The sequence below is a fragment of the Balneolales bacterium ANBcel1 genome (assembly GCA_029688905.1).
Classification (GTDB): Bacteria; Bacteroidota; Rhodothermia; order Balneolales; family Natronogracilivirgulaceae; genus SLLW01.
Genome location: JARULB010000004.1, coordinates 1 through 230686, shown reverse-complemented (window position 1 = coordinate 230686; position 230686 = coordinate 1). Strand labels below are relative to the sequence as shown.

The following is a 230686-nucleotide window of genomic DNA, read 5'->3' as shown; positions in this document are numbered from 1 at the left end:
TTTTTGTGCTGTCGGGAGAGAAGGTGGCGTTAAGCGCCGTTTGTTCACCGAAATCTCGCGGCAGTTCGACAGGTTTCGCGGGCGGATCGATGGAGGCCCTGGAAAAATCCTCCAGAATGGACTTGCTGCCCGTTTCGATATGATAAGATGCGATGGCAAAATAGCGTTCCGGACCGTCATAGCGCGCAATTCGTGCGGTAATGGCGGTGTTGTCCGGGGCCCATTGGAAACGGTATCCGGCGGACTCGGCATCCGTGATTTGTGCAAGGTCTGATCCGTCGGGACGTACGACCCAGAGTCCGCGGTACTGCCCGGATGTGAACGCGATGAGGGATCCGTCGGGTGACCAGATCGGAGCCATGAACAGCAATCCGTCACCCGATGCGACAACTTGCGGGGTACCGGCAACGGGCGCGTCCACGGCTGATGATACCTCGTCCGTTTTATCGGAATCCGGTTCCGAACAGGAGGAGAGAAGCAGCAGGATAGAAACGGTGCAAATCAGGGAAATACGTGTCATGGTGGAGTGATCGGCATAGCTCGCGTCAAAATGGGGTGTAACTGAATTAACAGAAAAGTGAATACCTGCGGAGTGATCATGAGGATGGAAATGTTCCGCAGGCATCCATCCACAATATGCACCGCCGCCGGCTTACATGCTACCCGAAAGGTAATTAGGAGCCGGGATGTTGTTTCGCCGGGAAAGCAAAGATAAAGTAAGCTTGCGAAGGGTTGAGAATGGGGAGTATGTGCAGACGAAGAAAATAATGTTAATAAAATAGTATCTTCCGACCACAGAGCGCAGAAGTGGTTCGTTTGCTGTGACCTGAGCTTCGCAGGCTCTCTTTTTCCGTCTCTGAACCGTATCGGCCGTAACGGCTGGAACTTCCCGAATTTGTAAATCTCCCAGAATCCGGCTTATGACGCAGTACAAACCGACCTACCGCAACCCATGGGCCTGGATCCCGACGCTCTATTTTACCCAGGGAGTTCCGTACGTGATCGTCATGTTTGTGACGGTGGTGATGTACAACCGGCTGGGCGTTTCCAACACCGAAATCGCGTTGTACACCAGCTGGCTCTATCTGCCGTGGGTGATCAAGCCGCTCTGGAGTCCGCTGGTGGATCTGCTGAAAACCAAACGGTGGTGGATCATCGTCATGCAGCTGGTGATTCTCGCCGGCCTGTTTATCGTTTTTGTGATCGAATTAGAAGATACACAACTGCTGTCCGGTGATGGGTCGTAGCCAGAAATAGCCATCCATCAACCGATACGGTTATAGAGAAACTGATTACAGGTACTCAAGTTCGATGATATTTACTTGCCATTACAAAAGTAAAACATAATTCTTTTTAGATGACAAGTTAGAGAGCATTCCAATTACTTATTTGGAAACACCATGGATGGATGCTGAAACCCACATCAAGGCAGAATTGACTCATGGATTGCAACGCATGAGCAATAGCGTTGTGATTGCCTGTTCCCCACAATTACGAATCAAAAACAGTATTTCATTTCTACACGTTATCTGAACATCTCCGCATAACGTACCTGAAAATTGCGGGAAATGATCAGATTGATTTGACTAAAATATAACGGAAGGGGTATCGCAATCCGGAATAAAGCCGGCGGTAATTTATCCGGCCAACCGAAGCACTACATACATCACAGGAGGAGAACAATGAATAAAAGATGTTTCCCTATAACATTGCAACACAAAACTTTGCTTTTGAGTGCGAATAGCGAAATCGACTTGTTCTATTAGTATCAAGTTTTGAAAAGTTGTTAATAGTCACTTTCCAGGAAGTTTTTTTGAAAGGATCTGACACCTTCATTCTCTTAAAAATAAATAGCACGAATTGGTCGAATAACTTTTTTACATCAATGAATCAACAACGGAGGGACGTATGAAGCAATGGATTCCCATCACAATGATTATGCTGCTAACCCCGGTACTTCTGAAAGCCCAGTTCACCGACGGCGACGGCAGCGAAGCAAATCCGTATCAGGTGGCCACATTGGAGCAGCTTCAGGCCATCGGCGAGCAGGAGTACCTGGACAAACATTTCATTCAGACGGCCGATATCGACGCGTCGGAGACCGCGGACTGGAACGGCGGCGAGGGATTTGAGCCGATCGGGCGATTAAATTCGTCCCGGTTTGAAGGTTTTTTTGATGGCCAGGGGTTTGTTATTACCGGATTATACATACAACGCAACGATTCCAGTCAGGTGGGTTTATTTGGAGCGGCCGGAGGGGCAACGATCACAAACACGCATCTGCGTGATGTTGAAATTACCGGTCACCGAAATGTAGGGGGACTAATCGGGTTTCTGGGACAACATCAATTACCGCAAGCCGAAGTACACGATGTTTCGGTAACCGGGATGGTCACAGGTGAAAATAATGTGGGGGGATTGATGGGTTACAGTTCAGCAATAGTTATCAGAGCCCATGCAGCGGTGAACGTTGAAGGATATAACTATGTGGGCGGGCTCATGGGTACCAATGGGGGATTAACAGAAAAGTCATATGCAACAGGGCAGGTCACCGGTAATGATCAAGTGGGCGGATTGGCCGGAGATAATTTGGGAACGATTGAAAAGTCATATGCCACCGGCGATGTTCAGGGCTCAGAGAATGTTGGAGGGTTGTCGGGGAGAAGTAACCATACATTACAAGCTGTATATGCCACAGGAAATGTTATCGGAAAAAACCGGGTGGGGGGATTACTTGGTTACAATAGTCTGCCGGTTGTCCCGGCTGGGAGCAGTTGGGTATTGGAAGCCTATGCATTAGGTGAAGTAAGTGGCGAAGAAAATACGGCGGGCTTGATTGGTGATAATAGCAGTATTCTGGATTTGAGTTATTGGAATACGGAAACAAGCAGTCAATCCGAAGGAGTAGGGCCAAACTCCGCAAATCCGGCATTACCCTTCCAAGGAGGCGACATACGTCACAATGCCCGTGGCCTTCTGACTGCCGACATGACGGGCGAACAGGCTTATATCCATATGTTTGAACTCGATTTTGATGAAACCTGGCAGCTGACGGAGGGCTATCCTGTGTTTCAGTGGCAGAAACCCAACGATACCGTAGAAGCTCCCGATGCAGCCATTTTACGGTTTCCCAGGAAGTACATTAATTTTTTGGGTGAGGATGTTGGAAAATCCCGCACTCGTACATTACCCATAGAGAACAGTGGTACGATTCCAATACAGATTGAAGTATCGGTATCGGGGGATGGCTTTGAGCTCAGAGATGGCGGGGAGTCAGTCATGCTGGCTCCTCAAAGCGAAGATGTTATTCATGTGATTTTCCGGCCTGAAAGTGCAAATATCCATGAAGGCACACTTTATGTAGAACACGATGCCCCAAATATTGACAGCCCTGTGGAAATTTACATGAGAGGCTCTGGACACGAACCAACAACAGCAGAACAAGTCAGCTCACTCCCGGATCAACCGATATTGCACCAAAACTATCCCAACCCGTTTAATTCGACTACGGTGATTCGTTATGACCTACTGGAAGGTCGTCAAGTTTCGCTGGTTGTCTACGATGTGATGGGCCGCCGGGTGGCCACCCTGATTGACCGTACCATGCCGGCAGGATCGCACACCGCTCATTTCGATGCCTCTGATCTGGCCAGTGGTATATATATCTACCGGTTAACGACCCCGGAATTTAGCAAGACCCGGCAGATGACCGTGGTTAAATAAGGAAGTTTTTCCGAATAGTAAATAAAAAAGCCTCTACTGTACACCAAAATTGTTAAATCATGAACAAGATATATCAGTTATGTAAAGCTATTGGCCTTATATATGGCGATGTCACAAATATTTGCGGCAATAAACGTCTGTCAGCCATGATACTGGGCATATTGCTTTCCTCCGCCCAGGCCAACGCCGAGTTTGCCGCTGGTTCAGGTACAGGGGATAATCCATACCAGATTGAGACCATAGAGCAGCTACAAAAGATTGATGAGTACCCGGCTGCTCATTTTGTACTCATGAATGATATAGATGCCTCTGAAACAGCGGACTGGAATGGTGGCAAAGGGTTTAAGCCTTTACAATTTATCGACTTCCATTTCGATGGCGGCGGGCATGTCATCACCGGGCTAACTATTAACCGTGGGAAGGAAGATGAAGTGGGTTTGTTCGGGTCAACAGGCAATGCCGTCATTGTAAATCTTGGACTTGAAGATATCAATGTGACAGGCGATAAACATGTGGGAGGACTGGTGGGGCATAATTCTATATCAGTGATTAAATCCTGTTACGTTGTCGGAAAGGTTACCGGGGATAATACGGTTGGAGGGTTGATTGGTACACTTGCTATTGATGGAAATCCTGAAGGACACGAGTACTGGGTGATGTCGTCGTACACAGATGTTTTTGTGATGGGTAGTGACAGGGTTGGAGGCCTCATCGGAGGCACAATGGTAGTTTGGCCCTTGTGGGGCATGATGAGAGGTACATATCAATCATTTGCTATGGGGGAGGTTGTTGGAGGTGAAGATACCGGTGGACTGTTTGGTGATCCCTTTATGGCAAGTATCAGTGAGAGTTATTGGGGGATCGAAACAACAGGTCAAAATGATGGGATCGGGTCTGAAACAGACGCAGACATTACCGGCCTGATCACCGAACAGATGACCGGCCAAGATGCTTTTATCCACATGTATAAACTTGATTTCGATAATACCTGGCAATTGACCGGGGGCCACCCGGTCTTGAAATGGCAGGATCCTGATAATGCCGTGGACCAGCCTCTGGTGTCGATCATCCGGATCGATACCGCGAAGCGTGATTTTGGCCGGGTTAGCACGGACAGTTCCGGTATCGGGGAAGTGGCCATCCGGAATACCGGGAATACCTCGTTGAGTGGTGAGGTGTATCTCGCTGGAGCGGATTCCGGCCCGTTTGCCATAGACAATGAGTTTTCTTCTTTTTCACTGGAAGCCGGCAGCAGTCAGGACGTGGCGATTACCTTCCATCCGGAAAGCGCGGATAGCTATGAGGCCGAAATGCACATCGTGCACGATGCCCCGAACCGCAGCGATACGCTGATCGTACCGCTCGTCGGAGAAGGTAAAGAGCCCACTTTTGCAATGCCTGATTCTGACCGGCCACAGAAGGTGGCGTTGTATCAGAATTACCCCAACCCGTTTAATCCGGTTACGGTGATTCGTTATGACCTACTGGAAGGTCGTCAAGTTTCGCTGGTTGTCTACGATGTGATGGGCCGCCGGGTGGCCACCCTGATTGACCGTACCATGCCGGCAGGATCGCACACCGCTCATTTCGATGCCTCTGATCTGGCCGGCGGAGTATATCTGTACCACTTGACTACCGGTGATTTTGTTCAAACCCGGCAGATGATGCTGATCAAATAAGGAAAACTTTCCGAATAGAAAATAACTGGCAATTCCGTTTAATTCAGTACCTAAAAAGTACAAGATTATGAATGTTGATCGAAAAATCCCGTGCCAGATATACATCAGGTCACAGCAAATTCCTGGAGAGGGCGGGAACACTTTGTGCCAATTTTTTACGGTATTCTGACCGGCGCAATTTTAAATGTCTTGTGTTAATAGAGCAAGTAGTGAATTTACAGAAAGATTTATTAGATTGACATCGTTTGGCCCGGGACATGCTCCCGTTACCCCGTCTTACACGTTTTGATCTGATTCCATTCGCACTGTCAATCTCCCTGAATCCGGCTTATGACGCAGGATAAACCGACCTACCGCAACCCATGGGCCTGGATCCCTACGCTCTATTATACCCAGGGAGTGCCGTACGTGATCGTCATGTTCGTGACGGTGGTGATGTACAACCGGCTGGGCGTATCCAACACCGAAATCGCGTTGTACACCAGCTGGCTTTACCTGCCGTGGGTGATCAAGCCGCTCTGGAGTCCGCTGGTGGATCTGCTGAAAACCAAACGGTGGTGGATCATCGTCATGCAGTTGGTCATCGGCGCGGGCATGGCGGGGGTGGCGCTGACCACCCCGCTTCCCGGGTTCCTTCAATGGACCCTGGTCTTTTTCTGGCTGATGGCGTTCAGCTCGGCGACGCACGACATCGCCGCCGACGGGCTTTACATGCTCGGCCTCAGCAAGCACGAACAGGCGTGGTTTGTGGGGGTACGGAGCACGTTTTACCGCATCGCGATGATTTCCGGCCAGGGTTTGCTGGTGATTCTCGCCGGATATGTCGAAAGTGTGACCGGTCTGGATGATGTGGATATTCGCGCGCGATCGAACCCGGAGGTCGGTCTTACCGAAATTACGCACCCGGAGGAGATGCGCGTTACGGAGCGGGAGGGTGCATTGCGGATTATCGCCGAACCGGCAGAGCTGGAAATCAGCACCGAAAACCGGTTGCGCAGTGAGGTGGATTCGATCGTCTCCCTGGCCCGTGAGTGGAACCTGGATCAGGGGTTCAATCCGGCGCTGGAACAGGACCTTGCGCTGCAGGAGACCGAAGCGGAGGAGGAACCGGGATGGTTCAGGCGGACGCTCATCCATCCGTTGGAAGGGTTTATCGCTACCCGGTTTGGGCCGGATGAGATGGATATCGACACTGAGTACACCGGAAACGTCGGAGTGGTCTATTTTCATCTTTCGGGTCCGCCGGATCCTGGAGAAGAGGTGGTGCTCAACTTCGGACGGGTACGCGGAGACAAAAGCATCTCCCTGGTGGAGGGGAGCTATTTCCGGTTCACACGCGAGAACTGGAATGTGCCGGCGATGGCGGTGATCCAGATCGAGGATCAGCTCGATTTTGCAAGCTCCGCCGAATTTCAGGTTCGGTCGGGCAACATCCCGCTCGCCTGGTCCATCACATTTTTCTTCCTGGCCGGCATGTTTGTGGTTTTCTTTTTCTACCACCGGTTTATCCTGCCATATCCGGCGGCCGACCGTCCGGCACCGCGCGATCCCGGACAAAGTATCTTCGGTGAATTCTTCAAGACTTTCGTGCTCTTCTTCCGCAAGGACCGAATTGTCGCTATTCTCGCCTTTTTGTTGCTCTACCGGTTTGCCGAGGCCCAGATTGTGCGGCTGGCATCGCCGTTTTTGCTGGATCCGCAGGAACTGGGCGGACTGGCGCTGACGACCGGTCAGCTTGGACTTGCCTACGGGACGGTCGGGCTGCTGGCCCTCACCGCCGGCGGGATTCTGGGGGGGATCATGGCGGCGCGTCACGGCCTCAAATTCTGGCTTTGGCCGATGGTATTTGCGATGAACATTCCGAATCTGGTCTATATCTATCTCTCGCAGATGTTACCCGACAGCCTGGTGGTCATCAGTGCGTCGATCGCGCTCGAACAATTCGGATACGGCTTCGGATTTACCGCCTACATGCTGTTCATGATCTACGTGTCGGAGGGTGAGCACAAAACGTCACACTTCGCCATCACCACCGGTTTCATGGCGCTGGGGATGATGTTGCCGGGCATGTTCAGTGGCTGGATTCAGGAGCTGATTGGTTATCCCAATTTCTTTATCTGGGTGATGATCGCGACGATTCCGGCGTTTATCGCCGCCTGGTTCATCCCGCTGGACAAGGATTTCGGGAAGAAGGAAAGTGATCAATGACGGTCATGTCCCATATACAGCATCTCTGAATGCCTTGTGCAGCCCGATCTCATCATAAGGCATCAGCTGGACAAACAGGACGGCCGTTAACTGATTCTTCGGATCGACCCAAAAAAGCGTACTGGCTGCTCCGTCCCAGAAGAATTCGCCGACATGGCCAAAATTTTCGTCCTCCGACTCTGGCGGCTCCACCCGAACGGCAAAATTGATTCCGAAACCGACCTGGCCTTTTGTCGGCAGCCATGACCGCTCGGTTACCGAATCAGACAAATGATTGGTCGCCATGAGCTGCACCGTTTGGGCATCCAGTACTCGTACGCCGTCCAGCTCTCCTTCATTTTGCAGCATACGGGCAAACCGCATGTAATCATCCAATGTAGAGACCAGGCCGTATCCACCGGGGGTCATGGGCCATTGGCGGCCATTTAGATAGAGGGCCATATCATCGGGCTGCTGCGTAAGCGTGCCATCGTCGCTGTCACGATTATACATGCCGGAAAAACGATCGCGATCACCCTCCGGCAGAAAATAACGGGTTTCATTCATGCCCAGGGGCGTCAAAATGTGTTCATTCAAATACTCAGCGAACGGGATCCCCGATAAACGTTCTACGAGCAGAGCCTGAACGTCCACGGATATACCGTAAAGCCAGCGTTCCCCGGGATGATATTCGAGGGGGACCGAGGCCAGTCGTTCTCCCATATCGGTCAGCGTATGCTCCAAATTCATGGGATTGGCATCCATCAACATACGACCGGTTTCGGTTTCATGAGAGTTCGGGGCGAAACCGGCGGTATGACGGGTGAGATCGCGAATGGTCATTTCGCGTCGCGGATCTTCAAGGATCGGTTCTCCGGACGCATCCTCTCCGGCATATACCTGGATTCCGGCAAATTCGGGAAGGTGCATTGAAACCGGATCATCGAGATCGAAAGCGCCTTTTTCGTAAAGTTGCATGAGCGCGGTGCCGGTAATGGGTTTGGTCATGGAGTAGATCTGGACGATCGTTTGACGATCCATTGGGATATCCCGGCGAAGGTCGGCCATACCGTAAGCGCTGAAATAGACTTCATCACCATCCTCATAAATCAGGGCCGAAATACCCGCTATGTCACCGGCATCCACAAAACGCTGCAGGGTAGCGTCGATCCGTGCGGTGGCTGATGCGTTGATGACAGGAGCAGTCCCGGAATTAACACCTGTCGTTTCCTGTTCGTCGGAAGCTGTTCCGCACGCTGTCACCATCATCATAATAACCAGTATCCCAAAACAGGTACTGGCTGAAACTGAATAATTCATTTTTATCAATTATCTGGTTGGATGTATTTAAATTTTTTATCGCACTTCGTGATGGTGATGTCCTTAAATCTGTGTAAAAAGTTGTATAGGTCAGTTCAAAGGTCAGGTCTGGTCTACCGACAAAAGACAACTAAAAATCTGATAGACAACATCCATGAAACGTAAAGTAAAACCTTCCGGGCGGTTGAACAACAATCTTCAACACGTAATGGATGGACAGATAGAAGCAGAGAATCTACTGTCGGAATAGTCGCGTCCTGGCGCTTAGCAGATCATTCCGTAAAGATCCGAACTTGAAGTCAGTTTTTTCCTGGATCGCTTGCCGGCCTGGGTGCAGGTATATCGAGGGCAGCTATCGTTTCGAGAAACGGCCCGCCAGCCATGCCCTGATTTATCGGGTATATTTTTACGTGTATATTTGTATAATGGCACTTACGGGGAGTATCTTTATCTGATTGCTTGATAATGAGTTAGGCTATTATTGAGTATAAGGTCTCAGGGACACAACTGGTCTGCGGGCTGCCAGAACTCCTGACCCGGTCGCCTGCAGAAAGAGCCTTCCCCCTGCCAGACCAGGATCCAATCACCGCCATCGGATACAATGAAGTCATAGCGCGTTTCCCTGCCACCTACGGAATCATCAGGAAAATTCATAACCCGGATATAGGCGGACACTCCCTCCTCAGCCGGGTCCGCATCCGGCCGGTCGGCAGACGGGCGCGCCGCTGCTTCATCCTCATCCATCGGATGAAACGACACATAATACCGGTACATGGACTCAGGGTACGCGTCGAGCTCCTCCATGGGTGGCATCTGATCCGCGAGTATCCGTTCCATAAATACGACCGGAGATTCCCCGGGCAGAAGTGTCACATCCGATTCAATGAGCCTGACATCCTCGCCGATTACAATTTCGTACGGAAGCCGGGCATATTCTTCACGCGGCCTTGGACTTGCGGAGCTTCTGTCGAACACGATTTTGCGGTTTCTCACCGTGACTTCATGTGGTAGTCGATCCAGCTCCTCATTTACAATACCTTTCTCGTTCACACCGGGAGCTTCACCGGAATCGGCGCACAAAGCGAAGTATAAAACGAACGCGGTGATTCCGGACAGCAAGAGGATTCCCGGGATTATACGCATTCATTCGGATGTTGTGGTCCGGTCTATTGAACCGGATACCTGCTTGGCCGTGTCACAGATCTCGGCGGATTCTGCGGCAGCATGAGCCGCCGGGTGGTCACTGCTTTCGACTCCTCCAAAATATTTCCGGAGGAAATAGAGGCTTACGTGGACCAGTCCGATCAGTACGGGGACTTCCACCAGTGGACCGACTACCGTGGCAAAGGCAATGGGCGATGCAATGCCGAACACGGCGATGGCTACGGCGATGGCCAGTTCGAAGTTATTACCGGAGGCGGTGAAGGCCAGAGTGGTGCTCCGGCTATAGTCCGCGCCAAGCCTTGAAGCCATAAAAAAGCTGATAAGGAACATGAGCACGAAATAGGCAGTGAGCGGGATGGCTATCCACACCACATCCAGCGGGCGGTAGATGATCTGGTCGCCCTGCATGCTGAACATGACCACAATGGTGAAGAGCAGTGCGATCAGTGTAATGGGCGAAATCTTTGGGATGAAGACATTGTCGTACCAGGCATGGCCTTTCAGGGGCACCAGAATCACCCTGCTCAGGATTCCGGCCCCAAACGGAATACCGAGGTAGATCATGACACTGGCAAAAATCTCACCAATGGTTACATCCACTACCAGCCCCTCAAGACCGAATAATGGCGGCAGCACCGTGATGAACACCCATGCATAAAACCCGAATGTAACGATCTGGAATACACTGTTCAGTGCTACCAGTCCGGCCGCATATTCGCTGTTGCCTCTGGCCAGCTGGTTCCAAACCAGCACCATGGCGATGCACCGGGCGATGCCGACCAGGATCAGTCCCACCATGTAATAGCCCCAGCGCGGATCCGGACCGAAGAGCGCCGGTGCGACAAAACCAAAAAACCCGACGGCAAGCCCGAACATGAGAACGGGGCCGATCAGCCAGTTTTGGATCAGTGACAGGCCGAGAATCTTCACATCAGAGAAAACCTTCGGCATCAGTTCGTATTTAACCTTGGCCAGGGGCGGGTACATCATCAGGATCAGGCCGGCGGCAATCAACAAATTGGTATGCTCACCAACAGTGAGAGCCGAATTGAACAGTTCTACGTACCTCTTGAAGAAGAAGCCGATTAAGACTCCGATGATCATGGCGGCAAAAATCCAGACCGTGAGGTAGCGGTCCAGAAGGGACATCTTCTTGCTGATTTTTTCTGTTGGCGGGTGGGACATAACGGGTACTTAATTTACGGTTTGTTTCCATTCAGGGTGATACTGAGCACGCGAAAGGATTGGTGATCCACACTTGCGGCCTGCTCTTCGCCGAGTTGCCGGACGAGCCATTCCCGGGGAATTTCAATTTCCCGCTCCTTGCGGACCGTCACGTCCGAAAAGCCGTTGGCACCGACAATCGCCAGGTACTCTTCTTTTTGCAGGGCGCCGGAAACGCATCCAACGTAAGCTTCCGTCGCTTTCCGGATTGATTCCGGTATGGAGCCTTCAATGACAATATCGGAGATGCTGAAATGCCCGCCCGGTCGGAGTACCCGGAAAATTTCGGAATACGCCTTCATTTTGTCCGGTACCAGGTTGAGAACACAGTTGGAAAGCACCACATCGAATGTATCTGACTCCAGCGGCATCTCTTCAATGTCACCGTCAATGAAACGGACATTGTCGTATCCCAATGTTTCCGCGTTGGCACGGGCTTTCCGGATCATGGCCCCGGAAAAATCAAGGCCGGTCAGGTGACCCGTTTCGCCTGCTATCGAGCGGGCAACAAAGATGTCGTTTCCGGCACCGCAGCCCAGATCCAGAACGGACTGACCCGGCTTTAGCCCGGCAAATTCGACCGGGATGCCACATCCAAGGCTAAGGTCGGCATCGGGATGGTAGCCTTCGAGCCCGTCATAGGACTCGGTCATGATGTCGAAACAGTTGTCGTCTTCGGTTTGTTCCGCGGCACCTGAATCACTGCAACGCAAAGGGTTGCAGCAGCCAGCCTGTTTTCCCTTTTCCGATTTCCCGGCGATGTTACTGTATCTTTCCCGTACAAGGGCTTTTAGTTTTTGGGATTCTTCGAGATTGGAATTCATCAGTTTACGTATTCGGGTGTTAATTATTTAATCGCACAGCGGCGAGGTATTTTCTCGCATCGGAGTCAGCAGCCGTCCGCCTGAGTGGTTACTTCGAACCGGTTTGCCAGGTTGATCAGCGTTTGACGGAGTTCGCGGACGCCATCGGGATCCAGACAGTAGCAGGTGCGCACTCCCCGACTGGTACCGGTGATGAGCCCGCATTCCTTCAGCATTTTTAGGTGTTGGGAGACGGTGGATTGAGCCAGAGGCAGCACATCGGTGAAGTCACCGCAGAAGCAGGTGTCACGATTGCAAAGCAGTTGGAGAATTGCCAGGCGGACGGGGTGGCCAAGTGCCTTGGTCAGTTGTGCCGTGCGCCGGATTGAGGGATCCTCCAGATCGAACCCGGGTGAAATACTCGCAGGGCTGTCGGGAATGTTCATGGATTGGATTTGTATGGTTCTGCCGGTGATGCAGACGTGTATATTATTTATTCATCGTAAAGCACCGATAAATATAGGCAGATACTTATCCAATTCCAACAGATGATTTTAAAGGAGCCGGTGCTGTTTATAGGCAGTGCGCCTGTGTGTCCCGATGCCGGCCCGGTCATGATCATAGCACTTTGTGACCTTCGGTTCATGTGCTTGGCCACTTTTTTTTGACTTTTAGTTGAGGATCGGTTTCGATACCTTGATATCAGCTCAATAAGGGTGGCTACGTGATACGTTTCAGCGACTTTTTCCCCGGTGACGGAAAACATAAAGCCCTGGATCGGGTCCGGGAACGGACGCTGACTATCCATGGCATACCCTGGCGCGTGCAATACAACCCGGCACGCTACACCTCCAGCATGGCACGGGTAGATATGAGGTCCATCAGCGAACGTTCATGCTTTTTGTGTCCGGAGAACCGGCCAGCGGATCAAAAATCGATACTCCACGGGGAGTATGAACTGCTCGCAAACCCAAGGCCTGTTTTTCACCGGCATCTGACCATCCCGCACCGGCGGCATCAGCCCCAGCTGATCCGCGACACTTTCGGGGATATGCTCGATCTTGCCAAAGCCCTCGGATCTGCCGGAATACTGCTCTATAATGGTCCGCAGTGCGGCGCATCGGCACCCGACCACCTCCATTTTCAGGCCGGTGAACGGGGATTTCTACCCATTGACCGGAACTGGAGAGAGCTGGCGGATCAATTTGGAACCCGCATCGTGGCGGCCGAACGCCGGCACAGCGGATCGCCAGAGAATGGAGACACTCCTGCCGGGCCTGACGAAAGGGTGGAACTGACCAAAATCGACGACGGACTCCGGCGGTTTGTGATGCTGAGCTCCCCAAACCGTGACGCGCTGAACGTCCGTTTTTTGGACATCTACGAAGCATATCACTCCCTTGTCCTTCAAAAAAAGGCGGCCGCCGGTAAAAGCGGCCACTCCGGCAGCAATCACGGATGGGCTGTATATGATGAACCAAAAATGAATATTCTGGTTACCTTTGATCCTCCCGGATGGCGCGTGTTTATCTTCCTCCGCTCCAGGCATCGACCGAATTGTTATTATCTTGAAGATGAGCGGAGAATGATTTTTAGTCCGGCTGCTGTCGAATACGGCGGCGTTTGCATTTTTCCGAATGCCGGTGATTATGAACGGGTCTCCGTGGAGCAGCTGTCGTCCATGTTCCGGGAGGTGAGCATCGATCCGGCAGATTTTGAACAGATTATCCGGCACCTCCGGTAGGCCGCCCCAGAGCATCTTCATCACTCACCATTGCACATGTTTTTTCATCTAATCATTTTGCTGCTTACGGCCGGTCAGTTGACCGGATCCGGCGGAATTGTGGCCACGCCGGAAAAGAAGCTGATCCGGCATCATCACACCGGGAGTTCACCGGACAGCACACTGTCGGACTGGCTGGACCGCGGATGGCACACGTTTCGCCAGGACACCGAAGTCCCGGCGTTGATCTCCTTTTACGCCGAACAGCAGATGGGGCTGCCCTATGTCGACGGTCTGCTCGATCAGTCAGGCGAGGAGCAGCTGGTCGTAACGCTGGATGGAACCGACTGCGTGATCTATGTCGAAATGGCGCTCGCGCTCGCGCTCGCGATGACCACCCTCGGCGGATCCACTTCGGTCGATGATTTCCGGTCACATCTCGAAGCCATCCGGTATCGTGAGGGCAGGGTGGATGGGTACGGCAGCCGCCTCCATTATTTTAGCGACTGGCTGATGACCAACGATGACAAGGGCTTGCTCACACTGCTTTTCCAGGATGAAGACTTGCCCGCCATCGGACCGGTGCGGTTTATGTCCGAAAACCGGGAGCGCTATCGTCATCTGGCCGAGAACGAACGAAACTGGCGCATGGTTCGCGCAACCGAGAAGCAGCTGGACGACCGCGTTCTGCGCTATATTCCCGCCGATCGAATTCCGGAATTCGAATCACGATTCCAAAGCGGCGATGTCCTTGCGTTCGTGACCACCATCGACAAACTGGACATCTCCCACACGGGACTGGTTCTGATGGATGGGGATCGTGCCGGTTTTTATCATGCGAGCCTCACCGGGTCGGTCATCACCGATCCCGGGACGATCTATGAGTATGTCCGGCGCCAGGAGACGATCAAAGGGATTGTGATCGCACGGCTGAGTCCATCCTGAACAACCGGGACAATACGGTATTGTCGTGACCTGCCCAGGCCGTCATGATATTTCGGCGGTATCCGCTGGTTTATTGGCACGAAATGCATCAAGGTACTCACTCATAAACCGGCAGATCAAACGTGCCGTCGGTGAATGTGCGAAGTTCGCCGTCACTACTTACAGCACGGAATGCAAAAGATCCGCTGATCCGGTTGTTTTCGGTATCGAAGTCATCAACCCTCACGTAGCCGGAAGAATCGGCATCGGCAGCAAGAAAAAAATGCTCATCACGCCCTTCACGAAAGTAATATATTACGTCCCCTTCCCTGATGGTATAATGGTCTGTTCCATCATCGTATGAGAAATTGATCATAAATTCAGCGTTATCTTTGATGTCTAATGGTGAGCCAAATTCAAAATGCGTTTCATTTTCGTTTTGATCAATTATTCTTGCAGATGCTGATGGCGGTCGTGTAACGACCTGGGTGGGTTGAGTCGGCACCCCGTTGATATCGACACCAAGTTGAGAATCATAGCCATCTACAGGAGCATAGCCCAACCGGGCCCGATTGTAAGAGCGGGTTAAGCCGTTATCAAATTTTAGTGTAAGTGTATGAGCGGAAATATCATAGTGCACGGTCTCATACATGCCATGTCTGTTATAGGGATTAATTCTGACAAAATAATCCTCTTTCACTTCCTGGATAGGAAAGGTAATATAGTTTGGGTTGTCTATCCTTGCCAGTTCGCCGGTATAACTGTTGATCCCGATGGGGAACATGGTCCCTGCATCTGATTCCGCATCCTCATACAACTCAATCTCCGACCCACTGAATTCCAATTTGGGTTCGGGCTGTGATGTGTCAAGGGTGTCGATTCTAAACCACACACCGGCCAGTCCGGAGTCGTTGGAGTCGGAAGTGTCGAGCAGACTGCATCCCGTAAGGCCGACGAAAGAAAAACCGAGAATAACGATGATTAGTCTCATGATGGTCTCTGATTTTGGGTTGAATGGAATAAATCAGCGGGGTCAAAAAATGTCGGTGAGCCTGTCCCCTGTAGCCCCTTTGTCGTTGTTCCTGTTGCAATAATATGCTAATGTGTACTCTCTTATTCATAGTAATCATAACCACCGGAAACCGCAAGAAAATGTAGAAACCGCCGCTGTTGAAGGTGACTCTCCTGGCGCTTGATCAGCAGGTTTATTAACGTAGCTGCCCGGCACGGCTATAAATGTTGCAGAAGCTCAAGAATTACCAGGGATTGATAAACCAAAATAACATGTCTCCAACACCCTCCAGTCCGGTACCCGACGTTGCAGATCTCACGCAGGATCAGAGAATCGGCCAGATGCTGATGGTCGGATTTCGGGGTACGGTAATTCCCGGCGCGGAAACCGGTGCCGAAAAATCATCATCTGCAACGGATGCTGCAGCTCCGACACAGGCCAATGCCCCATCCGCACCCTCGGAACACCCGGGCTTCACCGATGATGCGGATCCGGGCAGGCGTCCGGGTTCGACGCATCAGGCAGCATCCGCAGACTCCACAAACCCCGTACGTGTCATCCTGCGCGACATCCGGGAATATCACCTCGGTGGAGTCATTTTGTTTGATTATGATGTGCAGTCCGGGACAACCGGCCGCAATATCCGCTCGCCCCGGCAGCTTTCGGAGCTCACCGCCGGACTGTCGGCCGAAGCCGCAATTCCGCTTTTTATCGCGATCGACCAGGAGGGAGGGACGGTCAACCGTCTGCGGCCCGAATACGGTTTTCCGGAGACACTTTCGCACCGGGAGCTGGGCACGCAAAACGACCCGTCGCTGACCCGTTCCCACGCCGCCGAAATTGCGGAGGTATTGCGACAGCACGGCTGCAACCTCAATTTTGCTCCGTGTGTCGACCTGGCTCTGAACAAGGAGAACAAAGCGATTTATGGACGGAATCGCTGCTTTTCGGATGATCCGGAGATCGTGGCACGGCACGCCGAAGCGTATGTGCGCGGACACCGGGAGGCGGGTGTGGGAGCCGTGCTCAAGCACTTTCCGGGTCATGGCAGTTCACGGGATGATACCCACCTGGGCCTGACCGATGTCACCGATACCTGGCAGGCGGCTGAGCTGATACCTTACCGCCGGCTTTTGCAGAACGGGCAGTGTGATATGGTCATGACGACGCATGTGTTTCACCGCGGACTGGATCCGGACCACCCCGCCACATTGTCGCCGGCTATCCTGCAGGGGATGCTGCGGGATGAACTCGGCTTCGACGGAGTAATTGTGAGCGACGACCTGCAGATGAAGGCGATTTCCGATCACTACGGTGAAGAGGAGGTGATTCGCCGGGCATTGCAGGCCGGAGTTGACATCCTGCTGTTTGGAAATAATATGGTGTATGATGAGCAGGTTGCCGCCCGGTTTTTCGGGGTGGTGAGGGAGATGCTCGACCGGGGACATATCAGCGAAGCACAGATTGACCGATCGGCCGCACGGATTTTGCGCCTGAAGAGGCAGCTGACGGAAACCCGGGTTGCAGATATGGTGTGAAACGGCTGCCGAAACGGGGCGTGGACTGATAATGCGCACGCTTCCCTGCGGCTGCGGATGTCTAGATTATTCGTACAGCCGGTATTCTTTCGACCGCTCCCGGAACGCCTCCCTGTCTTTTTCCAGATATCCGCGAATATATTCGTAGCGCATCGACTCCATGAACCGCTTCCGGATTTCCGGAGATCCGGCCACCAGGTCGAACATGCGCAGGCGATCTTCTCCGGCCCGCTCAAACGGATTCTTTTCCGGGTAGAGCTCATGATGCACTTCCAGCAGGTGAAACGCCGCCGCCATCAGATCCGCCCGCCTTCCGTCACTGACATGAATTTGCACACCTTCCAGGCGCTTGCCTTCATCACGTCCATAAAAAGGACGCCACGAAACCGGACGGAACCGCAGGCCCGGGAGGCCCCGCTCGTTGAGTCGTTCCGCGAACCTCACCCCGTCAATCCACTCTGCTCCGAATACCTCGAACGGTAACGTATATCCGACCCCTTCGGAGAGTTGCTGCAGTTCCCCGGTGATGCCGGTCATCACATAAAACAGGGGGGAGCCGGCCCGCGGAATGTGCGGGGATGTGGGCACCCAATGCAGCCCGGTGTCTCCGAACAGCATTTCCCGGCGCCAGTTCTCCATCGGGACAACCGACAGATCCACCTGTACTCCGTTCTCCAGCATTCCCTCGCCGTTGAGCATTCCGGCCAGCTCGCCGACGGTAAGGCTATGGACATACGGAATCGGGAACGGGCTCACGAATGAAAGGTGATCGTGTCGTGCGATGTTTCCTTCCACCCGCTCACCGCCCAGCGGATTGGGGCGGTCAAGCACCACATATGCGATATCGTGCTGTGCCGCCGCCGCCATCGACAGGCCCATGGTGCTGATGTAGGTGTAGGAGCGCACCCCGATATCCTGGATATCGAAGACGAGCACATCAATGCCCGAAAGCATGTCCCCGGTGGGTTTGCGGGTGGGGCCATACAGCGAAAAAACCGGCAGGCCGGTCCGCTCATCCGTATAGCTTTCAACATAAGCGCCGGCATCGTAATCGCCGCGCACCCCGTGTTCGGGACCGAAAAGCGCGACGAGGTCAACCGCATCGGCATGGTGGAACAGGTCAACGACAGAGGTCAGGTTTTGATCAACACCGGTGGCGTTTGTAATCAGTCCGACCCGTTTGCCTTGCAGCAGGTCGAAATCACGTTCAATTAGCACATCGAGGCCGGTGCGTGTTGTTGCACCGGATCCGGGCGTGTGGTTCCTGTGCATGGAGCGGTTTTCCGAAGTGCCGGCCGGTCGGTTTGTTGCGGATGACCTGTGTGGGTCTGCGCCGGTAGCGTTGGGTGACGATCTCTCCGAGGTCAGCTCCGAAGGTGATACTTCGACCGGCGACTGAGTGACGGGCTGATCGCCGCAGGGTTGCAGCGCTCCGGAGGGGTCATCCTGGTCGAAGCCCTCGCCGGCCGCATCGCCACAGGGGATTGGTTGCGGGTCCACATCGTCCCAGGAGTCGAAGCTTTCCCGGGAACCGGATTCGTTGCCGGGATCCTGACCGGCGGTATGGCCGGCCTGTTCCCATGACTCCTGTTCCCTGGAAGAAAAATCATCCTGGAACGGCTCATCCGACGGATTCTCCGGGGATGCAGTGGAGCCGATCGCCTCTGCTCCGGTGGCGGTTTCGTCGAGTGCCGGATCATCGCCCGCAGGCCTATCGGAACTGCAGGCGGTCACGAAAATGATAACAGTAATAATCAGGAAAAAACGGAGGGCCATGGCAATCATGAACATTGGAAATGAGCGTCACAAATACTAACAACGTCTATGAATTATAGCAATTGCCGGCGATCATTTACTGCCACCCTGCTTCGTGGCCTGCTTCAAGAAAAAGTCGACCATCATCTCCAGGTACTCATCGACATGCACACCGGGACCGTGTCCGCCGCCTTCTGCGATGACCAGCCGGCTGGACACACCGGACTCCACAAGAGCTTCGTGCAGCAACTCGCTTTGGCACAAGGGCACGATCCTGTCCTCATCTCCATGTATGTTCAAAAAGGGTGGATCGCCCGCGTCGATATAGGTGATCGGGCTGATCAACGCGCCGAGGTCTTCGTTATCCAGGATGGACTCTCCGATGAGGGTGGACTCCGGTGAATTTGCCGCGTCGCGATCGATTTCGCTGCCGCAGGTATTTGTGACGGGGAAATGGACAGGTCCAAACCAGTTGACCACGGCATCGACCGAGCTGGAGGCATGGGTGAAATCGCCCAGACTTCCTTCGATGTCCACCGTTTCATTGCCAACGGTAAACTGCTCTGTGAACCGGGTTGTGCCGGCCATGGCGGCAAGATGTCCGCCGGAAGAACTGCCCGAAATTCCGACAAAGGCGGTGTCCAGTCGGTGCTTGTCCGCATTGGCCCTGACATAGCGGATAACTGCCTTGATATCGTGTACCTGGGCGGGGAATGTGGCGTCGGTACTGGCGCGATGGTTCGGCGTCACCACGGCAAACCCCGCATCCAGCAGCGCCTTGCCGATGGTCTCCATATCCGCCCCCTTGGCATTATTTGCATACCAGGCGCTCCCGTATATGTAGATCACAACCGGATAGGCTTCTTTTTCGATAGCGGGCAGATAGATATCCAGATTGTGCCAGCTCTCGGAGCTTCCGGCGTAATTGATGTCGGTCCAGCTTTTGGAATATTTCTGTGCCGGGGCTTGTGTGTTTACGAGGAAGGTCAGTAGGATGATGACTCCACCGCAGATATATTTGTTGCGCATAGTTTAAATATGAAATATTGAACCGTCCGATAAGACAGATTTTTTATAAAATAATTGCATGAAAATAATATAAAAAATAGTCCGAAAGACCGCATTTATCTAGATTACGGAATTCTTTATAGGTCAATTTTTGTCAGGAACGCCCAGAATCTATAAGCTGTTCAAAGCGCGCATTCAGAGTTATACTTTAGGAAAATGGAAATCGCGACAAATCACTCAGCAAGTAAATGATAAAAGTTTTCTTATATACCACGATCTATTTATTGTTTGTTCAATTCAGTGTTTCCGGACAGCATTTTGCTGAAAATGAACAGATTGGAAAAGTCCATGCTTTTTCCAACGCGGATGTCACACTAAAACCCGCCTGGATAGAGGAGCGGGAAAAGTTGAACAAGCAATATATCTCATCTCTCGACCCCGACCGGCTGCTTCACAATTTCAGGGTAAACGCTGGATTGTCCTCTGATGCAAAACCGCTGGAGGGTTGGGAATCACCGGATATAGGACTGAAGGGGCATTTTGTCGGACATTATGTATCCGCTGCTGCAATGATCGTTGAAAGTCACGCGGACAGCAACCTGGCCGAACGCATCGAATACATGGTTGCGGAACTGCACGAATGTCAGCAAATATTTGGAAACGGGTACCTCAGTGCCTTTCCGGAAGAAGACTTCGATCGACTGGAAGCAGAATTCGGAGGCGTTTGGGCGCCATACTATACCTATCACAAGATTATGCAAGGACTGCTGGATGTGTATACGCGTCTGGGCAACACATTGGCGTATGATATGGTTGTGGATATGGCCGGTTATGTGGATCAGCGCATGTCAAAACTGGACGAATCGACAATTGAGGGCGTTTTGTACAGCGTTGGAGCCAACCCGGCGAATGAAGCCGGAGCCATGAACGAAGTGCTGTACAGATTGTATAACATTTCGGGAGATTCCGCCCATCTGGATCTGGCCAAACTGTTCGATCGCGACTGGTTCGCCGTGCCACTCGCGGAAAACACCAATATTCTGAACGGTCTGCATTCAAACACACATGTCGTGCTGATTAACGGATTTACCGAGCGTTATGCGATTACCGGCGAGAAAAAGTACCATGACGCCGCCATGAATTTCTGGGAAATGCTCATGAACGATCATACGTATGTGAATGGTACGAGCAGCGGGCCGCGTCCAAATGCCGTAACACCCACATCACTCACAGCCGAACACTGGGGGGTGCCCGGGCAGTTAAGCAATACCTTTACAAGAGAGATCGGGGAAACTTGTGTGACGCATAACACCCAGAAACTGAGTGCCAAACTTTTTTCCTGGACCACAGATCCACGATATGCCGATGCGTACATGAATACTTTTTATAATGCGGTACTTGCCGCACAGAGCGCCAGAACCGGAAAGGTAGTTTATCACCTGCCACTGGGGTCGCCCAGAGAGAAAATATTTTTGAAGGAAAATGATTTCCACTGTTGTAACGGTTCAAGCATCGAAGCTTATGCCTCGCTCAATAAAGGTATTTACTTTTATAATGATGCGGACCTTTGGGTTAATCTTTATGTGCCTTCACAAGTGACCTGGAAAGAAAAAGGTATCACTGTGAGTCAGCAAGGAGAATTTCCCGTAGATTCCTCGGTTATTTTTCAAGTAACAGCCGGGGAGCAAACGGAATTTGGCATGAATCTATTTATTCCGTCCTGGGCAAAAAGTGTTGAAGTGTTTATTAACGGCGAGTTGCAGGAAAAGAAAATTGAACCACTGTCCTACCTTGAAATAAACCGTGTTTGGGATGATAGTGATGAAGTAAAGCTTGTATTTGATTATGATTTTTATGCGAAATCCACACCTGACGATACTAATGTAGTAGCCCTGTTTTACGGTCCGTCACTGCTTGCTTTCGAAACAGATACGGAGCTCATATTAAAGGGGACGATAGAAGAAATAGTTGGAAATATGAAGGTGGAAGGTGATAACTCTTTTACACTTAATAATGGTGGGAAAACGTATACCCTTCGTCCATTGTACAATATTGAGGAGGAGTCTTATTCAGTTTATGGTACTATCAGGAATTATTGACCATTGAGAAACATGAATGGTGGATTGTCATCGGTTCTTTCCTTTTAAAATTCGGACTGATGATCCAAATGATACTTCCTCAGCCCCTCCATCGGTGAGCGCAAAAAGGGTCCGGGCGGAATGTTTCGCTCCTGCAGCTCCTGAATAATAAGCTCCTTGTGAGCGTATGCCAGGGAACCGACAAATCCAGCCGCGACCTCCGGGCCCGCGTCATATCGGCGTACATGGCGATCGAGAAACTCCGAAATGCCCGTTTGCAACAAATCGGCAAGCCACGGATGACCGGGCCAGGCGTCAAACATCTTGCTGAAACCGGCTACATACTGGTTGGGCCTGGATCCATGATACACTGCGTTCAGCACCGTTTCCCTGGACATTTCGTGATGCGCCTCCAGCCACTCCCGAAGCTCTTCCGGCATCTCACGGTAAAAGTATCCTTGCAGAATTTTCCGGCCGAAGCAGCCGGCGCTGCCCTCATCCCCCAGGATAAACCCAAGCGGCGGGATCTGATCCATAATGCGCTCACCATCGTAATGGCACGAATTGGAGCCGGTTCCGAGAATGCAGGCGATACCCCCCTGCCGGTGGAAAAGCGCCCGAGCCGCCCCGAAAAGATCGGATTTTACTTCAATGGGTATGTCGCCGTAAGCGGTGGTCAGAGCGGACCGGATACGTGACGCGGTTTCCCTGCTGTGGCACCCTGCTCCGTAAAACCGGATCGCGTCGACATCCGCAAAAACGGGAAGAACGCTGGTCCGGATTTCGGACAGAATCGCATCATCATCCAGGTAATACGGATTGATGCCGGTGGACGAAATGGTCTGCGACGGGGTCTTATCCTGCAGCAGGCACCATTCGGTTGTCGTGGATCCACTGTCGGCGAGAAGCAGTTTCATGGGTAATGTCTGGTGTAACGTTGCGGATTCGGTGAAGAGGCCTTGCAGTCAGGCTATGACACCGACTTTTCTCCGGTAATTCATGAGAACCAATATATTTAGATTTGTATTTTCCATTTGGGGAAATCGGGCGGGGTTCTGTTGAACCGCTTAGGGGCTCGTTCGTTACCGCTACCCAGTCATCCCAAAGAACTGAATGTGTGCCTGTCTAATGAAGAGTTCGCTTGATTCTCGTTTTTTTTCGCGTTTTTATCCGGTCTGCGTGGCCCTGGTGTTGTTGTTTTTAGCCGGGTGCAAGGCTCCCGAGCGCATGGCCGACCGGCTTGCCGAGCCGGAACCGCCCGGCCAGGAGTTCCGCGGTGCCTGGGTCGCAACCGTGGTCAATCTCGATTGGCCGGCATCCGGAACCCGGACCGTCGCCGAGCAAAAGCGGGACGCGGTTGAATTGCTTGACAGTCTGAACGCGATCGGAATAAACGCGGTGCTTTTGCAGGTCAGGGCCGAAGCGGACGCGCTCTTCGCCTCATCCTACGATCCTTGGTCGTATTGGCTTACCGGAGAGCAGGGCCGCGCCCCCGATCCGTTTTACGATCCGCTCTCCTTTTTCATCCGAGAGGCGCACCGCCGCGGGATGGAGCTACACGCATGGCTCAATCCGCTCAGGGTGGAGCGGTATCGCAACGGGTACGCGCTTTCCGGGAACAATATCAGCCGCAGGGAGCCCGGCTGGGTGCTTGTCTTCGAAAGTGATGAACTTGTTCGATATACGATGCTAGACCCCGGTCTGCCGGAGGTGCGCGATTACATCAGCAGTGTGGTGACCGACATCATCCGGCGCTATGATGTCGACGGCATCCACTTCGACGATTATTTCTATCCCTATACCCCGGCGGTATCCGGCGAGGACTCCCTCACCTTTCTGCGGCACGATCGGGGGCATCGTGACATCCACGAGTGGCGGCGCGATAACATCAACAGGCTGGTGGCACAGGTGCACGACAGTATCCAGGCTCTGGCTCCGCATGTGTCGTTCGGAATAAGTCCGTTCGGAATCCGCAAGAACAGCGATGCCGGAACCAACGGCTTCGAGGGGTATCACGGCCTGTACGCCGACGCGGAGGCGTGGCTCGATCAGCGGATCATCGATTATATCGCTCCCCAGCTCTATTTTGAACCGGGTCACGAAAAGGCCGATTACGCCCGGCTGCTGCATTACTGGTCGGATCTCGCGGATGTGCATGGCCGCCATTTGTACGTCGGACTCTCGCCCTACCGCATGATGCCGCCGTTTGACTGGAGTACGGAACAGGCCGCCGAGCAGCTTTTCCTGAACCGGGACAACGACAGGGTGCAGGGCAATATCTACTTCCGGGCGACTCACCTGCTGGAAGATCCCAAAGGCTATACCCGAATGATCCGTGACAAGCTTCATCGCAACCCGGCACTTACACCATCCATGCCGTGGAAAAGCCGGATAGCGCCTCCGCCGGTGGATGAAGTGTTTGTCTCGCGCAGCGGCGACGGTCGCGTTATCCTTACCTGGAACCGGCCGCAAGGATATGGGGTGCATGAAACGCCGGCTCGTTATGCCGTGTACCGGATCGGTCCGGGGTCACAGGAATACGAATGGCTGGAGGCGTGGAACAGCACATTGCCGCGTAACCGGGATAGCGAAACCGGCCATGAAACGGGGAAACATCATCGGGTGGACCGGATCGATGTCGGGAACATGAACCGTAATCGCAGGGGTGGCAATGACATCGATGATGCCATGCGAGAGAGCGTTGTGTCCGTCCGAAACAGGGTGGAGGTGACCGGCCGCAGGGAATTCGAGGATCGCCGGATGATGTCCCGGTGCGGTGATAATGTTCGGCCGACTTTTTTTGTGATTACAGCCGTGAGCCGGAACAGCATTGAGAGCGAACCGGTAATCGTGCGGCTTGCCTGTGAGTAGCGAAAAACAACGATTTTTGCGGTGTATGGCTGTGCAAACGGCGCTGCCCGTGGCACGTGCCGGCTCTGGTTGACAACGAAAGACGGATCCTGGTCAGGCATTGCGACGCCTGCCGGCTTTTTTATTCCGAAGAAAAGAATTATATTCTATTCATGGAAGTTACCTGAACGAAAGAAAGGCTCATGGCGTATCGCAGAACAGCATATATGGAAGAGCGGGTTTCCCGCCGAAAGCAGCAGATGCTCAAGGCAGCGGAGTCGCTGATCATTGAGCATGGGTACAAAGCGACGACCATGCAGGATGTAGCCAAAAAAGCGGGCACATCCATCGGAAATGTCTATTTCTACTTTTCGAACAAGGACGAGATGGTGATGGAGGTGATCGATCATCTGTGCGAGGAGATCTGGAGTACCGATGATCTGGAAAAAATCAATCTGTCGGATTATCCCCATTACGCCATCGAAGCCCTGGACGATTACCTGAAAATTACGGCGATCTTCCAAAAAAAGCGATTCGCCAAAGCTATTCTGGGCGGAGCCACCTATCCGGGATTCAGAGACCGGATTATCCGTTTTTTTGAGGAGAAGGCGGTAACCCGCTATTCCAGGTATTCCGATTTCTACGAGGGAATCGACCGGGAGCTTGCTTTCTCCTGCCATTTCGGATCGGTGGTCAATGTGATGATGAAGGTCTTGAAGGAGGAGCTGGACCGCACCCCGGACGAAGTCGGCAAATTTCTGGCTCGTTGGAAGCTGCAGGCACGCGGACTTCCGACCGAAACGGTGGATCGCGCCATGTCCGATCTGGATACACTCATCAACAGAGTCTATCAGCTGCGCAAATCCGTCAACTGATCCTCTCTCCGGACACAGCGCTTCTTTTTTACACCGGTTCATAACTGCCGGAATGTGCCCTGTACTGTCGCCGCTACTCTATGTGCTCCCTGTCGTTGACCGGCCTTTTCTTCTCTCGCATAATTCTTTGGCACTGGGTCTGTACGTTCACGTTGCGCTTCGCTGCTGAAAATTTCTTCTGCACCGCGCTGGAAACCTTGCTTTTTTTGACAGGTAAATATAGTAAAAACAGTATTCTAACAAAATAAATAGAATGATGTTCGATTTATCTTGACAGGAACCGAACAAGGTTCTATATTTGTAGTGTAGAATTTAGTTCTATTCTTATTGAATTCAAGATCACAACCGCCGCCCCGGCGGATTGCTTGAACGATTAACCCAACAAAAACCCCACTACAGGGCCTCGCTTGACGGCGTGGCCCTGCTCTTTATCACAGCATAGCCTGGTGTGAGCGGGAGCACTCTGTCTCAGTACATAACAGAAAGGGGTATCACAGAGAATTAAACATTGGAACGGTATATGACAGCAGGAAAACTCAGCAGAATGTGGGTCGGATTGGGAGTTATTTGCATGACGGCAGCTGCCCCTGCCGATGCCCGGCCGTCGCTGGATCAGGTACTTAGAGAGGCACTGAACCAGAGCCATTCCGTCAGAATCGCGGAAGCGCAAGCCGACAAGGCACGGTTCGACCGGCATATCGCTTACCAAACCTATCTGCCGAATGTGCGACTGGAGTCTTCATATCGCTCGCTGGATGAGCGGATCCGTTTTCAGCTGGACCCCCTGAGTTTGCCTCTGCCGGGCACCGAAGGCCTGGATATCCATCTGCCTCCGATAACCCTCCAGGAGCGCCACACTTTCCGGGCATCGGTCGAGGTATCGCAGGTATTGTTTACGGGATTCAAGGTTCCCCGACTGGGTCAGGCGGCACGGCATGGCGAACAGGCCGCTCTACACAAAGTGGAGGCCGGCAAACAGGAGCTTTTGGAGGAAGTTGCCGCCGCATACGATCGCCTGGCTTTGATTGATCAGGCACTGGAGGTTTTGGAGAAGGCGGAGGAGCGGCTTGCCGAGGAGCAGCGTGTTGCCAATAAAGCCTACACGGAAGGGTTGATTCCCGCCTATGACCTCACCCGGCTGCGGATCGCTGACCAGGACCTGAAGAAGGAGCGCATCGATTGGATAGGAAAGCGGGAACTGGCGGCACGCAATCTGGAGCATCTAACGGGGATATCCTGGCAGGAGTTTGCAGACGGTCCGGAAGACGGTCGGCCACGAGCGCTGGAAATCCTGCCTGTCGATGACGCCCTGCCGCAGTCGGATCGTCCCGAGGTGCGGGCTCTGCAGGAAGTCGGCAAGGCGAGCCGTCAGCAGCACCGGGCGGCACAGTCCGACTACATGCCGCAGGTTTACGCATTTTTCCGGCAGGAACTCTATGAAGATGACCTCTCGGTCCTGGAGCCGGCGAGAGCCGTGGGTGTCGGTTTGCGGTGGAATCTGTTCGACGGTTTTAACCGCTCCCGGAATGTGCAAAAAGCCAGGCGCGACTATATGATCGCCAGGGAAAGGCTGGAGGAGGTGGAGTCGCTGCTGGCACTGGACCGGCACCGGGCGGAGGTATCCCTTTCGGTGGCCGGACAGCAGCTTGATGTGGCACATGAAATTGTGAATGAAGCTGAGACCGCCCTGAGGCTGTCAACGGAGCGCTACCGGCTGGGACTTGCACCGGTATCGGAGAAGCTGGAAGCGGAAACCGATTACCGACGGGCGGAAATGGGGTGGCTGGAAGCAGTCTATGAACAGCGGCGGGCGGCCATCGGCCTGTTGCGGGCGGCGGGGATGATGGAAATCGAACATATCGTAATGCTGGAAAACAAGAACACGGGAGGTTCACTGTGAAAAGAAAAAAAGTAGTTATCGCATCGCTGGCATTGATCTTCGGGTTGTCTGCCGCATCACTGGCCCTGATGGCATCCAGACAGAAAGAGTTCAACCGCCAGGATCTGCTTGAGGGCAGGGTTAAGCTGGAGACGGTTTACATCGCATCCAAAGTACCCGGAAGAATCAGTGAGGTGAGGGTTGAAGAGGGCGATATGGTCCGCGCCGGAGATACGCTGGCCATCATCGATGTCCCGGAAATAGCCGCCAAACTGGATCAGGCCGGCGGAGCGGTTGCTTCGGCTCGTGCGCAATACGAGATGGCCCGAGCAGGTGCGACTACCTATGACCGCCGCCGTGCCGACGCACAGCTGGATGCGGCCCGCGCACAATACGAGTTTGCCGCCGCCAGCTATCGTCGCATGGAGAACATGTTCAACGATTCGCTGATTGCGGCCCAGGAGTATGAGAAAATCCGGGCGCAGTACCGATCCGCCCGCTCACAGCTGGAAGCCGCCCGGGCTCAAAAGGAGGATGCAGACTCCGGCGTTCGAAGCGAGAAAATCGAAATGGCCCGCGGCGATCTGCAGCGGGCGCAAGCCGCCTTGCGGGAAGCCGAGATCGCCTGGCAGGATCGTGTGATCACCGCGCCCGCCGATCTGCGGGTACAGGATGTGGTGCTCAGGTCCGGCGAACTGGCGACCCCTGGATACAATCTGTTCTCGGGGTATGTGACCGAAGCTCCCAAGTTTCGCTTTACGGTGCCCGAGTCGATGATGGAAGGATTTCAGACCGGTAGCACCTACATGGTCAGCGGTGGATTTGACCATCGCGAACTGGAAGTTACCCTCCAGCGCATTGCACCGCTGCCGAAGTACGCCTCCATCACCACCATGTATCCGCGTCATCAGTTGGGGGAATCGGTTTATGAGCTGCATTTTCGGCCGGTCCGCCCCGAAGAGGCCGCGGCGCTTCAACACAACATGACGTTTCTGATCGAACCATAACAACTCTGTGGGCAGGAGTTTTGACAGGACCTTGGTCCGCCTGCTTCTGTCCGACCGAACAAATCGGAACCGAAACGGGCAATTTCCCACAACTCCGTGTCTTTTTCCGCCTAAATGGGAGATGCAAACCCGGAGCAGGAACCTGAAGGCTTACACATCAACAATCGACACATGTCCCAAGTCAGAATCTTTTTCCACATCGTGCTGCGTGAGTTCCGCCGATTTTCAAAAAACTCGGTCGCACTACTCATTTTCCTTGGAGCGCCTCTGTTATACGGACCCATTTTCGGTCTGCTGTACAAGGACGCCCAGCTTTACGATACACCGATTGCCGTGGTCAACATGGACGGGGGCATTATGGCCGATCGCGTTATTGACGCGTTGGATGAAAACGAAAACATCCGGGTCGCGAGGGTGTTCCACGATGACCTTCAACTTCGGGACGGCTTTATCAAAGGCGATTACTATGCCGTTGTCACCATCCCCGACCGCTTCGAAGCCGATATCCAGCAAAACCGCAACCCCGAGGTGCATGTGGCGATGAATGCCATGAATATGGTCATCACCAACTACACCAGTCGCTCCATTCAGCAGGTGCTCGGTACCATGAACGCGGGCATTCAGATAGAGTCGATCAAAAAGGCGGGAGTGCCCCCGCAGGTGGCCGAAGAGCGGCACGGCGCGTTTGCGACCACCGTACAGATGTGGTTCAACCCCTCCAACAACTATCTCATCTTTTTACTCCCGGGTCTTCTGGGGATGGTATTGCAGCAGGTCTTTCTGCTGGTGCTCGCCATTTCGTTCAGCCAGGAGTACGAGGAGAATACATTTGCCGAACTGGTAGGCCAAACCCGCTCGGCATTTCTGATTCTGCTCGCCAAAACCTTCCCGTACTGGCTGATGGGCATGCTGATGTGGCTGTTCAACCTGCACGGACTCATGTACTGGTTCCAGATTCCGATCGACGGCTATCTGTGGGGCATCTATCTGTTTTCGTTTTTGTTTGTGATGGCGATGAGCAGTATCGGAATCATGGTGAGCGCGGCCATTCCGTCGCAGCTCAAAGCCACCGAAATACTGATGGTGATCGCCGCTCCGGCATTCCTGATCAGTGGATTCACCTGGCCGTTGTATCAGATGCCGGGTTCGGTGCAGTTTGTCGCCCATCTCATCCCGACCACCCATTTTTTAGAGGGATTCCGGAAGATGATTCTGGCGGGGGCCGAACTGGTGCATCTGCAGAGCGAAGTGTTCTATCTGATCATGCTCACCCTCATTCCCTATCTGCTGACTCTGCTGATCATCAAACTCCGGATACGCAGAACGGAAGTACTGGCCGGCTGAAACGGCCTGACGGGATGATGGGATGAGGGCGTCCTATGGCGCTGCGGCACCATCACGAACGGCCGGAAGAGGGGGCGGCCGGAAAGTGGAACGGCCGGAAAACCGCATCGGCAGGCACACCGCAGTTTTCAGGTAGAAAAAAGGCGGTCACCTTCGGAGTGAATCCGAAAAGATGACCGCCTGGTAAAACTACCGGCTGTATGACAACAGCCTTTGCAACGAAATCAGTTGGCGACTTCCAGGCCGCGGCGCCTCAGAAGCGCCTCAACCCCCGGTTCTCCGCCGCGGAATTCACGATACAGCTCCATTGCTTCCAGGCTTCCGCCGCGCGAAAGAATAAGATCGCGGTAATGATCGCCGTTTTCGCGGGTCAGACCGCCGCGCTCCTGCATGAAGGCAAACGCATCGGCAGCAAGCACCTCGCTCCAGATATAGGCGTAGTAGTTGGCAGAATAGCCTCCGGTGAAAATGTGCGCGAAATAGGGTGACTTATAACGCGGGGGGACCGGATCATAGTCGAGGTCGTATTTGGCGAGCGCTGCCTGCTCAAAAGCGGTCACATCGTCCGGCACATCATCCGGCCCGAGCAGATGCCACTCCATGTCGACCATCGTCGCAGCCAGGTATTCCTGGGTCTCGTATCCCTGGTTGAAATCACGCGCGGCGATGACGCGGTCGAGCAGGTCCTGGGGGATGCGCTCGCCGGTTTCGTAGTGGACGGCGTAGTTGGCCAGTACCTCGGGGTGGATGGCCCAGTCTTCCTCGAACGTGGACGGGAACTCAACGAAATCACGCGGCACAGCGGTCATCGCCTGGGAGGGATACTTCACGTCGGAAAAGAGTCCGTGCACCCCGTGGCCCATTTCATGGAACAGGGTGGTAGCATTGCCGAAGCTGATAAGGGCGGGTTCACCCTCGGCCGGCTTGGGGATGTTGAGCACATTGACAATAACAGGCTTCTGATCAAGCAGATGAGACTGCCCTACAAACGAGCTCATCCACGCGCCGCCGCGTTTGGAGTCACGTGCAAAATAGTCGGCATAGAACAGACCCAGCTGCTCGCCGTCGTGATCGATCACATCAAACACCCGTACGTCGGGATGATAGACCGGTAGATCGTCGCGCTCTTCAAACGAGATTCCGTAGAGGCGATTCATGGTGTAGAATACGCCATCCTCCAAAACCCGGTTCAGTTCAAAATAGGGGCGCACCTCTTCATCATCGATATCGTACTCGGCTTCGCGAACCCGCTCGGCGTAGTACTCCCAGTCCCAGGGCATCACTTCGTCATCGATGCCGTCTTCCAGCATTCTGGCACGGATCATTTCCGCTTCCCGTTCGGTATTGGCCCGGACCGAGGGGATCAGATCGGTGAGCATGTCCAGTACATAGTCGGGGTGCCCGGCGGTCTGGGGATCAAGGGCAAACTCGGCGAAATTGGCATAGCCGAGCAGCTGCGCACGTTCGGCGCGGAGTTCAACCAGACGAAGGACGGTGGGACGTGTGTCGATGCCGTCGTTCTGACCTATACCGCGATAGGCTGAGGCTTCCCACAGCTGCTGGCGTACGTCACGGTTTTTGAGGCTGGTGAGCAGCGGCACACGTGTGGTATTGGTGATGGAGAGCAGGTATTTGCCTTCATGTCCGCGCTCTTCGGCGGCCTCTCTGGCAGCGGCAATGCGGCCGCTGTTCAGCCCCTCCAGTTTGCTTTCATCTTCGATGATCACTGCCCGTTCGCGGGTCATAGCCAACAGATTTTCCTGGAAGCTGGTCTGCAGGGAGGAAATCTCGGAATTCAGCTCCCGGATACGCTGCTGCTCCTCCTCGTTCAGGAGGGCGCCCGCACGGACAAAACTCCGGTAGGTGTCATCGAGCAGTTTGGCAGTGGCGGGATCCAGATCCAGCTCGTCCCGGCTGTCATACAGGGTCTGGACACGGGCAAAAAGAGCCGGATTGAGCAGAATGTTGTCGGAGTGTTCGGAGAACCTGGGGGCCATCTCCGCCTGAATCTCCTGAATCTGTTCGTTGGTGTGGGCGGATGTCATGTTGAAAAACACCCTTTGCACGCGGGTGAGCAGCTCGCCGGTGCGCTGCATGGCCACAAGGGTGTTTTCTACGGTTGGGGGTTCCGGATTATTGGCTATGGCTTCGTATTCCTGGATTTCCTGAGCCATGCCCACTTCCATGGCCGGCTTGTAGTGCTCTGTTCGAATGGCGTCGAAATCGGGCGCTTCAAAGGGAAGGGTGCTTGGAGCGTAAAAGGGGTTGTCTTGACTGAGCATAACTTCAGGGGCTTGTGGCGCGGCTTCGGGTTCGGTAATGGTTTCGCCGGATTCGGGCGAACAGGCCGACATCCACAGTGCGATACTGAGAATTGGAAATAGAGACAGTTTCATTTTGTGACAGTAGGTTTTTGTGATAGGCGGAGTCCGAGTTGCATAAAGAAAAACAAGAGTTCGGCATCCCATTAAATGGCAAAATGCATCTTTACAATATACAAAGTAAAGAATACGATTCCATTTCCGGGGATAAGCATGTTTTTTGATCTTTTTGTATTTTTCGAGGCTTACAGGCTTACAGGCTTACAGGCTTACAGGCTTACAGGCTTACAGGCTTACAGGCTTACAGGCGCATCTCCGAGGATGCCGCCCGAACAGAAGCCGGCAATTCCGTTGTTGTGTTTCCTATCACGGTACCGGGCTTTGCAGCCCGCTGCCACATATCTCTATCCAAAATCCACAGTACATGTCCGTTCGTTCATCCGACCAGATCCGTCAGGAGTTTTTTGATTTTTTTCGTGAAAAAGAGCACTTGATTGTTGAAAGCGCCCCGGTTGTGCCGGAAGATGATCCCACCCTGCTGTTCATCAATGCGGGCATGAATCCGTTCAAACCCATTTTCCTTGGGGAAGAGGAGGGATTGAAACGTTCCGGGAAGGTTTGGCACAGAACGGCCAACACCCAGAAATGCATACGGGTCAGCGGCAAGCACAACGACCTGGAAGAGGTGGGGCACGACACCTATCATCACACCCTGTTCGAAATGCTGGGGAACTGGTCGTTCGGCGATTACTTTAAAAAAGAGGCGATCGCCTGGGCCTGGGAACTGCTGGTGGATCACTGGGGACTCGAACCCGACCGGCTTTACGCCACCGTGTTTGAGGGTGATCCCGACGACGGACTGCCGGCCGACGATGAGGCCGCCGAATTCTGGGCGTCCGAGACCCCCATCCCCAAAGACCATATCCTCAAATTCGGTAAAAAGGACAATTTCTGGGAAATGGGTGATACCGGGCCCTGCGGACCCTGTTCCGAGGTGCACATCGACCTGCGTCCCGATGAGGAGCGCAAGAAGGTGGACGGCGCGACGCTGGTCAACCAGGATGATCCCCGCGTGATGGAGATATGGAACCTGGTTTTTATCCAGTTCAACCGGCAAAAAGACGGGGCGCTTCAGCCGCTGCCGGCCAGGCATGTCGATACCGGTATGGGTTTCGAACGTATTGTTGCCGTGCTCCAGGAAAAAAAATCCAATTACGACACCGACGTCTTTACCCCGCTTCTGGAAGCTATCAGTAAGCGGGCGGGCATTCCCTATGGCCGGTCCGATGAAACCGATATCGCCATGCGGGTGATTGCCGACCATATTCGCGCTGTCAGCTTCGCCATCACCGATGGGGCAGCACCCAGCAATGAGGAGCGTGGCTACGTGATCCGGCGGATTCTGCGTCGCGCCAGCCGCTACGCCTGGGATCGCCTGGAGATCCGGGAAGCGTTTATGAGCGATCTGGTGGATGTGCTTGTAGCGCAGTTCCGTGAAGTATTTCCGGAAATCGTTGAGAAAAGCACGCATGTCAAGAAGGTCATAACAGCGGAGGAAACGTCATTTTTGCGTACCCTCGACCAGGGGATCGCCTATTTCCACCAAATGACCGATGGCAAGGAGCAGCTCTCCGGCGAAGATGCGTTCAAGCTTCATGACACCTATGGGTTTCCGGTGGATCTGACCGAGCTCATGGCCCGGGAGCGCGGTATTTCAGTGGACCTTGACCGGTTCCAGGTGTTGATGAACGAGCAGAAGGATCGCGCCCGCAAAGCCGGCAGGTTCAAGCAGGGTGACGATGCGGATGAGTCATCGGCCACCGGCCTTTTCCGGACCCCGGCTGAGGACGGATCTCGGTTTACAGGATATGATGAACGGGAGAGCTCCTGCAGGATACTGGAACTTCAGGAACTGAACGGCAAGCCGGCGGTGATCCTTGATCGCACTCCGTTTTACGCCGAAAGCGGCGGTCAGGTCTCCGACACCGGAACGCTGGTGTGTGACGACTCCGGCGAAACCATCCGGGTTGTGGATGTCACAGATATCGACGGACACCGGGTCCATCTGCTGGAACGGAAGCCCGACAATACCGATGGCGCCTGGAAGGCGGCTGTCGATTCGCAAAGACGGACCGAAATTGAACGGCATCACAGCGCTACGCACCTGCTGCACGCCGCCTTGCGCAAGGTGCTCGGTGGGCATGTGGCCCAGAAAGGGTCGCTGGTGGCACCCGACCGCCTTCGATTCGACTTTTCGCATTATGAGCCGGTGTCGCCGGATGCCCTGAACGAGATCGAAGAGCTGGTCAACGAGAACATCCGCCGGAACATACCCATGGAGGAAAAGCGCGATGTGCCGGTTGAGGAAGCAAAGAAGAGCGGAGCCACCATGCTGTTTGGTGAAAAATACGGAGAACGGGTCAGGATTGTGACCTTCGACCCGGATTACTCAAAGGAGTTGTGCGGTGGGACCCATGTGAACGCAACGGGTGAAATCGGATACCTGCGCCTGGTGTCCGAGAGTTCGGTGGCCGCGGGAATTCGCAGGATTGAGGCGGTTGGCGGATCCGTCGCCGACGAGTACCTGCGCCGGGAGAAACAGGTGCTGCTTAAAGTCCGGCAGCTTCTGGGCAGCAGTGCCGGCCGGCCGGATGAAGAAATTGCAAAACTGCTCGATGAAAAGAAGCAGCTTGAGAAAGAGCTTCGGAAGCTGAGTCAGCTTCAGGCCGGACTCACGCTCGATCGTCTGATTGGAAATCCGGTGACCACAGGCAAAGGTATTCGCCTGGTGGCCGGCGAGATGGAAGGAGCGGATATGGGCGCGCTCAAGCAGATGGGGTATGACGCGCTGCAGAAAACCGGAGAGAATACGGTGATTATTCTGGGAGCAAGAGATACGGAAAAAGGGAAGGTGTACCTGATGGCGGCGGTCACCGAAGATCTTGTCGCCGACGGAATCAAGGCCGGAGCCCTGGTCGGCACGCTGGCAAAAACCGTGGGCGGAGGCGGAGGCGGTCAGCCGAATCTGGCTACGGCCGGAGGCAAGCAGCCGGAGAAACTACCCGAAGTTTTTGACCAGGCGAAATCACTGCTCTCCTGACCCATTCATGCTTTCCGGGGAGTTGTGAAGCGGGATGGATGCACATCGCTTCGCCCAATTGTCCGGCCTTTCTATTCTGTCTGAAAAAAACCGCTACAGCAGAATGAAATAGGGAGCTGTAGTGTTTACACTGACAAATCTCGTCAGATTTCTGTATATTGGCAGCCGCATTTTAAAAGCTGAGGCCGGATGCCGGGGCGAGGATGGTATCTGTTAAAAGCTGGGTGGGATACGGCTCGGCATGATTTTGTTTTTAAACGATATGTAAAAAACGTTCGGAGTATAAATGTCCAACAAGAAGAAAGATAATATCACAAGTAAAACGGCCTCCATTATCAAGGCCACCGATCTTCCCAAAGCAACACAAAAAACACACAAGGGCCTGAACATTTCAGAAGATGAACTTCTGGAACTTTACGAATCCATGCAGCTGCAGCGCCGGTTCGAGGAACGCTCGATGCAGATGTACCAGAAAGGCAAATTCGGAGGCTTTTTGCACCTGTATATTGGACAGGAAGCCGTATCCACCGGGTCCGTTTACGCCTTGCAGGATGACGACGACATGATCACCGCCTACCGCGATCATGGCATGGCCCTGGCCAGGGATGTCAGTGCTAACGAATGCATGGCAGAACTGTTCGGCAAGAAAGACGGCTGCAGCAAGGGCAAAGGCGGTTCGATGCACTTTTTCAAACCCGAGAAGCATTTCTGGGGAGGTCACGCCATTGTCGGCGCGCACCTGCCGCTCGGAGCGGGCCTCGCATTTGCCAACAAGTACAAGGAAAACGGGCGGATCGCCGTCTGTTATTTCGGGGATGGCGCGGTTGACCAGGGTTCTCTCAACGAGAGCTTCAACCTGGCACAGCTCTGGAAGCTGCCGGTAATATACGTGGTGGAAAACAACGGCTATTCCATGGGCACCGCGGTTCAGCGTCACAGTGCAGGAAACCTCCATGAGCGCGCGCTCGCCTACGGTATGAAGAACGGACGTGTGAACGGGATGGATGTGTTCAGCATCATCGAAAAAATGAGCGAAGTGGCGGAAGAAGTTCGCAAAACCAACGAGCCCTATTTCCTGGAAGTGGTCACATACCGCTATCGCGGTCACTCCATGAGCGATCCCGCCAACTACCGCACCAAGGATGAACTCGAGGAGTACAAGAAAATCGATCCCATTGAACGGCTCAAAACCTACATCTTTAGTAAAAAAGTGGCCGGCGAAAAAGAGATCGCTGCCATTGACGAAAGAGTGGAGAAGGTGGTGCTTGAGTCCATTGAATTCGCTGACAACAGCCCCTTCCCGGATGAAGAAGAGCTTTACAAGGATGTCTACGCGAATGATGATTTCCCGTACCTGACCTGACCTGACCGCATCCTTCCTTTCAATCAGACACTAACAGAAATTCAGTAAGAACGTAATCATGGCGCAGAAACAATTCAGAGAAGTAATCCGCGATGCCATAGCCGAAGAGATGGAGCGCGACGAGAATGTCTTTATCATGGGCGAAGAGGTTGCCGAATATAACGGAGCCTACAAGGCTACCCAGGGGCTGCTCGACCGGTTCGGCGAAAAGCGTGTCATCGACACTCCCATTTCGGAACTTGGTTTTTCCGGGCTGGGCGTCGGCGCGGCTATGAACGGTTTGCGGCCGATCGTGGAGTTTATGACGTTTAACTTCGCGGTGGTTGGTATGGACCAGCTCATCAATAACGCGGCCAAAATACGCCACATGAGCGGCGGACAGGTCAAAATCCCCATAGTATTCCGTGGGCCGAACGGTTCGGCAGGTCAGCTGGCCGCCACCCACTCGGTTGCCTACGAAAGTCTTTACGGCCATTTTCCCGGCCTGATCACCATCCACCCGTCTGATCCCTACGATGCCAAAGGTCTGCTGAAAGCGGCGATCCGGGACGACAACCCGGTCATTTTTCTGGAATCGGAGCAAATGTACGGTATGAAGCAGGAGGTGCCGGACGAGGAGTACCTGCTGCCGATCGGGAAAGCGGAAGTCAAGCGGGAAGGCTCGGATGTGACCATCGTGGCCGACGGGAAGTTGTACCACGTCGCCAAACAGGCCGCCGAAGAACTCTCCAAAGACGGTGTCGAAGTGGAGCTTATCAATCCCCGGACGATCAAACCATTTGATATGGAAACCGTTATCAAATCGGTGAAGAAAACCAACCGTTGCGTGGTGGTGAACGAATCGCATCCGTTCGCCGGGGTAGCGGCCGAAGTCGGATTCCAGATCCAGCGCGAGGCGTTTGATTATCTGGATGCCCCCGTTCAAAGGGTGACTATCCCCGATGTGCCCGCCCCGTTTTCCAAAAAACTTTTTGACGCATGGCTGCCGTCTCCCAAAAATGTAATTGACGCGGTCAACACCGTCACCTACCGAAACTAATATTTCTACAATCTGACACAGGAAGTCTTATGGCTACAATAATTGACATGCCCAAACTGAGCGATACCATGGAAGAGGGGACCATCGCGAAGTGGAATATCAAAGAAGGCGACAAGGTGGAAGCCGGCGACATCGTTGCCGAAGTGGAGACCGACAAGGCGACCATGGATCTGGAAGCTTTTGATCCCGGTACGGTATTGAAAATCCTGGTCGAAGAAGGTGACTCCGCACCGCTGGGAGCCAAACTGGTTATTCTCGGTGAAGAGGGTGAGGATATCTCCGACCTGGAAGGCGACGGAGCTTCCGCAAAAGAGAGCGATGGCGACAAGAAGGAGGAAAAGAAACCATCGGAGGATAAGGACGAGTCGGAAGAAGAGGAGTCGTCTGAGGACACGTCGGAGGAAGCCGATGAGAAGGGTGCCGATCAGAAATCGGATGACGGCGGTCGCGTGAAGGCTTCCCCGCTTGCAAAAAAGATGGCCGAGGAGAAGGGCATTGATCTGAGCAAGGTAGAAGGCAGCGGTCCGCAGGGGCGCGTCATCAAGGCCGACATCGAAAACTACAAGGGTGAAGCTGCGCCGGCTGCGGCCGAAAAGAAAGACGCCGCCGATGCGAAACCCGAAAAATCGGATGCAAAGGAAGAGAAGGCGGAAGCGCCCAAACCTTCGGTATCGGGCACAAGCATGCGCGAGGACGAAGACCTCAAAGTCTCACAGATGCGCAAGACCATTGCCAAGCGATTGGCGGAAAGCAAGTTCACCAGTCCGCATTTCTATGAGACCATCGATATCGACATGAAGAAGGCGATGGCTGTCCGGGCTTCGCTGAATGAGATAAGCGACGTAAAGATCAGTTTCAACGATCTGGTAGTCAAGGCGTGTGCGGTGGCCTTGCGGCGCCATCCGTGGCTGAACGCTTCCTGGAAAGGGGATGTGGTTCGACTCAACGGCGATGTCAATATTGCGATTGCCGTTGCCGTGGACGAGGGGCTGCTTACTCCGGTAATTCGTCACACCGATCAAAAAGGGCTGCGTGACATATCCATCGAAACCAAGGATTTTGCCGCCCGGGCGCGTGACAAAAAACTGCAGCCCCAGGATTGGGAAGGCAGTACGTTCACTATCAGCAACCTGGGCATGTTCGGCATCGAGGAGTTTACGGCCATCATCAATCCGCCCAACGCAGCGATCCTCGCCGTAGGCGCCATCCGGGATGTGCCGGTGGTCGAAGACGGACAGGTGGTCCCGGGCAAGCGTATGAAGGTCACACTTTCCAGCGACCATCGCGTTGTGGACGGAGCCAAAGCCGCCGAGTTCCTCAATACGGTTCGCAAACTTCTGGAAGATCCGGCCTCCATGCTGCTTTAGGAGCTGAAGCCGGAAACAGGTTAGTTATCCCGGGCAGGTGATTCACCGGCTCGGGACAACGCTTCGGTGTAGGAAGTCACATATTCCGCCATCCTTTTTGAGCGGTATTGTACCACGAAGCGGGGATGGTCCAGCGGAACCACTTCATCAAACCATCCTGTTTTTTTGTTCAAAGCATTCAGGAAGGTGAAGTTTTTGCCGCGCCCCATGCAGAAGCAGCGGTCGGTTGCCGCCCCGAATCCGATCTGCTTTTCAATGCAATCCATGATGAAGGGAGTTACGGCTTTTTGGAGGTGCCGGTCGTCGTAGAAGTTGTAATTTACTTCGTTTCCCTTGTCGTTGCGACGCGTAAAGCCGAGAGGGCACACGGAATTGATGTAGAATCTGGAGTAGAAGGAAGCCGGTCCGCCGAAGGCCTTCACCACCTCATAAACGAATACCGAGGAGGGCTCGTGAGTCGGGTCTATGGCCATGTCGATGCCGCAGACATCGCGCATCCGCTTGGTGTCGGTAAACGGCACTCCGGTAACACCCGCTCCGAACCGGCCCGGATTTATTCCCAGAATCAGATGGCGCGGGCTGGTGTCCGAATAATATTTGTGATAAAACCGGCTGGTGACATCCCGTATGGTTTCGGCGTATTCACCGCGAAACGGGTTCATCACGGCTATCCCATCGGGCAGCAGAGAGGAGTCCAGGTCGAGGGATGCATTAAAAGCGAGTATCAGCTCGGCGAAGGTCATATTGGGTATCGTTTTGAAATGGATGGCCGGCCTGTCACCTTGTTCATGGATCCGGCCATTTGATATCACCTCTTCATGGTCATGTTCTGGCAATCGTAGCAACGAAAGCAGGGAATGTAAGAAGTCAGATGTTGCCATAACAGGAAAAACCGCAGCAACGGGTAGTCAATGAGGGGAAAATTGATTAGTATGTTTCCGGAAGAACGAATATCGGACACATGAGCAGACTGCACCGTTTTCTGGCGTTGATTACAAGTATCATCCTGGCTCAGGCCGCCGGTCTGATCGGTTCGCTGGCCACGCGACCGCATATCGAAACCTGGTATCGAACCATCGAAAAGCCGGGCTTTACCCCGCCGGACTGGGTATTCCCCGTGGTATGGCCCACTCTGTATCTGCTGATGGCTGTGGCTGCCTGGCTGGTTTACATCACCCCGAAACAAGGCGACCGGAGCTACTGGACACAGGGCACATCCTACGAAAGCATGATGCTCGGCAATACTCCGTCCCGTTTTGCGGCCCTCGGTGTTTATGGTGCGCAATTGGTGTTGAACATGCTTTGGTCGTTTTTATTTTTCCAGTGGCAGATGCCGGGTGCCGCCCTGATCGAAATCCTGATTCTGCTGATGCTGATTGTGCTCACAACCCGGTTGTTCTACCGGATACGTCCGCTGGCCGGATATCTGATGATTCCCTACATCCTCTGGGTCAGCTATGCGTCCGTTCTTAATGCCGCCATCTGGTGGCTGAATTCGTGAATCCGCAAATCAGAATCGCTGGATGTAGCCGTTACCCATGAAACGTGCGGCCCGGCGGGTGTAAAGATCGCAACCCTGAATGGCCGGTTGACTGGTTTCACCGGCAGCCGGCTTCGGCGTGCCGGATCCACAAGGAACGAAAATGAAACCCGATATTGCTATGAGTACCGTTTTGTCTCCCGATCGGACAACCAGAGTTGATAACAGCCAATGTGTGCGGCAACGGCCTGAATGTGCCTTTGTGGACAAAGGTGTGATTTCACACGGCGGCAGTGTGCGAAACAATCCGGATGCACTGTCCGGAGGTCACCGGAGTTCATGCCATACGCAGCCGGGAGTCGCTCGTCAAAACCTTGCCTTGGTGACGGTCTTTATGGTCTGGATGGCCGTTCTCGTCTCCGGAATGGCAAAAGGTTCCCATGGGATGTCGGACAACGACCGTTACAGCGAGCAGCGCGAACGCATGGTCGAAAGACAAATTGCCGCCAGAGGTATTGAGCATCCGCTGACCCTGGATGCCATGCGCGGCGTACCCAGACATCTGTTTGTTCCTGCGGGTCAGGAAAGGCGCGCTTATCAGGACAGCCCCCAGCCCATCGGCCATGGCCAGACCATCTCACAACCCTATATTGTGGCACTGATGACCGAGCTGATCCAGCCCTGGCCCGACATGAAAGTTCTGGAGATCGGAACCGGTTCGGGGTACCAGGCGGCGGTTCTGGCGGAATTCTCCGATAACGTCTATACCATCGAAATCATCGAGGAGCTTGGAAGATGGGGAGAAGGCAACCTGCAAAAAGCCGGTTATGATAACGTTCATACCAAAATCGCCGACGGATACCACGGATGGGAGGAGCACGCGCCGTTCGATGCCATTGTGGTTACCGCCGCCGCCGACCATATTCCGCCGCCGCTTGTGGATCAACTGCGTAACGGGGGCAGGATGATTATCCCGGTCGGCTCCCCATTCCGGACCCAAAACTTGATGCTGGTGCAAAAGGATGGTGATGACATTCGTACAAGCAACGTGATGCCGGTCAGGTTCGTACCGTTTACGCGTGACGACGACTGATATATGGCATGAACTTTTTCCGGAATCGTATCCAGAAATTATTGGCTTCCGCTCATCCGGGCAGTGAGCGTGGGTCCGATCTCTCCTCGCCGGGAAGCGCGGCCGTTCCCTTTTCCATCGGCATCACCTCCATGGCTTTGATCGCCTTTCAGCTGGTGATCATGCAGATTCTCTCCATCACACAGTGGCACCATTTCGCATATATGGTGATATCCATGGCGATGCTGGGGTTTGGAGCGGCCGGCACATTCCTGGCACTCTTCCGGGAATGGATGAACCGACATTTCGACACCGCTCTGCCGGTACTCTACCTCCTGTGCGGTGTCTCGATGGCGGCTGCCGGCTGGATGGCCGGCGTCTTCGGTGATTTCGACGCGTTTCTTCTCTTTTTTGAACGGTCACAGATAGGGGTGATGATCTTCTCCTATCTGGTATACTGCCTGCCTTTTTTCTTTGGAGGCCTGGCAATCACCCTGGTTTTCTACCGGCAGGTTTCTGAAATCGGGACCATCTACTTTTTTAATCTGGGCGGGTCCGCCCTGGGCGGCGTGGTTGCCATCGCCTTGTTCTGGCTGATGCCTTTGCCTGAAACCGCCTCGCTGCTGTCGCTGCTGGTGCTTTTCGCCGCATGGCTTGTTCGTCTTCCGGGACGCAGGTTTACTGTAGCCATCGTTTTGTCGCTGCTGGTGCCTCTGGCCGGATTTATTCATCCAGTGGTGCCGCAAACATCCGAGTACAAGGCGATATACGGCGCCCTTCAGTTACCCGAGGCGGAAGTGACCTTCGAGCGTTCGAGCCCATACGGACTGCTGCAGGTTGTCAGCGCTCCTGCGCAGCGTTTTGCCCCCTCACTGAGCCTGCAGTATCGTGACGCTCCGCCGGTCAGAGACGTCGTGTTCAACAACGGGGAGTATTTTGGCACGTTGCTGGGGAAAAGCGCTCAAAACGGCAGCCATATCCTGGACTATTCCACCCGGGGGCTGCCCTTCGCGGTACGCCGTCCGGATACGATGGTGGTCCTCCATGCCGCGACCGGTACCGATGTCTCGCACGGGGTTCATCACGGCGTCTCCCGGATCCATGCCGTCGAGCCGCACCGCCGGGCCAATCACCTTCTGACGCAAGAGCATCCGCAATGGAACGACTCGCTGTACCATCAGCCGGGGGTATCGCTTCACGGCAACAGCGTTCGCTCCTGGATGGCCGCTAATCCGGGGCTGCAGACCGACCTCATCATCCTGCCCGTAATAGGAGCTTTCGGCGGCACTTCCGGCCTGAACGCCCTGCAGGAGCAGAACCATCTCACACTGGAGGCGTTCCACGAGATGTGGGACCGCCTTGCCCCGCATGGAATGATCGCATCGACCATATGGACCGAACACCCGGCACGGGCCACACTCAAGCTTCCGGCCACCTGGCGCCGGCTGCTCGATGAGCGCGGAATCAGCCGGCCCGGCGACCATATCATGGCCATCCGCAGCTGGGGCACCATCACCTACATGCTCAGCCGTTCCCCTTTCACCGAACAGGAACGGGAAACGGCGCGCCGCTTTTCCGAAGAACGCTCTTTCGACCCCCTCTTCCTGGCGGATATTCGTCCGGAGGAACGCGACAGATTCAACCGGACCCAGGATCGCTCCTTTTTCGATCATGTCGACACGCTTCTTGTCGGAAACCCCGACTCCCTGTTCGACAGCTATGTGTTTGACGTGCGCCCGGCCACCGACAACCGCCCTTTTTTCTCCCACTCCATCTCCTGGAGCAGCATCCCCGAACTGCGCGACTTGTACGGAGATGATCAGCTGCCGTATATGGAACTGGGGTTTGTCATGGCAGGGGTGACCCTTGTCCAGATTGTTCTCGCTTCGGTGGTGCTGATTCTTTTGCCGTTGTTTCGGGTGGGATGGCAGGGTACCCGCCGCCGCTGGACTTTTCTCTATTTCGCCGGCATCGGGACCGGCTTCATGTTTTTTGAAATGGTGCTCATCCAGAAGCTGGTTCTCTATCTTGGGCAGCCTGTGTACGCGACCGCCGCCGTGCTGGCTGCGCTGCTGCTTTTTTCCGGAACCGGAAGCTACGCCTCCTCACGGTTTACGCCGACCCGGCGCATCCTCCTGCGGACCGGAGGCACTATTGTGGCGCTTGTGCTCGCCTACTCCCTGCTGCTCATGCCGCTGCTGGATATCAGCATGTCGTGGCCACTGGTCCTGAAAATCATCAGCGTTACCATCCTTCTTGCGCCACCGGCCTTTTTCATGGGGATGATGTTTCCCTTCGGCCTGCGGCTGCTGTCCGGCAGCAACGCGTCGCAGATTCCCTGGGCCTGCGGCATCGACAGCTGCCTGTCGGTCTCGGCCACGGCATTGGCGACGCTGGTTGCGCTGGAGTCCGGTTTCGGTGTGGTGATGGGCATCGCCGCCGCGTCATACGCCCTTACGACCCTCGCGGGCATGCGTATCCGCGCATGAGTACCGACGGTATGGCAGCAACCTGATTGCCAATTCCCCTCGCCGCCAGGCATGTCCGCGCATGAGGTGCACGGGACCCGGCGCATTCGGATCCGCGGAAACGCACCGCCCGTATTTACACCATCGGCAGGAGTAAAGCAATCCAAAGTCACCAAACGGGGCACTAACTTGCGAAAACCGTCTGCCGTTTTGATTTCCGGGGCTGAGTATTCGCTGTCGACATGCTATATTAGAGCATGGTCCAAGCCGACGTGTTGCCACGCCCGGACCGACCTGATATGTAATCGAAACCGCAATCTTTTTTCAGTTGATGGAGCCTGTAGCACCCCTTGCACTGATTGCCGTCAGCCTGCTGATCGGTATGGTGATTCGCCGGATACCGGCATTCCCGGAGAACACCCATCTGGCCCTGAATCAGTACCTGATCTATGTCGCATTGCCTTCGCTGGCGCTCATCCACATACCCGGTATGGAAATTGCCGCCGATCTGCTGTTTCCGGTCGCAACGGCCTGGATCGTGTTTTTCGCTTCCATGCTGCTGGTGCGTGCGCTCTCCGGACGGATGGGGTGGGATCGGAAGACGGCCGGTTGCATCATTCTCACTGCCGGTCTAGGCAACACCGCGTTTGTAGGTTTCCCGGTGATGGAAGCCCTGTACGGCCCCGAAGGACTCCAAATTGCACTGATGGTTGACCAGCCCGGAACCTTTGTAGTAACCAGCACGCTGGGTGTGATTGTCGCCAGCATCTATGCTACCGGCAAGACCCGTAAAAGAGTGGTGCTGCGGAAGGTCGCCACGTTTCCTCCATTTATCTTTTTCACGGCGGCGCTTTTGATGAATTTTGTGAATGTGCAGCCGGGAGGGGTGGTGCTTGGCGTGCTTGAGAGTTTTGCCGCGACCCTGACGCCGATCGCTTTGATCTCCGTCGGACTCCAGATACGCCTCGGATCCACCGGCGGATCTATCCTGAACCCACTCTCATCGGCACTGGCCTATAAACTGATTCTGGCCCCACTCCTCCTGTTTGTTCTCTATGTGATGGTTTTGGGAGGCGAAGGCCTGGCGTTTGATGTGAGCATCATGATGGCAGCCATGCCGCCGATGGTCACCGGTTCGATACTGGCCACCAGCTACGGCCTCAATCCCCGGCTGGCCTCACTGATTGTGGGCATCGGAACCCCCGCATCCATACTGACGCTCACCGGATGGTATCTTTTTCTTGGGTGGATGGGGTGAGGTGACCTCCGCCCACCGCGCCATCCGGTTCCGGCCCGCTGCTCCGCACTTCGAATAAATCAGTTCCGCTCTTCGGGCATATCAGCTCGGCTCAGGTTTTCGGATAAATCAGCTCATCAGCTTGATGATTTCCCGGCAAAACGCGGGAAGGTCGTTGGGGTTGCGGCTGCTGATCTGGTGACGGTCCACCACCACTTCTTCATCCACCCATTCGGCACCGGCATTTTTGAGGTCGTCCTTGATGCCCGGTGTGGAGGTGCACCGGTATCCTTTCATGATATCGGCCGAAATGGGAATCCACCCGGCATGACAGATATGCGCCAGCGGTTTGCCGTCTTCATGGAATTCAAGGGTGAGTTTGAGTACGCGGGGATCCCGCCTGAGCTTGTCCGGAGCAAACCCGCCGGGAAGCACCAGCGCATCGAAATCTCCGGATTGCATATCGGCAATGGCTGCATCCGACCTGCAAGGATACCCGTGTTTCCCCTTGTAAACGACCCCTTCCTCCGGACCGGCAACCACCACTTCGGCACCTTCTTCAGTGAGCCGCAGCTTGGGGTACCAAAGCTCCAGGTCTTCGTATACATCATCAACGAACATTAAAACGCGCTTTCCATTCAGTGTGCTCATATTCTCTCCGCGGTTTGGTAGAATAAATGGGTGCAGCAATTGAAGTCGGTGCTACTTATTCAACATCAACACGCGGAAAGGCGCGGCCATTCAAAAACAGCTCATAATTTCCGAATGCGCGCTTCCTTCGCAACGCGGCACCGGGTGATGATACGCCGCCGCAATCATTTAAAATCAGAGGAGACGTTCCGCCGCCGCAATCATTTTAAGTCAGATTCGTATCACCCCAGGAGAATCCCCCTGACTGTCGGTTTACATGAGGATAAAAGCTCCTGTGGCAGCCTGTGGCAATATGATACTATTTGATGAGCGTCAGCTTGCGTGTTGTCACAAAACGGTCCGTTTGCATGCGATACAGGTAGACACCGCTGGTCAGTTGTGATGCATCGAACGTGACGGTATGGTGTCCGACCTCCCGGGTCTCGTCGACCAGCGTGGCGACGCGCCTGCCGGTCAGGTCAAATACTTCCAGTGTTACATGGCCCCGCTCCGGAATGGCAAATCCGATAAGTGTGGATGGATTGAATGGGTTCGGGTAGTTGGCATCCAGGCGGTATTCCGTAACGGCTTCTTCGCTGCCGGCAGAGGTGACATGCCTCGTGAAGAACATGCGCGAACTTGACCAGATGCCGGGTTCTCCATCCGGGCTGATGCCACGCACGGCCCAGGTGTAGGTTTCGTTCGGCTGAAGCTCGCCGGGGTAATGCAACCCGGTTTCAGCAAGGGTCGTATCCACCACCAGCCGCTCGGCATTGATCCCCTCATAGATCCGAAGCTGGTACTGATCGGAGCTTTCGGAGGTGCTCCAGAGAAAGTGGGGGGATAAATCCACGTTTGCAGCGTGCTGGTGAGGCTGGATCAGGTCGGGCGGTTGAGGAACGTAATCTATCTCTCCGCCGTATCTCGGGTGACGATCCAGGAACAGGCCGTCCGGATTGGCCAGCCAGTTCAGGTAATCCTCGATATTGGTGTACCCGTTGCCGTTGTCATCCCGCACGGCGAGGTCCGGATCGCTCGAGTCAAGGCCGTGCTCTTCTTCCCACCAGTCGGGGATGCCGTTCTGGTTCGAATCGGCCGGCAGACGGGCGGTTTCCAGGTTCGGGAGGCCGCCGACCTCATCCTGGTGGTCAATGCGGCCGGTTCGCCACCATGCGGGCAGGCTGTAAGGGGCCTCACTGCCTTCGATGTGCTCGGCGTGGTAGTTCACAAGTTCCTGCAGCACATAGGTGTCATGCTCGTCCCTCGGCCAGGCCCCGGCTTCCGAGGAGACAAATTCCCAGGCTTCATGGGCGCTGCGAGTGGTAACCGGACCCGGATCGAACGGTTCCGACTGTTCGTGGTCGCTTCGGCTGATGTTGCCACCCAGCTGAACCATACTGTACTGATCGGCGGGAATCGACCCCTGCCGAAAGTTTCCTTCGAAATACCCCTGCGAGTATCTGCTTTGCTCAATGAGCCGCCAGTTGGTCAGAGCGTAGTTGTTCACAAAGTTGTACTTGGTGACGGTGTCATCGTCGTAATTGGCGCCCACGCCGTCGAGCATCACATTATTGCGAAAATCAATTTGCAGTCCGTCGGGATCCTGTAAAAACGGAACGTAATTGCCGGGTCTTGGTACCCTTGCCCGGTGATTGGTCCACAGATTCGCCAGAAAACTGTAGCGTGCACCATGGCGCCCGCGCACCAGGGCTCCATAGGCGCGGTTCCCTTTTTCGTGGACCGACCGGTACAGCGGTTTGGCCAGCATGCTGTTCTGCACCGTTATGTTGTCGGAGTGAGTTACTCCCAGGTTGCCGTCGACTCCCCAGGTTGCCGTGACATGGTCCAGTACTACGTAGTTCGCGCCTCTGACCCGAAGGGTCCATTCGTCATCGCTGTATCTTCCGTCATTGCCATGTCGGAAGCGCATATGCCGGATGACTACATCGTGGGTTCGTACATCGAATTGCTGTCCGGCTACGGTGATTCCGTCACCCGGAGCGGTTTGCCCGGCGATGGTCATATAGGGGTGATAGACGCGGATCGGTGTAGTGAGCTCGATGGTGCCGGAGACATCAAACACGATGATGCGAGGTCCCGAAGCCTGGGCCGCCCGGCGCAGGGAACCGGGACCGCTGTTGTCGAGGTTGGTCACCCGGTAAACCGTTCCGCCCCGCCCGCCGAACGAGTAGGCACCGTATCCTTCCGCGCCCGGGAATGCCGGTACCAGCGGACCGTGAGTGGCGTACTCTGGATCCGGCAGCGGCGTGTTTCCATATTGCCTCCAGCGGTTGGCGGGGGAGGAGGCCGTTTCGATCATATTCTCGCGCCGGCCTTCTTCACCCCAGTGAACCGGAGGGATGTCGGTGTGCGTCTGGCTGACACGGTTGTCGCCCAGTGCAGATGACCCGGTTGTGGAGCTTTTTGCCGGTATCCGGGCGGAAGATTCCGCCGGCTGAACAGATATTCCCGACAGAAGAAAGAGCGTGGTGAGGGAGATGGCCGTTGCGATTTTGGCCATGGAGTGCGCGGAGGCTGAAGCTGACACCAAAAAGAGAGACATAAACGGAAAAAGCTGTACGACAGAGTGAAGGGGCAATACCCGGACCTGAGCGTCGGGCGGTACAGGAAGTAGACGCACGACCCCGCTTTTTCCGTGAACAAAACGTTGTTTTTATTCAATATTATTTTTCAGCGTCGAAGACCCCTGCCAGAAACAGAATATGATCCCCCAGATCGGAATCGATCAGTTCCGCACCCTTGCGGATGTCATCACGACTCACATTGGCGGCGAACCGTTTGTCTTTCATCTTTTTAGTTACCGACTTGGCCTTCATTCCCGAAAACCCTTCAGGCCGCATCAGGGAAACCGCATGCATGAATCCGCTGATTTCATCGCAGGCAAACAGGTATCGCGCAATCTCTGTTTCCGGTTCGGCACCGGTACGTTCGGGGGCATGCGCCCGAATAGCGTCGGTAACATCCTCGGGAAGGTCCGTTTGCGGGAAGATGTGCGCAAGCGCATAGTTGGGGTGCTCATCCGGCTGCTTCTCCCAGTCGAGGTCATGAAGCAGACCGGCCAGCCACCACCGGTCGGTTTCGTCCGGGCTCTTGGCAAGATGACGCGCATATCCTTCCATGGCAGCGGCGACCATATGGCAATGATGCCGGAGATTATCACCGGATATCCACTCTGTTAGCAATTTTTCCGCTTCCTGTCGGGTCATAGGGTATCACTATTTGGTTTCGGGCGGAGGGGTAACTGCCCCCGGCGACGATCTCCGGGGATCACTCCGACCATTTACGGAACTGGCGCTGTCAGCAGTCAGGATGATTTTTAAACGATACCGCATAGAGGTGACCGTTTACGTGCCTGCGCCGACAGCAGCGGGCACCAGGACGACCTGCATCCGCCCGGTACCAATGACGCCAGTTTACCTAATCCCCGTCACAGAAACAATATTCATATATCGAAATAAATATATATTTTATATATTGTCAAGGCCCGGGTTCATTATCTGATGTTTTTTGCGATATTCGGTACATGGAGTCCGTCGCGTCCGGGATGCAGGGCGTCAACCGGGTCCGAGCCGTGACTTTCAAAACAGTCGGGTGTTGGGGACTCCATCCGTCCCGATTTTTTCAACTTTCAGAAGCGGAAGGCAGCGAAATCCTCTGCAGCTATAAAACAAGCAAGAAGACAGAAATAACCAGTGGTTAGAACTATTGGCAGCGAAACTCACTGCCACCCTGAAAACCAATCGCCGATTCTATGGATGCCGAAATACTGATTGTTCTCACAATAATGGGATTGACAGTCATTTTCCTGGTTACGGAGATTATCCGCATCGACGTAACCGCACTGCTGGCGATGCTGGCCCTGAGCTGGACCGGGATCCTCTCCACCAGCGAGGCGCTTTCCGGTTTTTCCAGCAATGCCGTGGTGGCGATGATTGCCGTCATGATCATGGGGGAGGGGATATCGCGCACCGGAATCATGTCGCGGTTTTCAAAGGCGGTGCTTCGCAAGGTGGGTACCGGCAAAACCGGCATCCTCGGGGTATTTTCCCTGTCGGTGGGCACACTTTCCGGCGTAATTCAGAACATCGGCGCCGCGGCTCTGTTCCTGCCGAGTATTCTGGACATCTCCCGCCGCATCAAGATTTCGGCCTCTGAGCTGATCATGCCGATTGGCTTTGCCGCGATCATCGGCGGAACCCTCACCATGGTTGGTTCGGGCCACCTGATCCTCACAAACGATCTGCTCCAGAATGCGGATCTGGAGCCCTACGGACTCTTTGCGGTCACACCGGTTGGAATCGCTCTTCTGCTTGCAGCCATCCTGTTTTTTCTGCTGTTCGGAAAGTTTGTGCTGCCACAGGGTTCCGGCGAGGCGCGGCAGGAGCTAACCGAGCAGGAAAAACTGATTGACGCCTTCAGCCTGTCGCAGAACATCCGCTATTTCCGCATCCCCGGAGAGAGTCCGCTTATCGGAAAAACCGTCGAAGAATCCGGTGTATGGCGCGATTACGCCCTGAACATCCTGGCGCTTTCCCACGATCAGTACGCCGACTACGCCCCCTGGCGCGAGACCCGTTTTGAGCAGGATCAGACCCTGGCGCTTTACGGAGATGACGAGCGCATCAAAGAGTTTGTATCGGTGCATAAACTGGAGCCGGCCAGTGATCATCACATGTTTCACAGTCTCGATGACCCCGATGAGTCGGGCTTTGTGGAGGTGGTAGTGCCACCGCGATCGGAGCTGGTCGGCCAGACCATCCGCAAATTTTCCATGCGCAAACGCTATGCGGTGGAACCGCTGATGATTTTCAGTCAGGGCAGAAAAATCCAGGGCGATATTTCCGACCACGAGATCCAACCCGGTGATACGTTTATCATCTACGGCCCGTGGCCTCATATCCGGGATCTTCAAAACAGCGATCCCTTCGTTGTGGTCACCCCGTTTGAGGTGGCTCCGCGTGACCGGTCCGGGACCGTGCCCGCCGTCGGCAGCTTTCTGCTGGCCATCGGCCTGGCAATGTCCGGGTTCTCCATCTCCATCGCGTTTCTGACCGGTGCGATCGCCATGGTGCTCTCCCGTGTGATGACCATCCAGGATGCCTACAAGGCGATTGAGTGGAAGGTGGTGTTTCTGCTCGTCGGACTCATACCGCTCGGAGTGGCCATGCAAAACTCCGGAGCAGCCGAGTTCCTGGCCCGCAATGTGATGATCGTAGTGGAGGGAAGCCACATCTATCTGCTGCTGTTAACAGTCGCCCTGCTGTCGACCATTTTTTCTCTGGTGATGTCGAATGTGGGCGCGGTTGTGGTGCTCGCCCCGCTGGTGGTGAGCATCGGTACGCTGGCCGGGGTGGATCCCCGCCCCCTGGTGCTGCTGGCCGCCGTTAGTGCCGGCAATTCGTTCGTGCTGCCCACCCATCAGGTGAACGCGCTGCTGATGACCGCCGGCGGATATCGTACCAGCGACTATTTTAAAGCGGGCGGGGGGATGACCATCGTGTTCCTGTTCGTCGCCGTCACCTTCTTCTATTTCACGTTCTTCTGATGCGGCTTCGGGTCGCAGCCCCGCAGCCCGTACCCGGCCGCCACCTGGAATCGTGTCCGAAGACAACGTACCTCACGCCATTGGCAGATCGCAGCCTGTACCCCGGTTACGGAAGCCTGTACCCGGCTGCTGAACAGATTTGCAAGTCCCGTTCCGTGTAAATGATCCGGTTGCCGGTGCCTTGCTTTGCCCGTGCCACCCTTTTTGCCTTTGCCTTCGAACCGCATCATCCGGATCCGCAGCAGGGCTGGCCGGGCAATCCGATTCGATATCGTCCCGAGAATACCGTATTTTGAAGGATTGAAAAGAAATAGTCATCCAAACGAAAAAATGGATCAGCAAAAACCGATTATTGTTGTTAAGTATGGCGGTAATGCCATGACCGAAGACTCTCTCAGGCAGCAGGTCGTCAAGAATATCTGCCTGCTTCAGAACTACGGTTTCAATGTTGTAATTGCTCATGGCGGCGGACCCTTTATCAAGGAGGCGCTGCTTCAGGCCAATATCGAGTCGGAATTTATAGACGGGCACCGGGTAACCACCCCTGAAGCGCTGGAGCATGTGGAAAAGGCGCTGAAAGGCCAGGTCAACGGCGCGCTGGTCAGGCTGGTCAATAAGCTAGGCTACAAAGCGGTTGGGCTTTCCGGCAAAGACGGAAAAATTGCCACGGCGGTCAAGCGGATGCACAGAAAAGAGGTCGATGGCCATGTCGAAGAGCACGACCTGGGTCAGGTTGGCGATGTGGTAAGCATGGATACGCACCTGCTCCATCTGCTGCTGGATCATGAGTACATCCCGGTGCTTGCCTGTCTGGCCGCCGATGTGGACAGCAACGAATATAACGTAAACGCCGACATGTTTGCCGGTCACCTTGCAGGAGCGCTCGGAGCCGAAAAGTTCATTGTACTGACCGACGTTGACGGTTTGTTGCGGGACATCAACGATCCGTCGTCGCTGGTGACCGAACTCCGGGCGTCCGATATCGCAACACTGGAAGAGGAAGGAGTGATTCAGGGGGGGATGATCCCCAAGACAGAAGCCTGTGCCATTGCGCTCAAAAACGGTGCCCGCTCGGCTGTCATCCTGAATGGAACCGACCCCGAACAGCTGCTGGCGGTCGGCAGGCGCGAACCCGTCGGCACAACCATCCTCTGAATCAATCACTCCGCCTCAACCCGGATCATGTTGCCGATTTTACGCCGGGCAGCAGTTACTGCCGTGTGCAGGACCAGGCCGCCTGGCCGGCAGGAACACATACGGATGCACGAAAACAGTGCTGAAAACAAATGAATGTAAGCTGATAATATTATGATGAACAGGAAGAAAGTTGGTGTTATCGGGGCTACCGGTTACACCGGATCGGAAATCGTACGTATACTCGCGCAGCATCCGGGGGTGGAGATCGCCCTGATTACCTCCGAGTCCCGGGCCGGAGAGAAATTTTCGGATGTCCATCCGTTTTTTCACGGCATCGTGGATGATGTGCTGCATAAAGCGGATCAGGTAGACAATACCGATCTGGATCTGGTATTCCTGGCGCTTCCGCACGGGGTGTCGATGGATTACGTAAAACGGTTTGCCGGCCGTGACTTCCGCATGGTTGATTTCTCGGGGGATTTTCGTCTGGCCTCGCCGGAGGTCTATGAGCAGTGGTATCCCAAAAAACACGTCTATCCGCAGGGGTTTGCAGATGCCGTGTACGGATTGCCCGAACTCTATGCCGACCGGATTCGCAATGCGGCCCTGGTCGCCAATCCCGGATGCTTCCCGACCGGCGCGATTCTGTCGCTGGCACCTCTGACCGCATCCGGAGAAATCCGCAGGGACGGCATCATCATTGATTCCAAAACCGGTGTGACCGGCGCGGGGATCAAGGCCTCCGCCACCAACATGTTTTCGAATGTGAACGACAATTTCAAGGCGTACGGGGTGAAGACGCACCGCCATACCATTGAGATCCAGAGCATTCTGGAAGATGTGGCAGGTGGCCTGGGACCGGTTCAGTTCACCCCGCACCTGCTGCCGGTGGACCGTGGTATCCTGACTACCGTGTATGCGCGGCCGGAGGACGAATCCGGCTGGGCCGGCAACGGGAAACAACGCCTGGAAGAGATGTACCGCGATTATTACCGGGGCAAGCCGTTTGTCAGGCTGTGCCAGAATCCGCCCACACTGAAGGATGTCAGGGCCAGCAACTACTGCAATATTTACGTCGACTATGACGATCGCACCGGAAACGTGATCATCATAAGCGCGATTGACAATCTGGTAAAGGGGGCGGCCGGCCTCGCCGTTCAGAATATGAATGTCATGTTTGGCTTTGATGAGGCCCAGGGGCTCGGGCAGGTGCCGATCAACCCGTAAGGCGGCTGTAGCGGAACCGGATCTCCTCCGGGTGCCCGGTATCCGCATTCCCGATCGCGACTGTCGATGATGAAGATAGCCGGCGGTAAGGAACACCCGCCGGCGATGACAGCCTCGGGAGTTTCGTCTGCAGGCAATCCGGTAACCGGCCGGTGGACCGGATGCGAGTCGCAGATCTAATTAACGTTATAATCAAACCGGAAAGTAACAGTCCGGCAAAAAATCATATCGATATGATCAAAAATATTACCAATGTACGAGGGTTCACATGCTGGGGAGCCCATTCGGGTGTCAAATCCTTGCGAAGAGACCTGGCTATCATCTATTCCGATGTACCCGCCAGTGTTGGCGCGGTGTTCACTCAGAACCAGGTCATTGCCGAACCGATCAAAATATCGCGGGAGCATGTGAAGAACGGGCTGGCCCAGGCCATTGTGGTCAATGCCGGCAATGCGAACGCGTGCACCGGCGAGCAGGGGTACGAAGGCGCCCAGGCAATGGTGAAAACCCTGGCTGAAAGCCTGGAGATCGATGAGGACCTGGTGATTGTCTCTTCCACCGGTGTGATCGGTGAACCCTTCCCCACGGAGGATATCGTGGAAGGCATCAGGGAAAATGCCCCCAAGCTGACCAACCGGTCGTCGGCGGGCTCGTTTGCCGCCAACGCAATTCTCACCACCGACACCTTTGCCAAAGAGGGGTTTCTGGAGTTTACGCTGGATGGCCGGGAGGTCAATATGGCCGGTATCGCGAAGGGGTCCGGCATGATCCACCCCAACATGGCCACCATGCTCGGTTTTATCGTGACGGATGCTGATATTGAGCCGAAACTGCTTCAGAAGGCGGTTTCCGAAGCGGTGGATGACACGTTCAACATGATCACCGTCGACGGAGACACCTCCACCAACGACATGGTTGCGGTGCTGGCAAACGGCAAGGCCGGCAACGACCGGCTGACCAATGCGAACCACGCAGACTACAAGGTCTTCCGCAACAAGCTCAGGGAGATGATGCAGCATCTTGCAAAACTGATCATCTCCGACGGAGAGGGCTCCTCCAAATTTGTCGAATACCGGGTAGAGAATGCGCCGGACAAAGCGGTAGCGCGTAAACTCGCCCGGAACATATCCAGCTCCAACCTGGTCAAGACCGCGATGTTCGGCCGTGACCCGAATTGGGGACGCATCGTCTCGGCGGCCGGTAATGCAGGCGTTCCGTTCGACTACACGACGGTGGATCTCTATCTGGGCAATGAAAAAGAGCGGGTGAAGGTACTTGCAAAAGGCAAACCGGTCAAATACGACCGGAACTTCATGAAAAAGCTGCTGCGCGAATCGCACATCAGTGTGAAAATGGACATGTGCGACGGCGATGCCACGGCAGTGGCCTGGGGCTCGGACCTGACCACCGATTATGTGCTGTTCAATTCGGTGTACACGACGTAAAGGCGGTGGACGAAAGGCAGCCGGAGCAGGGATAGCCGCTGCCGGCATGTATGCGGGGCAGCTCATCCGGGCGGGAGGAAGTGTATCCAGTTTGCGAACGAAGGCGGTATGTCATCGAAATGACGTGTTAATGTCGTGTTCGCCGTTCCCCGGATGATGTATATTCGGTAGGATTTCGACAGTGTGCCGGACGGGGTCCGGGTCAACCGCCATCAAAACATGCAGATATGAGTCGCAGTGAAGTATCGCGTCAGATCAGGGAGAAAAGGAGTGCTTTGGGATGGTCGCAGGATCTGCTCGCCGAAAAAGCCGGGGTCAACATTCGAACGATTCAGCGGATCGAAGCCGGCGACACTACTCCCAGGGGCGATACACTGCAACGAATCGCCGAAGCGCTGGGTGTTGCAACGGGGCAGCTCACCCGGGCGGAAGAGGGGGACACCGGCCGCTACCTGCATTTCATCAACCTTTCGCTGCTGGGCATGTATGTGCATTTCCTGTTGTGGATTCTCGCCCCGCTGCTGATTTGGGTGGTGCTGAAAGACCGGGACAGGGCTGTGGACAGAGCCGGAAAGCAGATCCTGAATTACCAGTTCACAGTGATTCTTTTGGTTATCCTGATCTCGGTGTTGTCGGCATGGTTTTACCAGTCTCCGCTCTACTACCACATTGCGTGGTCGGAGTGGGGGCGTGGCTGGACCCGCGCGCCGTTTCCCAATCATATGTTCCTCATAACCCTGGGTTACGTCTGGAATATCGTCATGGTGGGGTATAACAGCTGGCGCATCAGACAGAAAAAGAGCCTGAAATATTTCCCGGCTATCCCGTGGGGTGCCACCAGACGTTTTTTCCGGGAGCTTCTCCGGAAAGCCGGAAATCCGTGAGGGTGCCCTCCGTCGGGTCAGGCCCTCCGCCGGCAGACCGCTTCGGCAGCGGTAATTTCGCCGGCTGAGCGGATACTTCGGAGCCCGGCCATTTCAGCTCCGGTTGACAAAATGGGTTTTGCCCGGCACGCCGTCCTTCATCGCGCCTTTGACGATGGCCTGTTTGCCGTAGTGGTTGTTGATGGTATCGATAGAGCGGTAGAGGCGGTAGAGACGGCTGTCCTCCTGAAAAAAGATTTCGAGCTGGTCGCCCGGCACCATGTCGATGGTGTGGAGCCCGACTCCGCGGAAGGTGTACCCGTCCCGCCGCGCCCGCTCCAGCAGCTCCATGGCTGCGGGGATGCAGGCGTTCATGACGTACTCGTCGAGGTTGGTGTAGCCGGGCGTGGCAAAAGCGAAGGAGGTGCCTTGCCACCGGGCATCCTGGAACCGGAGGTAGCAGCCGAAGCGGCGCGCCTTGCGGCGGTAGCCGCGCATCCGGTAGCAGACCTGCCGGACTGCTTTGACCAGCTCGGCGCGTACCTGTCCGGTGTCGGCGGTATGATCGGAAAAAGTATGCATGTAGCTGACTTCGTCCGGCACATGGTGGGCGTTGTCGAGCACCCGGGCGCGGTCGCGGCCGGTCACCATCTCGTAGAACAGCCGGCCCTGCATGGCGCCGAAGATTTGTTCGAAGATACCCGGACCCCGTTTGCGGGCGTCGGCGATGGTCAGGATGCTGTGGCGCTGCAGACGCCGGTACCGCCGCCGGCCGATGCCCCACACCTTGTCCAGCGGGAGGGGATCCAGTTCCTGTTGCGCCTCCTCATCGCTGAGAAGGAGGAGGAGTCCGTTGGGCTTGCGCAGTCCGGAGGCCAGCTTGGCGTAGGTCTTGCTCCGGGCAATGCCGACGGAGCAGACCAGCCCGAGTTCATCGTATATGGCGCGCTTGAGCCGGCCGGCAAAAGCGTGGATGGCCGGGCGCGGTCGCCGCTGCAGAAACGTCACATCCAGGAAGTATTCATCCATGGAGTACTTCTCGACATCGGGGGCAAAATCCTCCAGAATCGCCTGAAGCTGCCGGCTGATGCCTTTGTATTTGTCGTAGTCGATCTGCAGGAAGATCAGGTAGGGACAGATCTGATGGGCCTCAAGGGCGCTCATGGCGGTTTTGATGCCAAGCTGCCGGGCTTCGTAGCTGGCGGTAGCCACGATGCCGCGCGGCGTGCCGTCGGGCTTGCGCCATCCGCCCATGGCCACCGGAAGCCCGTACAGGTTCCACGCACGCTGCTCAACCTGCGCGTAAAAGCAGTTCATGTCGATATGCAGATAGAGCCGGGGCTTCAGGCTCACATGCTGATGCTCCCGGGCCACGCTGCTGTAAAGCGTGATGCGGTGGACATCCTGCTCCAGATCGTAAGAGGAAATATGTTCAGGGTTCATTGCTCATCATGCATTCCCGGGCGGAAGGTCCGCGCAGTGTTTCAATTTCATCGCACCGTTCAATTGCAGTGCCGATTGCCTGTCATTCATCACCGGACGGAAGGCTTGCGCCCGGACCGGAGAAAACATTTTTAAAGACCGCAGTTTGACGCGATTATTTATATGTGTAATTTATGTGTGATGTCGTTTTTCTGCAACACTTCGTCTGTAAAAAATGCGGGGCAGGCAAAAAGAATGGCGGCTGGAAGACAAGCAACGGAACCCGGATCTCGGATCAAAATGGACAAATACCCGGCCATCAATGTGTTAAGTATTTTTGCGGGATTCCGGTCCCGGAAGGTGAAGTTCGGGATTACGCCGCTGCGGTTTCAATTGCCGGACGGGCAGTCCCACCGCATCGCGCAGGTGCGGCAGTCGCATGCCGAGCGGGTGGGCCAGGCGATGCACTACCACTTTGTGGTCCGTTCGACCGAACAGCGCTATTTTCACATTGTGTTTGACGCGGGAAAACTGACCTGGCACCTGGTTCAGGAGTTTGACGCCGAGCTGCTGTTTAACGAGTAGGATCCGGCATACGGATCCGGAGTTCGGAGCGCCGGGTTATGCCGCCAGATTGCCATTGACCACGAAGAATCGATGTCGTATAATGAGCAGGCTGTATTTTCTTTTTACTGGTATACTCTCTGTCTGATGAATCAAACTGCCGGCTTCACGTTCCCGGATTTCCGGTTTCAGCTCCCCGGGTGGGTTTCATCCGTCCTTCCCGCGCCGGATCACATCTATCGCACCGACGAGGAGAAAATGCGCCTGGCGATCGCGCTGGCCCGTGAAAATGTCCGAAACGACACTGGCGGACCTTTTGGGGCGGCTGTTTTCAACCGCGATACCGGCCGGCTGATTGCCCCCGGTGTGAATATTGTGGTTCCGGCCCGCTGGTCGGGCGGACATGCCGAGATGGTGGCGTACGCCCTGGCCCAGCAGGTCCTTGAAACGCACGACCTGGGCGGTGAAGACATGCCTTTCTGTGAGCTGTTTACCAGCACCGAACCCTGTTCCATGTGCCTGGGCGCCACACCGTGGTCGGGGGTGCGCCGCGTGGTGTGCGCCGCCCGCGACGAGGATGCCCGTGCCGCCGGCTTCGACGAAGGTCCCAAACCAGCCGACTGGTCCGACGCCCTGGAACAGCGCGGTATTTCGGTCGCCCGGGATCTGCTGCGCGAGGAAGCGATCCGGGTGCTTCAGGACTATGTACAGCGCGGAAAGCCCATCTACAACGCCCGTCAAAAATCGTAACCGCCTTCTGAGAAGTGGTTTACCACCACCGTATCGTGCATGTCCGGCCCGCGCCGCCGGCCTGGGTTCGTTTTTTTTCTTTTTATGGTGTGATTTTTGCTTTTTACCGAAGGAAGGTCTGTTGCGGCAGGGGTGTCCTGCCGCCGGTTTTTGATTACTCAAGATATTATAAGGAATGGCTGACAAGTTTTTGCTGGGGATAGCCGATTGTAAAATCATCCTTGATGATGACGGTAAACCCGTGGATTACATTTTTGTGAATACCAACAGGGCATTTGAAAAAATCTCCGGACTGAAAAGGGGGGATATCATCAACCGTCCGGTTACAAAGGTGCACCCGGGAATCATCGGAGAGGAGTTTGACTGGATTGGATTTTTTGGAAATATTGCCCTGAACGGAGGAAGGGAGGTATTTGAGCACTACTCCGAAGCGCTTGGGCGGTGGTACCGTGTAACGGTTGTCTCCGACGGCGAAGGGTATTTCACAACCGTATACGAAGAGCTCACGCACTTCACGCAATTTGCAGAGGCTTCCCAAAAGCTGAATGGCTACTTCGCGGACAATATCGACTACCATGATATCGCGGAGACCATGAGGCAGATATCAGGGGCATCCTTTGTCGCTTTCAACGTGTTCAGCCACAACAGGGAAAGCTTCACAACCCGTGCGTTCGCAGGCGACGGCAGGCAGATCCGCAAGGCTGCCGATATCCTGGGCTTTGCACTTGAGGACAAAAAATGGAACCTTAATCCACGTATTGAAGCCCGTACCGAGGGCAATAAAACAACGGTGTTTGACCGCCTGGAAGATATTGCCGGGAATGACCTGCCCCGGGAGGTGCTGGCCGGGCTTGCCGGGGTGCTGAACATCAGCAGTGTGGCGGTGGTCAAGACAATCACGGATGCCAGGGATCTCGGTGATTTTACACTTTTTTATCAGGGGGGAAGAAGGCCGAAAAACCGGCATCTGATGGAGTCATATGCGGATATGGTGGGGTCGGTCCTGCGAAGGATCCGTTCCGAGCAGCAGTTGAAGCAGCACGAAGAGGAACTGGCCGGCTTTTTTGACGTGAACCTGGATTTGCTCTGTATCGCCGACACAGACGGCTATTTCATCAAGACCAACAAAGCCTGGGGTGAAATCCTTGGATATTCGAGCGAAGAGCTGAATAACAGGAAGTTCCTGGATTTTGTTCACCCCGATGATATCCAGCCGACCCTGGATGCAATGAACTCATTGGGCAAGCAGGAGAAAGTGCTCAATTTCACCAATCGGTACAGATCGATCGACGGCTCCTATCGGTGGATTGAGTGGCGGTCCCATCCGAAAGGAAAACTTATCTATGCCGCTGCCAGAGATGTGACCGACCGGGTCCGGTCCGAGAAGGCGCTCAGGGAAAGCGAGGAGAAACTGAACCTGTTTTTTTCCCAGTCCATGAGCGGTTTCTTTTTCATGGCGCTGGATGAGCCTGTTGACTGGGGCAATGCCGATGATAAGGAGAAAACACTTGATTATGTGTTGAACCATTCGCGTTTGACCAGGGTGAACCAGGCGTTTCTGGATCAGTACGGTGTCACGAAAGAGCAGGTCCTGAAACTGACGATAGCCGACTTTTTTGCACATGACCGGGACCAGGGGCGTGAGTTGGTTCGCAAAATACTCGATCAAGACAAGGCGCATTCCGAGAGCAGCCAGCACCGCTTTGACGGCACCCCGATAACCATTATGGTGGAATATACCTGCATCCATGACGATACGGGAAAGATCATCGGCCATTTTGGTATTCAGCGCGATATTACAGAGGAAGTCGAGCTCAAGTACCGTCTGGTTGACAGTGAGAGGTACCACCGCTCACTGACCATGAGTATTCCGGATATGCTTTTTGTCATTAGCAGGGAGGGGAATTTTCTTGACTTCAAGGCGGATTCGACAAATCTCTATGCCCGTCCGGAAGATTTTCTCGGAAGGAACTTCCGCGATGTTTTACCGCCGGAGGTGTCACGGAAAAAGGAGGCCGCCATTGCCGAAGCAATAGAGAGGCAGGGTGTTGCGGAGTTTTCCTATTCGATGCCGGTTCGGGGGGGAACCCGCTTTTTCCAGGCGAGGCTGGTACCCTCTGGTGGCGACAGGCTGATCTCCTTTGTGAGGGATGTGACCGAGCAAAAGGCCGCGGAACGGGAATTAAGCAACAGTTACGATTATCAAAAAACGGTTTCCCTGGTATCATCAAGCCTGGTCAAGGTGAAGGCGGAGACCTACGATCAGACGGTGAACCGGATACTGGCTGAAACCGCCCGCTACTTTGCTGCCGACCGTGCCTATCTGTTCCTGTTTTCGGAGGACCTTGCCACAAAGACCAACACGCATGAGTGGTGTGCCGAAGGCATCGATCCGCATATTTCAGATATGCAGCAGGTGCCGGTGGATCCGCTTCCCTGGTGGAAGAAAAAAATCCTGAATAAGGAACGTGTGCATATCCCCGAAGTAGCCGCATTGCCGGAAACGGCTGCTGCCGAAAAAGCCCTCTTCATGAGTCAGGATATCAAATCCCTGCTTACCGTGCCCCTTGCAAACGAGGATCGGTATTTCGGCTTTATCGGTCTTGACATGGTGAAGAAGCATTACTCCTGGAATACACAGGAAATGGAAAGACTTCAGACCATCGCCCATATCCTTGCAGATTCCATGGTAAGGCTGGCCAAAGAACGGGAACTTGTTGTTGCGAAACAGGAAGCAGATCAGGCCAATAAGGCCAAAAGCCAGTTTCTGGCTAACATGAGCCATGAAATTCGCACTCCTCTCAACGGAGTCATCGGTTTTACCGAGTTGCTTGCCAAAACACCGCTCTCGGAGGCGCAAAAGCAGTATGTGGATAATGCCACCATGTCGGGCCATTCCCTGATGCAGATCATCAACGACATTCTGGATTTTTCCAAAATTGAAGCGGGAGCGCTCGAACTGGATCCGGTCAGAACCGACATCATCGGACTGCTTGAAAACAGCGTGGATGTCATCGCGTTCCATGCCGGGCGCAAGCATATCGAAATATTGCTGGATATTGATGCCGATACGCCCCGCTACGCTGTCGTGGATCCGGTACGGCTGAAGCAGATCATCGTCAATTTACTGGGGAATGCGGTAAAGTTCACCGAAACAGGCGAGATTGAACTGAAAGTGGTATTCGAGGAAGAGCGCGATTCCGGACAGGGCCACTTTCATTTTTCCGTTCGCGATACCGGAATCGGGATTTCAAAAGCCCAGCAAAAGAAACTCTTCAAAGCCTTCTCCCAGGCAGACAGTTCTACTACGCGAAAATACGGCGGAACCGGTCTCGGACTGATGATTTCCCAGATGATCGCCCAAAAGATGGGGAGCACTATCGCGCTTGAGAGCCAACGGGAAAAAGGCTCTCTCTTCTATTTCAGTATCACCGCAGAATTCGAGCCGGATGAACGTTTCACAACCGGAGACATCAGCCGGGTCCGGCGATGCCTTGTTGTCGATGATAACAGGAACAATCTTGCGATTCTCAAAAAGATGATGGAAGAGAAAGAGGTTGACTGTGTTACCTGTGATAACGGGCCGGAAGCCTTGAAAACCCTGGAGCGCTCCGGTCCGTTTGATGTTGTCCTGATGGATTGTCACATGCCCTCACCGGACGGCATGGAGACGGCACAGTTGATTCGGAAAGATCTCGGTTTATCGCCGGAAACGCAGCCGCTGGTTCTCATGCACGCTTCCACGGAAGAACCCGGCCTTCAGCAGCAATGCGATGAGCTGGGCGTGATATCCCGAATCGTTAAACCGGTCAAAATGCGTGATTTGATTGCGATTTTTTCCGATGTCGGATCTGAAGATTCGTCTGCGGATCAAAGTCACACCGAGCCGGCACCATCCGAAGGCGAAATGGCAGAAGACGGCACCGGCCTGAGCGTACTGATCGCCGAGGATGTTCCAATGAACATGATCCTGATCCGTTCGATCATCGGCCGATTGTTGCCTGAAACACAAATCATTGAGGCCCGCGATGGCGGGGAGGCTCTCCGGATGTTCGAGACACACCGCCCGGACCTCGTTCTCATGGACGTACAGATGCCGGAAATGGACGGAATCGAAGTCACGGAAAAAATCAGAAACATTGAAAAGGAGGACGGGGCGAAGCGCGAATCCGCAGGGAACCGGACCCCCATTGTTGCGCTGACCGCCGGTACGGCTTCTGAAGAGCGGGAAAAGTGCATCCGTGCAGGCATGGATGACTTTCTCTCCAAACCGGTTGACTCAGAAAAAATTTCGGATGCGCTGGAGAGGTTGCTGTTGCAGAAAACGAGAGAAATGCCGGAAAAGGAGCCCGATATCCCAACAGAAGATCATTTTGACGCCGCTGAACTGGAACGCCGGCTGAATCACAACGAAGAAGATGTTGAGGAGGTTTTATCGGCAACACGGGATACGTACCCCGTTATTATCGACTCGCTTGAGGCGGCCGTTGATAGTGCCGACATGAAACGGGCCCGTGCTTTGGCCCATCAGCTCAAAGGCTCCTCGCTGAACATGTGTTTCGGGCGGCTGGCCGATCTTTCGAAAAGGATCGAGATGAGCGCTACTGAGGGACAACTTGCTGATGTCCGGGAACAGTTTGAACTGCTCAAAATCGAATGGAAGCATGTGCTGGCATTGCTGGGGCAGAAACTCCGCGGGGACTAGCAGGGCAGACTGCTTGCAAACGGTCTCGCGCGGCTGTCCGGTTTTTGGTGCGCATCTGATCTCCCGGAGTGATATTTTCCGGTGAACGTGACGCCACCATTAACTGAATCCATGCTATTATGATTTATCGCCCTCTTGGAAAAGCCGGAGTCAGGGTCAGTGCCCTGTCGCTCGGATCCTGGCTTACCTTCGGAAAACTGATTGACGACGCCACCGCCGAAAAGCTGATGCACACGGCATACGATAACGGCGTCAATTTCTTCGACAATGCCGAGGCCTACTACTTCGGAAAGTCAGAAGAGGTAATGGGTCGCATCCTCAAAAAATCCGGGTGGGACCGCACCACGTTCCTGGTATCCAGCAAGGTGTTCTGGGGCGGTGAACTTCCCAATCAGAGCGGCCTCAGTAAAAAGCATGTATTCGAGGCGTGCCACGCCGCACTGCGCCGGCTTCAGGTCGACTATCTGGATCTCTATTTCTGCCACCGGCCCGACAAGGCTACCCCCATGGAGGAGACCGTTTGGGCAATGCATCAGCTAGTCATGCAGGGCAAGGTGCTTTACTGGGGAACCTCGGAGTGGAGCGCACAGGAGATCATGGAGGCACACTCCGTCGCCCGGCAGCACAACCTGGTCGCCCCGGTGATGGAGCAGCCGCACTATAACATGGTTAAGCGGCACAGGGTCGAGGTGGAGTACTCCAAATTGTACAAGATTGTGGGACTCGGTACCACCATTTTCTCACCGCTTGCCTCCGGACTGCTCACCGGCAAGTATAACGACGGCCTTCCGGATGACACGACCCGGCTCTCGCAGAAAGAGCTGGACTGGCTCAAGGAGGAGATCCTCCAGCCGGGGAATATCGAAAAGGCGCGCGGCCTGACTTCCGTCGCCAATGATCTAGGCATCTCCCTGGCGAGGCTGGCCATCGCATGGTGCCTGAAAAACCCGAACGTGAGCAGCGCCATTCTCGGGGCCAGCAAGGTGTCGCAGCTGGAGGAAAACCTGCGCGCCGTTGACGACCTCGAGAAACTGGACGATACCGTGATGGAACGTATCGAGGAGATCCTGCAGAACAAGCCCAAAGCGCCGATGTTCTGATCCGGCCAGGCCGCGGGCACCAGGCCCGGGCTAACAGGCGAATCAGGGGCTTTACACGCAACAAAACCGTTCTGTGGTACGTAATATCAGTGATCCTGTAACCCCATCGTTTCATGTCCAGGTACCGTTTTGTCATAGCGCTTATCCCCCTGATGGTATTTGCCGGTTGGCAGCCTCTTTCGGCCCAGTCACGTACCGAAGAGGCCAAGGACCGCCTCGACGGCAAAAGCGACGACCACGTGGTGGTTCAGGCCGCCCGGGTGATGTGGCATGTAGGCATCGATGTTATGCCCATGTTTTTCTATTTTCAGCCGGCCTATGAGGACGAACCGCCGCTCCGGTACACCCGCTACCCCTACGCAAATCCGAAATACAGCGGGATTCGCACATTTGAAGAGGGAAGCCGCGGCCTGTGGGATATCGAGGGGACCTTCTCGCTACCGCAAACCACCTGGGCCATGCAGCAGGCATCCGCCCGGGTCAAGCGCAATATCCGGTACTGGAGCCTGATCGCCGGATACGAGTATATGAAGGAGGATGACGCCCCTTACGGAATCCACCAAACCGAATTTCTTTTCGAACGCAAGTTCCGGTTTGTCTCCCAGGGTGACGGCGGTCTCCAGCTCGGAATGCGCACGCTTCGCCTGGATGGCAGTACCTACCGCGGACCCGATATCGGCATCAATGTCGAACTCTACCCCTGGAGGCCTTTTTCACTGAGGTATGCCGGCAGCTGGACCTACACCACACACGCCGATGTGATCAACCATCAACTTGACTTTGGTGTGCATGTGAATGCTATGAGGCTGTTTTTCCGTTACCGGTGGCTGGATATCGGAGGGGTGAAATTCGGTACGCTTACCGCCGGCACCGGGTTTTACTTCTGACCGCACTTCTTTCAAACGGACTCCTTCCGGACTCCTTCCGGACTTCTTCCGGGCCATGAACACGGCGCTCAATTTTTATACAGGGCCTGTCAGCTTTGTTTTGTTTGGCTTCCACTTCCCGGATTGTTGCCCGAAGAAAACTCGCCGGGATCCTGAACAATCCAGGTGCACTTACTCAATGCGCCGGATCCACTGTAGTGCCATGCCTCATCCTAATCGCCGATCGCTTTCCGAATGCGATTGAGCAGCGCCTCGGTCATTTCGTGCCAGGCGGGAAACGGTTCGATGGCGATCTCCTCATAGCCGTTCAGGTCGGCCATCCGGAACCGGTCGTACAGGTCACGCGCCATTTCGATGTAATCCTCCCGGTAGTGAACAACGGATAGCGGCTGCCTCGCCCGTTTTTTTGCATCGCCGGAGTCGCCGGGATCGTCGGTACTGTCGGAAAAGCCGGAATCGCCGGGATCGTCGGAAACACCGGGGCCGTCGGAAAAGCCGGAACCACCTGGTACTCTTGCATCGCCGGTACTGCCGGAGTCCCTGGAATCAGCCTCCAATCCACCAGAATCCCCAGTCCCCCCTGAATCACCGGCATATGCCGAATCCGTGTCCTGCGTGGGTACGGCCTGGTGCTCTCGCAATGTGTGAAGCAGATAGAGCGTCTTGCTCTTGCCGGTTGGGGGATCGTCCAGTTCGTCAGGCGTCATCCAGCGTACCCGGGCGTCCGGCGCGTAATGGGTGTATTTCATGCCGGGGCTGCGCGGGGCGACACCGGTATCATCGTCCGACCGATGCTGCGCCATCCGGACCGGCTGTTTGAGCACCCGCTCCAGGTCTGACTGTGTAACATGCCCCGGTCGCAGAACGGTGTACGGATGCTGCGAAAGATCCAGTACGGTCGATTCAAGTCCGTATTGGCACGATCCGCCTTCGATAACCGGCACCTCGTCTCCGAAATCGTGGCGCACATGCTCGGCCCTCGTGGGACTGGGACGGCCCGACGTGTTGGCACTCGGCGCGGCGAGCGGTCCAGATTCTCCAATGAGCCGCAAGGGGATGGGGTGATCGGGCATACGAACTGCCACCGTCGCGATACCGGCGGTGACAATATCCAGCACCTCCGGTCGCTTGGGGAAGATGAGAGTCAGCGGACCCGGCCAGAAGTGCTCCATCAACAGCCGGGCGTCTTCGGTAATCCCGGCCGCAAGGGTTTCCGCCATTTCCACCGAACCGACATGTACGATCAGGGGATTGTCCGGCGGGCGCCCCTTGAGTGCAAAGATGCGGGCGATGGCGTCGGCATTCCAGGCATCGGCTCCAAGGCCGTAGACGGTTTCGGTGGGAAATGCTACAACGCCGCCCTTGCGAAGGAGCTCTGCGTAGTGACTCAGCGATATGGCGGGTGTGGTGTCAATCATGAATCTCTGGTTTCGGTCATGTGTATTCGGCCGTTTTCGACGCGCCGCCGGCCGGCACGGTTGCGGGCTCCAGCTGTTCCAGCAGCGTTTGGGCTTCCTTCAGGCCCGGCACGTCCTGTACGGCAAATCGCACCGCCTGGCCCTTCTGCACCAGCTGGAATTTTCCGGGACGAAGCGTCTCCAGCTGATTCATCAGATGCTGCAAACCGCCCTGGTCGTAAAAACGGGCGCCGGTTTCAGTGTCGTGGTCCGGGCATTGCAACCACATGCGGCCCGAACGGATAGTCACCTTGTCCAGCCATATCCGGGAGGCCAGCTGCTTGATATGTGTGGCGTTGACGAGATTGACCGCAGCTTCCGGCAGGGGACCGAACCGGTCGGTTACCTCGTCCCGCCAGTCGTTGATCTCGTTTTTGCCCGCGGCCCCGGAAAGGCGGCGGTACAGATTCAACCGTTCGACATTGTCGCTCACATAGTCGGCCGGCAGCAGTGCGGAATAGTCGAATTCGACGGTGGTCTCCGGTCGCTCCGGCACATATTCGGTGTCGGCGAACAAGTCGGAAAACTCGGTTTCCTTCAGCTCCCGTACCGCGTCGTTCAAAATTTTGTTGTACATCTCGAAACCGACTTCATTCACGAATCCGCTCTGTTCGGCGCCCAGAATGTCGCCTGCGCCCCGGATGTCAAGATCCCGCATGGCAATGTTGAATCCGGAACCCAGGTCGGAGTACTCCTCCAGCGCCAGCAGCCGTCTGCGGGATTCGAGAGACAGCGACTCCATCGGGGGAGTAATCAGGTAGCAGTACGCCTTTCGGTTTGAGCGGCCCACCCGCCCGCGCAGCTGATGGAGTTCCGACAGCCCGAAATGGTTGGCCTGGTTGATCAGGATGGTGTTCGCATTGGCGATGTCGATCCCGTTTTCGACGATATTGGTGGATACCAGCACGTCAAACTTGTGATCGTAAAAATCCAGAATAATCTTTTCCAGCCGGCTGCCGGGCATTTGTCCATGGGCGAACTGCACGCGGATATTCGGGACCAGCGACCGGATCATTTCGGCGGTCTCCTCGATATTTAGCACCCGATTGTGGATGAAGAAAACCTGGCCGCCGCGACTGACCTCCTGCATGATAGCATCGCGGATCAGGCGGGAGTCAAAGCTGTGGATCTCGGTGAGCACGGGCTGCCGGTTGGGGGGAGGGGTGTTGATGATACTCAGGTCACGGGCCCCCATCAGGGAGAACTGGAGGGTGCGGGGGATGGGTGTGGCGGTGAGGGTGAGCACATCCACCGAAGCGCGCAGTTCCTTCAGCTTCTCTTTGACGCTTACGCCGAAACGCTGCTCCTCATCGACGATCAGCAGACCCAGGTCCTTGAACGCCACATCCTTTGAGGCAATGCGGTGGGTGCCGACAAGAATGTCCACTGCGCCTTTTTTGGTGCGTCTGAGGATATCGGTCTGTTCGGCTTTGCTGCGAAACCGGGAAATGACCTCGATGTTCACCGCGAAATCTTTCATGCGGGTGCGGAAGGTTTTCCAGTGCTGATCGGCCAGGATGGTGGTAGGAACCATCACCGCAACCTGCTTGCCGTCCAGCACCGCCTTGAACGCCGCCCGAACGGCGACTTCGGTCTTGCCGAAACCCACATCACCACACACAAGGCGATCCATGGGTGTTTCACCGGTCATGTCGCCTTTGACATCGTCGATGGCGCTGGCCTGATCCGGGGTCTCTTCGTACATGAAGGAGGCCTCCAGCTCGGTCTGCTCGGTGCTGTCGGGTGAAAAAGCCCAGGCTTTCTGTGATTTCCGCTTCGCGTACAGCGTGATCAGGTCGCGGGCGATGTCCTTGACCCGCTTCCGCGTTTTGGCTTTCTTCCGGGCCCATTCACCGGTGCCGAGTTTGGTGATTTTCGGCGCGGTGCCGTCTTTTCCGGAGTATTTCTGCAGCTTGTGCAGACTGGAGACATTGACATACAGCGTGGAATCGTCCTGATAGCGCAGGACGACCGATTCCTGCTCGGCCCCTCTCACGGTAATTTTTCTGAAACCGGCGAACTTGCCGATGCCGTGATCGACGTGGACCACATAATCGCCGATGTTCAGATCTTTCAGCTCTTTGAATGAGATGCCGCCGCGCCGCGAGCGGGTCCGGGTTTTGGGCCGGTGGTACCGGTTGAAGATCTGGTGGTCGGTATACACGGCGATACCTGCCCCCGGAAGCACAAAGCCCTGATGCAGGGTATCAACGGACATCCGGTAGCGGAGGTCGCGGTTCGGTTCACCGAGCAGTTCCTCAAACCGGTTGCGTTGCCCGTCGTTGTCACACAGAATATAGGTTTCGATGTTTTCCAGGCTGCGATCGGCCAGATCCTTGCGCAGCAGCTTCACCGAGCTGTTGAAATCGGGCTGGGGCCGGGCGTCCAAACGGTATTCGGCATCGGGCTCCAGGTCGGCCGGAAGGGCGCCGAACAGCATCCGCGGATGTCGTTGCAGCTGTTTCACCAGCTCTTCGGGGGCGAGATAGCGCTGTTCGGGCGGTTCGATATCGACGGAGCTGGTGTCCTGGTACGAGCCGGAGTTTTTCGCATCGACGCGGTTATTCCGCCCGCCGGCAGCTGCGGCGGATGCGGATGTCGTATTGGAGCTTTTGGAATCGGCCGGGGCCATATCACCGGAAACGGAATCAGCCAGACCGGGAACCTGCTCCCGGTATATCGCCATGGCCTCGGCGTAGAGACGGCTGATTTCCGCGACCACCCCGGGGTAGTCCACGATGGCGACCACCGCCGACTCCGGCAGGAACGAGATCAGCGACTGCCTGTCTTCCCTGGCGAGCGTTTCCAGATTGGGTACCAGGCGGATGTGATCCAGAAACGCGACAGATCGCTGCGAATCGGGGTCAAACTCCCGGATGGAGTCGATTTCATCGCCAAAGAACTCGAGCCGGATGGGGTATTCGCCGGCAAACGGAAAAATATCGATGATGCCGCCACGCCGGGCGTATTCACCGGGTTCATTCACAAAGGAGACGGCCTGGTACTGCTGATCGGCCAGCCGGCCGGTCAATGTTTCCGGGTCAATGCGGCCATCTTTTCGGAGGGTGATCGAGGCCTCGGCAAAACTTTCCGAAGATGCCATCTTTTCGAACAGGGCATCGGCGGATGTCACCACAGCCAACCGCTCGCCGTTATCGCGGATGCGGTCAATCACATCGGAGCGCTGGGCCGCAACGGCGGTATCCTTCACCCGGCCCGATTCATACGGTTTTCTTCCGGCCGGAGGGAAATAGAGGGTGGACCGGACTCCCAGGGCATCCATGTCGGATTTCAGGAACTGGGCCCGTTCGGTATCGGGGGTGATGACCATCATCGGATAGTGCCGTCTGGCCGTATCGGCCAGAGCCAGCGAGGTGGTTGATCCGACAAAGTGACGGAGGGAAATCGTGTGGCCCGGCCTCAGTTTGCCGGTAATGTCATCACCCGGAAACTCTTTGGAAAAGATCTGCGCAATCTGCGTCAGAGACATGGAGCGAAAATCAATCTGTGGAAATGGAAACGGGATAAGATAAGGGAAAATCAGGACAATTCAGTCCGGAAAAACCATCTGTCGCTTGCAAACGACAGCAGTATCAGGATCATTCCCCAGGCCAGGTAGCCCTGATACCGGTCTTCGAATTCCCGGTACTCAATCTCTTCAAATGCGCTCTGTTCCATCCCGTCGATTTCCCGGTAGACCGCCTCCAGGGATTCGTTGTCGGTCGCCCGGAAATAGCGTCCGCCGGTCATCTCGGCGATGGACCGCATCATCGTTTCATCGATCTCCACGCGGATTTCGTGATAGCGGGTCCCACGGATCGGATCATGAATCGGGTAGGGAGCGGTACGGGCATCGGTGCTGGCCCCGATAGTGTAAACCCTGAGGCCGAACGCGGCGGCCAGTTCGCCCGCGGTAAGCGGATCGATTTCACCGGCGTTGTTCTCGCCGTCGGTCAGCAGGATAATGACCCGGCTTTCGGCATCGCTTTCCCGGAGGCGGTTGACGGCTGTGGCCAGCCCCATGCCGATGGCGGTGCCGTCCCGCACCATCCCCAGATCCACCCGTTCGAGTTGCGCCTGGAGGAGCTGGTAGTCAAGGGTGGGCGGTACCAGCGTGAAACTCTCCCGGGCAAATACCACCAGCCCGATCCGGTCGGAGGTTCTCCGGTCGATAAAACGGGACGCCACCTCCTTGACGGCAATCAGGCGGTTTGGCTGCATGTCTTCGGCCAGCATGGAGGAGGAGATGTCGATCACAAGCATGATGTCCACGCCCTCTGCATGGCGCTCGGTGTACACCTGTTCCTGTTGGGGACGGGCGAGGGCGGCGATGATGAGGGCGACGGCCAGAATGTGCAGGAGCGGTGCGGCGAAAATGCCGTAGGAGCGCCAGTTACCGGCAAGAAGATCCAGGTCGGAGGTATCCGAATAGGTCACATGAGAGATGCGCCGCTGCCGGTAGTAGCGGTACTGCATCCACAGGATTACAGGTATAATGAAAAGGGCCCAAAACCAGGCCGGATTATCCCAGATCATAGCGGGTTTCTACTTCGTGCTGCCGTTGTTGCTTCAACTCGTGCTCTTTGCGGAGTGCCTCGATTCTTTGCCGGTCAATGATGGCGATGCGGCCGGCAAGATGCTCCGCCTTCCGGATAACGTCATTGCACTGCGATTCATTGGGCCGGAAGCGCGCGAATTTCACCAGATCGGCTTCTTTCAGGATATCGGAAATGAGCTGTACCACTTTCTCGTCGGAAGACTTTTTCTCAAGGGTCCGGATGACTTCGCGGGTTGTGGATTCCATGGCGGGAAAGTCGTGGGTTTCCTCGAAATAGGTCCGGAAGGCATCCCCCAGTTCCGTGTAATAGGACTTCGGGTGGGCGGACGGATTCGGATAGGTATCCCCGACCCGGTCGATCTCATTGCGGAGCCGGTCCAGCGGATTTTGAAAAGGCTCGGCGGGCGCGGCCTTCGTGACGCTCGCGGGCGCGCTTTTTCTGCCGAACAGGCGCTCCCGAAAGTAGTACACCAGCAGTGCGGCAATAACCGCCAGGGCAAGCAGGGAGAATATCAGCAGCCACCGCGACCGGAAAAACGGGAAGATCGGCTTGATCGGCCGCAGCTCCGAAGCCTCGTCATCGACCCGGCTTTCGTAGACGAACGAGACGGCCGGGATCACTACAAAGAGGGTGTCATCCCCTTCGCGCAGGCCTGCGTAGAGCTCGGGAACCCGGTCCGTGTCCACGCCGAAAAACTGAAGTGAGTAGATGATGCTGTCGCCGCCGGGTACCGGTTCAACCCGTTTATTCCGGATGATGAACTCCTCGCCGAACCCGGAGCTGTCCGGATAGATCACTTCATCAAAATCCTCAACATCGTCAAGCCGGAGATGGTAGGAAAACAGGTCGCCGGTACGGAGCGTGTCGTGGTCGATGGAACGGACGGCCTGCTGGGCGAGGGCTTCACTCGCAGGCAGAAGAGGCAGTGCCAGAAGCAACGGTATCAGCAAATATAGGATGATCAAGCGGGTGCGGTTCCCCACCGGAAAGCGACGCTGATCGATAAAAGTATCTGTGCGGGGAAACATGTCGATAAAAAGCTCAATGCCTGCGGATGCGCCGCTTGAAAAACGACATCACCGGCTCAATAAAGGATTCGTTGGTCATAAGGGTGATCGCGTCGATCCGGTGCTTCAAAAAGAGTTTCTGCAGGCGCTCCATACGGTTCCGCCGCCGTCGTTCGTACTGGCTGCGGACTTCCCGGCTGGAGGTGTCGATGATTTGAAAACGCCCGGTTTCCGCATCCTGAAGAGGCATTAGGCCCAGGTCGGGAAGCTCCCGTTCCAGCGGATCATCAATCAATATACTCACAAAATCGTGCTTGCGGTTGGCGATCCTGAGCTCTTTTTCGAATCCGGATGATTGAAAGTCGCTGATCAGTATGAATATCGAACGGCGGCGAAGCATCCGGGTGAGATAGGCCACCGCATTGCCGATATTCGTACCCGTGCCGGCCGGCCGGGTGGTGAGCAGCTCCTGGATCAGCCGCAGCACGTGCGCACGGCCCTTGCGCGGCAGCACGACCTTCTCAATGCGGTCGGTAAACAGGAGCAGCCCGACCTTGTCATTGTTTTTGATGGCGCTGAAAGCAAGGATCGCGGAGAGTTCGGTGACCAGATCGAGTTTTCGCTGCCGCCCGCTGCCGAATTGCCCGCTCGGGGAGATATCCACACAGAGCATCAGGGTTTGCTCACGCTCCTCTTCAAACACCTTGATGTAGGGTTCCTGGCTTCGGGCGGTGACGTTCCAGTCAATTTGACGCACATCGTCCCCGAACTGATAGGTGCGCACCTCCGAAAAGGTCATACCCCTTCCCTTGAATGCCGACTGATACTCACCGCCGAACATTTCGTTGACAAGTCCCCTGGTACGTATTTCCAGGTGCCGGATTTTTTTAAACAGTTCTTTTGAGAGCATGATCGAACATGATACGGAGTTCGGAGACGGTATTTCAATTCCTGTTTCAAAAAAACAGTACGGCACTTTTTACTTTTTTTCGCATCTTTGTGGTGTGCCGCCTGTTTCCAAACCGGTCGTAGTGTACTGCCGGTTCCTGTTTCGTTTGCGGTTCGGTGCCGGTTCAGTGATGAAAACCTGCAGAAACGGCTTTTTAAAAACCAAAGCAATATAGAGGTCAATTGATGATCATAGGGGTCCCCAGAGAGATCAAATCACACGAAAACCGGGTTTCACTGCTGCCGTCGGGGGTAGTTATGCTCAAACGCCGAGGCCACCGCGTGCTGGTGGAAGAGGGAGCGGGCGTGGGCAGCGGTTTTCCGGACGAGCGGTACCGGGAGGCGGGCGCGGAAATCATCACGGGGGCCGGCCGGATATGGTCCGAGGCGGAGATGATTATGAAGGTCAAGGAGCCTATCCGCCAGGAGTATCCCCTGATGCGGGAGGGTCAGATAATTTTTACCTTTTTTCATTTTGCCGCAAGCGAGGAACTGACCCGCGCGGTGATGGACTCGGGATGTCTGGCCATTGCCTACGAAACGGTTGAGCGTCCCGACCGGTCGCTGCCGCTGCTTATCCCTATGAGTGAAGTGGCCGGCAGGATGTCCGTTCAGCAGGGCGCCAAATATCTGGAGAAAGCCCAGGGCGGGCGGGGTGTGCTCCTGAGCGGGATTCCCGGTGTACGGCCCGGCAGCGTGCTGGTGCTGGGTGGCGGCATCGTGGGGGTCAACGCGGCCAAAATGGCTGCCGGAATGGGGGCCAATGTGACGATCATGGACATCAGTCTGCCGCGCCTGCGCTATCTGGATGACATCATGCCGCGCAATGTGACCACCCTCTACTCTTCGGAATCCAATATCCGGGATATGCTGCCTTCCCTGGATCTGATTATCGGCGGCGTGCTTATTCCCGGAGCCAAGGCCCCCAGGCTCATAACCCGGGATATGCTCCGTGACTTGCGTCCGGGCTCGGTTCTGGTGGATGTGGCCATAGACCAGGGCGGCAGTATGGAGACCGCCAGGCCGACCACCCACGACGATCCGGTGTATGTTGTGGATGATGTGATCCACTATTGCGTAGCCAATATGCCGGGCGCCGTACCGTATACCTCAACGGTTGGCCTGACCAACGCCACCATGCCTTACGCTCTGCAGATCGCCGACAAAGGGTGGAAAGATGCCCTGAAAGAGAACCCCGACCTTGTTCCCGGTCTGAACGTCGCCTTCGGCGAAATTACCCACAAGGATGTGGCGGGGGCATTTGACCTGGACTGGAAACCGGTCGAAAGCGTCTGGCAGTGAAAGTAATAACAGCGGTTGGCGGGTTGGCGGTTGCGCCTACCTTCCGTATGAAATCACCGACAACGGATTGAGCCGTGCCGCCACCCGGGCGGGAAGCCAGGAAGCCATCGCGCAGAGGATCAGAGTTACGGAACTGACCAGAATAAAGTCAAACCAGCGTGGTTCGACCGGCGCGGAGCTCATGTAGTAGCTCTCTTCGGGCAGCGGTATGATCTGCCAGGTGTCCTGGATATAGAAAAAAGCGACAGAGAGCAGTATTCCGATGGCCAGCCCCGCCATGCCGACAATCAGTCCTTCAATCAGGAAGATGGAGCGCACGCTTTTATCGTCGGCGCCCATGGTTTTGAGTATCCCGATGTCGCGGGTGCGTTCCAGTACCATGATAAGGACCGTGCCGATCAGGTTGAACGCCGCCACGATGATCATTACGGCGATAACAAACGGAATGGTCTGCTCCTGCAGGTTAATCCAGGCAAAGATGCTGCGATATCGCTGATAGATGGACTCGGAGAAGTAGGGAAACGCCAGGTGCGCATCAACTCCTGATTGTATCTCGTGGATGCGGTCGATGTCGCTCACGCGCAGCTCCACCTGTGTGGCCTTGGGGTGGGGGAGGCCGAAAAGCTCGCGGGCGTATTCGCGGTCAACGAGCATCAGCACATCGTCGAATTGATCGATGCCGGTATGATAGATGCCGGATACGTGAAACTGGCGAATCTGCGGCAGATTAAGCGGAGTCGGCATGCCCTGGATGGCGTAGGCGGTGATTACGCTTCCGGGCGATGCATTCAGGTTTCTGGCCAGACGGGCTCCGATCACCGCGCCGGGCAGCCCGTCTTCGTTTCGCCCCAGGAAGTAGGTGCCGTCGCGGATATATTCGCGGATGTTGGAAAGGTCGCCGTCGGAATCCACCCCTTTAATGAAGGAACCCTCGACATGGTCGCGGGTCTGCACCATGCCCTGTGACTGGACAACCGCTTGCGCTCCGGTGATATCCGGCAGATTTTCCAGAAACACGGTGAGCGTATCGCTGCGGAACAGGGGGTCTTCGCTGAAGGTCATCACCGATATATGGGTTCCGTAGCCGAGAATTTTCTCCTGAATCACCGATTTAAATCCGTGAACGATGGAGAGGGCGATGAGGAGTCCGGCCGCGCCTATGGCCACGCCGGCAACCGCCATGATCTTGATGAAGGAGAGGAAGGTGCTGCCCGTCGTGCGGCCGCGAAAATACCGGTAAGCGAGGAACCACTTGAAGTTCATGTTGCTGTTACTCGTATGAGAAAATCCTGGTTGGAGGACGGCATGCTGATTGACAACGTATTTCGCGGCGATTCGATTATTCGGGTCTCATATGGGGGAAAAAGAGCACATCGCGGATGGAATCCTGGTTGGTCAGAATCATGGCAAGCCGGTCGATGCCGATACCGAGTCCGGCGGTCGGGGGCATGCCGTATTCAAGGGCCTTGAGGAAGTCCTCATCCACGACCATCGCCTCGTCATCGCCGGCAGAGCGCAATTTTGCCTGTTCTTCCAGCCGCTGGCGTTGGTCGACCGGGTCGTTGAGTTCGGTGAACGCATTGCAGAGCTCCTTGCCGTTGCACATCAGCTCGAAGCGCTCGACCAGGCCCTCCTTGGTGCGATGTTTTTTGGCAAGCGGACTCATTTCAATCGGATAGTCGGTGATAAAGGTAGGCTGGATCAGTTTGTGCTCCACTTTTTCGCCGAAGATTTCGTCGATCAGCTTGCCCTTGCCCATGGATTCATCCACCGGAACCCGCAGTTCCCTGGCGGTTTTTCGGATCTCATCCTCATCCATACCGGAAAGGTCCTTGCCGGTCTCTTCGGCTATGGCTTCGAGCATAGGGATTCGGCGCCAGGGGGTTTTGAAATCGATCTCGTTATCACCGACAGTAATTTTGGTGGTTCCGTGCAGGGTTTTGACCACGTGCTCGACCATTTTCTCCACGAAGCCCATCATCCACTCGTAGTCCTTGTAGGCGACGTACAGCTCCACCTGGGTGAACTCCGGGTTGTGAAAGCGGCTCATGCCTTCGTTGCGGAAGTCCTTGGCAAACTCGTATACGCCGTCGTACCCGCCGATGATCAGCCGCTTGAGGTAGAGTTCGTTGGCGATGCGCAGGTAGAGCTTCATGTCCAGCGCGTTGTGGTGCGTTTCGAAGGGACGTGCGGCCGCGCCGCCGTAGATCGGCTGGAGGATGGGGGTCTCGACTTCCAGATATCCCATGGCGTTCATATAGTCGCGCATGGTCTGGATCATGCGGGTGCGCATGGCGAAAACCTCCCGCACTTCCGGGTTGACGATCAGGTCCAGGTAGCGTTGCCGGTAGCGGTGCTCCTTGTCGGAAAAGGCGTCGTAGGTGACCTTGTTGCCCTCATCGTCTTCGACCTCCTTTGCGACGGGGAGCGGCCGAAGCGTTTTGGTCAACAGTTGAAACGTTTCGGCGTGTACGGTGATTTCGCCGGTGCGTGTTTTGAATACAAAACCGGAAACCCCGACAATGTCACCCAGGTCGATGAGTTTCTTGAAGAGTGTGTTGTAGACATCGGTGCCGACATCATCCCGGCGGATATAAACCTGTATGGTCCCGGACTGATCCTGAAGATTGAAAAAAGCGGCCTTGCCCATGATGCGGCGGGTCATTACGCGCCCGGCGATGGTAACCCGGGTTCGCTCGGCCTCCTCGCCTTCCAGCAGCCCGGGGTTCTCCCGGATTTGGGCGGCATGGGAATTTGTGGTGAAATCATGCGGATAGGGGTCGAAACCCAGTTTGCGGATTTCATCCAGTTTTTCGCGTCGGAAACGCGCCTGCTCGGTCAGGCTCAGTTCGGCTTCGGTCATGGAACTTGCTGTTCGTTATATACGGTGATCGGTTTGCTTCACGCATCAGGGCGGCAGTCGTGCAGTCGTGCAGTCGTGCAGTCGTGCAGTCGTGCAGTCGTGCAGTCGTGCAGTCGTGCAGTCGTGCAGTCGTGCAGTCGTGCCCATAATTCGGAGCCTAAAATACGGGTTTTATTCCAAAGATGTTCCTCCCGCAAACGGGGCCGTTGCAGACAATGAAGACTCACGTTTTCCGATCTGTTCGAACCTGTTTCTTCCGGAAAGAATCTCTCTGAGACATTACATCTTCCGATACCAATTGCCGGCTCTGCAGCGTTTGTCGGTGGACGAACAGATGTGTGATTTTGGATGATGATAAAAAGCCGGGCTTGTTCGTATATTTGACCCGGGGATAGTGATGTTTTAATTACGCGGCCTGACGCCGTGAGAGGTGCGCCTTGGAATGGATTTTGAATACATATGCGCCGGTTGGATTTCCATCAGGATGCTCCGTTATTGCTGCGGTTCGCCCGGGGAGTGACACGGATGCTTCGTCAGCATCCCTTCAGACCGGAAATGCGTCCGCTTCATCCGTTAAAATGAAGACCAGGGAGATGGTCAGGTCCTCGCTGGACAGACTCCTAATGCTCGAGGGGTTTGACCCGACGACCTTTGAGCTCAAAAAGCGACCTGGCGGCAAACCTTACGGAATTCTTGAGGGACGAGAGGTGGGCATCGGCATATCCCACTGCAAATCGTTGCTGGTATGCGCACTTTACATCGGTGGGGATGCCGGTATCGATGTGGAGCAGTGTGAGCGACCGCTTCATCCCTCACTTCGAAAGCGCATTGTACATCCGGACGATCACTCCATGATTTCGGAGGATCTATGTGGAATCCGGCTTTGGACCGTCAAGGAAGCGGTCCTGAAATATCTCGGAACCGGTTTGCGCCTTGCCATGAATAAAATTAAACTTGAGGAACTGGACCAATACCGTTTTTCGGCTGAACTGGAGTCTCAAAAGCTCACGGTGTCCTCGTTTCCGTTCAGGAATCATTGGGTGGCGCTGGCTTACCGGGAGCAGGACTGATCCGTATCGCCCCCGGCAGACGCTTTTGCAGTCTGCACCAGCCCGTACAACCGGCTGCGGCTGCAGATATATTCACGTTGCAGGTATCTCCAAATCGGCTTTCCCATGGTCGTCAGGCGCTATTTGCACAGGATTGCAATTATTATGAACTGAATCCAAACCGGTGTACCCATGACTCCCCATGAATCCAGCAAACAGAAGTTTCCACATGGTTTTTCCGTAATCGGCACCGGTCGCCTGGGATCCGCGCTTGCCGTAAGCCTGCTCAATAAAAATTATCGTGTGCACAGCCTGTTTAACAGGTCGGAGGAGCCTCTCCGAAAACTTGTCACCGAGACGGATGTAGGTGTATATGGAGCATTCCCCAGGCAAAGGGACGAGCTGGGTGACCTCGTTTTCATTGCTGTTCCGGATGACCGGATAGCGGCGGTGGCCGAGCAGGCAGCGGATCAGCTCGGCAGTCTGGAAGGCACCGCCTGGGTTCATACCTCCGGCGCCACACCGTCCGAAGTCCTGAAGCCTCTGGCCGATCGCGGGGCGAAAACGGCTGCCTTCCATCCGGTCCAGACCTTCAACGGTCTAAACCGGCACAAGGCGTTCGACCAGTGTTTTGTGACCCTTCAGGGCGACTCCGGCCTTTGCCTGGATCTGAAGCAGATTGTCCGGGTTCTGGGAGCGCGGCCTCTCATTGTTGACTTCCGGCAGAAAACCGCGATCCACCTTGCAGCGGTGATGGTATGCAACTACTACGCGACGCTTTTTTCAGGCACCCGTACCATTCTGGATGAGAACGGTGTGGAAGTGCGGAGTCGTGAACTGTTCGGCCCGATGGTACGGCAAACCGTGGAGGCGCTGCTGGCACATCCGCCTGAAGAGGTGCTGACCGGACCGGTGGTTCGCGGTGATTTCGGTTCCGTGGAAAGACATCTGAAGCTGCTGGAAGCTCTGCCGGAATGGAATACGATTTACCGTAATCTGGGGCGCGCCACCCTGGAACTGGCCCGAAAGAGATCCGGCAGGGACCCCGACGCCGACCGGCAGCTGGAACTGCTGTTTTCGGAAGAGTAGTCCGGGGCATAGAGGTGCCCGGTACTGCCATCGGCACAGTTTAAAATCACAAGTGATAATTCACGATGAATAAATCCGGCAAAGATTTTTATGATCGGGTATACGAGGTAGTCGCCCGAATTCCGGAGGGCCGCGTGACCACCTACGGCGCCATAGCGCGCCATCTCGGAACCGGGGGGAGTGCCCGGCTGGTCGGCTGGGCGCTGAACAAAACATTGAGCAACGGCCATGGCATGCTCCCCTGCCACCGGGTGGTGAATCGTACCGGGGCACTGACCGGCAAGAGCTGGTTTGGCGGAGATGTCATGGAACAGATGCTCAGGGCCGAAGGTGTTGCGTTTGATGAGCACGGGTGTGTGGACATGGAACGCCATTTCTGGGAGCCGTGAGCATGCCCCAAGCCCGAAACGTGATCATACACCAAACCCGATCGATGGCCATATTTCAGCCCCCGGAACGTGATCCGTGATAATTTTGTATCTTCAGATTCGTAATCATCACCAGTAACAGCCATGGATCAGAATCACACCAAAGCTACCGAAACTGCGGCATCTGCCGACTGGACCCGGACCCGCTACCCCGTAATGGAGCATTTTTATACCATTCAGGGCGAGGGTGCCCACTCCGGCCGGCCCGCCTACTTTATCCGACTGGCCGGGTGTGATGTCGGCTGCTGGTGGTGTGATGTCAAGGAGAGCTGGGACGCGTCCGGGCATCCTGAGGTCGCTACCACGCAGCTTGTCGCTGCCGCCCGTGACTCGGGTGCGGACATAGCCGTCATTACCGGAGGCGAACCGCTGATGCACAATCTCGAGGCGCTCACCACCGGGCTTCACGAAGCCGGCATGAGCATCCACCTGGAAACAAGCGGCTCCTCACCGCCGACCGGTTCCATCGATTGGTTTACACTTTCACCAAAACGGTTCAAGGAGCCCCTCGACGAAGTGTTTCCGCTGGTCGATGAACTCAAGGTAGTCGTGCTCACGCGCAAGGATTTGACATACGCCGAAAAAAACGCGGCCAGGTGTCCGGCTACAGCCCGTAAAATGCTTCAGCCGGAATGGGATACGCCGGAGTCAATCCCCCTGATCGTCGACTATGTGAAGAGGCATCCTGACTGGGCCGTCAGCCTGCAGGTCCACAAGTTCCTGAATGTGCCGTAATTCCGGTCCAGCAGCGAAGCCGTCAGCCTGTCATCTCGAAACACTGTCAACCGTCATCCGAACCGCTCAAGTATCGCGGCAAAATCCCGGTTGAAATGGGTGGTATCGACCGGCTCGAAACTCTCCCCGGTCAATGTTTCGTAAAGCTCCCGGTAGCGTTGGTAGATGGTGATACGCAGGTCGTCCGGCAGTGAGGGCAGTTTGCGATCCAGTTCGGCATGATGGCCGCTCTCAATCAGCCATTCTCTCAGAAATTCCTTGGAAAGCTGTTTTTGCGCTTCTCCGCGCTCAAGGCGCTGCCGGTACCCGTCGGCATAAAAAAAGCGTGATGAATCGGTGGTATGGACCTCATCGATGAGCACCAGTTCATTCTGATAGAGTCCGAATTCATACTTGGTATCAACAAGCAGCAGCCCCTTGTCGAGCGCGTCCTGCGAGCCGGTTTCGAAGAGGGCGAGGGCGGTATGGTGGATCTCTTCCCAGCGTTTTCGGGAAACCAGGCCCTGACGGATGATCTCCCCGGCGGAGATGTCTTCATCGTGCCCCTGATGCGCCTTGGTTGTCGGAGTGATGATGGGCCGGTCAAAGGCCTGATGCTCGCGAAGTCCGTCCGGCAGTGTAACCCCGCACAGTTCGCGTCCGCCTTCCCTGTACACACGCCAGGCGTGGCCGGTCAGAAAGCCCCTGACGACCACTTCCACCGGCAGCGGTTCGCAGCGGCGTGCGATGGTGACGTTGGGGTGCGGAACCTCCAGTACGTGGTGAGGGCATATGGAGGAGACCCGGCGAAATCCGTACCAGGCGAGCTGATTCAGAAGCTGCCCCTTGAAAGGGATCGGCTCGGCGAAGATGTGGTCAAAAGCGGAGATGCGGTCGGTCGCGACAATGGCCATCTGATTCTCGGGAAGATGGTAGATGTCGCGTACCTTGCCTCGGTAATCGGCGGGTCGTCCGGGAAGATGGCTCTCCCGGATGCAGTTGTCCAGCAGCTGCCGGGTGTCGGTGAAGTCTTTCAAAATAGAGAATCAGATGCGTCGTGTGGATTGACGGATGACCAGCTCCGGATCAATTTCGGATTGTTTGATCGAATTGTCCTTCTTTTTGATCATGTCGATAAGACGGTTGATGGACTGGATTCCGACATCATACATCTTTTGGTCGATGGTCGAAAGCCCGACATATTTCGCCATTTTGATGTTATCGTAGCCCATAACCGCAACGTCTTCCGGGATGCGCATGCTTCGCTCCCTGAGCGCATGCATTACACCGATCGCCTGGGCATCGTTGGTGCAGAAAATCGCCTCGGGCAACCCCCCCCGGTCCTCCATGATCTGAACCGATTCGTACCCGGCTTCCTCACTGTAGCCCGAATGCTTCCGGGTGATACCCTTCACGAAGAAGTTTTCATCAAGGGGCAGGTTGTGCTCGAGAAGAACCTCGCGGAATCCTTTCTCCCGCGAATCGGCAACCGGCGACTTGCTGTGCGAACGGACCATCCCGATTTTCTTGTATCCCTCCCGGATGAGGTGTTCCCCGGCCATGTAGCCGCCTTTGTAGTTGTTCCAGTAGATGTAATTGAAATCGCTGTGTCGGCTGCCGACAAGCACAACGGGGATTTCAGCAGTGTTAAGCCGCTTCGCGATGCTGTCTTCGATATTGATGGAGAAAATGAGCAGCGCGTCCGGAATGCCGCGATCCAGAAAGGTCTTGAAGGATTGTTCAGAGTTTTCGGATCCGGTATTGTAGATGATGAAATCAAGATCAGTATGCTTCAGCTGGTCCTTGATTCCTTTCAACACTTCGTTGAAGAATGGGGTGGTAAAGGTTGGCAGCGCCACTGCGATGACCTGCGGCTCGCGGCGTGCAAGTTTCCGGGCATTTACCTGGGGACGGAAATCCAGCTCTTCAATCGCCTTTTGAACTCGGTCCTTGGTTGCCTTGGATACGTAGGGAGAGCCGTTGAGAACTCTGGAAACCGTGGAAATCGCTACATTGGCTGCACGTGCGACATCGTAAATCGTCTGTTTTTTTGCCATGGCGGGAAAGAACGTTATTGGAATATCGTTTTAAGCCGAAAGTGCATTGTAACATTTACTCTTATAAAACCTGGATAACTTTCGGCCGGCCTGAAATACTCACGGGTTAATGAATAAAAACCCCCCGGATAGTTACTGCATCGGTACAGGAAATACGTTGACCGTTTCGGGTCTCGTATTTTATTGCATGAACATAAAAATATAGGGAAATTTGAGTACTAATTAAATTATTATACAGTATGCGTAATCATCCGGGATGCGGTGGAAAACAGATCCGGGATGGTTTTAAAATTCCTTTTGATGCGTTAGCTTGTCGGAATATGTGTTTTCAACAGCTTATGCATGAATAAACGGCACCACGATGAAAGATGCGGGCAAAATTACAGGAAATCGACACAGCTGGAAAAGTCCCAGTCTGGGCAGAGAAGTAACCCTTCTGTCATACGGAACCGAAGGGGTGCCCATTCTCGCTTTTCCCGGCGATTCCGGGAGCTCGGACTATTGGGAGAAGCAGGGCTTGATCGACGCGCTCTCGTTCCAGATAGAAAACGGACACAACCAGTTATTCTGTGTCGATTCGATTGACCAGGAGAGCTTTTTTAACGCCGCTGCCGAACCCAGGGCGCGAATCAACAAACATCGCCAGTATGAAGGGTTCATTATCGATGAGGTGCTGCCGCATATCCGGAAAAAAACCGGTGACCTGTTTCTTATGACAACCGGCATCCATATGGGCGGGTATCACGCGCTGAATCTCATGCTCAAATACCCCGGCCAGATCCAGAAAGTGATCGCCATAGGTGGACGCTTCCAAATCCGTCCCTTCCTGGGTGACTATTTTGACGATAATGTCTATTTCAATAATCCGCTTGAATATCTGCCCAACCTGGAAGAGGAATCGTTGCTCGAAGAGATCAGGAATGCCGACATCCGATTAATTGTGACCCCCGATGATCCCTATCTGGAGCTGAACTACATGCTCAGCGATATTCTGCGCTCCAAGTCCATTGACCATATTTTCGATTACTGGATTGAAGCAGGTCTCGGACGACGGGAAGTCTGGGGGAATATCCTGCAGCGTCATGTTCCCTGATACCCGCACATATTTATCCCTTTCATGCATGTAGTGATTTTGCATCCGTCTGTCTCTGCACTTCTCCGGCTCGCGTATATCCGGTGCCGATGCCGTATGTCCCGTGACGGCCTGTCCCACCACAATAGCAGGTGCAAATTCGTGCCGGCATCCGTTTTGTAACCCATGTCTACCGAGAAAAAACAGCTTTACGAACAGCTGAGCCGTTTGGAAACCGAACAGCGCAACCCTGCCACCATGCATGTGGATCTGGCCGAGCCCCGGGAGATCGTCCGGCTGATGAGTCGCGAAGACCAGGAAGTAGCCGCCTGTGTCGAGAGCCGAAGCGCCCGTATTGCCGAAGCGATTGAGTTAGGCCGCCTGTCGCTTGCCCGAGGCGGCCGCCTTATCTATTGTGGCGCGGGGACAAGCGGGAGAATTGGTGTCGTTGACGCCGCGGAGTGCCCGCCGACATTCGGCACCCGGCCCGAGCAGGTGGTCGGCCTTATTGCCGGCGGACCGGAGGCCATGTTCCGGGCTCAGGAGGGATCCGAAGACCGTCCGGAGAACGGGGTGAGAGATATTGCAGAGCTTGACGTGACCCAGGCGGATACCGTCTGCGGACTGGCGGCCAGCGGCCGTACCCCCTATGTGCTGGGGTGTCTGGAAGAAGCCGGGCGCCGGGGTGCCGGTACCATAATGGTCTGCTGTGTGCCGCGCGAACAGGTCGACCTCCGACCCGCACCCGATATTTTGATCGATATCCCGGTCGGGCCGGAGGTGATCATGGGCAGCACCCGGCTCAAAAGCGCCACCGCCCAGAAAATGGTGTGCAACATGATAACCACCGGCATCATGATACGTCTTGGTAAGGTGTATGAGAACGTTATGGTGGACCTGATGCTGACCAACCGCAAGCTCGAGGAGCGTGCCCGCCGAATCGTCTCCATGTTTACGGGCCATGACTACGAAAAATCCTCCGATTTGCTGCACAAGGCCGGAGGGAATGTGAAAATTGCCCTGGTTATGGGCCTTGCGGATATGGATGCCGACGGGGCCGTGAAACTGCTGGAGGCACATCATGGTTTTATCAGGGCAGCCCTGAAGTCTATCGGCAAAGGATGATACTGTTCCGCACTCGCTGGCGTAACACCATCACCCGGACGACCCGAAGGGAACAGGTTGTCGCCCATCAGCGACTCTGGTCGGCGCGCCGGCTCAACAGTATCACATTGAGCACGCAAACCTGACCTTTTTCGTTGTTCCTCGACAGTATCGTTTGGTATTACGACACTTTATTCAACTAAACGTATCGATCAAAGATTATTTCAGCTTCCGGTGATAACTACGAACTCCTTCCGACAGAGAAACCGCTCCTATCTGATCCGGATACAGCTTGCCGTCATTGCCACGCTTGTGCTGTTTATCGCATTGTTCCGATTTTGCCCGGTGATGTTCGATTCGGAAAGAGAGCTGGACGGAAGATTCGACGAGGAACGCCCTTTGGGCTTTGAGTATGTCGAAACCATGCAGGAAGTCTCGGCCCTCCGCTCCGCTCCGCAGGTTCAAAGGCCCCGGGCAGCGCTGCCCCATGAAGAGGTGGTGGATATGGAATACAATCTGGATCTGGGGGATATCACCCGGGAGGGAGTGCCGCTGGCTCCATTTGAGGAAGAGGAGACCGAAGTGGAACTGGTGGAGGAGCCCGACAGCAGACCGGTGGTGCGGCGTATCGTGGAGCCTGTGATGCCGTCCGATGCGCGTCGTGACAACCTCTATATCGAGGTGGAAGTGCTGTTCATTGTCTCTGAAAACGGGCGGGTAGAGGAGGCTTCCATCTACGAAATGCGCCTGCTCAACAGAAATACCGGTCGCCTGGAGCAAGTGGCTGAAACCGGCTATGGATTCCGGGAAATTGTATTGAATGCGGCGCGGCAGTGGGAGTTTCAGCCGGCGCGGCACCGGGGTGAGCCGGTGCGCTCACCTACCCGCCATCTGTTTCGATTCGGATCACGGTAGCATGGCAGCTGTGCGCGAGGCCGCAAATATGCCCGCATACTGTCGGCATGCCCGGCTATCTGTTGCGATTTCAATACTCAGGGATTTGCTCGGGGATTCTGCATCCATTGCCGGAAAGAGGTTGCCCGGGTTCCCGATTTGTCATATATTAACCGGCCTGTAACCACATGGCTGATAGCTTCAAAACGGAGAGATGCCGGAGTGGTCGAACGGGCTCGCCTGGAAAGCGAGTGTGCCCTAACCGGGTACCGAGGGTTCGAATCCCTCTCTCTCCGCTCCTTGTTGGCTTTGATACTTTCAGGTTTCGTTTGCGTCTGTTGCTGAAAACTTCGCGTCTTTCCCCGCTTTTTTATTTCCATGGCGATCGGCATCACTTGTCGCCACTCCGGAAACCTGACCATTTCATTGTTTTTTATCAGGAAAATTCACAAGTTTAATCTTAGAACACGTCTCGCTTAATCGGCAGCTGTTGCCGGTTATAGGGGTTTTTAGCGGTTGATATTATTATAGTTTAGGGCTATGAAACCAATTCGTTTGATAGCTGTATTGTTGCTCCTGCTTACTTTTTTTTCTTCCTGCGAGCAGCCATCCAGCCCGGATTTTGAAATGCAGCAGTCGGTGGAAATACCGATCATTCAAAGTATCACATACAGGATACTGGGTGAGGGAAGCGGAGCCATCATCGATACCACAAGCGAGGACTACGAGGAGCTGTTCATTGTCGATGAGGCGGGCCTGATCTACCTTACTACGGAAGCCGATTTCGACATGGGTGATTTTGACAGCGTACTGCCCGAGGTGGATGTGACCCCAACCGAGGTGGACGCTGAAATCGGCACCCTGGTAATTCGGGGGATTGAGCGGGATCAGGTTGTGGATGAGGCGATTGAACCCCAGGATTTCTTTTCCAGCGGAGATATAGAAATCACCGACGAAGACCTGAAGTTTATTACAGAGGAGCATTATATCGAAATTGAGTCCGGTGAGATGCACATCGGAAATTTCATCAACAACATCGACCTGGATATAGATACACTCGTCATCTCCTTTCCCGGCATAGTGATGGATACAGACGGCTCCGGCACATACAACCCCTCCGATACGCTATGGGTGCAGTTTGTGGGGGATGAGCGGATCCGCCGAAGCGAAAGAGCCCATCTGGGTCAGCCCGAAAAATGGATATCTCTTGAAAATGCCCGAATCTTTGCACAGGACAATATCGTCCGGTATAACCTGGCCGCCATAACCGAAGATACCCGGCTGCATCCGGCCGATTCCTCCCGTACCGTAAGCGCAACGGATAACATCTCCGCATCTGTCGATATCAGTGAGCTGGATATACGCGTCTCTTTTGGCGAGATACAGCGCAGTGTCGAGATTCTGAATGACGATGTGACTGGTGACGGCAACGTGGATCTTTTTAATGACGAAGAGGCCGATATCAGTGACCTGGATGATTTCTCGGCCCTGTCCGAGCGTATTTCCGGGATATATCTTACCAACCCGGTGCTTGATCTGTTGTACGACTCTAACATAGGTGTGGAGGGTACCGTTATCGCCGCGATCGTCGGAATCAACAGCAGGGGTGAGCGGGTCTATCTTACCGGATTGCCCGGAACCGAACGCTATGTCGATCCTCTTTCACCGGATCTTGGCAATCTTGTGGCCGATGGGGAGCCGATACCCGCCGAGAACCTGGTTCAGTTCGATATTGAACCGGTTCCTTTTGAAAACATGTGGGAGGTTATTTACGACAGGTATGTCCGGTTCGATACCGACAACTCCAATGTGGCGGAGTTTATGAGCAACCTGCCGACGGAGGTCCGATTTGTCGGCAAGCTGGTGGTCAACCCGGAGTACGCTGAAGGGTTCGTCGTGGATCCGGTCGATCTGGCAACGCGCATGGCCATCGATATTCCGATTAATTTGGCCACCGATGACGGTCCGGCCCAGATCGAGGATACCCTGTCGGCTGATTTGTCAGGACTGCCCTCACCCGACGACGATATTCAGATATCGGAAATGACCATGCATGTGCGATACGAAAACGGTCAGCCTTTTACTACCGAGTTCAAGCTGCAATTTCTGGATGAAAACGATCAGATCATCGATATGGATCCCGTCGCCTTTGAGCTGGAAGGAGCCCAGGTGGACCCTGCAAGCCGAGTGGTTTCGCATCCCCGTGGAGGATCGACGGAAGTCCGGTTTACAGGTCATCATCTCGACCACCTTTACCGCGCCCGGAGAGTTAATCTGCTCGGTGACATGCTTACTACCGAGGTCAGCAACTCCAGCGAGGTCAGGCTTCGCGCAGACGATTTCATAACTCTGGGCATATCCATTAATTTGACCACTTCCATTCGGGTGGATTGATGAAAGGAGATTCTATGAATAACAAGGTAATTTCCGGAAGCCTGGCGTCATTGATGTTTTTTTTCATGCTGTTTTCTGGCGGCCAGCAGGCCAACGCGCAGGGAATGCACGTGACGGCTTCCAACCTTGCCCTCGGCGGTGGCGGGAGCGCCTACATGACCGGGTATCATGCGAATTTTGTCAATCCCGCCAACCTGATGCTCCCCGATAACAACAGACGCCTGACTATCGGAATCCTTGGCGGCCTAAGTACCGGGGCCGGCGGTGGACTGGTCAATATCAGCATGTATAACCGCCATTTTACCAATGGCGACCTCATCACCGCGACCGATGCCATGAGTATCGCCGATGACTGGTTCGGATCCGGGTCCGATGCCATGCAAAATATCGGCTTCAGTGTAGGTGTCGTACCTTTGGGCGCCAGTTATCGGCGCGAAGATTTGAATATGGCCTTCAGCAGCGCTGTCCGGGTGCGCGCCATGAACACCAGCGGAATGAGCCGCGGATTCTTCGAACTGGCACTGACCGGCCTGAACTCCCAGGTGTTTGCGGAGCAGCGTAGTGTGAGTCTGAATACGGAGTTTCTGACGTTCGCCGAATGGTCGTTCGGGTTTGCCATGGAAGTCTGGCGCAACCAGGACGAATTCACCCCCGGCAGCCAGCGTGTGTATGCCGGCGCAGCACCCAAAATCCTGTTTGGTATGGATTATGCAAAAATCTCGTTTGCATCCGGGCTGCAGGTGATCGGCGGGGATGACCCGATGGTGCTGCACGATTTTGATTACTATATCGAAACCACCGGAAGCCTGACCGAAGAGCTGGATGACTATTATCAGGACAGAAGGGTTTTGGGGGATGATGATGCGCAGCTTGGCGAATATCTAAATGACGACTCCTTTTTCAGCGGCGGCTCGTTTCACGGGTATGGGTTTGCCCTTGATCTCGGCGGCACCTGGGAGTGGTATATGCGGGATGTTTCGATTCCGGTTATCGGAAGCGGCCCACAGATACTACGGGCATCCCTTTCCATCACAGATGTCGGCGGTATTAACTTCAGAGATAATGCCGGCAGGTTCCGCGCTGAGGATACCTTTCTTTGGGAAGGGGCATCCGTCAATTTTGATCTTATTGACGCGGAGTACGACGGGAAACTGTCCAATTATTTCGAATATGTTCTTGAAGACAGTATTGGTAACGATATTTACGCAAATTTCAGCCCCGATGATGTCTCTTCGCACCGGGTCGGACTCACCCCCATGATCAATGTCGGAGGCGCCCTGACCATGGGCAGACTCGATGTGATGATGGATATCGGCAAGGGAATGAACAGCCGTGGCGTGAATAGCAACCGTTTGTATACGGCCCTGGGAACCGAGTACCGGCTGCTCAATGTGATCCCTCTCAGGATGGGGATGCGGCTGGGAGGCTACTCGGCGATGAATCTGTCGTTCGGTACCGGCATCAATTTGCCGGGCTTTGAATTCTCGGTGGGGATGATGACAACGCCCAACTCAAATCGGGGCGGGGCCAACATAGCCGCAGCCTGGAGCGGTTTTGTGATGCGGTTTTGAACCGTGCCGGGAGACCTCTTCCGGATCACCAAACGGACAGCATTCCGGCAGGCCGGATTTATCTCACAAAACGCCGCAACCCTTTCGGCCGGCAAATATGGCCTTCCGGTAATTCGTTCACGGAATTTTATGGCTGCTATTCACGGCGGCTTTGTGAGGAAGTGGGCAGTCCGGGATCAGCCTTGAGCTTCCATCAGTATTATCAGCCTTGCGCTTCCAGCGCCTGCCTGCGAAGCTCTCTGTATTTTGAGAAGCGGTAGAGGGATATCTCTTTGGGGATTGCCTGGCCCGTTAGAAGGTGATCGGCCAACATCTTTCCGACAACCTCCGAATAGAGCAGCCCCTTGGATCCCAATCCGGCATAAATGAAGAGATGCTCGTGCTCGGGGTGATGCCCGACGATGGGCAGCCGGTCGGGGGTGGTTGCCCGAATTCCCGACCATTGCTGCACACTTTTACAGTGTGAATAGAGTTCCGGCAACAGCTCCTCCAGCTTTTGATCCAGAAGGCGGGCACTCTGTTTGTCGGGGGAATCGTCATGAAAATGGTGCTCATAGGTGCTTCCGACCACCAGCTTTTGTTCAACCAGCGGAGCGATGTATCCATAGGCCGATACGGCGGGAAGCGTGTCCACCGGACGGGAACACTCGTAAACAGCCAGCTGCCCCTTCACCGAATTCAGCGGGAGGTCCGTCCAGAACTTGTTCTCGCGGGATTTATATCCAGTAGCGATCACAGCTCTTGGAGCTGAAAAAGCTTTTGAGCGGTTGTCAAGAACCCACTGTCCGTCGTATTCAAGCTGATACGGCCCTCCGGTTTCAATATCAACTCCCTGTTTGCTCAGATAGTTTTTATACGCCTCCAGGTAGGCCGGAGTATCAATTACCTTGCCCTTGCTCAGAAAGAGGGCGCCGTAGCTCGACTTGAGCAGCGGGTGCTTTTTTGTCACCTCCTCCGGACTCATCCATATAACCCAGTCTTTCGGCCAGCGACCCTGTTTAAACGCTTTGCGGAAATTGTGGCTCAGTTCTTCGTCGATGGCCGGACGAAGTACCCCGTTTTCAAGGTGCAGTTGACGCTTTTCAAAAGTGCTGAGAATCTTGAGCCGTTGTTCCAGCAGCTGCATACCGGACTCGGCCCTCCAGGCAACGTTTGCTCGTTGACCGGTAATCGGGTTCACCATGCCACCCGGTACCGCCGAAGCACCCTTTCCAATTTCCAGAGCGTCGTAAACCAGTATACGCGGATTCTTTTTGTGCTCTATCAGGTGTGCGGCCGTGGCCAGTCCGGCTAACCCGCCCCCGATGATGATGATATCATAATTATTCATACTGGCTTCCATCTTTTCTGAAAATCACTCAATTCGGGAGAACGCATGCAAAAGCTGCTTTGAAGTGGTCTTATGTGAGGGTTTTGGATGTGGTGAACATGACCCCGGCCTCAGCCATCTCTTCCCAGGCCTGGTCCAGCGAGCCCTCCACGTCGAGGCCGCGAACAGCGTCTTTAACGACATGAACATCAAAGTCCTCTTTTCGTGCATCCAATGCTGTCCATTTTACGCAAAAATCCGCTGCCAATCCAGCAATATATAGCGTATCAATGCTTCTTTCGCGCAGGTATCCGGCCAGTCCGGTTGTCGTCTCATGGTCGTTTTCATAAAACCCGGAATAGGAGTCTATTTCCTTTCGAAATCCTTTCCTCAGAATCAGTTGTCCCCGGTCGATTTCCAGCTCGTGATGAAACTCGGCCCCCTGTGACCCCTGCACACAATGATCAGGCCATAAAATCTGGGCGCCGTAATGGGTCCGGATTTGCTCGAACGGCTTTTTAGCGGGATGGGAAGAGGCAAAAGAGTGGTGTCCGGCCGGATGCCAGTCCTGTGTCAGAATTACATGCTCGAAGGCTCTTGCCAGTTTATTGATGACAGGCACCACTTCGTCACCTTTCGGGACAGCCAGCGCGCCACCCGGACAAAAGTCATTTTGGGTATCGACAATCAGTAACGCTTTCATGATATCACCTTTTAAGCTTTTCGATGAGAGATTTCAGAGATCGATCCAGTTCTACCGGAAATCGATCAGGATTGAGCATCCGCCTGATCCGGTCAGGAAACTGACCCGACCGGGTACGACAGTACTCCGCCATCTTCTCCAGGTCGGTCTCCATGTTCAGGGCGTGCCCGGATTCCATAAAGATTCTGCGAAGCGGCTCCCCGCCGGGTGAGTCGGGGCTTTCACCGGAAAGACAGATGAGGTCGTTTGTAAACCTCCCCTGCGAATCGGCATAGCGCAGCAACTCCTTCACTCCCGGAAGACTGCTCTTGGAGGATTCGTCGGTGTACTTCATGGTAGGACGACCGTCCAGTTCGCACATTTTGTAAACGCCGCTCAGGGCTCCGTCCGGGTGGCCGGTGATCAGCCGGGTGCCGACCCCGAACAGGTCGATCGGAACATTGTCACCGACCAGTGCCGCTATCTTTTCTTCATCCAGCTGGTCGGATACCGCGATGGCCACGTTGTTCAGGCCGGCATCATCCAGCATCTTTCTGGCTTTGGGAGCCATTTTGTGAGGTTCGCCGCTGTCCAGCCGCACTCCGATCAGACGGTGCCCCCGGCCTTCGAGCTCCTTTGCCACGGTGATGGCGTTGGGGATGCCGGACTCCAGCGAGTTGTACGTATCCACCAGGAGAATGCATTGATCGGGATAGAGTGCGGCGTAGGCCCGGAACGCCTCGAGTTCGCTGTCGAAACACTGGATCCAGGAGTGCGCCATGGTGCCGGAGACCGGCACATCAAAGCGGTAACCCGCCATCACGTTGGAGGTGGCAGTGATGCCTCCGATAAAAGCCGCGCGGGTTGCGGAGACCGAGCCGGCTCCCTGGCCGCGCCTGAGACCGAAATCAACCAGTTGCCGGTCGCCGCACGCCTGACGGAGCCGATAGGCCTTGGTGGCGATCAGTGACTGGAAATTGAGAATATTCAGCAACAGCGTCTCAATCAGCTGGCACGAAAGCAGCGATCCTGAGACCGTGAGCACCGGTTCACCGGGGAGTACGGGTTCGCCTTCGCGGACCGAATGAATGTCGGCATCAAAACGATACTCTCCAAGAAACCGGCAAAAGTCGTGGTCAAAGCCCTTGTTTTCAAGCCACCGGCACGCATCCGGAGTAAAGCGGTAGCCCTCGAGAACGGCAAGCAGGTCAGCCAGCCCGGCAAAAACAACAAATCCGCCACCAAACGGGGTATTCCGGAAAAAATAGTCGAAATGGGCTTTCTTTTCGTGTATGCCGATTTTGTAGTACCCCTGACCCATGGTCAGCTGGTAGTAATCAGTATACAATTCCGGATGTGGTATATCAGTTACCGCCATATGGATACGTTATTCATCGGATGATTGGGAAGCGGTTGTTGCGGTGCGGCTTCAAACCCCATATTATAGTCCGTTGCGTTCGTAATTCAAAGCAACTTGGACTATATTTGAGGAGTTGCTTCACCATTTGTAACATAGGTATCCCCGTCAATGTTCAGAGTCTTGCTCATAGCGATACTGATGTGCTGCCAGGCGATCCTGCCGACTGGTTCCGGAGGCGCCGCAGGTCTTCCCGAAGATGCCCAGGCACAGGATGATGCAGGGAGCCGGTCCGAGCCCCACGCTGTTTCCAATTCCGCGGCCGTAGCCTGCCAGACGGCAGACCTGATGCTCGGCCTGCTCGATGACGACGGTACGTTCCGGACACCTGCCGGCGGTGTTATTGCTCAGCCGGTATTTCTGGAGATGGATGCCCCTGTACAGGTAAAGGAGCATCTCCTTTCGGAGCTGATGGCAGCAGGCATCCGGATTGCCGGCGAGCCGGCGCATCACCACAAGCTGCAAATCGAATGGCGTCCGGAAAACCTGTTGATCCGCAAGGGAAGCCGCTCCTTTTCACGCATCCTCCGTTCGGAGGTTTATTTCACCTGGATGGATGAAGAACGAGAGGTAAGAGAGGTCTGGAAGTCGTCATACGAACTGGAAGAAGCAATACCGCCGGAGGTTGCCGATGCACCGGCCGACTGGGAACCCGCGGCGTTTCAGCAGCGCAAGGATTCCCGCCGGCTTTCGTTTCTGAACAGGATCGCCGAGCCCGCCATCATCACCGGAGCGGTAACCGTAACCATCTATCTGCTCTACAGCGTCCGTCGATAATGCTGAACCGAATTCCAGGCTTTTTATATTATCCGGCCATATTGTTGGGCCCGCTGCTGTTGCTTCAGTGCGCTACACCGACTCAGCCGACAGGCGGACCGCCTGACCGTACTCCGCCGCAACTTGTGGAGACCCGTCCGGCGACAGGAACCACCAGCTTCGACGGCGACAGAATCCGTTTTGAGTTCGACAAGTACATCGACAGAAACAGCTTTGAACAGGCTTTTCGCATCGAACCCGACCTCCTGATCGATTATGATGTGAGCTGGAGCCGCCGTACGGCAACCGTCCGTTTCGATGAACCGCTGCCCGATACCACCACCATCATCTTTACCCTGGGAACAGACCTCCGCGACACAAGAGGCAACAGCATAACCTCGCCGCTGCAACTGGCCCTGTCTACCGGTCCGGAAATCGACGACGGACGCATCACCGCAAAGGTCAGGGACGCGGTAACGGGGGAAGGCCTGATGGGCGAGCGGGTCGTCTTGTATCGGCATCCGGCCGATCTCAGCCTCCCGGCCAATTATGTGGGCGAGGCCGATTCGGCCGGGGTGGTGCGGTTTAACTATCTGCGGGAAGGCAGCTACAAAGCGTTTTGGCTCGATGACCGCAACCGGAACCGCCGATGGGACCGCCAAAGAGAGGCCGCGCAACCGTTTCGCACCGACACGCTCGAACTCGACCCCGGCGGCGAACTGGATGCCGGCACCGTTTTCGTAATGAAAATGGATACCATCCCGCCCGTGCTTCTGGCGGTGGGCATGCTGTCGGAAGTGCGTCTCCGGCTTCGTTTCAGCGAATCCGTGCAGTTTCTGGAAGGAGCCGGAATCACCGTTTTCCACGAAGACGGCAATCCTGCCACCGATGCCGTACCGCTCTATGTGGACCGGGACAACAGCAATGTCATGCTGGCCGAAGCATTGAATCCGCTGCCCGACGGACAGTCGTATCGCCTGGAACTCAGAGGCGTTTCAGACCTTGGGGGCAACGAAGCCGAAATTGACGTAGACCTGTTTCCGGGATCGGATGAACCCGATACCACCTACGCGCGCTATGTTTCCCATGATACCCGACACGGTATTCGGCCTGATGAACCAATCATAGTGCGTTACGCGAAACTTCTGGACGATACCCCGCAGGTGCTCGACTCCCTGGTCGTTGTGGAGTCGGAGTCGACGTTTCAGCCCTGGGAACCCGCCGTCACCGTGGATAACCTGCTGATGGTTTATCCGGACGGCGAATGGCAACGGGGAGAGGATTACGAGATTCGCGTCTGGGACGAGGAGCAGATGGACCGGCGCAGCATCATTCCGAACATCCATTTTGATAACCAGCTTGGCGGACTTGAAGTGCTTTTTGATGATCCGCCGGCCGATACCGCGCGCTTCCGGCTTTCACTGACCGACGAGCAGGGTTTTGAGGCAGCCGACACGATTTTTACCGATACCGTGGAACTGACGGATTTGCCCCCCGGCAGTTACATTCTGCAGGCGTATGAGATTCGCGAGGGCCACAGAAGATGGGATGCCGGTCAGGTTGACCCGTTTCGGCCTCCGGCACGCTTTTTTATCCAGAAGGACGTTCCTGTTGAACAGGGGATGACCGGGCAGGTTTATATCTCCTGGCCCTGATTGCCGGATTTCCCCATTGGCTCCATTTTTCCAACCGACAGGCGAATTTCTTCTTCATGCTGCAAGTAACCGGCGTTTATTTTTCCGGATGTGTTGGTTGATGGTCATCCGCCTGTCAGATTCCCGACAACGCCAAAACGGTAAAAAACGAACAATGCCGGGTCAGATGGCCTTTGCATCAGTAAAAGCTTGCCGGGCTATCCGGCCGATCAACATATTCTGTGGAAAAAACCGAAATTTATGCGACACCATGTATTAACCGTAGTCTTCTTGCTTCTGCTATCCGGTCTGGGTCTGCCGGCGTCTGCAGATGCGACCCCGCGTGGATTACCGGCTTTCTCCCCGGATGATCCCGATACGCCGCATCAACAGGCTCGTATGGATACGGTGACCCTGTCGGTTGAAATGGTGGGCGGACCGTTTGACAGTGCACATACTCTGACCGACGGCTTTGACGGCGATCTGCTGGTGAGTGATGCCAATGCCGGCCGTATAAAAAGATATCGCATTCCAGCCGGATACCGGCAGTCCGGCCATGAATGTCCCGGAGCCGGACCCGAAATAGGCGTCGACCGCGGCGCATCTGCCGGTCTGGTGGAGACGATTGAGCTCTCCATATTTGACCGGCCCGAGGCGATGGCAAACGCCGCTGAAACCTTTCTGGCGGTGGTCGGCTCCGCGGAACGCCAGGTACACCTGCTGGACGAAACGATGGCGTATGTTCGCAGCCTTGCCGTTCCGGCCTGGGCGGCAGGCGAAGCGCCATTTACTCCGGAAGATGTCACCTCCAATACCATCGGAGAGCTGTTCGTGCTCGATGCCGATAACAAGAGGATCTACCACTTCAACGCGAACGGGAGCTTTTTGCAGTACTTCCCAATTGACGGTCTGGATCGGCCCTCCGCGCTGATGTATGCCGACGAATCCCTGTTTATTGCCGACAAGGGAGGCGGGCGGGTGCATGTCATCACTGACGGGGGCCATGAACTGGCTGTGATAGGTACGTTCCCCCACCTTGGCCGCGTAAGGGTGATTGACCGGAACATATGGGTTCTGTCCGGCGGTGTCATTCACCGGTTCAACATGTCCGGGGAGCACCTGGGCAACTGGGCACCGGATATTGCCGGGAAGCCATTGAGAGATTTGGCTGTAATCGGCGGCAATTTGTTTCTATTAACCTCCGGTTCTTTGTATTTTTCCGGTTCCATTGAAACCCCCTGATTCAACCGGTATCATTCATGGCCACTCATATCCAGTTCATCATGAACAACAATTCCGGCAAGCGGCGGCTGTTTCACTCGTTGCTGGCGATTTTAACGGGTGTACTGGTCCTGTTATGGCCCGATTCCCTTTACTACATCCTGGGTAGTTACCTGATCGCCACCGGCCTGGTATTTCTTTTCTTTCGTACCCCTTCGCTCATTGTTGCCGCCTCGGTGGTAACCGGAGTGTTTATTTTTGCGTTTCCATCATTCATACCGTACTTCTTTGCGTTTTTTCTGCTGGTAATAGGGATCGGTTCGCTGCTCAGCGGCGGCCTTACGGGATTTGCGGTTTTTCCGCTGCTGGCGGCTGTTCTGCTGATTATGTTTCCCGATATCATATCCATCATAGTGGCTGCGTTTTTGCTCCTGTACGGTGTCACATCCATCGTATCCATGATACGCTCCAGGAACAAGGACAAAGAGATTATCGAAGTATATTAATCGGGTTCAAAAGCAATGAGCATCACATTTTTCGGACACCTCAGCTGGAAACAGTGGGGAATTGCCGTTCTGGTTTTCAGCCTCTCTTTTCTGTTGGTTTTTTTATCGAGAAGTTATCGCTTGTACAGCAGCGAGGCCATCAACGCTTCGGTTGCGGCCGAATTGTTCCTGTATGAGCCGTCTACGCTTGAGGAGCTTATGGAGCTGCTTGACGAGCAACACGTAGTTTACGATCGAAAAGAACTGCAGTGGGCATCCGATATTTTTGGCTACCGCCGGTTTAACCCGGGACGATACGTGCTGGAGGGCCCTGTCAGCTATCAGGATTTCCTGACCCGATTCGCGCTGGGCCTGCAGGATCCTATGCCGCTTCGTGTTCCGGCAGGAGCATCCAAAGAGGCGCTTAAAATCCATATCGCCCGGCAGATGCGGTTTGAGATTGGCGAGCTGGAGGAAGCCATGCGCGACACCGCGTTTCTGAACCAGCACGAACTGGAGCCACATCTGATTTATGGAAGAATGCTTCCCGATACGTACGAGGTATTCTGGACTACGGGGCCGCGCAGACTGCTCGCAAGGCTTTTGTCGGAGTTCGACAGCCGTGTTACGCAGCCCCATGCCGGCCGCATGGAGGAGCTGGGGAGAACGGTGGATGAAATCACCACCCTGGCCTCAATTATTGAATGGGAGGCGCGCTATGATCATGAAAAGCCCGCCATCAGTGGTCTTTACTGGAACCGGCTCAACCGGCGATGGCGGCTTCAGGCCGATCCCACAGTGAATTACGCCAAGGGAGAACGTGCCCGCCTGGTGTTTGCCGACTACCGCATTGATCATCCCTACAATACCTATCGAATCCACGGACTGCCGCCCGGCCCCATTACCAATCCCTCATATGCAGCTATCTCGGCAGCGCTCTATCCCGAGGATCACAATTACATGTACATGGTCGCCACGCCGGAAGGAACCCACGCGTTTTCACGTACCTACGCCGAACACCGTCAAAAAAGCCGGGAATGGACAGACTGGCTCCGTGAGGAGCGCAGAAAGCGTGCGGAGATGGAGCGCGAAGAGGCGCTGCGCCGGGCAGAAGAACAAAACTGAAAAGCCGTTGATGAATATGCAAGCGTGGGTGGTATGGAAGCAATGACAATGGATTTCGACTGGTTTGGATGGGTGATTCTGCCAGTTCTGATTTTTCTGGCAAGGGTCGTGGATGTGACACTCGGTACCCTGCGCATCATCTTTGTTTCCAGAAGCATGAAGGTGCTGGCCCCGCTGGTGGGCTTTTTCGAGTCGCTGATCTGGCTGCTGGCCATCGGTCAGATCATGCAGAGCCTGACCAACTTTGGGCTCTATTTTGCGTACGCCGCCGGTTTCTCGTTCGGGAATTATATCGGTATCTACCTGGAAGAGAAAATCGCCATGGGGCTGCTGTGTGTCCGTACCATCACCAGTGAAGACGCAACCGACCTGATTCAATTCCTGAAGGAGCGGGATTTCGGGGTTACATCGGTATCGGCAAGCGGTATCAGTGGGTCGGTTCGTCTGATATTGAGCATCATCAAGCGCAAGGATCTGGAAAAGATGATCGGCGTGATCAAGGAGAAGGCTCCCAAAGCTTTTGTTTCCGTGGAGGATGTGCGGTCGGTCAACGAAGGCTACTTCCCGCAGAAAAGAGTCAGTTTCTTTTCGCGCCTGCCCATGCTCAGGAAATAGCATGTGATCGGAAGTACCGGCCGGGATACCTCGCGGCCGCCAAAGCATACAGACGTGTGGCCGCGTTTCTTACTCCGAATTGTTATCCGTTTCCTGAGTCTCCTCATCGGATTCATCCGGCGGACGCTTGTAGCGAACCGTTTCGTCCCGCTCGATCCGCATTATGTGGAGCTTTTGATTAATGTGCGTGCCCTGGAACCCGATGTTGGTGATCACACCTTCGTAGACCGGACGGTGGCGCAGCATGGGCTTGATCCGGGCCGGATTCTGAAGCGTTTCAAGCGATTTGAACAGGAAATTGGCAACATCATACCCCAAATGTGCGAAATTGTTGGGCCGGGTACCGGTCAGTGATTCGAAATCCTGCTGAAAAGTGTAGGTCTCCCTGCGGTCGTTATCCCGGTAGAAAAAGTTGCTGTAATAGATATCAAAATATCGTCGGCGGGCATCGCTTAACTCAATATGAGCCATCTCTTCGTTGGCCAGGATGGTCGCCCTGCTTCGGGTGGCCTGCAGGTCGTTGAGGATCAGCTCGATCAACTGGTCGGCCCCGCGGCCGGTCAGCGACAGATAGACCCCCTTGACCGGTTTCAGCTCATATTCTTCTTCATCAATGAATCGTTCATCGCCGGCCAGCCAGGGGGTGATGTGGGCCACTTCAAACGCACGGGCTTCGAAGTTTTCACTGAAATAGTGCAAAACAGTTGCGCCAAGCCGTTCGGCTTCGTTTCGGAACGCCTGGGCTTCCCGAGCAACCGGCTGATTGCTCTGCGTGATAACGGCCAGGGTGTCCAGCTTCAGCTCATTGACCGCGAACCGGGCCATGGCCCTGCCGCGTACTTCAAACGTGGGATTGACCTGGTACAGATACGGATTGGCGATGTTCAGAGTGTCGGCGTTGGCCAGCGGTGGAATCACCGGAATTCCATAGTACTCGGCCAGGTCCCTGATCCGGTAGGCCGAATCGGAGAAGAGCGGACCAAGAATGGCATCCACATGGTAGGTCCAGGCCATTTTTGTCATGGCCGCCTCCTGCGTAAGCAGGGTGTCGGAGGTGGTTACATGGCGAAGCCGGATGCGCTTGTCGGCACTCCTTCGGTTGAACTCCTCCGCCGCAAGATGATAACCGTTGTACAGTGCCCGAGAAATTTGCCACTCGGGACTCCCTGTTTCCGCATCGGGCAGTAATACTCCGATGTCGTATACAATACCGTCCGGAGCTTCACCAAACAATTGCGAAGCGGGCGGCTCATCCGGCATGCGGTCGATTCTGCGTTCTACGGCACGTATGATATTGGTGTCGATGGAGGTCTCAAAAAACGGAGACAGGGTTGAATAAAGCTCTCGAGCCTCCGTTCTGCCCATGTGATCGATTCCATAGCGAAACAGGTCGAACTGGACCGGCATAAGCTGGCTTTGGCGGAACGCTTCCCTGCGCTGTTCGGTAGTCAGATACCCCATGATCTGGCGGTACATCACGTCGGCATCCCGGTGGAGGTTCTGGTAAGCCGGCCGCGATTTGAGATTGTGCAAATTGTCCAGTGCTCTTCCGAACTGCTTCGTCTGAAAATCCACAAGAGCCAGTGTATACCGTGCCTCATCAAAAAAACGGGGATCATCCTCCCGGCTCACCTGACGCAGATAGCGACCGGCAAGGGGGTATTCTCCGAGGGCGAAATAACTTTTCCCGGCAAAAAGACGGGCTTCCGGAGTGCCGATAGCGGCAAAATGACGGGCGGAAGAGTCGTATTCTGCTTCTCTGTAAAAGGCCAGTGCTGTATCAAAGCGGTCGTCCTGCAATGCTGTTCCGCCGGCTGCCTGTACCTCGATAAAGCCCGGGCTCAGCAGGTAAAGAATTGACAGCAGGATTGCGAAACAACGTCCGGGTCGGTGGGTTCTCATAACAGCTATTCCCATTCAATAGTTGCGGGAGGTTTGGAGCTGATGTCGTAGACCACCCGGTTGATTCCTTTTACTTCATTGATGATGCGGTTGGATACATGGCTGAGAAACTCGTAGGGGAGATGGGCCCAATCGGCGGTCATGCCGTCCACACTGGTCACCGCCCGAAGTCCCACGACAAAGTCGTAGGTCCGCTCATCGCCCATCACACCCACACTCTGGACCGGCAACAGTACCACAAACGCCTGCCAGACGGAATCGTACAGGTTGTTGACACGAAGCTCCTCAATAAAAATTGCATCGGCTTCCTGGAGCAGGGCCACTTTCTCCCTGGTGATATCCGACAAAATCCGGATCGACAGACCGGGACCCGGAAACGGGTGGCGGCGGATAAATTCTTTCGGGATATCAAGCGATTCACCGACCTTTCGCACTTCATCCTTGAACAACTCCCTGAGAGGCTCTATCAGTTTGAGATTCATTTTCTCGGGGAGTCCGCCCACATTGTGATGCGATTTTATCGTCACCGAGGGCCCTTTGAACGAGACGCTTTCGATCACATCGGGGTATAACGTACCCTGGGCAAGGTGGGTGAAGCCCTTCTCATCAGCCACCGCCTGGTCAAATACTTCAATAAACGTGTTGCCGATAACTTTTCGCTTCGTTTCCGGATCGCTGATCCCCTGAAGCCGGTCCAGAAACAGATCGGAGGCATCGACCCCTTTCACCGGCAGTTTCAGCTTTTCGGTGTAAAGCCGTTGCACATCCTCAAATTCGTTTTTTCGAAGCACTCCGTTGTTGACAAACACGCACAGCAGCCGGTCACCGATGGCTCGGTGCAGCAGGGTGGCCGCAACGGTCGAGTCGACGCCGCCGGAAAGTCCGCAAATCACCCGTCCGTCGCCCGCCTCTTCCCTGATTTGGGCAATAGCGCTTTCCACAAACGATTCGGCGGTCCAGATTCCCTGAAGGCCGCAGATATTGCGGACAAAATTGTGCAGTATTTCCCGGCCGAACTCCGTGTGTACCACCTCCGGATGAAACTGGACGCCATAGACGGGACGCGTAGCCAGTTTTACGGCGGCAACCGGAGCGTTATCGGTTCGGGCGATTACCTCAAAATTTTCGGGAAGGTGGATGATGTGATCGCCATGACTCATCCACACTGTGCTTTTTTCCGGAATTCCGGCAAACAGGTCGTTGCGTTTTATGACGGAAATTTTGGCCCGCCCGTACTCGCGCCTGTCGGCGTTGGCCACCGATCCGGGCTTCAGGTGATGTGACATGAGCTGAAACCCGTAGCATATGCCCAGTACCGGCACGTTGAAATCAAATACGGCCTGGTTTAGATGCGGCGCGTCGGCATCGTTGACACTCATGGGGCCGCCGGATAAAATAACCCCGGCGGGCGGATTCCCGGTGAACTTCTCCAGGTCGACATTGAACGGATGGATTTCGCAGTATACCTGACTCTCACGAACCCGGCGGGCTATGAGCTGATTGTACTGGGATCCATAGTCGAGTATCAGGATCCACTCTTTTTCCGGTGTGATCATCCGGGATGTATGATAAAGTGAATGGTTGTTGCAAGCTTCACCGGGGATGCTTCTCCGGCGGAGGCGGATGACAATGAATGCCCGGATCGGTTTCCGGGCACGAAGTTACCCGAATAACGCTTCCGCTGACAGGAATTGTTGTGTCAGGAAATAATTTGTTCGTAGTCTTTGACGGAGAGCAGCTGGTCCAGCTCGGAGGATTTGGACATCTTTATTTTGATCATCCAGCCCTTGTCGTAAGGGTCTTTGTTGACCAGCTCCGGCTCTTCTTCCAGCTCTTCATTCCATTCCAGGATTTTACCGGTGACCGGCATGAACAATTCGGATACTGTCTTAACGGCTTCCACCGTACCGAACGGGTTATCCTTATCTACCGATTTGCCCACTTTGTCGATTTCAACAAACACAATATCACCCAGTTCGCTTTGAGCGAAATCGGTGATGCCTACCGTGACGGTTCCGTCGCCATTGTCGCGCACCCATTCGTGCTCACGGGTGTATTTAAGGTCGTCGGGATGATTCATATTCCTCGTAATTAGTGATTATCGGGATTGTAATTGAAATGGTTTTCGAGATACTTCGTGTCAAACTGGCCGCTTTTGAAGTTGGGGTCGTCCATGAGTTGCAGCTGATAAGGAATATTGGTCTTGATTCCTTCAATCACAAACTCATTGAGTGCCCGTTTCATGCGAGCGATGGCCTGGGGGCGGTCGGGAGCGCTTACGATCAGCTTGGCGATCATCGAGTCATAGTTCGGAGGCACCGAGTAACCGGAGTAGGCGTGGGTATCGATTCGCACACTGTGCCCGCCTGGAGTGTGGAACACCTTGATCTCCCCGGCCGAGGGGCGGAAATTGAAAGCGGGGTCTTCCGCGTTGATCCGGCACTCGATAGAGTGTCCGCGCATTTTGAGTTTCTTTTTCTGCAGCGGAAGGCCTGCAGCCACTTCAATTTGCAGCTGTATCAGGTCTTCGTCGGTTACTTCCTCGGTGACGGGATGCTCCACCTGAATCCGCGTGTTCATCTCCATGAAATAGAAGTTGTGGTCCCGGTCCAGCAAAAACTCGATGGTACCGGCCCCTTCATACTGGATGGCTTCAGCGGCTTTGATTGCGGCCTGACCCATTCGTTCCCGCAGTTCGGGCGTCATTACCGGACAGGGCGCTTCTTCCACCATTTTCTGGTGCCGGCGCTGCATTGAGCAGTCGCGTTCGCCGAAATGGATGACCTGACCGTGACGGTCGCCGACAATCTGGATTTCCACATGGCGTGGCTCGACGATGAATTTCTCCAGGTAGATCTCCTTGCTGCCGAAACAGGCCTCCGATTCGTTGCGGGCGGCGGTAAGCTGCCGCTCAATCTCGCTTTCGTCCTTGCAGATACGCATGCCGCGCCCGCCGCCTCCGGCAGATGCCTTGAAAATAACCGGATAACCGATTTCGGCAGCTACCTCTTTGGCCTGTTCGGCGTTGTGGATAATGCCGGTACTTCCCGGAATGGTAGGAACGCCGTACTTCTGCATGTTCTCCCGGGCCATGGATTTGTTGCCCATGGTGTCGATCATCTCGGGGGAGGGACCGATGAACTTGATGTTATGCTCATCGCAAATCCGGGAGAATTCCGCGTTTTCAGCGAGAAACCCGTAACCCGGGTGGATGGCTTTGGCATCGGTAATCTCGGCCGCGGCGATGATTCTGGGAATCTTCAGGTAGCTGTCGCGGGCTGCAGGCGGACCAATACAGACCGCTTCGTCGGCGAATTTGACATGAAGACTCTTTTCATCCGCGGTGGAATATACCGCAACGGTTTTGATGCCCATCTCCCGGCACGTCCGGATGATTCTCAGGGCGATTTCGCCGCGATTGGCGATCAGGATTTTATCAAACATGGTAACGATCAGGAGGGCTGAATAAGGAATAGAGGCTGGTCAAATTCCACCGGCTGGGCCTCCTCTGCGAGAATTTTCACTACTTTTCCGGTGTGCTCCGACTCTATTTCGTTCATGATTTTCATCGCCTCGATGATGCAGAGTACATCCCCTTTGGAGACGGTGTCACCGGTATTGAGGTAAGGATCGGACTCCGGCGAGGGCGCCCGGTAGAATGTGCCGACGATGGGAGAACGGACAGTGATGAGGTTTTCATCCTTGTCGGTTTCAGCCGAAGCAGTCGGTGCGGCGGATTCCGCTGGAGCGGCTTGTGGTGCGGGCGCTGGTGCCGGTGCCTGGTATTGCACTGCCGGTGGTTGTCCCATTTGGGCGGAAGGAAACTCTCCCTTGATTGTGTCCGGCTGCTTTTTGACTTTGATCCGGAAGTCGCCCTCCTCAATCTCCACCTCGTTCACATCGGTATCGGAAATGAGATTGAGAAGATTCTTAATGGTTTTCAGGTCCATATTTGCAGAAATTTAAAGTTTAACGCGTTCCAGGTAGGTGCCTTCCTTGGAGTTGACTTTCACCAGATCCCCCTGGTTGATAAAAAGCGGCACCTGAATGGATGCCCCCGATTCCAGTTTGGCGGCTTTTGAGCCTCCCTGTGCGGTATCGCCCTTGACGCCGGGCTCCGTCTCTGTTATTTGAAGAACCACCTGGTCGGGCAGTTCGGTAAACAGGATTTCCTCGGTTTCGGCGAGTACCACCACCTGGATGTCCTGGTTCTCCTTCAGGAAAAGGGGACGATCGATTTTTTCCTCGGGAATGGGAATCTGTTCAAACGTTTCCTTGTGCATGAAGTGGTAAATGTCCCCTTCCTGATACAGGAACTGATAGGGGTGGCGCTCAATACGCACGGCTTCCACACTTTCTCCGGCTCGAAATGTTTTATCCAGAACCCTTCCGGTAGTCACGTTTTTGAGTTTGGTACGGACAAACGCACCACCCTTGCCGGGTTTTACATGCAGGAACTCGGTGATGCTGAAGATGTCACCACTGAGCATAATGGTAAGACCGTTGCGAAAATCAGATGTTGTTACTTTGGGCATAAAAAGAAGATAGATGGAGATTAACAGTGACCAAAAATACCACTGTTGGCATTTGAAGACAAATTGCTTTGTAGCGGAAACGGTTTGTTTATGTGCAAAATAATCGTTTTGCCGGGATGTTGCCGGGAGTCAGTCGTTTAGCCGGCCAGCAGGTTGTAAAGGGTGGTGAACAGCACCAGCGCGATCAGCAACGGACAGATATACTTTACAAAGATGGTCCAGACAACAGAGAACACAGAGTTGTCAAATCCCTCGAAACCATGACGAATTTCCTGAATCGCGTTTTCGGTTTTCCAGAACCAGGCCATGAACAGACAGAGCATCAATCCGCCCAGCGGCAATCCCACATTGTTGAAGATCATGGCAAGCAGGTCGATCAGGGCGATATTGAAGGAGATGATCACGGCAAACAGCATGACGGTTCCGCCGACGACCATCGCCGCTTTCTTGCGTTTGATTTTATGTTCGTCGATTACATAGGAGACCGGTACTTCGAGCAGAGAGATCGTAGAGGTGAGTGCCGCCATGCTCAGAAGCACAAAAAAGGAAACCCCGAAAAGCAGACCGAAAAATCCGCCCATGCTCTTAAATAAATTGGGCAGCACTTCAAAAACCAGAGTGGCGCTGGTGAACAGTTTCCCGTCCTCGTCGAGAATGTTGATGCCCGCGGTCTGGGCGACGAACATGGCGGGGATAATCAGCATGCCGGCCAGGAAGGCGATGCCCATATCGGCAAAAGTCACGTATGTCGCCGATTCAACGATATTCTGATTTTTTTTCAGATAGGAGCCGTACGTAAGGAGCGCTCCCATGCCGAGGGAGAGTGAGAAAAACGCCTGGCCGAGCGCGGCAAATACGAGGTTGGTGTTGATGACGGAAAAATCCGGAAGCAGGTACATTTTTGCTCCTTCAACACTTCCTTCCAGGGTGAATACATATACGATCATCACCAGAAGAACAAGGATGAGCACCGGCATCATGGTTTTGGTCGCGCGCTCTATACCGTTACTGACTCCGCCCGTTATGATGCCGATGGTCGCAAACATGAACAAGATGGAGAAAAAGGCGTTCTTGGGTCCGTTGCCAAGATCGGCCAGCCAATGCGCGGCGGCAGTGAGGCCCATGAAATGGAATATCTCCTCAAAAACGAAGCTGAATGTCCAGCCGGCAATGACCAGATAAAAGGAGAGGATCATCACACCACACATGACACCCCACAAACCTATGAGAGGAGGGAACCACCCGCCTCCAAGCTTTTTAAAAGCGCCGACGGGGTTTCTGCGGGTGTGGCGACCGATGGCGAACTCGGCGATCATCACAGGCAACCCGACAACCAGACAGCAGATCACATAGATAAGGATGAACGAAGCACCGCCGTTGTCGGCAACCTGTGTGGGAAATCCCCAGATGTTTCCGAGCCCCACCGCCGAACCCGCCGCTGCAAGGACAAACCCCAATTTGGTATTCCAGCTACCTCTTTCTGTCTTGTGCTCAGACAATATGACCTCCGTTTATGTCCAGATATGACCCGCACTATTGATCGGATCGCTCACCAACCTGCACTGATCAGCTAAAATATCCTATTTCGCTGGAATGATTCAACTTATTTTCGCGGAATCTGCAGACGGCAAAACAGGCACATGTCAAATGGGGAAAAATGGTCCGGGTGGAGGGGATTCCAACGGTAAGGGAAGACGTGATCCGAAGCGGATTTCAGCCGGAAACGTATGCGGTGCAATACGCTGAGCCGTACAGAGTCAGGATGAGACCGATTGGCGCAAAATTATTCCCGACACCGGCGGGACCTCGACGGATCCGGATTCGATCCGGCGCGGCTGGTCGGGATAGGTAGCTTCGTGATCTGCCAGCACCCGCCACTCACCCTCGGGCAGTGTGATCCGGTGTGTCGCTTCCGGATTGCCGTTAAGGCTGATGAGCAGGCGCTCGTTGGCGGCAATCTTCGGGCTGTAGATTTCGAAAGTCAGATGCAGCGCATCCTCATAAGAGTGGAAGGTGATGTCGCCGGGGTCGGCCAGCCGAAGCTGCGGATAGTATTTGCGGATACGGATCAGGCCGCGGTAGTAGTCGAACAGCGGCCGGTTATGTTCGATTTCGGTGAAATCGAGGTAATTGGTCGCGTTGTCTTTCTCGTAGCTGTTGTGATCGAGCCGTCCGTGGTGGGGATCATTGGTCTCGCGGGAGTCGATCCATTTGGAACGTCCCCACTCCTGTCCGGAGTGGATCATGGGGATTCCCTGGGAAGTCATCAGAAACAGGGCCGCCAGCCGGGAGGTTCTGAGTTCGCGGTCGGTGAGCGCTATGAGCTCTGATTTTTTGGCAAAGCGTCTTCCCGCTTTTTGGGGATCCAGCGCGATGCGTATGAAGTCGGCAAGCGTGTATCCGTCGTGCGATTCCAGGTAGTTTACCGAATGCTCCTGATGGTGGAACCGGCCGTTCGGTTCGTGAAGCAGGGTGCCCCGGACGTAGTTTTCCAGTGATTCCCGATTGGTTTCATAGTGCCATTTCCCGAAGATGAACCCCGGCGAATGCACCGGATCAAACCCTTTGACGCCGTTGCGGATCTGGTCGTTCCAAGCGGACCATCCAAAACCCGAGAAGCCGGTCGGGTCGTATCCGCCGCCCCATGGTTCGGCAATCAACAGGACGTTCGGATTGATTTTCTGCGCTTCGTGACGAATTTCGGCAATGGTGTCACGATCGATCAGGTTGGCCAGGTCAAAGCGGAATCCGTCTATATGGTACTCCTTCATCCACCAGAGAACCGAGGAGATAATCATTTCCCGGATGTAGGGCGACTCGGTACGCAGGTCGTTTCCGCAGCCGCTCTCGGAGGTCAGGTTCCCGTGGGCGTCCGTTCGGAAAAAGTCCGAAAGATCCAGATGCTTCAGCGGATTCAGGTCATACTGCGATACATGGTTGTAAACCACATCCATAATCACCGTGATGCCCTCTTTGTGCAGTTCCCTGACCATCGTCTTGAGCTCCAGTGAAGCGGCTTCAGGATCTCCGGTTATCTCTCCGGGCCGGTTGCTTCCACCGGTGGCGTACAGGGTTTCAGGGGCGAAGAAAAAGCTGGTCATGTAGCCCCAGTAATTGCGGCTGTACGGGTTCCAGGTATTGTAATACCCTTCGGGAGTCTTTTTGTGATACGGAGGTTCAAAGCCCGCGAACTTCTGGAGAGGAAGCAGTTCAACCGCATTCACGCCGAGGCGTTTCAGATGGCTGATACCACCGGTGATGCCCCGCTCGGTCAGTCCCAGGTAGGTGCCCGGTGATTTTGCTCCGGAGGATGGGTGCGCAGTCATATCCCTGACATGAGCTTCGTATATCACCAGGTCGCGCTGCTCCGGCGGGATAATGAAGGTGTCGCCTTCCCAGTCAAAAGGCACGGGTTCGGCAATTCGGCTACGGGCGTACTGGCGGAAGTGGTTTACAGTAGTCACCTGCTCGGACCATGGGTCGGCAATCAATTCGTCGGTGTGTAGCAGCCCCGGAATGTGATCGGGATGCTCAATACGAAAAGCGTAATATTTGCCGGTTTGTCGGCCGGGGAGCTTGAGGTGCCAGTTGCCGTCATCAAGTTTATCCATGGCATATTCCCTGCCCTTTTTCTGGTCGTACCACTCGAAAAGGACGAGATCTATGCGGACCGCCTTCGGGCAGTACAAGCGAAACAGGCAAAAATCCTCTTTCTGCTGAGCGCCCCACACAGGGGATACTCTCGTGGACAGGCCGGTTATATGGTCTCCGTTACGAAACACGTATTATGTATAAAAGCTGTTATTTATGTGGTGTTGGAACAATCAGGAAATGATACTTCCATTTTCGGCATCAGATGACAGAAACTTCAGTTTTCCATCCGGAGTTTCAGCCATAAGGATCATTCCTTCGCTGGGTGTGCCCAGCATTTTTCGGGGTTTGAGATTGGCAACGACCGTTACTTTCTTGCCCGGCAGGTCTTCAGGCCTGACATGTTGTGCGATTCCTGCCATGATGGTTCGTTTTTCCAACCCGATATCTACAGTGACCTTAAGCAATTTTTCTGATTTTGGAACCGGCTCTGCCATAAGTATTTCACCGACACGCAGGTCAAGCTTGCTGAAGTCCTCAAACGTGATGGTGTTTTTCAACGGGTCCAGTTTCGGTTGTTCGGCTTCCAGTTTCTCGGTCTGCTCTTCAAGTTTTTGATACTGCTTCTCGATGACTTCGTTTTCCAGCTTGACGAAAAGGATTTCGCCTTTGTCTACCGGGTTGCCGGCTTCGAGGGTCTGTTCTCCGATGTCATCCCACCCCGCTTTTTCGATGTGCAGGGAGGTGCGCAGTTTCTTGCATGCGTCCGGTATTACCGGATCAAAAAGAATCGAAAGGGCCGCGGTAATCTGGCAACAGACATTTAAAACGGTGGCACAACGCTCCGGATTGTTTTTGCGAAGGTGCCAGGGCTCCATTTCCGTAAAATATTTGTTCCCGGCACGGGCCAGCTTCATGCTGTTCTGGATCGCATCGCGGAAATGGAACGTTTCGTAGCACGTTTCCACCTCTTCTTTAAGCCGGGTGATTTCTGCAAGCACCTTTCGGTCCTCATCGGCTAGAGGCCCCTGTTGCGGTACCTTGCCATCGAAATAGCGGCTGGTGAATGAAAGTGTTCGGAAAGCGAAGTTGCCCAGAATGTCCGCCAGTTCTCCGTTCACATGATCCTGGAAATATTTCCAGGAAAAATCGGCATCCCTGGTTTCGGGCAGCCCGGTTCCGAGCACATACCGGAGCAGGTCAGGTTCGAAATCCTTGAGGTATTCATGCAGCCATACCGCCCAGCCCCGGGAAGTGGAGAGCTTTTTCCCCTCCAGATTCAGGAACTCGTTGGCGGGTACGTTTTTCGGCAGCACATATCCGTCATACGACATCAACACCGATGGGAACATGATGCAGTGGAAAACGATGTTGTCCTTGCCGATGAAATGAATCAGATCGGAATCCTGGTCACGCCAGTACTTTTGCCAGAGGTCGGGTTCGCCTTTCTCCCGCGCCCACTCCCTGGTTGCGGAAATGTAACCTATAGGCGCATCAAACCAGACATAGAGCACCTTGCCTTCAGCACCTTCCAGTGGTACAGGCACGCCCCAGGTCAGATCCCGGGTAACGGCGCGGTCCCCCAGGCCAAGCGTGAGCCAGCTGTTCACCTGGCCCATCACGTTGGGCTTCCAGTTCTCCGTGCTGTCCAGCCATTTCTGCAGGTCATCCTGAAAATCACCAAGCGGCAGGAACCAGTGTTCGGTCTCTTTGTAAATCGGCGTTTCGCCGGTAACCATGCTGCGGGGTTCGATCAGATCGGACGGAGAAAGCGATGTGCCACATTTTTCGCACTGGTCACCGAAAGCCTCCCCGTAATCACAATGTGGACAGGTGCCCTTGACGTAACGGTCAGGCAGAAACATGTCGGCTTTTTCATCGAAAAGCTGCGTCTCCGTCTTCTTTTTAAAAACTCCCTTCTCATTCAGGACCTCGAAAAAATCACGTGATGTCTCATGATGAACCGGTGAGCTGGTTCGGCCGAAATAATCAAACGTAATCCCGAACTGAGCGAACGTTTTTTTGTTCATCTCGTGATACCGGTCGACGATATCCTGCGGCGTGACCCCTTCCTTGTCGGCGGCTATGGTGATGGGAACACCGTGTTCATCCGACCCGCAAATGAAGACAACATCTTCGTTGCGCATGCGCTTGAACCGCACATAAAAATCGGCCGGAAGATAAGCGCCGGCAAGATGTCCGAGGTGAATAGGGCCATTTGCATACGGTAGTGCGGAAGTGACCAGGGTTCGTTTGCCCATAGAGAAACTGAAACAGAATAGAATTACATTGACTCGTTATATCTTTACAAGATAAGGGATGAAGCATCAATATGAAATAATTCCGATGAAGGGTCCATGCCTCAGGTCCTGGTTTGCATTTATGCCGGATGATCATCCCGCTACGGACCGGCTGATTGCTTGCTGCTTTTTTGTGGTGTGACAGGCTGTTTGCCTGCAAATCCTCATGACATGGGAATCTTGATATTTTGCTTGCCTTCAGGATATGACGGATTGAATCCTGGTAATTTGGCACTGACCCGGAAAATGGGAAACCCGGACAGCATCGCTGCTTGGTTTTTTTTCGATTATTCCCCTATTTTGCGATGAGCTGAACGCAACAAATATCATGAGTTTAGACGCTATGGAACCGAAATGGTATGCCCTGTATACCAGGCCGAAGTTTGAGAAGAAGGTAGAAGACCGCTTGAGAGAGGCCGGATTCGATGTTTGGCTTCCAATGCAATCCGTTGTGCGCCAATGGAGTGATCGCAAGAAAAAAGTCGAGGTGCCTCTCTTCTCCAGCTATGTGTTTGTTCGGACCTCCCAAAACAATCTATATCATGCGGTGCAGATTGATGGCGTGGCGCGGACGGTAGGGTTTAATGGAGCGCCGGCAGCGATACGTGATGAACAGATAGAGATGATTCGCAAGATTTTGGCCGGGCCGGACGCATTTGAAGTCGAGGAGACCGACTTTTTCAAAGGGGATCCGGTTGAAGTGGTTGATGGCCCATTGAAGGGAAGTGAAGGTGTTTGGGTTGAGTGGCGCGGGAAAAAGAGAGTCGCCCTCAGAATTGAACAGTTGAGCCAGGTGCTTTTTGTCGAGGTTCACGCCGCTTTTGTCAAAAAGCTCCACAATTCAGATGCCTGAGAAGCAGAGTTTCAGAACGGCCGTATCCGGAAAATTTAAGACGGCTGATCATCTGGCCTTTGGTTGCCCGAGTTTGATACCGATGGTTGCCATTCAGTAGCGTAACCGGAGTTGAACTCCTGCATGAGACCTGGCCGGACCCCCGGTTAGTTCATTCCCGGATCCGATTGCGGGACGGTCTATGTACCGAAGCACACTGAAGTGTGTTTCCGCAAGCAACCATCTCATCGGCTGGTATCGTATGACAACCGACGATATCAATCCCTTCCCAAAGACCATGCGTGAATTCATGGTTTGCGTCAGGCCGTATTCATAGATGTAAATCCTGGAAGAGAAATCATCGGTTTCAAATACCGATCGGCTGATATCCAGCTGAACGGATTCATGAACCTGCCATCGGAAAACCTGGCTGAGTGATACCCCGGAAGAACGGGAGGAAGCCGTTGAGGCGGTTTCCGATCGATCCAGCCATGTCAACAGCAGTACATTCGGGCGCACCCGCCATTGAAGCCGTATTCTGCCGGAGTATCGGTATTCGCTGGTGGAAACCCGGAATGCCCGGCCGAATACATCATTTGCTTCTGTTTCTCCGGACCGTTCCTTGTACCGAAATGTCGCGTGAATATTGAAAGTTCTGAACGGTCGATAGCTTGCACTAGCGGCGGTCTCCCATCCATCCGATGCAAGGGTGTCATGCCCCCGCGGTTCCGGAAAACGAAAACGGTCCAAAAAACCGCTTAAAACGATTCCAGGTCTCGTTCGTATCCTGTAGCCGAAGTACCATCCCGTCTGGTTGGCCGGCGGACTGCTCCCTTCTCCGAATGCGTTCCCAAACTCTGACCAGTACATTGGCTGAAACCATCGGGCCGCCCAAATCCAGTCGGTGACTCCTGCAAAAGATCCGGAGATCCCGGCAGTCCAGGCGCTTCTTTGGCTCCATCGGGTATTGTCTGCATTTGCATCCCGAAGTGCGAACTCCCCGAATACCTGCAAGGGACCCATTTCGGCAGAAAAGTCTGCCGCGTTGACTCCGTGATCCTGGCCACGCATGATGTGAGACCCGGGAAGGGGAGTCACAGGCCTGTTCAGCCGGTATGTGTATCTGGTGATTCCCGCTCGAACGTAATCTGTCTCAAACCGGATATTTCCGCCGGTGACAAACTCTTTCGTATTATGCCGGCGTGATCGCTGACTGTAAGTGCGGTGGTAGGGGGATGATGAGGGTGGGCGAATGGTGTCACCGACCGTTTGAACAGCCGACCGTCTGCGCTCGGAATGGAATAGAGTGACAGTAATACGGCCATCAGTGAGCCATTTGAAGGCGGGATTTATAATATCTGTTTCCATGGCAACTCCCCTGAAGAACCTGATTTGGCCGGATGAGCGATAGGGAGTGATGCCAAAAGTTCTTCTGCGGGGCGCGCTGTGCGCAGTACCGGATTTCCCAAAGGATGCGGTGCTCCAGAGAGCCAGCCCCTGCCCAAATCGCAGGGAGTAATCTCCGATCACCAAGCGGTTCATTGGTCCGATGTCGGATACCTGAAGGTGGCCCGATGTGAAATCTGGACCAAAACGGCTCGAAAGCTGCTCTCCGGGCAGTTTCGCCTGAGTGAGGTTGGCCGACACCCGTTCTCCGCGTACAGATTGACGGTGATACAGCCTTCCGGGTGATCCCGGATAAGGAGCCGAATTACCGCTTGTGGCTCGATACCCTTGCGCCCGGGGAATGGTTCGCTGATAGCGAAATAATTGCTCGACCGCTATCTCACTTACCAATCGACGTCCACTGGAATACGACTCAACCGCAACCCAGGGGAGCAGAGCCTCCAGGTCTCCGGGATCCATACCGGAGACATTCCGCAGATCATCAACCGACTGAAACGGAGTCTGCCGGCGATGAGCCAGAATCGCACGAACGGTTTGATGGCGGATACCCGGAATCAGATAAAAGGTTTCGGAAGGGGCTGTGTTCAGATCCGCCGGAAAACGTTCGGCCAATTCCATCAGGTACGCATCAAACGCCTCTTCATCTTCAAAATCCTCCGGGTTAATTTCGTGGGCCAGCAGGTCCATATACATTCCGGGTCCTGACAGTTGGACCTCCTGTGCACGGATTGTCACGGAATGCAGCACAAGCAGAATAAGAACAACCCCGGCAATCCGTCCATGGTTTTTGACACACCGGACAAGGGGTTCTGAATGCCGGATGAGGGTCGGTTCGGTTCGGGCACGAGTCCGGGCAGCCGGCATTCGAGCAGAGAAAGCCCGTAAGCAGTTCGCATTTCGGCTTTCTGGAGGTGCTCCGGATCCAGTCCGCCGGACTTTCCTGCGCAGGGCAACTGCACAGGAGCACGGCTCTGCAGCCGCACCATTCCGGCGACAACAAGGCCCTGAATATCCCGATTCTGGCCGCAGAATAAGAGAAGGGTGATGTCTCATAACCAATCCCGGTAACCGTTGATAAGAATCCCGCCATTAAAAGAAAATGGTACAACCCAGGCCCGGACTCAGTCCCAGAACCTCATGATGGCGTACAGCAAGGGATGATTTAATGGAAGAGACCCTGAAACCGGCACCTGCAGACCATGTGAAGGGCCGGGTCGTCCAGCCGCCTCGCAGGAAAAACCCTTGAAGGACCTCCGCTTCAAAACCCGACCGCAGGGTAATCGGGTGCATTACATCATTAACCAGATCAAAACTGGCCAAAAGAGAAGGGACGATGCGCCAGGTCAGTCCGGCCGCCATTTCTGCCGGATGATGCGGCACTTCCGGAGGATCCCGCGACCAAAATGGCAATCCGTCGTGAAACAGGTTAAGCCAGCGGAATCCGATGGTGAGATTTCCTGCGATGGTTGAGGCGATGCCTGCATTGACAACGAGTGATCCCCCGGATCCATAGTTGCGAATGCTCGTATGTACGTACGTCGCAGTCAATCCGACCCTGACAGAATGCAGTCGAAATGAACTGCCCGCCAGGAGCCGGGTTTCTCGAAACAACCGGAATCCATAGCTGTGGATACCTCCCGATACGGCGGCTCCGGCAGACTCCCGGTTGAACAGCACGGGCATGGAAAAAACGGCGGCATGATCCTCAAGCTCCTTCATGCCGAAATTGCGAATGGCAAACAGCGCGAAATACCGGTTGTCGTCATCGATCATAGCCGGGTTGTGGAATACGGACCAGGGGTCGGATGGCAACGCGGTATGCGCCTGCCCCATGGCGGTACCCCGGGCTCCCATGGTCCATTGAGCCGATGCAGCCTGGTTTGCAATGAGCAGGGCAGCTGCCATGGCAGGACCCGAAATCAATGCATACCATATAAAACGGTAAATGCGTTTTCTCTCTTTCACACGTTATCTCTCGTATATGAAAAATTGCTTCCATTCGGTATTTTGTACTCACAGGCACGGCATAACAGTACCGGGTACAGCGGATACTATGAGCAGCTGACTGCTGCAGAAACTGCAACAATCCGGATACCTGTGGCAGCCCCGAAACAGGCGGCTGATGGCAATACCTGTTATCACAGAAAGCACCGGGAAGAAGATCTCTTACAGGCTGGATCACAAACTGACGGCAGATGATACACAAGGCGGGAAAACTAATAGTATTGATCATTCTTATGACACCGATCAGCGCGGTGGCCAATCAGGTATTTGATGTTACCGTGAATGTGAATACCAGTCAGATCAGCACCACCGACTACGAATACCTGAGTGATTTCGGTCCTATGGTCAAGGAGTATCTGGAGACCAACAATTGGACCGATGAACGCTTTCAGGAGGTAGAACGGATTCAGATGTCCCTGCAGATTGTGATCAATTCCGTGGATAATCGGACCTTCAACGCAACCATGATTGTCTCGTCGGAACGGCCAATCTACAACACCATGCAGGTTACACCGCTGCTTGTGATCAACGATAACAGCTGGACCTTCGAGCTTGGGCCGAATCACAGTTTGCGGTTCGATCCCTATCAGTACAATGAAATTGCCTCGGTGCTGGATTTTTACGCCTATCTCATTCTGGGCCTTGATTACGATACGTTTTCCGAGAAGGGGGGCGAAGAGTACTTTCGCTCGGCCCAGCGGATTGCGGACATGGGTCAGTCGTCGGGAAGTGGCTGGGCTACCGCCGGTTCCCGAAGAAGCCGTCACGGTATCATCAGCCAGTTGCTGAATCCCAATTTCGAGGATTTCCGGCTTGCTCAGTACCGGTACCACCGCCATGGTCTGGATCTGTTCACCCAAAGTCCGGATGAATCCCGTGACAATATTCTTGAAGCGTTTGACCTGATTCACCAGGCGCAGCGCAGAACCAGCTCCACCTACCTGCTGGACCTGCTTTTCTCCGCCAAACACCGGGAGTTCCGCGCCGTCTTTATGGATGCCGATACCGAACGAAGGCTGGCCGCGTACAACATTCTGACCACCATGGACAACAGCCGGATTTCCGAGTACGAGCGGCTACAGCGCTAGTCGGACTTCGCCTCAGGATGATCGTCCGGCTCGGTTTGCCTTTCGCCGCTGGCGTACTTCATGGATACCCAGTACGGTCGCCGCAATCAACAACGGCACGATGAAATAGAAGAGCCGGAAAACCAGAACCGCACTTAGAATCTGGCCGGATTCAATGAACGAGCCGAGCATGAGCACCAGGATGGTTTCGATCACGCCGAGCCCGCCGGGTACCTGACTGATGATGCCCCCCATGAACCCCAGGAGATAGATGGCCAGAAACAGCGGGTAGCTGAGTTCGGGAATCGGTGGCAGCAAAAGGTAGAGGATGAGCGAAGAGGCGATCAGGTCGGCGGAGGAAACTACAATCTGACCGATCGCCACCGGCAGTTCCGGTAACGAGAAGAGTTTGCCACGAAAAGCGATGGTGGCCCGGACGGTACGGCAAAGCACCAGATAGGCCAGCGTCAGACCCAGAAAAATCCACCCGACCACCTGCAGGTTTGGAAGCGGCCAGGAGATGGTCCCGGGCAGCGAAATGGAAGTGAATGTGAAGATTGTGCCGCCCAACGCCATGAAACCGATCCACAAGGTCATCGCGCAAAAACCGACCACCCTGGTTACATTGAAACCGCTGACGCCCAGCCCCGAATAGATTCGATAGCGCATGGTTCCCCCCACAAGTAGCGAAGGGGTGATGTTGTGGCTGAACGCGAATCCCAGAAAAGAGGCCTTTGCCAGCTTGCGCCACGGCAGCCGGATTCCCAGGTTGACAAGCGCCAGTTTGTCGTAGAAGGTCAGAATAACATACCCGGTGACCGTCGCGGCCGCCGCCATCATCAGCCGCGAGACAGGTATCAGTTCGACATGGCTGCGGAAGGTTTGCCAGCTGAATTGCTGGATTTCTCCCTGCAGTATCCAGAGAGCCGCCAGAAACAGAGAGATGCCGATAACCGGCAGGATATTGCGGCGACGGAAAATGCGTTTAATGACCGGAGTACTCACTTGGGTGCGCTGACTTGTACGCTATCGGTTCCAGCCCTGTTTCCCGATCAGCGGGACGAACTTGAACATGGAAAACGTCTCTTCCTCGAAGTTGTCCTCCCCGTGACGGGTAATGCGGTACATCGCCTGCTTTTCCTCATTCCCCACGGGAACCACCAGTTTGCCGTCCAGATCCAGCTGGCCCTTCAGGGCTTCGGGAACCACCGGGGCTCCAGCCGTAACGACAATGCCGAGGTATGGCGCATACGCCGACCATCCCACGGTACCGTCGCCGCATTTTATTTGGGCCCGGTAACCCAGTTGCTGAAGCAGGTCACGCGACCGCTCATAGAGAATTTTGTGGCGTTCGACGCTGTACACATCCATCCCCATTTCACAGAGAATTGCCGCCTGATATCCGGATCCGGTGCCGATTTCGAGAACCTTGTCGCCGGGTTCCAGTTCCAGCAGCTCGGTCTGCTTTGCAACGGTAAACGGCTGGGAAATGGTTTGTCCCATTTCGATCGGCAGGGCCGAGTCCTCATAGGCGCGATTACTGAAGGCGCTGTCCACAAACTTGTGCCGCGGTACCTTGGAGAATGCGTCAAGTACCAGTCGGTTTCGGATTCCCCTGGATTCCAGCTCTTCTACCAGTTTCTGGCGGCGCTTGTTGAAAACACGCTCATTCGGGTCTTGCCTGTTCAGCATATCAAAGATCTCCTTCCTTGTATACATTCCACATACTTTCAACCAGTTGCGGCAGTGCGGAGTGCATGGCTTTCCAGTCGATTTCCGCTCCGGCATGGTCGGATGTGGCGACCAGTTCTGCCGGATCGCCGTCCCTGCGTCCGACGATATCAAACGGAATCTTCTTGCCACTGACTTTCTCCGCCTCCCTAATGACCTCCAGAACCGTGTATCCCTCGCCGGTGGCCAGGTTAAGCTGCAGATCCCGATCATGTTTTTGGAGGTACTCCATGGAGAGCACATGAGCGGTGGCCAGGTCGTTTACGTGGATGTAGTCGCGGATGCAGGTACCGTCACGGGTGGGGTAGTCGTCACCGAACACCTGCATTCCGGTACGGTCACCCGAAGCAACTTCCATCACAATTGGCAGCAGGTTGGCCGGATTCTGCTCCTTGCCGTGGATCCGTCCCTTCACATCGTAACCGGCCGCATTAAAATAGCGGAGCGCGGCGTAGCGGAGCCCGCGCAGGCGGCTGTACCACTCCAGGGTTTGCTCGATCACCAGTTTGGTGTATCCGTAATAGTTGATGGGTTTCTGTGGATGGCCCTCGTCGATCGGCAGGTACTCGGGACTGCCATAGGTGGCCGCGGAGGATGAGAAGACAAAGTTCCGCACATCATGCTCGAGCATGATGTTGAGCAGCTCCATGGTGGCAATGAGGTTGGCCCGGGTGTAGAGCTCCGGTTTCTCCATCGATTCGCCGGCGGCTTTCAGCGCGGCAAAATGGAATACGGAGTCGAATCGATCGCTGTTTTCACTTTCTGTGCCGGGTTCACCGGATAACAGACGGCCAAGCAGCGCGTGATCCCGCATATCTCCTTCGACCAGCGTGGCCCTGGCATCAAGATTTTCCCGAAGCCCTGTCGAGAAGTTGTCGAGGATGGTGACCCGGTGTCCGGCGTCATTGAGTTCATAAACCACATGTGAGCCGATATATCCGGCACCACCGATGACAAGGATATTCATTTGATGTTTTGGTATGGGATTTGTTCAGATTGCCTGGTTCCTGTTTGTTCTTCCGGGAAGATAGAGAATGTCGGAACGAAAAGTAGACCGAAAAGCAAAACGGAACCTTTTGATGGCGTGTAACCTGCTGTTGAGTAGCTGGTTATACTGATTCTGCCCGGGCCTGCAAAAAATGCTTGACATTCGATGTCAGATTGCCAAGATTAGAGTTGTGATATCGTTAACATCCGCAGTGTCAGTTTTGCGTTTGTTTGAACGGGTACAGAACGGGGAATAAGCATCCGGTCTCCAACCGGTTGCGTGGTATCCGTTTTCTGTTCGTGCAGTGACAACCTGAACCAGTAATAATCGATCCCGAATTTTGCATGTGTATGTTATCGATAACGCAATGGTCTGCGAGTTGCGAAGGGCCGTAGAGCAAAGCGGCTGATGGTTGCATGTTCACTGATTTGCGGTTTGATTTGCTCAGGCAAGTGAACTGCGGCCCAGGTTGTCTCGGAAATAAACGCTGCCGGGATAAGATTCACTTCACAATCAAAAAATGATCCCTGTGTAAAAAAATGTTAACGCTACCATGTTTGGCATAAGCGGGAAGCGCTTTTAGGGTGATATTTCGCGCGACTCATGATCCCGGTATTTCCGGCACAGCGGTGTGAAGCAAGCGGCGGGGTGCGGTGACAGGCAACAATGAACGGCAGCACCTGAACTATTACCAATAAAATGATTCAGTAACTAAATCCAGGAGTAAAAATATGGCTGGAATTGATACGGTTAAGAGCATGATATCCGGTTTGGTCATCATCGTCCTGCTGGCGGGTCAGGCCTTTTCCCAACATCAGGTCAGGGGAACGGTAACCGACGACGCGGGCATGGAATCGCCGGGTGTGAATATTATCGTGAAAGGAACCAATATTGGAACCACCACCGATGGCATGGGTGAATTCAGACTCACCGCGCCCGCTGCCACAGACACCCTGATCTTCTCGTTCATCGGTTTTGAACGGCTGGAGGTTCCCATTGACGAGCAGGAAGTGCTGAATGTGACCATGCAGCGCATCGCCATCATGGGCGAGGAGGTGGTTATGGTCGGATACGGAACCCAGAGCAGGCGGGAGTTGACGGGCTCCATCACGTCGGTCCAGACGGAAACGATGAATACCGTCGCACGAACTTCCTTCAACCAGATGCTCCAGGGCCAGGCTCCGGGCCTGAACATGCAGACAAGGTCAGCCCAGCCCGGTGGTGGCGTTTCGGTCAACATTCGGGGAGCCATTTCTCCCGGCGGAAGCAACCAGCCGTTGTATGTAATTGACGGTGTTCCGGTTACCGAGTACTCATCTACAGTGCCAAGCCTGTTTGATGAAGGTGATTCCGGTGGAGTTCTGGGTTTTTACGGGGGCATTGACCGCGACCCGCTCAGCTATCTCAATCCCTCGGATATCGAGTCGATCACCGTGATGAAGGACGCCAGCGCCGCGGCCATTTACGGATCGGCAGCGGCCAACGGGGTAGTACTTATTACCACGAAAAGCGGACAGGCCGGCGACATCCAGGTAAACTACCGCGGAAGCATGACCACCCAGCGGGCGCACGATTACCTCCCGCTGCTGAACGAGCGGCAATTCATGGAGCAGCAGGATCGGCTGGCACATGAGTTTTACCGGTATGAGAACAATCTGCAGCCTTATGGTCCGGGCGATCCCGCCAGTTCCGGTTACAGCCCGCTCTTCTCCCAGGGTGAAATAGCCGCTGCCGGCATCGGCACCAACTGGCCCGACCTCCTCATGCGAAACGGTACGATTCAGGAACACAACATCTCCATCAGCGGAGGAACCGACCAAACCAGGGTCTTCGGCTCGTTCAATTTCCAGGACAATGAGGCCATCCTGAAAAATTCCACTTTTTCACGATATGCGGGACGGCTGAATGTGGACCAGCAGCTGAGCCGTTTTGTCGATCTGAATATCCGGTCGACCGTCAGCCGCATTGACGGCAATAATCCGGCTACCGGAGCCAGTATCGGCGGTCCGGGCAGCTCGAACATGATTCAGGCAGCGGTGAGTTTTGCTCCGACTTTCGATGTCTATGATGAGTCCGGCGCCTATTCAAGGACGTACAACAGCCTCATCATGAATCCGGTATCATTCTTTGACATGACGGATGAATCACAGACCACCAACATCTTTGTTGCGCCAAAGCTCGAAGTTCAGTTCCACGAGAATCTGCAGGGAACATTACGCGGGCAGTACGACACGGAAAAGACCGTCCGCAGTTTCTACCTGCCGAGAACCTCCAACCACTCCAGACTGTCGGAAGGGATGGGGCAAAAAACCGAAGCCACCCGGGATAATATGAGTGTGGAGGGCTTCTTTACCTGGAACCGCCGGATGGAAAACAGCGCGATTAATGTTGTTGCCGGATCCGGTCTTTACAGAGCTGAAGGACAAGGGTTTGGTGTAGTTGGTATCGGGTTTTTCACAGACGCCTTTAGGGAGAATAACCTTGCCATTGCCGAAGACAGCGAGCGTACCGAAATGTTTTCCTGGAGGAACGAGCGGACCAAGCTCTCCCAGTTCATGCGCGTGAACTACACGCTCTACGACCGTTATGTCTTCTCCGGTGTTGTCCGCCGTGACGGTTCCAGTGTATTTGCCGAAGACAACAAGTGGGGGATTTTCCCCGGGATATCCGCCGCGTGGATCATCTCTGATGAGGCGTTTCTGCGCGATGTGGACCAAATCTCGGAATTGAAGATCCGCCTGGGCTACGGTCAGGCCGGCAACGAAAGCGTGCTGAGCGGCAACACGCTGCAACTCTACGGCCCCGGGTTCTCATACATGATTGGAAATGTGAACAGGAATGGCGTCACACTTACCCAGATCGCGAACCCGAATCTCGCCTGGGAGACGGTGACCACCATCAATGCGGGTATTGATTTCGGATTCTTCCGCAACCGTTTGCGCGGTGCCGTCGACCTCTATCAGAAAACGGCCAGCGATCTGCTTGATTTCAATATCATGCCGTTCAACAACCCGGTTGGAAGGATTGCCGACAATGTGGGCTCTACCCGAAGCCGTGGTATTGAGCTCACACTCCGCACCCTGAACCTGTCGGACCGTTCGTTCCAGTGGTCAACCGATTTCAACATCTCCTACTACGAGAGTTACTGGCGCGAGCGCAATCCCCAGGTGCCTCTGCCATCCTATGTTGGCGAAAGGGATCCTTTCGGTGCCATCTATGGATGGGAAACGGCTGGGATCATCACCAGTGAAGAGGAGATACCCGATCATATGCCCAATGCCAATCCGGGTAACCTGATTTTTGTGGATCAGAACGGCGATGGCATTCTCGACAGTGACGATGTGGTCAAGATCGGCAACGGCATACCCAAGTGGTCCGTTGGACTCGGCAACGACTTCTCCTACGGCAACTTCAACGTGCGGGTATTTGTGTACGGCAATCTTGGATTCGACCGGTATAACAACCTTGCTCCGAATATCGGCAACCTGCGCCTGACCGGAGCACCGCTTAATACCACCACGCTGGCCAAGGATGTATGGAGCTCGGACCATCCGCAGGGCACCCGTCCCGGTGTAGCTCCGAACCCCTATTCCGGCGACAATCCCGAGGGAACGGACTTCGACCTGGAAGATGCCAGCTTTATTCGCATCGGTGATATCTCGCTTGGTTACTCCATCCCGCAGCGCTGGCTGATGGCTACCGGCCTGAACATGCGCTCGGCTGAAATCTTTGTGAACATGCAGGATCTCGGGGTCTTCACCAGCTACTCGGGGTACGATCCGGAACTCACCGAAGTCAACCCTTATCCGAAATCCTACTCCCTGACCATGGGCGTGGAACTTCGATTCTGACATCCCGCGTCCGCCGCCCGGCAAACCGCGCGGCCACAGATGCACATACCGTTTTATAAATCAAAAAAACTTAAGCAGATGAAATGATCATGACCGGGCTGGTAACAGGACACACAAGCGCATGATTAAAACCGGTCATGTCATTCTATCTGACATTATAAATCAAAAGTTTTAAGCAGATGAAAAAAGTAAAAACACTTATCCTCACCGTACTTATTGCCGGGGCTGGTTCGCTGTATGTTTCCGGCTGTTCCGATCTGCTGGATCCGAAAGTGTACGACAGCCTCACGCCCGAGACCTTCTTCTCGTCGGAATCCGATTTCGACCAGGCGCTGGTGGCGATTTACAGTCCGTTTACCGCCGACTGGGGCACCAGTGATCCCGGCGACGGCGTATGGTCGGCGGCGTTGTACAATGCCGACCCGAAATCCTACCTGGGTCAGAGTATGATCACCACCGATGAGCTTCATGCACCTTATCAGGACGATTTCAACAACTTCACATGGGGTCCGGCGACGATGACCATCTCTCCCGGTCAGGATGTGTTCGCGGCCACATTCGTGAAGTCGCGTTTTATCGCCAGGGCCACCGATGTGATCAATCAGATAGAAAGCTCGGAAGCCGATGTGCCCGATCATGTAAGGGACTATTACATTGCTCAGGCCAAAGTGCTTCGCGCATGGCTGATGTACGTGATCTATGACTTTCATGGCACCATCCCGGTTAAACTCGACCCGCTGACCATGCACGACACTCACATCGATCCGCGTCCGCCAAAAGAGGAGTATATCCAGAGCATCGAAACCGACCTTCTGGAAGCCATCCCGTACCTCACGCCGATGTACAACAACAATTCAGCCAACTGGGGACGCGTTTCGAAGGGAACCGCCCGGATGCTGTTGCTCCGTCTTTACATGCATGAGCACGAATGGGCGAAAGCCGAAGCCGTCGCCCGTGACATCATGGATATGGGATACCGGCTGCTGCCCGATTACGCCTCGGTGTTCAACGAGCAGCGCAACGACGAAATCATCTTCGCGGTGCCCGCCGGCGAAGCGGCTCAAAACTGGTGGATACCCGAGGTGATTCCCTCCAACTATTCATCGGGTATCTTCGAATTGACTCAGCCCGGCTGGAATGTGTATTACATGCCCTGGGATTTTTACGACAACTACGAGCCCGCTGACCACCGTCTGGAGACAATCGTGGATAGCTACCAAAATGCGAGAGGCCAACAGGTAAATCGCGAAAGTGGCATGCAAGGGGCCATCCCCCTGAAGTTTACCGGCGGCCTGACCGGGAATCCGGGTGAGGGTTTCCCGCACGACCAGCCCGTTTTCCGCTATGCCGAAACACTGCTATCGCTGGCCGAAGCCATCAATGAACAGCGCGGTCCCGACGAAGCATATACCTATGCCAATGAAGTCCGTGAACGCGCCGGCCTGGAACCCTTCTCCGGACTTTCCCAGGCGGCCTTCCGGGATTCGCTGCTGGCCGAACGCGGCCGCGAGTTCTACGGAGAGGGATTGCGTCGCATGGACCTGATCCGCCACGGACGCTTCATCGAAAACGCGCGGGAGCGGGGAGTCACCAATGCGCAGGATCACCACGTGCTCTTCCCGATACCCCAAACGGTTATCGTTCAAAGCGGTGGCGCCATCGATCAGAATCCCGGATACAATTGATGCGGATTTCGCGGCACGGGCAGGCACGGAACATCACCCCAACCCGTGCCGCCCGGCCCGGCATACCCGCCCGAACTGTTTCACTTTGACACGCTCCCGTGTCTGCTACGCTTTCATCCGATCAGCATCCAAACAACCAACAAACCCCACAGGAGACCATATCCTATGAAGACCATACATATACTGTCATACTTGCTGCTTTTTGCGTTTGCCTCCGGTACTGCGCAGGCACAAAACGTCGTGGCGGAAGACCACGCCTCAAACTACACCGAACAGCAGTTCCAGGACCTGGAAAACCTGGGTAGCGGCTTCGGTGAGTGGCATCGCGAAATCGATGGCGAAGATGCCGCCGTACTGCTTCAGTCGGCAGCCGATAACGGATCCAATTCCGCCGTGATCGATACCGATGGAATGTCATTCGCCCTCCGATCATCCGAAGGGGATGCCGCCGACCAGCGCGTGGACCTCGGGCGTGTTTTTGCCGAACCGCTCCAGGACGGACAGGTGTTCTCTTTTCAGATGGCATGGAACTGGGCAAGCCCCGGCCTGACCGGCTTCACCCTCCACAACGGCAGCTGGGACGACCCGGTGATGCTGCTGGATTTTGACAGCGAAGGCTATTTTGTGAACAACGACCTGGCCGAGGAGCACGCCTCCCCGGAGGACTGGGATGAAGGAGATCAGTGGCGCGGAAACGGAGTCGCACTGGAGGTCACCATCACCCAAAACGGCGATGATCTCGAGTACGCCGTTGTAGCCATCACGGAACAGTCGCACGTCGATTTCAGCGGCGTGATCGAAGGCGTTACCGCCGACCGAGTCAACTTTTTCAATGACGGCCGCCCGAACTGGGGAGAGGGCAATCCCGGACAGGGAAGCCTCTTCGTAAACTCCCTCCGCATTGCCGGCGGCGAGCCGACCTCCGTGGATCAGGAACCGCTGGCGCGATCCTTTGAACTGGAGCAGAACTACCCCAACCCGTTCAACCCCGCAACTACCATCTCCTACCGGCTGGACGACGCTTCCCACATCTCTCTTTCCGTGTATGATGTGCTTGGGCGCAAAGTGCAGCTGCTGGATGAAGGTGTCCGCTCCGCCGGACGACATTCCGTACAGTTTGACGCAGCGGAACTGAACTCTGGCATCTACCTGTACCGCCTTGAGACCACCGCCGGTGCAGTGACAAAAACCATGATGCTTGTCAAATAGAATCCTATGGTCGCAGAGGAGGGCAAATGGTGATTGGTGGCTCCGTTTGCCCTTTTCTGTTCACTTTTTTCCAGTTCACCGGTTTTTCCAAACCTATATTCCACCCGTTTTTACGAATCCGATGATCCCTATGTCCCTGCAACCAGTACTTGGCGCCGTTACGGCTTTTCTGTTTCTTTTCTCCGGATCATCCCCGGCTGTCGGTGAGAGCTCCTTTTCCGGCAGCTCCGGTTCGCGGATGATGATTTCGGCGGATGATGGTGGTGAGCCGCTTCCCACGGTGGAAACGGTATCCGGACTCAAGGCATTCGAAAACCCCGAAGATCAGCTGATTGTGGAAGTGGAAGGCTATTGGGAACCCGGCGACGGCGGCGGAGGAGTGTTTGCCTTTGCGTCCGGTGAGGTGCAGGAGAGCGATGGCGGGATGATTGTCGCCTCCGATGTTACCGAAACGGGCCGATGGATGCGCGAATGGGACGGAGAGTCCGTTGATATCCGATGGTATGGTGCCCGCAGTGATGTTGAAGAGGATCAGGCCGGGTATATCCTGGCCGCAATCGACTACTTCTTCAGCCGCGAGCAGCCGGGCACGGTTTTTATTCCGGAAGGAACCTTTCATATCGCCCGCCAACTGGGCTTTTGGGAGGGAGTCAGCATCAAGGGCGAGGGCATGGAAACATCAGTCATCAAAAATACTACCCACAGGAACTATACCAGGAACTCGCTGTTCGCCCACACCCACCACTATTCCGAAAACCGGACCCTGGACATGGAGTTGTCGCATCTGAAAATTGATGTGAACATGTATGACGTCGGCGAATGGATCGGGGCGATATGGATTGAAGAACACTTCAGAAACCTGGTGATTGATCACGTTCATATGACCAATTCCGGCGGGAACATCATTCGCCTTGCAAAAAACTCCCGCATTTCCAATTCCATCTTCGACAACATGGATGGCCGCGGCCTTTCCACCGGCTGGGAAAACCGGCCTGACTTGCGGTTCCGCGACAACGAAATCATCAACAACACCTTCATCCGGACAGCCGGTTCGCCCACAGGTCCGGGCATCAATCTCTCCAGAGCGGAAAACAACGTGTTCCGGGGCAACGAGGTGATCAATGAGAATCCTCCCGGTGATTCGTACGGCGGCATCAGGCTTCCCAACGACAGCCGCGGCAACCTGATCGAGGATAATTATGTCAGGAACTTTCCCAGGGGCATCTGGCTGCTGAGCGGCTCGCAGGACAACGAGGTCAGAGGCAATACCGTCGTTGACTCCTGGATCGCCGGCCTGTTCATCAACAGCAGTCATGAGCAACATGTGCCAACCAGCGGCAACATTTTGGCCGACAATGTGGTACGCCAGGAAAACCCCCGGATAGGCCGCACCACCGACCTGATCCGCATCCACGAAGACTTCGAGGAAACCATTGTCGACAATGTGATATCGGGCAATGAAGTGGCCGTCTCCGAGCAGTACATGCAGGCGTATCGACAGCATGCCGAGTCGCAGTTTCAGGGCAACAGTTCGCTGGAAGAAGGGCTGGTTTGGCTCACCAACGGGGCTCATCTGGAAGGCCGCAATGAAGTCCGTGACAACTTTGTAACAATCATCACCACCCCGGAGCCGGAAGAGACGGTACAGGCCGTCTTCAAGGTGGATATGGCGGGATCCGGAGTGGATTATGAGGATGGCGTCTATATAACCGGCCATCTGAACGGCTGGGAAATCGCGCGAATGGAACACCTCCGCGATGAAATCTATCGTTATGAAATTTCTCTGTTTCCCGGAGAGGAGGGCGCGTATTATTACATGACCACCGACAGCTGGGACAATTACGAGGATTACCGCGAAACGGTGCCTGCCGAGTGCGCCGACTGGTGGGATTCCGATCGTGGCTATGTGATACCTGACGAAGATGTCGCGTTTGCCTTTAGATGGGGATCATGCCGGTATATCGGCGAGGAAACATCCGCCGGCAATCCCGACGGAATCCCGGACCGGGTCGAGCTGCATCAGAACTATCCCAATCCGTTCAATCCGGTTACCCAAATTCAATTTGGGCTGCAGGAACCGGCACATGTCCGGATTACCGTCTATTCCGCACTGGGACAAAAAGTTGCGGTTCTCACGGATGGCTACCGGCCTGCGGGTGCCCATCACGTCACCTTCGACGGCAGCCGGCTCTCCAGCGGCCTCTACCTGTACGAAATGGCCACAAACGGCATTTCCAAAACCAGAACCATGACATTGATCAAATAGCGGCCCGAAAATATTGTCCGTGCCTGCCAATGCCGGCCGTGATATTTTACGGTCAGACTCCCATAGTTAACCGTTTTTAAAAATCAGCACATATTCCTATGATTTTCACCCTTAGACTCAGTTCTCTTGCCGCAGCCATCCTCCTGCTTCTTTCCATACGTTCAGGAGCCCAGGATCAGTCTTTCTATTTTGGCAATGACCTCTCCTATGTCAATCAGATGGAGGATTGCAGAGCCGAGTATCTCTACCAGGGCGAGCCGGCGGATCCCTTTGGCATTTTCGCCGGGCAGGAGACGAACCTGGTGAGGGCAAGGCTATGGGTCGATCCTTCCTGGTGGCAGGAGCCGCTCAGCCAGCCCGATGGCGTCAGGCCGTACTACAGCGACCTCGAAGATGTCATCAAAACGTTTCGGCGGGCCCGCGATTACGGGATGGAGCTGATGCTTGATCTTCACTATTCCGACATATGGGCCGATCCCGGCCGTCAGCTGATTCCCCGGGCCTGGAAGGAATCCGCACATGATGTGGAAGCTCTGGCCGACTCCATATACAACTACACCGCGGCGGTGTTGAGCCGGTTGGAAGACGAAGGGCTGGCCCCGGAGTTTGTCAAGGTTGGAAACGAGAACAACGCCGGTATCCTGCTGCACCTGCCCGGAGCGTACACCCAGAATCCATCGGATTTCGGTCCGGCGGAGTCCGTGGCCCGATCCGGTGATTTTGAGCGCAATGCCACCCTGTTCAACGCCGGCATCCGTGCGGTTCGCGAATTTGGCCAAACCGGATCCATCAACCCCAAAATTGCCCTGCACTGGTCCAATTTAAACGGTCTCCAGTGGTGGTACGGCGAAATGACCGCCGCCGGCGTCACCGATTTCGACATCATCGGCTTCTCCTACTACTACGCCTGGCACGAGGGCAGCATCGGCCAACTGGAATCGCTGGTCGAAACCATGGTCGACACCTACCCGGAGTATGAGGTGATGGCGGTCGAGACCGGCTATCTCTGGTCGCAGGATTACGGCGGCATCATCAACACGCCTGATCCGGAATACCTGCCCGTCATCCCGGAGAAGCAGCTTGAATACATGGTCGACTACACCAGGGCGGTGATGAGGGCCGGAGGCAACGGCGTCATCTTCTGGGAACCCGCATGGGTGGATACCCCCTGCCGCACTCCCTGGATTACCGGCTCTTCCCACACGCATGTGGCGTTCTTTCATCCCGATGACCTCAACTTCATGGAAAACGGCGGTGGCAAGTGGACCAACCGGCGGTTCTATGAGGATCCGCACTGGCCCAAAGTGACCTTCCGGGTGGATATGTCCGGTGTGGATGTGGCCGAGGAAGGCGCGTATATCACCGGCTCGTTCACCGGAGAAGACGGCGACTGGGAACTGATTCCCATGGCCGATGAGGGCAACGGTATCTTCAGCTGGTTTACCTACCTGCCGGAAGGGGATGACGGAGCGTTTTATTTTGTGAACGGCAACGACTGGGATGCCCGCGAAAGTGTCCCGGAGGCATGTGCCGAGCATTGGGATACGGATCGCGGATTTGTGGTTCCCGGAGAGGATGTGATCTTTGAATTTGAGTGGGAGAGTTGTCAGCCGCCCGGCGACCACGATGAGGTGGAGGTGACCTTCAGCGTGGATATGTCCGATGCCGGTGTGGAGTACGACGGTACGGTCTACATGACTGGCTCGTTTACCGGCAACGGTGACTGGGAGATCGTGCCGATGAACCACCATGGCAACCAGATCTACGCTCATGTCACCTACATGGCCCCGGGAGCCGAAGGCGCTTACTATTTCATGTACGACAACAGCTGGGGCGCCCGTGAGTCAGTGCCGGCCGAATGTGCCGATTGGTGGAGTTCCGACCGCGGTTATGTGATCCCCGATGAGCCCGCCGCCGCGTTTGCCTTCCGTTGGGGCACCTGCGAGGCGTTTGAGATACCCACGGATTCGGAAGGGCCCGGCGATGTCCCCGGCCGGATGGCCCTGCAGCAGAACTACCCGAATCCGTTCAATCCGGCCACCCTGATCACCTACGAAGTCAGCGAAGCGAACCACGTCACACTGCGCGTCTACAACATGGTGGGCCAAACGGTGGCAACGCTGGCCGATGCTCCTCATGCCCCCGGCGTGTATCGTGTCGAATTTGACGGCTCACACCTCTCATCGGGAGTCTACATGTACGTGCTGCAAGCCGGTGATGCCGTTTACACCCGGAGCATGACGCTGCTCAAATAGAAACTCACAGAAAAACGGGCCATTCACTGCGGGGTACTTGTCCGCAGCACGCCCCGGATCAACCCTGAACCGCATACTTCAAAGAGCATTCGCTCCCGACTACATCCTCCCCATCCTCCCAAAAAAACAGTAAACAAGTACCTCAACCTATTCAAAACAATGCAGCAAATCTTTTTCGACCGATTTACTCTCCTGATCCTGGCCGCACTGGTGGCATGGGCGTCGGCGCCGGTGCAATCGCAGGCGCAGGATACCGCTGTCCCGTATTATGTCAATGAGCAGGGCATTCTGATAAGCTCTGAAACCGGTGAGGAGGCCTCGTTTTTCGGTATCAATTACTCCCCGCCGTTTGCCCACAGCTGGCGTGCGATGGATCTGCTCGGAATGGATCACAAGGAGGAAATGGACAAGGATATCTACCATTTCGCGCGGATGGGCTTTGACGCTTTCCGTATCCATGTCTGGGATACCGAAATCAGCGACAGCCTTGGCAACCTGCTGCACAACGAGCATCTCGACCTGCTGGACTACAAACTGTGGCAGATGGAAGAGCGCGGCATCAAGGTGATCCTCACCCCGCTCACTTTCTATGACAACGCCTACCCCGACGGAGCCACCCCCACACCCGGCTTTGCCAACTACATCTCCAAAACCGACGCTCCCCGCCCGGAGTACCGGGATATCCTGAAAAACTACCTCGATCAGTTTCTGACGCACAAGAATCCGTACACCGGCAAGACCTATCAGGAGGACCCGAATATCATCGCCGTCGAGCTGGTCAACGAGCCGCTGCATAGTGGCGATCTGGATGAAATCACCGCCTATATCAACGACCTGGCCGATTTTGTGCGGGATAACGGCTGGGAAAAGCCGGTGTTCTACAACATCGCCGAGAACCCTCCGGTGGTGGACGCGGTTATGAATGCCGATATCGACGGGGTCGGATTTCAGTGGTACCCCGGCGGACTGGTAGGCGGTCAGGCCATCCGCAAAAACTACCTTCCGTATATCGATGAGTACGCCATCCCCTTCGGTAATCGCGAAGCGATGCAGGACAAGTTCCGCTTTATCTATGAGTTCGATTCCTCCGACCTGATGTACTCCTACGCCTACCCGGTGATGGCACGCAGCTTCCGGGCGGCCGGATTCCAGTGGGCCACACAGTTCGCCTACGATCCGCTCGGCATCGCGTTTGCCAACAGCGACTACCCGACCCACTACCTGAACATGATCTACACCCCGGGCAAGGCCGTCAGCATGCGTATCGCCGGCGAGGTGTTCCGATCCTGGCCGTTGGGCAAGGAACCGGAGCCCTTCCCGCACAACAAGCAGTTCGGCGACTTTCGGGTGAGTCACTCGGAGGACCTCTCCGAGATGAATACCGACACCGCGTTTTACTACTCCAATCACACACAAACCGAACCACGCGACGCCTCGGCGCTGCAACATATCGCCGGAGTGGGCAACTCGCCGGTCGTTCACTACGAGGGCACCGGCGCCTATTTTCTGGACAAGCTGGAGGATGGGGTTTGGCGCCTGGAAGTGATGCCGGATGTGATCGCGGTTCGGGATCCCTTCGAACCCCCGGCGTTCGACAAGCACGTGTCGGTGATCGAATGGCACGAGCGGTCGATGGAAGTGCGTCTCCCGAATCTTGGCGATCGCTTTGCGATTGAAGGGATGAACGAGGGCAACGACCGTAGTATGGCGGCCGAAGACGGCTCGTTCCGGATTTTGCCGGGCGCCTACATTCTGACACGCCAGGGCAGTGAAGGGCACAGCTGGGGGGCCGGGAGCCGGTTCGGCAACATCCGGGTCGGCGAATACGTGGCAATCGAGTCGACATCCGACGCCGTGAGGGTTCGGCACAACCCGCTGCCGGTCATCGATGAGGGCGAGGCGCACACCATACGCGCTACTGTGGCCGGAACAGGCCCCGGCGCGCGTGTTCATCTGATCGGCAACATTTTCGGAGAGCTCTATTTTGATGAGGTGATGGAGGAGGTTGCCGCCTTTGAATACGAGTTCACCATGCCGGCCGGGATGGTGAACTCGGGCCTGATGAACTACTGGATTGTTGTGGAAGAGGAGGGGGGCTTCACGACCTTCCCCGGCGAGTTCGACGGCCATCCCTGGGACTGGAACTTTTATCATGACGATGTGTGGGAAGTCCATGTTGCGTCTGCCGATACGCCGGTTTCCCTGTTTGAGACCGCCCGCGATCTCGGCAACATCAATTTTGCCTTTCAGACCTGGCAGCACGAAGTCTACCATCGTGGTGTGGATGCCTCCGACCGTCCCGGCCGAAAAGCGGTGTGGGTCCGGACGGATGATCTGGCGCCGGTAACCACCGAAGCACTTGGCTGGGCGGCGATTGTCAGGGACAATGTGGAGGGGCGCAAAGCGCGTGCCCAGGAAGCTTCCGAACTGATGGTGCGGGGAAAGTCCATGGCGGGAGACGCATCGGTGGTCAGGGTGATTCTGGTGCAGCGGGACGGATCCTCGTTCAGCGCCGAGCTGACCCTCTCCGGGCGTTATGAAGAGCACTACCTCTCGCTGGATGATTTCCGCCGGGATGCCTTCATGCTGCTGCCGAGGCCCTATCCGCCCTTCATGCCGTTCTGGTTCAACAGTGCCGCAGATCCCGACTTAAACCCCGCCGGGATTGAAGAGATTCAGCTGGTTACCGGTGCCGACCATGAAGGCGGCGACTCCCCGAAAAAAGCCGGATTTGCCGTTACATCGGTATGGTTACGCTGATTCTTTATATTCGTAACTATGACATATTCACAAAAATGATATAAACAGATCAAACGAACATGACCGGGCTGGTGCCAGGACTCAAAGTCGCATGATAAAAACCGGTCATGGAATCCTATCTGACATTATAAATCCAAAATTTTTAAACAGATGAAAAAGACATTCCTCCTGATATTTTTGATGATTCCGCTCGTATGGTACTGTGGGCCGGTTGCGGAAGAACCCGTTGAGGAAACCCGTATGCTTTTCAATGACGGATGGGAATTTGCACGTAACATTGATCCGGAACTGAATGGCGAGTTTTTCCGAACATCGGGTGCCACGTTCGACGGATGGGAGCAGGTCAGGCTGCCCCATACCGCCCATGTGGAGCCGCTGGTGATCGAAGACCAGCAATGGCAGGGCACCGCGGTCTATCGCAAGGCTTTCCATGCCGATGAGGCATACGACGGCCGAAAAGTCACCATGCGCTTTGAGGCGGCGATGCACGAGGCGGAAGTCTATCTCAACGGCGAGCACATTCACACCAACTACGGTGGTTACCTCCCGTTTGTGATCGACCTCTCCGACAAACTGGCTTATGGCGAGGAGAATGTGATCCTGCTCACACTGAATAACGAAGACAATCCGCAGATCCCGCCCGGCAAGCCGATTGCGGAGCTTGACTTCAACTGGTTCGGCGGAATCTACCGGAACGTATACCTGGAGGTGAAGGATCCGCTGCATATCTCCGACGAGATCCTGGCGGACCGCCCGGCCGCCGGCGGTGTCTATGTGTGGTACGAAAATGTGACGCACGACCGCGCCGAAGTACATATCCGAACCGATATCCAGAACGATGATGCCGAAGCCAGGGAGGCGACGGTCCGTTACATCCTGCGCGGCGCCGACGGTGAGCGGGTAACATCCGGTGAGCTTCCGGCGCAGACGGTGGATGCCGGTTCTTACACGCTGTTCGAGGGTATGCTTGAGGTGAACGGCCCGGAACTGTGGTCACCGGACAATCCGTACCTCTACACCCTTTCTGTTCAGCTGCTCGAAGGCGGCACGCCGGTCGATACCGAAGAGCTCCGCATCGGTATCCGGACCTTTTCCATCGACGGGGAGAACGGCTTTGTGCTGAACGGTGAGCCGTTGTATCTGCGCGGCACCAACCGGCACCAGGAATATCCCTATGTCGGCTATGCGCTTTCCGACAACGCCCAGTACCGCGACGCGATCAAAATCCGGGAAGCCGGTTTCAATTTCATTCGCGGCGGACACTATCCGCCTTCTCCGGCCTTCATGGAGGCCATGGATGAGCTGGGACTGCTCTATATGAACAACATACCCGGCTGGCAGTTTTTTGGCGACGAAGTGTTCCAGGAGAATGCGTATCAGGATATCCGGGACATGATTCGCCGCGACCGGAACCACCCGAGCGTGGTGATTTGGGAGGCGTCCTTGAATGAAACGGCAGTGCCCGAATGGTTCATGGACCGGTCTCAGGAGATCGTCGAAGAGGAGCTGCCGCACGGCGATGTCTACACGGCCGGATGGATCGACTACGCATTTGATATCTTTATTCCGGCACGGCAGCATGCGAGTCCACCGGAATACTGGAGCGGATACGGCACCGAAAAGCCGTTGTTCATTGCCGAGTACGGCGACTGGGAATACTATGCGCATAATGCCGGTTTCAACCAGGACGCGTTCGAAGACTTGCAGGACGAAGAGCGGAACTCCCGTCAGCTTCGCGGATTCGGACAGCGCCGCCTCGCCCAGCAGGCGCTTAATTTCCAGGAAGCGCATAACTCGAATCTGTACAGCCCGGCCTTCGGCGATGCCAACTGGGTGATGTACGACTACAACCGCGGATATGCCGACGATCTGGAAGCATCCGGAATCCGCGATATCTTCCGGATCCCGAAATTCACCTTCTATTTTTACCAGAGCCAGGCGGATCCCGACTTTTCACCGGACGCCGGGTTCGACCGGCCGATGGCGTATATCGCCAACTGGTGGGATGGCTCTGACGACTACACCGAGGTGAAAGTCTACAGCAATGCCGATGAGGTGGCCCTTTTCCTGAACGGCGAGCAGATTGAACGGCGCCGGCCCGATCAGGACCGCGTCTCCACCAACCTGAACCACCCGCCGTTTACCTTTGAGCTGGATGAGTTCGTGCCGGGAGTCCTTCGCGCCGAAGCATACATCGACGGTGAGAAAGTCGCGGAGCACGAGCGGGTTACCCCGTCGGATCCGGTGGCGCTGGAGCTGTCGGCCGATCTGAGCGGACGTCCGCTGGAAGCAGGCGTCAATGACCTCATTTTCGTCTATGCCTCGGTGGTGGATGCGGACGGCCACACGGTGTTTGCCGCAGAACCCGAAATACGGTTTACTGTGGATGGGGATGCCGACCTTATCGGACACAATCCCATCGCAGCGGAAGCCGGTATAGCGACGGTCCTGCTCCGTGCGGGCAGTTCGACCGGAGAGGTAACCGTTACCGCAACCGGCGATCAACTGGAAACAGCACGCCTGACTCTGTCGGTCGAGTGATTCGCCCTGGCACCGGGACAGGTGACACGCTCGCGTGATGCCTGTCCCGGAAGGCCGGCAATTTCGGAAAAGCCGGGTCCGTATGGATTCGAAATAATTGTTAACTTGCACCTGCTGACAAAACAAAAGAGACAAACCAGGCGATGGCAAGAAAGGCGAAAAGCAAGGGATCCAATGTCACCCTCAAGGAGGTGGCCAAGGCGCTGGGTGTATCGACCATGACGATATCCCGGGCGATCAACAATCGCCCGAATGTAGAAGAGAACACCCGGAAGCGGATCATTGAGAAAGCGCGTGAAATGGGCTATACGCCGAACCATGTGGCAAAAAGCCTGGTTTCCAGCAAGACCTACACCATCGGGGTCACCATCCCGGAAATCTCCCATGCGTTTTTTCCGGAGGTGGTCAGGGGCATTGAGGAGGCCACCTACAACATGAACTACCAGCTGTTTCTGGCCAATACGGCGGAGAGCTTCGAGCGGGAGATTAACGCCATCGACTCGCTGCGCTCCAAACGCGTTGACGGTATCATGGTTTCAAGCTCCCAGACAGAAGACGACTACAGCTACTACCGACAGGTGATCAACAGCGGGCTTCCGTTTGTGTTTTTTGACCGGTGCATTGAGGATATCGGCGCCAGCTGCGTCGGGGTGAACGACACTTCGGGCAGCAGGCAGATCACCGAGCACCTCATCAGCCACGGCTATCGCAAAATCGCGCATTTGAGTGGCCCGCGCCGGGTTTCGATCGGTATGAAACGCCTGCAGGGGTACCTGGCCGCCATGCAGAGCCACCAGCTGCCGATCGAAGACGAATGGATCGTGGAGAGCGGTTTTCAGGAGTCGGGCGGCTATCGCGCCATGAAGGAGCTGCTGGCACTGCCGCAGGAGCTGCGGCCCAGAGCGGTGGTCGCGGCCAACGACCCGGTGGCATTCGGCGCCATGGACGCCATCCGCGAACAGGGGCTTTCGATTCCGCACGATGTCGCGATCGTCGGCTTTACCGACGACGTACGCGCCGAGCTCATTTCATGTCCATTGACCACCGTGCACCAGCCCGCCTACGAAGTAGGAAAAAAGGCGGCCAAAAAACTGATTCGCACCATCGAAAATAAAAACGAGCCGGTGGAGAACATCGAAGTGATCACCAGCCTGAAAATCCGCTCCTCGTGTGGGTGTATGTAGCAAAATCAGAGGTGAAAGGCCCGCTTCCATGTAATATGAAATTTGTTGAATTAACCAAATGTTAGCGTTATCATAGACGGTGTTACCATTATTCGCCGGCAGCAGAGGGACACGTGTTCCTGTCACAGGCCCCGAGGCGTCCGCTCTGGAACCCATAACCAATCAAATCAGGTATTATGCAGTTTTCGGCTATCGACTTCATTGTATTTTTTGGCTATTGCTTCATTATTCTCGGACTGGGGCTGTTCATTGCCAAACGAAAGGGCACCGGAGATTCCGAAGGGTATTTCCTGGCCAGTAAATCCCTGCCCTGGTGGGCGATCGGAACCTCACTGATTGCCGCCAACATCTCCGCCGAGCAGATGATCGGCATGGCCGGATCCGGCTTCGCCATCGGCCTGGCCATTGCCAGCTACGAGTGGATGGCCGCCCTGACGCTCATTCTGGTCGCCAAATTCATGATCCCCATATTCCTTGAGAAGGGAATCTACAGCATGCCCCAATTCCTTGGTATGCGGTTTGATGAACGTGTACGCGCCATTCTCGCCATCTTCTGGCTGCTGGTCTACATTTTCGTGAACCTGACCTCCATTCTCTATCTGGGTGCACTGACGATGGAGACCATTCTCGGTTTCCCGCTCATGTATGGCATCATCGGCCTGGCCGTCTTTGCGGCGATTTATACGATTTACGGCGGACTCAAAGCGGTGGCCTGGACCGACGTGGTGCAGGTGACGTTCCTGGTCGGCGGCGGACTCCTCACAACCTGGCTGGCGCTTAACGCCTTTAGCGGAGGCAACGGCGCTATCGCCGGATTCATGGATCTGTTCCGCGAGGTTCCGGACCACTTCGAAATGATCCTGAGCAGCGACCACCAATTCTATTACGAGCTTCCCGGCATAAGTGTGCTTATTGGCGGACTCTGGGTTGCCAACATCAGCTACTGGGGATTCAATCAGTACATCATTCAGCGTGCCCTGGCCGCCAAAAGTGTCGCCGAGGCGCAGAAGGGCCTGATGTTTGCCGGTTACCTCAAATTGCTCATGCCCCTGATCGTGGTTATTCCCGGTATCGCCGCTTACGGGTTCGGAGCCAATCTGATGCGCCCCGACGAAGCCTACCCGTGGCTGCTCGGCGAGTTTGTGCCCATCGGCCTGCGCGGCCTCGCATTCGCCGCACTTATCGCCGCCATCGCTTCATCGCTGGCATCGATGACCAACAGCACATCCACCATCTTTACGATGGATATCTACAAGGTGCATTTCGACAAGAAAGCATCCGAGAAGCGGCTCGTCCTCACCGGAAGGATCGTCAGTTTCGTGGCTCTGTTTGTAGCCGTACTGGTGGCGCCGCAGGTAGAAAACTTTGGCCAGGCCTTCCAGTTCATACAGGAGTTCACCGGTTTTGTGAGTCCGGGGGTCGTCGCCATCTTCCTGCTTGGCCTGTTCTGGAAGCGCGCAACTCCGAACGCAGCGGTCTGGGCCGCCATCTTCACCATCCCGACCGGCTTTGCCTTGCGGTTCCTTTTCCCCACGCTTCCGTTCCTGGATCGTATGGGCGTGGTGTTCCTGATTCTCTGCGCCATCATGGTTGCAATTTCCTTGTATGAGACCTCCGACAAGGACCCGAACGCCGTTGAATACAAGGCCAATATGTTCCGCACCGAAACCAGCTTCAATGTCGGAGCCATCGGCATCTGCGCGATCCTGGCGGTGCTCTATATCCTCTTCTGGTAAATCATTTTCTGATGCAAACACTGACCGACACCATCAAAAAGATATTTCTTGAACAGTTCGATGGGGAGCCGCTTGTGATCTGCTCGCCCGGAAGGGTGAACCTGATCGGAGAGCATACCGACTACAACAACGGGTTTGTGCTTCCGGCAGCCATCGACAAGGCAATCTATCTTGCGATGCGCCCCAACAATTCCGGCGTTATCCGGCTGCGCTCTGTCGATATGCAGCCGGATTCCATCGATGTACCCGTCTCCGGAAAATATCTAAAAACGGAGGTGGCATGGGCCAACTATATTATCGGAGTGGTGGATGAGCTCCAGAAAGCGGGTTATCGTCCGTCGGCCGATAGCAATGGTACGAATGATGGGACCGAAACCGGTCAGGCTGATCCGGAATCGCTGATCGGCGGGTTTGACTGTGTCTTTGGGGGTGATATCCCCATTGGCGCCGGACTCTCCTCATCGGCTGCGCTTGAAGGTGGCGTCGCCTACGGACTGTCCGTGCTGTTCGGGCTCGGCCTCAGCCGCCGGGAAATGGCACAAATCTCCCAGCGTGCCGAAAACCATTTTGTCGGTGTTCAGTGCGGGATCATGGATCAGTTTGCCAGCCTGCACGGCAAGGCCGACCAGGTGATCAAGCTGGATTGCCGTTCGCTGGAATACGAACGCTACCCATTCGCCTGGAATGACATACGTGTGCTGCTATGCGATACGAACGTCCGACGGGAGCTGGCCGGATCGGAGTACAACATTCGCCGGCAGCAGTGCGAAGAGGGGGTCTCCATCATCAGAAAATCGGATCCCGGGGTAGAAAGCCTGCGCGATGTCACGTTTGAACAGCTGGAAGACCACCGGGCCAAAATGGACAAGATGGTTTATCGCCGATGCCGGTACATTCTGGAAGAAAACAAGCGGGTGCTTGAAGCCTGTGACGATCTGCTGCGGGAAGACCTGCCGGCCTTCGGCGAAAAAATGTACCGGTCTCATTTCGGGCTGCGCAACGATTATGAGGTGAGCTGCCGTGAGCTGGATATTCTGGTAGAAGCTACCGCCGGCCTCGAAGGGGTACTCGGTGCCCGTATGATGGGAGGCGGTTTTGGCGGATGCACCATCAACCTGGTCAAATTGGAGCAGCTGGAGCATATTCAGGAACAAATCGGCGCCTTCTACCGGGGACGAACCGGTGCGGATCCGGATTTTTATGTGGCGCAAATCGGCGAAGGCACCCACGCCGTCAATGAAATCAGCCTTGTGCCTGGCACCGGGCGTTAGGTCCCGGGTTTCGTGATTCAAGCCGGTGGCAACGGGGCCGGCTTCACACAAATACTCTCCGGGCCATCACCGGTATGATCCTGGTGTATCGTGGGGATGCAGGCGGAAAGCCGCATCCCAAAATCCACATGTTATTCCGCCGGCGGTACCCGAACAACGGACAAACCCAATCGGGCCTCGCTGCAGCAGCTGCGGAGGCTGGAAACACATCCAACATATCCTATTTCAATAACTCCTTGATCATGAAACATGTTATCCGAACGGACTCCCTCATCGCCTCCGGTTTTCTTTTCCTGCTTCTGATGGGGACGCCGGCTCTCTCCTGTGCCGGTGCTTCCTCCACATCGCATCCGCAGGAACCATCCACCCATGCTGCATCACAGCACGCCTCCGCTGACTCGCAACAAGCGAAAAGCCGGGTTTCGTCGGACAATGCGGCCGCTTCCGGGACACAAACCGGCGGGGTCTATATCGAAGACGGGGTGATGTACTGGGAGAAGACGGGCGATGAGGTGAATCTGTTCGGGGTCAATTACTATGCGCCGTTTTCACAGACCTACCGGGGGCTCACATTCATGGGCCATGATCACAAAAAGGCGATCGATGAGGATATATACCACCTGGCCCGCATGGGGATGGATGCCTTCCGCACACATCTCTATGAAATAGAGATTACCGACAGTCTGGGCAACCTGCTACAGAATCATCATCTTGACCTCCACGACTACTCCATATACAAGATGAGCGAGCGGGGCATCAAGACCATCCTCACACCGACCATCTATTACGATGCGGGCTGGCCCGACGGCAACATCACACAACCGCCCGGATTTGCCAACTATATCACAAAAGGCGAAGCGCCGCAAAATCCGGAATACTGGCCGGTGATCATGAACTATCTCGAGCAGCTGATCCACCATGTCAACCCCTACACCGGCCTGAGCGCCATTGATGATCCCGACATCATCGCCCTGGAAATCGATAACGAGCCCACCCACCGGGGCGCCGATCAAACCAGGGAATTCATTAACACCCTGGCCGATCACCTGCGCGAATCCGGCTGGGACAAGCCCATTTTCTATAATATTTCGCACAACTTCCAGCTGACCGACGCCAAGCTCGACACCCGTATCGACGGGGTCACCTTTCAGTGGTATCCCGCCGGACTGTACGAAGGGGTGGAAAAGCGTTCCAATTACTTTCCTTTTGTCAACCATTTTACGGTGCCGTTCGAGGACGACGAGCGCTATCGGAACATGGCTAAGATGATTTACGAATTTGATCCGGCCGACAACCTCAACAACTACTCCCTGCCGATGTCGGCTCGCGGTTTCCGTGAGGCCGAGATGCAGTTTGCCGCCCATTTCGCATACACGGCGCTGGGGATCGCTCATCTGAATACCGATTGGCGGTCGCACTACCTGAACCTGGTCTACACGCCAGGCCGGGCGGTAAGTATGATCATTGCGGGCGAAGTCTTTCGTCAGACCGGACTCGGTGAGTCATTCGACGATTATCCCGCCGACACCATTTTCGGGGATTTTCGCATGAGCCACCACCTGGACCTCAGCGAAATGAATGCCGAAACCGCCTTCCTCTATTCCAATAATACCGATACGGAACCCCGCAACGAGGCGGCTCTGGAGCGGATTGCGGGGGTCGGTTCCTCCCCGGTGGTATCGTACCCGGGGCGGGGCGCCTATCTGCTGGACAAGCTGGATGACGGAGTCTGGCGCCTGGAGGTACTGCCCGACGCCATCCCGGTCCGTGACCCGTTTGAAGCCCCCGATTACGATAAATACGTAACTCATATCGAATGGCGCGCGCATCCGTTGGAAATCCGCCTGTCAGATCTTGGCGGTTCGTTTGCCGTCAGGGGACTCAATGAGGGCAACGATTTCCGCGGCCAGGCCGGAGACGGAGCGGTTACCATCGCTCCGGGCGCCTATCTGCTCACTCGCGATGGAGTTTCCGGCGACCGGTGGGGACCCGACAGCCCCATGGGCAATATCAGGATCGGCGAGTACCATGCCGTACCCGCCAATGCCGAAGAACCGGCTGTTTGGCATCGTCCCCATGGTCAGGCGGAAGCCGGAGTACCGCTGGAGGTCTCGGCCGATGTGGTCGGACTGAAGGAGGGCGACACGGTGCTGCTGCAAGTCAATCCGTTTGCTGGGCCACCGCAGCGCATTGAAATGGAGGAGGTCCGGCCCTACGAATATCGAGCAGCCATTCCGGCGGCATCCATGACCCCAGGTGCGGTCCGGTACTGGATTGTGATTCAGCGGGAAGGCGATCACGAGTACCTCACATTCCCGGGCGGTAACCCGAGCGCGCCCTGGCGCTGGAACTTCTATTACGACGAAGCGTGGCAGACCCATGTCGTTGAAACAGGCGCACCGCTCGAAATCTGGAACGCGGGCAGGCGTCACCACGACACCTTCGAGGCCTTTTCGACCTGGGGAAGCAACGAGAACCGGATGGAGCTGGTTTCCGGCGATCGGGCCGGACAGATGGTCCGGAGCGTCTCCACAACACAACCGACCGAAGGAAGGCACGTTCTGGGCTACTCCACCTTCATCGCAGACCATATCGCCGGGATTACCCGCTCCACGCTGGATTCCTATGAGTATCTGGTAGTTCGCGCGGGAACGGACTATGCATTGCCGGCCGATCTCAAAGTGATTCTGGTGGATGATGACGCCAACTCCTACAGTGCTCCGGTGCCGGTGGACGGTTCGCTTCGCGAGCATCGTATCCCGCTGGACTCGTTTGTACCCGACAGATACATGCTCCTGCCCAGAGCTTTCCCCACCATTATGGAGGTGTGGTATGCCACGGGGGTGCCCGGACCGGTACGGCCGCACAGAATTGAGGAAATCCAGTTCTACATAGATACTACGGGCACAGAAGCGGATGTCGCCGGCGAGCGGTACGGATTCTCGGTGGAGTCGGCCTGGCTGGAATAAAGGTTAGGTTCTGTTCTTTTTTTTAATATATTAAGAAATTGCAACGTTACGTTACGTTACCACTTCCTGTTGTCCGGGAATGGCACGAGAGTGCTTGCTGCGACTTGAACAACAAACGAATAGCGTAGAAATTGGCTGAAAGCCAGCAAATTACCGAGAGATGAAAGCTATTGCCAATGCCGGGCTGATGTATCTTTTCCTGTTGCTGTGCCATCCAGGCGGGGCGGCCGGTCAAATGGAGATGGACGCCATGCGCTTTCACCACATCACCGACAAGGACGGGCTATCGCAGGCGACGATAAGCACGATTCTGCAGGGCAGCTACGGCTACATGTGGTTTGGAAGCCGCGATGGGCTTAACCGCTACAACGGCCATGAAATCACTATTTACAAGAATGATCCCAACGATACCAACAGTATCAGTTTTAATGAAGTGTCGCATCTGTTTGAGAGCAGCGACAGCACATTGTGGGTTGCCACTCGCAGGAACGGGATCAATCGCTACAACAGGAAGAAGGATAATTTTGTGCAGTACACATCCGAACAGTTCAACCAGGAGGGGTATGCCATCAGCCATGCGTCTGTTAATGATATCGTCGAAGACGGCAACGGCCACCTTTGGATCGGAACGCTCGGTGGATTGAACCGGCTGAATCCGGAAACAGAACGCTTTCAGTATTACACCCACAGTCCGGATGATACTAACAGTATCAGTAGTGATGCCGTGACCGCCCTGTTGTACGACAGACGCGGAAAGCTCTGGGTGGGAACGCATTTCGGACTGAATCTCTTTGATCCTTACACCGAAACCGTTACCCGTTTCATCAGCGATCCCGATAATCCCGGCTCCATCAATGCCAACTATATTCATACCTTGTATGAAGACAGTGACGGGGTGGTCTGGATCGGCACCCGTTTAGGCGGCCTCAACCGCTATGACCGGGAGTCGAATTCATTCGAATCTCATACCCATAATCCGGATGACCCCTTCAGTATCAGCGGTAACTCCATCTTTGCCATTGTTGAAGACCATCAGGGCATACTGTGGGTGGGTACCGAAAATGCCGGTCTGAACTACTTTGACCGAACCCATGGCCGGTTTTACCACTATGAGAGTGATATCGGCAATCCCCACAGTCTTAACAATAACACCGTCTATTCGCTTTTCGAAAGCGATACCCGGATTATCTGGATCGGTACATTCAATGGGGGGGTCAATTACATAGACCGGAAACCTTCCCGGTTTCAGCATATCAGGCACGATCCGTCACGTCCCCACAGTATCAACTACAACTCCGTTCTCTCTTTTTATGAAGATGACTCGGGCGATTTCTGGATCGGTACCGACGGTGGAGGGCTCAATCATTTCGATCTGGAGACCGGGCAGTTCTCCGCCTGGCGGCATGATCCGAACAACCCGAACAGCCTGCCGAGCGATGTGATTTTTGATATCACGATAGGAGATGACGGAGATCTCTGGCTGGCCACCTATCGTGGGGGGTTGAGCCGGTTCGATCCCCGGTCTGAAAGGTTCACCAACTACCGGTTCGACCCCGAAAACCCCAACAGTATCAACAGTAACGATATTTTTGCCCTCTACTTTGATCGGGATGAGCCACATATGCTGTGGGTGGGTACCAATGGATTGGGGGTAAACCTGATGGATACCCGTACCGGTAAGTTTACCCATTTTGTCCCAGACCCGAATGATCCCTATCTGCAATACAATGGGTACATCCGGTATTTTTACGAGGACAGCATGGGCAATTTCTGGATTGGCAACTATGGAGGGGCGTTTGCGTCCTTTGACAAGGAGACCGGCCGGTTCGCAGAGTACGACCTGGATGACCGCTATTTCCAGGGTAATGCGGTGCAGGCCATTCATGAAGACCGCCTAAACAGGCTGTGGCTCGCCAATCGCGGGGGTGGGCTCAAACTGTTTAACCGCGAGGATTATTCTACTACCTCCTATACCACTCGCGACGGGCTGCCGAACAACATCGTTCACGGTATCCTGGAAGATGATCACGGAAAGCTCTGGCTCAGCACGAATAATGGTATCTCACGGTTCGACCCGGAGGAGGAGGCGTTTCAGAATTACGGCCTAGCAGATGGCCTGCAGAGCCTTGAATTCAACCCGGCATCGTTTTACAGGGACACCCAGGGGTTTATGTATTTCGGTGGTGTGAACGGGTATAACCGGTTTCATCCTGACAGTATTGCGGCCGTCGGCTATGTCCCGCCCATTGTTTTCACGGAGCTGCTCATATTCAATCAACCGGTGGCCATTGCGGACGAAGGGTCGGTGCTTGACAGGCATATCAGCCTGACGGATCAGATTGTGCTGTCGCATGATCAGTCGGTTGTGACCTTCGAGTACGCTACCCTAAATTACGAAGTGAATAAAAACGATCAGTACGCCTACATGCTGGAGGGTTTTGACAGCGACTGGAATTATGTGGGCAACAAACGGTCGGCTACCTATACCAATCTCAATCCCGGTGAATATACCTTTCGGGTCCGCGCCTCCAACAGCAGCGATGTATGGGGAGAGGAAGCTGCGATCGGGCTGGTCATCGTGCCGCCTTTCTGGCAGACCACCTGGTTCTACATACTTTCCGCACTGGCGATAGCGGGGCTGGTTACCTTGGGATACCGCTGGAGAGTACGGTCCATTCACGAGCGAAACCGAATGCTGGAGGAACAGGTCGCGCTGCACACCAGAGATTTGAAAGAGACGCTCGAAAAGCTGAAAGAAACCCAGGCCGAGCTGGTTGACAAGGCTCATAAAGCAGGTATGGCCGATGTGGCAACCAATGTGCTGCACAACATCGGCAACATTTTGAACAGTGTGAATGTTTCTGCGGTCATGATCCGGGAACTGCTTGGGAAATCGCATCTAAAAGGGTTTCGAAAAGCCAATGCGATGTTGAAAGGAAACCGTGAGGATATCAGGAATTTCGTTTTGAATGACCCCAAAGGCGAGCAGCTGCTGAATTATTATATGGCACTCGACCAGCCGGTAAAAGAAGAATACGACGAGTTGATGGTCCAAATTGGGCGCCTTTCCGATAAAATCCAGCTTATCATGGACGTTGTTTCCGCCCAGCAGAGCTACTCCATGGCCGGGCGGATTCAGAATGATTTACCCCTGGAGCCCATCATTGAAGACACGCTTACCCTGCAGGATGAGATGAGTCAGGACAGCCGGCTTGTCATCGTCCGGGATTTCAAAGAGGTGGATCCGGTTCGGGTAGAGAAAAGTAAACTGGTGCATGTCCTCATCAATGTACTGAAAAATGCACGGGAGGCTATTCGGGAAGCGAAACCCGAAAAGGGAGTTATCACCCTGTCGACCCGTCAGGATGAGAAGTACATCTATTTTTCGGTGCATGATAACGGTATTGGGATATCGGCCAGTCAGTTGGAAAAAGTATTCACTCACGGATTTTCGACAAAGAAATCGGGCCACGGGTACGGGTTGCACAGCTGCGCCAATTATATGCAGGAGATGGGGGGATTCATACAAGCAGCGAGTGATGGCAGGGGCAGGGGAGCAACGTTTACCATTGGAATGGTCAGGGCTGCCGGTGGAGAGCAGTGACTTGCCGTTTTTACGGATGTGCGTATTGCCGTATCTTGGGATCGGTTTGATCCGGAGGAACCGGGAATGCAACGTAGATCCGGGAGTCGGGATCAGACCTGTCCAAACGGCTCTTTTCCTGACCGGGACAAAGATTTGTAGCTATGACGCGTGTGCGGAAAATGACATGGCATACGTTGCGGTTACGCCCGGTAATTAGAGAATCATCCAGCAACTGATATATTCAAACAATGGCCGAAACATCGGAGAACAAGGAACGTGAACAGGAGCAGGTTTCTTCGGCGGAGACCGGCATCCCGGAGAAAGATCTGACCAGGCCGGGGGAGATGCCGTTCCTCTATCTGAAGGGGTTTGTGATGGGTTCGGCCGATGTGGTTCCGGGCGTCAGCGGCGGGACGATGGCGCTCATTCTGGGAATATACAGCCGCCTGATTTTTGGTATCCGAAGTGTCGATCTGCCGGCCATACGCCGTCTCATTACGTTTCAGTGGGGCGAGTTCTTTGAGGGTGTTCACTGGAAATTTCTGATATCGGTTTTTTTGGGCGGGGTCTCCGCCGTCTACTTCTTCACCAGTATCGTACCGCTGCCGGTACTCATGCACACCCATCCGGAAATCGTCTACGGGCTCTTCTTCGGACTGATTTCGGGTTCAATCATGCTGCTGCTCAAAGCGATAGGTGACATAAGGTGGCGGGAGGCGCTGATTGTTTTCATCGGATTTCTGATTGGCCTGCGCATCGTCACGCTGGTGCCCACCAGCACTCCGGAAACATCGCTCTTTGCCTTTCTAAGTGGCAGTCTTGCCATAACCGCGATGGTTCTGCCCGGGATTTCAGGTTCATTTATTCTGTTGATACTGCGTCAATACGACCACATACTGGGGAATATCGCGCTGCTCGGCACAGACCGAACGATTGAGGCGTTCATGATCCTGGTGCCGTTCGGGTTGGGCATGATAGTCGGCCTGGTGTTGTTTGTGAGGCTGCTCTCCTGGCTGCTCAAGCGGTTTCATATCATGACACTCTGCCTGCTGGTCGGGTTCATGGCCGGATCGCTGTATGTCGTCTGGCCTTATCAGGAGCGGGAATACACCGAGATTGTACTCAGTCGCACGGCGCCGCTGGACGATCCGGAGGTGCAGGCGCTTAGGGTGGACGAGCCCGATCGCAGCCGTCCCTCCTACACGGAGCTGGGGGACATCATCAATCCCGATGATCCGCCGGGGCGGCAGGAGGTGGAGATCAGGGAGGTCAGCCGGCACCTGGTCAGCAGCCGGCCCTACTGGCCGCAGTGGCGATCTCCGGAGCACGATCAAAGGCTCAAGGATGGGCGGAGATCGATGTATGGCGGTGTCGCCACCATGCTTTCCGGGTTTTTGCTGGTCGGGTATCTGGGTCGGGTTCTGAACCGGAAATCCGGTCTTGTCAGCCATTTTTAATTGGTACCGGACTATTCACAACTCATGGCAGAAATGCTATATTGAATCAGGCAGGGCGACACTATTTCCACTTTCAATGAAGAGGATTTATGCGAAAACTAAACCGTATTCTGGTACCGACAGATTTTTCCGAAGGATCCCGAAAAGCGTATTCCTATGCCGAGTCGCTGCTCAAGGTGTTCGGCGGCACGGTGGACATGATCAACGTGGTTCCAACCATCCGGTACCTGCATGAAAGCATGAAGAAAGTGGGATATCCCTTTTCGCTGGATCAGGATGTCTATCCCCACATCGAAGAGGAGACCGAAGAGAGGCTGCGGGTTGAGCTGCACAACCACATAACGGAAAAACACCGGGGTGAGCCGGTCGTCAGAGTCGGGAGGAGGGCCTACGAGGTCATCCTTCAGCATGCCAGTGAGCAAAAATACGATTTGATTGTGATGGGAGCCCAGGGCACGCATGCCGACCATATCACCCGGGGGCATGTAACGGAAAAAGTGATCCGGTTCAGTCCCATTCCGGTCCTATCGATATCGGGATCCGTCATGCCCGAGAGCACCAGCACCATCCTGGTGCCCACCGACTACTCCGATTTTTCGCTGAAGGCGATACTGCCCGCATCCATCATGGCCGGCCGACTGAAAGCGGAGATCACCCTGTTCCATGTCAGGGAACTGCACGGTACGGAACCGGTAGAAGAATCGGAGAGCGATGATGAAATGCTTCGCACCTTCCGCAAGAAAGCGGCGGCCAAAATCGAGGCCTTCTTCGCCGAGCGGCCCAAAGCCAGGATGAAAATCATCAACGGAGAGGGTGACCGCTATGCGCTGCACCTTGAGCGCGAGGAGGAGAGCTACCAGATTCCCCTCAATTTCGAGATGGTACGGGGAATCTCGGCTCACTACGAAATCGTGGATTATGCGGAGGCCAATGCGGACATGATCGTCATTGCCACCCATGGACGAAGCGGACTTGCGCACATATTCATGGGATCAACTTCGGAAAAAGTGGTGGAAAGGGCGAAGATACCAGTGATGACGATTCGTCCGAAAGAAGTGACCAAAAAGCAGGCGACGTAACGCGGGTTAATGAGCCGGATTGCCGGCCGGCAGAAAAAGACGAAGGAGCGAAGATGGAACTCTGTTTAGTCAACTCCATAACAACTCCATATCAAGGCCATATATATATGGCTTTGATATGGCCTTGATCCGGCTTTGATAGAGAGGAGCATCGGGCACAAAAGCAGGATTGTACCGACTGGCAAAAACTCCTATATTTACGGGCTGACAGACATACCCCGTTCCGGGCAATACCGGCGAATAAGCCTGGTTACTAAAGTAGCGGAAAGGGTGCTTGTCAGATGTGGTATGCGTCCGGAAATCCAACGGATCGAAGAGCAGGGACGCATATCCGGTACAAACAAATATGATGGGCCCGTAGCTCAGTTGGTTAGAGCAGTCGACTCATAATCGATTGGTCGGGGGTTCAAGTCCCTCCGGGCCCACTTAACCAGAAACGGCGAATTTTGGTAAATAAACCCGAATTGCGCCGTTTTTTTTGCCCCGATGTGGAAAAAATGTGCCACATTTGGGACACTTTTGGAGCACCCAATCGCCTCTTTCCGGATAGCCCATGCGCCTGCCGGACACTCCGGTGTGGTTTTCTGTAAGCCGGCACACCTGCGAAACATCAGCTGCTGCTGCAACCGGTCCGGATCAATCGTGAATATCCACCTGCCCATCAATAGCGAAATACTTTCCAAACTGATTTTTTCAGGAGGTTCACGAGTGACTGACATAGCGTATTCGCAGCCATTACTTGCCATCCTATCTGTTTTAGAATCCACAAAAAATTCAGGAATATTGCAGATGATATCCTGTTATTATGTGATGTGAACTACTCATAAAATAATCGTGATATCATAATATATATTCTATAATGTCATGATGGATTGGTAGTTAGTGTCAATATCAGTGTAGATATAAACAAAAATTGGGTATTAGAGTTTGTTAAGTTTCCTGTGATACTATTGACAGGAGTTGTTGAAGTCTTCATATTATTTTTGACTGAGATTAAATAAAGCTATTCTCGGTACTATCACTTCTTATTTATTATATATCGCAGTAATAATACTGGGTTTTTGGTATTTATTGGCTTAGGCCAAAGTTGTTGTATTTGTGTTGTTTGTATTTGGGTAAGGCGCCTGTATGGGTAACGCGCCTGTATTATTTGCACATGTCACCTTTTGGAAGGGGGACTCACTTGTACACTTATCAAAGGAGGCTAGCATGTCAATTGATTCAAATCGCGACAAACTGGATAAAGCGCACGAACTATATGATCAAATTTTTGACTATTGGGGGCATAAGGAGACCGACCCGGATACTGGCGAGGAGTTGTCAAGTCCAAACAGTCTTGAGCAAATAGAATTTGCCAAATCAAAAATCGCCGAAATTGAAAAGCTTAATGTCTCCGACGAGGAGTTTAACGCATTGCTCGCAAATGTAAAGGAAATGGCGGAAGACAGAAATGCTGTCGGTCATACTATTTACAGTGAAATCGTGGATGAATGGGATTTTGCGGAGGCGGAAACCGAAGAAGGGGATGCTCTTTATCACCCGACCAGCAAGAAACACATCGAGAGTGCAAATGAGAAGCTGGCAGAAATCGACAAGCTGAATATCACAGACCAGGAGCTTATCGGGATGGTCGAAAATGTCCGCGAAATCGTCAACGAAGCACCCAAAAGAAGGTTTGCAGGTTCCTACTGGATTGCCGGAGTCATCGGTATCTTCGTACTGATCATCACCTGGTCCGATACAACAACCTTTTTCGATAAAATGGGTGGACACCATTCCATGGAAAATGCGGAAGCCATCCACAGTAGTGCGGTCAATCGCATTGAAAGCAGGATTTCCACTCTCGAAAACCAACCGGAGAATTCATTCAGAAGGGATGAACAGTTGCAAGACCGCCGGGAGGAACTCTCAAGGGTCAGCGAAATGTCGCCGGAAGCCTACGTACGCAGCGAAAACCGAAGGCACAGAAGGCAGGCGGCCTCGAACCTGTTCCAAACCCTCTTTCTTGTCGGGGTCTTTGGCGGTTACCTGTACGTATCGCGGGCGCCGGTCTTTCTGATCAACAGAAGAAAAAGGCAGATCGAGATGATGAAGAAAAGTTCGAATTTCTTTCAAAAACTGGTGTTCGGTACCATTGCGGCCGTATGGTCCATTCCAATCACTACCTATGTAACCCGTTGGAGTGACGGAAGCGAGACCACGGACAGTAACGCAATTGTTGTACTTGCAATCGGCATTTTTGTAACGGTGATTGTCCTGGCCATCGTTTTTTATGTCATGATCATCGCCCTGCCGTTCCTGGCCGTGTTGAACTATGTGAGAAATTATCAGTATGAACGGGTGGATGATTTTATGGCAGGCTTTAAGGCAAAAATAGGCTGGGCCTGAGACAGGGCAGGGAAATGATACTGACACAGGCAGGCGGCAAATCAATGCGGAGGACCCATGAAATTACTGAAATCAGCTATCATACCTGATGCGATGAACAAAGGTGATGCAGTGCCGTCCAATGCGCGGCCGAGAGCATGTAACCCGTTCGCTGCAAAAGGGACAGCTGCTGCAACCGCCATGATACTCATGATATCGGGGTTTCTTTTTTCCCCGCCTCAACTGGTGGCCCAGCAGACCTTTGAGGAGTTCCAGGCGCAGCAGCGCGAAGCTTTCGAGGAGTTCAGTGATCTTGAACGGGAAGGCATGATCCTGGATGAAGTCGCATTTGAGGAATATCGTGCCGAGCAGCAGGCACTGTTCGAGGCTTTTCGCGAGGAGATGGAGCGCCGGTGGGGTGATTTCCGCGAACGAACGAAGACAAACTGGGTAGAGTACCGAAGCGGGGGGACCGTCCGCTGGGATGTCGACTTCGAGGAGGGATCCGTGGAGGTGGAAGTTCTTGCGGAAGAGGGTGATACCGAGGAAATACTGCGGGAGAAAATCAGGGAATCTGTAGTGGATCTGGCCGAAAGCAGGGGCACACGCAGCGAAATGCCCGAAGATGACGAGGAGATTTATGAGGAACCGGTTCTTGAAGGTCAGCTGGATCTGGGTGATGCCGACGACATCGCCGGACTCGCGCAGAGAGCTGCCGAAGAGGCGCAACTGGAATCCAGAAACAGCGAGGAGGTTCGACAGATACTGCGTGTGAACCTGTCCCTGGTCCCGGACCACATTCGAACGCGTGCGGAGAAGTTCCAGAAATACCTTGCCGAAAATACCGGACGCTACGAACAGGATCCGGCTCTTATCCTGGCCATCATCCACACCGAATCCTATTTCAACCCGGTAGCGCGTTCACATGCCAATGCACTTGGCCTCATGCAGATCGTCCCGAATACCGCAGGGCGTGACGTCTATCGCAGACTTCGAAACAAGGACGGCATTCCCAGCCCTGACCTTCTTTTCGACCCGAATAACAACCTTCTATTCGGATGTACGTATTATGACATCCTCACAAATCAGTATATCCGTGGTGTAACTTCTCCAAGGGTGCTGGAGTACATGGCCATCAGTGCCTATAATACCGGAGCCGGAAATGTTGCCCGGGCCTACACCGGCAACACCAATATCAACCGGGCGGTGACGATTGCCAATGAGATGTCTCCTGAAGAAAACTACAACCACCTGATTGAAAACTTGCCCTGGGAGGAAACCAGGGACTATCTGCAGAAAGTAACCGAACGCCGTGCCAGTTATCGGGAATGGCTTTCGGCGGAATAGACCTCCGTGCCCGTGTCGGGTATTCATTCTTGAAAAAAAACCGGCTAGAAAATCCACCGGCTCACTTCAGCGGGATGATTTTATCAGCGGGATATCGCGAAGGCGCACATCGGTGCTGCCGGCCCGGAATGACAACAAGGTAATCACGTTGGTTTCGGGGTGGACATCCCTGAATTCGATGGTCATTTTTACCGGCACATCCGGGATAATCAGATGGTCGAAACCCCAGCCCCTTACGGTACTGCTGGAGGCCACGGAAATAGCCGGACCTGTGACTTCTCTTCCTTCCTGATCGTACATGATGAACAATCGGCGTGAAAAACGGGTGTTGCGATCCCTGTGGTCGTGATTTGTAATCATCACCTCCACTATGACCCTGTTATCGGGTGTCATGGAAGCCGAGTGCACTTCAAATGTAAAATCGTCGATGGTTGTTTTGGGCAGCCGCCCCCCTGACTCACGTCCCGTCCCTGCCGGGGCTTCGTGTCTGTCTCGCTGTTCCCGTACTGCTGAAGGCGGGCTTCCGTGTTCGGCCATGGCCATCTCCATGGTCACACCGGCAAGTGCCCTGGCCAAATCCTGCCGGTCGATGGAGAGCCGGTTCAGCGAAGCGTTCAATGCATCCGACTCGCTTCTGTGGCTCATTCCGGTTCCCCGGGCCTCGAGCGAACCCACCACGGAATTGTCTGAACGCTGCCTGATCATAAGGTTCATCTCCGAGCGCACCACGAACTGGCGGCCGTCCAAACCGTCAACCTCGCGGGAATCGACCCGCCCCAGGCTGCCTTCCAAAACCACTCCGGACGCGTCGCTGAGACGGTATCCCAAACGTTCAACCACACTTCCAAGTCGCTGCTCGCTTCCGGCATGCCTCCTTCCGGCTTCATCGGTAACGACCACGGCCACCGGAATTCTGTCGGTATCGGAGATACGGTAGTTTGCACGGACCGAAATATCGCGAACCATACTTCGAAATACCGGGGGGATCTCCGAAAATGACGCTGTTGCCGTAATTCTGTTCATTTCCCCCCGAATCCGCATGGCTGTCAGATGTACCGATGCCAGGCCTTCCGCGTCGGTTGTCACCCTGTCAGCCTCACCTCCATCCTGATATGCCACCAGCAGAGGCAGACTGGATACCGGCACCTCCCGGCCGTTCTGCTTGTAGACTGCACTGAATACAATCGGTTCGGCGAGTTGCCTGCCGGGAACACCGGCCTGTTCGTCTCCGGATTTCACCGAAAGGCGCACTGAAGCGAGCGTTTCCCGGATTTCGGGAACAAGCCTTGCCACGCCCAGAATATCGCCACTTCCGTATGATCTGTGCGCAAGGGCGTTGTGGGTTGACAAGGCCGAATAGAACTCTGAGGCCTGCCCCTGCGCTTCCAGCAGCGCATTGATTCCCGTAGTTATCTGTCCCTGCCGTATATGATTGCGCCCGCTTTCAACCATGGCATCGTAGCTCTCACGAAGACGATCCAGCTCCGAATGCAACTCCCTGACATACCGCTGTCTGTCGAGGGCGGCCAGAGCGTAGTAACGGCCGGCATGCTCGCCCTGCATCGCAATCTCCACCCCTGGAAGCTGTTCGTCGATGCGGGATGTGCTTTCATTGCGGTACATGGACTCAAACGAACTGCGGTCACCTCTGTCCATTTCTGTGACAATAGAGGTGATTTCCGACTCCACCCTGACCCGTATCTGGGCACCGAGTGAAGTCCTGGCCTGACCTGCGGCCTCTTCCAGTGTGTCGCCCTCACCCATGCCCACAATATAGAGGTCGGCGGGGTAGTGCATGCTTCGGCCCTCAAGGTACCAGTCCGGTATCTGGGCAAAGGAATTCCCTCCGGCAAGCAGGAACAGGTGCCCGGCCGCAACGGTCATCATGCAGAGAAACAGATAGCGGATGGATATGACAGTTTTTTTCATGAGCAATGAATTATCCCCGATCCACTTCCAGTACGAGGAGTTTTCGATTGATGGTCACAGAACGGATGCGCCCGATGCCGCCGTAACGGTTGAATTCGCGCATAAGAGAACGGTAAACATTTCTGGAGTTGGCATATTCACCAGGGTCACACCAGATCAGATAATCGAGAGTTCGGCTGGTGGCAATGTTCTCCCGTGAAGATCGGGTGATGGCGTCCACGGCATCCATAAAGGCGAACTGAATATCCTCTATGTCGTCACGGCTGAAAAAGTCGGGGATATTGAGCACTATCTTGTACTGAATCCCCCGGCTCATGTCATCTACCCAGTAGTTGTTAATGCGGGAAAGCACCTTGTCTATGGCGTCGTTCATAGCTTCCTCGATGGATACGGAACGCTCCCCGCGCCGTCCCTGGCTGTATCCTGTCTCGGTTCCGAGCAGACGTCCGGTTGTGGTTTCAAATGCGCGAACCAGCATGGATGTACGGGTTGTGCCGAACCCCGCATCTTCCTCCGTACTCGAAAACGTGATGTAGATATCGCTGCCGATTTGCTGCGCAATCTGGTAGGCGTAGTCTTCCTGTTGACCTTCCACAAGGTTCAGGGCCGAAATCATCTGGTCTAGTCCGCTTACCTGTTCGGGGACGACCACATCGTAGAGCCGGGAGGTGAGAAAGCTTTCCACAACAGCAGCGGCATGGCGGATATACTGATCGCTTTGCAGCAGTTCGATCGGGCTCTGGTTGGATGCGGTCTGAGGCAGGACCATGACGAAGGGCCGGCCGATGGCCTCGGTCAGGTCCGAGCGCGCTTCAATGATACGGAAACGCTCAAGCTCGCTGTTAATCATTTCGGTGTTGATGCGGAATCGTTTTGTGATCTGCAGGCCCGTTCCATCGACAGTCCGGACCCTTTCGACCAGCCCCGTCTGTTCCCACGCGATCCACTGCTCAATATGGTCCAGGTCGAAGAAATGGGATTCATAAGGGCGAAACCGGTTCCGGGCATCATCGGTGGAAAGCATGGGATCGGTGGAGCCAAAAAGCAGGAACCAGACGGCTGCCTTTTTTGCATCCCGGGTGGCCATGGTCACACCATTGTCATTAAGGTCTCTCTCTATCCTTCGGGAACGTGACTCGGAAGATCGGTAGATCCCGGTTGCTTCGATCATCACCTCGGCCGGCGAGGTGCGTTCCACCAGCCTTGCCTGACGCGAAACCGGCAGGTCAGGAGCCACTGCCTGCGCCGTAATACTGAACAATACAAGAAAAAGGAAGGGGGCTATTGTCCGTTTTTTCATCATTCAGAGATTAATTGTTAATATCAAAAAAATGGATATGGCGGGAAGCCACTGTCGATATGTGTTCAATTGGATCGGAAGCCATCCAGGAACCCGAAAAGATTGAGTCCGGTATTACGGATAGAGTAGGTGATACCGGCGGTAAAAAAGACGCCGCCAAGGTCTATCTCACTCTCTTCCACCAGAAACTCGCCGGACTCTCCGTCCACTTCCATTGAAGCCTGGAGCGGCCGTGTGGCCATCTTGTATCCTGCCCCGATACTGAAACTCCAGGCAGGTCCGAGTAGCAGTTCATAGTCCAGTGACGCACGGCCTCCAGCCGAAAACAGCGTGAGGCTGTTGTCGTCGCCGGCACTCATACGCATGGCATCAAGGCCGGCACCGAAACGAAGACCGATATTGTTTCGGCCGGCAAACCAGAATTTCTTTGTATAGCCCAGGTAGAAATCAAGTAACAGCAGCGAACCGTCGTCAAAAGCGGGTGCCCGGTCATAATCGACGGGAAACCCGAGTCCGATGTCGATGGACAGGAAGCTTTGGCTGATTCCGGTCACAGGCGCAAGGTTATAGGCATAGCTCAGGTTCAGGTCATATGTGCGCGTGACATCACTCAGCAGCCAGCCGATTTCCGAGGCCGGTATCAGCAGACCGTCCGAAATCCCCATGGTTATTCTCAGGTCGTACCCGATCCGCGGGTATTCGCGCGCGATGATCCCGACTCCCTGCCTTCTGCCAAGAAGCTGACTTGCCGTCGAGTAGTTTAACGGGTCGGCGGTATTGTCACCTACATCGGTAATCCTGGCATAGCCGACTGTCGCGGCAGATTCCGTGCCGTCCGATTCCCGCCGAAGCTCGACAAGTTCATACATGTCATCCAGATAAACCCCTTCCTCACGCCCAAGGGCCAGTGAGTAGTTTCTGCCGGACAGGACTTCCACAATGCTGCCCCTCAGCTGAAACTCGGGAATGCCTCTGGTTTCTACACCCAGCTGGCGTACCCAGTTCTGTGTAGCCTCGTACAGGGCATAGGTCCGTGAATTGACTTCCCAGGTGTCATTGCCGACCCGGAAGGTGTGCTCTCTTCCCCTTTCGGCACGCCCACCGGCACCGGCTGTAACATTCAGCAGTTCCGAGATGGATACCTCCCCGTCTGGGCAAATATTCACCGAGAACCAGATAATACCCCCCTCGATCCGCACCGAATTGTAAGCGGTAGTTGAGCTTCTTTGAGTTTCCGCGGATTGATCATCGGATTGAAGCGCGCGCAAGAAGCTCCGGCCAGGCGAAGATCCGGCTTCCGCCCTGGACAGCGAAACCGTAATGGAACTGACATAGGGCAGGTACACATAGGATGAGTTCATCAGGAGCTCAAGTTCCTCGACCGTAAGGCCGACCGACCTGGCACGGGTGGCTGCGAAGGTCTGCCAAGCCGACTCGTCTCGCAGGGCCAGTCCGCGGCTCTTCATGATCTCCGGGTCATTGAGGATGTCGAGGATAGCCTCTCCAACGGTTTCCTGCAACAACTCAGCCAGGTCCTGCTCATCAATCACGTTCATGCGTGATACCCTGTTCCTGAACCGGTCCACCACCGCGTCGGGAAGTTCATTGTAATCAAAACGGGGCATCTCAACATAAAGGCCCATCATGGATTCGAAGAATTCGAAGTCCAGCGGCATGTCGATATTCGCGCCCGGCTTGATCCAGACAGATTCCACACTCGAAATAGCACTGCGTTTGTAGTCACCAGACCTGGAAACAGCGGTAGTTTGAACAGCAAATAAAATGAAAAGCAATACGCCTGCCACTTTCATGGTAATACTCCCCCGGCGTTTATTGGCAATAATAATGGTGATGATATCCCGTGGCCAAAAATAATACGCTGGACCCAGGGACATGATGCAAGCTCTTGCTGATACCCCTTATCCAATATATAAAACGACCTGCCATGGCACAATTAAATTAGTGAAGCGCCTGAAAGATCTGCCTCATTATACTTTTTTGCGGATCCCGCCACGGCACAAGCAAATAGGTGAAACGTCTGCGGTTCCGTCCACGGGCGATAACTCTTTTCCTGCAGGAGCGATTCTTGATGATTCTCGGAAATAGAAACACTTGTCAGGGCTGCATGACCTAGCACACACGTCGCGGATACATCAGGCCGGGGAGAGACCGGGTTTATCCCGAGCAGGCCGCCCGACAAGAACCGCCGAAAGTTATTGTGCAAAAAAGTAATTTGTAGCATATTGAGTCAGGCTGCCATGAAATTATTACGGAGCTTGCGGCCTGATGATCGGATTATTTATTGGCTTCATGTTATGAAGGGGTGTTAAATGACAGGAAGAGGAGCCGTGACTAAATGAGACTGGGTGGATGGGAGCCCGTCCGTCCGGCAACCGAAAGAGAACCGGCAAACTGACAGGGAGGGAATTATGACTGATGATCACCAGGAACCATTGTCCGGGGACGATCCGGAATCGAATCCGCTTGAACTTTTTCAAAAGGCTTCAGAGGCCGTTGAGGCCGAGGAATACGAACAGGCACTGGAATATGCCCGGCAGGCACTTGAGGATGAACTAACCGGCGAGGAGCTTGCAAACCAGCTGAAAGCCCTAATGGGCTACTGCCATTTTAAAGCCTACCGGTTTGAAGAGGCGCTCAAGTGGTATCGGGAGGCGGGCGATGAAGTTGAAATGACGGATGATGAATATTACGCCTATGCCTATACACTCTACCATGAGCAGGAGTATCATGAAGCGTATGAGACACTGGACAGGATCAGCGAGGAGTTTCAGGATGATCCTGCCGTGTTGACACTACGCGGGGTTGTTGCCCACAATTTTGACGACCCTGACTGGGAAACCGTTCTGGATCTTCTTCTCAGGGCGGCTGAAAAGGAGCCGGAGGAAAGTGAGAATTTTATCATTGCCGAGTGCCTGCGCATGCTCGAGCGCTACGAGGAATCGTATCCCTATTACCGGAAAGCTATCGAGGCCCAACCGGATAATGCCAGGAGGTACTATTCTTACGGGTTGGCCAAATTTCTCGGCGAAGAGCCGGAAGAGGCCATTGCTGCCTTGCAGGAGTCACTGGCGTACGACGACCAGCAGGGAGAGGTCCATCTGAATCTTGCCCGTATGCTTATTGCCAACGATCGTAAAGAGGAAGCGCTTGGCCACGTTGAAAAAGCCATCGAACTGGGCGAACCGGAAGCCAGGGAGTTGCTCGGAATGATGGCGTCATCGCTAGAGGATACCGGCGAAGAAGAAGAGGAGTATGAGTGGGAGGAAGAGGATCCTGCGAAACGAATTCATCCGCTGGCCCAGTACACCTTGTACTCCATCCGGCACCGCTTTCCGATGAAGCTTTTTGTCATGCTGGGAGGGGTTGCGCTGGTAGCGGTGGTGGCCATCGGTGCCGTAATATCAAAATACGAACAAGTGCCGGGGCCGCCTCCGGTGGTCGATGAGACTTTACGTGCCCACGAGGCCACCAGTTTCATCTCTATGTGCCAATTTACCGAAGGCGACCGTGTGATCGAAACGTCCGTACCCCGGGGTGCCGAGCTCAAGCCGGTTGCCAGGTACCGACGCCATATTCTGGTGGAGCTGGCTGACGGACAGCGAGGGCTTTTGCCCTACAGCGCTATTGACCGCTATTATCACGTGACCCTGCCCCCCGGCACCAGGCTGTACAGAGAACCGCAGGGAACTGCCGACATGGGTGAAGTGGGTGAAAACGGTGCACGAGCTATTAACCTTTCCAATATCAGTGATTTCAGTACACAGCGACAGAGAGTTCGGCTGACTGATGGCGGCAACGTGGCCTATGTACAAAACAGGGTCATGCGCAGAGACCTGACCGCGATCAGCTTGCCCACTGTGAACGCGTCAAATCAGCGTCTTTACAAGCGGGAAAGGTTGGAGCAGTTGTTGCAGGGCGCCGATATCAACCAGGTAACCCGGCGACTGGGTGTGCCTCTGGGACGGCTGGATGACCGTGAAACCGGGCAGACGGTCTACCTGTTTCCTCGCGTAATGGTTGTCGAGCAGGGGCAGCGATGGAACAGGACGGCCGTGATTATGGAAAACGATCAGGTAACCCGAATTGTGGGTCAGGGTGAAACCGAAACCAGGCCTATTGATCAAATGACGGCCATCAATCATGTCCAGAAAGCAGGCCTGCCCAATCTCTTCCTGCAGTCCCCTCCCTGGTTCACTCCCGTTGGAACCGACTGGATCACAGGTCGCCTTGACCAGCTTAAGGATTGGTCCCGTGGAGTGGGATGGATTGTGCACATCATCGTCATTCTGATCTTCATTGGCCTGGCGCTTGTGGTTCTGTACAGTATTTTCGGCCTGCCGCTGCTACTGACATGGCCCCTGATCTACCTGCTGGGGAAAACCACACGTCTGCCTAACGCCTTCCTCAAGTTGGTGATGTGGTTGCTGCTGGCTGCCGGTTTCACCGCTTTCTTCTTTACAAGCATGGCCGTCCTTGACATCAGCTACAGCAACTTCGTCATCACCTTGTACGGCATTTTCCTCTTCTTTTTCTTTCTGCGGATGGGCCAGCAGGGCAGTGAGTATCTGCATGCCTCGCGATGCACGGACTGCCGCATATGGAAATCCGCCAATATTCTGGGTTCATTGTATCTGGGATACGACCGCTCGGTCAGCTATGATCGGGTTTACACCGGCAAGAGCACAAGCATGTTCAGTGACACCGTTACATATCACTACGAAGACAGGCCCAGGTATTCCTACACCTACTACTATCAGGACTTCTTCAACTGTATGCTCTGTGGAAAAACCTGGGATACTAACGAAACCGAGCGCCGCCAGCGCGCGGACATGGATCACGGCCGTGTCCCGGCATGAGCGCAGTGTGACTGGCCGGTTTTCATGAATGTGAGGCCTACAGGCTGTGCTCCGGTTTGCCCGGAGTAGAGGGGATATCGATCGTGACTGGAGCAGCGGAAGTGAGCGGGCAAAAAAAAGAGCCGTAATCCGCAGATTAAGGCTCTTGACTGAAGCTGTCGGCATGCAAATACTTCCCGTCAGTTGCCTCCGGATAGCTCCCGAATCCGTTGATCCATTTCCTGGAAGGCCTGTGACTCACGAAATCTGGTGTAGAGCTCTTCCTCCGAGGACAGGGAGTTCTCCAATTGAGACCTGGCCTCGCCAACAGGCAAACGATAGAGAACAAAGGCCTCATATCTCCCCGTATCATCATTAACCATAAAATCCCGCTGAATCACTGAACCACCCCGAAGTTGTTGTTGGGTGATCGCTCGTGTTACGTTGGTCCAGGCTTCGCGGTAATTGGCTTCTTCACCGGAGGTGATTTCTTCTTCAAATAATTTTTGCATACCCTCTACCACGGTTTCCAGCTTTTGTGCCATCGCTCCTTGCGCGCTGATACTTGCCTGGTCAATTGCGGTTCCACGTCTTTGGGATTCAGCCTCACCGATAGAGTAGAGATATTCCGCAGTATCCTCGGGAGGATTCATGTACCAGTCCGGTAACTGAGGGCCGGTATCCTCAACTGCAGAGGTAGAACTGCAAGCACTCACTAACACAAGGAGTGCCAGTATCGAAAATATTGAAGTTTGTAGGTTGTATATCATAACTCGCAGAATTATGTGAATGTTTTAGACGAAATAGATTTTTGATGTGCCATGATATGCCCGACTTGATGCAAGTCATAGGAAATAATACCTGTTTCTTTTTTTAGTAGCAAAGCCTTGTTGCTTTTTATTTGATTTTTTCATAGCGCATGGTGGATTGGAGGATTTCAGAGAATGTTCCGGTTGATACAGGAGCCGTCTCGGACGTTGAGACAGCGAAGGGGGCTGTTTTTTAACAACCGTGAGTTGTCCGGATGGTAAATGAGGAAAAATGAAGGTGATATCATGTTTTCGTTTTAGCGATAATTCTTTTATTTAGGAAGCTCCCAACCATGACTGTAAGGCAGGGGGCCGGTTTCGCTCCGGAATCGTTTCTCAGCCACTATACCCAAATTCACCCTCTTCATGTTCCGAAAAATCATGCTATTCATTATCCGTATAAAAACATCTGTTTTTTTTACTTCTTCCCGGCTGTCGGGTCTTGCGCTCATCCTGATGCTGGCTCTGACATCAGCCGGGTGTGAGGACAGGCCGGACCGATCCGGCAGCGAAGACATCCCCGGTGAAACGGGCAGCGGCGCACCCGGCGAAGCTTTTTCCGCAGAGTATGATACCCCCGCTCTGGCTCCATCCAGCCCACTTTATGTGGATCATGACCGCAATGTGTACATCCCTGCAAAAGAGGATCTTGTCCGCTCACTTGATGTTGCATTTACCTACAACAGGGACTCGGTCCGTGTGCATTTCCGATATGCGACCGACAGGCCCTCGTGGTATCACCAGTATCTGGTCTATGAGGATGGCACCTGGAATCGGTATGGCAGCGGAGGCCAGGGTCCGGATGTCCACGGGCTCTACGAAGATCGCTTTTCCATGATGCTGGACGACGGGTCGGTTGAAGGGTTTGCTGAAATCGGCGGATTTGTTACGGTGCACCCCGGCATGCGGTCCATGACGGATGCCGCATCGGCGCAAGAGGTTGAAGCGCATCCCCACCTGGGCGAAACAATGGGCCGCTCTGACGTTAGAAAGTACATCAGAGAGTCCAGGGAGCAGGAGATGGACGGCGGGCACCACTGGGCACAGGTACGGCCGCAGGATGAGCTGGATGAGTTGCGCGAAAAGGGGGCCTTTCTCGATTTATGGCAGTGGCGGGCACATCGTTCGAACCCGCTCGGGTATGCCGACAACGGGTATGTCCTCGATTACCGGCACGGATCCGAAGGCACCTCCATGTACACCGATAACACCGACGACACGGGGCAGCCCCGGTACATGTTTGATGTGCGAACCGTCAACCGGCATGCGCTTCGCAAAGACAGTCTGGTGGACCGCCTGTACACCCAGGATGATCCCTATTTTTTGTATAAGGGCAACGCTGCTCCATTCGATCCGGATATTGACTGGCAGGACGGGGACGCGCTGCCTCATCGCTTCCTGCGGGAACCGGAGGGGAGTCGTGGTGCCCTGAAGGCAAATGGCTACTGGAGCGAAGGCTACTGGAATATTTCCATCACACGGACCCTGGATGCCCCGGGCCCCATCGACAGCAAACCCATTGCCGACGGGAATTCCTACAACGTCGCGTTTGCCGTACACACCGATGGCGCCGGCGCTCGATGGCATTATGTTTCGGTGCCTTACCGGGTCGCTTTCAGGGATCCGGACAATCCGCCATCGACACAATACCCGGATGCCAATCCGGTAATACAGGCAAGGTACACAGATGGACCGTTGCATGAGGCCGACCCGGAGTGGTACGAGATCCCCGTCTTCTATCCGGGGCAGGTAGACCTCAGTTGGCTGGAAAATGCCGGTCATCCGGGACATCATTTCGTCCGTGACGGGTCAATGCACATGCTGCAGATCCACGATCTGGAGTTGCTGAGCACATTCATCGTACGCCACGAACTTGAAATGCTTGGACTGGATCCGGAGGCGTTCGGCATCAGTACCGAACTCTCGTATTGACCGCAGAGTCGCTCTCGCCCGGCGGGTCGTCGCATTGCCTCGGCGCGCAACACACGCGATGGCAGCGTCACACCTAACCACGAAGAATTTTCATCCTATCCACACGTTAATTCCGTATTTTCAGGGATATGATGAAAGCTCCGGAAATAATGGCCCCCGTCGGTTCTCCCGAATCGCTAGCCGCCGCTCTGAAGGCCGGCGCTGACGCGGTGTATTTCGGCCTGGGACGGCTCAACATGCGGTCCCGGTCGCGCAACAATTACACCCCCGACGACCTGCCCGATATTACTGCCCGCTGCCGGGAGTACGGCACGAAAACGTACCTCGCGCTCAATACCGTCCTGTACGACGAGGATCTGGATACCATGCGCTCCATGGTTGATGCCGCCGCCAGGAGCGGGGTTTCGGCGGTCATTTCATCCGACCCGGCCGTAATGAATTATGTCCGCAGCGCCGGGCTACCGGTCCATATCTCCACGCAATGCAATATCACCAACATCGAAACCGTAGCGTTTTATTCCCAATGGGCGGATGTGATGGTGCTTGCCCGGGAACTGAACCTTGATCAGGTGGCGGAAATCCATCGTCAGATTCAGGAACGTGACATTCGCGGCCCGGGCGGTCAAAGAGTGCGGCTGGAGGTTTTTATCCATGGCGCGCTGTGCATGGCCGTCTCCGGAAAATGCTATCTGAGCCTGCATACCCACAACTCATCGGCCAACCGCGGAGCCTGTATCCAGAACTGCCGACGCCCCTACACGGTAACAGACAGGCACAGTGATACCGAGCTGGAAATCGACAATGAGTACATCATGAGCGCGAGCGACCTCTGCACCATCGGGTTCCTGGACAAGGTGCTGGATGCCGGTGTGGAAGTGCTTAAAATCGAGGGCCGGGGCCGGTCGGCCGACTACGTGCATACGACGGTCACCTGCTATCGCGAGGCGGTTGAAGCGATCCGTGACGGAAGCTGGTCGCCGGAGAAAATCAGGCGCTGGGAGGAGGAGCTGGCAACGGTCTATAACAGGGGGTTCTGGGACGGCTACTACCTCGGACGAAAAATGGGTGAATGGAGTGATGTCCATGGATCGAAGGCGACGGTGAAGAAGGTCTACCTGGGTCCGGCCCGGAACTTCTATGCCAATCTCGGTGTGGGGGTATTCCAGGTGGAGACGGGGACGCTTCAGAGCGGAGACAGGATTATGGTAACCGGACCTTCGACCGGGGTGGTTACCACCACTGCTGCGGAATTGCGTGTGGATGACCGGGTGGTTCCGGAAGTGGGCAAAGGCGATCTGTTTTCGACGGCGGTCCCGGAGAAAATCCGCCGGTCGGATAAGCTCTATAAACTGATTCCCGCGTAACCCGCCGGTTTACAGATCGCATTTTGGCAGTCTGTCTTCGAACGGACGGTGCCCCTGTCAAACGGCATCGGCGCAACACCATTTCGAAGGTGTTCTCCGGATTTTTGGGCGGCTGCCGGGAGGCGTGACATCAATCCGGGTAGGCCTGGTGCCGGCCTGTCAGCCATGCTCTTCCAGATATTCGGTGATGACCGCCTGCCCTTTGTATGTCGAAATGCCGCTAATAAAACTGAAGAAGATGTGTTCGACCAGATCCTCGCGAGAGTATTCATCCAGCGGAAAAGTATCATAATCCATCGTGAGATTGATCTGGGAGAGGAATACCTTGGCCATGATATCACTGTTGATATGCTTTTTGAACAGACCTTCCTTTTTTCCCTGTTCAATCATCTCGCGCAGGCGAATGTATCTTTTGGAATAATGCTTTTCGGTAATGAGGCTGGAAACTTCAGGATAGTACCGGATGATCTCTTCGAACATCAGGGGATTGATCCGTGCGGTGTGCTTCAAGGATGATTTTATGACCTTGACCAGCGCTTCGATGGTGTGCTCGGCCTCTTCCAGAATGGCATCGTTCTGTACCGTTCGCTCTTCGAAATACTGTTCGATACATCGATGGACGATCTCCTCCTTGTTTTTGAAGTGGTTGTAGATCGTTTTTTTTGAAATCCCGAGACTCTTCGCGATCAGGTCGAGGGAAACATAGTGGATGCCGTGCTTTTTAAACAGCTCGAGTGCCGTTTTCTGGATTTTGTCTTTCATTATGTGACTACGATGGTGGAAAGAACCTGAAGAGAGACCGGAAATTACGTGGCCGCGGGAATAATATAAAAGATATGGCTGCGAATAAGAAAAGCCATACCGGTCAGAGTATGGCTTTTGGGGGATATGTTGGGTTGATTGAATGAAATAGTAAGCGGGCTGGAGCAACTGGCATAAGGTATCAGAAGCCGATACCCAGTGTTACCGCGAACGTGCCGTTTTTGGCGGATGGATCCGCGGGTACATCAAAGAGGTCGACGACCCCAAGGGTGTAGCGCAGGTCCAGCATCACCGTGCGGTAAATATCAAAGCCGCCGCCGAAGGCAAACCCGAAGTCAACGGATCTGAGGTCATCCACATCGTCATCCGAGAGGTTGATCGCCAGGGCGGGTCCGGCGTAAATGTTGGGTGTCAATGCACTGCCGGAATAGAGGTGTCCTTTCAGCAGAACCGGGATCTCCAGGTAATTGAACAGATACCTTGTTTTTTCGCCCTCACCCAGTACACCGTCGTTGACCTGGCTGTGTTTCATCACGAAGTTGGCTTCCGGCTGGATCGAGAAATAGGGCGTCAGCCGGTAGTTCATGAACAGGCCCCCTGTGAAGCCGGCCCGGACATCAGTGCCTCCGACATCATCCCCCCAGAGATCGGAAACGGTCAGTCCCGTGCTGATCCCGAAGGTTATGGGCTTTTGTTCAAATTGATATTGTGCGCGTGAAGTGTCGGCAGCTCCGAAAAGAAAGAACACCGCAATAACTGCGGTCATGGTGTAGTTGGAAAATGAGTTCATAGTCATGGTCTTAATGAGTTAAGTGTGGATGTTGTGTTTCAAGAGGAGTGCCTCTCTTGGGAACTCATAATACGACAAAAGTTTCCTTGTGTCAACTAAAAATTCCGTTTTTAGTACTTTTGCATCAATTTGAATAGAGATATAAACCCGGATTGCAAAAAAAACTTTGCGAATTTGAGGTACTATCAGGTGGGGGAAGATATCGCACGAAAGGGTAGTGGACTAATTGTTAAGGGAAGTGCAATTACAACATAAACAATGAATTAATGATTCTGTTGGTCGATATATCGGAGGGATCCGTCGTGCAGCATGGTGTGTGTTTGGCGGATGGTGTTTGCGTTGGATTTTCATAGTCGGCCGGTTAGGGGGCGGTAAAAGGGAAAAAGATTATTTTGGAAACTTGAATATTTTATTTAGTTTCCTTTCGTGCTTGTTCACCCGGAATCTGAAGCGGTTATGGAATTGGGTCCGTGGGGTCGGGGTGAATGGCACCGGGGAATTGCCGATGACGTGTTGGGCCCCGCCATCATCAAAAAGGATCACTGCCGGCGTCAGCCGCATGGCCTTCAGTATCCCGAAAAGGATCTGAAAGGTGACAACGGTTCAGGCTGATCCAAACAACGAAACCAATGACCGCAATGAATCAAGTATTTCATTTTATCCTCCTTGCAGGATTACTCATCGCCATCACACCGCTACGGGCGGAACCGTCCGGGCCAATAGGCCTGCAAGAGGCCGTTGACATCGCATTGGAAAACAACAGGGAGATTAAAATATCCGAATTCGAAGTCAAGGCTTCCGAGTCATCTGTCAGGGAAGTGACCGGAAGATTCCTTCCCGACATCTCTTTCGGCGGCCAGTATGTCAGAAATGTGAAAAAACCTGTTCTTTTTCTGGGTGGAGGCATGGGCATCCCGGGAATGGAGAACGGTGGCTCTATAGAGATAGGCTATAACAACTCGTACCAGGCTTCTCTCAACGCATCCATGCCGCTCTATTCAAGGCAGCTGATCAAATCCAGACAGGCCGCATCCGAACAACGCGGCTTGACGGAAGTCGGGCTGCAGGATACAAGGAATCGGGTGACGGCCGATGTCAAGCGGGCGTTTTACACGGTGCTGCTCTCCCGCGAGGTCCGTGACGTCACGCAGAAACGCATGCGGAATGCCGAACAGCGGCTCGCTGAAGTCAGAAGACTCCACGATGAAGGCCTGGCCACCGAGTACGATATACTGGTGGCTGAGGTTCAGGTAGAAAACCTGCGTCCCGAGCTACTGCAGGCAAAAGACGAACTGGAAGCTTCCAAACTGCAACTCAAAAATATCATGGGAATTACCGGGGAGCGGGATATCACCATCAAAGGCGAACTGGAGCCGGCCTACATGCGTCCGGTTCATGAAGCCGCCACTCCGCATAACCGGCAGCTGATCACCAACAATTATCTGCTCCGCATGCTCGATCGGCAGATTCAGCTTATGGAGACCAATGTGGAGATCGAGCGGTCGTCGCTGTATCCGACACTCTCCGCTTTCGGCAGCTACCAGTACGAAACCCAGGACGATTCGTTTGATTTCGGGGATTACAACTGGGCCAACTCCGCGGCCGTCGGTCTGCAGATCCAGGTGCCCATCTTCTCCGGAAACAGCCGCCGAGAACGGGTACAGCAGGCACGTATCGGTGTGGAACAGGCCAGAGAGCAGCGGGCCGCCGCCGAGGAAGCGCTCCTCACCGAAATCCGAACCGTGAACAACCGGCTCAAACAGATAAGGGAGCGTATTGAAGTATCCGGACTCGCCCTGCAGCAGGCCGAACGAGCCTATGAACTGTCGGTGATAAGGTTTGAACAGGGACTCGGGACCCAGACCGATATTCACAATTCGGAGCTTGCGTACACTACCAGCCGGTTCAACCGCCTTCAGGCATTTTATGAGTACCAAATCACGCTTGTTTCCCTTGATCAGCTGAAAGGGGAGCTGGCGGCCCGGTAACGAATCTCGCTGCCTCAACCATTTTTTAACGACTGTCACAAAACAATATGAAAATGAAAATCGCACCTGTAATACCCAGCTTGTTAATTTCGATGGCCTTTTTCGCAATCCTTTCAGGATGTACTGCCGAAGTGGAGGAACAGGAGTTCCGGGACCCGGTAGTAGTTGAAGGCGTCGAGGCGCAAATATCCACCCGTTCACTGTTTGTCACCTATCCGGGTACGCTGGAACCCTGGAAGCAGGTGAATGTAGGCTCAAATGCTCCGGGCCGCATCGACCGAATTTATGTGCAGGAGGGTGACCGGATTCAGGCCGGTGATCCGCTGGTGCAGATGGTGGACAACCAGCTGCGGCAGGCACGTATCGCCTACCAGACCACCAAAAGAGAGTACGAACGGCTTCTTCCACTGCGTGAAGAGGGCGCGGTGACCCGCCAGCAGATCGATATGGCCCAAACCGAATACGAGAATGCTCAGGTGAACCTGGGCCTGCTGGAGGAAAACACGATACTCCGTTCACGCATGGACGGCGTGGTTACCGAAAAATGGTTCGAGGAAGGCGAGCTCTATTCCGCGTCGCCGACGGCATCCGGCTCCCCCGGCATCATTCAGGTCATGCAGCTGGATACACTCAAGCTGATGGTGCGTGCCAACGAATCCATGCTGCCGTACATCACTGAAGGTCAGCGGGTATATCTGAGTGCAGACGCGCTCCCCGGCCGGGAGTTCGAAAGCCGTGTATGGCGGATCTTTCCTACGGTCAACCCGGATAACCGCTCATTCCGTGTGGAAATACTGATTGACAACCGCGAAGGGCTCCTTAAACCCGGCATGTTTGCCAGAGCCGAACTCGAAACTCGCTCGCAGGAAGGCCTGTTCATCCCGCGCGAAGCTCTGATGCGAGGCACCAGCTCCAACTCACGGGATGTGGTGTTTCTGGTGGATGAAAGCAACCGCGCGACCCGGCAGGTGGTAACCACAGGCGTATTTCTGGACGATGTGGTCGCGATTGAAGACGGACTTGAGCCGGGGAGCTTTGTCGTCATCAAGGGAAGGCAGCGCCTGGAAAGCGGTATGGAGGTGGAGAAGCGGAAGTACGAGCCGTAAACACGCAGATTCATCGCAACTCCATGATCCCGGGATTATGATGCTGCAGCAGCTTGTGCGCTCGGCGCAATTCCGGTGACCGTTTTTCGATTCTGATTCGCCCTTAATCATAAAAATTTTGTAAATCAATGAACTTGCCTAAAATAGCCGTAGAAAAGCCGGTGACCACAACCATGGTATTTGTCGCCATTTTTGTGCTGGGGATGGTATCGCTTTTTCGCCTGCCTGTCGACCTGCTTCCGGAGATTGAGCCCCCCATTATTTCGGTGATCACTTCCTATCCCGGCGCCGGCGCCGAAGATGTGGAGCGTAATGTGACCGAGCCGCTCGAACGCGTTCTGGCCACCGTATCCGATATCAAGGAAATCCGGTCCACATCGGAAGACCATGTATCACTGATTACCCTGGAGTTTGACTGGGGGGTCAACCTGGATATCGCCACTAACGATATTCGTGACCAGCTGGAGTTGAGCCGGCAAGGATTGCCCGACGGCGCTGACTTCCCCATCATATTTAAGATCGATACCGGGCTGTTTCCCGTAGCTGTCGGTTCGTTCACGGCCAATGAATCCTATTTCGAGATTCGCGAACTGATCGACACGGAGGTCGGTGATGCCGTGCGGCGGCTGCCGGGGGTTGGAACCGTGTTTGTATCCGGTGGCCCCACCAGGGAGATCCAGGTGGAAGTGGATCCGGTCAAACTGGAAGCGTACAACCTCGATCTCTCCATGGTCAATCAGATTATCGCCGCGGAGAACATCAACATGCCGGTTGGAAACATAAAAATGGGCCTGACCGACTACAACATCCGGGTACCCGGCGAGTTCAACAGTGTCCATGAACTGGAGGATATCGTTCTGGGACGCAGCAACGGTGAGGTGCTCTACCTTCGGGATGTGGCCACCATCCGGGACGGCTACCGCGATGTGACCCAGGAGGTGCGAATCAACGGGGAACAGGGCGCCGCCATCATTGTGATGAAGCAAAGTGACGCGAATACCGTCACGGTCGCCCGGGAAGCGTTGCGGGTGATTGAGGAGCAGATGGAGCGGCTTCCGGCCGATGTCAATTTCAGCGTCATGCATGATGGCTCCGACTTCGTGCTGAACGCCATTTTCAACCTCGCCACCGCGCTGGTTGCCGCGGCAGTCTTTGTGATTCTGATTGTACTGTTCTTTCTGCGCCGGCTCAAGGCGACGATCATCATCGCATCGACGCTACCGTTTTCCCTGATCGGGGCGTTCATTTTTCTCGATCTGTCCGGCAATACCCTGAACATGATCACCCTGTCGTCGCTGGCCATTGCCATCGGGATGGTGGTTGACGATGCCATCGTTATCCTGGAGAACATCACCACCAAGATAGAGCGGGGTTCACGGGTCACCGAAGCGGCCATATACGGCTCATCCGAAGTCGGGTTGGCTGTTTTTGCCACCACCCTGGCGGTAGTCGCGGTATTTCTGCCATTGACGTTCCTCAGCGGAATCGCGGGTATCATGTTTTCATCCATAGGCGCGCTGGTTTCCATAACGGTGGTGGTATCTACCATTGCGGCACTGACCCTCATCCCGATGCTGGCGTCGAAATTTCTGAAACCACGGGAGGAACAGGAAAAAGCCGATAAAAAATTCGAACGGATTACGGGTCCGCTGAAACGCTTCCTCGACGGTCTGCACAGGGTATACAAATACAGCCTGATCAAAACACTTCATTACCGCAAAACCACCATTGCCGTATGTCTGCTTATCTTCGGCAGCTCACTGGCGATTGTCCCGATGCTGGGAACCGAATTCATTCCGGCGGCGGATGACGGTCAGCTTGAAATTACCATGGAGTTTGATTCGGGCCAGCGGCTGGAGGAAACCCTCAAAGCCAACCAGCAGGTGGAGGAATGGATCCGTGAGCAGTACGGTGATATCCTGCGAATCATCCAGACCGAAGCCGGCGCTTCCGACGAAGGGGGGATTGCAAGCCTGTTCGGGGCGGGCGGGTCCAATATCGCGGAAATCTCCGTTCGTTTCGTCTCGAAAACAGAACGGGACAAATCCATATTTGAAATTGCCGAAGAGGTGCGCCGGTATGTGGCCGGGATTCCGGGACTGTACAGCTATAATGTAAGCGACGGCGGTGGAATGGGCGCCGGAACCGCCGCCATTGAGCTTCAGTTGCGCAGTGATGATCTGGAGACGACGCTTCCGCTGGCGTACGAAATCGCATCACGGACAGAGAACATACCGGGAGCGCGTAACGTAGAGGTCTCGATCCGTCCGGAACGTCCGGAGCTGATCGTCCGGCCCGACCGGCAGAAGATATCGCAACTCGGCCTCAACACCGCCACCATTGCCAATTCGCTGAATCTGGCGGTGCAGGGCAGCACGACTTCCCGGTACCGCGAGGCGGGCGAGGAGTACGACATCCGCGTTCGTATCCCCGAATCGTACCGCAACACGATTTCCAGGCTGGAAAGCATTCCCATCCACACTGCCCAGGGGATGGTGGTGCGGCTGAGCGATGTGGCTACGGTTGAAGAGAGCACAACAGCGCCGCAAATCAACCGCGTGGACCAGGAACGGGTGGTGAGTGTGACGCTGGATAACTACGACCGTACGGCGGGAGAAATCGTGGAAGATATGGAGGCCATGCTGGCCGAGATGGAAATTCCCCGGACGATCGGCATCCACTTCGGCGGGGAATACGAGACACAAATGGACGCGTTTGGCGACCTTCTGACACTCCTGATCCTGTGCACCTTTCTGGTGTTCGCGGTTATGGCATCCCAGTTTGAAAACTACCGGGATCCGTTCATCATCATGTTCTCGATACCGTTCTCCTTTACCGGGGTATTTCTCGCACTGCTCATTACCGGCCTGCCGCTCAGCATTATGGCGTTTCTGGCGGCCATCCTTTTGATCGGTATTGTGGTGAAGAACGCGATCGTTCTGGTGGACTATGTGAATATTTTCAAGAAACGCGGGATGACTCTGCGTACGGCGGTCATAGAAGGATCAACGGATCGCCTGCGGCCGGTTCTGATGACGGCTTTTACCACCATGCTGGCGATGCTTCCTCTGGCTCTGAGTACCGGCGAAGGGTCCGAAACCTGGCAGCCACTGGGTATTGCGGTGATCGGCGGACTGCTTTTCTCCACCTTCATCACCATGTATCTGGTACCGGTGCTCTATACCTACGCGAAGAGGGAGAAACTGGTGGCGTAACCAATCAAGGCAGTGCCGGGGCGGGGTTCGTGTGACCCCTGAGTGCAGCCCCGGCATCTGCCGGCTATTTCCATGTGTAACAAGACATCCAAAAAAAACGATAGAACCATGAAAGCGGTAATGATTATCTGCAACATGATTGTGGGAGATGAAGTAAAAGATGCATTGGCCACTTTGAAGATCCGCGGGTTTACGCAGTGGAACGAAGTGCAGGGGAAAGGCTCCGAAGACGGCGACCCCCATATGGGGACGCACGCCTGGCCGAGCCTCAACAGTTCGTTTCTCGTAGTTCTTCCCGAGGGAGAGGTGGAAGGCTTGCTGGATGCAGTCAAAGAGATTGAAAAAGGCGCACGGCAGCAGGGTATACGGGCATTTGTCTGGAGCGTCGAACAAACAGTGGGATGAACCGAATGCATAAAACGGAGGAGCAAGATGGAATGGAATGGCAGCAGCGTTACCGAAGAAGTTGAAGTGAAGCAGTGCCCGTTTTGCGGCAGCGAACAGGCCATGGCCGCAGAGCTGGTCGGGGTCTATTGGGTGCAATGCCAGGAGTGCTACGCCTCAACCTCCCTGGAAGATAACATGGAGACCGCACTCGATAAATGGAACAGCCGGAGCTGATGGCGGCGGCCGTCCGGCGTTTTAATCCGGCGTTAAAAGCCGGCATTAAAAGTCCGGCGAAAATATCTGGTGCAAAAGTCCGGCGCTAAAATCCGCCGCAAAAGTCCGGCGCAAAAAATCCGGTGCCGCATCCCCGCAGCAAACGGGGATAGCTGCGAAGCGTGGAGCGCTGACCGGCATGGCCATGTTCAGTTGGAGGATCGCTCCTCCAGCTCCATCCAGCGCATTGTTTTGGCATCGATGATTCCATCCAGCTCGCCGTATCGAAGCGACATGCGCTGCAGCTCATCGTACTCCAGGTCGCCGGTACTCAGGGCCGACTCCAGTTCCGCCTTTTCCGCCTCCAGTTCTCCGATCTCCTGCTCAAGCTTTTGATATTCCTTGCGCTCCTTGTAGGTAAGTTTTCTTTTTTTCGGATCGGTGGATGCTGTGTTGGCTGTATCGGCGGCGTCTGACCGGCTTTCTCCTTTGGATGCGGATGGACTCTGCCGCTTGCCGCCGTCGGTTTCGCCCGAATTGCCGGCCTGTTCCATCTCCAACTTCTCCCGGTACTCGCGATAGGTCCCGTTAAAATCACGGATCACCCCGTTCCCCTCGAAGATAAAATAGTGCTGGACAAGCTTGTCCATGAAGAACCGGTCGTGTGACACGATGATGAGGCATCCTCCGAAGTTCATCAGAAAATCCTCCAGGCGGTTCAGGGTGTCCAGATCAAGGTCGTTGGTCGGTTCGTCCAGAATCAGGAAGTTGGGATTTTTGATGAGCACCATCATCAGGCCGAGCCGCCTGCGTTCACCGCCGCTCAGCTTGCCCACCGGGGTGTACTGCATTTTCGGGGAGAACATGAAGTGCTCCAGGAATTGCGAAGCCGAAATTCTGCGGCCGTCAGCCAGCTCGATGACCTCGGCGATCTCCTTCAGCACATCAATAACCCGCATGTTTTCATCCAGGTCGATGCCTTTCTGCCGGTAATGCCCGTAGACAATGGTGCTGCCGGTATCGATTTCGCCGGCGTCGGCCGGTTCTTCCTGTGTGATGACATTCAAAAACGTTGTTTTGCCCGTGCCGTTGTTCCCGATTATGCCGATCCTTTCCCCGCGGCTGAACGAATAGGAAAAACCGTCCAGAATGACGGTGTCACCGAATCGCTTCTTCAGTCCGCTGACCTCCACGATTTTCTTGCCCATGCGCTGCATATTCACTTCCAGGCGCAAATCGGGACCCTCTTTCCGCTTTTTTGCCTTCTCCGCCGTGTCATAGAAATCGGCAATACGTGACTTCGATTTGGTTCCGCGCGCTTTTGGCATGCGCCGCATCCACTCAATCTCTTTCTTCAGAAGCTGCCCCGCCTTGTCGGTCGCCACCTGCTCCACTTCCAGGCGTTCGGCCTTTTTTCTGAGATAGTAGCTGTAGTTGCCGTTGTGCTGATACAGTTTACCGTGGTCGATTTCGATGATATGGTTGCAAACGCGATCCAGGAAGTACCGGTCGTGTGTCACCATCAGCAAGGTGGTATTTGCGGTAGCCAGGTATTGCTCCAGCCACTCGATCATGGTCACATCCAGGTGGTTGGTCGGTTCGTCCAGTAGCAGAAGATCGGGGTTGTCCAGCAGTACGAAGCCCAGCGCCACCCGTTTGCGTTCACCACCGGAAAGGGAAGCGATCGGCTGGTCGAGTTCGGTGATTTGGAGTTTACTAAGGATCTGATGCATCCGCTGTTCGTAGTCCCATGCATCGGCGGCATGCATGGCTGCCATTGCCTTCTCAAACCGTGCGTGGGTGGATGCGCTGTATGTCTCGGCCTGCGCCCGGGTGGCCGCTTCGTATTCACGAATCACCTCCAGAATTTTGGATTCCCCACCGGCAATGTATTCGCGAATGGTCATCCGGTCGTCGAGTACGGGTTCCTGCTCCAGGAATCCCAGGTGAATGCCGTTACGCACCATCACCTCACCATTATCCGGAGTTTCGCTGCCTGCCAGTACCCGCAGCAGCGTGGATTTACCGGTTCCGTTCGGGGCCACCAGCGCGGTCTTGTCTCCTCTCGAAATCCCGAAAGTGAGATGCTCGAAAAGTGGCTTGAGGCCGTACGACTTGGAAAGCTGTTCGACAGAGAGATAGGTCATAAAAAGGCAGAATGTGCGCTGGCAGAGAAAAATAAAATATGGTCAATCGGAAGAATTGGCTGGAATATACCGGGTTTAACGAACAAACCGGATTTTTTTTATTACGCCCCGTTGCTTTTCTGGTTTGATCTGCCGTACTTATAAGGAAGTAATTATTAAATCAAATGGATTTACTATAAAAGGAGGGGGGATTCTTGTCCATGTGTTCGGATGGATTTCCGCAAAATCGTTTTGTAGCATCTGAATGAGTGGCAGGATCGAGTGCGGGACATCCAAACGGATACACAACTTTTCCAAATCAAACCATGGGTAAAATGAAAAAATTTGTCTTGTTGCTGTCACTGATGATCTTTGCCGCGGGTATGAATGTAGCCGAAGCCCGAAGCCCGGAAAGCCTTCCGCAGATTTTTGTGCAAGGAAACAGCTTTGTCAATGAATATGGGGATACCATCATATTCCAGGGAATCAATTTCTCCGATCCCGATCGGTTGATGAGCATTGGAGAGTGGAGAGAGGATCTGTTCCGAACCGCGCGGGAGTGGGGCTCCAACGTGATACGGCTTCCGGTACACCCCAGCGCCTGGCGCGAACGCGGTCCCGAAAATTACCTGGAATTGCTCGATCAGGCCGTCGAATGGGCCAAGGAGTATGAGCTCTATGTGATTATCGACTGGCATTCCATCGGAAACCTGCGTACCGAACTGTTCCAGCATGAAATGTACAACACTACCATGGCGGAGACCCTCGAGTTCTGGTACATCATCGCACGCCGCTATGCCGATGAGCCCACCGTGGCACTCTACGAAATTTTCAATGAACCGACAACTTACAACGGAGAGCTGGGGCGACTGACCTGGGCGGAGTGGTCTGAAATCGTAACCGATATCATCGCCGTCATCCGGGCCAACAATCCCGACGCCATTCCGCTGGTCGGCGGATTCGACTGGGCCTACGATCTCACCCCGCTTAATTACGCACCGCTCGATATCCCGGGCATCGCCTATGTCAGCCACCCCTATCCGCAAAAACGGGACCAACCCTGGGTGCCGCAATGGGAGATTGATTTCGGTTTTGCCGCCGACACTTACCCGGTTATCGCAACCGAAATCGGTTTCATGCAGGAAGATGACCCCGGCGCGCATATCCCCTGTATCGGCGATGAAGAATACGGCCGAACCCTCATGAAATATTTTCAGGATAAGGGGATTTCCTGGGTGGCCTGGGTATTCGATCCGGTCTGGTCGCCGCAGCTGATTCTCGATTGGGATTACACCCCGTCACGCTCCGGCCAGTTTTTCAAGGATGTGATGCGGGGAGTCGAAGAGCTGGATTAACCGATTTGACGGCTCTGCACGGAGGAGCCGCCGCCGCCGCCCCGCCCCGCCCGAAAATCGCGAGACAGGCAAAGCGTGCTGGTCTGGTCCGGAGCCACAAGCGAATGCATTGAATCCATCCGGTGGCATGCGGTGTTGAATGAGAGCCATCACTCCATCCACCGCAGTGGCCACTTCTGTGATTAACGGAACCATCCGGAACAACTTCTCCAAAAGGGACAGAACGGATTTACCATCTCGACCCAAAAAGCGGTTTTTCTCTTCCCGAGTGGATATATTGCCAGGCACTAACCCGGCAATATATCCTTGGAGGAGAATAATGTGGTACAGGAACACCGTTGTGACGGCATGCATGGCTCTGATATTTTCCGCATGCGCCACCGATTACCCGCAACCCGGCGAACAGCGGATCAACAGCGACTGGAAATTTGCGTTGCACGATCAGCCCGGAGCGGAAGCCCCGGGGTTTGATGACAGCGGATGGCGGATGGTCGATCTGCCGCACGATTACAGCATAGAGCAGCCGTTTGACTCGGCATATGCCACGGGTCCCGATGGCGGTTATACGTTTGCCGGCGTGGGTTGGTACCGCAAATCGTTCACACTCCCGGACAGTACCGCCGATCAACGTGTTGCGATCCGCTTCGGAGGCATATACCGCAACAGTGACGTCTGGCTGAATGGCCACCATCTGGGATCCCGGCCTTACGGTTACGTAACCATCCACTATGACCTTACGCCCTTTTTGCATCCTCCCGGCCAGAAAAATATTCTGGCTGTGAGAGCCGATACACGCGACCAGCCCAACTCACGATGGTACACCGGGGCGGGAATTTACCGAAATGTCGATCTCCTGTTTTCCAGTCCGGTTCATTTTCCACCGGGCGGCGTCTTTATCCGGACCGAAACGCTTACCCGCGAGTCCGCTCTTCTCAGGGCAACCGCCGAAATCGCAAACGGTTCCACAGAAAGCCGCAGCCTGACCCTCGAACTTACCCTGCGCGACCGCCAGGGCCGCATTGTTGCAGAAAGTTCACAAAATGTGAACTCCGGGATCGGCGACACGGTGATGGTGGAGCAGGTACTGGAAGTGGCGGAACCACAAATGTGGTCGATTGAGGATCCGCATCTTTACCGGTTTGAAGCGCGTCTGATGGACGATGGACGCCTGATGGATCGCTACGAGACCGATACCGGAATCAGAACGTTCCGGTTTGATCCGTCCGAAGGCTTTTTTCTGAACGGAGAGCATGTCAAATTGAAGGGTACCAATAATCACCACGACTGCGGACCATTGGGCGCCGCCTGTCTTGAGTCAGCGCTCGAGCGCCAGCTCCGCATTCTGAAGGAAATGGGCAGTAACGCGCTGCGTCTGAGTCACAACCCGATGTCTGTCGAGCTGCTTCAGCTGGCAGATCGCATGGGGTTCGTGGTGATCAGCGAGATTTTTGATGAATGGCTGGAGCCGAAACGGCCGTACGGGTACGCACCCCATTTCATGGAGTGGCGCGAACGGGATATCGCCGACTGGATGCGCCGCGACCGCAACCATCCGTCGGTGATCGCCTGGAGCCTGGGCAATGAAGTCGGCGAGCAGCAGACGGGCGAATCCGGCGCCGACATCCTGCGCGATCTGATCGACATCGCCTCCCTCCACGATACCACCCGCCCGTTTACCGTCGGCATGGATCATGTGGACACAGCCCAGGAGAGCGGATTCGTGCAGTTGCTGGATCTGGCAGGCTACAACTACGGCGAGCCCCAATACCGGGAGCACCATGAGCAGTTCCCGGATCGCGTCATCTACGGGTCGGAAACCCTGATCCATCCGCTATACGACTACGATTCCTGGCTCACCACGTATACCGAAGACTTCGTGGCCGGCGAGTTTCTGTGGACCGGCTTCGACTATCTGGGCGAGGCCGGCATCGGTGGTACGGCTCCGTTCACCCCGGAGCCCTGGAACCACTGGCCGAAATGGCCATGGCGCAGTGCCGTGTCCGGTGTGGTGGATCTGGCCGGCTTCACAAAACCGGGCTACTGGTTCCGCAAGGCGTTGTGGAGCGATGAGCCGGTACTGCACCTCGCCGTTCAGGTCGATGAGGATATCCCGGCCTGGGGCGCCAAACATGACTGGGGTTGGCCCGACGTTTTGGAACACTGGAATTACAGCGAGCCCGGCAGAGAGATCACCGTCCATGCCTACACCAACCTGCCGGAAGTCGAGCTGCTGGTTAACGGCCGACCCCACGGGTCGCAGCATTGGCGTCTCGAAGAGCGCCCCTATCTCACCTGGAGGGTCCCTTTTGAACCGGGTTATGTTGAGGCGGTCGGACGCCTGGAGGATGGCAGCGAGCAGCGCTTTCGTCTGGAGACTGCCGGTGAGCCGGCGGCCATCAGGCTAACACCGGATCGGGAATCCATTCAGAAAGGCAAACAGGATCTCGCCTATGTGAAAGCGGAAATCATCGATGAGGAAGGCAGGAGGGTGCCGTTTGCCACCGTCCGAATCACCTTTTCCGTGCAGGGAGAAGGGAGCCTGAGGGCGGTGGGTAACGGTGATCCCACATCCCATACACCATTTACGGGGAGTGTGATGGAGGCCTTTCAGGGCCGGGCTCTGGCGATCATCCTGTCGGGTGACCGGCAGGGGGAGATTACGGTAACTGCCACCAGTCCCGGGCTGGAGGCGGCGTCCCTGACCATTGCTGCCGAATAACCGAAAATGCGCGGCCACCGGCTACTGGTTCATGCCGGCCAGGCGGCCGGTGACCCAGGCCCAGTAGAAATTAAACCCGCCGATCCGCCCGAACACATCCAGGATTTCACCACACAAGTACAACCCCGGCGCAATACGGGACTCCATGGTGGCCGGATTGATGTCGTCCAGCGAAACACCGCCGCCGGTGACTTCCGCCTTCTCGAATCCGGAATGCCCGGTGGGAGTCAATCTGCAAGAGGTGAGGCTACCGACGAGGCGGTTCCGGTCCTTGCCGGAGAGCTCGGCCGTTTTCCTCCCTGCAAGGCCGATATCGGCAAGCAGGTTGTCCGCGAGCCTTCTGGGCAGATGACGCCTGAGCAGCGCCGTGGTTTCCAGGTTTCCTTCGAGCTGTGACTGCCACCACCCGGCACTCTTGCCGGTCCAGTTGACACGCAATGATGCGTCATCATCCCCCGGACTCCCCGCCTGAAGCGCCTTTACCACGACATGGGAAAGATCTAGCACAGACGGACCACTGTATCCCTGATGTGTGAAGAGGAAACCGCTTCGGGATGTTTTGAAAGGCTGATGCTTCGGGTTCCAGGCATCCAGTTGCACATCCAGCGAGACACCCGCCAGAGAATGGGCAGAATCATTCGCAGGCCGGCTTCGCGCCCGTTTGTCTCTTTTGGTGGATGTCTTTGCGGCAGAGCCCGGATGCGGTCCGGTGAGCGGCGTGAGGGCGGGGTAGGGAGGAATCAGTGTGTGGCCCAGCGCTTCTGCGATGGTGTATCCGGTGCCGTCGGTGCCTGTTGAGGGGATGGACTTGCCCCCAGCGGCCATGATCACCACAGGTGCCTGAAATTGCTCTCCGTTCGTCGTCTTAATCGTCCACAGTTGGTTCTGGCGCTGCATTGAGGCCACCGAAGCGCGATAGCACACCCGAACGCCAATCGATTCGGCGTGCCGGAGCAGCCGGTCACGCACGTCCCTGGCCGAATTGCTTTTTGGGAACCATTTATTCGAAGATGCTTCACACTCCAACTCCAGCCCGATCTCATCCTCAAACCACCGGCGGCAGCGGTCGACCGACCACGACTTGAAGATATTGCGCAACCGGTTCCTGGATGAATCTGTCACAAAATCGTCGATGGAAGCACGAACCGGCAGCACGTTGCAGCGCGTTCCGCCCGACATCAGGATTTTTCGGCCGGCCTGCGGGGTTCGTTCCAGCAGCACTACCGACTTGCCGCCGGCAGCGGCAAAAATGGCGGCGGTGAGTCCGGCTGCTCCCGCACCGATCACTATGGTGTCTGAATGGTTCAAGATGGTTAGGAATTTACTATTTCATCTGATACTTTTTACAGCGAATGTGTGCCGTTGATGAGTGAACCCGCTGACGACGGCAGCTTGACGACTGCAGCGTAACCCCGGTATTGTGTACCGCTTGAAAACGAATCCGCCGCTTATATATACACGACCCTTTGAACGTTAGCAACATATGGAGTACGACAGGCAATTTCTTATCAGGCTGGTTCAGGCACGCATGCCTTTCGGAAAATACGAAGGGCGGGAAATCATGACACTCCCCACGAACTACCTCGAGTATTTTGCGCGGGAAGGGTTTCCGGCGGGGGAGCTGGGGCAGTACCTGTCGACGATGCACGAGATCCGGACCAACGGGCTGGATGAGATCCTCCGGCCCATTCGGCAGGCGGTGCAGCGGCAACGGCACGCATCCAACGGAACAAACTGAGCCGAAACGTCCCGGGCCGGGTTCGGCAGCAACTCCGGTGTCTGACCGTTTCGCATGAAATAACGACAATGAAAGGATTTCGAAAAGTAATCAAGATAGTGATGCCGGTTCTGGCCGTGTTGATGGTCGCCGGACTCATACTGTCCAGAGTCTATCAGCCGGAACCATCGAGGCGGGCTCCGGAGGTCAGGGTAAGTGCGTTTGACGCGGCTGAACACGCGGGTTCGTATGCTGAAGTATGCGGACGGGTTGCCTCGGCAAGACACGTCCGGCAGATCCGCGGGGAACCCACATTCCTGAATCTGGGGCAACCCTATCCTGATCAGGTCTTTACGATTGTGATCTGGGGGGATGACCGGCAGCGCTGGCCTGATCCGCCGGAGGAGCGTTATCTGACACGCGAAGTGTGCGTTACCGGGGAGATCAGGATGCACGATGGTGTGCCGCAGATACGGGTGCGCACCCCGGACCAGATCAGAAGCCGATAGTCAATCGAGCATTCTCTTCCGGCCGGATTGAAGAAGCGCCGGTCACATGCTGCCATCAATCACAGATTGCGCATCTTCAGCATCACCGGCTCCGGTATGTTCCGGATGAAAGCCATCACCCAGCGCATTTTCCTGCCGGTATAGATTTTATATCTGCCTCGCTTCCAGGCGTTATAGATATCCTTTCCGGCGACATGCAGCGGTGTAACCCCGAATTTGGATGTGCGTCCGGCCACCATTTTGGTCGGCACAAATCCCGGCAGTACCGTGATCACACGCACCCCGGTCGGATGCAGCCGATGCCGCAACCCGTCGAGGTATACGGTGAGACCGGCTTTGGCACTGGCGTAGATGTAACTGCTCTTACGGCCTCGTTCACCGGCCACCGAACTGAGGCCGATGATGGTTCCGCTGCCACGCTGCTCGAAATCGGCCGCGATGATCTCCAGAATGCTCACCGCTCCCGCCAGATTTCCATCCAGCACAAGGCGGGCCTTGTCAAAGTCGGCCTGGCACTCTTTCTGATTCACCAGAACTCCGAAAGCCTGGATCACAACATCGGGTGCCGGCGTGATGCGATTGTAAAACGACCGGTGGGAATCAAAATCCGTTGCGTCAAAAGCCACCCCCTCTGCCGCTACGCCATATTTGGCGGCTATTTCAGCGGCATGTTTTTCGGCATTTTCAAGATTCCGCGATGCCAGGATGATTTCGGCGGATTCCCGTTGGGCAAATTGTTCGGCGGCGGCAAGTCCGATTTCCGAATTGCCGCCAAGGACCAGTACTTTCATAGCAAATCACCAGATCAGCTGTTTGACGGGCCGGAGGAAATCGGTGTAAGGACCACCTTGCCGAAGTTCTTGCGCTCCTCGATATACCGGTGCGCTTCTGCCGCCTGTTCAAAGGTGAACGCCGCATCGACATGCGGAGCAATCCACCCCTGGCCGGCTCCGTCCAGAATGGCCTCGGCCCATTTTTTCAATTTGGCTTTTTCATTCCAGAGCCGTCCTACGTTGACTCCATACACGCCCTTGTTCTGATTCATGAGTTGAACGGGTGTGTAAAAGGGCATCTTCCGCATAACCGACAGGAATTTGAGGGGACCCATCAAGCCGGACTCCGTCACTTCAGAGACACCGAACAGCCCGAGGCGGCCGGTGGCGCTCAGGGCCTGGAAACTTTTCTTCCAGTTGGACCCGCCCAGCGGGTCAAAAATCAGATCCACTCCACGCCCGTCGGTATGTTCCATGACGCGCTCCACCCAGTTCTCGGTGCGGTAGTCGATGGCGACATCAAGTCCGCGCGCCTTCAGGCGTTCATGTTTACCTGCGGATGCGGTGCCGATGGTCCGGGCTCCGCGTTTTCGTGCGATGTCGAGGGCAGCCAGTCCGACTCCGCCGCCGGCATTGTGGATGAGCAGGGTGTCGCCTTCCTGCAAGCCTCCCATCTCGGCAAGCTGCCAGGCGGTGAGGTAGTTGACCGGGATGGCAGCGGCCTCCGGCAGCGAAAGATTGTCAGGAAGCGGAAAAACCTGATCGGCCGGAACCGCCACCGTATCGGCATAGCCGTTGAAGCGGGTCAGTGCCACAACGCGGTCGCCGCTCGAAAACTGTGCAGATTCGCTGCCGCCGCCGGTTTCCGCGATCAACCCGGAAACTTCATACCCGACCACGGCGGGAAGTTTGGGTCCGTCGGGATAGAGTCCGCGCCTGGCCAGGATATCGGCAAAATTGACGCCGGCAGCGGCCACTTTGATGACCACTTCGCCGGGTTTCGGAACCGGATCCGGGTATTCACGGATTTCAAGCACTTGCGGACCGCCGGTTTTGGGTATCGTTACAGCTTTCATACGTTCAGGGATTGGTTTCGGAATTAACTTACCATTTTCTCTTTTTATTGAACACCGTATCCCGCTATTTTGGTTTCGCTATGAACCTTTTCAGCAGAAAGCCACACCAAAGCGATCATGTTGTTCCTCCGTCGGAGGGAGGGCTGGGTACGTTTGGCGGTGTCTTCACACCATCGATCCTGACCATCCTCGGGGTGATCATGTATCTGCGGTTTGGTTGGGTCGTGGGGAATGTCGGACTGACCGGAACGCTGATCATCGTCACATTGTCCACCTCCATCACCTTTCTGACGGCCATGTCCATTGCGGCCATTGCGACCGATCAGAGGGTGCGCACCGGCGGTGCCTATTACATGATCAGCCGGTCGCTGGGTATTGAGTCCGGCGGAGCAATCGGTATTCCCCTGTTTCTGGCGCAGGCCTTGTCGGTCGCCCTCTATACCGTGGGTTTTGCCGAAAGCGTGGTGGGGGTGTTCCCCGAACTGAATTTCAGGATGGTCGGCATCATCACCACCGCAGGTGTGGCGGGACTGGCGCTTATATCGGCCAGAGTCGCGATCCGTGCCCAGTATTTTATCATGTTTGGAATCGCCCTGTCGCTGCTCTCCTTTATTTTAGGCGGACCTGTTGAACCCTCAGCTGCCGATACACCCGCTGCCGACGGCCGCCACTCCGAGGGCTTCTGGACCGTCTTTGCCGTATTTTTCCCGGCGGTAACCGGGATCATGGCGGGTGTGAATATGTCAGGCGACCTCAAAGATCCCGCCAGATCCATACCCCGCGGTACGTTTGCCGCAATTGGTACTGGATACCTGATCTATATGACGCTGCCCATCCTGCTGGTAACCCGCGCCGATGCCCTGACCCTCATCGAAGACCCGCTCATCATGCGCAGAATGGCATGGTGGGGGGATGCCATCCTGATCGGCGTGTGGGGTGCAACACTTTCCAGTGCCGTCGGCAGTATTCTCGGAGCCCCAAGGGTACTTCAGGCACTTGCCAGAGACGGCGTTTTGCCCCGCTGGATGAGATGGGTTGGCCGGGGCGACGGGGCCGACGACCTGCCCCGTATCGGAACACTTGTGACCATGGTTGTGGCACTGGTAGCCGTCTTTCTCGGAAATTTGAATGTGATCGCTCCGATCCTCACCATGTTTTTCCTCACAACCTACGGCGTACTAAACCTGACGGCCGGTATCGAGCGGCTGCTGGACAGCCCGTCGTTCCGGCCGAAGTTCCGTGTGCACTGGAGTTTATCGCTGCTGGGTGCTTTGGGGTGTGTCGGTGTGATGTTTCTCATCAACGCCCTGGCAACGGCAATCGCCATGGTATTTGTGTTCCTGATATTCAGCTGGCTCAGAAGCCGGGAACTGAAGACCGCCTGGGGGGATGTGAGGCGCGGTATCTGGATGGCACTTACCCGTGCCGGACTGATGAAGATGCATGCCGATGAGGATGCCAAAACCTGGAGGCCGCATCCGCTGGTCTTCTCCGGTGTGCCGACCAAGCGGTTCCATCTGGTGGAGTTTGCCTCATCACTGACATTGAATCGTGGAATCCTGACGCTATCCACCATCCTCAGGAATCACGAAATGACCTCCGACCGCAGAAAAGGGATGGAGCGGCAAATCCGGGAGTTTTTGTCAAAAAAAGGGATCCACTGCCTGGTCAGGGTCACCTCGGCTCCCGACCCCTATGAAGGGATGGAGCGCATGGTGGAATCGTACGGGTTGGGCGAGCTGGTTCCAAACACCATTGTCATGGGTGATACCGAAAATGAGGAGATGATCGACCACTACAGCGCCATCATCGCTTCGTTTCATCGGCTCAACCGGAATGTCGTTATCGTGCATGACAACAAGGAGCGGTTGTTCGGGGACCGTCGGATAATTGATGTCTGGTGGGGTGGATTGCAGGGTAACGGCGGATTGCTCATGGTACTGGCCCACCTGCTGATAAGCAGTCAAAGCTGGCGGCATGCCACGGTCCGCATCAAAATGGTGGTGCAGGATGAGCAGGGCGCCCGCAAGGCACAGAAAAACCTTGAGGATATCATCAGGAACATCAGAATTGTGGCCGAGCCCATGGTCTTGCTGGCCAATGGACGAACTTTCCGGGAGATCATGCCTGAAAGCTCCGGTGACGCCGATCTGATTTTTCTGGGGATGGCCGAACCGCATGACCAGTTCGCCGATTATTATTACAAGATGCACAAAAACCTGGAAGGACTGCCTACCACCGTTCTGGTTCTGGCGGCAAAGGATAACACCTTTGGTGACATTCTGTTGAAAGGGGATGCGGAGCAGTGACCGGCGATTGTGAACGCCGCTTGGCAGAGGATGTCCGGAACGGCAAATATGTGCCGGAGATTCCGATAATGTGCCGGTTAACCCGACCAAATATGTGCCGAATGATCCTATGATGTGCCGGAAAACCCGATAATGTGCGACGATCCGGCTTTCTGGTATGGTCCGTCGATAGCCGATATCAGACACGCCGGCTTCAATCCCTGTGCAGCCCGGGACTGAGGAATCACCCGAAGCGCTGTGCCGCCTCCTCGAGAATGGCTCCGGTTCCGGAAGCGCCGATGCGGTCGGCACCGGCATCCCGTAATGCGAGTACTTCATCCAGCGAGCGGATGCCGCCCGATGCTTTCACCTTGACGCCGGGGGCGGAATGTTCCCGCATGAGTTTCAGGTTTTCGATGGTGGCACCCTGGGCTTTCATGGAGCCGTCCGCCTGTTTCACAAATCCGAAACCGGTTGAAGTCTTAACATAATCGGCTCCCACTTTGCTGCAAATCTCGCAGAGTTTGATCTTGTCCTGTTCGCCGGTCACATAATCGGTCTCGAAAATGACCTTGACGATCGCCCCGTTCCGGTGGCAGGCGTCGGTCACCGACCCGATCTCTTCCTCGATGTAGGTCCAGTCGCCCGCCAGCGCTTTTCCGATATTGATCACCATATCGATTTCAATGGCTCCGTCCCGAATCGCCTGCTCGGTTTCAAATACCTTCACCTCGATCGCGCTGTTCCCAGCCGGGAAACCTATCACACATCCGACCGGAATACCGGAACCCTCCAGAATCTCCGCAGCGATTTTCACACCGTAAGGCTTCACACATACCGACGCGGCCTGGTAGGTTTTGGCATTTTCACACTCCCGGATCAAATCCTCATCGGTGTGGGTCGGGTGGAGGATGGAGTGATCAATCAGTTTTGCGATATCGGCGACTTCTTTTTTCATAGTGATAACAATAATTAACGGGTTTACAGGCCGTTGCTGCTATCCATTTGATATAAGGGAACTTTTTGGGCTCCGGCCTTTCATTTTCTCCCGAAATATCGGCACTTTAGAAACGATTTGCTGACAGATTTTTAAATACGCCTTGTCATGAGCCTGCTGAACAACAAATTCATTTCGATCTACCGCGACGCCGACCTCGAAGCGTTTTACGATGCCGATCCGAAATACCGAATCAAAATCATTGCTGCCCACCTGATGATCCATCTCCTGCCGGTCATTATCGTGGTCCTGGGGTATCTGCTTTTCCCCGATTTGCAGTCAATGTGGATTGTCCTCGCCTTTTGCGCGTTCCTCTATGTCGCCACGATTGTGGAGACAACATCGTATCTGTTCCCGCAATCACGCAGAATTTACAAGAAGTTCCTGCCCTGGTTCATTATCCCCCTGTTTGTGGTCGGCGGTGGCGCCGGATACTATTTCGGGGTGAATCTGTTTGAGAGTACCCGGGACATGGACAGTGAACCGATTCTCTATTTTGGATACTTTCTCGTCGGGATAGGCTGGACGATCGGTGTTTTTATTTGGGCCCACATCGGACTCTCCCTGATCCTCGGCGCGTCACGCTATCTGTATACCCGAAAGGCCGAAGTCGAGGCGGACGTTCGTTTTGCGACGGAAGTTCAAAAACGTATTCTTGATGATGTGGCGCTCTCGGAAGGCGATTGCCGCGGCTATGCCTGTTCCATCCCGGCCAACGAACTTGGAGGTGATTTTTTTGAGCTTTCCCGACGGGCCAACGAAGTGTTCGCAACGGTCGGTGATGTCTCTGGACACAGCTTCGGCGCCGGATTGCTGATGACCATGACCAAAAGTGCGCTTCAGGTACATTTTGAGTATAACAATGATCCGGCTCGCATCATGAGCGCCCTGAACAGGATGTTCCTCAAACAGTCGGATCGCTCCATGTACGCCACCATGGTGATGCTCAAAATCGATCACAACCGACAAAAGGCGCTTTTGTGCAATGCGGGACACCTTCCGGTGCTTCATGTCAACGGCCGTACCGGCGAGGTCATCCACCGGTACCGGAAGGGCATGGGACTGGGGATTCATGAGAGTGCCGAATATTCCAATATGGAGTTCCCGTATGAGCAGGGAGACCGGTTTATTCTCTATTCAGACGGATTGACGGAGACCAGGGACGAACGCATGGAGGTCAGGGATCCCGAAGCTTTCGAGCAGATCGTCCGGGAGTGTGCCTCAGCCGCCTCCGGCACACCAAAGCAGCTGGCCGAGGCCATCATCACAAAAGTCAAAAACGACAACCACTCCGGCCAATGGGAGGATGATGCCACGCTTATTGTCATTGAGGTGCAGGCGGCAAACTTGTCCGAGCGCGGATGATCTCTCCGCCGCAATAACCTGGTCCGGCAACATCAGGCAGAAGCGGCAACCGGCCAGATGGGATCTCGATCTTGAGATATAAAACCCGGTTGTCACAAAAGGATTTGACACCCTGCACCATCATATCGCATTGATGATACTCCTGGTGCCAGGGATATTACGGAACCGAATAATTCAAAAAATGGATATATATTGTCTCACCGCAGCAACCGGCTTATCTGAAGTTTCGCATCGGGTGCGCCCGGAGATCCTTGCTTATCCTGTATAACCTATTTTGGACAGATTCATGAAATCATTCTTTACGACTCTGATCGTACTGTTTATTGCATTCAGCCCTCTTCAGGCTCAAATCACTCTACCGAAACTCATCGGAGACGGCATGATACTGCAGCGCGATGCTGAAGTGACCGTCTGGGGATGGGCCCCGGCCGACTCCGACATCACGGTGGACTTTCTGGATACCCGGTACGAGGCTACCGCCTCTGAATCAGGGAAGTGGCGGGTGGTGATGAAAGATCTTCCGCACGGTGGACCCTATCGCATGACGATCGCAGGCGGCGAGACGATTGTCATAGATGATATTCTGGTTGGCGATGTGTGGGTTGCCGGCGGCCAGTCGAATATGGAAATGCCTATGCACCTTACGCTTCCGCTGTACGGGGAGGATATCGCCCTGGCGGATTATCCCCGCATCCGCTATTTCAGGGTGCCGCATGCCTATGACTTTGACGAACCGCACACGGATCTGTCCGGAGGCGCATGGCAGCACATCTCGCCTGAAGGTGTGAGTGAGGTTTCCGCGGTGGCCTTTTTCTTTGCCCGTCATCTGTACGAGCTTCACAATGTGCCGGTCGGCGTCATCGACAACAGTATGGGAGGATCCCCGGCAGAGGCCTGGATGAGTGAAGAGGCGTTGAAATCTTTCCCCGTTCATTACGAGGAAGCGCTCAGGTTCAGGGATGCGGACCTGGTGGAAGATATCAGGCAATCCGACCGAAGGCGAATCTCGGCTTGGCATCGCGCCTCGGTTGATAATGATGCCGGTTACGGGAACCCGGAACAGCCCTGGCATGCCGATGACCTGGATGTTTCGGATTGGCAGACCATGGAAGTGCCGGGCTACTGGGCGGATGAAGACCTCGGACCCGTGAATGGCGTGGTCTGGTTCCGGAAGGAGTTTGATGTCCCGGCCTCCATGGCGGGCAAGGAGGTTGCTCTCGAAGTGGGACGGGTTGTGGATGCCGATTCCACGTTCATTAACGGAGTGTTTGTCGGGAATATCACCTATCAGTATCCGCCGCGCTGGTACCAGATACCGGAAGGGGTGCTGCGCGAGGGCACGAACAATATCACCGTCAGGGCTGTCAATACGCAGGGGCGGGGCGGCTTTGTTGAAGACAAACCCTACGAACTGCGGTCAATGAGGGATACCATTGACCTGAAAGGCGAGTGGCGATACAAACCGGGTGTGATTATGGAGCCGCTGGAAAGCGAAACGTTCATTCGCTGGAAGCCGCTCGGACTCTATAACGCGATGGTCGCCCCACTGCTCGATTACCGGATAAAAGGAGTCATCTGGTACCAGGGAGAGTCCAATACGGGCCGGCCGCAAGAGTATGCAGATCTGTTTCCCGCCATGATTGCCGACTGGAGAGCGGGATGGGACCAGGGCGCGCTCCCGTTCCTCTACGTGCAGCTGGCCAACTATATGGAAGCGGATGACCGGCCGCAGGACAGCAACTGGGCACGTCTCAGAGAGGCGCAGTTGCAGGCCCTGTCCGTTCCTAACACCGCGATGGCGGGGGCCATTGATGTCGGCGAATGGAACGACATCCACCCGCTAAACAAAAAGGATGTGGGCGACCGGCTTGCGCTCGCTGCGCGCAAAGTGGCCTTCGGCGAGGAGGGGTTGGTATACTCCGGACCGGTTTTCAGCGGCATGGAGAGACAGGGCTCCAAACTGAAGCTTTCGTTCGAACATGTCGGCAGCGGACTGGTTGCGCGGGGAGATGACCGCCTGCGCCATTTTGCAATTGCCGGCGATGATGGTGCGTTCGTCTGGGCGGATGCCGAAATTTCGGGCGACCACGTGGTGGTTTGGAGCGACGAAGTGCCGGATCCGGTTGCTGTGCGGTACGCATGGGCAGACAACCCCGACTCCGCCAATCTCTATAACAGGGAAGGATTACCCGCTGCGCCATTCCGGACCGATGACTGGTAACCGGATCTTTGACCGCAAATTCTCAGGATTACCATCTGCCGGCCTCAACCTGTTGCCCGGTGGTGAGCGAATCCGCCGGTTGCGCGATTTGGCCAGGCAAGTGCAAGTACACCCACGTCCTTCAGCGATAGCCGACGGCCCGGATTCAGGGTTTTGTCACATTCGCTGCAACGGTGGTTTTTTCCTGGACAACAATGCAGGGATGAGATCCGGTTTTTACATCACGGGACCGTATTGTCAATGGGCAGGTTCCGGTGTCTGCCGGACATCGATCTGGTCCCATGTCCCAAATAGCTGTTCCACGGCACGGGTACGATAGCTGAAAATCTCATTCAGCTTTCTTCGGATGATGATTCCGTTGGCCAGTGATCCCAGAAAGCCCAAAGGGGGTTTATAGGAGACGATGTCGCGCATCTTCACCCCTCCGGGCACGGTTTCGAGAAAATGCTCGTGATGCCACATGTCGTAGGGTCCGACCCGCTGCTCATCAACAAAGTATTGCAGCTCTTTGACATGCGTGATTTCGGTGACCCAGGTGGTTTTTATGCCGAAAAGGGGACTCACCTTGTAACTGATAATCATGCCCGGATACATCTTTTGAGGCAGATTTTCCGTGGTGATGTCGAAGCCCATGTAATCGGGCGTGATTTTCTTGAGATTGGCAGGGGAGGAGATGAAATCCCAAACCTCTTCAAGGGAAGCGGGAACGTGTTGTGTCTGGTGGAATTGATAAAAACCCATGATGGCGGAGAGGGAAAAAGGAGATCCGGAGGAACTTGCCGGAGGTTTCGGATTCGGTGGAAAGCGGCTCGATCAGCCGGCCATGAAACCGGACAGACCATGTTCTGATTTGTCGCGCGCCAGGCAGAAGCTTCGGCCGTATTCGCAAGACAATACATACTTTTTCTGGGAATCATTCCCCGCAGGGATTGGTGGTGCTCCGTCTGGTAGAATGTTCGTGCGATTATTGAGGATGTGCAGGTAGAAAAAAAGCTCAACTATTGGGGGCGCGAAGGATCAAAAGCCCGCGCTAATAATGAGGGTGCGCAGATCTTTAAATACCGTACTAATTGTGCAGTATCTTCAGCAGGTATTCCCCATAGCCGCTCTTGACCAAAGGCTCGGCCAGTTTTTTTAACTGCGCCGTGTCAATAAAACCCATTCTCCATGCAACCTCTTCAGGACTTGCGATTTTAAGACCCTGTCGTTTTTCGACGGTTTGTACAAAATTGGACGCCTGCAACATGGAATCGTGCGTGCCGGTATCCAGCCACGCCGTACCGCGTCCCATCAGTTCCACGGCCAGTTCGCCGTCCTTGAGATAAAGATTGTTCAGATCCGTAATTTCCAGTTCGCCTCGCACCGATGGTTTCAGGTTCCTGGCCCGTTCCACCACCGAATAATCGTAGAAATAGAGGCCAACGACCGCATAGCTGGATTTGGGATGCTCCGGTTTCTCCTCCAGGCTGATCACGTTACCCTGGCGGTCAAATTCAACCACGCCATACCGTTCCGGATCGTCTACATTGTAGCCGAACACCACCGCTCCGGTTTCGAGTTGCGCTGACTTTTGAAGCAGCCCCGAGAGTCCCTGCCCATAGAAGATGTTGTCACCCAAAATCAGGGCGACCGGGTCATCTCCGATAAAATCCGCACCGATAATAAATGCCTGAGCCAGCCCTTCCGGTTTTGGCTGCTCGGCATAACTCAGACGAATGCCCCATTGTGTGCCATCTCCTAACAACTCCTTAAAGCGGGGAAGGTCGTCGGGGGTGGATATGATCAGGATCTCCCGGATGCCGGAGAGCATCAGCACGGTGAGCGGATAGTAGATCATGGGTTTGTCGTAAACGGGCAGCAATTGCTTGCTTACAACGAGCGTGTTGGGATGCAGCCGTGTTCCGGCGCCTCCGGCAAGAATAATACCTTTCATGAATATGGCTACTGGTTTTGTTTGGGGCGGCTTCGGAGGTAACCCTCCGGGGTGACTCCCCATTTTACGGATGCAGTCAGTCCGCTTTTACCCGGATCCTGCTATTCGTCAGTATCCTCATAAAATTGGAAAATATCCATGCCGCATTTGCCGGGTGGCCGTCGGCGAAGCTGTCAGGCATCCAGCATCCGGACACTGGACATTCCCCCATCCACCGGGAGTATCTGTCCTGTGATCCAGGAGCTATCCGGAGAAAGCAAAAAGGCGGCTGAGGCGGCCATGTCGGTGGGGGTACCGACTCTTCGCAGCGGATGCCTCTGGGCGCTTTTCTCCCGCTTCTCGTCGGTAGCCAGCAGTTTTTCCGCAAGGGGAGTATCGGTGAGGGAGGGAGCCACTGCGTTGAATCGAATATTTTTGGCCGCGTATTCGGCGGCAAGGGATTTGGTCAGGCCCTCCAGGGCGGCTTTGGCTGATGCGATACTTGCATGATAGGCCATTCCGGTACTGACGGCCACGGTGCTGAAAAATACGACACTGCCGCCCTCGGATCCGAATGACGGAAGGGCCTCCTGAAGCACCCGCACGGCTCCCAGTACATTTATTTCGTAATCGGCCTTGAAGTGGTTTTCTCTCAACCGGTTGAAAGGACGAAGGTTGACCGATCCCGGACAGTAAACAAGTCCGTGAAGAGGGGAGGGTACTTCGGGATTCTGTTCGGCAAGAGGTTGTGTGACGTCAACGGTACTGTGCGCGATTCCTGCCTCTTTCAGCTCATCAGGAAATGATCGGCTCCAAACCGTGACTCTATTTCCCTGTTGACTCATTCGCTTGGCCAGCTCCAGCCCGATTCCGGAGCTGCCTCCCACTATCAGAATATTTCTTGCGGATGTTCCCATGATAATCTTTAAGGTTGTGTTCTTTTGTTGTGCTGATGAACACAACACAACCGGGGAGTCCGCTGTTCCAAATTATTCTGTGATGCCGTAGTCAGTTACCGCCTGGTAAATACCGCCGTAAATATGCGCGGAGAAAAGAGGGGCGTTTCCCCTTTTCTTCAGAAGCACAACGGCATCAATTCCTGCCAGGAGCTCTGCTGAAAACGGGTCTTCGATACGGCCGCTGCCGTCGGGCTGAGCCCAGGTCACATCGCTTCGCAGAAATGAATACTCCAGACCTGCAGCAGACGGCCATTACTATTTCAAAGCTATGTATCACCACATAAGGAAGCGGTAGTAAAGTGAAGCGGGATAGGAGCATTGCCATCGTGGTGAAGAATAAAAAAACCAACCATGGAAAGATCGGAGTTTTGAAGGAAGTCCATTATTCAGAGTGGTATATGGATACTTGCAACGACGCTTGACAGCCGAATATGATTACAGAACTCTGCGGTAGATTTAAAACATGAGCCTAAAACGAGAATGCCCTCACCGACTCCAGTTCATATTCATTTCTTTTGAAACTTACAGCGAACGAGTCTTTGGCATTTTGAACACGAACATGATTACCGGGGAAAACAACCTGAAACAGCTCATCGCTTGATAAGTCCCAGACAATCCACCGAGATTCATCTTCAAAGAATTCCGTATAGAGCTCAAACCAGATGCGCCCCTCGACATCCACCAAACTATCCCGGAAATAAACCTCACGTTCAGGATCAAAAGATGACCGTAGCGCCATAATAGTCTTCCGATGATCAAAGTTTTCCGAAAAATTTTCCGGGAAAAAGCTTTTTATATATTCGGACAAAATTTCGTCAGAAATTTCAAAAGGCGCTGGTTGCCAGGAAACACGTTGCTCCGAAATCAGTGAACCATCAATGTCAAAGCGTTTGAGTCCGAACCGCTCATTTGAAATGTAGATAAACTCATCGTCCCGCATAGTCAAGCTTACTCTTCTTCCGAAAGGGCGATTGAAAACCGAAATTGAACGATCATTTTCATCTACAATCGGCTTTATTTCGGTTTTCGGAACGGAAAAAACAGGAACCGGTGTATCCTGGTCATATCCCTGAAAGAAGACTTCAAGCTCTCTGGACTCCTCATAGTTAAATAGTGAGTATCCCTTGAATCCCTTGAAATAGAGCCCGTTATCTGAGAGCCCCAGAAGCTGTAATGAGGTATTATCGGGAGACTCCACGCGCAGATTCTTAATTACGTTCTCCATATTCGGATCGAAGATTTGCACTCTAAATAATAAAGGATCATACACCGCAATTTTTCCCGATTTCGGATCTGCTATGAGGTTTATGCTTTGAAACTCTCCGGGCCCCCTGCCTGTCTGCCTGTACTCCCACTTCTTTTCCCCCTCTTTGGTGAATTTGACGAGCGAATTACGCATCACATCTGTAACGATAAAATTTCCCCCCTTATCCATTTCCAAAAAGAGCATGTTCCCGAAACCGGCTTCATCCGGATTGTCATTAATAGAAAACAGCAACTCCGCGTAAGCCATTTTCTCAAGTTGGTCTGGTGAAGATCCAGATTTTCCACTCTCTGACGAATCAAATGAGCATGCCCCTAGGATCATGATCATCAATAACTTACGCATAATCATCATATTTTTTTCCAATTAATATTACGCAGCACTACACACCCTGAGAGTCCGCTGTTCCAAATTATTCTGTGATGCCGTAGCCAGTTGCCGCCCAGTAAATACCGCCATAAATATGCGCGGAGAAAAGAGGGTCGTTCCACGATGCCGGCAAGTGGCCGAGCGCCGTGTAGAAGGATCTGCCGCCTTCAAATTCCTGATACCAGGCGACAGGATGAAACTCGCCCATTGCGGTGTCCAGATCACTGCCCCATGTTTTGGCCGTGTCGTAGGTGCCCTCATCCAGGGTGATCAGATAGTTGAGATTGTCTGAAAGCTCTTCCCCAAACGAGTACATCTCCCCGGTGAACACCCAGCGGTCGGGCAGGTGCATGGTAGCCGGAAACTTCTTGTCAATAACATGATATACCGCTGTCTGGATTTCCGGGTGATGGGTGAATGCACGGCCCGTCAGTCGCAGTAGCCACTCATCCTGGCCATCATCGACCGACGTTGCGTGTATCCCGACAAAACCGCCTCCATTATGGATATACTCCCTGAAGTTGGCGAGCTGTTCGTCCGAAAGGTCGTTTCCTCTTGCGTTCAGAAACACAACGGCATCAATTCCTGCCAGGAAATCTGTTGAAAACGGATCTCCGATACTGCCGCTGCCGTCGGGCTGAGCCCAGGTCAGACCAAAATTGTGCAGTTCCGACAGCTTTTGAAACCGTTGCAAGGCGGCAGGAATGGTGGCGTCGTGCCAGCGGTCCGGACTCGTGTAGACCATCACTTCAAATTGCTGGCCAAGAACCGGAGCTGAAAAAAACGGGAGTATTATTAAGAGGAGAAGGCATTTAGAACGTTTCATGATCCGTGTATTTGGGTGGTGGCACATACCCCTGCCGTAGTTGCCGGAATGATTATCCGCCAGATCATAAAGTAAACAATTGCAATGTCAGATTGAAAACCGGGGAAGGGGCCCCGGACGGCCCCAACCCACAGTGTGCTTATGCCTTACTTGACGAACATCATCTGCCGTGTCTCGACATGGCCACCGGCTTCGATGCGATAGAGAAATACTCCGCTCGACAATCCGCTGGCGTCGAAGGTCACTTCATGCCACCCCGATGCCCGGGTTTCGTTGAGCAGCGTGGTGATACGCTGACCAAGCACGTTGTACACCGTAATGTTAACGTGTGATTGCTCCGGAAGGGCGAACCGGATCTGTGTTGACGGATTGAAGGGGTTCGGGTAGTTTTGTTTGAGGAGAAAGTCATCCGGCTGTTCGGCGGGGGAGGAGGCCCCGGTAACCACGCCCCTGAGGAGAGTGATTTCATGCGGATTTGCGGCCCGGCGGGAGACATTGTCACGTTCTGCCAGTACGGTCCAGTATACTGAGAAGTCGGAGCCGATCTCAACCTGCTGTTCTTCAAGCAGCTGATCCAGATGCTCGAAGCTCAGTGACAGGGTGGGCTCAGCTCCTTCGTCGTCCGAATGCTCCTCAAAGAAGGGGGCGCGAAATGTCTGTTCGGTATCCATCATCACCGTATAGGTAACCGGATCATGTTCCGACAGTGCCGCTGATTCCCAGGAAAAATGGAGCTCATCATCGTTCAAGCCGTCAATTTCCATGCTGCTCTGGTCACCGGGTGCCTGAAGGGCAAACGCTCCCAGTGTGTTTTCGGGAATGATTTCAAATCCGCACCGAACCGCATCGCCCTCATCAATGAAAATGGTCGCGGTCTTCTCGTCAAGGTCGGCATCGGCCTCACCTTGTTCACAGACGATGTCAACCAGTTCAAATCCGTCCAGTAACGATTCAAGAGAAATGCGATAAATCGCGGCATCCAGCGGATAGAAAACTTTTGTATCAGACAGGTCACCGTTTTCGCCATGTGTCAGGCTGAAATTGCCGATCTGCGGATGTTCACTGCTGAACTCAAAAGATGCGCCATCGGTTGCGGGGGCATTCAGGTCAATCTGGATTTTGCCCTCGTCTTCCGCCAGATACTCCTGCATCTGCTCATTGGGGGATACGGAAACCATTCCGGCGGCATCCTCGACAAACCGCTCATCTTCGCTCATCACCAGGTCAAATATGCAGTTGTCCAGGATGGCGGGATTGGATATGCCGCGATCTTCACATACCTGCCGGGCATGTTCTCTGGCATCTTCGTCCAGATCGCTGGTGGTCACCAACCAGCCTGGAACACCGGGAACCTTGAACGTTTCGGTTCCGAATAGCGATTCACTCTGTGTGATGCGCCAACTGTCGCCAAATTCATGGTACAGCTCTGCATAAGAAAATGGGCGGATAAATTCGCGGCCGTCACGGGCGGTGAATACATTACTCCTTCCGTCATTACGGCCCAGCAGTCCTTCCATCCGGCTATCGAATCGTCCATCCAGAGTGATTTCAATTGCCAGCGCCCGGCTTCCGGTTACACTCCCCGTGGGTCTCTGCCAGGCGATGATGCGCGTTGTCTCACCGGGCCAGTCGATAATAAACATGTCACTGATCCAGCCGATGGTGGCGCCGCCTGACAATTCCATCGGCTCACCAGCCAGCTCATCCAAATCCTGAGGCGATCCGTTGATCTCCAGGGAGGCTTGATACGGCGGGGAATCGTCTTCCAGAATCACCACACGGTCACCGTTCACATCGATCGCAAAAGCGGTAAAAATGGTGAAGCGATCACGTCCCGGTTCCATTTTTTCCGTCCGTGCCTGGACTTCAAAATCTCCGTCCACAGATCGGGCGAGGATATATTCTCCGGCCCCGTGAAAGTCGTAGGCCAGGTTATCGAAGGTAAACAGGTGCGGATCACCCTGACCGCCGCCATCATAATCGCAATCATCATCGCATAACTCCGGATTATAGTTATCCGGGTGCTGGGGCATGTTGCAATCCTCATTTTGCAGATCATCGTAGCGGTCAAGTATGTTTTTAAAGCCTGATAGTGTTAGTGCTGCGGAGGTTGCCGACAGAGTCGCGCAGACACCCCAGCCGATGGGGTTTGACGCGCAGGCTGCTGCTGCCGCGACTCCCACAACAAACCCTGCTCCGATCGCTTCCGGCCCTCCGACCAAGTCCGAGGTTTCCTGTCCCACTTGCCCTTTAACAGAGTTACTATGGTCCCTTAACTCTTGCTGAAGATTCTGACTATCTGTGTAAAAATCTGGCTGACGCGGACCGGGGTTGCAAGGGCCGCCGGTGGTTTCGGGCAGGCTCATGGCTTCTTTCAATGCGGGGATGTTGCTGTCGATCAGGCCTTCCTCCTGCAATGCTGCAACGTAGACCAGAGTCGTGAAATGGAGCAACATATTGGGATCGGATGTTTCAAAGTCTCCGGTTCGCGTGAATTCGCTTGCCTCTGGAGGGAGCGTGGCAATTTCCGCCTCGATCGACCGTCCGAAAATATCTGACAAGTTTTGCTCTACAGTGAAGTCGGGCACTTCGATGCGCAACTCCAGCGACTGGGAGGAACCGGCCTGAAGCTGATATATCCAAAGGGGGATGACGGTTTTGTCATCAAGCTCATAGTAAGGAGCGGCCGTGGTAAGATCCTCGGGTCCGTCGTAGTCCGGCGATGCCAATGACTCTTCCATCCGGGGCGTAATATAGGAGCTTTCCACAATCTCAAACTCCAGATCGGCAGGCAGGTAGACATACAGCAGCATGTCGTATAGATCAAAATCTCCGCTGTTGCCGTAATTGATGTTAATTCGGGCGGTCTCTCCGGGAGAAAGTTGATTTTTCCCGTGTATATAGGTCCACAGTTCCGGAAACTCATCGTCTACCGTTGTCACGGTGAAAGCCTCCGGTGATTCGATCACCTCTCCGTCGGGATAAAATATTCTCAGATCCCTTGCCCCTTCCGGTTGATCCGTCAGGTTAAAACGCACGGTCATCAGACCGCTTCCGGAGACACTCAGCACCTGGCCGGGTATATCGTCGTGTTCGTCATGCACCAGGACAGCTTCCATGCCCTCTTCAAAATCAGTGCCATATATGCTTACCGTGGAAGGACCACTGTTGCTGGCCATTTCGGGTGAGAGTACCAGGTTTTCATCCTGCAGGAAGGATGCTTCCACTTCGATTTCAGCGGACATGCCACTCAGCGCCTGGTCTCCTTCCTGGAACTCTGCGGTGATGGTATGGTTGCCCGGCTCATTGTTACTGTACCAAAACTCCGCTTCGGTTTCATCGTCGCCGATCGTCACAGTCGTGATCTCATCCTCCGAATCTCCCTCCGGACTGTTATAAAACACAGGCTCTCCATCAGCGGAAAGCGTAAAAGTGGTCGGCTCTTCAGGGGCGGACGGGAATCCCTCCTGGTTGCGCACAATCAGCCTGTACGGCGTGTCAAGAACCCTGCCCACCAGGGCCTGGTCGCTTCCGATCAGAACAAGATCCTCCACCTCATCCATAATGAGGATTTCGACAGACTCCTGAACGCCTTCGAGTGTAGACTCTCCCTTCTCGTAGGTCGCGGTGAGTTCGTGCATCCCTCCGGCATTACTGATATAGTTGAATGACTGGGAAAAAGAGGTCAAATCTGTTCCGAGGGGTATGCGGATGATTTCGTTGCCATCCTGATCAAAAAACTGCCCGTCCCTGTCAGACTCCAGGCGAAACCAGGTGGTTTGATTCATGAGGGTTCCGTTGTTATCGCCTGTGACTTGAAGGACAACAGGTGCTTCGGAACCGGCATCAACCGAACTTAAAACAGCTTCCATTTCAAGGCCTGTGGGCGGATCTTCGATCAGCTCGAGCCTGATCAATCCGGGATACGAGTCTGCGACGGCTTCCCATCCACCCGGCTCGTTATAATCAAAGCCCTCCAGGTTTATTTCCGCTGCCGGACCGGTCATTTCATTGGACTGCAGTCCGGTAACATCGCCTTGTTCTCCCTCGCCGATGCCCTGATCCTGCTGTGTGGTTTGAATATCCCAGTAACTGGTTATGATTCCGTCGCCGTCCAGATTGTTTTCCCCGACCAGGCCTCCGGTGTGATTCTGACCTGTGACCTCGCCGGTGGCGTAACTGTTCCTGATTTTTTTTTCGAAAGAAATCCACGTCACCTCATCCGACCCGGGAAGAGATGGCTGCTCTATCTGCTGATTCAGAGGGGTTTCCGGGTTATTTGAATCTGTTGACTGTACTGAAAAAAAGCTGAACCCTTCAGGAGTAAAGGTGCCAACCAGTCCGCCTGTGCCATATTCTCCGCCGCCGGTCACGTTGCCGTGGGCATAGGTATCCCTGATGATGCCGTCCGAGAAGCCGGCCAGTCCGCCGACCGCTCCCGTACCGGAGACATCCCCTTCGGCGAAGGATGTAAGGATGGTGCCGAACATGGCATTGTATCCCACCAGTCCGCCAACCGCGATCTCGCCGCTCACGTTTCCTGTGGCATGGGAGTTGATGATCACGTCGCTGGGGCCGTTCTCTCCCACGAGGCCGCCAACCTGGTCACCGCCCTCGACGTTACCCGTCGCATAGGAGTCAAAAATTTGACCGGTATTGGTTGCGGCCAGACCGCCTGCGATGTTGTCCTGGGTAGTGACATCACCCGTGGCATGGGAATTGCGGATGATGCCATTATTTCTGGCTGCCATTCCGCCGGCCTGAATCCCTTCAATGTCAACTTCCGCATGGGATTGTGAGTGATGGATTTCACCGTGGTTGACTCCGGTCATGCCCCCTCCGCGACTCATGGAGTTGACCAGCCCGTCTGACCGGCTCTGGTCGATGACCAGCGCGTTGATACCGGCAATCATTCCGATTTCACGGTCACCGGCTACCCAGCCCGATACTTCGCTATTGTAGATCAGTCCGTTGTTGTAGCCTGCCAGGACACCGGTAACAGAATTTCCTATGACCTCGGCGTCAATCAGGCGAAGATTTTTGATATGTGCGTACTCGTTGGTCTTGGCAAATAAGCCGATCCCCTCGCTGTCAGGCCGCTGAATGGACAGCCCGGAAATGGTGTGGCCGTCACCGTCCAGTGTCCCCCTGAATGGTTTGTTATCCGAACCTGCTCCGGTTCCTTCAAAATATCCGATGGGTTCAAAACCTTCCGAGTCATTCCATCCTTCGGTTTCTGAAGCATCAATGTCATTGACAAGCAGATAATGTGCGTCCAGATCGTCCGAAATCTGCTGCAGCTGCTGGATGGTTTCGATATGCCAGGGGTCATCAATCGTACCCGATCCTCCGGCAAAGGAACTCTGTTGTGCCTGGGCAGGGAGCGTTGCCAATGCTGCGAGCCATAGGGTTAGAATGATCTTGACGTTATTTGTGTATCCGGTTCTTTGCGACGCGATAGCTTTTTGTCTCATAGAGGGAATGTGGGTTGATCCATAATTGCTCTCCGATTAAGGGGGTGAAGGGTAAAAAAAACCAATTGCGATGTCAAAAAAATCAGGACTTTGTGAGTAAGTTATAATGTGGTTTTTGAGGCAGGTATTCACTGAAGGGGCATTTTTTCATTACCCTCGTTTGGAAATGGCCGGCAAATGTGATAGTTTTTGCTGCTTATTTAGTCTTTGTCTAAATAAGGCGCGACAACGCACGGCCATTATTGCAGGTATCACAAGCCAAAACCATTAATGCCGGCTTGTGGCTCTGAAGCACCGGACACGAATCGGTGAAGAGCCGCTTGCAAGGGTTTATTCCCGCAGGCTGTGCAGTACAAAATTATTCAACTCCCAACTGAGTAGTATTATGAAGAGAAACTCTGCGGCACCAGCCGCCCTGATAACCATTATTGCATTTTCCCTGAGCTTAACCGCATGCAGCGACAGCAATGATGACCCTCTGTTTCCGGATCCTGCCGGCTTTTCCCTGGTCAACGAAGGCCTTACAATCGCTACCTACGAGAACGGGGTCTACGAGTACAATCCCGAGGGTATGACTCCCGATTTTGAATACGACGGGCGCCTGATGCTGAGCACGACCCACGAGGGTGGAACTCTCATGCCGCCGCGATATTATACCACGGACATTAACATTCGTTTTCATGATGCCAGGGGACATGTTATTGAGTACCCGGATGAGCGGCTGAGTGAAGACTACGCAGACATCAACCCGAAGGGAGAATACCGGCTTGAGTGGGAGTGGATCCATGACATCCATGAGCGGCATGCCAATCTTGAACTGCACAGTGACCATGGTTCGTGGCAGTTTCATATGCGCGCCGACCGACCGGGTGAAACCGGTATCATTTTCCAGTTGTACCGTTGCGAGGGAGAACGCGAACTGATCCAGACCGGAGATATGACGGACCCGAATAATCCCAGAAATTCCATCCGTCACTGCAGTGTTGCCGAGCAAAAGGTCTTTGAAGCCGGCACGCCCTTAATGATCTACGTGGACGATTATGAGGGGCTCACTGACGATGGACGATATCCTCACGGGCGTGATTACCGGATTCGCTAAGAGACCGCCCGGCCATCCACTGGAATACCAAGTAAGGAAATCCCATTCATAATGTTACTTTCACGATCTGACCCAAAACCGCTCCTGCTGCTTTTTGCACTCCTGATACTGGCCTTGCCGCTCAATGGATGTGAAGACAATCCGGTGGGTTCGGGGGGATGGGACCATGTGCCCGCTGTCGGTTATGAACTCGAGATGAATGGCAAGGTCCTGGTTTCCTATTTTCTGCGTGAATTTCTTTTTGATCCGACCGGCGCTCATGATGAGTATATCGTACATGACCAGGATATTTATGCCGGATCCTTTCTTGTTGGGGGCAAAGTCGTATTTCAGGAGCACCACCTGGATCCGAATTCCAGGAAGACGCCGGAGTTCACCATCTATTTCCTGGATGAAAACCGGGAGCGACTGATTGTTCCGGAGTTCTACAGGGACGGGGTGAGGAGTCCCGACGGTGAGTGGAATCTTGACTTTCAATACTTCCTGCCACGAAGCCGTGAGCAGCAACTTGATCCCGAAGAGCGCCCCTTTGAAGCGGTATATGATAAAACAAAAGAGACCTGGAAGTTTCATCTCAGGGGAAAATCTCACGGCGAGGGTGGTTTACGCATAAATTTATTCCATCTGGACCACTACGATATGACGTCCATCCCGCTACCGGTCAAAATGAAACTGGAGTAAGAACCGACCCTGGTGCCGTCTGGCGAGGATCAGAAATACATTGATTTCCATGCATAAGCTAATCCTGTTTTTTGCTCGCTTTCAGCTCATTGCCGCACTGTGCGTGTCGGTGGCATACGGGGCAACATTCCCAGAAGGCAGCGGTGTACAGGCAGGAACGCCAATCGCAGCGCCGGAGGCAACCGGAAGCTCGGGATCAATCCGGACAGAGACAGGAACCACGGAAGGGGGGGGAGCCGGTGTTTCAGCCACGGGCGTAATCCGCGGTGTCGTATATGATGTGGAGAATCGGGAACCGGTGCTTCTTGCCTCAGTCCAGATCCAGGACCTGAACCGGGGAACGGTAACCCGTGAAGATGGGGATTTTCAGCTTCGCAACCTCCCGGAAGGCTCACATACACTTCGCGTACAGCATGTGGGTTACGAAACAACACTGAAGGTGGTCAGGGTACAGAAGGACGACACCACAATGGTGAGAATTGGAGTTCGTCCCTCCATTTTTCAGACATCGGAAATTCGAATTACTTCCCAATACATCCAGGAGGATGAGATCACCACCCATGTCGAACGCGTACTGACAGGCCAGCGTCTTCGTCAGCAATTGGGGCGTACAATCGCCGAAACGCTGGAAGATGAAGCGGGTATGGCGCAACGCACCATGGGACCCGCACCGGCACGGCCCGTTTTGCGCGGCCTCGGCGGTGAGCGGTTGCTGATACTCGAAGATGGCGGCCGGACCGGAGACCTATCGGCGACCGCATCCGATCACGCCTTGACTATCGATCCCATGACCGCCGAGCATATTGAGCTGATCAGGGGCCCATCGGCATTAATTCACGGTTCCAACACAATGGGCGGCGTAATCAATGTGATCCGCGGCCAGATCCCGCATGATATTCCCGACCGTACCAGCTGGAGCGGAACCATGAAAGGAGAGTCGGTCAATAACGGATTCTCAGGTGGTGTGCGCGGATACGGGCCTGTCAGTGACCGGCTGCCCCTGGGCGATCGCATGGGGTTTCGATTTGATCTGTCCGGAAGAAGTACCAGCGACATGAACACCCCCGCCGGTATGCAATTGAATACCGCGATAACCACATTGAATGCATCGGCCGGTTTGGGCTATGTCGACAGCCGGGGCATGCTTGGTTTTTCGGGCAACATCATGGATATGAAGTACGGTGTGCCGGGCGGGGAAGGGCTTGCCGAAGCGCATCCGAATGGAGTGGATCTGGAAATGTACCGTCGCTATCTGGAGAGCCGGCTGAGGCGCAATTTCTCAGACAGCTGGCTCCGGAGGCTGGATGTCACCTGGAACTACTCTTATTATTCGCACAAAGAGCTTGAAAAACCCGATGACCCGAGCATCCGGCAACCTGTTGGAACCGAGTTCGGGGTACTCACGCACAATGCCAAAATTCACTTGCATCACAACAGCCTGTCCTTTTTTGACAGGGGAGTGATCGGGGTTTGGATGGAACACCGGGATTACGCTTCCGGCGGCCTGACCTACACGCCGGAGACGGTTGAGTATTCGGCTGCCGCCTATGCTTTTCAGGAACGTGATTTTGGGCGTTTCAATCTTCAGGCAGCGCTCCGGTACGATCATCGCCATCTTTCGCCCGAGGAGAAACGATCCATTTTCCTGCCGGCCGATATCACATCTCGAAATTATTCCGGGATTTCAGGCTCCCTGATGGGAACCTGGACACTTCGACCCGGGACGGAGATCGGGGCGACGGTGACCAGGACTCATCGTTCACCGATTATTGAGGAACTGTATGCCGAGGGTCCGCACCTGGCCAATTTCGCCTATGAAATCGGTAATCCCGAGCTTTCACGTGAACATGGCTGGGGAAGTGAGCTGTTCTTCCGGACCAGCCGTGACCGCTATCAGCTGTATTTGGCTCTGTTCCGAAATCAGATGGACAATTACATTTTTCCACAGGACACGGGAGAGCCTTCCATTCGAAGGGATGATCTGAATACGTTTCAGTTCACGGAAAACAAGGTCCTGATGGCCGGGGCGGAGGCAAGCTGGCAGGTGAGGCTGCAAAGCAGGCTTTTGACAGGCGGAACAGTCAGTTATGTCCGGGGTGATTTCATCGACGATGACTCCTCGTTTCCGTTTCTGGTGCTGGATGATCGCGAGGCCTCGGTCCCCATGATGCCACCACTCAACAGCCGCCTGTTCCTGGAGTTCGGAGACAGCAGCCTGAAAATCGGAGGCGCCGTACGCCTTGCCGCAGAACAAACCCGTACCGATCAGTTCGAAGAACCCACGGACGCATACGCCATACTGGATTTCTACAGCCAATACCATCTGAGCAGCGGCAACATGCTGCACACGTTTTCACTTACCGTTGAAAACCTGGCCGACACCGAATACCGTAACCACCTGTCGCGAATCAAATCGGTTATGCCGGAACCGGGGCGTAATGTAAAGTTGCTTTACCGGGTATATTTTTAGAGCCATCGCAAAGGGACTGTATGCGGCTTCCATGAAATGCGGCATTTGTGATTGCGGCATAGGAGAGACCCGAAGCCGAAAAGGCGAAAAACTCAAATGCCCGAGTGCAATCCTGCCCTTTCGAAAATGCCGTCCCGGGACCGAAGGGCCTGTGATGCGATCTGATCCAGGTCAGTGCGCACAAGTTTGCCCTTCCACTTCTTGATGTCGCCTGCTACCATCACCATATCCACATTGGTGCGGTCCATGCCCGTTACTACGGCGCCATATGGGGAATTTACCGGCATTGTGTTGATATGGCCGAGGGACAGCATCTGGATGTCGGCCTGCTTTCCAGGAGTGAGCGTACCGGTAAGATGATCCAGGCCGTTGTGTATCGCGCCGTTGACAGTCGCGAACCGGAGTATCTCTCTTGCGGTTAGTAAATCGGGCAAATCGCTTTCTCCGGCCCGGTCGCGAGCCAGAATCTGCATGCGTTGCAGTGTTTGGACCGATTGCATCTGTGTAAACATATTTCCGGGGACCGTGGTCTCCACATCTACGCTGAGGCTGGGCAGAATGCCATAGTCGAGGGTCTGCTGAATTGGCGGGATACCGTGCCCCATAATCATTTCAACCGGAGAGGAGATGGATACCCCTGTCCTGTTGGCCGCAAGCAGTTCCCACTCCTCATCCAACAGATTGCAACAGTGAATGCAAGTGACATCGGGTCCGAGCAACTCGGTCATCGGGAGCAAATCGCCCGTGCCGTTCACGTGCACGGAAATACGGACACCGGTTTCCCGCGCAAGTTCCCACTGTCCGGCATTGATTCCGGCTCCCAGCGCAAGGGTGAGAAGCGGATCATCCGGCGGAATAACCTCATCACGCAGACGGCGCAGATCATCCGGATATCGGTTTTCGGGGGTTGCATCGCCCGATCCGTACGCATAGAGCGCCCGAATTCCCGAATCTCTCAAGCCTCTGACGGCGGCATCGGTATGTGCCGGGGATTTGCCGATATGCGACCAGTCAAGCACCGTGGTAACACCGGCATCGATGGCTCCCAGGGCACTGATCAGAGTGCCGATGTGTGCATCATCGGGACGGTAAACGGGTCGCGCCTGACCAAGTACAACCCGCACATAGTCGCTGAGGAGCCCATCCGGCAGCATGTTTCGAATGCAGCCCTGCCACATGTGGCGATGTGAATCGACAAAGCCGGGCAATACAATGTGTCCGGCCGCGTCAATCACTTCCGCATCGCTGTTGACGGATGCGGCTACTGCTGATATAACGCCATCTTCCACAAGAACATCCGCCGAATCAAAATCACCCAGGTCATCGTCCATTGTGAGGACGGTACCGCCTTTCAGCAGGTAACGGCCGCTGTTCGGTACGGCGTTCGGCTGTGCGCTTCCGGATGAACCGGGAATAAACGGCAGGATGATTCCGGCGCCGGCCCCGATTAAAAAATCCTTCCTGGAGTGGAGCCTGGGTTGATTTGTTGATTGTGACATGACGGCCCTCTGTTTCATGTTGAAAAAGGCGGACACCATGATGTGCCCGCAGTTATCTGCACCGTACAGAAGAACAATCGGAAGGGATGAATTCGTACCGGGGAATATCAGAAGCAACCTGTATTTGCACAGATGCGTTCATTTATCCGGCCGTTCATGCCGAGCCATTCTCTGCTTATGGAAAAACCGGTCGGCACGAAATCCACCCAGGGAAGATTATGTGCGGCATTGTGTTGTGCGAATACAGAAAACAAGCCGCAGCCGACTTTTCATTACCCAGCATCGGGGTCACTTTGGCCGGCGGTCAGAAAACCGTTCACATCCAGCCAGTGAATAAACGCCTCAAACCATCGATTGCTGGTGCGGTCCGGGTTTCCGAGGCCAAAGCCGTGTCCGCCATTTTGATAGAGGTGAAACTCTACCGGTACTCCAGCTTCGAACCATGAGGAGATAACACCGAACTGGCCCTGGAAGAGAAAATCATCCGTGGCGATGACATTAAACATGGGAGGGGCGTTTTCAGGTACTTCAACCGGTCCCATGCCGCCATAAATTGGTCCGATGAAGGCAAGCTCCATACTGTTCGAATTGAGGGTGGCATGCATGGTAAGTCCGGCACCGGCCGAGAAGCCGATCATGCCCAGCCGCCGGGTATCGACGCCCCACTCTTCGGCCCGCTCCACAATCATGGCGTAGGCGGCCTCGGCATCCTCCAGCTGGTTGGACAGATTCGGGCCTGGTCGTTGCGGTGCTCCATTATCCCGGGGAGGGTCGGAGGGTTCGGCAGCCTCGTCAAAGGAGCGGTTCATCGAATCCCTGAAGTCGTCCAGTGACTCCGGAGTCGGGTGAAGTCGGTATTTGAGTACAAAGGCAGCAATTCCCTGCTCCGCAAGCGCTTCAGCAACCTGCCATCCTTCATTGCTCATCGAGAGCCATCTGAACGCACCACCCGGAGCTACGATGACGGCCGCGCCGTTTGCCTTGTCGGGATCAGGCAGGAACGGAGTGAGGGTGGCCTTTGAAATATTGCGTGCCATGGGGTCGCCCCACTGGCGGAACCAGGTTTCAGGCGCGGATTGACCTTCCACACCTCCGGTGCCGAGCGGAATGGCATTCGGCTCATCGGGGGTTTCAAGGGGATAAATGGTTCCGTCTTGCGCCTCGGTGCTGGCGGGGAACAGGAACACGGCTGAGGATAATGCCAGTAGCAGGATGAGCAGGGATGAAACCATCCGGTTTGGGAAATCATCCGTCATGGCAACAGGGTGTCTCCACTTGTCCATGTTGCTCCCGTTCTCCCGGCACGTCCATCCACCTGTCATGATTTGATGCAAGTTTTCCGGGATTCTGTAATTGGGCATCTCTTCATCACACTGTGGACAGAATACGGTTTCAAGGTTCACTCCCCAATTGCTGTCTTTACCGATTTTCATTATAAACTCCTTCTTTTGGTTTTATATGGATACCGGGCATTTTGAATTTTTTATGGTTTGCCGCACAAACGTTGGGCGTAATTATTTTTATGAGTTTGTACGGATACCTGGCATTTCCAGGTGTTTCAATTGCAATGGCATTCCCTGAATTGGTCAATTGACTGGTATCGTTAAAATGGGAGTAAATCAGGATAAAAGCGAGAGGCTTCTCTGCCATAATCAAAAAGCGGCGCGGTGAGCCTGGACACACCTCTGTTGCCTGGTGGGAAGGGAGTATAAAGAGGCGGATTTACTTCGCGAGCGAGTATTCGATCAGACGAAAATGGCGTACCTCACTTTCTGTCTGAGGATGTCAGATTTTCATTCCACAAAACTTATTCAGGAATCCAAACAGAAACAGATCCCCCTTTGCACAAAAACTCACCCCGGCCATCTTTATCGGTTTTAACACGTTTTGAGATGTGTTCGGTAATATCTCTGTATGAAGTATCGGGAGCACCGGTTACCATATGTTTTTTACTATCCTCACCATTGCTTAACAGCACTGCCATTCCCCGTGGATACTCATCGTTACCGGTTCGTGTCCATCCCACGCAGTTTGGGTGGTCAAAATAGTCATGCTGCTCACCCCATGCATGATCTCTGCGGGCCTTTAAAAAATTATCGATCATCCACTTATGGCTGGGCATATGGATCTCATGCTCATTGCCGTCTTTTCCGATGTCTTTATACGAAGTGCCATAATAATCTGCGGCAAACACACAGGGATAACCGTCGCGGCGCAACAAAATCAGTGCATAGGCCAGCGGTTTGAACCAGGGCTCAACAACCGATTCAAGGGATTGAAGTGGTTGTGAATCATGATTACTTACCAGAGTAACAGCAAGGGTAGGGTGTGTTGCCACCAGTGCATTGTCAAAAATTCTTTGCAGGTCATAATCCTTTCCCTGCTTTCCTGCAGCAGCAAAATTGTAATGCAATCCCACATCAAACAGCATCATACCGCCATCGGTTTGCTTTATGAAACGGTTTTTGGCTTCACTTTCTCCCGACCAATACTCGCCTACGGCAAAAAGATCGCGTTTGCTGTGGTTACGCATATGGTTCAACCAGTCCAGAAAAAAGCTTGATTTCACATGCTTCACCGCATCAAACCTGAAACCATCGATACCGGTAGTTTCAAGATACCATTCACCCCAGTAGAACAATTCCTTTTGTACATCAGGGTTGTTAAAATCGAGATTGCAACCCATAAGGTAATCAAAGTTGCCTTTTTCGAGGTCCACGTTTTCGTCAAAAGACTTGCCCTCAAAAAGATAAATGGCATCACTCTTTTCATCCAGGGCATTGTAATCAGCGGCATTAAAATGCCACCAGTGCCAGTGCAGTTCAGAGTATTTTCCTTTTCTTCCCGGAAAGGTAAAGTTTGTCCAGGCTTTTATGGCTTGCAGCTCGCCAATGACTTCGTGCCTGTTCTCAGGATTGTAGGGAGTCGCTTTGAACTCTTCCTGATGATCAGCGCCCAGTTTATGATTGAAAACAATATCGGCATAAACTCGTAATCCTGCCTTTTGTGCTGTTTTAATGGCTTCAAGATATTCATCGCGGGTTCCATACTTGGTGCGCACTGAACCTTTCTGGTCAAACTCACCCAGATCAAAAAGATCATATACTCCATAGCCTACATCATCAGCTCCCCCGGTACCCTTGTAGGCGGGAGGAAGCCATACAGAGGTTATGCCGGCTTCGACAAGCTCATGAGCTTGCTCGGAAAGTTGCTTCCATAACGTGCCATCGGCAGGAGAGTACCAGTGGTAATACTGCATCATTGCACCATTATAATCTGCCATAATTATCTATTTATAAGATTGTTCTCTTTTGCTTGTGCAAGAGAGGGCCATTTTCGCAATAAACGGAGGAATAGAAGTTATATGCGAAAAGTTATTGTGTTTAATTGATGATTGAAGTTTATAATCTGCGTGCAAGTGAATTCCGCACCATTATGACTTGTTGTATCTGCTCACTACCGACCGGATCGCAGGGTTCGCAGGGTGTCGGTACAATTGAACATCACGCCCGCATACGTGGGAGCCACCGCCCAAACAGATGTAGCGCTTGGACCCGATCATGACTGTCGCGCTCAAAATATCCCGTAATTCCCTTTAATGGACCGTTTGCGAAGACATACCGACCTGCATCTCCACTCGCAAGCGAGGCATGAAGGACCGTGGGCTCCGATTGTGGCACTTCTGCGCTTTCCGACATCAGCGCGAGTAATTCCGGCTCGTCGGAAACCGTGAAAACAAGCTCTCCAAACTCACTGACGGTCACCGTACACCGCATCCCACGTGCGCCATACACTCCCGAATAAGATTCGAGATCCGAAGGTGCTGCAGAAACCGGTTGCATTTCTTCCTCTGCAAGCCCGGTACAAGCTGCCAGCACGCGCTTCGTCGCGACCTGGCTAAGCGCCATACCGCCGGGACTTGAATTGGTCAGAAGAGCAAATGCCCAGTCATGTTCCGGGAGGAACGACAGACTGGCCTCTTGTCCATGCGTGCTGCCACCATGACTTACCAACCAGGCATTACCAACCTTGCTCAGGAACCAGCCAATACCGAACGCATCGCCAAATGCGCAACCGGGCATATGCACCGTGGGCTCATGCATCGCATCCAGGCGTAATTTACTGGGCATCTGCTGCTTGTAAATATCATGACGAGCGCCGTACAAATGAAATTTCCCCCAAGCAAGAAGATCGGCGATACTGGAAACAAGTCCACCGGCCGCGGCGCCATTACGAGGCAGCCCCCAGGGCCTCGCTACCTCCATTGTGTCATCATCCTTGGGCTTGTGACCTACGGCGAAACGCCGCGTCATCACTTCATCCCGGAAGAAGAACGATTCGCGAAGCCCGAGAGGATCCAGTATGAGGCTTTTGATCGCAGACTCATAGGTATTACCGGTGACCTTCTCGATAACCCGGCCGGCAAGACAGAAGGCCGCGTTATTGTATGAAAACACTCTTCCCGGTCTGGTCAACTGCTCAAGTTCATTCAGACGATCGACCAGGCGTGCCAGCGCGTCATCACCTTCGCCCGTATCCGGAAAGAAGTCGCCTTCCCAGCCTGCCGTATGATTAAGCAACTGCAGCAGAGTAACTTCGTCGCCAACTGCAGCATCCTTCACGGTGAGGTCCGGCACATAACTGCGCACCGGAGCCTCGAGGTTTACACGTCCATCAGCCTCCAGAATAATCAGCGCGGTTGCTGTAACGGTTTTACCTATGGAACCTGCCTGAAAGAGTGTACGAACATCGACCGGCAACCTGTTCTCGATGCTGGTTACTCCGTGGCAGGCGTATGTCGCTTCTCCCCGGTACCAGAGACCCGCGGCAGTTCCTGGTACGCCGAACTCGTTGGCCAGTTCGGTAATCATATCCTGTAATTCTTGTCTGTTCATTCTTGCACCCTGCCCTTAAATGTATTCCAACCCTTATGGCTTGCCAAATAAGCGTTTAAGCCTTTGTTTAAAAAGAGTAAACCAAGTTTTACGGCGGAAATACGGTAAAAACCAAAAAATCCGGTTTCCAGATTTTGAAAGCGATATCGGTCTTTATACATCTTCAATACCAAGCCCATTTGGCAAAATTGATGATAGCTGAGCCGATGCGATGGGCGGCAAGAAAAAAAGTATTGCGATAACAAATAATTGAATTTTCAACTTCTTCAAAAAATGGTATTCCATAATTCAGTATTCGAAATATATAAGTAACAACGGCCTCGCAATCAAGCAGTTCAGCGAATTCAGCGTGTAAAAAAGAAAAAGCGGGATCGCCTGGCTATTTGGCCGGTGGCCTTTTTTTATGACAAGTTTCAGCGAAAAAGCCCGGAGGAATGTCATCGGTCAATTCTGCCAATTTGAAAACCTGAGACCGCCCTCCCAAGTTTTCCAGAATTCTGAAAACCGGAATGGGAACGCGGACATACCAGAGCCGGGTGCTCTAATCAAAGCACCCGTATTGGCCGGGCAGTACCCCCGAAAATTCACCGCGCATCACCGTTTCCCTGCGCACTTCGCCCTCAGTCATTACATACAGGTCATGATCAAAAACAGGAAGTAAAAACGAGCCATACCAGGCCCCTACCTCTTCTCCGTTTACAGTACGGGTTTTTCGTTCCAATCCGAGCGGCCAGCCGGCTGCGGAAATGCTTTCTGAAATAATCCATCGGGGGATCCCGGGAATGAGCTGTCCATCTTCATGCAGTCCTATGGAAATCCAATGTGGAGCATGAATCTCAGTACCTTCAGGAACCCACGGGATTTGTCCGGACCAGTCTCCGGATTCTTGAAGAACATTGCCATGTATATCCAGATAGAATAAAAACGGGTCATTCATACTGTTCGAAAGCTTGCCATAAATCGGAACACCTTCCATATCAGGAGGAACATCAATGAAATTCAGGCAATTGCTTTCGTGATTAAAATAGATCGAACTCAAAGTCATATAGCTGCAAATATCACGCACGGTAAAAGAAATCTCCTGAACATCATCCGGATTATCCGGATGATAAAACGTCATGGTGACATCTCCTTCCACAACCGGAACGTACACACCGCCTGGCAAAACAGAACCGGGACCTGTCATATCCCACTCAAGATCACTGAAATCGACAGGCATCCCGTCAAATACAGCCTTGAATTGATGTGTATCGTCCATCTCAAGACAGGCCAGGTCGGGGTAAACGATTAGCTCGTCTTGTGTAACATGTACCCGGGCGGTAGCGGATCGCACGGGAGCATTGCTATTATCACGCGCACCGCCGGTGGCTTGGCTTCTTACAATAATAACATGAGTTCCGGGCTCATCCGGAGGGGAATAGGTAACATCATTGGAGCCCAACTCCGTAAAAAATCCGTCCTGGAATATCTCCCACGAAACGGTTTGGTCATCGGCATTGAACACATCGGCACGTATGTCCATTTCATCATCCGACCGTATATAAAATGGTGGATCCTCTGGAAAAAACCATATTTCATCGATTGGAAGCCGCCGCAGACTCACCTGAATCGGTCTTACAACCAGTTCCTCGATACTCTCCCTGAACTGATCCTGAAACACGCCAAGGCTGGTTCTGACACGAAGGTAGGACGTGCCGACGGCATTGGGATAAAAGTGTCTGTCATTGTTTTCAACAAATCTGAAGGGATCATCCCCAATCTCGCTTGTTTGCGTCTGGAGACTCCAGTCAAAGTAGGCTTCATCACGCTCGGGATCGATGTTTATGACCCATGACATGGGATCGATGGTAACCGGCCCGGTGGGCTCATCCCAGATTGCCGTCATATGTGTTTGAATAATCCCAACGATATTATCGGTAACATACCCGGTGCTGTTACGAATTAAGTTGTTATTGGTAAGAATGGAAGTAAGTTTGCCCATACCCGGCACGAATCCAATTGCGGTGGGTGTATCCAGCGTAAAGCCGTTGCTGACAGCTTCAAGGGTCGCTTTCCATTCGCCAATATCAGAGTTATCTTCATTGTATGTAGTTGGGGAGGCATTCAGATCCAGTGCTTGCAACTGTGAGGGCAACGTATTTTCACCCAGATCGATAACCAGTTGCATTAACGAAACGGCAAGAGCCGAAAGGCCGCAGGCAGCTGCAACGGGTGCTGCACCAACGGCTCCGGTTGTTACCGCCACACTTCCCAGTGCAAGTCCTGTTATATCACGCATTTCACTGGCGAGTCCTTCATTCATGGAAGCGATGTGCTGTCGGGTATCCAACATGGCATCCAACTCTTCCGGGGTGCGGATCTGAGGTACGTCAGCAAGGCTAACCGGATTCGCTTTGGCTGCAGAGCTGGCCGATTTAAAGGCAACTGTATTGTTTTTCAGGTCATTACTGATGGCCCCTATATTATCCGCAATACCGGTTACCGCGAAAATCGCATCCACCACTTCCAGAATCTCTTCATCAGGGAGCTGTTCCTCAAGGAAAGGCGAGTCGCCTTCCAGAATGGCACGAAGATTATCGGGATTATTGGGACCGCTTGCCATTTGAAGTCCGGCCGCAATATGCCAAAGATGAGAATCGAAATCAGAAAGGGGTTCTGCGCGAAGCATTTCCGGATCTTTTCCATAAGCACTTGCAACTTCTTCCAGGGCACTTTCGATATCTATGATCATTTTTTCGATAGTACCGGCAGCGGGTGGCAGCGCTTCAACTTGCAGGGGCAGAGCCGGACATTGTATCTGGTCGTTACCACTCTTAACGACCAAAACAGCATCACCACCTTCCATGTAGTTGGCCGGATGCACCGGCACAAGTACCTGGCCCTCACCGTCTCCATGATGTTCGATATATACCGGATGTCGCAGTGCATTCTCTGATTCCGGGGAGCCGGCTGTTTGGGTGGATGCTGTTTCAATATGATCCTGGTAGTAGTCGGCATCATACAGCCATCCGAGGGGATAGTCGCCGAGCGACTCCGGTATACCCTCGAGGGAAATCATGTGCGCGGGCATCGAAGAGGAAGCAAGCAAGGTCAGATCGTCACAGGATTCGGTTGTATGTACCGATAATATCAGAGAGCCGAGATTTACATTCTGCATGGGAGTGACGCTTATCTCTTTACCGCTAAACTGCCCCGACTCTTCAACCACAACACGGAAGGTATCGCTGTTATCCGTTTGTTGCACATTGGATTCAATACGCGCCGTAGGTTGGGTGCCGGACTGAAGCCGTATTTCCGGACTACCGCTTCCGATTCCTGTACTCAGAAAAGTCATGCTTTCTGAAAGAGCATAACCTTCCCCCAGTACTCTCAGAATGTACTGCCCCTGAGCAAGGCGGCCACCCAGTTGGATGACTATTTCATGACTGCCGGCATTTATGTTGACTTGCCTGCTCAGCACAGACTGTCCGAGAATATTGTATAGTGAAATGTTTGCCTGGGTGTTTTGCGGGGCATAAAAGGGCACGGTGCTGCGCGGATTGAATGGGTTGGGATATGGAGATCCCAGCTGGAAAAATGAGGGTAACTCCTGCCCGGTCTGTGGTTCTGCGGATGTTGGCTCCAGCTGATAGACAAGCGAGAACCGACCCTCGCTATCCGTTTCATCAGAAGCAATTTGTTCGTCCATTTCATTGAACAGCATAACGGACAAACCGTCCAAAGGGGTTTGGTCCGAGTCCACCAAAACACCGGTGACCTCATACTGTATCGAAGAACCGGTCAACAAAAAAGCCAGTGAGAGTAAACCAACGATGTGTATCGGAACAGCTCTGTAAAGATGTTTCATTGCTCTCTATGCTTGGTTTTAATTTCCGTGGCATCCTGTGCATCGAGCCTTGAAAAAAACTTGTCCAATCAGGATGGTGAAAACAAAAGGGTTTTATGCAGGTAGATTGCTAATAATAATCTACATATAAGTACTAATAAATACTAGTAGTTATAGAGGTCGGGTGAAATTGGACAGTTAAACCCAGACTGTTACTTTGCCTGAAATGAAACGTAAACGCAGGCACTTCAGGCCGAGCTTCAAGACCAAAGTAGTCCTGGAAGCTCTCAAAGAACGCCAGACGATCAATTACATAACTGATCTTAAAACGGTCAAAATCTCCATGGATGGCAAGGGCCGTGCAACAGACAATGCTCATATTGAGCGATTCTTTCGAACCATTAAACACGACAAAATCTATCTTCACTTGCCGGAGAACGGGCAACAGTTATATGCGCTTTGCTCTGAGCTCATAACCTTTTATAATACCAGGCGGTCTCATTCCCGGATTGGAAAGATTCCTCCGGTAAAGCGGTACCTTCCGGCAGCTTGAAATCAAACTAACAATCCTCAAAAAGCTGTCCAACCATTCCCGACCATCTTAGCTGAGCCGCAAAAAGCTTCTTTCTATTTCGCACGAGACGATTTACCGGTATATATGGGCCGATAAGGCGGCAGGCGGCAAGCTCTACACCCATCTTCGCGGAGCTAGCAAACAGCGACGAAAACGCCATAACAGCAAAGACAGCAGGGGACGGCTTGCCGGCAAACGCCATATTTCGGAGCGGCCGGCCTCGGTGGAAACCCGAAAGACGATTGGACACTGGGAAGTTGATACCGTTGTTGGAAGCGGGGATTAGCACTGTATCTTAACGCTTGTGGAACGCAAAACCAGGTACATGTTGATCGGAAAGCTGGCGAATCGAAGCAAGCAGGAAACGAAAAAACGAGCCATACAGCTCATTAAGCAGCATCAAAGGCGATTTAAGACCATCACCAGTGATAACGGGACGGAGTTTCACAGTTACGCCGACATTGAAGATCGCCTTGGCGTCCGATTCTACTTTGCCACCCCGTATCATTCCTGGCAGCGGGGAACCAATGAAAACACCAATGGATTGATTCGCCAGTACCTGCCGAAACGAAAAAGTATGGCTCATATAAATCAGCATCATTGTAACGCCATAAGTGAAAAACTCAACTCACGCCCACGAAAGGTTCTGGGCTTCAAAACGCCGAAGGAATGCTATGAACACCGTTTTTAATTGTTGCACTTCAAAGTTGATACTAAGTGGCGGAAATCAGGATAAAAAATTTGTGGGGTGTGTCGCAATATCTGGAAATGAATTCAGTACTTTTTTGTCCAAAGTAATCAGTGGTACTGACATGTCATTAGCAAGACATACAAACTCACAATCGTAAGAAGAGCAATTGGATTTGTTTACAAATTCAAATACTTGCGATGAATGAACATGAAACTGCCGATCTTTCATCAACTCCTGGGCTTTCTCTGAAATTTGTAAGGCCTTACTCAAATCGATCAACTGTTTCCTCAAATATAAGCTCACTACATTTCTGAATTCACTGATCCATAAGACAGGGGCGATCCATTCCGGATCCTGTTCAAAAACCTGGTCACAGAGTTGAGAATGATCAGATGGCAGCCAGAAATGTGCAATGATATTGGTATCAACTACAATCACGGCCTACCCTGATCAATGGCTTTTTGAATGAGTTGAGCAGAGAGACTACCTTTTACTTGTTTCCTAATTTTTTGAGCTTGTAGAAGAAATTCCTCCGGAGAGGGGCGATGAGGTAGTGTAGTTTGCTCCAAGCACGCAATAATTTCACTATTAATACTGCGATGTTGAGCTTGTGCACGCTTTCTGAGCTGCTGGTAAATTGGCTCAGGAATGTTTTTGACAGTTATGCTTGGCATGGCTCGATAGTTTCGTTGTGGTATAGTAATGAAACTAATATAGGGGACTGATTATTGCAAGTTATGATAGCCACTTAACGCCAAACGCATAACCGGCGTGGCCAGCCGGTTATAATGGGGCGGAAACGCCCCACACGACCGGTTGATGCGCATGTTAGCGCGAAATTTAGGTTGATAGGGTATCAAAAATTGCTTTGATCATTCTATCTACAACTTTTTAAACTACTCTGGCTAGTGCAAGTGACTTTCTTCACCCTGTACCCATTTGTGAAATTTGCTAGCACCGATTCAAAAGCGAGAAGAAAATTCCTGCTGATTCAAATTGTAATTCTTGCGGGTTTCAGCGACATCGGAATCGGTAATTACAATTCTTTGAGAAGCATTTAGTTCACCTTCTTGGATTTTGCCGGCTTGTTTGATGCTCTCGATAAATTCGTCGAACGGTTCTTTCTTCATTACTTGAGTATCTGAGTGATATAGTAACTTATCGTAAGAACTTGCCGGATTGGGGCGGTTTTTGCCGGACATGGAGAACCGTTGTGATGTATACTACTCGCTTTGGTTTTCGAATCCGGTATATGATTCTGTAATTTCCTTCAATGATTTCTCTTAGATCGGGATGGTTGTATTCAGGTACAATTCTACCTGATTCAGGATGCTCAATGAGCTGATCTGTTCTCTCAAAAATAAGCTCAGACCACTTATGTGCGGCTTGGAAATTATCCTGAGCGATATAGTTTACGATAGAATTAACTCTTTGGATCGCAAGTTTTGTCCAGATTACTTCCACTTGGCCAGGTTTTCACGGATTTGTTGTTTAGCATCTTCATGAGCAATCACTTCTCCACGAGCAATTTGGCCGTCTGCTTCCATGAGTTCTTCCATGAGAGTAATTTTATCAATCATTTGTTGGTATTCGGAAACATCAACAAGAACAGCAGCACTTTTGCCATGCTGAGTCAGCACTATTGATCGCTTTTCACGCTTAAGACGCCCAATAAAATCAGCAGCATTTTTCCTGAATTCAGAAAGGGGTTGAATATCTTGCTCTAAAGAAAAATTGGAGATAGCCATTGTTTTGCAATTAGGGGACAATATGTCGTACAATTAAAGTACAAAATAATTACTTAACGTGAAAAAATGATAAGCTGGTATTGAAAATGAGCGCTAACGGCCACCCGTTTGTGCGGCGTGGCTTTGTTTAAGTGCAAGGGCAACAGCAACAGGTATATACACGAACGCACGAAACGGTTGTTATACCACACAGAATATATTAACTAAGTGCGTAGGAGTACATCCATGCCAGTATAAAGCTCATGGTAAAAATTTGCGACACCTATTGTGGGAAATCCCACATATCGCTATCTTTGATTAGTGATAATATAAATGACGTGAAAATTATGGCACGAGCAATTAAAGAATATGATGCCCGACTCGACTCCAAGAAGCGATTGACTCTTCGGGGAGCAAAGACGATGTATTATCGGGTTCGTGAAAAACAAGATGGGACCATTGAGCTTAGCCCAAGAGTATTAGTTCATCCTGATGCCATTTCTCAGAAGACTTTGAAAATGATCGACCAATCGGTTGATCATTTGAAAAAGGGGAGCGTCTCCGCCCCGGTTGATTTGGACGAACTGAATAAACTCTTGGACTAAATCCATGTTTACAATTCGTATGGGAGTTCCTGAGATGGAAGCGTTTTGGAGCTCGTTGCTAGAGAAGCGCAAAGCCAATTCGTTGAATTCTGACGAGAATGAGCTATTTAATCGCTTGGGTAAAGCCATCACAAATCTGAGTGTGAATCCAAAACATCCGGGATTAAAAACTCACGAAATTGAACCCTTGAGTAGAAAATATGGGATCAAAATATGGCAATCGTATTTGGATCAAGGGAAAACAGCCAGGCGATTTTATTGGGCATATGGCCCAAATCGCAAAGAGATTACCATATTAGGAATTGAACCACATCCGGAAGACAAAAAACATGGTGCATATGCTCGAATTAAACTATCTGAATTACCAGAGAAATAACTTACGGCTGGGGTGATTATGTGTGGTATAACGCCAAACGCATAACCGGCGTGGCCAGCCGGTTATAATGGGGCGGAAACGCCCCACACGACCGGTTGATGCGTATGTTAGATACCGAAACTCCCAGTGAACAGGCATAATACCCGTTATCATATTGAAACGGTATAAGACTTACCCGGTTTGCAATTTTTAATGATCTTAACGGTTGGCTCTAGAAAAGGAAGCAGGTCGTTATATCGATTTGATTTTGCTTGTAAGGCAATTAATGCAATGGAAAACTTGGAAACTGATTGCTGGTATAGGATATTTTGGTCGATAGTGATAAAAATATCAAAACTTTCCTGAGCCAATTCGAGCAGTTTCCCATTTTTAATCCCATTCCAGTTTTTCCCGGTGACGGTTGCAACATGAAAAGAATCATCGAGTTCCAAAAAGCGATGCTGAAGTTTGACCGGTAGACATTCGTCAAGGAGAATGCGAGTCATGAAATTTTGGTAAGACGATTTTGAGCTCGCTCAATAAGGGCAACAGCCTGCTTTCGTTTCACGGAAGGGAAGTCTTCGAGGAAGTCTTCCAGAGAATCACCGGCTTTCAGATAATCCCAAAGCGTTTTAATGGGGACACGAGTGCCATGAAAGACGGGAGTTCCACCGAGAATGTCTTTGTTACGAGAAATGATTTTATTTGGCTTATCAGTAATCATATAAAGAAGTTACTCAGTAAGGTGGTAAAAAAAAACGAAAAAGGGAACAATGTCATCAGTATAAAGAACGAGTAGGGACAAATACGAGTATGGTCCCAGTTCATCATAGATGAAGAAGTGAAGAATGGTACAGTATCAGAGAAGGGGTATGAATTTAACCTGGTAGTGATTATGAGGTATCTAACGACCCAGCGTTTAAGCGGCGAACCGAGTTGTTCAAATTAAAGTCCCGAACCTAAAACGAGTCCGTATGAAACGCCTTGTTAGCTACCCGTGTGTCCTGAATTACCACAGGGTACGAAGAATGATAAGTTCTTTGAAAATGGTAATAAAACTCTGCCAGAGATGACAGACTTCTGTTGCACCTAATCCTAAGGTTATGATAACAGTGCGGATGCAACCCGGTGAGACAGGGGAGTCGGACTGTCGGTAAAGATGTACAGGCGTATTTACCAAACCGCCTTGAGGTGCTTGCCTTAAAAGGGCCGGTACTGAGCGTCAAGGTCAAAGCAAGGGCCATCGGAATAAACGGTGAGCGTATGTATGGTGGGGATACGGGAGTTGAACGCAAGTGAACCCTTGTGGACGTGTCGAAATAACTGTTACTGTGTCAAAATCAAAGGGGTGTGTGACCCTGCGAGACCAAGTGTATGACGGAACCTGTGATAGTGCATACGCGGCACACGGCATTTAGAGGGCAAGACCCGTATCCGGGCTCTGACAGGGAACAGGAGAACCGGAACCACAATGGCAAGCCAAAATGCCGCAAGCCCGAAGCGGGTAAGGCAGAAAGTAGCGAAGTGTGGATTCCGGGGCGGATGAAGTCGTAGTAGCGACCATACCCAACAGAGCTTCGGGGAAAAACCGGAGCGAGCGAAGGACTTCACTTAACAAGTTCATGGATCACAAAACAACTTGATGCAAATTGAGGATGATTTTTGAAAATGAACACAGAACGCAACCGATAAGCAAGTTGCAGATCATGCAGGCTTTTAAGCAAATAAAAGCCAATGGCGGAGCTGCGGGCGTAGATAAAGTGAGCATAAAGCAGGTGGATCAAAACCTGCGTAAATATCTGTATCCATTGTGGAACAGAATGGCAAGCGGAAGCTACTTTCCCAAATCGGTCCGCCAGACATGGATACCCAAAGGCAATGGCAAGATGCGCCCGCTGGGCATCCCGACCATAATCGATCGAACAGCCCAACAGGTCATAGCAACCGAATTGGAAGCTATCGTCGATCCCCATTTCAGTCCGAACAGCTATGGCTATCGACCCGGCAGGTCGGCCCATCAGGCCATAGCGCAATGCCGCAGCAACTGTCTGAAGTACAGCTGGGTCATTGACCTGGACATCAAAGGGTTTTTCGACCATATAGACCATGAGTTGCTGATCAAAGCCGTGCATCACTACACCGGGAAGAAGCATATCCTGATGTATGTGCAGCGATGGCTTGAAGCCCCTGTGGAGCTGGCTGACGGAACGCACAAACACCCCGATGGAAAAGGTACGCCACAGGGTGGGGCTATCAGCCCTGTACTGGCCAATATTTTCATGGATATCGTGTTTGACAAGTGGATGGAGAAGACCAACGGCCGCCGCTCGCGATCTCGGCGTAACGAACAGTTCAGTGACCGGGATAAACTCAAGGTGTGGTACTTTCTCAAACAGCAATGGAGCCCACAGCAGATCTCGGCATGGCTGAGCCGCAAAAAGCTTCTTTCTATTTCGCATGAGACGATTTACCGGTATATATGGGCCGATAAGGCGGCGGGCGGCAAGCTCTACACCCATCTTCGCGGAGCACAGAAACAGCGACGAAAACGCCATAACAGCAAAGACAGCAGGGGACGTCTTGCCGGTAAACACCATATTTCGGAGCGGCCGGCCTCTGTGGAAACCCGAAAGACGATTGGCCACTGGGAAGTTGATACCGTTGTTGGAAGCGGGGATCAGCACTGTATCTTAACGCTTGTGGAACGCAAAACCCGGTACACGTTGATCGGAAAGCTGGCGAATCGAAGCAAGCAGGAAACAAAAAAGCGAGCCATACAGCTCATTAAGCAGCACCAAAGGCGATTTAAGACTATCACCAGTGATAACGGGACGGAGTTTCACAGTTACGCGGACATCGAAGAGCATCTTGGTGTTCGATTCTACTTTGCCACCCCGTACCACTCCTGGCAGCGGGGAACCAATGAAAATACCAATGGATTGATTCGCCAGTACCTGCCGAAACGAAAAAGTATGGCCCACATAAATCAGCATCATTGTAACGCCATAAGTGAAAAACTCAACTCACGCCCACGAAAGGTTCTGGGCTTCAAAACGCCGAAGGAATGCTATGAACACCGTTTCTGATTGTTGCACTTCAAAGTTGATACTAAGGTTCAGGTTACGCCTTTATTATTTGGAAACAATAAAAGCTACTGTTACATTTAATCGTAAAACGACGATTAAAATTCCTAATTATGAAACTCAAAGATATCTCAATTAATGAGAAGTCCATACAGCGATCTGCCGAAATCGCAAAAGCCATCGGGCATCCTGCCAGGATAACCATTCTCAAAATTCTTGCTCAAAGAACAACCTGCTTCTGCGGAGATATTACTGAATTCCTGCCTTTGGCTCAATCAACGGTTTCTCAACACCTGAAAGCATTGAAAAATGCCGGCCTGATTACCGGAGAAGTCGAGGGAGTGAAAACCTGCTACTGCCTCAATCCGGAGGGAATCCGTGAGCTTCAATCCGTTCTCTCCGAATTATCAACCGAACTTATACAAACCTGCTGCTAACTATGAAAGTCGCCCTGTTTAGTGATATCCACGCAAATATTGACGCTCTCACTCCCGTATTAAAAGACATTGAACAAAGGAAACCTGACGCTGTGTACTGCCTCGGTGACCTGGTTGGCTATGCACCCTATCCAAACGAAGTGGTTGAACTGATTCGCTCGAAAGGAATTCCAGTCATTGCCGGGAATTACGATCAGGGCGTCGGGCTTTCCAGCGACGACTGCGGCTGCGCGTACAAAACGCCGGAGGATGAGGCGAGGGGTGTTGACTCAATCACATATACAAACCGAATGATTAGTTCCGGGAACCGGGCCTACTTACGCTCACTGCCGGCACATCTGAGACTTGAGTTCGGCGTGAACGGTAATCCCTGGAACTTCCTGATGGTGCACGGGAGTCCGCGGAAAATCAACGAGTACCTATTTGAAGATCGCGCCGAAAAAAGCATGCTTAGAATGATGCAAAAGGCTGATACCCATGTGATGGCGTTTGGCCATACGCACAAGCCCTATCATAAAACCATAGAGGATGAAAGCGGAGAGATACGACATGCCATTAATATCGGATCAGTCGGTAAGCCCAAAGACGGAGATCCCCGCGCATGCTATGCCATGATTGAGTGGGATGGTGATCTGGATCTGAACGATAAAAACGATCTGAAGGTCGAATTCATCAGGGTAGAGTATGATGTTGAACAAGCTGCTAAAGCCGTTGAGGAGAGCCCATTGCCCGGTGAGTTTGCCGATATGCTGCGAAACGGTGGATAAAATCAAATCATAAGAACAAATGAGGTTGGAACCCGATCTTATTAATCGTAATTTTACGATTAAATAAACCCTATTATCAAACACATTTAGAAATGAACACAACCATTGAAATATATGACCCTGCCATGTGCTGCAGCACCGGCGTATGCGGTACCGACGTAGATGATACCCTTGCCGATTTTGCCAACGATGTGAAATGGCTGAAAAGCAAAGGGATTGAAGTGAAACGCTTTAATCTCGGGCAGGAGCCGGAAGCGTTTAAAAGCAACGCTCACGTGCTGGCACGACTGCAAAAAGAGGGGACGAATGTACTGCCGGTAATTCTGGTCAACAATGAAGTTGCATCTGAAGGTGGTTACCCCGACCGCAATCAGCTCTGTGCATGGCTTGGAATACAGAGTGAGACTGCCATCAATAATGATTTGGAAGCATTTAAAAACAACCTGTTAGAAAATATCAGGCACACAGTAATAATGGGTGATTCGGCAGAGATGACAGTGAAATTCCGTGAAGGGCAGGCGCACGGCATTGACCTGCCGGATATTGTTCAGGCGATGCAATCCGGTCTTAATGAGCGACAAGCGACTACACAGCAGCTGGTTCAAACGGCAAATGAACTGCTGGGAGTACCCCAAAACGGTTGCACGCCCGGCGGCGGTTGCTGCTAACAGTCGATTTTTAAAACGATCACTTTCAGAGAGACAATCCATGAATATTTCAGACTCTACTCCCTTCATCTTTTTCACCGGAAAAGGCGGGGTTGGTAAAACATCACTCGCCAGCGCAACGGCTATCAGGCTTGCCGACAGCGGTAAATCTGTGCTTCTGATTTGTACCGATCCGGCCTCTAATCTCAAGGATGTGCTTGAAACAGAGGTAACCGAAAAAGTTGCCCCGGTAAATGGCGTATCAAATTTGCACGTCGTTAATATTGATCCGGAAACATCAGCCGAAGCATACCGGCAGCGTGTGATTTCGCCGCTGGAAGATATTTTGACTCAGCAGGATATTGATCGTATCCGGGAGGAGTTGTCCGGGGCCTGCACCACGGAAATCGCCGCTTTTGATGAGTTCGCACGGTACATCGCCGGAGATGGGGACAATAAGCCGTATGATGTAATCATTTTTGATACGGCCCCAACCGGACACACGCTCCGTCTTCTGGAGCTGCCGGCTGCCTGGAGTAAATTTATTGATGAAAACCCGGATGGAGCCTCCTGTCTTGGGCCGTCTTCTGCCCTGAAAACCAACCAGGAGCGGTACCGGAAAGTGGTTGAGCGTCTGAAGGATCCGCAAACAACCACCATCTACCTTGTTACACGTCCGGAAACTACCGCACTGCGGGAAGCTGATCGCTCCGGCAGAGAGCTGCTTGACATGGGGCTGACCAACCAGGAACTGCTGATCAATGGGTTGTTTGAACCGGCTGACGAGACCGATCCCTTCGCTGTGAAATTGTCTGCTATGATGAAGCAGACGATTGACCAAATGCCGAAACGGTTGAAGAACCTGAAGCATCACACCTTTCCGCTGCGTCCGTGGAATCTGCTTGGAATCGAAAGGCTCAGGCAGGTTTTTGAACCGCTTGACAAAAAAGAAGCAGCACGGGTAAGTGAGAATGGTCTTACGGCTGAGCCGGAAACAGCGCTGCCGGACCTGAACCAATTGGCAGAAGACCTGGCGAAAAGCTCAGATCACGGACTGATTATGACCATGGGTAAGGGCGGAGTCGGTAAAACGGTGGTTGCTGCGGCCATTGCATTAAGACTTGCCGAACAAGGGTATCCGGTTCACCTAACCACGACTGATCCGGCTGCGCATTTAACAGATTATCTTGAAGAGATCACGCTGCCGGAAAATCTGGAACTGAACCGGATCGATCCTCAAGCCGAAAAGCAGGCATACATCGAAAAGGTACTCCGGCAAAAAGGAAAGGACAAGACGGATGAGGAACTACGCCTTCTGAAGGAAGACCTGGAATCACCCTGCACAGAGGAGGTCGCCGTATTTCATGCTTTTTCGAAAGCGATACACCAGGCTAAACGAAAATTTGTGGTGGTAGATACGGCTCCAACAGGCCATACCTTACTGCTGCTGGATACCACAGGAAGCTATCACCGGGAAGTGATGAGAAACAGCAATGTAGACACTGGAAATCTGAAAACGCCTTTACGTTATCTTCAGGATCCGAAGTTCACAAAACTACTGTTGGTAACACTGCCCGAAACAACACCCATATCGGAGGCTTCAAAACTGCAGGACGATTTGAGAAGGTCGGGTATTGAGCCATATGCATGGATAGCGAATCAAAGCATGAATGCATCCTCTTCAGAGCTGTCAGACCCGATTCTGAAAATGCGGGCCGCTGCCGAGAAGCCGCTTCTGAAACGCGTTAAAAAAGAAGAGGCAAGCAAGCTGTACAGCATCCCTTTTATCGTTGATGATCCGGTTCTCACTCAGATGCTGCAAATCCCTCAGCAACTATCTTGAATGAAGAAGGATATGGTTTGAGCTGAACGCTAACGGTCCCGCGCATAACCGACGTGGCAGCCGGTTATAATGGGGCAGAAGCCCCACACACGCCCGGTTGATGCGATTGTTAGAGCAACCGTAACTTGCCAAGTGTAAAGAATTTCTTGATGGATTCTATCTTGAGATCAGGCCACACTTCCATGCAAATATGTCAAACAACCTTATGGGAATTGGTCAAGAATCAGCGGAAATCATTATCTACTGAATTTCGAGTTTAACTTTTCTACCGAGTGCTTTGGCATACTTTGTAAGGGTGGAAAGTCGAATATCCTCGGCATGATTTTCCATTCGGGAAATCACCGACTTGGTCGTATTCAGCTTTTTGGCCACTTGTTCCTGGGTGGCACCCATTTCTTCGCGAGCCTGACGAAGAAGTACTCCAATTTTAAAATTCAGATATCCTTCTTCGAAATTCTCAGCAAATTCCGGACTTTCGGCTTTTTTTTCTTCAATGAAGATTTCAAGGTCATCTTTGATCATGAGATTTTCTCCGGTAATAATCTTGTTTTCGTTGTTCAGCCAGGATGATTTCTTGTTTTGGTACTTTTTGAGACTTTTTGGCAAATCCGTTGGTAAGTATGATAAGTTTGGAGTGGTCAAAAAAACCGAGCAATCGAAAGGTATTATTGCCCAAGGTTGCCCGGATTTCCCAAATATCATCTGAATTAGTGAGTTTTTTAAGGTATTGAGTAGGAACTGGATCCGTTTCACGAACAGCGCGAAGTGTCCAGGCAATTTTTTTGGAGAACTTGTCTGGAAGACTTCTCAGAAATTCCTTTACAGGTACTTTCCCGGATTCTGTTCGGTAGAATTGTATAACGCGCATGGAGAGAAGTTAGCATATATGCGAACATTCACCAAATAAAAAAAAAGGATCGGCTAGAGACTGCTGCCGGGAAGAAGGTGCGTTTATTATTGAGGCTTAAGGTGTTTAAGAGCAAAATTTATGGGTTGCTCTAACGGTTCAGGTTTAACCTGCAGCGGCTACGCTGCACTCAGAGAATGCGAGAAGCATTCTCTCCAGCAGTGAATTTTGTAGAAACATGATCCGCTGTCAGGTTGAAACCGTTGTTACAAGGCAGACTTTCATTTGACATTATTGGGTTATGAGCCGAATAAACTACTTAAGCGGCTCATAAAATATGTTGATAATGAGCCGAATGTGTGTTATAATTGGCTCATGAGACAATATAACTGGCAACAAACCGATTGGCCACATTTTACTTATAGTCTTTCAGGACTTGAGGATAAACTATTTACGTTTGCCGAAAAAGTTGGACGCATATCGGGAATACTGGAATCCTTGCCAGAAGACATCCAGCAAGAAACCCTCATTAATCTGATGCTGGAGGAAGCTGTCAAAACCTCTGAAATAGAAGGGGAGTTTGTAAGCCGGCAAGATGTATTATCGTCCATTCGAAAAAATCTGGGGCTACACGTTTCCCCATCGGTGATAAAGGATCCCAAAGCCGAAGGGGTGGGTGAACTCATGATCGATGTGAGAAAATCATTTAAACAGCCACTTACCAGGCAGATGCTTTTTCGTTGGCACCGGATGTTGTTTGGTGATAGCGACAAAATCATGGTCGGAAAATGGCGAACACACAATGAGCCTATGCAGGTGATATCTGGCGCCATGGGTAAAGAAAAAATTCATTTTGAAGCTCCGCCATCTTCGCAGGTACCTTCAGAGATGGATCAATTTATAGATTGGTTCAATAAAACCGACCCGGCCGGAAAAAAGCAATTGCAGAATGCACCGATTCGTAGTGGGCTTGCGCATTTGTATTTTGAATCGATTCACCCATTTGAAGATGGAAATGGACGGATCGGGCGGGCCATTGCAGAAAAGGCACTGTCTCAGAGTATAGGTCGTCCGGTATTATTAAGTTTGTCTGAAACCATAGAGTCCAATAAAAAGGCTTACTACAATGCGTTGAAAGTCGGACAGCGATCGAATGAGGTGACTAAGTGGATCCATTACTTTATTGATCTTTTACTCCAGTCGCAGGAAAAATCCGAACGACAGATAGAATTTACGTTGCGAAAAGTCAAGTTTTTTGATAAATATAAAGATCAGTTCAGCAAACGTCAGGAGAAAGTAATTAACCGGATGTTGGACGAGGGACCGGACGGATTTGAAGGCGGAATGAATGCCAGGAAGTATGTAGGGATAACCAAGGTTTCAAAAGCTACAGCAACAAGAGATATTCAGCAGTTAGTCGAAATGGGAGCATTTGTACGCTACGGAAAAGCAGGAGGAAGAAGTACAAGTTATCGTGTAAATCTCTAAGACTATTTATTGGCTAAAACTGCCTTGTAACGGTCTTGCATTTAAGCGATTTTGCCATTTCTGATTAATAAAGTGGTAAAAAACCGGACTATCTTCAAGCACTGAAGCCCAAAATCACCAACATACGGCAAAATTCGCTTGAAATGCTTGTTATGCGGGCATTTCAAAAAGATACCTCGTACTTAAATATTCTTTCCAGTCTTCAATCTCGCTATCTCCGCTTAAACTGCTTATGTATTGTTCAAAAGTACAGCCAAAAAAATCCCTTCGGGCACTTGCTTGAAGATGATTTTGATAGTCGCTCAATGCATGCTGAAAGTGATCATTACCCGCAGGATACAACGTGGCTGAAATAAACTTGTCAATATCATTGTTCTTCACCATAGACAGACCGAGTAAATGATTTCTCCAAATTTGTCTCAGATTATCTGACGCCAACTCTTCGTGACTATTTGAAGAAAAAACTCCCGATTCCCTGGTTACAATCCAATAGCTTGAATTTGAATCTTGCACTCGTTTGGCTTCCGATGCTCCAATTCTATAGCCACGTTCCGTGTACTTTACTTCAATTCCCAGTCCAATACGTTCCCCATTTTGATTTCTCCCGCAAATATAGGTATCGAATGAGGTCAAATCACCTAAATACTTATCTGCTGGGAATGGAGCCCATTCAAGCTTTAATTCAATTGGATCGATTAGTTTTAACCCGAAAACTTCACTCAGTACTTTTTTCATCAGGACTGGCTTGTGGACAAGAGGTGCAAGCATATTAAACGGGATATGTTCACTTCTGAGAAGGTCGGCATCTCGTTTTTGAGAATAGTGAGGATATCTTTTCCTCAAAGCTTCTTTCACTCCAAGCCCATCATAGTAGTTCATTAGCGCTCGTCCATCATGCTCTGTAAGACGATTGCCGTATTCTAAATAATCAACTTTAAGTATCCTTGCACGATAGTTTGACTGGTGCAACCGTGCAGCAGCTTTGAAGAAACTGTCTTTATTGTACTGCGGACCTATTTCCATTGTATAAGCTTTGCCCCGCA

At 53.9% G+C, this 230686-nt stretch carries 167 protein-coding genes, 2 tRNA genes and 2 pseudogenes (1 of these 171 cut by a window edge); 97 read left to right on the top strand and 74 right to left on the bottom strand.

Annotated features, from left to right (window positions below):
• A protein-coding gene (locus QA596_07200; protein ID MDG5767245.1) for a hypothetical protein crosses the window boundary here: on the bottom strand, window positions 1-520 show its 5' portion. The gene continues 335 nt to the left of window position 1, outside the view; only the first 520 of its 855 coding nucleotides appear in the window; the start codon lies at window positions 518-520; its stop codon lies off the left edge, out of view.
• Between the two features lie 400 nt (window positions 521-920).
• Here QA596_07200 and QA596_07195 point away from each other — a divergent pair, with 400 nt between their 5' ends.
• The 4 genes from QA596_07195 (at window position 921) to QA596_07180 (ending at window position 7610) form a co-directional block, all read left to right on the top strand.
• Window positions 921-1247: a hypothetical protein gene (locus tag QA596_07195; GenBank protein MDG5767244.1), complete on the top strand. Its 327-nt coding sequence runs from the start codon at window positions 921-923 to the stop codon at window positions 1245-1247.
• Between the two features lie 661 nt (window positions 1248-1908).
• Window positions 1909-3723 carry a T9SS type A sorting domain-containing protein gene (locus tag QA596_07190; protein MDG5767243.1) on the top strand — a complete coding sequence of 605 codons (1815 nt, stop codon included), beginning with the start codon at window positions 1909-1911 and terminating at the stop codon, window positions 3721-3723.
• Between the two features lie 59 nt (window positions 3724-3782).
• The gene (locus QA596_07185) at window positions 3783-5402 is read left to right on the top strand and encodes a T9SS type A sorting domain-containing protein (GenBank protein ID MDG5767242.1); all 1620 of its coding nucleotides are present in this window, start codon (window positions 3783-3785) and stop codon (window positions 5400-5402) included.
• A gap of 330 nt (window positions 5403-5732) precedes the next feature.
• The gene (locus QA596_07180; protein MDG5767241.1) at window positions 5733-7610 is read left to right on the top strand and encodes a hypothetical protein; all 1878 of its coding nucleotides are present in this window, start codon (window positions 5733-5735) and stop codon (window positions 7608-7610) included.
• A 3-nt stretch (window positions 7611-7613) separates the two neighbouring features.
• On the opposite strand, the gene QA596_07175 is transcribed toward QA596_07180, so the two are convergent.
• The 5 genes from QA596_07175 to QA596_07155 all read right to left on the bottom strand — a co-directional run bounded on the left by QA596_07175 (window position 7614) and on the right by QA596_07155 (window position 12546).
• On the bottom strand, window positions 7614-8909 hold the full coding sequence (locus QA596_07175; GenBank protein ID MDG5767240.1) for a serine hydrolase: 1296 nt from the start codon (window positions 8907-8909) through the stop codon (window positions 7614-7616).
• A gap of 495 nt (window positions 8910-9404) precedes the next feature.
• A complete protein-coding gene (locus QA596_07170; GenBank protein MDG5767239.1) occupies window positions 9405-10052 on the bottom strand; it encodes a hypothetical protein in 648 nt (215 codons plus the stop codon).
• The gene (gene arsB, locus QA596_07165) at window positions 10053-11222 is read right to left on the bottom strand and encodes an ACR3 family arsenite efflux transporter (protein ID MDG5767238.1); all 1170 of its coding nucleotides are present in this window, start codon (window positions 11220-11222) and stop codon (window positions 10053-10055) included.
• Window positions 11223-11272: 50 nt separating this feature from the next.
• On the bottom strand, window positions 11273-12121 hold the full coding sequence (gene arsM, locus QA596_07160; GenBank protein ID MDG5767237.1) for an arsenite methyltransferase: 849 nt from the start codon (window positions 12119-12121) through the stop codon (window positions 11273-11275).
• 65 nt (window positions 12122-12186) lie between these two features.
• The gene (locus QA596_07155) at window positions 12187-12546 is read right to left on the bottom strand and encodes a metalloregulator ArsR/SmtB family transcription factor (protein MDG5767236.1); all 360 of its coding nucleotides are present in this window, start codon (window positions 12544-12546) and stop codon (window positions 12187-12189) included.
• Window positions 12547-12824: 278 nt separating this feature from the next.
• Here QA596_07155 and QA596_07150 point away from each other — a divergent pair, with 278 nt between their 5' ends.
• A complete protein-coding gene (locus tag QA596_07150; GenBank protein ID MDG5767235.1) occupies window positions 12825-13844 on the top strand; it encodes a DUF4922 domain-containing protein in 1020 nt (339 codons plus the stop codon).
• Window positions 13845-13880: 36 nt separating this feature from the next.
• Entirely contained in the window at window positions 13881-14768 is an 888-nt protein-coding gene (locus QA596_07145; GenBank protein MDG5767234.1) for a DUF1460 domain-containing protein, read from the top strand.
• Window positions 14769-14865: 97 nt separating this feature from the next.
• Here QA596_07145 and QA596_07140 read toward each other — a convergent pair whose 3' ends face one another.
• A complete protein-coding gene (locus QA596_07140) occupies window positions 14866-15738 on the bottom strand; it encodes a hypothetical protein (GenBank protein MDG5767233.1) in 873 nt (290 codons plus the stop codon).
• A gap of 293 nt (window positions 15739-16031) precedes the next feature.
• Between QA596_07140 and QA596_07135 the strand changes: the two genes are divergently transcribed.
• On the top strand, window positions 16032-17297 hold the full coding sequence (locus QA596_07135; GenBank protein MDG5767232.1) for a glycoside hydrolase family 3 protein: 1266 nt from the start codon (window positions 16032-16034) through the stop codon (window positions 17295-17297).
• Window positions 17298-17363: 66 nt separating this feature from the next.
• Here QA596_07135 and QA596_07130 read toward each other — a convergent pair whose 3' ends face one another.
• Together QA596_07130 and QA596_07125 are read right to left on the bottom strand one after the other, a co-directional pair.
• Entirely contained in the window at window positions 17364-19073 is a 1710-nt protein-coding gene (locus tag QA596_07130; protein MDG5767231.1) for a DUF1343 domain-containing protein, read from the bottom strand.
• A 72-nt stretch (window positions 19074-19145) separates the two neighbouring features.
• Window positions 19146-20081 carry an alpha/beta hydrolase gene (locus QA596_07125; GenBank protein MDG5767230.1) on the bottom strand — a complete coding sequence of 312 codons (936 nt, stop codon included), beginning with the start codon at window positions 20079-20081 and terminating at the stop codon, window positions 19146-19148.
• A gap of 227 nt (window positions 20082-20308) precedes the next feature.
• Here QA596_07125 and QA596_07120 point away from each other — a divergent pair, with 227 nt between their 5' ends.
• A complete protein-coding gene (locus QA596_07120) occupies window positions 20309-22159 on the top strand; it encodes a glycoside hydrolase family 127 protein (protein MDG5767229.1) in 1851 nt (616 codons plus the stop codon).
• Between the two features lie 44 nt (window positions 22160-22203).
• Here QA596_07120 and QA596_07115 read toward each other — a convergent pair whose 3' ends face one another.
• The gene (locus QA596_07115; protein ID MDG5767228.1) at window positions 22204-23055 is read right to left on the bottom strand and encodes a hypothetical protein; all 852 of its coding nucleotides are present in this window, start codon (window positions 23053-23055) and stop codon (window positions 22204-22206) included.
• Window positions 23056-23266: 211 nt separating this feature from the next.
• Here QA596_07115 and QA596_07110 point away from each other — a divergent pair, with 211 nt between their 5' ends.
• From QA596_07110 to QA596_07090, 5 genes are all read left to right on the top strand, one after another.
• Complete coding sequence (locus QA596_07110; GenBank protein MDG5767227.1) at window positions 23267-25009, top strand: family 10 glycosylhydrolase; 1743 nt, start codon at window positions 23267-23269, stop codon at window positions 25007-25009.
• Between the two features lie 182 nt (window positions 25010-25191).
• Window positions 25192-25863, top strand: coding sequence for a helix-turn-helix domain containing protein (locus QA596_07105; GenBank protein ID MDG5767226.1), 672 nt, complete (start codon window positions 25192-25194; stop codon window positions 25861-25863).
• 520 nt (window positions 25864-26383) lie between these two features.
• The gene (locus QA596_07100) at window positions 26384-27763 is read left to right on the top strand and encodes a TolC family protein (protein ID MDG5767225.1); all 1380 of its coding nucleotides are present in this window, start codon (window positions 26384-26386) and stop codon (window positions 27761-27763) included.
• Window positions 27760-28749, top strand: coding sequence for a biotin/lipoyl-binding protein (locus QA596_07095; protein ID MDG5767224.1), 990 nt, complete (start codon window positions 27760-27762; stop codon window positions 28747-28749). The genes QA596_07100 and QA596_07095 overlap by 4 nt, the downstream gene beginning before the upstream one ends.
• Before the next feature lie 171 nt (window positions 28750-28920).
• Window positions 28921-30093: an ABC transporter permease gene (locus QA596_07090; GenBank protein MDG5767223.1), complete on the top strand. Its 1173-nt coding sequence runs from the start codon at window positions 28921-28923 to the stop codon at window positions 30091-30093.
• Window positions 30094-30317: 224 nt separating this feature from the next.
• Here the strand turns inward: QA596_07090 and QA596_07085 are convergent, their stop codons facing one another.
• On the bottom strand, window positions 30318-32489 hold the full coding sequence (locus tag QA596_07085; protein ID MDG5767222.1) for a M3 family metallopeptidase: 2172 nt from the start codon (window positions 32487-32489) through the stop codon (window positions 30318-30320).
• Window positions 32490-32838: 349 nt separating this feature from the next.
• Here QA596_07085 and alaS point away from each other — a divergent pair, with 349 nt between their 5' ends.
• The 4 genes from alaS (at window position 32839) to QA596_07065 (ending at window position 39283) form a co-directional block, all read left to right on the top strand.
• Window positions 32839-35514, top strand: a complete 2676-nt coding sequence (alaS, locus tag QA596_07080) for an alanine--tRNA ligase (GenBank protein ID MDG5767221.1) — start codon at window positions 32839-32841, stop codon at window positions 35512-35514.
• Between the two features lie 286 nt (window positions 35515-35800).
• Window positions 35801-36877: a pyruvate dehydrogenase (acetyl-transferring) E1 component subunit alpha gene (pdhA, locus tag QA596_07075; GenBank protein MDG5767220.1), complete on the top strand. Its 1077-nt coding sequence runs from the start codon at window positions 35801-35803 to the stop codon at window positions 36875-36877.
• Between the two features lie 58 nt (window positions 36878-36935).
• A complete protein-coding gene (locus QA596_07070; GenBank protein ID MDG5767219.1) occupies window positions 36936-37916 on the top strand; it encodes a pyruvate dehydrogenase complex E1 component subunit beta in 981 nt (326 codons plus the stop codon).
• 29 nt (window positions 37917-37945) lie between these two features.
• Entirely contained in the window at window positions 37946-39283 is a 1338-nt protein-coding gene (locus QA596_07065; GenBank protein MDG5767218.1) for a pyruvate dehydrogenase complex dihydrolipoamide acetyltransferase, read from the top strand.
• Window positions 39284-39303: 20 nt separating this feature from the next.
• On the opposite strand, the gene QA596_07060 is transcribed toward QA596_07065, so the two are convergent.
• Window positions 39304-40128, bottom strand: a complete 825-nt coding sequence (locus QA596_07060) for a DUF4918 family protein (GenBank protein MDG5767217.1) — start codon at window positions 40126-40128, stop codon at window positions 39304-39306.
• 116 nt (window positions 40129-40244) lie between these two features.
• Between QA596_07060 and QA596_07055 the strand changes: the two genes are divergently transcribed.
• The 4 genes from QA596_07055 (at window position 40245) to QA596_07040 (ending at window position 45561) form a co-directional block, all read left to right on the top strand.
• Window positions 40245-40784, top strand: coding sequence for a tryptophan-rich sensory protein (locus QA596_07055; GenBank protein ID MDG5767216.1), 540 nt, complete (start codon window positions 40245-40247; stop codon window positions 40782-40784).
• Window positions 40785-40944: 160 nt separating this feature from the next.
• Entirely contained in the window at window positions 40945-41856 is a 912-nt protein-coding gene (locus QA596_07050) for a protein-L-isoaspartate(D-aspartate) O-methyltransferase (GenBank protein MDG5767215.1), read from the top strand.
• A gap of 8 nt (window positions 41857-41864) precedes the next feature.
• On the top strand, window positions 41865-44324 hold the full coding sequence (locus QA596_07045) for a hypothetical protein (GenBank protein MDG5767214.1): 2460 nt from the start codon (window positions 41865-41867) through the stop codon (window positions 44322-44324).
• Between the two features lie 310 nt (window positions 44325-44634).
• Window positions 44635-45561 (top strand): AEC family transporter, encoded by a 927-nt coding sequence (locus QA596_07040; GenBank protein MDG5767213.1) that lies wholly within the window; start codon window positions 44635-44637, stop codon window positions 45559-45561.
• A 108-nt stretch (window positions 45562-45669) separates the two neighbouring features.
• On the opposite strand, the gene QA596_07035 is transcribed toward QA596_07040, so the two are convergent.
• The 3 genes from QA596_07035 to QA596_07025 form a co-directional block, all read right to left on the bottom strand.
• The gene (locus tag QA596_07035; protein ID MDG5767212.1) at window positions 45670-46191 is read right to left on the bottom strand and encodes a type 1 glutamine amidotransferase; all 522 of its coding nucleotides are present in this window, start codon (window positions 46189-46191) and stop codon (window positions 45670-45672) included.
• 298 nt (window positions 46192-46489) lie between these two features.
• Entirely contained in the window at window positions 46490-48691 is a 2202-nt protein-coding gene (locus QA596_07030; protein MDG5767211.1) for a T9SS type A sorting domain-containing protein, read from the bottom strand.
• A gap of 163 nt (window positions 48692-48854) precedes the next feature.
• Entirely contained in the window at window positions 48855-49397 is a 543-nt protein-coding gene (locus tag QA596_07025; GenBank protein ID MDG5767210.1) for an HD domain-containing protein, read from the bottom strand.
• Window positions 49398-49930: 533 nt separating this feature from the next.
• On the opposite strand from QA596_07025, the gene QA596_07020 reads away from it, so the two are divergent.
• The 5 genes from QA596_07020 to QA596_07000 all read left to right on the top strand — a co-directional run bounded on the left by QA596_07020 (window position 49931) and on the right by QA596_07000 (window position 56429).
• The gene (locus QA596_07020) at window positions 49931-51736 is read left to right on the top strand and encodes an SLC13 family permease (GenBank protein ID MDG5767209.1); all 1806 of its coding nucleotides are present in this window, start codon (window positions 49931-49933) and stop codon (window positions 51734-51736) included.
• Between the two features lie 330 nt (window positions 51737-52066).
• Complete coding sequence (gene argB, locus QA596_07015) at window positions 52067-52891, top strand: acetylglutamate kinase (protein MDG5767208.1); 825 nt, start codon at window positions 52067-52069, stop codon at window positions 52889-52891.
• A gap of 153 nt (window positions 52892-53044) precedes the next feature.
• Window positions 53045-54100, top strand: a complete 1056-nt coding sequence (gene argC / locus QA596_07010; protein MDG5767207.1) for an N-acetyl-gamma-glutamyl-phosphate reductase — start codon at window positions 53045-53047, stop codon at window positions 54098-54100.
• Between the two features lie 233 nt (window positions 54101-54333).
• On the top strand, window positions 54334-55545 hold the full coding sequence (gene argJ, locus QA596_07005; GenBank protein ID MDG5767206.1) for a bifunctional glutamate N-acetyltransferase/amino-acid acetyltransferase ArgJ: 1212 nt from the start codon (window positions 54334-54336) through the stop codon (window positions 55543-55545).
• Between the two features lie 227 nt (window positions 55546-55772).
• Window positions 55773-56429 carry a DUF4870 domain-containing protein gene (locus QA596_07000; protein ID MDG5767205.1) on the top strand — a complete coding sequence of 219 codons (657 nt, stop codon included), beginning with the start codon at window positions 55773-55775 and terminating at the stop codon, window positions 56427-56429.
• 93 nt (window positions 56430-56522) lie between these two features.
• Here QA596_07000 and QA596_06995 read toward each other — a convergent pair whose 3' ends face one another.
• Window positions 56523-57851 carry a DNA polymerase IV gene (locus tag QA596_06995; GenBank protein ID MDG5767204.1) on the bottom strand — a complete coding sequence of 443 codons (1329 nt, stop codon included), beginning with the start codon at window positions 57849-57851 and terminating at the stop codon, window positions 56523-56525.
• A gap of 279 nt (window positions 57852-58130) precedes the next feature.
• Between QA596_06995 and QA596_06990 the strand changes: the two genes are divergently transcribed.
• The 5 genes from QA596_06990 (at window position 58131) to QA596_06970 (ending at window position 65836) form a co-directional block, all read left to right on the top strand.
• Window positions 58131-58415, top strand: a complete 285-nt coding sequence (locus tag QA596_06990; protein MDG5767203.1) for a hypothetical protein — start codon at window positions 58131-58133, stop codon at window positions 58413-58415.
• A 126-nt stretch (window positions 58416-58541) separates the two neighbouring features.
• Window positions 58542-59144: a nucleoside deaminase gene (locus QA596_06985; GenBank protein ID MDG5767202.1), complete on the top strand. Its 603-nt coding sequence runs from the start codon at window positions 58542-58544 to the stop codon at window positions 59142-59144.
• Between the two features lie 175 nt (window positions 59145-59319).
• Window positions 59320-63849: a PAS domain S-box protein gene (locus QA596_06980; GenBank protein ID MDG5767201.1), complete on the top strand. Its 4530-nt coding sequence runs from the start codon at window positions 59320-59322 to the stop codon at window positions 63847-63849.
• 119 nt (window positions 63850-63968) lie between these two features.
• Window positions 63969-64949, top strand: a complete 981-nt coding sequence (locus QA596_06975; GenBank protein ID MDG5767200.1) for an aldo/keto reductase — start codon at window positions 63969-63971, stop codon at window positions 64947-64949.
• Window positions 64950-65062: 113 nt separating this feature from the next.
• Window positions 65063-65836, top strand: a complete 774-nt coding sequence (locus QA596_06970; protein MDG5767199.1) for a hypothetical protein — start codon at window positions 65063-65065, stop codon at window positions 65834-65836.
• 212 nt (window positions 65837-66048) lie between these two features.
• On the opposite strand, the gene QA596_06965 is transcribed toward QA596_06970, so the two are convergent.
• The 5 genes from QA596_06965 to QA596_06945 all read right to left on the bottom strand — a co-directional run bounded on the left by QA596_06965 (window position 66049) and on the right by QA596_06945 (window position 73769).
• The gene (locus QA596_06965) at window positions 66049-67254 is read right to left on the bottom strand and encodes an L-threonylcarbamoyladenylate synthase (protein MDG5767198.1); all 1206 of its coding nucleotides are present in this window, start codon (window positions 67252-67254) and stop codon (window positions 66049-66051) included.
• 16 nt (window positions 67255-67270) lie between these two features.
• Window positions 67271-70783 (bottom strand): transcription-repair coupling factor, encoded by a 3513-nt coding sequence (gene mfd, locus QA596_06960; protein ID MDG5767197.1) that lies wholly within the window; start codon window positions 70781-70783, stop codon window positions 67271-67273.
• A gap of 50 nt (window positions 70784-70833) precedes the next feature.
• Window positions 70834-71829: a VWA domain-containing protein gene (locus QA596_06955; GenBank protein MDG5767196.1), complete on the bottom strand. Its 996-nt coding sequence runs from the start codon at window positions 71827-71829 to the stop codon at window positions 70834-70836.
• Complete coding sequence (locus QA596_06950) at window positions 71816-72817, bottom strand: hypothetical protein (GenBank protein ID MDG5767195.1); 1002 nt, start codon at window positions 72815-72817, stop codon at window positions 71816-71818. The genes QA596_06955 and QA596_06950 overlap by 14 nt, the downstream gene beginning before the upstream one ends.
• Before the next feature lie 76 nt (window positions 72818-72893).
• The gene (locus tag QA596_06945) at window positions 72894-73769 is read right to left on the bottom strand and encodes a DUF58 domain-containing protein (protein ID MDG5767194.1); all 876 of its coding nucleotides are present in this window, start codon (window positions 73767-73769) and stop codon (window positions 72894-72896) included.
• Between the two features lie 224 nt (window positions 73770-73993).
• Between QA596_06945 and ald the strand changes: the two genes are divergently transcribed.
• Window positions 73994-75109 (top strand): alanine dehydrogenase, encoded by a 1116-nt coding sequence (ald, locus tag QA596_06940; protein ID MDG5767193.1) that lies wholly within the window; start codon window positions 73994-73996, stop codon window positions 75107-75109.
• Window positions 75110-75145: 36 nt separating this feature from the next.
• Here ald and QA596_06935 read toward each other — a convergent pair whose 3' ends face one another.
• Together QA596_06935 and lysS are read right to left on the bottom strand one after the other, a co-directional pair.
• On the bottom strand, window positions 75146-76372 hold the full coding sequence (locus QA596_06935; protein ID MDG5767192.1) for an ABC transporter permease: 1227 nt from the start codon (window positions 76370-76372) through the stop codon (window positions 75146-75148).
• A gap of 76 nt (window positions 76373-76448) precedes the next feature.
• Window positions 76449-77972, bottom strand: a complete 1524-nt coding sequence (gene lysS / locus QA596_06930) for a lysine--tRNA ligase (GenBank protein ID MDG5767191.1) — start codon at window positions 77970-77972, stop codon at window positions 76449-76451.
• Between the two features lie 578 nt (window positions 77973-78550).
• Between lysS and QA596_06925 the strand changes: the two genes are divergently transcribed.
• The 4 genes from QA596_06925 to QA596_06910 all read left to right on the top strand — a co-directional run bounded on the left by QA596_06925 (window position 78551) and on the right by QA596_06910 (window position 81273).
• On the top strand, window positions 78551-79042 hold the full coding sequence (locus tag QA596_06925; GenBank protein MDG5767190.1) for a 4'-phosphopantetheinyl transferase superfamily protein: 492 nt from the start codon (window positions 78551-78553) through the stop codon (window positions 79040-79042).
• Between the two features lie 171 nt (window positions 79043-79213).
• On the top strand, window positions 79214-80110 hold the full coding sequence (locus QA596_06920; GenBank protein MDG5767189.1) for a DUF2520 domain-containing protein: 897 nt from the start codon (window positions 79214-79216) through the stop codon (window positions 80108-80110).
• A gap of 65 nt (window positions 80111-80175) precedes the next feature.
• A complete protein-coding gene (locus QA596_06915) occupies window positions 80176-80499 on the top strand; it encodes a methylated-DNA--[protein]-cysteine S-methyltransferase (protein ID MDG5767188.1) in 324 nt (107 codons plus the stop codon).
• Window positions 80500-80622: 123 nt separating this feature from the next.
• Entirely contained in the window at window positions 80623-81273 is a 651-nt protein-coding gene (locus tag QA596_06910; protein ID MDG5767187.1) for a 7-carboxy-7-deazaguanine synthase QueE, read from the top strand.
• Window positions 81274-81326: 53 nt separating this feature from the next.
• Here QA596_06910 and QA596_06905 read toward each other — a convergent pair whose 3' ends face one another.
• On the bottom strand, window positions 81327-82289 hold the full coding sequence (locus QA596_06905; protein MDG5767186.1) for a phosphoribosylaminoimidazolesuccinocarboxamide synthase: 963 nt from the start codon (window positions 82287-82289) through the stop codon (window positions 81327-81329).
• 9 nt (window positions 82290-82298) lie between these two features.
• A complete protein-coding gene (locus QA596_06900) occupies window positions 82299-83309 on the bottom strand; it encodes a LacI family DNA-binding transcriptional regulator (protein ID MDG5767185.1) in 1011 nt (336 codons plus the stop codon).
• A 361-nt stretch (window positions 83310-83670) separates the two neighbouring features.
• Between QA596_06900 and QA596_06895 the strand changes: the two genes are divergently transcribed.
• From QA596_06895 to QA596_06865, 7 genes are all read left to right on the top strand, one after another.
• A complete protein-coding gene (locus tag QA596_06895) occupies window positions 83671-84402 on the top strand; it encodes an alpha/beta hydrolase-fold protein (protein MDG5767184.1) in 732 nt (243 codons plus the stop codon).
• A gap of 165 nt (window positions 84403-84567) precedes the next feature.
• Window positions 84568-85506 carry an N-acetylmuramic acid 6-phosphate etherase gene (murQ, locus tag QA596_06890; protein MDG5767183.1) on the top strand — a complete coding sequence of 313 codons (939 nt, stop codon included), beginning with the start codon at window positions 84568-84570 and terminating at the stop codon, window positions 85504-85506.
• Complete coding sequence (locus QA596_06885) at window positions 85503-85631, top strand: hypothetical protein (GenBank protein ID MDG5767182.1); 129 nt, start codon at window positions 85503-85505, stop codon at window positions 85629-85631. Before murQ ends, QA596_06885 begins: the two co-directional genes overlap by 4 nt.
• An 88-nt stretch (window positions 85632-85719) precedes the next feature.
• A complete protein-coding gene (locus tag QA596_06880) occupies window positions 85720-86400 on the top strand; it encodes a hypothetical protein (GenBank protein ID MDG5767181.1) in 681 nt (226 codons plus the stop codon).
• Between the two features lie 187 nt (window positions 86401-86587).
• Window positions 86588-86675 (top strand) — tRNA-Ser (locus QA596_06875).
• Window positions 86676-86934: 259 nt separating this feature from the next.
• Complete coding sequence (locus QA596_06870) at window positions 86935-88773, top strand: hypothetical protein (protein ID MDG5767180.1); 1839 nt, start codon at window positions 86935-86937, stop codon at window positions 88771-88773.
• Between the two features lie 14 nt (window positions 88774-88787).
• Window positions 88788-90344, top strand: a complete 1557-nt coding sequence (locus tag QA596_06865) for a DUF5723 family protein (GenBank protein MDG5767179.1) — start codon at window positions 88788-88790, stop codon at window positions 90342-90344.
• A 202-nt stretch (window positions 90345-90546) separates the two neighbouring features.
• On the opposite strand, the gene QA596_06860 is transcribed toward QA596_06865, so the two are convergent.
• The 3 genes from QA596_06860 to QA596_06850 all read right to left on the bottom strand — a co-directional run bounded on the left by QA596_06860 (window position 90547) and on the right by QA596_06850 (window position 93713).
• Complete coding sequence (locus QA596_06860; protein ID MDG5767178.1) at window positions 90547-91674, bottom strand: FAD-binding oxidoreductase; 1128 nt, start codon at window positions 91672-91674, stop codon at window positions 90547-90549.
• 70 nt (window positions 91675-91744) lie between these two features.
• The gene (pncA, locus tag QA596_06855; protein ID MDG5767177.1) at window positions 91745-92356 is read right to left on the bottom strand and encodes a bifunctional nicotinamidase/pyrazinamidase; all 612 of its coding nucleotides are present in this window, start codon (window positions 92354-92356) and stop codon (window positions 91745-91747) included.
• 4 nt (window positions 92357-92360) lie between these two features.
• Entirely contained in the window at window positions 92361-93713 is a 1353-nt protein-coding gene (locus tag QA596_06850) for a nicotinate phosphoribosyltransferase (protein MDG5767176.1), read from the bottom strand.
• A gap of 150 nt (window positions 93714-93863) precedes the next feature.
• On the opposite strand from QA596_06850, the gene QA596_06845 reads away from it, so the two are divergent.
• The 6 genes from QA596_06845 (at window position 93864) to QA596_06820 (ending at window position 99588) form a co-directional block, all read left to right on the top strand.
• Window positions 93864-94529, top strand: a complete 666-nt coding sequence (locus QA596_06845) for a hypothetical protein (protein MDG5767175.1) — start codon at window positions 93864-93866, stop codon at window positions 94527-94529.
• Entirely contained in the window at window positions 94529-96163 is a 1635-nt protein-coding gene (locus QA596_06840) for an Ig-like domain-containing protein (GenBank protein ID MDG5767174.1), read from the top strand. The genes QA596_06845 and QA596_06840 overlap by 1 nt, the downstream gene beginning before the upstream one ends.
• A gap of 240 nt (window positions 96164-96403) precedes the next feature.
• A complete protein-coding gene (locus QA596_06835) occupies window positions 96404-97384 on the top strand; it encodes a hypothetical protein (GenBank protein MDG5767173.1) in 981 nt (326 codons plus the stop codon).
• Between the two features lie 17 nt (window positions 97385-97401).
• A complete protein-coding gene (locus tag QA596_06830; protein ID MDG5767172.1) occupies window positions 97402-97869 on the top strand; it encodes a DUF3096 domain-containing protein in 468 nt (155 codons plus the stop codon).
• A gap of 15 nt (window positions 97870-97884) precedes the next feature.
• The gene (mltG, locus tag QA596_06825) at window positions 97885-98973 is read left to right on the top strand and encodes an endolytic transglycosylase MltG (protein ID MDG5767171.1); all 1089 of its coding nucleotides are present in this window, start codon (window positions 97885-97887) and stop codon (window positions 98971-98973) included.
• 33 nt (window positions 98974-99006) lie between these two features.
• The gene (locus tag QA596_06820) at window positions 99007-99588 is read left to right on the top strand and encodes a DUF2179 domain-containing protein (GenBank protein MDG5767170.1); all 582 of its coding nucleotides are present in this window, start codon (window positions 99007-99009) and stop codon (window positions 99586-99588) included.
• Between the two features lie 69 nt (window positions 99589-99657).
• On the opposite strand, the gene QA596_06815 is transcribed toward QA596_06820, so the two are convergent.
• The 9 genes from QA596_06815 to metG all read right to left on the bottom strand — a co-directional run bounded on the left by QA596_06815 (window position 99658) and on the right by metG (window position 111877).
• Window positions 99658-101490 carry an ABC transporter substrate-binding protein gene (locus QA596_06815; protein MDG5767169.1) on the bottom strand — a complete coding sequence of 611 codons (1833 nt, stop codon included), beginning with the start codon at window positions 101488-101490 and terminating at the stop codon, window positions 99658-99660.
• A 5-nt stretch (window positions 101491-101495) separates the two neighbouring features.
• On the bottom strand, window positions 101496-103046 hold the full coding sequence (guaA, locus tag QA596_06810) for a glutamine-hydrolyzing GMP synthase (protein MDG5767168.1): 1551 nt from the start codon (window positions 103044-103046) through the stop codon (window positions 101496-101498).
• 143 nt (window positions 103047-103189) lie between these two features.
• Window positions 103190-103570 carry a glycine cleavage system protein GcvH gene (gene gcvH / locus QA596_06805; protein MDG5767167.1) on the bottom strand — a complete coding sequence of 127 codons (381 nt, stop codon included), beginning with the start codon at window positions 103568-103570 and terminating at the stop codon, window positions 103190-103192.
• An 11-nt stretch (window positions 103571-103581) separates the two neighbouring features.
• A complete protein-coding gene (gene accC / locus QA596_06800) occupies window positions 103582-104934 on the bottom strand; it encodes an acetyl-CoA carboxylase biotin carboxylase subunit (GenBank protein ID MDG5767166.1) in 1353 nt (450 codons plus the stop codon).
• 8 nt (window positions 104935-104942) lie between these two features.
• A complete protein-coding gene (accB, locus tag QA596_06795) occupies window positions 104943-105440 on the bottom strand; it encodes an acetyl-CoA carboxylase biotin carboxyl carrier protein (protein MDG5767165.1) in 498 nt (165 codons plus the stop codon).
• 12 nt (window positions 105441-105452) lie between these two features.
• The gene (efp, locus tag QA596_06790; GenBank protein MDG5767164.1) at window positions 105453-106025 is read right to left on the bottom strand and encodes an elongation factor P; all 573 of its coding nucleotides are present in this window, start codon (window positions 106023-106025) and stop codon (window positions 105453-105455) included.
• 137 nt (window positions 106026-106162) lie between these two features.
• Window positions 106163-107524 (bottom strand): sodium-dependent transporter, encoded by a 1362-nt coding sequence (locus tag QA596_06785; GenBank protein MDG5767163.1) that lies wholly within the window; start codon window positions 107522-107524, stop codon window positions 106163-106165.
• Window positions 107525-107782: 258 nt separating this feature from the next.
• Complete coding sequence (locus QA596_06780) at window positions 107783-109756, bottom strand: alpha-amylase family glycosyl hydrolase (GenBank protein MDG5767162.1); 1974 nt, start codon at window positions 109754-109756, stop codon at window positions 107783-107785.
• Window positions 109757-109849: 93 nt separating this feature from the next.
• Window positions 109850-111877: a methionine--tRNA ligase gene (gene metG / locus QA596_06775; protein ID MDG5767161.1), complete on the bottom strand. Its 2028-nt coding sequence runs from the start codon at window positions 111875-111877 to the stop codon at window positions 109850-109852.
• Window positions 111878-112244: 367 nt separating this feature from the next.
• Between metG and QA596_06770 the strand changes: the two genes are divergently transcribed.
• Window positions 112245-112769 (top strand): UpxY family transcription antiterminator, encoded by a 525-nt coding sequence (locus QA596_06770; protein ID MDG5767160.1) that lies wholly within the window; start codon window positions 112245-112247, stop codon window positions 112767-112769.
• A 93-nt stretch (window positions 112770-112862) separates the two neighbouring features.
• On the opposite strand, the gene QA596_06765 is transcribed toward QA596_06770, so the two are convergent.
• Both QA596_06765 and QA596_06760 read right to left on the bottom strand, forming a co-directional pair.
• Window positions 112863-114842: a helix-hairpin-helix domain-containing protein gene (locus QA596_06765; protein MDG5767159.1), complete on the bottom strand. Its 1980-nt coding sequence runs from the start codon at window positions 114840-114842 to the stop codon at window positions 112863-112865.
• A gap of 402 nt (window positions 114843-115244) precedes the next feature.
• Window positions 115245-116060, bottom strand: coding sequence for a hypothetical protein (locus QA596_06760; GenBank protein ID MDG5767158.1), 816 nt, complete (start codon window positions 116058-116060; stop codon window positions 115245-115247).
• Window positions 116061-116392: 332 nt separating this feature from the next.
• On the opposite strand from QA596_06760, the gene QA596_06755 reads away from it, so the two are divergent.
• A complete protein-coding gene (locus QA596_06755; protein MDG5767157.1) occupies window positions 116393-117247 on the top strand; it encodes a DUF4835 family protein in 855 nt (284 codons plus the stop codon).
• Between the two features lie 12 nt (window positions 117248-117259).
• Here the strand turns inward: QA596_06755 and QA596_06750 are convergent, their stop codons facing one another.
• The 3 genes from QA596_06750 to galE are packed head-to-tail and all read right to left on the bottom strand — an operon-like array spanning window position 117260 to window position 119924.
• The gene (locus QA596_06750) at window positions 117260-118231 is read right to left on the bottom strand and encodes a lysylphosphatidylglycerol synthase domain-containing protein (protein ID MDG5767156.1); all 972 of its coding nucleotides are present in this window, start codon (window positions 118229-118231) and stop codon (window positions 117260-117262) included.
• A gap of 21 nt (window positions 118232-118252) precedes the next feature.
• Window positions 118253-118918 carry a protein-L-isoaspartate(D-aspartate) O-methyltransferase gene (locus QA596_06745; GenBank protein MDG5767155.1) on the bottom strand — a complete coding sequence of 222 codons (666 nt, stop codon included), beginning with the start codon at window positions 118916-118918 and terminating at the stop codon, window positions 118253-118255.
• A 1-nt stretch (window position 118919) separates the two neighbouring features.
• Entirely contained in the window at window positions 118920-119924 is a 1005-nt protein-coding gene (gene galE / locus QA596_06740; protein MDG5767154.1) for a UDP-glucose 4-epimerase GalE, read from the bottom strand.
• A gap of 752 nt (window positions 119925-120676) precedes the next feature.
• Between galE and QA596_06735 the strand changes: the two genes are divergently transcribed.
• The 17 genes from QA596_06735 to QA596_06655 all read left to right on the top strand — a co-directional run bounded on the left by QA596_06735 (window position 120677) and on the right by QA596_06655 (window position 153508).
• A complete protein-coding gene (locus QA596_06735) occupies window positions 120677-123796 on the top strand; it encodes a SusC/RagA family TonB-linked outer membrane protein (protein ID MDG5767153.1) in 3120 nt (1039 codons plus the stop codon).
• Between the two features lie 179 nt (window positions 123797-123975).
• Window positions 123976-125481: a RagB/SusD family nutrient uptake outer membrane protein gene (locus QA596_06730; protein ID MDG5767152.1), complete on the top strand. Its 1506-nt coding sequence runs from the start codon at window positions 123976-123978 to the stop codon at window positions 125479-125481.
• A gap of 165 nt (window positions 125482-125646) precedes the next feature.
• Window positions 125647-126690 (top strand): T9SS type A sorting domain-containing protein, encoded by a 1044-nt coding sequence (locus QA596_06725; protein ID MDG5767151.1) that lies wholly within the window; start codon window positions 125647-125649, stop codon window positions 126688-126690.
• 130 nt (window positions 126691-126820) lie between these two features.
• Complete coding sequence (locus QA596_06720) at window positions 126821-128956, top strand: glycosyl hydrolase family 28-related protein (GenBank protein ID MDG5767150.1); 2136 nt, start codon at window positions 126821-126823, stop codon at window positions 128954-128956.
• Between the two features lie 98 nt (window positions 128957-129054).
• Complete coding sequence (locus QA596_06715) at window positions 129055-131211, top strand: glycosyl hydrolase 53 family protein (GenBank protein ID MDG5767149.1); 2157 nt, start codon at window positions 129055-129057, stop codon at window positions 131209-131211.
• A gap of 159 nt (window positions 131212-131370) precedes the next feature.
• Window positions 131371-133971 (top strand): hypothetical protein, encoded by a 2601-nt coding sequence (locus QA596_06710; protein MDG5767148.1) that lies wholly within the window; start codon window positions 131371-131373, stop codon window positions 133969-133971.
• Between the two features lie 240 nt (window positions 133972-134211).
• On the top strand, window positions 134212-136512 hold the full coding sequence (locus QA596_06705; GenBank protein MDG5767147.1) for a glycoside hydrolase family 2 TIM barrel-domain containing protein: 2301 nt from the start codon (window positions 134212-134214) through the stop codon (window positions 136510-136512).
• Window positions 136513-136655: 143 nt separating this feature from the next.
• Entirely contained in the window at window positions 136656-137696 is a 1041-nt protein-coding gene (locus QA596_06700) for a LacI family DNA-binding transcriptional regulator (protein MDG5767146.1), read from the top strand.
• 176 nt (window positions 137697-137872) lie between these two features.
• Window positions 137873-139432, top strand: a complete 1560-nt coding sequence (locus tag QA596_06695) for a sodium/sugar symporter (protein MDG5767145.1) — start codon at window positions 137873-137875, stop codon at window positions 139430-139432.
• A gap of 11 nt (window positions 139433-139443) precedes the next feature.
• Window positions 139444-140703 (top strand): galactokinase, encoded by a 1260-nt coding sequence (gene galK, locus QA596_06690; GenBank protein MDG5767144.1) that lies wholly within the window; start codon window positions 139444-139446, stop codon window positions 140701-140703.
• Window positions 140704-140945: 242 nt separating this feature from the next.
• On the top strand, window positions 140946-143672 hold the full coding sequence (locus QA596_06685; GenBank protein ID MDG5767143.1) for a hypothetical protein: 2727 nt from the start codon (window positions 140946-140948) through the stop codon (window positions 143670-143672).
• Window positions 143673-143832: 160 nt separating this feature from the next.
• Complete coding sequence (locus QA596_06680; protein MDG5767142.1) at window positions 143833-147276, top strand: two-component regulator propeller domain-containing protein; 3444 nt, start codon at window positions 143833-143835, stop codon at window positions 147274-147276.
• Between the two features lie 230 nt (window positions 147277-147506).
• Window positions 147507-148715 carry a DUF368 domain-containing protein gene (locus QA596_06675; GenBank protein MDG5767141.1) on the top strand — a complete coding sequence of 403 codons (1209 nt, stop codon included), beginning with the start codon at window positions 147507-147509 and terminating at the stop codon, window positions 148713-148715.
• 89 nt (window positions 148716-148804) lie between these two features.
• Window positions 148805-149794, top strand: a complete 990-nt coding sequence (locus tag QA596_06670; GenBank protein MDG5767140.1) for a universal stress protein — start codon at window positions 148805-148807, stop codon at window positions 149792-149794.
• A gap of 351 nt (window positions 149795-150145) precedes the next feature.
• Window positions 150146-150219: transfer RNA gene (locus tag QA596_06665), tRNA-Ile, on the top strand.
• Between the two features lie 784 nt (window positions 150220-151003).
• Window positions 151004-152182, top strand: a complete 1179-nt coding sequence (locus tag QA596_06660; protein ID MDG5767139.1) for a hypothetical protein — start codon at window positions 151004-151006, stop codon at window positions 152180-152182.
• Between the two features lie 57 nt (window positions 152183-152239).
• A complete protein-coding gene (locus QA596_06655; protein ID MDG5767138.1) occupies window positions 152240-153508 on the top strand; it encodes a murein transglycosylase domain-containing protein in 1269 nt (422 codons plus the stop codon).
• A 66-nt stretch (window positions 153509-153574) separates the two neighbouring features.
• Here QA596_06655 and QA596_06650 read toward each other — a convergent pair whose 3' ends face one another.
• The 3 genes from QA596_06650 to QA596_06640 all read right to left on the bottom strand — a co-directional run bounded on the left by QA596_06650 (window position 153575) and on the right by QA596_06640 (window position 158632).
• A complete protein-coding gene (locus QA596_06650) occupies window positions 153575-155437 on the bottom strand; it encodes an LPP20 family lipoprotein (GenBank protein ID MDG5767137.1) in 1863 nt (620 codons plus the stop codon).
• Window positions 155438-155447: 10 nt separating this feature from the next.
• A complete protein-coding gene (locus QA596_06645; protein MDG5767136.1) occupies window positions 155448-156740 on the bottom strand; it encodes a DUF6175 family protein in 1293 nt (430 codons plus the stop codon).
• Window positions 156741-156802: 62 nt separating this feature from the next.
• On the bottom strand, window positions 156803-158632 hold the full coding sequence (locus QA596_06640; protein ID MDG5767135.1) for a hypothetical protein: 1830 nt from the start codon (window positions 158630-158632) through the stop codon (window positions 156803-156805).
• A 534-nt stretch (window positions 158633-159166) separates the two neighbouring features.
• Here QA596_06640 and QA596_06635 point away from each other — a divergent pair.
• Window positions 159167-161614 (top strand): tetratricopeptide repeat protein, encoded by a 2448-nt coding sequence (locus QA596_06635; GenBank protein ID MDG5767134.1) that lies wholly within the window; start codon window positions 159167-159169, stop codon window positions 161612-161614.
• Between the two features lie 179 nt (window positions 161615-161793).
• Here QA596_06635 and QA596_06630 read toward each other — a convergent pair whose 3' ends face one another.
• Window positions 161794-162246 carry a hypothetical protein gene (locus tag QA596_06630; protein MDG5767133.1) on the bottom strand — a complete coding sequence of 151 codons (453 nt, stop codon included), beginning with the start codon at window positions 162244-162246 and terminating at the stop codon, window positions 161794-161796.
• 537 nt (window positions 162247-162783) lie between these two features.
• Between QA596_06630 and QA596_06625 the strand changes: the two genes are divergently transcribed.
• Both QA596_06625 and QA596_06620 read left to right on the top strand, forming a co-directional pair.
• Window positions 162784-164334 (top strand): ethylbenzene dehydrogenase-related protein, encoded by a 1551-nt coding sequence (locus QA596_06625; protein MDG5767132.1) that lies wholly within the window; start codon window positions 162784-162786, stop codon window positions 164332-164334.
• A gap of 128 nt (window positions 164335-164462) precedes the next feature.
• On the top strand, window positions 164463-165698 hold the full coding sequence (locus QA596_06620) for a U32 family peptidase (protein ID MDG5767131.1): 1236 nt from the start codon (window positions 164463-164465) through the stop codon (window positions 165696-165698).
• A 159-nt stretch (window positions 165699-165857) separates the two neighbouring features.
• Here the strand turns inward: QA596_06620 and QA596_06615 are convergent, their stop codons facing one another.
• A complete protein-coding gene (locus QA596_06615; protein ID MDG5767130.1) occupies window positions 165858-166460 on the bottom strand; it encodes a TetR/AcrR family transcriptional regulator in 603 nt (200 codons plus the stop codon).
• Between the two features lie 181 nt (window positions 166461-166641).
• Window positions 166642-167250 (bottom strand): porin family protein, encoded by a 609-nt coding sequence (locus QA596_06610; protein ID MDG5767129.1) that lies wholly within the window; start codon window positions 167248-167250, stop codon window positions 166642-166644.
• A gap of 456 nt (window positions 167251-167706) precedes the next feature.
• Here QA596_06610 and QA596_06605 point away from each other — a divergent pair, with 456 nt between their 5' ends.
• From QA596_06605 to QA596_06580, 6 genes are all read left to right on the top strand, one after another.
• Window positions 167707-167862 (top strand): hypothetical protein, encoded by a 156-nt coding sequence (locus QA596_06605; protein MDG5767128.1) that lies wholly within the window; start codon window positions 167707-167709, stop codon window positions 167860-167862.
• A 26-nt stretch (window positions 167863-167888) separates the two neighbouring features.
• Window positions 167889-169238: a TolC family protein gene (locus tag QA596_06600; protein MDG5767127.1), complete on the top strand. Its 1350-nt coding sequence runs from the start codon at window positions 167889-167891 to the stop codon at window positions 169236-169238.
• 53 nt (window positions 169239-169291) lie between these two features.
• A complete protein-coding gene (locus tag QA596_06595) occupies window positions 169292-170344 on the top strand; it encodes an efflux RND transporter periplasmic adaptor subunit (protein ID MDG5767126.1) in 1053 nt (350 codons plus the stop codon).
• A gap of 134 nt (window positions 170345-170478) precedes the next feature.
• Window positions 170479-173559, top strand: coding sequence for an efflux RND transporter permease subunit (locus QA596_06590; GenBank protein ID MDG5767125.1), 3081 nt, complete (start codon window positions 170479-170481; stop codon window positions 173557-173559).
• Between the two features lie 108 nt (window positions 173560-173667).
• Entirely contained in the window at window positions 173668-173964 is a 297-nt protein-coding gene (locus QA596_06585; GenBank protein ID MDG5767124.1) for a hypothetical protein, read from the top strand.
• 27 nt (window positions 173965-173991) lie between these two features.
• Entirely contained in the window at window positions 173992-174180 is a 189-nt protein-coding gene (locus QA596_06580; protein MDG5767123.1) for a Lar family restriction alleviation protein, read from the top strand.
• Window positions 174181-174368: 188 nt separating this feature from the next.
• On the opposite strand, the gene QA596_06575 is transcribed toward QA596_06580, so the two are convergent.
• Window positions 174369-176306, bottom strand: a complete 1938-nt coding sequence (locus tag QA596_06575) for an ABC-F family ATP-binding cassette domain-containing protein (GenBank protein ID MDG5767122.1) — start codon at window positions 176304-176306, stop codon at window positions 174369-174371.
• Window positions 176307-176620: 314 nt separating this feature from the next.
• Here QA596_06575 and QA596_06570 point away from each other — a divergent pair, with 314 nt between their 5' ends.
• Together QA596_06570 and QA596_06565 are read left to right on the top strand one after the other, a co-directional pair.
• Window positions 176621-177640: a cellulase family glycosylhydrolase gene (locus tag QA596_06570; protein ID MDG5767121.1), complete on the top strand. Its 1020-nt coding sequence runs from the start codon at window positions 176621-176623 to the stop codon at window positions 177638-177640.
• A 352-nt stretch (window positions 177641-177992) separates the two neighbouring features.
• Entirely contained in the window at window positions 177993-180359 is a 2367-nt protein-coding gene (locus tag QA596_06565) for a glycoside hydrolase family 2 TIM barrel-domain containing protein (protein ID MDG5767120.1), read from the top strand.
• A 21-nt stretch (window positions 180360-180380) separates the two neighbouring features.
• On the opposite strand, the gene QA596_06560 is transcribed toward QA596_06565, so the two are convergent.
• Window positions 180381-181667, bottom strand: coding sequence for an aminoacetone oxidase family FAD-binding enzyme (locus QA596_06560; GenBank protein MDG5767119.1), 1287 nt, complete (start codon window positions 181665-181667; stop codon window positions 180381-180383).
• A 175-nt stretch (window positions 181668-181842) separates the two neighbouring features.
• Here QA596_06560 and QA596_06555 point away from each other — a divergent pair, with 175 nt between their 5' ends.
• The gene (locus QA596_06555) at window positions 181843-182097 is read left to right on the top strand and encodes a DUF3820 family protein (protein MDG5767118.1); all 255 of its coding nucleotides are present in this window, start codon (window positions 181843-181845) and stop codon (window positions 182095-182097) included.
• A gap of 68 nt (window positions 182098-182165) precedes the next feature.
• Entirely contained in the window at window positions 182166-182585 is a 420-nt protein-coding gene (locus QA596_06550; protein ID MDG5767117.1) for a hypothetical protein, read from the top strand.
• A gap of 59 nt (window positions 182586-182644) precedes the next feature.
• Here the strand turns inward: QA596_06550 and QA596_06545 are convergent, their stop codons facing one another.
• Together QA596_06545 and QA596_06540 are read right to left on the bottom strand one after the other, a co-directional pair.
• Window positions 182645-183376 (bottom strand): SDR family NAD(P)-dependent oxidoreductase, encoded by a 732-nt coding sequence (locus QA596_06545; GenBank protein ID MDG5767116.1) that lies wholly within the window; start codon window positions 183374-183376, stop codon window positions 182645-182647.
• A 14-nt stretch (window positions 183377-183390) separates the two neighbouring features.
• Window positions 183391-184434 (bottom strand): medium chain dehydrogenase/reductase family protein, encoded by a 1044-nt coding sequence (locus QA596_06540; protein ID MDG5767115.1) that lies wholly within the window; start codon window positions 184432-184434, stop codon window positions 183391-183393.
• Window positions 184435-184514: 80 nt separating this feature from the next.
• On the opposite strand from QA596_06540, the gene QA596_06535 reads away from it, so the two are divergent.
• Window positions 184515-186743 carry a Na-K-Cl cotransporter gene (locus tag QA596_06535; protein MDG5767114.1) on the top strand — a complete coding sequence of 743 codons (2229 nt, stop codon included), beginning with the start codon at window positions 184515-184517 and terminating at the stop codon, window positions 186741-186743.
• A gap of 223 nt (window positions 186744-186966) precedes the next feature.
• Here the strand turns inward: QA596_06535 and deoC are convergent, their stop codons facing one another.
• Complete coding sequence (gene deoC / locus QA596_06530) at window positions 186967-187680, bottom strand: deoxyribose-phosphate aldolase (protein ID MDG5767113.1); 714 nt, start codon at window positions 187678-187680, stop codon at window positions 186967-186969.
• Between the two features lie 147 nt (window positions 187681-187827).
• On the opposite strand from deoC, the gene QA596_06525 reads away from it, so the two are divergent.
• On the top strand, window positions 187828-189084 hold the full coding sequence (locus QA596_06525) for a PP2C family protein-serine/threonine phosphatase (GenBank protein ID MDG5767112.1): 1257 nt from the start codon (window positions 187828-187830) through the stop codon (window positions 189082-189084).
• Window positions 189085-189370: 286 nt separating this feature from the next.
• On the top strand, window positions 189371-191305 hold the full coding sequence (locus QA596_06520) for a sialate O-acetylesterase (GenBank protein MDG5767111.1): 1935 nt from the start codon (window positions 189371-189373) through the stop codon (window positions 191303-191305).
• Between the two features lie 237 nt (window positions 191306-191542).
• Here QA596_06520 and QA596_06515 read toward each other — a convergent pair whose 3' ends face one another.
• The 7 genes from QA596_06515 to QA596_06485 all read right to left on the bottom strand — a co-directional run bounded on the left by QA596_06515 (window position 191543) and on the right by QA596_06485 (window position 202109).
• Window positions 191543-192046 (bottom strand): SRPBCC family protein, encoded by a 504-nt coding sequence (locus QA596_06515; protein MDG5767110.1) that lies wholly within the window; start codon window positions 192044-192046, stop codon window positions 191543-191545.
• A gap of 325 nt (window positions 192047-192371) precedes the next feature.
• A complete protein-coding gene (gene rfbA / locus QA596_06510; protein MDG5767109.1) occupies window positions 192372-193238 on the bottom strand; it encodes a glucose-1-phosphate thymidylyltransferase RfbA in 867 nt (288 codons plus the stop codon).
• Window positions 193239-193411: 173 nt separating this feature from the next.
• The gene (locus QA596_06505) at window positions 193412-194134 is read right to left on the bottom strand and encodes an SDR family NAD(P)-dependent oxidoreductase (GenBank protein ID MDG5767108.1); all 723 of its coding nucleotides are present in this window, start codon (window positions 194132-194134) and stop codon (window positions 193412-193414) included.
• Between the two features lie 72 nt (window positions 194135-194206).
• Complete coding sequence (locus tag QA596_06500) at window positions 194207-194383, bottom strand: hypothetical protein (GenBank protein MDG5767107.1); 177 nt, start codon at window positions 194381-194383, stop codon at window positions 194207-194209.
• 262 nt (window positions 194384-194645) lie between these two features.
• On the bottom strand, window positions 194646-195794 hold the full coding sequence (locus QA596_06495) for a hypothetical protein (GenBank protein MDG5767106.1): 1149 nt from the start codon (window positions 195792-195794) through the stop codon (window positions 194646-194648).
• Window positions 195795-195852: 58 nt separating this feature from the next.
• Complete coding sequence (locus tag QA596_06490) at window positions 195853-196635, bottom strand: ThuA domain-containing protein (GenBank protein ID MDG5767105.1); 783 nt, start codon at window positions 196633-196635, stop codon at window positions 195853-195855.
• A gap of 146 nt (window positions 196636-196781) precedes the next feature.
• Window positions 196782-202109, bottom strand: a complete 5328-nt coding sequence (locus QA596_06485; protein MDG5767104.1) for a SusE domain-containing protein — start codon at window positions 202107-202109, stop codon at window positions 196782-196784.
• A 385-nt stretch (window positions 202110-202494) separates the two neighbouring features.
• On the opposite strand from QA596_06485, the gene QA596_06480 reads away from it, so the two are divergent.
• The 3 genes from QA596_06480 to QA596_06470 are packed head-to-tail and all read left to right on the top strand — an operon-like array spanning window position 202495 to window position 206359.
• Window positions 202495-203208 (top strand): hypothetical protein, encoded by a 714-nt coding sequence (locus tag QA596_06480; GenBank protein ID MDG5767103.1) that lies wholly within the window; start codon window positions 202495-202497, stop codon window positions 203206-203208.
• 51 nt (window positions 203209-203259) lie between these two features.
• A complete protein-coding gene (locus QA596_06475; protein MDG5767102.1) occupies window positions 203260-203889 on the top strand; it encodes a hypothetical protein in 630 nt (209 codons plus the stop codon).
• 49 nt (window positions 203890-203938) lie between these two features.
• Window positions 203939-206359, top strand: a complete 2421-nt coding sequence (locus QA596_06470) for a TonB-dependent receptor (GenBank protein ID MDG5767101.1) — start codon at window positions 203939-203941, stop codon at window positions 206357-206359.
• Window positions 206360-206451: 92 nt separating this feature from the next.
• Here the strand turns inward: QA596_06470 and QA596_06465 are convergent, their stop codons facing one another.
• The 5 genes from QA596_06465 to QA596_06445 all read right to left on the bottom strand — a co-directional run bounded on the left by QA596_06465 (window position 206452) and on the right by QA596_06445 (window position 216600).
• Window positions 206452-207858 carry an amidohydrolase family protein gene (locus QA596_06465; protein MDG5767100.1) on the bottom strand — a complete coding sequence of 469 codons (1407 nt, stop codon included), beginning with the start codon at window positions 207856-207858 and terminating at the stop codon, window positions 206452-206454.
• 272 nt (window positions 207859-208130) lie between these two features.
• Window positions 208131-209291: an alpha/beta hydrolase gene (locus QA596_06460; GenBank protein ID MDG5767099.1), complete on the bottom strand. Its 1161-nt coding sequence runs from the start codon at window positions 209289-209291 to the stop codon at window positions 208131-208133.
• Window positions 209292-209665: 374 nt separating this feature from the next.
• Window positions 209666-211141 carry an alpha-amylase gene (locus QA596_06455; GenBank protein ID MDG5767098.1) on the bottom strand — a complete coding sequence of 492 codons (1476 nt, stop codon included), beginning with the start codon at window positions 211139-211141 and terminating at the stop codon, window positions 209666-209668.
• A 220-nt stretch (window positions 211142-211361) separates the two neighbouring features.
• Window positions 211362-212753: a serine hydrolase gene (locus QA596_06450; GenBank protein MDG5767097.1), complete on the bottom strand. Its 1392-nt coding sequence runs from the start codon at window positions 212751-212753 to the stop codon at window positions 211362-211364.
• A 541-nt stretch (window positions 212754-213294) separates the two neighbouring features.
• Window positions 213295-216600 carry a T9SS type A sorting domain-containing protein gene (locus tag QA596_06445; protein MDG5767096.1) on the bottom strand — a complete coding sequence of 1102 codons (3306 nt, stop codon included), beginning with the start codon at window positions 216598-216600 and terminating at the stop codon, window positions 213295-213297.
• 280 nt (window positions 216601-216880) lie between these two features.
• Between QA596_06445 and QA596_06440 the strand changes: the two are divergent.
• A pseudogene (locus QA596_06440) lies at window positions 216881-217132 on the top strand (integrase core domain-containing protein).
• A 73-nt stretch (window positions 217133-217205) separates the two neighbouring features.
• Window positions 217206-217844: pseudogene (locus tag QA596_06435) on the top strand (IS30 family transposase).
• Window positions 217845-217880: 36 nt separating this feature from the next.
• On the opposite strand, the gene QA596_06430 reads toward QA596_06435, so the two are convergent.
• The 4 genes from QA596_06430 to QA596_06415 form a co-directional block, all read right to left on the bottom strand.
• Complete coding sequence (locus tag QA596_06430; GenBank protein MDG5767095.1) at window positions 217881-218282, bottom strand: type II toxin-antitoxin system VapC family toxin; 402 nt, start codon at window positions 218280-218282, stop codon at window positions 217881-217883.
• Window positions 218279-218518 carry an Arc family DNA-binding protein gene (locus tag QA596_06425; GenBank protein ID MDG5767094.1) on the bottom strand — a complete coding sequence of 80 codons (240 nt, stop codon included), beginning with the start codon at window positions 218516-218518 and terminating at the stop codon, window positions 218279-218281. The genes QA596_06430 and QA596_06425 overlap by 4 nt, the downstream gene beginning before the upstream one ends.
• 288 nt (window positions 218519-218806) lie before the next feature.
• Window positions 218807-219046 carry a hypothetical protein gene (locus QA596_06420; GenBank protein MDG5767093.1) on the bottom strand — a complete coding sequence of 80 codons (240 nt, stop codon included), beginning with the start codon at window positions 219044-219046 and terminating at the stop codon, window positions 218807-218809.
• 252 nt (window positions 219047-219298) lie between these two features.
• Entirely contained in the window at window positions 219299-219592 is a 294-nt protein-coding gene (locus QA596_06415; GenBank protein ID MDG5767092.1) for a type II toxin-antitoxin system Phd/YefM family antitoxin, read from the bottom strand.
• Between the two features lie 326 nt (window positions 219593-219918).
• Between QA596_06415 and QA596_06410 the strand changes: the two genes are divergently transcribed.
• A complete protein-coding gene (locus tag QA596_06410) occupies window positions 219919-220176 on the top strand; it encodes a hypothetical protein (protein ID MDG5767091.1) in 258 nt (85 codons plus the stop codon).
• 19 nt (window positions 220177-220195) lie between these two features.
• Entirely contained in the window at window positions 220196-220552 is a 357-nt protein-coding gene (locus QA596_06405) for a hypothetical protein (GenBank protein MDG5767090.1), read from the top strand.
• Window positions 220553-220701: 149 nt separating this feature from the next.
• On the opposite strand, the gene QA596_06400 is transcribed toward QA596_06405, so the two are convergent.
• Window positions 220702-221037: a hypothetical protein gene (locus tag QA596_06400; protein MDG5767089.1), complete on the bottom strand. Its 336-nt coding sequence runs from the start codon at window positions 221035-221037 to the stop codon at window positions 220702-220704.
• The gene (locus tag QA596_06395) at window positions 221034-221255 is read right to left on the bottom strand and encodes a DUF433 domain-containing protein (protein ID MDG5767088.1); all 222 of its coding nucleotides are present in this window, start codon (window positions 221253-221255) and stop codon (window positions 221034-221036) included. Before QA596_06395 ends, QA596_06400 begins: the two co-directional genes overlap by 4 nt.
• Window positions 221256-222237: 982 nt before the next feature.
• On the opposite strand from QA596_06395, the gene QA596_06390 reads away from it, so the two are divergent.
• The 5 genes from QA596_06390 to arsA all read left to right on the top strand — a co-directional run bounded on the left by QA596_06390 (window position 222238) and on the right by arsA (window position 227308).
• Complete coding sequence (locus QA596_06390; protein MDG5767087.1) at window positions 222238-223617, top strand: IS30 family transposase; 1380 nt, start codon at window positions 222238-222240, stop codon at window positions 223615-223617.
• A 110-nt stretch (window positions 223618-223727) separates the two neighbouring features.
• Window positions 223728-224051: a metalloregulator ArsR/SmtB family transcription factor gene (locus QA596_06385; protein ID MDG5767086.1), complete on the top strand. Its 324-nt coding sequence runs from the start codon at window positions 223728-223730 to the stop codon at window positions 224049-224051.
• A gap of 2 nt (window positions 224052-224053) precedes the next feature.
• On the top strand, window positions 224054-224818 hold the full coding sequence (locus tag QA596_06380; protein ID MDG5767085.1) for a metallophosphoesterase family protein: 765 nt from the start codon (window positions 224054-224056) through the stop codon (window positions 224816-224818).
• A 92-nt stretch (window positions 224819-224910) separates the two neighbouring features.
• Window positions 224911-225486, top strand: coding sequence for an arsenite efflux transporter metallochaperone ArsD (arsD, locus tag QA596_06375; GenBank protein MDG5767084.1), 576 nt, complete (start codon window positions 224911-224913; stop codon window positions 225484-225486).
• A gap of 40 nt (window positions 225487-225526) precedes the next feature.
• Window positions 225527-227308, top strand: a complete 1782-nt coding sequence (gene arsA, locus QA596_06370) for an arsenical pump-driving ATPase (GenBank protein ID MDG5767083.1) — start codon at window positions 225527-225529, stop codon at window positions 227306-227308.
• A 240-nt stretch (window positions 227309-227548) separates the two neighbouring features.
• Here arsA and QA596_06365 read toward each other — a convergent pair whose 3' ends face one another.
• Together QA596_06365 and QA596_06360 are read right to left on the bottom strand one after the other, a co-directional pair.
• Complete coding sequence (locus tag QA596_06365; protein ID MDG5767082.1) at window positions 227549-227830, bottom strand: helix-turn-helix transcriptional regulator; 282 nt, start codon at window positions 227828-227830, stop codon at window positions 227549-227551.
• A complete protein-coding gene (locus tag QA596_06360; protein MDG5767081.1) occupies window positions 227817-228176 on the bottom strand; it encodes a type II toxin-antitoxin system RelE/ParE family toxin in 360 nt (119 codons plus the stop codon). The genes QA596_06365 and QA596_06360 overlap by 14 nt, the downstream gene beginning before the upstream one ends.
• A 354-nt stretch (window positions 228177-228530) precedes the next feature.
• Here QA596_06360 and QA596_06355 point away from each other — a divergent pair, with 354 nt between their 5' ends.
• Entirely contained in the window at window positions 228531-229643 is a 1113-nt protein-coding gene (locus tag QA596_06355; GenBank protein ID MDG5767080.1) for a Fic family protein, read from the top strand.
• 150 nt (window positions 229644-229793) lie between these two features.
• Here the strand turns inward: QA596_06355 and QA596_06350 are convergent.
• The coding region (locus QA596_06350) for a hypothetical protein (protein ID MDG5767079.1) at window positions 229794-230686 on the bottom strand (893 nt) is incomplete at its 5' end.

Coding starts and splice junctions, on each gene's coding strand:
- QA596_07195 (MDG5767244.1), top strand. CDS start 921: ATGACGCAGTACAAACCGACCTACCGCAACCCATGGGCCTGGATCCCG.
- QA596_07190 (MDG5767243.1), top strand. CDS start 1,909: ATGAAGCAATGGATTCCCATCACAATGATTATGCTGCTAACCCCGGTA.
- QA596_07185 (MDG5767242.1), top strand. CDS start 3,783: ATGAACAAGATATATCAGTTATGTAAAGCTATTGGCCTTATATATGGC.
- QA596_07180 (MDG5767241.1), top strand. CDS start 5,733: ATGACGCAGGATAAACCGACCTACCGCAACCCATGGGCCTGGATCCCT.
- QA596_07175 (MDG5767240.1), bottom strand. CDS start 8,909: ATGAATTATTCAGTTTCAGCCAGTACCTGTTTTGGGATACTGGTTATT.
- QA596_07170 (MDG5767239.1), bottom strand. CDS start 10,052: ATGCGTATAATCCCGGGAATCCTCTTGCTGTCCGGAATCACCGCGTTC.
- arsB (MDG5767238.1), bottom strand. CDS start 11,222: ATGTCCCTTCTGGACCGCTACCTCACGGTCTGGATTTTTGCCGCCATG.
- arsM (MDG5767237.1), bottom strand. CDS start 12,121: ATGAATTCCAATCTCGAAGAATCCCAAAAACTAAAAGCCCTTGTACGG.
- QA596_07155 (MDG5767236.1), bottom strand. CDS start 12,546: ATGAACATTCCCGACAGCCCTGCGAGTATTTCACCCGGGTTCGATCTG.
- QA596_07145 (MDG5767234.1), top strand. CDS start 13,881: ATGTTTTTTCATCTAATCATTTTGCTGCTTACGGCCGGTCAGTTGACC.
- QA596_07140 (MDG5767233.1), bottom strand. CDS start 15,738: ATGAGACTAATCATCGTTATTCTCGGTTTTTCTTTCGTCGGCCTTACG.
- QA596_07135 (MDG5767232.1), top strand. CDS start 16,032: ATGTCTCCAACACCCTCCAGTCCGGTACCCGACGTTGCAGATCTCACG.
- QA596_07130 (MDG5767231.1), bottom strand. CDS start 19,073: ATGGCCCTCCGTTTTTTCCTGATTATTACTGTTATCATTTTCGTGACC.
- QA596_07125 (MDG5767230.1), bottom strand. CDS start 20,081: ATGCGCAACAAATATATCTGCGGTGGAGTCATCATCCTACTGACCTTC.
- QA596_07120 (MDG5767229.1), top strand. CDS start 20,309: ATGATAAAAGTTTTCTTATATACCACGATCTATTTATTGTTTGTTCAA.
- QA596_07115 (MDG5767228.1), bottom strand. CDS start 23,055: ATGAAACTGCTTCTCGCCGACAGTGGATCCACGACAACCGAATGGTGC.
- QA596_07110 (MDG5767227.1), top strand. CDS start 23,267: ATGAAGAGTTCGCTTGATTCTCGTTTTTTTTCGCGTTTTTATCCGGTC.
- QA596_07105 (MDG5767226.1), top strand. CDS start 25,192: ATGGCGTATCGCAGAACAGCATATATGGAAGAGCGGGTTTCCCGCCGA.
- QA596_07100 (MDG5767225.1), top strand. CDS start 26,384: ATGACAGCAGGAAAACTCAGCAGAATGTGGGTCGGATTGGGAGTTATT.
- QA596_07090 (MDG5767223.1), top strand. CDS start 28,921: ATGTCCCAAGTCAGAATCTTTTTCCACATCGTGCTGCGTGAGTTCCGC.
- QA596_07085 (MDG5767222.1), bottom strand. CDS start 32,489: ATGAAACTGTCTCTATTTCCAATTCTCAGTATCGCACTGTGGATGTCG.
- alaS (MDG5767221.1), top strand. CDS start 32,839: ATGTCCGTTCGTTCATCCGACCAGATCCGTCAGGAGTTTTTTGATTTT.
- pdhA (MDG5767220.1), top strand. CDS start 35,801: ATGTCCAACAAGAAGAAAGATAATATCACAAGTAAAACGGCCTCCATT.
- QA596_07070 (MDG5767219.1), top strand. CDS start 36,936: ATGGCGCAGAAACAATTCAGAGAAGTAATCCGCGATGCCATAGCCGAA.
- QA596_07065 (MDG5767218.1), top strand. CDS start 37,946: ATGGCTACAATAATTGACATGCCCAAACTGAGCGATACCATGGAAGAG.
- QA596_07055 (MDG5767216.1), top strand. CDS start 40,245: ATGAGCAGACTGCACCGTTTTCTGGCGTTGATTACAAGTATCATCCTG.
- QA596_07050 (MDG5767215.1), top strand. CDS start 40,945: ATGAGTACCGTTTTGTCTCCCGATCGGACAACCAGAGTTGATAACAGC.
- QA596_07045 (MDG5767214.1), top strand. CDS start 41,865: ATGAACTTTTTCCGGAATCGTATCCAGAAATTATTGGCTTCCGCTCAT.
- QA596_07040 (MDG5767213.1), top strand. CDS start 44,635: ATGGAGCCTGTAGCACCCCTTGCACTGATTGCCGTCAGCCTGCTGATC.
- QA596_07035 (MDG5767212.1), bottom strand. CDS start 46,191: ATGAGCACACTGAATGGAAAGCGCGTTTTAATGTTCGTTGATGATGTA.
- QA596_07030 (MDG5767211.1), bottom strand. CDS start 48,691: ATGGCCAAAATCGCAACGGCCATCTCCCTCACCACGCTCTTTCTTCTG.
- QA596_07025 (MDG5767210.1), bottom strand. CDS start 49,397: ATGACCCGACAGGAAGCGGAAAAATTGCTAACAGAGTGGATATCCGGT.
- argB (MDG5767208.1), top strand. CDS start 52,067: ATGGATCAGCAAAAACCGATTATTGTTGTTAAGTATGGCGGTAATGCC.
- argC (MDG5767207.1), top strand. CDS start 53,045: ATGATGAACAGGAAGAAAGTTGGTGTTATCGGGGCTACCGGTTACACC.
- argJ (MDG5767206.1), top strand. CDS start 54,334: ATGATCAAAAATATTACCAATGTACGAGGGTTCACATGCTGGGGAGCC.
- QA596_07000 (MDG5767205.1), top strand. CDS start 55,773: ATGAGTCGCAGTGAAGTATCGCGTCAGATCAGGGAGAAAAGGAGTGCT.
- QA596_06995 (MDG5767204.1), bottom strand. CDS start 57,851: ATGAACCCTGAACATATTTCCTCTTACGATCTGGAGCAGGATGTCCAC.
- QA596_06990 (MDG5767203.1), top strand. CDS start 58,131: ATGGACAAATACCCGGCCATCAATGTGTTAAGTATTTTTGCGGGATTC.
- QA596_06985 (MDG5767202.1), top strand. CDS start 58,542: ATGAATCAAACTGCCGGCTTCACGTTCCCGGATTTCCGGTTTCAGCTC.
- QA596_06980 (MDG5767201.1), top strand. CDS start 59,320: ATGGCTGACAAGTTTTTGCTGGGGATAGCCGATTGTAAAATCATCCTT.
- QA596_06975 (MDG5767200.1), top strand. CDS start 63,969: ATGATTTATCGCCCTCTTGGAAAAGCCGGAGTCAGGGTCAGTGCCCTG.
- QA596_06970 (MDG5767199.1), top strand. CDS start 65,063: ATGTCCAGGTACCGTTTTGTCATAGCGCTTATCCCCCTGATGGTATTT.
- QA596_06965 (MDG5767198.1), bottom strand. CDS start 67,254: ATGATTGACACCACACCCGCCATATCGCTGAGTCACTACGCAGAGCTC.
- mfd (MDG5767197.1), bottom strand. CDS start 70,783: ATGTCTCTGACGCAGATTGCGCAGATCTTTTCCAAAGAGTTTCCGGGT.
- QA596_06955 (MDG5767196.1), bottom strand. CDS start 71,829: ATGATCTGGGATAATCCGGCCTGGTTTTGGGCCCTTTTCATTATACCT.
- QA596_06945 (MDG5767194.1), bottom strand. CDS start 73,769: ATGCTCTCAAAAGAACTGTTTAAAAAAATCCGGCACCTGGAAATACGT.
- ald (MDG5767193.1), top strand. CDS start 73,994: ATGATCATAGGGGTCCCCAGAGAGATCAAATCACACGAAAACCGGGTT.
- QA596_06935 (MDG5767192.1), bottom strand. CDS start 76,372: ATGAACTTCAAGTGGTTCCTCGCTTACCGGTATTTTCGCGGCCGCACG.
- lysS (MDG5767191.1), bottom strand. CDS start 77,972: ATGACCGAAGCCGAACTGAGCCTGACCGAGCAGGCGCGTTTCCGACGC.
- QA596_06925 (MDG5767190.1), top strand. CDS start 78,551: ATGAAGACCAGGGAGATGGTCAGGTCCTCGCTGGACAGACTCCTAATG.
- QA596_06920 (MDG5767189.1), top strand. CDS start 79,214: ATGACTCCCCATGAATCCAGCAAACAGAAGTTTCCACATGGTTTTTCC.
- QA596_06915 (MDG5767188.1), top strand. CDS start 80,176: ATGAATAAATCCGGCAAAGATTTTTATGATCGGGTATACGAGGTAGTC.
- QA596_06910 (MDG5767187.1), top strand. CDS start 80,623: ATGGATCAGAATCACACCAAAGCTACCGAAACTGCGGCATCTGCCGAC.
- QA596_06900 (MDG5767185.1), bottom strand. CDS start 83,309: ATGGCAAAAAAACAGACGATTTACGATGTCGCACGTGCAGCCAATGTA.
- QA596_06895 (MDG5767184.1), top strand. CDS start 83,671: ATGAAAGATGCGGGCAAAATTACAGGAAATCGACACAGCTGGAAAAGT.
- murQ (MDG5767183.1), top strand. CDS start 84,568: ATGTCTACCGAGAAAAAACAGCTTTACGAACAGCTGAGCCGTTTGGAA.
- QA596_06885 (MDG5767182.1), top strand. CDS start 85,503: ATGATACTGTTCCGCACTCGCTGGCGTAACACCATCACCCGGACGACC.
- QA596_06865 (MDG5767179.1), top strand. CDS start 88,788: ATGAATAACAAGGTAATTTCCGGAAGCCTGGCGTCATTGATGTTTTTT.
- QA596_06860 (MDG5767178.1), bottom strand. CDS start 91,674: ATGAATAATTATGATATCATCATCATCGGGGGCGGGTTAGCCGGACTG.
- pncA (MDG5767177.1), bottom strand. CDS start 92,356: ATGAAAGCGTTACTGATTGTCGATACCCAAAATGACTTTTGTCCGGGT.
- QA596_06850 (MDG5767176.1), bottom strand. CDS start 93,713: ATGGCGGTAACTGATATACCACATCCGGAATTGTATACTGATTACTAC.
- QA596_06845 (MDG5767175.1), top strand. CDS start 93,864: ATGTTCAGAGTCTTGCTCATAGCGATACTGATGTGCTGCCAGGCGATC.
- QA596_06840 (MDG5767174.1), top strand. CDS start 94,529: ATGCTGAACCGAATTCCAGGCTTTTTATATTATCCGGCCATATTGTTG.
- QA596_06835 (MDG5767173.1), top strand. CDS start 96,404: ATGCGACACCATGTATTAACCGTAGTCTTCTTGCTTCTGCTATCCGGT.
- QA596_06830 (MDG5767172.1), top strand. CDS start 97,402: ATGGCCACTCATATCCAGTTCATCATGAACAACAATTCCGGCAAGCGG.
- mltG (MDG5767171.1), top strand. CDS start 97,885: ATGAGCATCACATTTTTCGGACACCTCAGCTGGAAACAGTGGGGAATT.
- QA596_06820 (MDG5767170.1), top strand. CDS start 99,007: ATGGAAGCAATGACAATGGATTTCGACTGGTTTGGATGGGTGATTCTG.
- QA596_06815 (MDG5767169.1), bottom strand. CDS start 101,490: ATGAGAACCCACCGACCCGGACGTTGTTTCGCAATCCTGCTGTCAATT.
- guaA (MDG5767168.1), bottom strand. CDS start 103,046: ATGATCACACCGGAAAAAGAGTGGATCCTGATACTCGACTATGGATCC.
- gcvH (MDG5767167.1), bottom strand. CDS start 103,570: ATGAATCATCCCGACGACCTTAAATACACCCGTGAGCACGAATGGGTG.
- accC (MDG5767166.1), bottom strand. CDS start 104,934: ATGTTTGATAAAATCCTGATCGCCAATCGCGGCGAAATCGCCCTGAGA.
- accB (MDG5767165.1), bottom strand. CDS start 105,440: ATGGACCTGAAAACCATTAAGAATCTTCTCAATCTCATTTCCGATACC.
- efp (MDG5767164.1), bottom strand. CDS start 106,025: ATGCCCAAAGTAACAACATCTGATTTTCGCAACGGTCTTACCATTATG.
- metG (MDG5767161.1), bottom strand. CDS start 111,877: ATGGGCAAACGAACCCTGGTCACTTCCGCACTACCGTATGCAAATGGC.
- QA596_06770 (MDG5767160.1), top strand. CDS start 112,245: ATGAGTTTAGACGCTATGGAACCGAAATGGTATGCCCTGTATACCAGG.
- QA596_06765 (MDG5767159.1), bottom strand. CDS start 114,842: ATGGACCTGCTGGCCCACGAAATTAACCCGGAGGATTTTGAAGATGAA.
- QA596_06760 (MDG5767158.1), bottom strand. CDS start 116,060: ATGGCAGCTGCCCTGCTCATTGCAAACCAGGCTGCATCGGCTCAATGG.
- QA596_06755 (MDG5767157.1), top strand. CDS start 116,393: ATGACACCGATCAGCGCGGTGGCCAATCAGGTATTTGATGTTACCGTG.
- QA596_06745 (MDG5767155.1), bottom strand. CDS start 118,918: ATGCTGAACAGGCAAGACCCGAATGAGCGTGTTTTCAACAAGCGCCGC.
- galE (MDG5767154.1), bottom strand. CDS start 119,924: ATGAATATCCTTGTCATCGGTGGTGCCGGATATATCGGCTCACATGTG.
- QA596_06735 (MDG5767153.1), top strand. CDS start 120,677: ATGGCTGGAATTGATACGGTTAAGAGCATGATATCCGGTTTGGTCATC.
- QA596_06730 (MDG5767152.1), top strand. CDS start 123,976: ATGAAAAAAGTAAAAACACTTATCCTCACCGTACTTATTGCCGGGGCT.
- QA596_06725 (MDG5767151.1), top strand. CDS start 125,647: ATGAAGACCATACATATACTGTCATACTTGCTGCTTTTTGCGTTTGCC.
- QA596_06720 (MDG5767150.1), top strand. CDS start 126,821: ATGTCCCTGCAACCAGTACTTGGCGCCGTTACGGCTTTTCTGTTTCTT.
- QA596_06715 (MDG5767149.1), top strand. CDS start 129,055: ATGATTTTCACCCTTAGACTCAGTTCTCTTGCCGCAGCCATCCTCCTG.
- QA596_06710 (MDG5767148.1), top strand. CDS start 131,371: ATGCAGCAAATCTTTTTCGACCGATTTACTCTCCTGATCCTGGCCGCA.
- QA596_06705 (MDG5767147.1), top strand. CDS start 134,212: ATGCTTTTCAATGACGGATGGGAATTTGCACGTAACATTGATCCGGAA.
- QA596_06700 (MDG5767146.1), top strand. CDS start 136,656: ATGGCAAGAAAGGCGAAAAGCAAGGGATCCAATGTCACCCTCAAGGAG.
- QA596_06695 (MDG5767145.1), top strand. CDS start 137,873: ATGCAGTTTTCGGCTATCGACTTCATTGTATTTTTTGGCTATTGCTTC.
- galK (MDG5767144.1), top strand. CDS start 139,444: ATGCAAACACTGACCGACACCATCAAAAAGATATTTCTTGAACAGTTC.
- QA596_06685 (MDG5767143.1), top strand. CDS start 140,946: ATGAAACATGTTATCCGAACGGACTCCCTCATCGCCTCCGGTTTTCTT.
- QA596_06680 (MDG5767142.1), top strand. CDS start 143,833: ATGAAAGCTATTGCCAATGCCGGGCTGATGTATCTTTTCCTGTTGCTG.
- QA596_06675 (MDG5767141.1), top strand. CDS start 147,507: ATGGCCGAAACATCGGAGAACAAGGAACGTGAACAGGAGCAGGTTTCT.
- QA596_06670 (MDG5767140.1), top strand. CDS start 148,805: ATGCGAAAACTAAACCGTATTCTGGTACCGACAGATTTTTCCGAAGGA.
- QA596_06660 (MDG5767139.1), top strand. CDS start 151,004: ATGTCAATTGATTCAAATCGCGACAAACTGGATAAAGCGCACGAACTA.
- QA596_06655 (MDG5767138.1), top strand. CDS start 152,240: ATGAAATTACTGAAATCAGCTATCATACCTGATGCGATGAACAAAGGT.
- QA596_06650 (MDG5767137.1), bottom strand. CDS start 155,437: ATGAAAAAAACTGTCATATCCATCCGCTATCTGTTTCTCTGCATGATG.
- QA596_06645 (MDG5767136.1), bottom strand. CDS start 156,740: ATGATGAAAAAACGGACAATAGCCCCCTTCCTTTTTCTTGTATTGTTC.
- QA596_06640 (MDG5767135.1), bottom strand. CDS start 158,632: ATGTCCCTGGGTCCAGCGTATTATTTTTGGCCACGGGATATCATCACC.
- QA596_06635 (MDG5767134.1), top strand. CDS start 159,167: ATGACTGATGATCACCAGGAACCATTGTCCGGGGACGATCCGGAATCG.
- QA596_06630 (MDG5767133.1), bottom strand. CDS start 162,246: ATGAATCCTCCCGAGGATACTGCGGAATATCTCTACTCTATCGGTGAG.
- QA596_06625 (MDG5767132.1), top strand. CDS start 162,784: ATGCTATTCATTATCCGTATAAAAACATCTGTTTTTTTTACTTCTTCC.
- QA596_06620 (MDG5767131.1), top strand. CDS start 164,463: ATGATGAAAGCTCCGGAAATAATGGCCCCCGTCGGTTCTCCCGAATCG.
- QA596_06615 (MDG5767130.1), bottom strand. CDS start 166,460: ATGAAAGACAAAATCCAGAAAACGGCACTCGAGCTGTTTAAAAAGCAC.
- QA596_06610 (MDG5767129.1), bottom strand. CDS start 167,250: ATGAACTCATTTTCCAACTACACCATGACCGCAGTTATTGCGGTGTTC.
- QA596_06605 (MDG5767128.1), top strand. CDS start 167,707: ATGGAATTGGGTCCGTGGGGTCGGGGTGAATGGCACCGGGGAATTGCC.
- QA596_06600 (MDG5767127.1), top strand. CDS start 167,889: ATGAATCAAGTATTTCATTTTATCCTCCTTGCAGGATTACTCATCGCC.
- QA596_06595 (MDG5767126.1), top strand. CDS start 169,292: ATGAAAATCGCACCTGTAATACCCAGCTTGTTAATTTCGATGGCCTTT.
- QA596_06585 (MDG5767124.1), top strand. CDS start 173,668: ATGAAAGCGGTAATGATTATCTGCAACATGATTGTGGGAGATGAAGTA.
- QA596_06580 (MDG5767123.1), top strand. CDS start 173,992: ATGGAATGGAATGGCAGCAGCGTTACCGAAGAAGTTGAAGTGAAGCAG.
- QA596_06575 (MDG5767122.1), bottom strand. CDS start 176,306: ATGACCTATCTCTCTGTCGAACAGCTTTCCAAGTCGTACGGCCTCAAG.
- QA596_06570 (MDG5767121.1), top strand. CDS start 176,621: ATGAAAAAATTTGTCTTGTTGCTGTCACTGATGATCTTTGCCGCGGGT.
- QA596_06565 (MDG5767120.1), top strand. CDS start 177,993: ATGGCTCTGATATTTTCCGCATGCGCCACCGATTACCCGCAACCCGGC.
- QA596_06555 (MDG5767118.1), top strand. CDS start 181,843: ATGGAGTACGACAGGCAATTTCTTATCAGGCTGGTTCAGGCACGCATG.
- QA596_06550 (MDG5767117.1), top strand. CDS start 182,166: ATGAAAGGATTTCGAAAAGTAATCAAGATAGTGATGCCGGTTCTGGCC.
- QA596_06545 (MDG5767116.1), bottom strand. CDS start 183,376: ATGAAAGTACTGGTCCTTGGCGGCAATTCGGAAATCGGACTTGCCGCC.
- QA596_06540 (MDG5767115.1), bottom strand. CDS start 184,434: ATGAAAGCTGTAACGATACCCAAAACCGGCGGTCCGCAAGTGCTTGAA.
- QA596_06535 (MDG5767114.1), top strand. CDS start 184,515: ATGAACCTTTTCAGCAGAAAGCCACACCAAAGCGATCATGTTGTTCCT.
- deoC (MDG5767113.1), bottom strand. CDS start 187,680: ATGAAAAAAGAAGTCGCCGATATCGCAAAACTGATTGATCACTCCATC.
- QA596_06525 (MDG5767112.1), top strand. CDS start 187,828: ATGAGCCTGCTGAACAACAAATTCATTTCGATCTACCGCGACGCCGAC.
- QA596_06520 (MDG5767111.1), top strand. CDS start 189,371: ATGAAATCATTCTTTACGACTCTGATCGTACTGTTTATTGCATTCAGC.
- QA596_06515 (MDG5767110.1), bottom strand. CDS start 192,046: ATGGGTTTTTATCAATTCCACCAGACACAACACGTTCCCGCTTCCCTT.
- rfbA (MDG5767109.1), bottom strand. CDS start 193,238: ATGAAAGGTATTATTCTTGCCGGAGGCGCCGGAACACGGCTGCATCCC.
- QA596_06505 (MDG5767108.1), bottom strand. CDS start 194,134: ATGGGAACATCCGCAAGAAATATTCTGATAGTGGGAGGCAGCTCCGGA.
- QA596_06495 (MDG5767106.1), bottom strand. CDS start 195,794: ATGATGATTATGCGTAAGTTATTGATGATCATGATCCTAGGGGCATGC.
- QA596_06490 (MDG5767105.1), bottom strand. CDS start 196,635: ATGAAACGTTCTAAATGCCTTCTCCTCTTAATAATACTCCCGTTTTTT.
- QA596_06485 (MDG5767104.1), bottom strand. CDS start 202,109: ATGAGACAAAAAGCTATCGCGTCGCAAAGAACCGGATACACAAATAAC.
- QA596_06480 (MDG5767103.1), top strand. CDS start 202,495: ATGAAGAGAAACTCTGCGGCACCAGCCGCCCTGATAACCATTATTGCA.
- QA596_06475 (MDG5767102.1), top strand. CDS start 203,260: ATGTTACTTTCACGATCTGACCCAAAACCGCTCCTGCTGCTTTTTGCA.
- QA596_06470 (MDG5767101.1), top strand. CDS start 203,939: ATGCATAAGCTAATCCTGTTTTTTGCTCGCTTTCAGCTCATTGCCGCA.
- QA596_06465 (MDG5767100.1), bottom strand. CDS start 207,858: ATGTCACAATCAACAAATCAACCCAGGCTCCACTCCAGGAAGGATTTT.
- QA596_06460 (MDG5767099.1), bottom strand. CDS start 209,291: ATGAAAATCGGTAAAGACAGCAATTGGGGAGTGAACCTTGAAACCGTA.
- QA596_06455 (MDG5767098.1), bottom strand. CDS start 211,141: ATGGCAGATTATAATGGTGCAATGATGCAGTATTACCACTGGTACTCT.
- QA596_06450 (MDG5767097.1), bottom strand. CDS start 212,753: ATGAACAGACAAGAATTACAGGATATGATTACCGAACTGGCCAACGAG.
- QA596_06445 (MDG5767096.1), bottom strand. CDS start 216,600: ATGAAACATCTTTACAGAGCTGTTCCGATACACATCGTTGGTTTACTC.
- QA596_06425 (MDG5767094.1), bottom strand. CDS start 218,518: ATGCCAAGCATAACTGTCAAAAACATTCCTGAGCCAATTTACCAGCAG.
- QA596_06420 (MDG5767093.1), bottom strand. CDS start 219,046: ATGTCCGGCAAAAACCGCCCCAATCCGGCAAGTTCTTACGATAAGTTA.
- QA596_06415 (MDG5767092.1), bottom strand. CDS start 219,592: ATGGCTATCTCCAATTTTTCTTTAGAGCAAGATATTCAACCCCTTTCT.
- QA596_06410 (MDG5767091.1), top strand. CDS start 219,919: ATGGCACGAGCAATTAAAGAATATGATGCCCGACTCGACTCCAAGAAG.
- QA596_06405 (MDG5767090.1), top strand. CDS start 220,196: ATGGGAGTTCCTGAGATGGAAGCGTTTTGGAGCTCGTTGCTAGAGAAG.
- QA596_06400 (MDG5767089.1), bottom strand. CDS start 221,037: ATGACTCGCATTCTCCTTGACGAATGTCTACCGGTCAAACTTCAGCAT.
- QA596_06395 (MDG5767088.1), bottom strand. CDS start 221,255: ATGATTACTGATAAGCCAAATAAAATCATTTCTCGTAACAAAGACATT.
- QA596_06390 (MDG5767087.1), top strand. CDS start 222,238: ATGCAGGCTTTTAAGCAAATAAAAGCCAATGGCGGAGCTGCGGGCGTA.
- QA596_06385 (MDG5767086.1), top strand. CDS start 223,728: ATGAAACTCAAAGATATCTCAATTAATGAGAAGTCCATACAGCGATCT.
- QA596_06380 (MDG5767085.1), top strand. CDS start 224,054: ATGAAAGTCGCCCTGTTTAGTGATATCCACGCAAATATTGACGCTCTC.
- arsD (MDG5767084.1), top strand. CDS start 224,911: ATGAACACAACCATTGAAATATATGACCCTGCCATGTGCTGCAGCACC.
- arsA (MDG5767083.1), top strand. CDS start 225,527: ATGAATATTTCAGACTCTACTCCCTTCATCTTTTTCACCGGAAAAGGC.
- QA596_06365 (MDG5767082.1), bottom strand. CDS start 227,830: ATGATCAAAGATGACCTTGAAATCTTCATTGAAGAAAAAAAAGCCGAA.
- QA596_06360 (MDG5767081.1), bottom strand. CDS start 228,176: ATGCGCGTTATACAATTCTACCGAACAGAATCCGGGAAAGTACCTGTA.
- QA596_06355 (MDG5767080.1), top strand. CDS start 228,531: ATGAGACAATATAACTGGCAACAAACCGATTGGCCACATTTTACTTAT.